The 230,686-nt window shown below is 62.3% G+C and carries 179 protein-coding genes, 1 tRNA gene and 1 pseudogene (2 of these 181 cut by a window edge); 81 read left to right on the top strand and 100 right to left on the bottom strand.

Annotated elements, in window-relative coordinates; translation table 11 throughout:
- Positions 1-14,759, bottom strand: partial view of a non-ribosomal peptide synthetase gene (locus tag C4K39_RS24535; protein WP_124347617.1) — the 5' portion only. It extends 4,483 nt beyond the left edge of the window; only the first 14,759 of its 19,242 coding nucleotides appear in the window; the start codon lies at positions 14,757-14,759; its stop codon lies beyond the left edge, outside the window.
- Positions 14,760-15,220: 461 nt separating this feature from the next.
- The gene (locus C4K39_RS24530) at positions 15,221-16,918 is read right to left on the bottom strand and encodes a cyclic peptide export ABC transporter (protein WP_068588121.1); all 1,698 of its coding nucleotides are present in this window, start codon (positions 16,916-16,918) and stop codon (positions 15,221-15,223) included.
- Positions 16,919-17,227: 309 nt separating this feature from the next.
- Between C4K39_RS24530 and C4K39_RS24525 the strand changes: the two genes are divergently transcribed.
- From C4K39_RS24525 to C4K39_RS31690, 22 genes are all read left to right on the top strand, one after another.
- The gene (locus C4K39_RS24525) at positions 17,228-18,043 is read left to right on the top strand and encodes a helix-turn-helix transcriptional regulator (RefSeq protein WP_124347616.1); all 816 of its coding nucleotides are present in this window, start codon (positions 17,228-17,230) and stop codon (positions 18,041-18,043) included.
- A 62-nt stretch (positions 18,044-18,105) separates the two neighbouring features.
- A complete protein-coding gene (locus C4K39_RS24520) occupies positions 18,106-19,545 on the top strand; it encodes an efflux transporter outer membrane subunit (RefSeq protein ID WP_124347615.1) in 1,440 nt (479 codons plus the stop codon).
- Entirely contained in the window at positions 19,542-19,736 is a 195-nt protein-coding gene (locus C4K39_RS24515) for a hypothetical protein (RefSeq protein ID WP_068588115.1), read from the top strand. Before C4K39_RS24520 ends, C4K39_RS24515 begins: the two co-directional genes overlap by 4 nt.
- A 474-nt stretch (positions 19,737-20,210) precedes the next feature.
- Positions 20,211-22,217 carry a neutral/alkaline ceramidase gene (locus tag C4K39_RS24505; RefSeq protein WP_124347614.1) on the top strand — a complete coding sequence of 669 codons (2,007 nt, stop codon included), beginning with the start codon at positions 20,211-20,213 and terminating at the stop codon, positions 22,215-22,217.
- A 409-nt stretch (positions 22,218-22,626) separates the two neighbouring features.
- On the top strand, positions 22,627-23,070 hold the full coding sequence (gene plcR / locus C4K39_RS24500; protein ID WP_124347613.1) for a phospholipase C accessory protein PlcR: 444 nt from the start codon (positions 22,627-22,629) through the stop codon (positions 23,068-23,070).
- A 415-nt stretch (positions 23,071-23,485) separates the two neighbouring features.
- The gene (locus C4K39_RS24495; RefSeq protein WP_124347612.1) at positions 23,486-25,675 is read left to right on the top strand and encodes a phosphocholine-specific phospholipase C; all 2,190 of its coding nucleotides are present in this window, start codon (positions 23,486-23,488) and stop codon (positions 25,673-25,675) included.
- Between the two features lie 17 nt (positions 25,676-25,692).
- Entirely contained in the window at positions 25,693-26,289 is a 597-nt protein-coding gene (gene plcR / locus C4K39_RS24490) for a phospholipase C accessory protein PlcR (RefSeq protein ID WP_164487319.1), read from the top strand.
- A 73-nt stretch (positions 26,290-26,362) separates the two neighbouring features.
- Positions 26,363-28,063 (top strand): type II secretion system ATPase GspE, encoded by a 1,701-nt coding sequence (gene gspE, locus C4K39_RS24485; protein WP_124347610.1) that lies wholly within the window; start codon positions 26,363-26,365, stop codon positions 28,061-28,063.
- 2 nt (positions 28,064-28,065) lie between these two features.
- Complete coding sequence (gspF, locus tag C4K39_RS24480) at positions 28,066-29,277, top strand: type II secretion system inner membrane protein GspF (RefSeq protein WP_124347609.1); 1,212 nt, start codon at positions 28,066-28,068, stop codon at positions 29,275-29,277.
- Between the two features lie 12 nt (positions 29,278-29,289).
- Positions 29,290-29,712, top strand: a complete 423-nt coding sequence (gspG, locus tag C4K39_RS24475) for a type II secretion system major pseudopilin GspG (RefSeq protein WP_068576964.1) — start codon at positions 29,290-29,292, stop codon at positions 29,710-29,712.
- A 2-nt stretch (positions 29,713-29,714) separates the two neighbouring features.
- Positions 29,715-30,179 carry a GspH/FimT family protein gene (locus C4K39_RS24470; protein WP_124347608.1) on the top strand — a complete coding sequence of 155 codons (465 nt, stop codon included), beginning with the start codon at positions 29,715-29,717 and terminating at the stop codon, positions 30,177-30,179.
- Positions 30,176-30,556: a type II secretion system protein gene (locus tag C4K39_RS24465; RefSeq protein ID WP_124347607.1), complete on the top strand. Its 381-nt coding sequence runs from the start codon at positions 30,176-30,178 to the stop codon at positions 30,554-30,556. The genes C4K39_RS24470 and C4K39_RS24465 overlap by 4 nt, the downstream gene beginning before the upstream one ends.
- A complete protein-coding gene (locus C4K39_RS24460) occupies positions 30,553-31,164 on the top strand; it encodes a prepilin-type N-terminal cleavage/methylation domain-containing protein (RefSeq protein WP_068576957.1) in 612 nt (203 codons plus the stop codon). The genes C4K39_RS24465 and C4K39_RS24460 overlap by 4 nt, the downstream gene beginning before the upstream one ends.
- Complete coding sequence (locus C4K39_RS24455; RefSeq protein ID WP_068576956.1) at positions 31,161-31,874, top strand: type II secretion system protein GspK; 714 nt, start codon at positions 31,161-31,163, stop codon at positions 31,872-31,874. Before C4K39_RS24460 ends, C4K39_RS24455 begins: the two co-directional genes overlap by 4 nt.
- Positions 31,871-32,968, top strand: coding sequence for a PilN domain-containing protein (locus C4K39_RS24450; protein WP_124347606.1), 1,098 nt, complete (start codon positions 31,871-31,873; stop codon positions 32,966-32,968). Before C4K39_RS24455 ends, C4K39_RS24450 begins: the two co-directional genes overlap by 4 nt.
- Positions 32,943-33,542, top strand: a complete 600-nt coding sequence (gene gspM, locus C4K39_RS24445; protein ID WP_124347605.1) for a type II secretion system protein GspM — start codon at positions 32,943-32,945, stop codon at positions 33,540-33,542. The genes C4K39_RS24450 and gspM overlap by 26 nt, the downstream gene beginning before the upstream one ends.
- On the top strand, positions 33,539-34,075 hold the full coding sequence (locus C4K39_RS24440) for a type II secretion system protein, XpsN-like (RefSeq protein ID WP_124347604.1): 537 nt from the start codon (positions 33,539-33,541) through the stop codon (positions 34,073-34,075). Before gspM ends, C4K39_RS24440 begins: the two co-directional genes overlap by 4 nt.
- The gene (gene gspD / locus C4K39_RS24435; protein WP_068576950.1) at positions 34,072-36,312 is read left to right on the top strand and encodes a type II secretion system secretin GspD; all 2,241 of its coding nucleotides are present in this window, start codon (positions 34,072-34,074) and stop codon (positions 36,310-36,312) included. Before C4K39_RS24440 ends, gspD begins: the two co-directional genes overlap by 4 nt.
- Before the next feature lie 350 nt (positions 36,313-36,662).
- Complete coding sequence (locus C4K39_RS24430) at positions 36,663-36,986, top strand: hypothetical protein (protein WP_068576948.1); 324 nt, start codon at positions 36,663-36,665, stop codon at positions 36,984-36,986.
- Between the two features lie 78 nt (positions 36,987-37,064).
- Entirely contained in the window at positions 37,065-41,060 is a 3,996-nt protein-coding gene (locus C4K39_RS24425; protein ID WP_225926534.1) for a hypothetical protein, read from the top strand.
- Positions 41,061-41,075: 15 nt separating this feature from the next.
- Positions 41,076-42,395 carry a DUF8189 domain-containing protein gene (locus C4K39_RS24420; RefSeq protein ID WP_124347603.1) on the top strand — a complete coding sequence of 440 codons (1,320 nt, stop codon included), beginning with the start codon at positions 41,076-41,078 and terminating at the stop codon, positions 42,393-42,395.
- A 43-nt stretch (positions 42,396-42,438) separates the two neighbouring features.
- Entirely contained in the window at positions 42,439-43,209 is a 771-nt protein-coding gene (locus tag C4K39_RS31690) for a hypothetical protein (RefSeq protein WP_124347602.1), read from the top strand.
- A 48-nt stretch (positions 43,210-43,257) separates the two neighbouring features.
- On the opposite strand, the gene C4K39_RS24410 is transcribed toward C4K39_RS31690, so the two are convergent.
- Positions 43,258-44,703, bottom strand: coding sequence for a tetratricopeptide repeat protein (locus tag C4K39_RS24410; protein ID WP_164487318.1), 1,446 nt, complete (start codon positions 44,701-44,703; stop codon positions 43,258-43,260).
- A 530-nt stretch (positions 44,704-45,233) separates the two neighbouring features.
- On the opposite strand from C4K39_RS24410, the gene C4K39_RS24405 reads away from it, so the two are divergent.
- Positions 45,234-46,064, top strand: a complete 831-nt coding sequence (locus C4K39_RS24405; RefSeq protein WP_124347600.1) for an alpha/beta fold hydrolase — start codon at positions 45,234-45,236, stop codon at positions 46,062-46,064.
- 256 nt (positions 46,065-46,320) lie between these two features.
- On the opposite strand, the gene C4K39_RS24400 is transcribed toward C4K39_RS24405, so the two are convergent.
- From C4K39_RS24400 to asnB, 6 genes are all read right to left on the bottom strand, one after another.
- Positions 46,321-47,625: an MFS transporter gene (locus tag C4K39_RS24400; protein ID WP_124347599.1), complete on the bottom strand. Its 1,305-nt coding sequence runs from the start codon at positions 47,623-47,625 to the stop codon at positions 46,321-46,323.
- A 108-nt stretch (positions 47,626-47,733) separates the two neighbouring features.
- Complete coding sequence (locus tag C4K39_RS24395; RefSeq protein ID WP_124347598.1) at positions 47,734-48,993, bottom strand: ATP-grasp domain-containing protein; 1,260 nt, start codon at positions 48,991-48,993, stop codon at positions 47,734-47,736.
- Positions 48,990-49,952 carry an EamA family transporter gene (locus tag C4K39_RS24390; protein ID WP_068576936.1) on the bottom strand — a complete coding sequence of 321 codons (963 nt, stop codon included), beginning with the start codon at positions 49,950-49,952 and terminating at the stop codon, positions 48,990-48,992. Before C4K39_RS24390 ends, C4K39_RS24395 begins: the two co-directional genes overlap by 4 nt.
- On the bottom strand, positions 49,939-52,023 hold the full coding sequence (locus tag C4K39_RS24385) for a GNAT family N-acetyltransferase (RefSeq protein WP_124347597.1): 2,085 nt from the start codon (positions 52,021-52,023) through the stop codon (positions 49,939-49,941). The genes C4K39_RS24390 and C4K39_RS24385 overlap by 14 nt, the downstream gene beginning before the upstream one ends.
- Positions 52,020-52,883: a TauD/TfdA dioxygenase family protein gene (locus C4K39_RS24380; RefSeq protein WP_068576931.1), complete on the bottom strand. Its 864-nt coding sequence runs from the start codon at positions 52,881-52,883 to the stop codon at positions 52,020-52,022. Before C4K39_RS24380 ends, C4K39_RS24385 begins: the two co-directional genes overlap by 4 nt.
- Before the next feature lie 48 nt (positions 52,884-52,931).
- Positions 52,932-54,797, bottom strand: coding sequence for an asparagine synthase (glutamine-hydrolyzing) (asnB, locus tag C4K39_RS24375; RefSeq protein ID WP_124347596.1), 1,866 nt, complete (start codon positions 54,795-54,797; stop codon positions 52,932-52,934).
- Between the two features lie 853 nt (positions 54,798-55,650).
- On the opposite strand from asnB, the gene C4K39_RS31575 reads away from it, so the two are divergent.
- The 6 genes from C4K39_RS31575 (at position 55,651) to C4K39_RS24345 (ending at position 62,311) form a co-directional block, all read left to right on the top strand.
- Positions 55,651-57,048 (top strand): DUF8614 domain-containing protein, encoded by a 1,398-nt coding sequence (locus C4K39_RS31575; RefSeq protein WP_068576927.1) that lies wholly within the window; start codon positions 55,651-55,653, stop codon positions 57,046-57,048.
- A gap of 16 nt (positions 57,049-57,064) precedes the next feature.
- A complete protein-coding gene (locus C4K39_RS24365; protein WP_068576926.1) occupies positions 57,065-57,760 on the top strand; it encodes a class I SAM-dependent methyltransferase in 696 nt (231 codons plus the stop codon).
- A 34-nt stretch (positions 57,761-57,794) separates the two neighbouring features.
- A complete protein-coding gene (locus tag C4K39_RS24360; RefSeq protein WP_124347595.1) occupies positions 57,795-59,054 on the top strand; it encodes a diaminopimelate decarboxylase in 1,260 nt (419 codons plus the stop codon).
- The gene (locus tag C4K39_RS24355; RefSeq protein ID WP_068576924.1) at positions 59,055-59,885 is read left to right on the top strand and encodes a 2,3,4,5-tetrahydropyridine-2,6-dicarboxylate N-succinyltransferase; all 831 of its coding nucleotides are present in this window, start codon (positions 59,055-59,057) and stop codon (positions 59,883-59,885) included. It begins immediately after the preceding gene.
- Positions 59,882-61,060 (top strand): aminotransferase class I/II-fold pyridoxal phosphate-dependent enzyme, encoded by a 1,179-nt coding sequence (locus C4K39_RS24350; RefSeq protein WP_124347594.1) that lies wholly within the window; start codon positions 59,882-59,884, stop codon positions 61,058-61,060. The genes C4K39_RS24355 and C4K39_RS24350 overlap by 4 nt, the downstream gene beginning before the upstream one ends.
- A 90-nt stretch (positions 61,061-61,150) precedes the next feature.
- Entirely contained in the window at positions 61,151-62,311 is a 1,161-nt protein-coding gene (locus tag C4K39_RS24345) for a M20 aminoacylase family protein (RefSeq protein ID WP_206600635.1), read from the top strand.
- Positions 62,312-62,576: 265 nt separating this feature from the next.
- Here C4K39_RS24345 and C4K39_RS24340 read toward each other — a convergent pair whose 3' ends face one another.
- Positions 62,577-63,542 carry a bifunctional GNAT family N-acetyltransferase/nucleoside diphosphate kinase regulator gene (locus C4K39_RS24340; RefSeq protein WP_083236075.1) on the bottom strand — a complete coding sequence of 322 codons (966 nt, stop codon included), beginning with the start codon at positions 63,540-63,542 and terminating at the stop codon, positions 62,577-62,579.
- A gap of 112 nt (positions 63,543-63,654) precedes the next feature.
- Positions 63,655-64,221 (bottom strand): hypothetical protein, encoded by a 567-nt coding sequence (locus tag C4K39_RS24335; RefSeq protein WP_068576916.1) that lies wholly within the window; start codon positions 64,219-64,221, stop codon positions 63,655-63,657.
- Between the two features lie 41 nt (positions 64,222-64,262).
- On the opposite strand from C4K39_RS24335, the gene C4K39_RS24330 reads away from it, so the two are divergent.
- Complete coding sequence (locus tag C4K39_RS24330) at positions 64,263-65,345, top strand: hypothetical protein (protein WP_225926535.1); 1,083 nt, start codon at positions 64,263-64,265, stop codon at positions 65,343-65,345.
- A 117-nt stretch (positions 65,346-65,462) separates the two neighbouring features.
- Here C4K39_RS24330 and C4K39_RS24325 read toward each other — a convergent pair whose 3' ends face one another.
- The 4 genes from C4K39_RS24325 to C4K39_RS24310 form a co-directional block, all read right to left on the bottom strand.
- Entirely contained in the window at positions 65,463-66,608 is a 1,146-nt protein-coding gene (locus tag C4K39_RS24325) for an AAA family ATPase (protein ID WP_124347593.1), read from the bottom strand.
- Between the two features lie 14 nt (positions 66,609-66,622).
- Positions 66,623-67,483, bottom strand: a complete 861-nt coding sequence (locus C4K39_RS24320) for an RNA ligase family protein (RefSeq protein WP_124347592.1) — start codon at positions 67,481-67,483, stop codon at positions 66,623-66,625.
- A gap of 246 nt (positions 67,484-67,729) precedes the next feature.
- A complete protein-coding gene (locus C4K39_RS24315) occupies positions 67,730-68,107 on the bottom strand; it encodes a c-type cytochrome (protein WP_068576910.1) in 378 nt (125 codons plus the stop codon).
- 79 nt (positions 68,108-68,186) lie between these two features.
- Entirely contained in the window at positions 68,187-68,669 is a 483-nt protein-coding gene (locus C4K39_RS24310; RefSeq protein WP_068576908.1) for a hypothetical protein, read from the bottom strand.
- Positions 68,670-68,812: 143 nt separating this feature from the next.
- Here C4K39_RS24310 and C4K39_RS24305 point away from each other — a divergent pair, with 143 nt between their 5' ends.
- Both C4K39_RS24305 and C4K39_RS24300 read left to right on the top strand, forming a co-directional pair.
- Positions 68,813-69,187 carry a hypothetical protein gene (locus C4K39_RS24305; RefSeq protein WP_225926536.1) on the top strand — a complete coding sequence of 125 codons (375 nt, stop codon included), beginning with the start codon at positions 68,813-68,815 and terminating at the stop codon, positions 69,185-69,187.
- Positions 69,177-69,674 carry a hypothetical protein gene (locus C4K39_RS24300; protein WP_124347591.1) on the top strand — a complete coding sequence of 166 codons (498 nt, stop codon included), beginning with the start codon at positions 69,177-69,179 and terminating at the stop codon, positions 69,672-69,674. The genes C4K39_RS24305 and C4K39_RS24300 overlap by 11 nt, the downstream gene beginning before the upstream one ends.
- Positions 69,675-69,730: 56 nt before the next feature.
- Here the strand turns inward: C4K39_RS24300 and C4K39_RS24295 are convergent, their stop codons facing one another.
- Genes C4K39_RS24295 through C4K39_RS24280 form a run of 4 tightly spaced genes read right to left on the bottom strand, consistent with a single transcriptional unit; the run spans position 69,731 to position 74,161 of the window.
- Entirely contained in the window at positions 69,731-70,531 is an 801-nt protein-coding gene (locus tag C4K39_RS24295; RefSeq protein WP_124347590.1) for a cyclase family protein, read from the bottom strand.
- Between the two features lie 47 nt (positions 70,532-70,578).
- Positions 70,579-71,358 (bottom strand): SDR family NAD(P)-dependent oxidoreductase, encoded by a 780-nt coding sequence (locus C4K39_RS24290; protein ID WP_068576902.1) that lies wholly within the window; start codon positions 71,356-71,358, stop codon positions 70,579-70,581.
- A 1-nt stretch (position 71,359) separates the two neighbouring features.
- Positions 71,360-72,901 carry a class I adenylate-forming enzyme family protein gene (locus tag C4K39_RS24285; protein WP_124347589.1) on the bottom strand — a complete coding sequence of 514 codons (1,542 nt, stop codon included), beginning with the start codon at positions 72,899-72,901 and terminating at the stop codon, positions 71,360-71,362.
- 15 nt (positions 72,902-72,916) lie between these two features.
- Positions 72,917-74,161 carry a thiolase C-terminal domain-containing protein gene (locus C4K39_RS24280; RefSeq protein ID WP_124347588.1) on the bottom strand — a complete coding sequence of 415 codons (1,245 nt, stop codon included), beginning with the start codon at positions 74,159-74,161 and terminating at the stop codon, positions 72,917-72,919.
- Positions 74,162-74,558: 397 nt separating this feature from the next.
- On the opposite strand from C4K39_RS24280, the gene C4K39_RS24275 reads away from it, so the two are divergent.
- On the top strand, positions 74,559-75,188 hold the full coding sequence (locus C4K39_RS24275; RefSeq protein WP_124347587.1) for a TetR/AcrR family transcriptional regulator: 630 nt from the start codon (positions 74,559-74,561) through the stop codon (positions 75,186-75,188).
- A 94-nt stretch (positions 75,189-75,282) separates the two neighbouring features.
- Here C4K39_RS24275 and C4K39_RS24270 read toward each other — a convergent pair whose 3' ends face one another.
- The 9 genes from C4K39_RS24270 to C4K39_RS24235 form a co-directional block, all read right to left on the bottom strand.
- On the bottom strand, positions 75,283-76,305 hold the full coding sequence (locus C4K39_RS24270; RefSeq protein WP_164487317.1) for a quinone oxidoreductase family protein: 1,023 nt from the start codon (positions 76,303-76,305) through the stop codon (positions 75,283-75,285).
- A gap of 214 nt (positions 76,306-76,519) precedes the next feature.
- A complete protein-coding gene (locus C4K39_RS24265; RefSeq protein WP_124347585.1) occupies positions 76,520-78,901 on the bottom strand; it encodes an efflux RND transporter permease subunit in 2,382 nt (793 codons plus the stop codon).
- On the bottom strand, positions 78,898-79,929 hold the full coding sequence (locus C4K39_RS24260) for a WD40/YVTN/BNR-like repeat-containing protein (RefSeq protein WP_124347584.1): 1,032 nt from the start codon (positions 79,927-79,929) through the stop codon (positions 78,898-78,900). Before C4K39_RS24260 ends, C4K39_RS24265 begins: the two co-directional genes overlap by 4 nt.
- A 63-nt stretch (positions 79,930-79,992) precedes the next feature.
- Positions 79,993-81,348 (bottom strand): DUF1329 domain-containing protein, encoded by a 1,356-nt coding sequence (locus tag C4K39_RS24255; RefSeq protein ID WP_225926537.1) that lies wholly within the window; start codon positions 81,346-81,348, stop codon positions 79,993-79,995.
- A 20-nt stretch (positions 81,349-81,368) separates the two neighbouring features.
- Positions 81,369-83,024: a DUF1302 domain-containing protein gene (locus tag C4K39_RS24250; protein WP_225926538.1), complete on the bottom strand. Its 1,656-nt coding sequence runs from the start codon at positions 83,022-83,024 to the stop codon at positions 81,369-81,371.
- A gap of 377 nt (positions 83,025-83,401) precedes the next feature.
- On the bottom strand, positions 83,402-83,524 hold the full coding sequence (locus C4K39_RS32010) for a hypothetical protein (protein WP_263986920.1): 123 nt from the start codon (positions 83,522-83,524) through the stop codon (positions 83,402-83,404).
- 69 nt (positions 83,525-83,593) lie between these two features.
- Entirely contained in the window at positions 83,594-84,898 is a 1,305-nt protein-coding gene (fahA, locus tag C4K39_RS24245; RefSeq protein WP_124347583.1) for a fumarylacetoacetase, read from the bottom strand.
- A 26-nt stretch (positions 84,899-84,924) separates the two neighbouring features.
- Entirely contained in the window at positions 84,925-85,731 is an 807-nt protein-coding gene (locus C4K39_RS24240) for a cyclase family protein (RefSeq protein WP_124347582.1), read from the bottom strand.
- A gap of 35 nt (positions 85,732-85,766) precedes the next feature.
- Positions 85,767-87,011, bottom strand: coding sequence for an MFS transporter (locus C4K39_RS24235; RefSeq protein WP_124347581.1), 1,245 nt, complete (start codon positions 87,009-87,011; stop codon positions 85,767-85,769).
- A 166-nt stretch (positions 87,012-87,177) separates the two neighbouring features.
- Here C4K39_RS24235 and C4K39_RS24230 point away from each other — a divergent pair, with 166 nt between their 5' ends.
- The gene (locus C4K39_RS24230; protein WP_124347580.1) at positions 87,178-87,831 is read left to right on the top strand and encodes a TetR/AcrR family transcriptional regulator; all 654 of its coding nucleotides are present in this window, start codon (positions 87,178-87,180) and stop codon (positions 87,829-87,831) included.
- 60 nt (positions 87,832-87,891) lie between these two features.
- Here C4K39_RS24230 and idi read toward each other — a convergent pair whose 3' ends face one another.
- Positions 87,892-88,407: an isopentenyl-diphosphate Delta-isomerase gene (idi, locus tag C4K39_RS24225; protein ID WP_124347579.1), complete on the bottom strand. Its 516-nt coding sequence runs from the start codon at positions 88,405-88,407 to the stop codon at positions 87,892-87,894.
- A 174-nt stretch (positions 88,408-88,581) separates the two neighbouring features.
- Between idi and C4K39_RS24220 the strand changes: the two genes are divergently transcribed.
- A complete protein-coding gene (locus tag C4K39_RS24220; protein WP_124347578.1) occupies positions 88,582-89,241 on the top strand; it encodes a hypothetical protein in 660 nt (219 codons plus the stop codon).
- Between the two features lie 79 nt (positions 89,242-89,320).
- Here the strand turns inward: C4K39_RS24220 and C4K39_RS24215 are convergent, their stop codons facing one another.
- Both C4K39_RS24215 and C4K39_RS24210 read right to left on the bottom strand, forming a co-directional pair.
- On the bottom strand, positions 89,321-90,475 hold the full coding sequence (locus C4K39_RS24215) for an ankyrin repeat domain-containing protein (protein WP_124347577.1): 1,155 nt from the start codon (positions 90,473-90,475) through the stop codon (positions 89,321-89,323).
- A 198-nt stretch (positions 90,476-90,673) separates the two neighbouring features.
- Complete coding sequence (locus C4K39_RS24210; protein ID WP_124347576.1) at positions 90,674-92,365, bottom strand: SulP family inorganic anion transporter; 1,692 nt, start codon at positions 92,363-92,365, stop codon at positions 90,674-90,676.
- Here C4K39_RS24210 and C4K39_RS24205 point away from each other — a divergent pair.
- On the top strand, positions 92,364-92,576 hold the full coding sequence (locus C4K39_RS24205; RefSeq protein WP_124347575.1) for a hypothetical protein: 213 nt from the start codon (positions 92,364-92,366) through the stop codon (positions 92,574-92,576). The two genes, C4K39_RS24210 and C4K39_RS24205, sit on opposite strands and share 2 nt — an antisense overlap.
- A 141-nt stretch (positions 92,577-92,717) precedes the next feature.
- Here the strand turns inward: C4K39_RS24205 and C4K39_RS24200 are convergent, their stop codons facing one another.
- The 14 genes from C4K39_RS24200 to C4K39_RS24135 form a co-directional block, all read right to left on the bottom strand.
- Positions 92,718-94,148, bottom strand: a complete 1,431-nt coding sequence (locus C4K39_RS24200; RefSeq protein WP_217884162.1) for a PfaD family polyunsaturated fatty acid/polyketide biosynthesis protein — start codon at positions 94,146-94,148, stop codon at positions 92,718-92,720.
- 27 nt (positions 94,149-94,175) lie between these two features.
- Positions 94,176-103,946 (bottom strand): thioester reductase domain-containing protein, encoded by a 9,771-nt coding sequence (locus C4K39_RS24195; RefSeq protein ID WP_124347574.1) that lies wholly within the window; start codon positions 103,944-103,946, stop codon positions 94,176-94,178.
- Between the two features lie 65 nt (positions 103,947-104,011).
- Positions 104,012-105,271: a hydroxymethylglutaryl-CoA synthase family protein gene (locus tag C4K39_RS24190; protein WP_124346867.1), complete on the bottom strand. Its 1,260-nt coding sequence runs from the start codon at positions 105,269-105,271 to the stop codon at positions 104,012-104,014.
- Positions 105,272-105,290: 19 nt separating this feature from the next.
- Entirely contained in the window at positions 105,291-106,523 is a 1,233-nt protein-coding gene (locus C4K39_RS24185; RefSeq protein ID WP_124346866.1) for a beta-ketoacyl synthase N-terminal-like domain-containing protein, read from the bottom strand.
- A gap of 62 nt (positions 106,524-106,585) precedes the next feature.
- Positions 106,586-107,689 (bottom strand): ACP S-malonyltransferase, encoded by a 1,104-nt coding sequence (fabD, locus tag C4K39_RS24180; protein WP_124346865.1) that lies wholly within the window; start codon positions 107,687-107,689, stop codon positions 106,586-106,588.
- A gap of 69 nt (positions 107,690-107,758) precedes the next feature.
- Positions 107,759-108,013, bottom strand: a complete 255-nt coding sequence (locus tag C4K39_RS24175) for an acyl carrier protein (RefSeq protein WP_124346864.1) — start codon at positions 108,011-108,013, stop codon at positions 107,759-107,761.
- A gap of 46 nt (positions 108,014-108,059) precedes the next feature.
- Positions 108,060-108,809: a polyketide synthase gene (locus C4K39_RS24170; RefSeq protein ID WP_124346863.1), complete on the bottom strand. Its 750-nt coding sequence runs from the start codon at positions 108,807-108,809 to the stop codon at positions 108,060-108,062.
- A gap of 1 nt (position 108,810) precedes the next feature.
- Positions 108,811-109,593, bottom strand: a complete 783-nt coding sequence (locus C4K39_RS24165) for an enoyl-CoA hydratase/isomerase (RefSeq protein ID WP_124347573.1) — start codon at positions 109,591-109,593, stop codon at positions 108,811-108,813.
- 58 nt (positions 109,594-109,651) lie between these two features.
- Complete coding sequence (locus tag C4K39_RS24160) at positions 109,652-123,526, bottom strand: GNAT family N-acetyltransferase (protein WP_164487316.1); 13,875 nt, start codon at positions 123,524-123,526, stop codon at positions 109,652-109,654.
- A 165-nt stretch (positions 123,527-123,691) separates the two neighbouring features.
- On the bottom strand, positions 123,692-124,012 hold the full coding sequence (locus C4K39_RS24155) for a hypothetical protein (RefSeq protein WP_124347571.1): 321 nt from the start codon (positions 124,010-124,012) through the stop codon (positions 123,692-123,694).
- 103 nt (positions 124,013-124,115) lie between these two features.
- A complete protein-coding gene (locus C4K39_RS24150) occupies positions 124,116-125,243 on the bottom strand; it encodes an acyl-CoA dehydrogenase family protein (RefSeq protein ID WP_124347570.1) in 1,128 nt (375 codons plus the stop codon).
- Positions 125,240-125,695 (bottom strand): SRPBCC family protein, encoded by a 456-nt coding sequence (locus C4K39_RS24145; RefSeq protein ID WP_124347569.1) that lies wholly within the window; start codon positions 125,693-125,695, stop codon positions 125,240-125,242. The genes C4K39_RS24150 and C4K39_RS24145 overlap by 4 nt, the downstream gene beginning before the upstream one ends.
- Positions 125,692-126,978, bottom strand: a complete 1,287-nt coding sequence (locus C4K39_RS24140; protein WP_124347568.1) for an aspartate aminotransferase family protein — start codon at positions 126,976-126,978, stop codon at positions 125,692-125,694. Before C4K39_RS24140 ends, C4K39_RS24145 begins: the two co-directional genes overlap by 4 nt.
- Entirely contained in the window at positions 126,975-128,006 is a 1,032-nt protein-coding gene (locus tag C4K39_RS24135) for an SDR family oxidoreductase (protein ID WP_124347567.1), read from the bottom strand. The genes C4K39_RS24140 and C4K39_RS24135 overlap by 4 nt, the downstream gene beginning before the upstream one ends.
- Positions 128,007-128,651: 645 nt before the next feature.
- On the opposite strand from C4K39_RS24135, the gene mobH reads away from it, so the two are divergent.
- Both mobH and C4K39_RS24125 read left to right on the top strand, forming a co-directional pair.
- Complete coding sequence (gene mobH, locus C4K39_RS24130; protein ID WP_124347566.1) at positions 128,652-130,550, top strand: MobH family relaxase; 1,899 nt, start codon at positions 128,652-128,654, stop codon at positions 130,548-130,550.
- Between the two features lie 29 nt (positions 130,551-130,579).
- Positions 130,580-131,884, top strand: a complete 1,305-nt coding sequence (locus C4K39_RS24125) for a site-specific integrase (RefSeq protein ID WP_437179337.1) — start codon at positions 130,580-130,582, stop codon at positions 131,882-131,884.
- A gap of 339 nt (positions 131,885-132,223) precedes the next feature.
- Here the strand turns inward: C4K39_RS24125 and C4K39_RS24120 are convergent.
- From C4K39_RS24120 to C4K39_RS24040, 17 genes are all read right to left on the bottom strand, one after another.
- Positions 132,224-132,299, bottom strand: a tRNA-Lys gene (locus tag C4K39_RS24120).
- Between the two features lie 63 nt (positions 132,300-132,362).
- Positions 132,363-133,064: a 7-cyano-7-deazaguanine synthase QueC gene (gene queC / locus C4K39_RS24115; RefSeq protein ID WP_068585269.1), complete on the bottom strand. Its 702-nt coding sequence runs from the start codon at positions 133,062-133,064 to the stop codon at positions 132,363-132,365.
- Between the two features lies 1 nt (position 133,065).
- The gene (queE, locus tag C4K39_RS24110; protein ID WP_068585268.1) at positions 133,066-133,713 is read right to left on the bottom strand and encodes a 7-carboxy-7-deazaguanine synthase QueE; all 648 of its coding nucleotides are present in this window, start codon (positions 133,711-133,713) and stop codon (positions 133,066-133,068) included.
- Between the two features lie 165 nt (positions 133,714-133,878).
- Entirely contained in the window at positions 133,879-134,697 is an 819-nt protein-coding gene (gene ybgF / locus C4K39_RS24105) for a tol-pal system protein YbgF (protein WP_068585265.1), read from the bottom strand.
- A gap of 6 nt (positions 134,698-134,703) precedes the next feature.
- Positions 134,704-135,201, bottom strand: a complete 498-nt coding sequence (gene pal, locus C4K39_RS24100) for a peptidoglycan-associated lipoprotein Pal (protein WP_022640504.1) — start codon at positions 135,199-135,201, stop codon at positions 134,704-134,706.
- 53 nt (positions 135,202-135,254) lie between these two features.
- Positions 135,255-136,535: a Tol-Pal system beta propeller repeat protein TolB gene (gene tolB / locus C4K39_RS24095; protein ID WP_176719813.1), complete on the bottom strand. Its 1,281-nt coding sequence runs from the start codon at positions 136,533-136,535 to the stop codon at positions 135,255-135,257.
- 17 nt (positions 136,536-136,552) lie between these two features.
- Complete coding sequence (tolA, locus tag C4K39_RS24090; protein WP_124347564.1) at positions 136,553-137,632, bottom strand: cell envelope integrity protein TolA; 1,080 nt, start codon at positions 137,630-137,632, stop codon at positions 136,553-136,555.
- Entirely contained in the window at positions 137,632-138,084 is a 453-nt protein-coding gene (gene tolR, locus C4K39_RS24085; RefSeq protein ID WP_022640507.1) for a protein TolR, read from the bottom strand. Before tolR ends, tolA begins: the two co-directional genes overlap by 1 nt.
- 13 nt (positions 138,085-138,097) lie before the next feature.
- Entirely contained in the window at positions 138,098-138,793 is a 696-nt protein-coding gene (tolQ, locus tag C4K39_RS24080) for a protein TolQ (protein WP_022640508.1), read from the bottom strand.
- Positions 138,783-139,250: a tol-pal system-associated acyl-CoA thioesterase gene (gene ybgC, locus C4K39_RS24075; protein ID WP_124347563.1), complete on the bottom strand. Its 468-nt coding sequence runs from the start codon at positions 139,248-139,250 to the stop codon at positions 138,783-138,785. The genes tolQ and ybgC overlap by 11 nt, the downstream gene beginning before the upstream one ends.
- Before the next feature lie 138 nt (positions 139,251-139,388).
- On the bottom strand, positions 139,389-140,447 hold the full coding sequence (gene ruvB, locus C4K39_RS24070; RefSeq protein ID WP_068585257.1) for a Holliday junction branch migration DNA helicase RuvB: 1,059 nt from the start codon (positions 140,445-140,447) through the stop codon (positions 139,389-139,391).
- Positions 140,448-141,056 (bottom strand): Holliday junction branch migration protein RuvA, encoded by a 609-nt coding sequence (ruvA, locus tag C4K39_RS24065; RefSeq protein WP_068585253.1) that lies wholly within the window; start codon positions 141,054-141,056, stop codon positions 140,448-140,450.
- Positions 141,057-141,168: 112 nt separating this feature from the next.
- Positions 141,169-141,693 (bottom strand): crossover junction endodeoxyribonuclease RuvC, encoded by a 525-nt coding sequence (ruvC, locus tag C4K39_RS24060; protein WP_068585250.1) that lies wholly within the window; start codon positions 141,691-141,693, stop codon positions 141,169-141,171.
- A 129-nt stretch (positions 141,694-141,822) separates the two neighbouring features.
- Positions 141,823-142,569, bottom strand: coding sequence for a YebC/PmpR family DNA-binding transcriptional regulator (locus tag C4K39_RS24055; protein ID WP_068585247.1), 747 nt, complete (start codon positions 142,567-142,569; stop codon positions 141,823-141,825).
- 114 nt (positions 142,570-142,683) lie between these two features.
- Positions 142,684-144,459, bottom strand: a complete 1,776-nt coding sequence (gene aspS, locus C4K39_RS24050; protein WP_068585245.1) for an aspartate--tRNA ligase — start codon at positions 144,457-144,459, stop codon at positions 142,684-142,686.
- Positions 144,460-144,555: 96 nt separating this feature from the next.
- Positions 144,556-144,777, bottom strand: coding sequence for an FmdB family zinc ribbon protein (locus C4K39_RS24045; RefSeq protein WP_010457489.1), 222 nt, complete (start codon positions 144,775-144,777; stop codon positions 144,556-144,558).
- Between the two features lie 180 nt (positions 144,778-144,957).
- Positions 144,958-145,431, bottom strand: coding sequence for a Dps family protein (locus tag C4K39_RS24040; RefSeq protein ID WP_068585242.1), 474 nt, complete (start codon positions 145,429-145,431; stop codon positions 144,958-144,960).
- 451 nt (positions 145,432-145,882) lie between these two features.
- Between C4K39_RS24040 and C4K39_RS32005 the strand changes: the two genes are divergently transcribed.
- Positions 145,883-146,488, top strand: coding sequence for a cold-shock protein (locus C4K39_RS32005; protein WP_068585239.1), 606 nt, complete (start codon positions 145,883-145,885; stop codon positions 146,486-146,488).
- A 66-nt stretch (positions 146,489-146,554) separates the two neighbouring features.
- On the opposite strand, the gene C4K39_RS24030 is transcribed toward C4K39_RS32005, so the two are convergent.
- Both C4K39_RS24030 and C4K39_RS24025 read right to left on the bottom strand, forming a co-directional pair.
- Positions 146,555-146,761, bottom strand: coding sequence for a SlyX family protein (locus tag C4K39_RS24030; RefSeq protein ID WP_068585236.1), 207 nt, complete (start codon positions 146,759-146,761; stop codon positions 146,555-146,557).
- 3 nt (positions 146,762-146,764) lie between these two features.
- Positions 146,765-147,190, bottom strand: coding sequence for an HIT domain-containing protein (locus C4K39_RS24025; protein WP_068585233.1), 426 nt, complete (start codon positions 147,188-147,190; stop codon positions 146,765-146,767).
- Between the two features lie 920 nt (positions 147,191-148,110).
- Between C4K39_RS24025 and C4K39_RS24020 the strand changes: the two genes are divergently transcribed.
- On the top strand, positions 148,111-149,451 hold the full coding sequence (locus tag C4K39_RS24020; protein ID WP_068585231.1) for an OprD family porin: 1,341 nt from the start codon (positions 148,111-148,113) through the stop codon (positions 149,449-149,451).
- A gap of 275 nt (positions 149,452-149,726) precedes the next feature.
- Here C4K39_RS24020 and C4K39_RS24015 read toward each other — a convergent pair whose 3' ends face one another.
- Positions 149,727-150,566, bottom strand: a complete 840-nt coding sequence (locus C4K39_RS24015; RefSeq protein WP_068585227.1) for a mechanosensitive ion channel family protein — start codon at positions 150,564-150,566, stop codon at positions 149,727-149,729.
- 139 nt (positions 150,567-150,705) lie between these two features.
- Entirely contained in the window at positions 150,706-151,191 is a 486-nt protein-coding gene (locus C4K39_RS24010; protein ID WP_068585224.1) for a YajQ family cyclic di-GMP-binding protein, read from the bottom strand.
- A 144-nt stretch (positions 151,192-151,335) separates the two neighbouring features.
- Here C4K39_RS24010 and C4K39_RS24005 point away from each other — a divergent pair, with 144 nt between their 5' ends.
- The 3 genes from C4K39_RS24005 to C4K39_RS23995 are packed head-to-tail and all read left to right on the top strand — an operon-like array spanning position 151,336 to position 154,913.
- Complete coding sequence (locus C4K39_RS24005) at positions 151,336-152,253, top strand: putative 2-dehydropantoate 2-reductase (protein WP_124347562.1); 918 nt, start codon at positions 151,336-151,338, stop codon at positions 152,251-152,253.
- Positions 152,254-152,298: 45 nt separating this feature from the next.
- Positions 152,299-154,335 (top strand): HAMP domain-containing sensor histidine kinase, encoded by a 2,037-nt coding sequence (locus C4K39_RS24000; protein WP_068585218.1) that lies wholly within the window; start codon positions 152,299-152,301, stop codon positions 154,333-154,335.
- 2 nt (positions 154,336-154,337) lie between these two features.
- Positions 154,338-154,913 (top strand): cob(I)yrinic acid a,c-diamide adenosyltransferase, encoded by a 576-nt coding sequence (locus tag C4K39_RS23995; protein WP_124347561.1) that lies wholly within the window; start codon positions 154,338-154,340, stop codon positions 154,911-154,913.
- 68 nt (positions 154,914-154,981) lie between these two features.
- Here the strand turns inward: C4K39_RS23995 and C4K39_RS23990 are convergent, their stop codons facing one another.
- The 3 genes from C4K39_RS23990 to secA all read right to left on the bottom strand — a co-directional run bounded on the left by C4K39_RS23990 (position 154,982) and on the right by secA (position 160,106).
- Positions 154,982-155,926 (bottom strand): Nudix family hydrolase, encoded by a 945-nt coding sequence (locus tag C4K39_RS23990; RefSeq protein WP_124347560.1) that lies wholly within the window; start codon positions 155,924-155,926, stop codon positions 154,982-154,984.
- A 102-nt stretch (positions 155,927-156,028) separates the two neighbouring features.
- Positions 156,029-157,246 (bottom strand): bifunctional glutamate N-acetyltransferase/amino-acid acetyltransferase ArgJ, encoded by a 1,218-nt coding sequence (gene argJ / locus C4K39_RS23985; protein ID WP_068585209.1) that lies wholly within the window; start codon positions 157,244-157,246, stop codon positions 156,029-156,031.
- Between the two features lie 118 nt (positions 157,247-157,364).
- Complete coding sequence (gene secA / locus C4K39_RS23980; RefSeq protein WP_124347559.1) at positions 157,365-160,106, bottom strand: preprotein translocase subunit SecA; 2,742 nt, start codon at positions 160,104-160,106, stop codon at positions 157,365-157,367.
- Positions 160,107-160,430: 324 nt separating this feature from the next.
- Here secA and C4K39_RS23975 point away from each other — a divergent pair, with 324 nt between their 5' ends.
- Entirely contained in the window at positions 160,431-160,886 is a 456-nt protein-coding gene (locus tag C4K39_RS23975; RefSeq protein WP_068585204.1) for a DUF721 domain-containing protein, read from the top strand.
- Between the two features lies 1 nt (position 160,887).
- On the opposite strand, the gene C4K39_RS23970 is transcribed toward C4K39_RS23975, so the two are convergent.
- Positions 160,888-162,375, bottom strand: a complete 1,488-nt coding sequence (locus C4K39_RS23970; RefSeq protein WP_068585201.1) for a helicase HerA-like domain-containing protein — start codon at positions 162,373-162,375, stop codon at positions 160,888-160,890.
- Positions 162,376-162,568: 193 nt separating this feature from the next.
- Here C4K39_RS23970 and C4K39_RS32315 point away from each other — a divergent pair.
- Positions 162,569-163,600: pseudogene (locus C4K39_RS32315) on the top strand (HAMP domain-containing protein); the annotation flags it as partial.
- 93 nt (positions 163,601-163,693) lie between these two features.
- A complete protein-coding gene (locus C4K39_RS32310; RefSeq protein ID WP_416220697.1) occupies positions 163,694-164,458 on the top strand; it encodes a methyl-accepting chemotaxis protein in 765 nt (254 codons plus the stop codon).
- A gap of 58 nt (positions 164,459-164,516) precedes the next feature.
- Here C4K39_RS32310 and C4K39_RS31570 read toward each other — a convergent pair whose 3' ends face one another.
- Positions 164,517-164,687 carry a hypothetical protein gene (locus C4K39_RS31570; RefSeq protein ID WP_164487315.1) on the bottom strand — a complete coding sequence of 57 codons (171 nt, stop codon included), beginning with the start codon at positions 164,685-164,687 and terminating at the stop codon, positions 164,517-164,519.
- A 66-nt stretch (positions 164,688-164,753) separates the two neighbouring features.
- The gene (gene purU, locus C4K39_RS23960) at positions 164,754-165,602 is read right to left on the bottom strand and encodes a formyltetrahydrofolate deformylase (protein WP_068585197.1); all 849 of its coding nucleotides are present in this window, start codon (positions 165,600-165,602) and stop codon (positions 164,754-164,756) included.
- A gap of 348 nt (positions 165,603-165,950) precedes the next feature.
- On the opposite strand from purU, the gene mvaT reads away from it, so the two are divergent.
- On the top strand, positions 165,951-166,325 hold the full coding sequence (gene mvaT, locus C4K39_RS23955) for a histone-like nucleoid-structuring protein MvaT (RefSeq protein ID WP_022640534.1): 375 nt from the start codon (positions 165,951-165,953) through the stop codon (positions 166,323-166,325).
- A gap of 69 nt (positions 166,326-166,394) precedes the next feature.
- Here the strand turns inward: mvaT and sbcB are convergent, their stop codons facing one another.
- On the bottom strand, positions 166,395-167,843 hold the full coding sequence (gene sbcB, locus C4K39_RS23950; protein WP_124347558.1) for an exodeoxyribonuclease I: 1,449 nt from the start codon (positions 167,841-167,843) through the stop codon (positions 166,395-166,397).
- A gap of 183 nt (positions 167,844-168,026) precedes the next feature.
- On the opposite strand from sbcB, the gene C4K39_RS23945 reads away from it, so the two are divergent.
- Genes C4K39_RS23945 through C4K39_RS23920 form a run of 6 tightly spaced genes read left to right on the top strand, consistent with a single transcriptional unit; the run spans position 168,027 to position 174,790 of the window.
- Positions 168,027-168,752, top strand: coding sequence for an RDD family protein (locus tag C4K39_RS23945; RefSeq protein ID WP_068585192.1), 726 nt, complete (start codon positions 168,027-168,029; stop codon positions 168,750-168,752).
- Positions 168,749-169,729, top strand: a complete 981-nt coding sequence (locus C4K39_RS23940; protein ID WP_068585190.1) for a stage II sporulation protein M — start codon at positions 168,749-168,751, stop codon at positions 169,727-169,729. Before C4K39_RS23945 ends, C4K39_RS23940 begins: the two co-directional genes overlap by 4 nt.
- Entirely contained in the window at positions 169,716-171,263 is a 1,548-nt protein-coding gene (locus C4K39_RS23935; RefSeq protein ID WP_124347557.1) for a DUF4129 domain-containing protein, read from the top strand. The genes C4K39_RS23940 and C4K39_RS23935 overlap by 14 nt, the downstream gene beginning before the upstream one ends.
- The gene (locus tag C4K39_RS23930) at positions 171,260-172,423 is read left to right on the top strand and encodes a DUF4350 domain-containing protein (RefSeq protein WP_124347556.1); all 1,164 of its coding nucleotides are present in this window, start codon (positions 171,260-171,262) and stop codon (positions 172,421-172,423) included. The genes C4K39_RS23935 and C4K39_RS23930 overlap by 4 nt, the downstream gene beginning before the upstream one ends.
- Positions 172,420-173,445, top strand: coding sequence for an AAA family ATPase (locus C4K39_RS23925; RefSeq protein ID WP_124347555.1), 1,026 nt, complete (start codon positions 172,420-172,422; stop codon positions 173,443-173,445). The genes C4K39_RS23930 and C4K39_RS23925 overlap by 4 nt, the downstream gene beginning before the upstream one ends.
- Positions 173,446-173,458: 13 nt before the next feature.
- On the top strand, positions 173,459-174,790 hold the full coding sequence (locus tag C4K39_RS23920; RefSeq protein WP_124347554.1) for a DUF58 domain-containing protein: 1,332 nt from the start codon (positions 173,459-173,461) through the stop codon (positions 174,788-174,790).
- A gap of 11 nt (positions 174,791-174,801) precedes the next feature.
- Here the strand turns inward: C4K39_RS23920 and C4K39_RS23915 are convergent, their stop codons facing one another.
- Both C4K39_RS23915 and C4K39_RS23910 read right to left on the bottom strand, forming a co-directional pair.
- The gene (locus C4K39_RS23915) at positions 174,802-175,161 is read right to left on the bottom strand and encodes a PilZ domain-containing protein (RefSeq protein WP_068585179.1); all 360 of its coding nucleotides are present in this window, start codon (positions 175,159-175,161) and stop codon (positions 174,802-174,804) included.
- A 242-nt stretch (positions 175,162-175,403) separates the two neighbouring features.
- Positions 175,404-175,778 carry a tol-pal system YbgF family protein gene (locus C4K39_RS23910; RefSeq protein WP_068585176.1) on the bottom strand — a complete coding sequence of 125 codons (375 nt, stop codon included), beginning with the start codon at positions 175,776-175,778 and terminating at the stop codon, positions 175,404-175,406.
- A 158-nt stretch (positions 175,779-175,936) separates the two neighbouring features.
- Here C4K39_RS23910 and pyk point away from each other — a divergent pair, with 158 nt between their 5' ends.
- The gene (gene pyk / locus C4K39_RS23905; RefSeq protein WP_068585173.1) at positions 175,937-177,388 is read left to right on the top strand and encodes a pyruvate kinase; all 1,452 of its coding nucleotides are present in this window, start codon (positions 175,937-175,939) and stop codon (positions 177,386-177,388) included.
- 85 nt (positions 177,389-177,473) lie between these two features.
- Here the strand turns inward: pyk and C4K39_RS23900 are convergent, their stop codons facing one another.
- Genes C4K39_RS23900 through C4K39_RS23890 form a run of 3 tightly spaced genes read right to left on the bottom strand, consistent with a single transcriptional unit; the run spans position 177,474 to position 180,289 of the window.
- Positions 177,474-178,223 (bottom strand): enoyl-CoA hydratase-related protein, encoded by a 750-nt coding sequence (locus tag C4K39_RS23900; protein WP_124347553.1) that lies wholly within the window; start codon positions 178,221-178,223, stop codon positions 177,474-177,476.
- Between the two features lie 28 nt (positions 178,224-178,251).
- The gene (locus tag C4K39_RS23895; protein ID WP_124347552.1) at positions 178,252-179,190 is read right to left on the bottom strand and encodes an iron-sulfur-binding ferredoxin reductase; all 939 of its coding nucleotides are present in this window, start codon (positions 179,188-179,190) and stop codon (positions 178,252-178,254) included.
- Positions 179,183-180,289 (bottom strand): GGDEF domain-containing protein, encoded by a 1,107-nt coding sequence (locus C4K39_RS23890; RefSeq protein ID WP_068585163.1) that lies wholly within the window; start codon positions 180,287-180,289, stop codon positions 179,183-179,185. The genes C4K39_RS23895 and C4K39_RS23890 overlap by 8 nt, the downstream gene beginning before the upstream one ends.
- A gap of 337 nt (positions 180,290-180,626) precedes the next feature.
- Here C4K39_RS23890 and C4K39_RS23885 point away from each other — a divergent pair, with 337 nt between their 5' ends.
- The 4 genes from C4K39_RS23885 to C4K39_RS23870 all read left to right on the top strand — a co-directional run bounded on the left by C4K39_RS23885 (position 180,627) and on the right by C4K39_RS23870 (position 186,927).
- Positions 180,627-182,150, top strand: coding sequence for a fumarate hydratase (locus C4K39_RS23885; protein WP_068585160.1), 1,524 nt, complete (start codon positions 180,627-180,629; stop codon positions 182,148-182,150).
- Between the two features lie 150 nt (positions 182,151-182,300).
- Positions 182,301-184,067, top strand: coding sequence for a sensor histidine kinase (locus tag C4K39_RS23880; RefSeq protein WP_124347551.1), 1,767 nt, complete (start codon positions 182,301-182,303; stop codon positions 184,065-184,067).
- Positions 184,061-185,398, top strand: coding sequence for a sigma-54-dependent transcriptional regulator (locus C4K39_RS23875; protein ID WP_124347550.1), 1,338 nt, complete (start codon positions 184,061-184,063; stop codon positions 185,396-185,398). The genes C4K39_RS23880 and C4K39_RS23875 overlap by 7 nt, the downstream gene beginning before the upstream one ends.
- A 206-nt stretch (positions 185,399-185,604) precedes the next feature.
- On the top strand, positions 185,605-186,927 hold the full coding sequence (locus tag C4K39_RS23870; protein WP_068585151.1) for an MFS transporter: 1,323 nt from the start codon (positions 185,605-185,607) through the stop codon (positions 186,925-186,927).
- Between the two features lie 75 nt (positions 186,928-187,002).
- On the opposite strand, the gene C4K39_RS23865 is transcribed toward C4K39_RS23870, so the two are convergent.
- Positions 187,003-187,758 carry a COG4705 family protein gene (locus C4K39_RS23865; protein ID WP_068585148.1) on the bottom strand — a complete coding sequence of 252 codons (756 nt, stop codon included), beginning with the start codon at positions 187,756-187,758 and terminating at the stop codon, positions 187,003-187,005.
- Between the two features lie 368 nt (positions 187,759-188,126).
- On the opposite strand from C4K39_RS23865, the gene C4K39_RS23860 reads away from it, so the two are divergent.
- A complete protein-coding gene (locus C4K39_RS23860) occupies positions 188,127-188,423 on the top strand; it encodes a hypothetical protein (protein ID WP_124347549.1) in 297 nt (98 codons plus the stop codon).
- Positions 188,424-188,565: 142 nt separating this feature from the next.
- On the top strand, positions 188,566-189,195 hold the full coding sequence (locus C4K39_RS23855) for a flavin reductase family protein (RefSeq protein WP_068585141.1): 630 nt from the start codon (positions 188,566-188,568) through the stop codon (positions 189,193-189,195).
- On the opposite strand, the gene C4K39_RS23850 is transcribed toward C4K39_RS23855, so the two are convergent.
- Together C4K39_RS23850 and C4K39_RS23845 are read right to left on the bottom strand one after the other, a co-directional pair.
- Positions 189,188-189,460, bottom strand: coding sequence for a hypothetical protein (locus C4K39_RS23850; RefSeq protein ID WP_068585139.1), 273 nt, complete (start codon positions 189,458-189,460; stop codon positions 189,188-189,190). The genes C4K39_RS23855 and C4K39_RS23850 overlap by 8 nt on opposite strands.
- 9 nt (positions 189,461-189,469) lie before the next feature.
- The gene (locus C4K39_RS23845; RefSeq protein WP_124347548.1) at positions 189,470-189,835 is read right to left on the bottom strand and encodes an antibiotic biosynthesis monooxygenase family protein; all 366 of its coding nucleotides are present in this window, start codon (positions 189,833-189,835) and stop codon (positions 189,470-189,472) included.
- Between the two features lie 330 nt (positions 189,836-190,165).
- Here C4K39_RS23845 and C4K39_RS23840 point away from each other — a divergent pair, with 330 nt between their 5' ends.
- The gene (locus C4K39_RS23840) at positions 190,166-191,095 is read left to right on the top strand and encodes an AraC family transcriptional regulator (protein ID WP_068585133.1); all 930 of its coding nucleotides are present in this window, start codon (positions 190,166-190,168) and stop codon (positions 191,093-191,095) included.
- Between the two features lie 7 nt (positions 191,096-191,102).
- On the opposite strand, the gene C4K39_RS23835 is transcribed toward C4K39_RS23840, so the two are convergent.
- Complete coding sequence (locus C4K39_RS23835) at positions 191,103-192,551, bottom strand: aldehyde dehydrogenase family protein (RefSeq protein WP_124347547.1); 1,449 nt, start codon at positions 192,549-192,551, stop codon at positions 191,103-191,105.
- Positions 192,548-194,185 (bottom strand): 5-guanidino-2-oxopentanoate decarboxylase, encoded by a 1,638-nt coding sequence (locus C4K39_RS23830; protein ID WP_124347546.1) that lies wholly within the window; start codon positions 194,183-194,185, stop codon positions 192,548-192,550. The genes C4K39_RS23835 and C4K39_RS23830 overlap by 4 nt, the downstream gene beginning before the upstream one ends.
- A gap of 147 nt (positions 194,186-194,332) precedes the next feature.
- On the opposite strand from C4K39_RS23830, the gene C4K39_RS23825 reads away from it, so the two are divergent.
- A complete protein-coding gene (locus C4K39_RS23825) occupies positions 194,333-195,214 on the top strand; it encodes a LysR substrate-binding domain-containing protein (protein ID WP_068585124.1) in 882 nt (293 codons plus the stop codon).
- Positions 195,215-195,331: 117 nt separating this feature from the next.
- On the opposite strand, the gene C4K39_RS23820 is transcribed toward C4K39_RS23825, so the two are convergent.
- Entirely contained in the window at positions 195,332-195,946 is a 615-nt protein-coding gene (locus C4K39_RS23820) for an NAD(P)-dependent oxidoreductase (protein ID WP_068585121.1), read from the bottom strand.
- Positions 195,947-196,018: 72 nt separating this feature from the next.
- Positions 196,019-196,903: an MBL fold metallo-hydrolase gene (locus C4K39_RS23815; protein WP_068585118.1), complete on the bottom strand. Its 885-nt coding sequence runs from the start codon at positions 196,901-196,903 to the stop codon at positions 196,019-196,021.
- A gap of 113 nt (positions 196,904-197,016) precedes the next feature.
- Between C4K39_RS23815 and C4K39_RS23810 the strand changes: the two genes are divergently transcribed.
- Both C4K39_RS23810 and C4K39_RS31565 read left to right on the top strand, forming a co-directional pair.
- The gene (locus C4K39_RS23810; RefSeq protein WP_068585115.1) at positions 197,017-197,922 is read left to right on the top strand and encodes a LysR family transcriptional regulator; all 906 of its coding nucleotides are present in this window, start codon (positions 197,017-197,019) and stop codon (positions 197,920-197,922) included.
- Between the two features lie 141 nt (positions 197,923-198,063).
- Positions 198,064-198,240, top strand: a complete 177-nt coding sequence (locus tag C4K39_RS31565) for a hypothetical protein (protein ID WP_164487314.1) — start codon at positions 198,064-198,066, stop codon at positions 198,238-198,240.
- Here the strand turns inward: C4K39_RS31565 and C4K39_RS23805 are convergent.
- The gene (locus C4K39_RS23805) at positions 198,233-199,147 is read right to left on the bottom strand and encodes a helix-turn-helix domain-containing protein (RefSeq protein ID WP_068585112.1); all 915 of its coding nucleotides are present in this window, start codon (positions 199,145-199,147) and stop codon (positions 198,233-198,235) included. The genes C4K39_RS31565 and C4K39_RS23805 overlap by 8 nt on opposite strands.
- A gap of 382 nt (positions 199,148-199,529) precedes the next feature.
- Between C4K39_RS23805 and C4K39_RS23800 the strand changes: the two genes are divergently transcribed.
- Complete coding sequence (locus tag C4K39_RS23800) at positions 199,530-201,044, top strand: MDR family MFS transporter (RefSeq protein ID WP_124347545.1); 1,515 nt, start codon at positions 199,530-199,532, stop codon at positions 201,042-201,044.
- A gap of 16 nt (positions 201,045-201,060) precedes the next feature.
- On the opposite strand, the gene C4K39_RS23795 is transcribed toward C4K39_RS23800, so the two are convergent.
- The 4 genes from C4K39_RS23795 to C4K39_RS23780 form a co-directional block, all read right to left on the bottom strand.
- Entirely contained in the window at positions 201,061-201,906 is an 846-nt protein-coding gene (locus tag C4K39_RS23795) for a cache domain-containing protein (protein WP_068585106.1), read from the bottom strand.
- A 115-nt stretch (positions 201,907-202,021) separates the two neighbouring features.
- Positions 202,022-202,864 (bottom strand): ATPase, encoded by an 843-nt coding sequence (locus tag C4K39_RS23790; RefSeq protein ID WP_124347544.1) that lies wholly within the window; start codon positions 202,862-202,864, stop codon positions 202,022-202,024.
- A 106-nt stretch (positions 202,865-202,970) separates the two neighbouring features.
- On the bottom strand, positions 202,971-203,963 hold the full coding sequence (locus C4K39_RS23785) for an NAD-dependent epimerase/dehydratase family protein (RefSeq protein ID WP_124347543.1): 993 nt from the start codon (positions 203,961-203,963) through the stop codon (positions 202,971-202,973).
- 90 nt (positions 203,964-204,053) lie between these two features.
- Positions 204,054-204,953 carry a LysR family transcriptional regulator ArgP gene (locus tag C4K39_RS23780; protein WP_124347542.1) on the bottom strand — a complete coding sequence of 300 codons (900 nt, stop codon included), beginning with the start codon at positions 204,951-204,953 and terminating at the stop codon, positions 204,054-204,056.
- 110 nt (positions 204,954-205,063) lie between these two features.
- Here C4K39_RS23780 and C4K39_RS23775 point away from each other — a divergent pair, with 110 nt between their 5' ends.
- The 8 genes from C4K39_RS23775 (at position 205,064) to C4K39_RS23740 (ending at position 214,523) form a co-directional block, all read left to right on the top strand.
- Positions 205,064-205,468: an ACT domain-containing protein gene (locus tag C4K39_RS23775; protein WP_068585095.1), complete on the top strand. Its 405-nt coding sequence runs from the start codon at positions 205,064-205,066 to the stop codon at positions 205,466-205,468.
- Positions 205,469-205,470: 2 nt separating this feature from the next.
- Positions 205,471-206,073: a LysE/ArgO family amino acid transporter gene (locus C4K39_RS23770; protein ID WP_068585090.1), complete on the top strand. Its 603-nt coding sequence runs from the start codon at positions 205,471-205,473 to the stop codon at positions 206,071-206,073.
- A gap of 176 nt (positions 206,074-206,249) precedes the next feature.
- Positions 206,250-206,846, top strand: coding sequence for a superoxide dismutase (locus tag C4K39_RS23765; protein WP_016966196.1), 597 nt, complete (start codon positions 206,250-206,252; stop codon positions 206,844-206,846).
- 305 nt (positions 206,847-207,151) lie between these two features.
- Positions 207,152-209,203: a putative bifunctional diguanylate cyclase/phosphodiesterase gene (locus C4K39_RS23760; protein WP_124347541.1), complete on the top strand. Its 2,052-nt coding sequence runs from the start codon at positions 207,152-207,154 to the stop codon at positions 209,201-209,203.
- Positions 209,204-209,362: 159 nt separating this feature from the next.
- Positions 209,363-210,703, top strand: a complete 1,341-nt coding sequence (locus C4K39_RS23755) for an imelysin family protein (protein ID WP_124347540.1) — start codon at positions 209,363-209,365, stop codon at positions 210,701-210,703.
- 190 nt (positions 210,704-210,893) lie between these two features.
- Positions 210,894-212,315 (top strand): di-heme oxidoreductase family protein, encoded by a 1,422-nt coding sequence (locus C4K39_RS23750; RefSeq protein WP_068585082.1) that lies wholly within the window; start codon positions 210,894-210,896, stop codon positions 212,313-212,315.
- A 43-nt stretch (positions 212,316-212,358) separates the two neighbouring features.
- Positions 212,359-213,423 (top strand): imelysin family protein, encoded by a 1,065-nt coding sequence (locus C4K39_RS23745; RefSeq protein ID WP_068585079.1) that lies wholly within the window; start codon positions 212,359-212,361, stop codon positions 213,421-213,423.
- A 2-nt stretch (positions 213,424-213,425) separates the two neighbouring features.
- The gene (locus C4K39_RS23740; protein ID WP_068585392.1) at positions 213,426-214,523 is read left to right on the top strand and encodes a DUF1513 domain-containing protein; all 1,098 of its coding nucleotides are present in this window, start codon (positions 213,426-213,428) and stop codon (positions 214,521-214,523) included.
- A gap of 55 nt (positions 214,524-214,578) precedes the next feature.
- Here C4K39_RS23740 and C4K39_RS23735 read toward each other — a convergent pair whose 3' ends face one another.
- The 9 genes from C4K39_RS23735 to C4K39_RS23690 all read right to left on the bottom strand — a co-directional run bounded on the left by C4K39_RS23735 (position 214,579) and on the right by C4K39_RS23690 (position 222,143).
- Positions 214,579-214,806, bottom strand: coding sequence for a hypothetical protein (locus tag C4K39_RS23735; RefSeq protein WP_068585076.1), 228 nt, complete (start codon positions 214,804-214,806; stop codon positions 214,579-214,581).
- 2 nt (positions 214,807-214,808) lie between these two features.
- Complete coding sequence (locus C4K39_RS23730) at positions 214,809-215,522, bottom strand: lipopolysaccharide kinase InaA family protein (protein WP_068585074.1); 714 nt, start codon at positions 215,520-215,522, stop codon at positions 214,809-214,811.
- A gap of 4 nt (positions 215,523-215,526) precedes the next feature.
- Positions 215,527-216,207 carry a class I SAM-dependent methyltransferase gene (locus C4K39_RS23725; RefSeq protein WP_068585388.1) on the bottom strand — a complete coding sequence of 227 codons (681 nt, stop codon included), beginning with the start codon at positions 216,205-216,207 and terminating at the stop codon, positions 215,527-215,529.
- Between the two features lie 197 nt (positions 216,208-216,404).
- Positions 216,405-217,685 (bottom strand): sensor histidine kinase, encoded by a 1,281-nt coding sequence (locus tag C4K39_RS23720; RefSeq protein ID WP_068585070.1) that lies wholly within the window; start codon positions 217,683-217,685, stop codon positions 216,405-216,407.
- The gene (gene colR, locus C4K39_RS23715; protein WP_068585067.1) at positions 217,675-218,358 is read right to left on the bottom strand and encodes a two-component system response regulator ColR; all 684 of its coding nucleotides are present in this window, start codon (positions 218,356-218,358) and stop codon (positions 217,675-217,677) included. Before colR ends, C4K39_RS23720 begins: the two co-directional genes overlap by 11 nt.
- Before the next feature lie 270 nt (positions 218,359-218,628).
- Positions 218,629-220,275 carry a chaperonin GroEL gene (gene groL / locus C4K39_RS23710; protein ID WP_068585064.1) on the bottom strand — a complete coding sequence of 549 codons (1,647 nt, stop codon included), beginning with the start codon at positions 220,273-220,275 and terminating at the stop codon, positions 218,629-218,631.
- A 49-nt stretch (positions 220,276-220,324) separates the two neighbouring features.
- Positions 220,325-220,618, bottom strand: coding sequence for a co-chaperone GroES (locus C4K39_RS23705; protein ID WP_029614823.1), 294 nt, complete (start codon positions 220,616-220,618; stop codon positions 220,325-220,327).
- A 253-nt stretch (positions 220,619-220,871) separates the two neighbouring features.
- Positions 220,872-221,345, bottom strand: coding sequence for an FxsA family protein (locus C4K39_RS23695; RefSeq protein WP_068585061.1), 474 nt, complete (start codon positions 221,343-221,345; stop codon positions 220,872-220,874).
- A gap of 66 nt (positions 221,346-221,411) precedes the next feature.
- A complete protein-coding gene (locus C4K39_RS23690; RefSeq protein ID WP_124347538.1) occupies positions 221,412-222,143 on the bottom strand; it encodes a HugZ family pyridoxamine 5'-phosphate oxidase in 732 nt (243 codons plus the stop codon).
- A gap of 163 nt (positions 222,144-222,306) precedes the next feature.
- Between C4K39_RS23690 and C4K39_RS23685 the strand changes: the two genes are divergently transcribed.
- Positions 222,307-223,065, top strand: coding sequence for an SDR family oxidoreductase (locus tag C4K39_RS23685; protein ID WP_068585056.1), 759 nt, complete (start codon positions 222,307-222,309; stop codon positions 223,063-223,065).
- A gap of 75 nt (positions 223,066-223,140) precedes the next feature.
- On the opposite strand, the gene apbC is transcribed toward C4K39_RS23685, so the two are convergent.
- The gene (apbC, locus tag C4K39_RS23680) at positions 223,141-224,235 is read right to left on the bottom strand and encodes an iron-sulfur cluster carrier protein ApbC (RefSeq protein WP_124347537.1); all 1,095 of its coding nucleotides are present in this window, start codon (positions 224,233-224,235) and stop codon (positions 223,141-223,143) included.
- Between the two features lie 183 nt (positions 224,236-224,418).
- Between apbC and metG the strand changes: the two genes are divergently transcribed.
- From metG to nth, 7 genes are all read left to right on the top strand, one after another.
- Positions 224,419-226,464 (top strand): methionine--tRNA ligase, encoded by a 2,046-nt coding sequence (gene metG / locus C4K39_RS23675; protein WP_124347536.1) that lies wholly within the window; start codon positions 224,419-224,421, stop codon positions 226,462-226,464.
- Positions 226,465-226,589: 125 nt separating this feature from the next.
- The gene (locus tag C4K39_RS23670; RefSeq protein WP_124347535.1) at positions 226,590-227,168 is read left to right on the top strand and encodes an Rnf-Nqr domain containing protein; all 579 of its coding nucleotides are present in this window, start codon (positions 226,590-226,592) and stop codon (positions 227,166-227,168) included.
- Positions 227,165-228,370: an electron transport complex subunit RsxB gene (rsxB, locus tag C4K39_RS23665; protein WP_124347534.1), complete on the top strand. Its 1,206-nt coding sequence runs from the start codon at positions 227,165-227,167 to the stop codon at positions 228,368-228,370. The genes C4K39_RS23670 and rsxB overlap by 4 nt, the downstream gene beginning before the upstream one ends.
- Positions 228,357-229,346: an RnfABCDGE type electron transport complex subunit D gene (locus tag C4K39_RS23660; RefSeq protein WP_437179336.1), complete on the top strand. Its 990-nt coding sequence runs from the start codon at positions 228,357-228,359 to the stop codon at positions 229,344-229,346. Before rsxB ends, C4K39_RS23660 begins: the two co-directional genes overlap by 14 nt.
- Positions 229,343-229,954: an RnfABCDGE type electron transport complex subunit G gene (locus tag C4K39_RS23655; RefSeq protein WP_124347532.1), complete on the top strand. Its 612-nt coding sequence runs from the start codon at positions 229,343-229,345 to the stop codon at positions 229,952-229,954. Before C4K39_RS23660 ends, C4K39_RS23655 begins: the two co-directional genes overlap by 4 nt.
- Positions 229,947-230,531 carry an Rnf-Nqr domain containing protein gene (locus tag C4K39_RS23650; protein ID WP_124347531.1) on the top strand — a complete coding sequence of 195 codons (585 nt, stop codon included), beginning with the start codon at positions 229,947-229,949 and terminating at the stop codon, positions 230,529-230,531. The genes C4K39_RS23655 and C4K39_RS23650 overlap by 8 nt, the downstream gene beginning before the upstream one ends.
- Before the next feature lie 7 nt (positions 230,532-230,538).
- Positions 230,539-230,686 carry the start of an endonuclease III gene (gene nth / locus C4K39_RS23645; protein WP_068585030.1) on the top strand. It continues 491 nt past the right edge of the window, so 148 of the gene's 639 nt are visible here — the first part of the coding sequence; its start codon is at positions 230,539-230,541; its stop codon lies beyond the right edge, outside the window.

Here is a 230,686-nt window from a genome sequence, read left to right as displayed (position 1 = left end):
GAACCGGAGGTGTACATGATGTAGGCCGCGGTTTCCGATGACTGCTCCAGGGCCGGGTTGTGTTCCGGCTGCTCGCCGAGATCAAGGGTATCCAGGTCCAGACGGTGGCCAGCCACCTCGGTCGCGCTGGTGGTCAACACCCAGCGGGCGCCGCTGTCTTCGATCATGAAGGCTTGGCGATCTGCCGGGGCATTCACGTCCAGCGGTACATATACCGCCGCGCACTTGCTGATTGCCAACTGCGCCACCAGCAAATCCAGGGAGCGCTCCAGCAGGATCGCCACCCGCTCACCCGGCGCTGCGCCGAGGCCCAGCAGGTGATGGGCCAGTTGGTTGGCCCGCGCGTTCAGTTGCGTGTAGCTCATTGAAACCGCGCCCTGCACCGCCGCCACGGCGTGCGCACGCGCAACCACTTGAGCTTCAAACACGCCATGCACGGTCTGCGTCGATGGGAAGTCCGTCGCGGTGGCATTGAATGCCAGCAACACCTGATCACGCTCTGCCGTCGGCAGAATGCTCAAACCGTCGATCGGCGCATCCGGGGCCTGCTCCAGCGTCAGCACCAGTTGCTCCAGCGCGTTGTGCATGAACCGGCAAACACGCTGCGCGCCCACAGACGCCTGCGTCAGCACGTTGAGACTGAAAGCATCGCCCAACTCATCAACGTTCAATGCCAGCGGATAGTTGGTGCGCTCCTCGCCGCCGAGCACCTCGATACCGTGCCAGCCTTCCAGGTTTTGTGTGTCGCTCGGCTGGCTATGCCGGTAGTTGAGCAGCGCACTGAACAACGGCGCGGGCGCCGCCACCCCGCTGCAACGCTGGGCCAGCGCCAGTGAGGCATGCTCATGCCCCAGCAACGCGCTCAGGCGTGAGTGAGTGGCTCGCACACTGGCGCGCGCACCTTGCCCGGCAAGGTCGATACGCAGCGGCAAGGTGTTGATGAACATGCCCAGGGCACGCTCGCTGCCCGCGCCGCCTTGCATGCGCCCCATCAGCACGGTGCCGAAGACCACCGTGTCCTGGCCCGAGACGGCCGCCAGCACTTGCGCCCATGCCAGATGGAACAGGCTCGCGGCGCTGACCCCCAGTTGCCGTGACTGCGCCCGCAGGCGCAGGGCCAATGCGGCATCTACCGCCAGCGAGTGTTCTTCGATGCCGCCGGCGTCGCTCTGTACGTCTTGCAGGCCGAAGGGCAACGTCGGTGCGTCGATATCGGCCAGTTGTTCGCGGAAGAACGCTTCATGGGCCTGCTCGCTGACGCCCAGGCGCGCCTGGGCCACATAGTTGCGATAGGGCACCGGCTCGCCGAGGGTTTGCTGGCTGCCCGACAGGCTCGCCTGCACCTCGTGGCGCACCACGTCCATGGCCGTGTGGTCCAGGGCCAGGTGATGGAACAGCAAGATCGCTGCGATCCGCTGGTTCGCCGGGTCTTGGGCGTAAACCAGTTGCATCAGTGGCGCCTGGCTCACATCCAGACGCGTGCGCCGGGCATCAAAGCGCTCGTGCAGCTGGCTCAGCACATCCCCGTCGGCCACATTCAGGGCAATGGCCCGCACCGCCAGCCTGGCGCTGCGCCACACCACTTGCATCGGCGTGTCCAGGCCTTCCCAGACGATGCTGGTACGCAGGATATCGTGACGGTCCACCACCGCCTGCAACGCTTGGGCAAACGCATCCAGACGGCCTTTATCGGCAAAGCTGAAACGCGCCTGCAACAGGTAGGGGTCGCCTTGCGCGGCACTCAGGTGGTGATAAAGGATGCCTTCCTGCAACGGCGCCAGTGCGTAGATATCCTGCACATTGGCCACGCCGCCCGGCACGGTGGCGACAATCCGGTTGATGCTCGCCTGGTCAAGGTTCGCCAACGGTAAATGGGCGGGGGTGATCCGGGTGCAGTCAGCACTGATCAGGTTGGCCGGTACCTGTACTTCATCGGCGTTGCCCAGCTCCCTCGCCAGGCCCGCCAGTGTCGGTTGGCTGAACAGGTTGCGCACGTCGGCTTTCAACCCGGCCTGGCGCATGCGCCCGATCAGGTTGACGGCCAGCAAGGAGTGCCCGCCCAGCTCAAAGAAGTTGTCATGGCGACCGACACGCTCGACCTGAAGCACCTCGGCCCACAGCGCAGCCAGGGCGACTTCCACCTCGCCTTCAGACGCCTGATAAGCCTGGCTGAGCACGGCCGATTGATCCGGCTCCGGCAAGGCCTTGCGGTCGAGCTTGCCGTTGGCCGTCAAAGGCAGGTTGTCGAGCCGCACATAGGCGGCCGGTACCATAGCGTCGGGCAGCCGGGCTTGCAGCCAGTCGCGCAGGCTGTCGAGGTCGAGCGCCTGGTACTCGGTGAAGTACGCCACGAGGCGGCCATCCCGGGCCACAACCACGCCTTCGCGCACGTCCGGGTGCTCGCCCAGGCAGGTTTCGATCTCGCCCAGCTCAATGCGCACACCGCGAATTTTCACCTGGTCATCGTTGCGGCCCAGGTAGTCGAGCGTGCCGTCTTCCAGCCAGCGGGCCAGGTCACCGGTGCGATACAGGCGCGCATCGGGGGCGTGGCTGAACGGGTCCTGGATAAAACGCTCGGCGGTCATCTGGGGGCGGTTGAGGTAACCGCGCGCCACACCGGCACCGCCGACATACAACTCGCCCGTGAGGCCCCGCGCAACCGGTTGCAGGTGCTCATCCAGCACATACACCTGAGTGTTGGCGATCGGCCGGCCGATATGCAGTGTCCGGCCCGCGTCTATCCGCCCGGAAGTCGCCACTACCGTGGCTTCGGTCGGGCCATAGTTGTTGACCAGGGTAAAACGCTGCGGCGTGCTGAAGTGACGCAGACGATCACCGCCGACCAGCAGGGTTTTCAGGGTCGGGTGTTCAAGGTGCTGGCTCAAAGCGTATTCAGCCACAGGCGTGGGCAGGAAACTGACGTCCAGCGGCTGCGCGGCCCACCATGACAGCAATGCATCGATGTCCTCATGGGCCTGCTGTGCCGGTGGCAAGTGCAGGGTGGCGCCCACGCACAGGGCCGGCCAGATTTCCCAGGCCATGGCGTCAAAGCCGAAACCGGCGACACTGGAGGTATGGCTGCCGGCGTGCAGGTCGAACGCCTCGCAGTGCCAGTTCACCAGGTTTTCCAGGGTGCGATGTTCAACCATCACGCCCTTGGGCAAACCGGTGGAGCCGGAGGTGTAGATCACATAAGCCAGGTTCGTCGGGGTCAAACCGGCCACGCTCGGGTTGCTGGTCGGCTGGTGGTGCCACTGATCGCCGTCCAGCGCGATCACCGGCCTGTCGGTGTCGCCCAACAAGTCGCGGGTGCCTGACTGGGCCAGAACCACCTGCGGGGCACTGTCCTGCAACAGGTAACTGATGCGTTCCTGCGGGTGGGCCGGGTCGATAGGTACGTAAGCCGCACCGGCCTTGAGGATCGCCAGCAGGCCCACCAGTGTTTCGAGGCTGCGACGGGCGCAGATGGCGACCCGATCGTCCGGGCTCACGCCGTGTTCGAGCAGGCTGTGCGCCAGCTGGTTGGCACGTCTGTCGAGCTGACGGTACGTCAGTTGAGCATCGCCCTGGCGCACGGCAATGGCCTCGGGCTGCTGCACGGCGCAGGCTTCAAACAGCGCGTGAATGGTCTGGCCAACCGGGTATTGCCTGGCACTGGCGTTCAGGTCCTGCAGCACCCGCTGGCGCTCGCGGGCCGAGAGGATCGGCAACTGATTCACCGCTACCTGAGGCGTGTGTTCCAGCGCTGTCACCAGGTTCGCCAGGGCCGTGTGCATAAAGTCGCAAATACGCTCTGCACCGATCTCGTCCACGGCCAGGGCGACCAGGCTGAAGTCATCACCCAGGTCGTCCACGCTGAGGGTCAGCGGGTAGTTGGTACGCTCCTGGGCGGCGAAGAACTCGATGCCCTGCCACGCCCGCTCATCCTGTTGCACCGCGGCAATGGCGCTGTGTCGGTAGTTGAGCAGTGCGCTGAACAGCGGTTGTGGCGCCGCCACCGCGCTGCAACGCTGGGCCAGTGCCAGTGGCGCATGTTCATGGCTCAACAGCGCGGTGAGACGGCCATGGGTCGCCTGCGCCGCAGCGCGCACGCCCTCGGAGCCGACGTCGACGCGCAGAGGCAAGGTATTGATAAACAAGCCCAGGGCCTGTTCAGCCCCCTCGCCACCTTGCAGGCGACCGAGCAGTACCGTACCGAACACGGCGTTGTCGCTGCTGCACACCGCGCCCAGTACCCGGGCCCACGCCAGGTGGAACAGGCTGGCCGCACTCACCCCCAATTGGCGGGCTTGCCTGCGCAGACGCTGGCTCAGCTCGGCATCGAGCGGCAAGGCCGACTCGCGCAGTTGGCTGCCATTACCCTGCACATCGCGAACGCCAAACGGCAGCGTCGGCTCGACGATATCGCCCAGCATGTCGCGGAAGAACGCCTCATGCTCCGCCTCGCTGACACCCAGGCGGGCCTGCGCCACGTAGTTGCGATAAGGCTGTGCCTCGGCCAGCGGCGCGGCCTGCCCTTGCAGGTACCCCTGCACTTCCTGGCGCAGCAGCTCCAGTGCCGTATGGTCCATGATCATATGGTGGAACATCAGCACCGCCAGCCAGCGATCGTTCTGCGGGTCGGCAGCGCAAGCGATGCGGATCAGCGGCGCCTCACTGAGGTCCAGGCGGTGATGGCGGGTGTCGAAACGCGCACGCAACTGCTCCTCGATGGCCCCCTGCGCCGGGTCCAGCGTCAACGTTTGCACCACCAATCGGGCTTCGCGCAGTACCACTTGCAGCGGCTCGGCGAAACCGTCCCAAAGCACGGCGGTGCGCAAGGCATCGTGGCGGTCGATCACCCGTTGCAAGCCCTGGCTGAAGGCATCCAGGCGTTCGCGGCTGCTCAGGCCAATCATGGCCTGCAGCACGTACGGATCGCCCTCGGCAGACTGCAAGTGATGGAACAGGATGCCCGCCTGCAAGGGGGCCAGCGGGTAAATATCTTGCACATTGGCCACGCCACCCGGTACCTGCTCGACGATGCGGTCAAGGGTCGGTTGGTCGAGCGCCACCAGCGGCACCAGGTCGGGGGTAATGCGTTGGCAATCGGCGCCGATGCGGTTCGGCGGCACCATCACGTGGCTTCGCGCACTGCCCATAGAGGCTGCGAGCGCAGCCAGCGTCGGCTGGCCGAACAACGCCCGCACATCGGTATTCAGGTCCTTCTGGCGCATGCGCCCGATCAGGCTGACCGCCAGCAGTGAGTGGCCGCCCAGCTCAAAGAAGTTGTCGTGCCGCCCTACCCGCTCCACGTTCAGCAGTTCGGCCCAGAGCTGGGCCAGGGCGATTTCGGTGTCACCTTGCGGCGCCTCGTATTCATGGGTGCGCAGCGCGTCCATGTCCGGGGCCGGCAGCGCCTTGCGGTCCAGCTTGCCGTTGGGGCTCAGCGGGAACGCGTCCAGGTGCACAAACACCTGCGGCACCATGAACTCCGGCAGTTGCGCAAGCAGGTGGGTGCGCAGCTCGTCAGTGGCCGCCGGCGCGCCGGTGTAGTACGCCACCAGGCGCTTGTCGCCCGGCACGTCTTCGCGGGCCAGCACCGTGGCCTCCAGAATCTGCGGGAATTCGCCCAGGCGTGCCTGGATTTCCCCCAGCTCGATACGCAAGCCACGGATCTTGACCTGATCGTCGTTACGCCCCAGGTATTCGATGTTGCCGTCCGCCAGGAAACGCCCGACGTCACCGGTGCGGTACAAACGGCCTTCGCTGAACGGGTCTTTGAGGAAGCGTTCGGCCGTCAGGTCTGGGCGGTTCAGGTAGCCACGGGCGACCTGCACGCCACCGATGTACAGCTCGCCGCTGACGCCCAGCGGTACCGGCTGCATGTGCGCGTCGAGTACGTACATACGGGTGTTGGCGATGGCCTTGCCGATCGGGGTGTTGTCCGGGGCCAGCGCAGCGTTGCAATCCCAGGCCGTGACGTCCACTGCCGCTTCGGTCGGGCCATACAGGTTGAACAGCTGGCTGCCCGGCAGTTGCTGCTTGAAGCGCCGCACCACGCTGCCCGGCAGCGCCTCGCCGCTGCACATTACCCGCACCAGCCCGGCCGCCTGGCTGACATCGCCATGGGCCAGGAACACGTCAAGCATCGACGGCACAAAGTGCAAGGTGGTGACCTGCTCGGCCTCGATGATATCGCACAGGTATTGCGGGTCTTTGTGCCCGCCAGGGCGCGCCATGACCAGGCGCGCACCGGTGAACAGCGGCCAGAAGAACTCCCACACCGACACGTCGAAACTGAACGGGGTTTTCTGCAGCACGGTGTCGTCGGCACCGAGGCGGTACTCTTCCTGCATCCACAGCAGGCGGTTGACCACCGCGCTGTGTTCGTTGATCACGCCCTTGGGCTTGCCGGTGGAACCTGAGGTGTAGATCACGTAAGCCGCATGCTGCGGGGTCAACGCGGCAACCGACGGGTTGCTTGACGGCAGGTGCTGCCAGTGGGCGTGATCGAGATCCACCACCGGTACCGCGATGTCACCCAGCAAGGCGCGGGTGGCGGTTTGCACCAGTACTACAGCCGGGGCGCTGTCTTCAAGCATGTAGGCCAGGCGATCCTGCGGATAGGCCGGGTCCAGCGGCACATACGCGCCGCCAGCCTTGAGGATCGCCAGCAGGCCGACCACCATGTCGGCGCTGCGCTCGACACAAATCGCCACCGGCGAATCCGGCTGCACACCGTGCGCCTGCAGGTGATGGGCCAGGCGGTTGGCCTGGGCGTTCAACTCGCGGTAGCTCAGGTGCTGGCCGTCGGCCAACACGGCAATGGCCTCGGGGGTGCGTTCAACCTGGGCTTCGAACAGGCCGTGCAGGGTCTGTTGCAGCGGGTAATCGCGGGCGGTGGCATTGAACGCCACCAACAGGGTTTCGCGCTCGGCATCGGGCAATACCGGCAGGTGCTGCACGGCGGTATTCGGTGCGTTTTCCAATGCTTGGACCAGGCTGTGCAAGGCGGTTTGCATGTAAGCCGCTACACGGGCAGCGTCCACGCCCGTGGCCTGTACGCCCAGCTGGAAGCCTTCGCCCTGGTCATCCACCGAGAGCATGCACGGGTAGTTGGTGCGTTCACGCACTTCGAACACTTCGGTACCGGCCCAGTACTGCGGCCCTTCGCTTTCCAGCAATGGGCTGTGGCGGTAATTGAGGATCGAACTGAACAGCGGCGACGTCGCCGGTACGCCGCTGCAACGTTGCGCCACCACCAGCGGCGCATGCTCGTGACCGAGCAAGGCGGTCAGCCGCGCATGGGTGGCCCGCACCGCTGCACGCACACCGGCTGCGCCGGCATCCACGCGCAATGGCAAGGTATTGATGAACATGCCCAGGGCGCGGTCGGCGCCATCGCCGCTCTGCATGCGGCCCAGCAGCACCGTGCCGAATACCACGTCGTCCCGTGCGCTGACGCTGGCCAGCACGCGGCCCCAGGCCAGGTGGTGCAGGCTGGCGGCGCTGACGCCGAGGTGACGGGCCTGGGCCCGCAGGCGGCGGCACAGGTCCGGGTCCAGGTTCAGGCGCGCTTCCTTGACACCCAGGCCATCGCCCTGCACTTCTTGCAAACCGAACGGCAACGTTGGCTCGTCAACATCGCCCAGCATCTCGCGGAAGAACGCTTCATGCTGCGCCTGGCTGACGCCCAGCAGGGCCTGGGCCACGTAGTTCCGGTACGGCATGGCCGCGCCCAACTGCGCAAACTCGCCGTTGCGAAAAGCCTGGACTTCTTCGCTGATGACATCCAGGGCCGTGTGGTCCATGGCGATGTGATGGAACAACAACAGGGCCAGCCAACGCTGATTGGCTTCATCATGGGTGAAGGCCAGGTGCATCAGCGGTGCGCGGCCCAGGTCAAGACGCGTGAGGCGCGGGTCGAAATGCGCGCGCAACTGCTCCAGCACGCTGCCTTGGGCGGTATCGAAATGGAGCTCTTCAAGGGCCAGTTCAGCGTGGCGCAGCACCACTTGCACAGGGCGTTCCAGGCCCTCCCACAACAATGCAGTGCGGGTGATGTCGTGACGTTCGACAACCGCTTGCAGGGCCTGGGCAAAGGTGTCGAGCTGCTCGCGACTGCCCAGGGTAAATGTGGCTTGCAGCAGGTACGGGTCGCCCTGCTCGGCGGTGATGTGGTGGTAGAGAATGCCCTGCTGCAAAGGTGCCAGCGGGTAGATGTCTTGCACGTTGCGCGCGCCACCGGGCACCCGCGCGACAATCCGCTCGAGCTCGTCCTGGCTCAGCTCGATCAGCGTCAGCATGTCGGCGCGCAACTGCGTACAGTCCGCCGGAATGCGGTTGGCCGGCACCTGGATTTCACTGCCGCCGCCCACCGCAGCCGCTAGTGCTACCAGGGTCGGTTGGCCGAACAGCACGCGCACGTCGGCGCTCATGCCCAACTGGCGCATGCGCTCGATCAGCTTGACCGCCAGCAACGAGTGGCCACCGAGTTCGAAGAAATTGTCATGGCGGCCCACACGGGCGACGCCCAGCACCTGGGCCCAGAGATCGGCCAGGGCCGTTTCAGTGGCGCCTTGAGGGGCCGCGTACTCACGGCTGGCAAACGCCTCGACCTCCGGCACCGGCAACGCACGACGGTCCAGCTTGCCGTTGGGCGACAGCGGCAACCGGTCCATCTGTACATAGGCGGCCGGGATCATATAGTCGGGCAGCAGTGCCTGCAGGTGCGCACGCAGCTCATCAATGCCCGGCGATGCGCGTTCGGCCTCGGCCGTAAAGTAGGCAACCAGGCGCTTGTCACCCGGGCTGTCCTCACGCACCAGCACCGCGGCATCGCGAATGCCGGTGTACTGGGCCAGGCGCGCTTCAATTTCGCCCAGCTCCACACGAAAGCCGCGGATCTTGATCTGGCCGTCGTTGCGGCCCAGGTAATCAATTTCACCATTGGGCTGGTAGCGCCCCAGGTCACCGGTTTTGTACAGGCGCCCGCCCGCCACGAACGGGTCGGCCAGAAAGCGCTCGGCCGTGAGCTCATCACGGTGCAAATAGCCGCGCGCCACGCAGACGCCGCCGATGTAGATTTCGCCGGCCACGCCCAGCGGTACAGGCTGCAGCTGTTCATCCAACAGGTAGATACGGGTGTTCGCCACCGGCACGCCAATGGACGGCAGCACCGGCCATGAGGCGGCATCGCCGTCCAGGGTCAGGGCCGTGGTCACGTGGGATTCGGTCGGGCCATAGTGGTTGTGCAGGCGGCAACCCGGCAGGCGCTGGAACAACGCACGCATCTGCGCGCTGATGCGCAGCTGCTCACCCGCGGTGATGACATCGCTCAGTGCACAGGCCAGAGCGCCCAGTTCCGGCTCATCGGCCACCGCTTCTGCCAGCGCCTGCAAGGCGATGCACGGCAGGTACAAACGCTGGATGCGCTGCTCGCAGATATGACGGAACAGCTGGCGGAAGTTAAGCCGTACATCACCATGGATCAACGACAGTTCACCCCCGGCACACAGGGTGCTGAAGACTTCCTGGAATGCCACGTCAAAACCCAGTGCCGCAAACTGCAACGTGCGCTGAGCCTCGCGGCCATCCGCCACGGTCTGCGCGATCTGCCACTGCATGAGGTTGACCAGCGGCCCGTGGGGCATGGCCACGCCCTTGGGCTGGCCGGTGGAGCCGGAGGTGTAGATCACATACGCCAGGGCGTCAGCCTGCAGGCCTTGCACCAGTGGGTTGTGCGCAGGTTGTGCGTCGATGCCGGCCGGGTTGTCCAGACACAAGGTGGGCACACCCGCCGTGCCGAAACGCGGCATGAGGGATTGCTGGGTCAAGAGCGCCTTGGGCGCGCTGTCGTGGAGCATGTAGGCCAGGCGTTCGTCCGGATAGGCCGGGTCCAGCGGCACGTAGCCCGCGCCCGCCTTGAGAATCGCCAGCAACCCGGCAACCATTTCCAGGCCGCGCTCGGCGCAGATCGCCACACGATCATTCACACCGATGCCATCTGCGACCAGGCGATGGGCAATGCGGTTGGCCAGGCTGTTCAATTGGCCGTAGCTCAAGGCCTGCCCTTCGTACGTCACCGCAATGGCGTCAGGCTGGCGCAGCGCCTGGGCCTCGAACAGCTCATGCACGGTGGCCGTGGCCGGGTACTGGGTGTCGAAGGCGTTGAAGTCGCCCAGCAGGTGTTGCCGTTCGGCATCGGGCAATAACGCCAGGCTGTGCAGGGTTTGCTCCGGCTGGTGCTCGAGCGCGTCGGCAATGGCTTCCAGCACGCGGTGCATGTAACCGCACACGCGTTGCGGGTCGACACCCGCCACCGCCTGCACGCTCAGGCCAAAGGAGTCGCCGAGGTCGTCCACCGACAGCATCAGCGGGAAATTGGTGCGTTCTTCACCGCCGAGCATTTCCACGCCCGCCCACTTCAAGGCTTTGCCCGCATCCTCGGCCGACTGCGCGCCGACTGCCGCGTGCCGGTAGTTGAGCAAGGCGCTGAACAACGGTGTAGGCGCGGCCACACCGCTGCAACGCTGGGCCAGGGACAACGGCGCGTGTTCGTGGCCGAGCAAGGCAGCCAGGCGCGCGTGGGTGGTTTTCAGCGCGTCTTCCACGCCCTGACCGCCCGCCTCGACGCGCAACGGCAAGGTGTTGATGAACATGCCAAAGGCGCGGTCGGCGTCTTCGCCACTGCTCAAGCGGCCCATCAATACCGTGCCGAACACCACGTCACGGCGACCGGACAAGTGCCCCACCACCTGGCCCCAGGCCAAATGATGCAGGCTGGCGTTACTGACCCCCAGGCGCCGTGCCTGGGCGCGCAGGCGCTGGCCCAGTTGCGCGGCCACCGGCAAGTTGGCCTGCTGGATACCCTGGCCATCGCCCTGCACGTCTTGAAGCCCGAACGGCAGGCTCGGTTCATCGACGTCGCCGAGCATCTCGCGGAAAAACGCTTCATGGGCGGCCTGGCTGATGCCCAGCCGGGTCTGCGCCACATAATTACGGTAGGGCACCGAAGGCGCCAACTGGTCAGCACGCCCCTGCAGGCAGGCTTCGATTTCCGCGCCAAGCAGCGCCAGCGAGGTGGCATCGTCGATCAGGTGGTGGAACTGCAGCACCGCTACACAGCCCTCACCGCCCGGTTCCTGGGCGAAATGCAACGCCATCATGGGCGCACGGGTCAGGTCCATGCGTGTGTGACGCGGGTTGAAGCGTTGGGTGAGCTGCGTGGCCAGATCTTCGGCCGAAGGCGCCAGTTGCACCTCCTGCACCGGCAGGCGGGCTTCACGCCAGACCACTTGCACCGGCTCGTCCAGGCCTTGCCAGGCGACCGACGTGCGCAGTATGTCGTGACGGGCGATCACCTGTTGCAGGGCTTCGACGAAATCCACAAGGCGTTCGCGGCTCTCCATGCGCAGCAGCGCTTGCAGCAGATAGGGGTCGCCCTCGGTGCTGGTCTGATGGTGGAACAGAATGCCTTCCTGCAACGGCACCAGTGCGTAGATGTCCTGCACGTTGGCCACACCGCCGGGAATACCGGCGACCAGGGTGTCGATTTGCGCCTGGGGCAGCCGGACCAGCGGCAGCATGTCCGGGGTGATGCGTTGGCAGTCGCGCGCAATGGCATTGACGGGCACCTGCACCTGGTGCCGGTTGCCGGCGGCCGCCGCCAGTGCGACCAGGGTCGGCTGACCGAACAGCACGCCCACATCGGCGTTAAGGCCGACCTGGCGCATGCGCTCGATCAACTTCACCGCCAGCAGCGAGTGGCCGCCCAGCTCAAAGAACTGGTCGTGGCGGCCCACCTGCTCGACCCCGAGCAACTCGCTCCAAAGCCCCGCCAAGGTAGTTTCCAGCGCGCCCTGTGGGGCCTGATATTCACGCCGCGCAAACGCTTCGGCATCCGGTGCCGGCAACGCCCTGCGATCCAGCTTGCCGTTGGTGGTCAGCGGGAAGCTGTCCAGCGTTACGAAGGCGTTGGGCACCATGTAATCGGCCAGGGACACCAACAACTGCGTGCGCAACGCGGCGGCTGAAGGCTGGGCACCCTCGGCGGCAATCAGGTAGGCCACCAGGCGTTTATCACCCGGCTCGTCTTCACGCACGACCACCACCGCTTCACGCACGCCGTCGCAGGCCGCCAGACGGGCTTCGATTTCACCCAGTTCAATACGGAAACCCCGGATCTTGACCTGGTCGTCGTTACGCCCCAAATAGTCGATGCTGCCATCCGCCTGCCACCGCCCCAGGTCGCCGGTGCGGTACATACGCGCACCGGGCGTGGGGTCGAAGGGGTCATGCACAAAGCGCTCGGCGTTGAGTTCAGGGCGGTTCAGGTAGCCACGGGCCACGCCCGCACCGCCCACGTACAGCTCCCCTTCGACACCGTGGGGCACCGGCCGGCCCTGGGCGTCGAGGACGTACAGGCGCAAGTCCGGAATACGCCCGCCGATGGGGCTGGTACCGACCAATTGCGCATCCGCTGCTTCCAACGCCCGGTACGTCACGTGCACGGTGGTTTCAGTGATGCCGTACATGTTCACCAGTTGCGTGCCGCCGTTGGCCATGCGCGCATACCAGGGCTTGAGAATCGCAGGCTCCAGGGCTTCGCCACCAAAAATCACCTGGCGCAGGGAGTGCTTCAAGGCACTCTGGCCCTGCGCGGCGATCAACGAGCGAAAGGCGCTCGGCGTCTGGTTGAGGATGGTGACGCCCGCGCTGCACAGCAGCGCGTAGCATTCGTCCGGCGAGCGGCTGGTGACTTGCGGCACCACCAGCAATTGGCCGCCGTGAATCAGCGCCCCCCAGATTTCCCACACGGAGAAATCGAAGGCGAACGAGTGGAACAAGGCCCACACGTCCTGATCGTTGAAACTGAACCAGGCATCGGTGGCGGTAAAGAGCCGCGTGACGTTACCGTGTTCGATCATCACGCCTTTGGGCAAACCGGTGGAGCCTGAGGTGTAAATCACATAGGCCAGGCTGGCTGCGGTGAGGCCTGCAACGTGCGGGTCCTGTATCGATTCCTGGTGCAGGCTCGTCGCGTCCAGATCAATCACCGGCACCGTGAGTTCGGCCACCAGTGCCTGGGTCGCCGCCTGCACCAGCACCGCTACCGGCGCGCTGTCCTGCAAGGTGTAACTGATGCGTTCCTGGGGGTACGCCGGGTCGATCGGCACATAACCGGCGCCGGCCTTGAGGATGCCCAGCAGCCCGACGATCATTTCCAGGCCGCGCTCAACGCAGATCGCCACCCGGTCATCCGGGCGCACACCCAGGCTTAACAGTCGGTGGGCCACCCGGTTCGCGCGATGGTTCAATTCGGCGTAGCTCAAGCGCTGCTCGTGGAAAACCACGGCGGTCGCATCGGGTCGAGAAGCCGCCTGGGCTTCAAACAACCCATGCAGGGTGGCATCGCTGGCCGGCGTACTGGAGCCGGCGTTCCACTGTTGCAACAGCGCGCGATCGCGCTCGGTGGTCAGCGAGAAGTCATTCACCGCCAGCGCGGCATTTTCCAGCGCTTGCTCCAGCACGTAGGTGAAGCGCTCCGCCAGGCATTCGATTTCCTCGGCATTGAAATACGCTTCGTTATAGACGTAGTGGGCCCATGCCTTGTCTTTCAGGTTGCTCGCACGCAGGTGAAAAGCCAGCGGCATCTGCTCGTGGCTGTTGGTGACCTTGACCGAGTCGCCCAGCCCTTGCGCGAACTGGTACAGATGGTCGTCCTGTTCGTAGGACAAGGTCACATCGAACAGCTGCCCGCTTTCGTTGCGCAGGTTCAAGCCACTCAAGGGGAAACGCTGGTGCCGGTAATCCTGCTTGAGCCCGTCGCGCACGGCACAGATCACCTCGCCAAAAGTCAGCTCGCGACCGAGGCTGAAGCGCACCGCGCTGACCTGGGTAAACATGCCAACGGTGCCTTTGAACTTGCCCGTGCGGTTGAGCAAGGGCAGGCCCACCACCCATTCATCGCGCTGCGTCACGCGGGTGAAATAGACATACATGGCAGCCAGCAGCACATGGTAGGTCGAGGCCTGGAAGTCTTTGGCCAGCTCTCCCATGCGCTCATGTAAAGCCACCGGGAACGGCCGTGCGTAATGTCGGCCCGGGGCCTTGCCCTTGGCGAATTGGTTGTGATGGCGCGCCGTGAACAGCGGCTCCGGCAGGCTCTGGTACTTCGCCTGCCAGTATTCACGGTCCTTGGCATAGCGCGCTGACTCACGGTAGCGCAGGTCGTCGTGGATGAAGTCCACGTAAGACGTGGCTTCCATATCCGGCTGCCGCGCTTCGAGCAGGTCGCTGTACAGCGCGCCAAGCGATTGCAGCATCTCACCGAAGGCCCAGCCATCGAGGATGATGTGGTGGGCCTGGTTGATCGACCAGTAATGGGTGTCGGCCAGTTTGATCAGGAAAAACCGGCACAGCGGCGCCTCGGTCATGGGGAATGACCGCGCCATGTGCTCTTCAACGAAGGCCATGGCCGTGCTGACGGGATCGGCCTGGGTGGAGAAATCCAGAAATGGCACATCGACCTTGATCGCCGGCACGAACGCCTGCAACGGCACGCCATCGGCATCCGTCTCGTCAACCAGGGTCAGGCGCAGGGCATCGTGCTTGTCCACCATCAACTGCACGGCACGCTGCATCACTTCGGGGACGATCGGCCCCTGGATTTCCAGGTAGTTGCCGATGTTGTACAGCGGCGAATCACCCTGGCTGATCTGATCGAGCCAGATGGCTTTTTGCGCGGCGGTCAGCGGGAAGGTTTGAGGCTTCATACGATCACCTGCGCCACAGCGGCAAAAACGAGTTTGGAAAGGAGTTTTTTCGCGACAAGGTCGCCCATGGCCACTGCAGAAAAACGTTTCATAAAAGCCTTCTCAGAGTTTTGTCAGTGCCACCTGGGTCACAGCGCAGCAGCGAGGGAAGTTGAGGCGAAAAAATTGTTAAAAACGCCAACTCAAAACATCAGCAAGGGTGGGCTGGCCAGCAGAGCTTCACGCGGCTGAAACAGCCACCCACAGCACGACCTGATGAGCGCATTGGCAAATTTAAGCACTCGGTTTTTTGGCTGTATGTCACCCCAAACCCGGACAATCGGCGGACATTGAATTATTTTTTAAAATCCGCTCTATCTATTTGATAAATATGATTTTTTAAATACAAAAAAAGCACGAGGCCGATAGCCTTGAAGGCTACGGGCGTCGTGCAAATGGACGGCCTGCGGCAACGCCTGGAATCAGGCGCGGCGATCCTGGGCGATGAGGCTTACATCGGAGACGATATGGCCATCCAGCAGCTTGATCACTCGATCGGCCAACTGGAAGTATTGATCATCATGAGTGATGATCAGAATGGTCTTACCGCGGCGTTTGAGTTCCGGCAGCAACTCCTCATAGAAGAAGCGTTTGAAGGGTGGATCCTGGTCTGCCGCCCACTCGTCAAGCACATACACCGGGCGGTCTTCCATGTAGGCACACACCAGGGCCAGGCGTTTTTGTTGGCCGTAGGACAGCTCTTTGGTCGTGGAATAACCCAGCCCTTCGATCTTGATCTTGTCGGCCAGCCCCAGCGCGCCGAGGTACTTTTGCGCCAGGTCCGGGTTGACCTCTTCGCCTTCCGGGCCAATCAACCGGTTGAACAGATGAAAGTCGCTGAACACTGCGGAAAACAGGTCGCGGTAGTCGCTGCGGTTGTCATCATTGACGGCAACGCCATCCAGCAGGATCTGCCCGGACTGAGGCACGTACAGCCCGCACAAGGCCTTGACCAGGGTGCTTTTGCCGCAGCCATTGCCACCGATGATGTAGATCAACTCACCGCGGTTGATGGTCAGGTCGACCGGCCCGAGGGCAAAGCCGCTCTCGGCCTCGGCACCGCGGTAGTTCATCACCACGCCTTTGAGGGTGATTTCCTGCCAGTGCTTTTTGTGTTCAAGGCGCAGGACATTGCTGGTTTCCGGTTCGCCTTGCTCGGCATGGTGCTCATTGATCAGGAAGCCGAAATCGGCCAGGCGGGTGATCGCAATCCGGCCCTGCGCGACCACCGGCATGGTGCTGATCAAAAGGCCCAGCGGCCCGAGGATGTACATCACGGTCAGGACGCTGGCGGTCAGCACCTGGCTGTCGGTGCTGGTCAGCAGCGGCAAGGCAAACACCAGGCTGCCAATCAGCAGGGACTGAGTGACCAGCCCCATGTTTTCCGCACCCAGGTACCACAGGTGTTCGATGAAGTTGAAACGCGCTACCCGCGTCGACGATTCCTTGATCGCCGAACGGCCAAACCAGCGCCGACGGATGCCGTTGAGCTTGAGTTCCTTGAGGCCAAAGACCAGACCGTGGGTATGCTCGTTGAAGGCCGTGAACTCATCACGCACACGGCCAGTGAACTTCACCCCACCAAGGAACAGAAACACATACAACACCGCGCCCAGCACCAATAGCGCCAGCGTCAACGCAAACACCGTCCATGACAGGTAGGCCAGGTAGGCCAGGCCGAACATGAATACCGTGGATTCCACCAGCATCACCGGCATCACCAACAAGGTGGCGTTGAGTTGCGGAATGTCAGTGGTCAACAGTGTCAGCACATTGGGTGGGCCACGCCGATCGACTTCCTCAAGGGGTGAGGAGAGGATTTTCTGACACAGCGCGATGCGCAGGCGCGTCATCAGCTTCATGTTGGCGTAAGCGGGAAACAAGGTCGCGCCGTTACGAAACGCCAGCGCCACCACGCTCAAGCCAATAAACCAGTACAGCAGGTGCAAGCGCGACCCCTGCTCGTAGATAGCCTGGTTGACCACGTTAACCACCGCGATCGCCGCCACCCCACTGACGATGCCGGTGACCAGGGAAAAGAACGCCAGCCAGGGATGATTTTGCCAAAGCAGGCGCAAGACCGAGCCCGGCTTGGGCGGCTTTTCATGCTCTTTGTTCATGGACCAACTCCTCAAATACACGCAAGACCGGGCATGGCCTGCCACACAAGCCGCTGCTACCGGCCCTGTTGCCGGCGCCGCCAAGTGTACGGATTGGCGCAAATTCGGATGTCCCCGAAAGCCTGTACAAAACATGGACCGAGACAAAACACACCGCCGAGGCGGACGGCCCTCCGAATGTCCCAGCTTTCCATTGCAGACCGGCGCAGCATGAATGGGCCTAATACGGTCCCGAGCCGGACCCTTCAGTAGTGAAGATGGCTGTTCTGATCGCTCACCCACCTCTTCGCTACCAAGGATGATTGGACTATGGAAATGACGAGCAGCATTCAAAATGCGGACAGCCCACACTTCTATTTCGTACTCGGAGAACTGGTTTCCAGTACCGACCAGGATCACTTCGCACTCAATATGCTCAAGCTGATCGACAAGTTCCTGCCGGTCACGGCGTTGACACTCAGCGAGTGGACCCTGGACGAGTCAAACAGCAGCCTGGTCGATATCAAGCCTCTGGGCACCGCCGGCGACCCTGCCGACATCCCCGTACAAGAAGCGAACGGCGCCAACGCCAACCCTCCCCTGCTCAAGGAAGTGCAGGAGATGGAGGGCTCGTTGCTGATTCGCCTGAATACGCGAACCAAAGGGGCCGCGGGCAAGGTGCCACGCGTTGCGGCGCACGAATGCACACTGGTATCGCGCGATGGCAGCCGGCGCTGCGTGGTGATGCTGTATCGGTCCCAGGCGCAGAAGGATTTTTCCTTGAGCGAATTGTCGCGTCTGAAAAACCTCTCCGAAGCCTTGCTGCCATTGATTGAAAGCTATGCCCAGTTCAACCGCCAAAGTGCGCTGCGCAAAATTGGCAGCTGGATGGCGATCCCGCTCAGCGAAACCGAACCGTCGCACATTCATCGTGAGTTTCAAAAGCGTCTGTCGCTGTGCGATATCACGCTCTCAACCCGCGAACAGGAAGTTTGCCTCGGCTTGCTCAACGGCGGAACCGTGCCGGAAATAGCCGAGAAACTACGTCTCAAGAACAGCTCTATCGAAACCTATCTCAAGCGTGCAACAGCAAAGCTTGGGGTCAGCGGCCGACATGGATTGACCAAGTGGGCGGTCGGCGCCTGACGACATTCAAGAGGCGGGTTGCTGCGCTGCAACCCGTGTTCCCCTTCACATGAGGCTGGCCAATGAACAAGTTTGCTTTCTCTGCGGTGGCGGTTGCAGTGGTACTGAGCGGGTGCTCACTGATCCCTGACTACCAGCAACCGGCAGCTCCGGTGACCACGCAATACCCGCAAGGCCCGGCCTATGCCGCCGCTGCAGGTACCGTCAGCGAAGAGGTTGCCCGCCAGGGCTGGCGCACATTGTTCCATGACCCCGCCTTGCGGCAGTTGATCCAGACCGCCCTCACCGAAAACCGCGACCTGCGTGTGGCGGCGCTGAATGTCGAGGCGTACCGCGCCCAGTACCAGATCCAGCGCGCTGACCTGTTCCCGGCGGTCTCGGCGACGGCAGGCGGCACCCGCCAGCGGGTACCGGCCAGTATCACGAAGACCGGTAAGGCGGCGATCACTTCGACGTATTCCGCGACCCTGGGCATCAGTTCCTATGAGCTGGATTTCTTTGGTCGCATTCGCAGCCTCAGCGAGCAGGCGATGCAGGCGTACCTGGCCACCGAGCAAGCGCAGCGCAGTGCCGAATTGAGCCTGGTGGCCAGCGTGGCCAATGCTTACCTGACCTGGCGTGCCGATCAGGAATTACTCGCGCTGACACGCCAGACCCTCGCCTCTTATGAGGAAAGCCTGCGTTTGACGACACGCAGCCTGCAGGTGGGTACAGCGTCGTCGCTGGATGCCGCCCAGGCGCAAACCAGTGTCGAGAACGCCCGCGCCAACCTCGCGCGCTATGAGCGACAAGTGGCCCAGGACCGCGATAGCCTGACGTTGCTGGTTGGCACCGCACTGCCGGAATCCCTGCCGAGCCTGCCGCTGTCGAGCAACCTGATCGCCCGGGTACCCGCCGGCCTGCCGTCGGACCTGCTGCAGCGCCGCCCCGACATTCTGCAAGCCGAATACCAGCTCAAATCCGCCAATGCCAATATTGGTGCGGCCCGCGCAGCGTTCTTTCCCAGTGTCAGCCTGACCGCCAACGCCGGCGCGTCCAGCTCGCAACTGTCGAGCCTGTTCAAGGGTGGTTCCGGCAGCTGGACATTCCAGCCGCAGATCAACCTGCCCATCTTCAACGCCGGCAGCCTGCGCGCCAGTCTCGACTACGCCAAGCTGCAAAAAGACATTGGCGTGGCCCAGTACGAGAAGGCTATCCAGACCGCTTTCCAGGAAGTGTCCAGCGGCCTGGCGGCACGCCAGACTTACGACGACCAACTGAACGCCCAACGCGACCTGGTGCAGGCCGACCAGACCTATTACAACTTAGCTCAACGCCGCTACCGCCTGGGCCTGGACAGCAACCTGGTGTTCCTCGACGCGCAGCGCTCGTTGTTTTCGTCACAGCAGGGGCTGATTACCGACCGTTTGGCGCAGTTGATCGCCGAAGTCAACCTGTACACCGCCCTCGGCGGCGCATGGGGGGAACCGACCCAACTGGCCGCTGCCGAGACGCGGCCATGAGTACCTTCGAGCCCGGGCAATATGTGCGCCTGCGCTCGGGGGGCAAAAGGATGCTGGTCAAACCGCCACCGGAGGCGACGCCATTGCCGCACTCCACACTGGTGCTGTGTGAGCACGAAGAGAAAAAACGCACGGTGCAGGGGTTTTACATCGCCACCAACCTGAAGCTGGCGAGCGACCCTCAACAGTAAAGCCACCCCGGCACACAGCCGAGGTGGTTTTTTTATGCTGACCGGCTCAGTCGCTCGCTTGCGACAACGGCCTGGCCACCTGTTCCAGCGCCTTGCCCTCCCCCAGACCGCCCGCACCAGCACCGCCAGGCACAGCATTGCAGCACCCATCCAAATAGCCGATGAACAGGCTGCTGCGTTTGTGGCTCTGGTTACCGAAGCCTGACTTCAACACCAGATCGCTCGCGCACTGATTCGCCCGGGTGCGCAATATCCGTTTGGGCCGCCTCAAGCGTGGCCGATTCCTTATAACGCTACAGCTGGCCCTGAGAGTCCCGTTTGTGTCCGTAAATACCCCATCCCTATGAACCGGACTGTTCTAGTTTCTACCAGCCCCTGATCAGCGGCTCGGTCTTCAGTGCAGGCTCGCTTCCAATGAGCCTGGTAACGCTGGGTTATCTTTCGCACACAAAAACAATACACAGGGAGATTCAAATGAGTATCCGACTGTATCGTTCTGTTCTCGTTGTCATCACCTGCTTGTTATGTTCAACCGGCTTTGCTGGCGAACAACCTTATCGATTCGGCTTGGGCAAAGCCGATATTACCGGCGAAGCAGCGGAAGTCGGGATGATGGGGTACTCCTCCACCGACCAGAAGACCGGTGGAATTCATACGCGGCAATGGTCGAGGGCGTTCATCATTGAAGATGCGGCCACGGGCAAGCGGCTGGTGTACGTCAACACCGACCTGGGCATGATTTTCCAAGCGGTGCAGCAAAGTGTGTTGCGCAAGTTGGAGAAGAAATACCCTGGGATCTATAACGAAAACAATGTGATGCTGGCGGCCACTCACACTCACTCAGGTCCCGGTGGCTTTTCCCATTACACGATCTACGACTTGTCGATACTGGGCTTTCAGGAAAAGACCTTTAACGTGATTGTCGATGGCATCGTGCGCTCAATTGATCAGGCCCATCAACACATGCAGCCTGGCCGATTGTTTTATGCCAAGGGTGATCTCACCAATGCCAGCAAGAACAGGTCGCTGCTCTCCCACCAGCGCAATCCGGATATTGCCGGCTACCTAGATGGTATCGACCCGGAAATGACGGTATTGAAGTTCGTCGACCAACAGGGCGAGATGGCCGGAGTCATCAGTTGGTTCCCTGTGCACGCCACGTCCATGACCAATAACAATCATCTGATTTCTTCTGATAACAAAGGCTATGCGTCTTACCACTGGGAACACGACATCAGCAAGAAACCGGGGTTTATCGCCGCCTTTGCCCAGACCAATGCCGGCAATCTGTCGCCCAACTTGAACTTGCGCCCAGGCTCCGGGCCGACCGAGAACGAATTCGCCAACACCAAGGAAATCGGTTTGAGGCAGTTCAACAAAGCCTATGAACTGGCCACCGGGCCGACCGAGGAAGTGACCGGGAGGCTCGACAACCGCTTTCAGTTTGTCGACTTCCACGGCCTGACCGTACGCCCTGACTACACCGATGGCACACCGAAGACGCTGTGTATTGCCGCCTTGGGCAGTAGCCTGGCGGCCGGCAGTACGGAGGATGGCCCTGGCCCACTGGGCATCAGTGAAAGCAATAATCCGCTGCTGTCTTTCCTCGGCGGCTTGCTCACTGGTGTGCCGTCCAAAGAGCTGAAGAAGTGCCAGGCTGAAAAACAGATACTGGCCGATACCGGCAACAAAAAACCCTTTCCCTGGACCCCCAATGTGCTGCCGATCCAGATGTTCCGCATCGGCCAACTCGCCGTGTTGGGTGCACCGGCCGAGTTTACGGTGATGTCCGGTGTACGCATTCGCCGGGCAGTACAAGCCATCGTCACACCCATGGGAATCAACCATGTGATCTTCAATGGTTATGCCAACGCCTACTCCAGTTACGTCACCACTCGCGAGGAATACAGCGTCCAGGAATATGAAGGCGGTTCGACGATCTTCGGCCCCTGGACCCAGGCCGCCTATCAACAGCTGTTCACCGACATGGCCAGCGCCATGCGTGACAATCGGCCGGTCGCCAGTACCGCCCAGCCACCTGACCTGTCCTGCTGCTTGTTGAACTTCCAGACTGGCGTCGTCACCGATGCCCCCTATATCGGCACCTCGTTCGGCGATGTATTGCAGCAACCGGAAAAGATCTACCACCGGGGACAAACCGTGACGGTGGCCTTCGTCACCGGACACCCGAAGAACAACCTGCATACCGAAGACACCTTCCTGAGCGTGTACTACACCTCAGCCGACCCCGCCCGTGACAAACCGGCGATACGCGTGGCGACCGACAACGACTGGGAAACCAAATACCGCTGGGAACGGGTCGGTATTTCCGCATCGAAGGCGACTATTTCCTGGGATATTCCGCAGGATGCCAAACCCGGCTTCTACTACATCAGCCATGGCGGTGATCAGAAGAATGTCTGGGGCACTATCAGTGCCTTTACAGGAACTACCCGGAAGTTTGAAGTGGTGGCTGATTGACCCTCGGCTGGTAATACGTTACTTCTGGCAGGGTTCGTTTTTTTGTTCATCAGGGATGACTATCAAGTGCTGGTCGCCTGGCCTGCACTTGATACTCTCGTCGCATTCGCTATCAATAAGCGTCGCTTTCAAGATGGTTCTCTTTAATATCGCCACTCAAGATAGCGCCACCCTACTTGTAAACAACTGTCCACTCACCCCGTTGGACATGACCTGAACCTGGCTGCTCTTGACTCGTTGTTATTCTGACCCGGCAGTCATTATCAATGAGTGCCGGCCCTACCCAGGAACCTGAGTATTGATGAGTTGTTTTGTAATATTTGTACCCTACCCTACCGGCCACTGAGTACAGGGGCTTAATCGGCTCGAGCTCGACAACACACGCACTCTTTTCTTCAGGGAACCGACCATGGTTGAAAGCAAAGTGCTAGTCGCCAACATCACCACGTTTTCTCAATCGGCCAGCGCGATGCCGGAGGCGGAGCGCAAGCAGCGCGCGGAAAACTTGATAGAGGAAATAAAAAGTGCCGTCGCCAAAGGGGCGAACCTGAACCAGGCCTACGCCCACGTTCAGGAACTGACGCCGTACATCGAGCCTCAGCCCAATTCCCTGGAGGCCTTGAACTACAAGCTCTGGATGGAGCTCAAGGACAGCCATACCCCGCCGCCGCTGCCCTGCGCCGCTCAGCGCGAGCAGATCAGCCTCTACGCGAAAGCCTCCGAACAGGTGATTGATGAGGTGCTCGGTAGCGTTGAAGACGAAGAGCAACAGCACAGCCTTATCGAAGAAAGGCTCAGCGCACTGCGCAAGCAGATCTTTGGCATGGAAGAACCTCAGTTCCTGCTGCAATAAAGGGCCGCTAGTGGGACGTCGACTATTTAAAAATCAAATCTGTGTCTTTCAAAGTCCGCTTTTTGTCCTTTAATGCCCTGGTAGTATTTGCGGCGCAGCCCTCAGATTAGAAACGATAGGAGCCTCTTGGAAGAAAGCGCTTATTGGGCCGATAAAAATAACCATGCCCCATAAAAGTGCATCTTATCCTTTGCTGGATTTCATGCCTTGAATAGCTGCCTGGGTGTCGTCTTTACTATGAGTAACTGTCGCATTTGAAATACCAGGGCTTAACTTTGCAGCAGAGCATAGCCTGGCACTTGCGACTAGAGCTTCGAGAAAATAGCGGTCTATTTAATAAAAACATCAAGAAAGAACAATAAGGTCGACCTTTTATGAGGGCGTTTCCCCAACGCACCTTACAGGAAGCTTATCGATGACAGACGCCCCAAAGTTTCATCGTCGTACTTTTTTGAAAGGCAGTGCACAAGCTGCAGCGCTGGCCGGAATGTCCGGACTTTTTCCCGAAACCATACGGCGCGCACTGGCCATTGAGCCGGATGTGCGCAGCGGCACCCTTAAGGATGTCGACCATGTGGTCATCCTGATGCAGGAGAACCGCTCGTTTGATCATTACTTCGGCCACCTCAATGGCGTTCGTGGATTCAACGACCCTCGGGTTATCAAGCGCGCCGATGGCAAGTCGGTGATGCATCAAACCTACAAAACCACCGAATACCTGCCTTATCACTTCGACACCAAGAACGTGCACGCCCAATGGTTGGGTTCGCAGAACCACGAATGGTCGGCGTTTCACGGGACCTGGAACGAAGGCCGCAACGACCAGTGGACGGCGATCCAGGACTACACCGCCATGGGCCATTTCAAGCGGGATGACATCCCGTACTACTATGCCCTGGCAGACGCCTTTACCTTGGGTGAGGCCTATCACCAATCGATCATGGGCCCCACCAACCCCAATCGCCTGTATCACATGACCGGCCGCACCGCGCCTACCGGCGATGGCAAGAATGTCCAATACACCAACAGCATGGGCGACGGCACCATCGGTGTGAGTGGTTCTGTGGACTGGACCACCTACCCCGAACGCCTGAGCGAAGCCAATATCAATTGGCGTATTTACCAGGAAGGCGGCTACCAGTCGTCTTCACTCTGGTGGCTCTACCTCGATCTCAAATGGAAGTGGCTCATACAGGAGGACAACAATTACGACTGCAATGCCCTGGCCTGGTTTAAACGCTTCAAGGAGTCAAAACCCGACTCCGATTTGTGGCAACGAGCCATGGTCGCTCGCGGAGTGACCAAGTTGCGCGAAGACGTGCAAAACAACACCTTGCCACAAGTGTCTTGGATCGTGCCGCCGTACTGTTATTCGGAACACCCTTGGTGGGGTCCCTCCTTCGGTGAATACTACGTATCGAAGATTCTCGAAGCCCTGACCAGCAACCCCAAGGTCTGGGCCAGGACCGTATTCATCATCAACTACGATGAAGGCGACGGTTATTTCGACCATGTGTCCGCTGCCGTACCGCCATGGAAACCGGGCACCGGCATTTCGGCCGTCGACACCCAAGGCGAAATCGAAAGCGCCACCCAGTTGCCCATTGGCTTGGGTCCGCGCGTGCCGGTACTGGCGATATCGCCGTGGTCCCGAGGTGGAAAGGTCAGTGCCGAAGTCTTCGATCACACCTCTGTGCTCAGATTCCTCGAAAAACGCTTCGGCGTTACCGCGGACAATATTTCCCCCTGGCGCCGGGCGGTTTGCGGTGACTTGACCTCGCTTTTCGACTTCACCGGGAAAACCGATAGCAGCGTTCCCGCCAACCTGACCAACCTGACTGAAACCAAAGCCCGTCAGGATGACGCCTACTACAAGCAGTACTATCGCTCCTACCCTTATTACACCAACCCGAAGACTTTGCCGGGCCAGGAAACCGGCCAGCGCGACGCCCTGGCAGTGCCCTATGAGTTGCATGCCGAGGTCAGCGTCGCCGCCAGCGATGGCAGCTTGCTGCTGAGCTTGAGAAACGACGGCATGGTCTTGCCGGAAAACCCTTACGCACGTTCGGCTGCGGTCTTTCAGGTGCACTCCAACGAACGGGGTGCCCCGGCGTTCTATACGGTGACCAGCTACGATATCTATGCACAAACAGACCGTAGAAGCCGCGGCCAGACCGTTATCGAAAACCTGAAGGATCGTATCGACGCGAACGGTCGCTACGGCTTTGAAGTACGTGCACCGAATGGCTTCTATCGCGAATTTACCGGCAATAACCAGTTGGCCAAGACCCTCGCCCGGCCTGAAGTTTCAGTCAGCTACCAGGGGATGCAGATTGTCCTGACGATCAAAAATACCGGGGTACTGGCCTGTACGGTGACGGTGAAATCCAACCCCGCGTACAAGGGCGATACGGTGCACACCCATGAGCTCAAGCCGGGTGAAAGCCTGACCGATGTCTGGTTGCTGCGCAGCAGTTCCGGCTGGTATGACCTGACCCTTACAGCCACCAACACCGAAAGCAACTTCTCGCGCAGGCTGGCTGGGCATGTTGAAACCGGTTTGCCAAGCCGGACCGATCCACTCTTGGACATCATGCCGTCCTGATGAAAGGAACCTTCAAGATGAAAGCCATTCTTTTAGCGGTGTGTGCAGCGCTGATCGCCTACCTGGTGCTCTTTCGCCAGCCGGCGGACACCGTGGTGGAACGAGCGCCCAGCGTCGCCTCAAGCCCGGTGAGCAATACCAGGCCGGCCGTGCCTGCGCCAGCCGCCGACAGCCAAGCGCCAGCGTCGCTGGAGCAGGAAATCGCCGCGTTTTCGCAAACCGCCAGCACCTTGCCAGCCGCCGAGCGCCGCCAGGTCGCCGAGCGCTTGATCAACGAGCTGAAAACCTCGGTCAGCAACGGCGAGGACTTGAAGAGCGCCTATGCCCAGGTCGAACGGCTGACGCCAAACATCGAGTCCGACCCCAAGTCACTGGAGAGCCTGAACTACAGCATCTGGATGGACATGAAAGACCACGCCACGCCACCGGCTCCCCCCTCGCCTGCCCAGCGCCAGCAACTGGATACCTACCAGCAGGCGGCGAACCAAGCGATTGACGAAGTGCTCAAGACCGTCGATGGCGACGAGGCACGACGCGCCGCCATCGAGGAAAAGCTCAAGGCGCTGCGCCTGGAGATCTTCGGCAGCAGTGCCCCGCAGCCGCTGAGCCATTAAGGCACCTTGTCACCCCGTGACGACGCACGGTCGCCATGGGGTGACAAGGTCTGTTCACCGACGGAATCCGCTGATGGCCATAGCCGACTCACCCACACTGACCACGCAAGCTATCGATTGGCTGGTAACACAGGGGCACTTGAAAGGGGCCGAGGTTGCACAAGCCAGACAGCTGGAGGCCGACGCGCAACAACACGAGTTGCCCGAGTTGCTGATTCGACTCGGCCGGCTCTCGGAACAAGACCTGGCAACGGCCTGGTCGACCCTGCTGGACATTCCCTTGTTGCATGGCAGCGACGCGCCGCCGCTGGAAGGTGGTCTGCCGGACGTCTCGCCACGGTTTCTGAAACACTACGGCGTGGTGCCTTTGCCGCCCTTCGACCATCAACTGCACATACTGGTGAGCAACCCGGCCCAGCGTTATCCGATCCTGGCTCTGGAATATGCCAGCCAGCTCACGGCGCGCCTGTCGATCGGCCTGCGCAGTGAGATTGAGCAATTGATCGAGCGTTATTACGGCCAGGGCCGCTCGGCCATGGGCACGCTGATCGAAAACCTCGGCGAGAGCGTCGACAAGAGCGACGATATCGAACACCTCAAGGACCTGGCTTCCGAAGCCCCGGTGATCCGGATCGTCAACCTGTTGTTGCAACGAGCGGTCGAACTGGGCGTCTCGGACATTCATATCGAACCCTTCGAAAACCAGCTCAAGGTGCGTTACCGCATCGATGGAACCTTGCAGGAAGGCGAGGCGCCTCCGGTCAGTTCGTCGGCGGCGGTGATTTCCCGGATCAAGATCATGGCGCACCTGGACATTGCCGAACGACGCCTGCCCCAGGACGGGCGCATGATGTTGAGGATTCAAGGCAAGGAGCTGGACCTGCGGGTCTCGACGGTGCCGACCCGGCACGGCGAATCGGTGGTCATGCGGCTGCTGGACCGGGACAAGGTGACCTTCGACTTTCCCAGCCTGGGCTTCGATGGCCAGCGCCTCCAGCAACTCCTCGACTTGCTCGAGCGCCCCCATGGCATTCTGCTGGTGACCGGCCCCACCGGCTCGGGCAAGACCACCACCCTGTACACCGCACTGACCCGACTCAATACCAGCGAACGGAAGATCATCACCGTCGAGGATCCTGTCGAATACCAATTGGCCGGGATCAATCAGATTCAGGTCAAGCCGGCCATCGGCCTGGACTTCGCCGGGGCGTTGCGCTCGATTGTCCGCCAGGACCCGGACGTGATCATGATCGGTGAAATACGCGATCTGGAAACCTGTCGGATCGCCATCCAGTCGTCATTGACCGGCCATCTGGTGTTGTCGACCCTGCACACCAATAGCGCCGCCGCCAGTATTACCCGCTTGCTGGACATGGGCGTGGAGAGCTACCTGATCGCCTCGACCGTCAGCGGGATCCTCGCTCAGCGCCTGGTGCGACGGCTGGACCCGCAATGGCGCGAAGCCTTTGAGGCGCCTGCGCAACTAATCGCCGAGCACCAGCTGGATCGCTACACCGATGAGCGTCCGATCCGGCTGTACCGCCCCAGGGCCGACGCTCCGGGAACCGGTTACAGCGGACGCAGTGCCGTCACCGAGTTGTTGGTGATGAATGAGCAAATCCGCTCGCTGCTGATGCGTCACGCCGACGCTGCTACCTTGGAACAGGCCGCTCGCGCTGCTGGTTTGCGCACTTTGCATGAGGAAGGCCTGCGCCAGGCCCTGGCGGGTATCACCTCACTGGAAGAGGTATTGCGCATCACGCGCAATGACTGACCATGGAACAGTATCAATACAAGGCACTGGATGCCGACCACAACACCGTGAACGGCCATCTTGAGGCCAGCGACCTGCAGGCCGCCGCGAGCCAGTTACAAGAGCGTGGCCTGCTGGTCCTGCGGGTGCAACGTGCCAGCGGCGCTACGGGTTTGTCTCGCCCCTCCTGGTTGCGCTCCTCCCCTTTCAGTCGTGAGGAGCTCAGCCGTTTTACCCAGCAGCTCGCGACGTTGCTCGGGGCTGATCAGCCGCTGGAACGGGCGCTGGGTATCCTGATTCGGCAACCCGGCAAACCCGCGGCTCGGCAATTGATCGAGCGCATTCGCGACCGGATCAAGGCCGGGCAGACGCTGTCAGCAGCCATGGCCGTCGAACAGCCGTCCTTTACCCCGCTGTACTTGAGCCTGGTTCACGCCGGCGAAGCCGCCGGGGTGCTGGATCAAAGCCTCGGGCAACTGGCGAGCTACCTGGAGCGGACGCAGGCCATTCGCACCGAAGTCATCAACGCCTTGATTTACCCGGCCTTCCTGGTGGTAGGAGTGCTCGGCTCGCTGGTGTTGCTGCTGGCCTATGTGGTCCCACAGTTCGTGCCGATTTTCGACGGCCTGGGTGTGCCTGTTCCGCTGCTGACCCAGCTGATCCTCGACCTCGGGCAGTTTATTTCCAGCTATGGCCTGCATGCATTGGCGCTGCTTCTCGGGCTGGCTTGGACAGCGCTGAGCTACATGGGCCGGCCCGGGAACCGCTTGAAATGGCATCGATACCTGCTGCGGTCACCCCTGGCCGGCGGCTTGTTGAAACGCCTGGAAACCGCACGGTTCGCCCGGACCCTGGGCACCTTGCTGGCCCAAGGCGTACCCCTGATCAATGCCCTGGACATCAGCCGGCAAGTCGCCAATAACCTGGCGATGAACGCCGCCGTGGCAAACGCCACGGTCAAGGTCAAGGACGGCCAGCGGCTGTCGACGGCATTGGAGGCGGAACAACGGTTGCCTGACCTCGCGATCCAGATGATCGAAGTGGGTGAAGAGTCCGGGACACTCGATGGCATGTTGTTGAAAGTGGCGAGCATTTTCGATGAAGAGGCCAAGCGCAGCATCGACCGATTGTTGGCCGCGCTGGTCCCCAGCCTGACCGTGGTCATGGCGGCGTTGGTGGCGGTGATCATGCTGGCCATCATGCTGCCGCTGATGAGCCTGACCAGTAACCTTTGACCGGAGACGTTAATGAAAACCACTCGTTCACTGCCCAAGCGCCAACGCGGCTTCACCTTGCTGGAGATGCTGGCGGTCATTGTCTTGCTCGGCATTGTCGCGACCATCGTCGTTCGCCAGGTCGGTGGCAATGTCGACAAGGGCAAGTACGGTGCCGGCAAGGCGCAACTGGCCAGCCTGTCGATGAAAATCGAAAGCTATGCGCTGGACGCCGGGTCACCGCCGCCCACCCTCGATGCGCTGCTTGCCCGCCCCGCCAATGCGTCCAGTTGGAACGGTCCGTACGCCAAGGCCAGTGATCTGAAGGACCCGTTCGGCCATGCATTCGGCTATCGCACACCCGGCCAGCACGGTTCGTTCGACCTGATTTTTTACGGTCAGGATGGCCAGCCCGGCGGCGACGGCTACAACAAGGACCTGGGCAGTTGGGAATAGCCATGCCTGCCATCCGGCCGGCTCAACAGGGCTTCACCCTCCTGGAAATGCTGGTGGTGCTGCTCCTGGTTGCCGTGGGTTTCGGCATGTTGGCCTCGGGTATCTCCCAGGGGCTCAAGAGTGCCCAGGAGCGTCAGGTCAAACGTGATCTGAGCCTGGCGTTACGCCAGGTACGAAGCCAAGCCATCAGCGCTGGACAACCGGCCTCCCTGCGCCTGGATGTGCTGCGCAACAGCTATCAGCTGCCCGGCAAGACACCGCGCCACTTGCCGGACGGCATGACCCTGCGCCTGACGACGGCGGCCACTGCCGATAGCGATGGAGGGGCAGTCGGGCTGATCACCTTCTACCCCAACGGCGGCTCCACTGGCGGGCACCTGTATCTGGCGCGCGGCAGCCAAGCGACGCGCATTGATATCGACTGGCTTACCGGACGGGTCGACTGGCGGGGTGGGCAACAGCCATGACACCTTTGCCTCCCCGCCAGCAGCGTGGCTTTACCCTGGTCGAATTACTCGCGGCGATTGTCGTCCTGAGCATTGGGTTTGCAGTCGTACTCAACACCCTGGGTTACGCCACCCAGGCACTGGCGCGGGATGGTCAGACAACCCGAATGGCGCTGATGGCCACTTCGCTAATGGCCGAGTATGGAGAAGGCCTGGGCAGCGGCGCCCACCTGGAAGGGACTCGCGACGGTATCCAATGGCGCCTGAGCGCCACCCCACTTCGGGGTGAGGGGGCCATTGTCCTTGACCAGCTAGAACTCATGCTGGTCAAGGACAGCCGGCAGGAACGCTTTGTCACGCTCAAGGCCATCAAGCGTCCTGCGGGGGGCCTGCCATGAGGCAAGGCCAGCGCGGGTTTACGCTGCTGGAAGTGCTGCTCGCCCTGAGCTTCCTCGGCTTGCTGATGGTGTTGGTCGGCTCCGCCCTGGGCTCCGGTAATCACTTGCTGCTGCTCAGCGAAAAACACACCGATCGCCTGACCCAAGTGAGGACCGCGCAGAACTTTCTGCGCAGTGCACTCCAGCAGGCGCTGGCCGAAGATTTTGGCCACGCGGCGGATCAAGAACAGGTGTTCGAAGGAGAGCGACAACGCATGCGTTTCGTTTCTCCGATGCCCGCACAACTCGCTGCTGGCGTCCAGGTGCATACCCTTGAAGTGGTGGCCGGCCCGGCTGGTGTCAGTCGCTTGCAAATCAGTTTCAGCCAGGACCGCACGGATGGGCTGCATCCCTGGGGCAATCCCCAGATCCTGGTGCAGGAGGCTCAGGATCTGCGCTTGAGCTACAGAGGCCTGGACCCCAACCACCAGCCGACCGCCTGGCTGGAGCGCTGGCCCTGGCCGGACCGCCTGCCCCAGGCCGTGCGTATCGACGTCGATACCCGCGGAGCCGGCCTGTGGCCCACGCAAATCGTGGCGTTGCGCCTGGATTCCGAGGTGACCCCATGAGTCGCCAGCGCGGCGCCGCATTGATCATGGTCTTGTGGGCCATCGCCCTGCTGGGACTGATGATGGGCAGCCTGGTCGAGATACTGCGCCTGGAAAACCGCCAGAGCGCTTTTGCGCTGCAACACAGCCGCGCCCTGCTGGCCGCACAAGCGGGCCTGGCGTTGGCGGTCGAAGGGTTGTTTGCCTATCCGGCGCGCACGGTGGCTGACGGGCGTGTGTACTCATTGCCTTTTGAACAGGCCACGCTGAGCCTTAAAGTCAGCAGCGAGCGCGGCAAACTGGATTTGAATTTTGCCGCGCTGGACAGCTTCGCACGCCTGGCCCATGGCCTCGGGGCAACCGCCGAACAGGCTCGGCAATGGAGTGAAAGCCTGGGCCAACAGCGCAGTATCGGCCCCCTTAAAGCACTCGAACAGTTGCAGCAGTTACCGGGCATGGAGGCACGCCTGTATGAGCGCTTGCTACCGCACCTCACGTTATGGTCCGGCCTTACGGTACCGGATGTGGATGTGGCCAGCCCCGAACTGCTGGCCTTGCTCAAACTGTCACGGTCAAAGGTCGCGCTCCAGCGGGGCCCTGAGTCGGTGGTCAACGTGCGAGTCCTGGCGACGCTGGAGAATCAGGTTTCGGCCTCTCTGGAGGCCGTGGTTTTTCTCTCACCACAAGGAAGCGGTCAACGACCGTATCGGGTGCTGCGCTGGAAAGAATGAATCTGCTGATCCAGCCCCTGGCTGACCGGCTACAGCCCCTGATCCGCTGGCTACTGCTGCGCTGGCGAGGGTCGCCGCTGCCTGGATTCCTTGCTTGGTGGCGGGCAGAACTCCTGGCCTGCCTGCCCGCCTCCTGGCGAGCCAGGATCAACCCCGAGAAAAAACAGCCGTTGCTGTTTTCACGGGACGAGCGTTTCTGGACCGGGGACGTTGGGCAACTGCAACCGGCCACCTCCCCATCGACATCGGGTACACCGATCCTGGTCCTGTTGCCGCACCAGCGTTTGCTCCATGAAGTGTCGCTGCCGGCGGCGGTGGCCCAGGACCTCACCTCGATGCTGTCGTTCGAGATGGACAAATACACCCCATTCAAGGCCAGCCAGGTTTATTTCGACTGTGTCCGCCTGCCCTCTGCCCACGACTCGCTGATCCGCATTCGCCTGGCCGTGGTCAGCCGTGAACGGCTGGATGCACTGCTCGATCAGGCGCAACAGGCCGGTCATTCGATCATGGCGGTTGATGTGCTGGATGAGCACGGCACACGTTTGCACGTCGACTTGCTGGCACCCCATCGCCGGGCCCGCATACGCCGCTCGCTGATGCGGCCAGCTCCGGCCCTCGCGCTGGTCGCCCTGGCCCTGGCGCTGGCCTGCCTGCAACTCTGGTTGCACAACCGCCAGCAGGCCCTTGAAGACATGCGGCAGCAGGTCAAGACCCTGCAACAACAAACGCAACAGGTCCAGGCGCTCAATCAGCAGATCGACGACACCCTCGATGCTCAACGCTATGTCGTGGAACGGCGGGCACAAACCACCTCAATGGCGGCGCTGCTCAATGAATTGAGCCAATGCATCCCGCTCAATACCACCCTGGAGTCCCTGAACATCAACCCGGACGGCCAGGTCAGCCTGATCGGCCAAAGCAGCCAGGCCAGCGCCCTGATCAGCGCCATGAAAGCCTGCCGTAGCCTGGAAGGCATCAATTTCCAGGGCGTCATCCAGCCAGACCCCGTCACCGGCCAGGACCGCTTCAGCATGCTCGCCACCCTACGCAAAGCGGAGGCCAGCCATGCGCCTGCGACCAACCCCCGCTAGCCAGCGCGTCCTGGCCCTGGCCCTGGCCGCTTTGAGCCTGGTCGGGGGGTACTTTCTGACCTTGCATGTTTGGTTCAGCCAGCCTTTGTTGGCCATTGCCGATGAGATGGCGCTGCTACGCCACAACCAGCAACGCTACGTGGCATTGTCCAGCCAGCGTCCTGCACTGGAACACTCGCTGGCCCAGGTCAGGCGCTCATCCGTGGGCAATGAAAACCTGCTGGCCGATTCCGACATGGGCGCGGCCACCGCACAACTGATGCAGTTGATCGCCGCCGATTTGCAGGTATTCGCCACGGTGGGCGATGGCTGCACGCTGACCAATCGAACCCCGGTGCCGGTCACCCAGCAAGGGCCCTATCGGCAAGTCAGTGTGCGGATCAACCTCGAATGCGCCATCGAGCCTCTGGCCGGCCTGCTGCATCGCCTGGAAAACGGCAAGGTCTCGCTGTTCATCGAGTCCTTCCGGATCGAGAGAAGCCGGGGCCAGCTTGCCAGCTCAAATCGCCTGGCCGCACAACTGCTGATCAGCGCATACCTGCAAAACCCAACGCCAAAAGGAGCGACGCCATGACGCGCTTGTCGCCCTCGCTTCGTTGGCTGAGTGCAGCCGTACTGGGGCTCTTGGGGTTACTCCTGACCTTGCTCAACGGCGTTGGAACCAAGGTTCAGTGGCTACCTGCACTCGATCCATCGGCAGCCCCGGTGAAAGCGGCCGTCACTGCCGGGCCCATGCCCGTGGCGCTGTCGGCGTATGAATACACCTGGAAAAAGCCACTGTTCAACGCCCATAGGCAGCCTGACCCGCCACCCTCCCCAGCCACCGACAAGGCGCCATCGTCGCTCAACGGCCTGAGCCTGACCGGCGTCATCGCTTCCGGAGCCCTGCGCAAGGCCTTTTTCAAGACCAGCGACGGGCAACAGCTGGCAGCCCTCGAACAGCAACAACTGCCCAATGGCTGGCGAGTCGAGCGGATCGAACCGACACACGTCACGTTGACCCAGGGCGCCAACACCCAAACGCTGAAGCTGCTGCTATTGAAAGTGCCGCAGAACACACCGTCTCTCCCCTCTTTGCCTGACACTTCCAAGGACAGCGATCTGTGAGAAAACGATTCATCTACACTGGCTTGGCCGGCGCGATAGCGCTCTGTGGTTGTACAACACCCGCCACCGACAGCGCCCGGGACGACAAGCTGATCAAGGAAGCCTTGTCCGGCACCGGTACTGATCGCGCACCGCTGCCGATCCCGGCGCCAAAAGCATCGCCAATGGCGATCATCACACCGCCGACCACGACCCGGGTTGTCCAGGGCAACCAGCACTTCATCAATAAAAAACCGTCAGCGCTGCCCCAAGCCGCGACGGCATCGCAAGAGCCAGGCGTCACCTTCAACTTCGCCAATGTTTCGATCCAGGCCGTGGCCAACACCATCCTCGGTGACGTGCTGAAGGAGAACTACAGCATCGCCCCGGGTGTGGCGGGCGACGTCACCTTCTCGACCTCCAGGCCCGTCGACAAGAACCAGGCTTTCTCGATCCTGGAAACCCTGTTGGCGCTGACCAGGAACGCCATCATCCGGCAGAACGGCAGTTACGTTGTGCTGCCGGCGAACACGGCGATCGCCGGCCGGCTCGCGCCGCAGCTGGCATTGCCACAACCCGGCAGCGGGATGACGGCCCGGTTCTTTCTGCTCAACTATATTTCCGCACCGCAAATGCAAAAGCTCTTGCAGCCCATGGCCCGGGAAAATGCCTTCGTGCAGGTCGATGCCGCCCGCAACCTGCTGATCATGGCGGGCACTCCCGATGAGCTGAACAACTATCAGCAGACCATCGACACCTTCGATGTCAATTGGCTCAAGGGCATGTCCGTCAGCGTCTTCGGGCTCAAGCACGCCAACGTCAGCAAGTTGATGCCTGAGCTTGAGCATTTGTTCGGAGCGCAAAGCACGACACCCCTGGCCGGGATGTTGCGTTTCCTGCCGATCGAACGTACCAACTCCATCGTGGTGATCTCTTCTCAGCCGCAGTACCTCAGTGATGTCGGACGCTGGATCGAAGCCATTGACCAAGGCGGCGGCAATGAACCGCAAATGTATGTGTACGACGTGCGCAACATGAAGGCCACTGACCTTGCCAAGTACCTGCGGCAGATCTACGGCAATGCAAAAATCACCGATGAGCCGGCCGCCCAGGTAGCGCCCGGCCTGCGTACGGTCACCCTGTCGAGCAATGGTTACGGTACTGGCAGCGACAGCAGCGGCAATGTTTCAGGCCTGCCATCGGGCATCAATGGGATCGGTGGTAACGGCAACGCAGAAGGCACCAACGCGGCACAGCCGGAAGAAGAGTTCGAGGCCAGCAGCGAGGATCAGGCGCAGGCCGAAAACGCCACGAGCAACGAAACATTCGACAATTCGGTGCGCATCACGGCCCAGAAAAGCAGCAACCAGCTGTTGGTGCGCAGCCGGCCGGCACAATGGGCTGAAATCGAGTCGGCGATACAACGCCTGGACAATCCCCCCCTGCAGGTGCAGATCGAAACACGCATTCTCGAAGTCAGCCTGACCGGTTCTCTGGAGCAAGGCGTGCAATGGTACCTGGGGAACCTGGCGGGCAACTCGACCACTCCTGGCGTGCAGAACACCTCGGGTAGCCAGGGTGCGTTGGGCGGAGGCGGCGTCGAGGTGAAATCGGCTTCGCTGTTCTACTCCTTTGTCAGCAACAACTTCCAGGTGGCCTTGCGCGCGCTGGAAACCAGCGGCAACACCAAGGTGCTCTCGGCGCCCTCGCTGGTGGTGATGAACAACCAGCAAGCGCGGATCCAGGTGGGCAACAACATCCCGATTAGCCAGACCACTATCAATACCGGGGTCGGAGCCATCCAGACCAGCTCAGTGCAGTACGTACAGACCGGGGTGATCCTCAATGTGGTGCCACGCATCAACCCCGGCGGCTTGGTGTACATGGACATTCAGCAGCAGGTCAGCGACGCCACGCCGACCGCCAGCGGCGGAACCGGCACGACGGCGACGCCACCGGCCAACCCCACCATCTCGACCCGCGCGGTGTCTACCCAAGTCGCCGTGCAAAGCGGCCAGACTGTCCTGCTGGGAGGCCTGATCAAGCAGAACCAGGTAGAGGCCAATCGCAGCGTACCGTACCTGGGCAAGGTGCCAGGCCTGAAGTGGCTGTTCGGCACAACCACCCGCAATGACGACCGGTCGGAACTGATCGTGCTCATCACCCCACGAGTGATCACCGGCAACAGCGAGGCGCGCCAGGTGACGGATGAGTATCGCCAGCGCTTCCAGCTTATCCAGCCACTGCAAAAACTTTGAAAGATCAGGGCGCTGAAAAGCTTGTGCAGCGACTGTCCAGGCTCAATTGCAGTGGTCAACTCATCCCGACACTGCGTTGAGTTTTTCTCGGCCTGAGCTGGGAGCATCCATCGTTGAACGGGAGCGGTCGATCACTCCTCGTAATACGCAGCCCGGACCGCCTCTGTGGGCTGGCTCAGCGTTCCTCCCTGCCAGATAAAAGTGGGTGTTGAACGCCCCAGTAATGACCGTTTGTCGCATGGCTATTTGCTATTAACAATGCCTACTACAGTGATCTTGCGTCACCGTCGGGTACCAGAAAGCTGGGCACCCATCGTAATCGCCAGTCAATGCAGAATGGAGTTCTCATAATGGCCATCAGCGCTGTCGTAAACGCAGTCTTCAACATCGATAACAAAACCTACACTGCCTCGCTCGCCATCCCCAGTTCCGCCCCTACAGCGGCAGCACCGTTCCTGTTCAGCGTCGTTTCCCAGGCTCCCGAAGCTGGCGGCAAGACGCCGGACCCGGAAACCCTGCTGGAAGTCGCCGTGGGCACGACCAACCAGGTGTACGTCGCCGTGTCGCCACCGATGGACGTGATCTCGGGTGCGATCGGCAGCGATGTGGTCAAAGACCTGAACGTGGTCGTCTCGGAAGGTACCTACAATTCCAAGACCCACACCTTCAGCTGAATCACGCTCGCCTACGTGGAGGGGCAAGAGCCATTGCCCCACTACTTCGTACCTTGCCTGCGGGAGGGCCGCTCGCCCATGGATATCCGCGTATCGGCACATTTTGCTTGGTCAGAGATTTTCGGTGGCAAGTTCGCCACCCAGAGCAAGTGCCAACTGGACTTGTCACGCCAATACAGCCTGATCTACGCGGACCTGGCCTCCGCTAATTCTGGCGGGATGGATGTTCTTGAGCTGATCAACAATGCCTTCAATACGCAACTGCCCACCGGCCGCTTGCTGGTACAGGATGCAGGCTTCTTCACCTTCAGCCATTTCGGCAGCGGTACGCCGCCCAGCGGCACGAACCTGTTCAGCATTTTTCCACAAACGCCGGTTCCCACGAGCGTGGCGAAAACCACGCTGACCATGGATAACACCTGCGGGTTCTGGCTGACGGTCAGCCTCAAAGACATAGAACTGTTCGGCAGCCTGGTGCAGATCGGTTACGACACCTCGGCAGGCGCCGGTGACACGCTCTCCTTGTCTGCCGTACTTGCCAGCGGCAGCGCGGCTGGCACCGCAGTCAAGCAGGCGTTCTACGCGGCGGCGCTTCCCAATATCAAGCTGTTTGGCCTGTTCGGTTTTGAGAACATCAAAATCAACTATCAGTTCACCACGGCCAGGCAACTGAGCGTCATCGGCAACCTCAGCGTCTCGGTGTTCGACAACAACTATGCCTTTAGCGGTGCGCTGGTTTCCGACGATGTAAACAAGACCTTCGCCGCCTGCCTGCAGTCGGCTACGCCTGACGCCAGCATCCCCACATTGTTCGGTGGGGCCATGACCGGTATCTCGTTCAGCAACCTGATGTTCGGCGTCTTCGCTCGCTATGGCGGCCCCAGCGCACAGAAGAACTTTCAGGTACAAGGCACCGTCAAGGTGGGGTCGGCCCAGCTCACCGGATACATCTACCTGCAGAACACCACCCCTCAGGTGGCCAGTGTCAAAGTCGACAAGACCCTCTCGATCGGTGATGTGTTCAACCAATGCATCGGTGAGGCGGTGTGGCCCAGTTCGCTGATCAACATCGTGTTCAAGGCCGGCAGCCAGCTCTACTACTGCAAGACGGCCGGCAGCCAGCCATTGAGCCTGGATACGTTCGCCTGCCCCATCGCGCCGGGCACATTGCCTGCCGCGCCTCCGGCCAGCAGCATCGCCTACCAACCGGGTTTCAATATCCAGGCGCTGTTTGACCTGACGCTGGTCACCACCTTCGAGGTGGTTGGCAACATCCAGATCGCCAAGGACGGTGTCACCGCTTCCATCGCCCTGGGCAATCCCATCGACATCTACATCCTGACCATTGCCGCGCCGAAGGCGACCAGCGCCACTGGTGGCCCGGCACTCGCCATCTCCACGGTCTCGGGCAAGCAGTCGATGGGGTTTGCTGGCAGCTTGTGGTTCATGCAGGCATCGTTCGGCGTCGATGTCAGCGTGATGACCAGCAAGAACAGCAAGGGCAACATGCAGATCGACGGCACGCTCACCTCTCTGTCCGATTACTCGCCGTTTCTGCCGAAAAATGTCTCGCTGGGTGTGCGCTACAGCAAGGATGGTGGTTTCCAGGTCACCAACTGGCCAAGCTTCGACTACCTGACCCAGGCGATAGACTTCATCAAGACACTGCAAAAGCTGTCCGAACAAGGCAGTTCCGGCTGCGGTAAGTTGGTAGATTTCGCCTTCAAGACCTTGCTCAAATCGACATTCAAAATCAGCGTGTCGTTCAGCACGCAGGACAACGGCGTCAGCCTGCAACTGGATGGCAAGTACACCCTGACGATCGCCGACACCTCGTTGACCGCCGCAGCGATCCCCTTCCCTGGCATTGTCTCGATACCCCTGCCTAACTCGATCAAGATGTCGGAGCTCGGGGCCTATATCGACCGCGCGCTGGCCAGCGCGGCGGAATCGTTCGTGCAAGGCCTGCTCAAGAACAGCGAGGCCATTGCCACCTTGATTGCGCTGACGGCGGGCAAGGCTGCCGCCTCTTACGCAGCCACGCTGGCATGCCAGCAACTGATAGACGGCGCCGCCGCCGACGCCGTGGCTTCAACCGCAGCTTCGGCACTGGCCGCATCCGAAGCGGCCGCCGCTGGAGCCGCGGGCGCCGCGGCGGCGGTAGCAGGTGCGGTTGCGAGCATCATCGCGATCGTCGGCGGAACCGGTACGGGGACGGGCACTGGAACCGGCACAGGTACTGGAACCGGTACGGGCACAGGCACTGGAACGGGCACCGGAACCGGCACGGGGACGGGCACCCAAAGCCCGCCCGACCACCCCAGCGTCAGCGTCGCCAACCGGGTAGTGACACTCGCCTGGGGCGGTGGCCAGGGGAACGCCGGCTATCATGCGCAACTGCTCGACAGCGCAGCAAAAGTCCTGCTCGACCAACCTGGCCTGGACGTCGCCGCGCGCGACACCCATTTCGATTTCGACGCCCAATGGCTCCCCGGCCCTTACAAGGCCCAGGTGCAGGGTACTCATGGCGATGCCAAGACGGTATGGGTCGGTGCATCATTCCAGCGTCTTGCCGCGCCGACAGCCCTGCAGGCGCACAACGAGAGCAGCATCATCGCACCTGACTGTGGGGTGATGCTGAGCTGGGCGGCCGTGCCCGAAGCGCAGTCTTATGTCCTCTCCAGCGTGCATGGCGGTAGCACCTGGGTCCCCGACCGGAACATTACGCCCCCCCAACCGCAACAGCCACCGCCTACGCAGTGCGTCGTCACCTTCGAGGCGGTGGCGCCTGCCGGCAACTTTGGCTTCAGCCTGGTGACACACGGCAGCAGCACCACCGTGGCTAGCCCGGCCAGCGACGTGCTGACCCTGGTTCGCCTGGACCAGCCGTTGAACCTGCAAGCCAGCAGTGCCGGCAGCAACGTCACCCTGCGCTGGCAAGCAGTGGCCAATGCCACACGCTATCAGGCGGTCATACACAGCGCCGGCAGCCCGTTGCAAGTGACCCCGTTGCAAGCCAGTGCCCAGGGCCAAGAGTGGGTTGCGAAACTGACCCTCACCGGTGCCGCCGGCTCGCCACGACTCTACCAACTACAGGTCCAGGCCATCCCTGCCGAGGGCCAGAACGACATCGTGCCCGGTGTGCCTTCGACCACGGTCGACGTCACCATCACGCTGTACGCCAGCGCTCTAGAGATGGCGACGGCTCTTAACAGCCAGAAGGTCGATGGAGTCCATTGCGCCCAACAATTGCTGGACGCCTTCCCGAGCCTGACCCTCGACACCCTGGCCAGTGCCATGGCCGGGGGCGGTTACGCCATGGCCGACACCAGCAAGGGCCTCATGGCCGTTTGGCCGCAGACCTCGCCTCAGGACTTGGCGGCCGCGCTGGCACAGGCCTACCCGGACCCGGTGCAGATGGCCAGCCGTCTGCGGGCCCAGGGCGTGGCCGGTGTCGACTGTGGGCCGCAATTGGCCCACGCGTTCCCCGCCCTGACCCTCAACACCCTGGCCAGCGCCATGGCCGGGGGCGGTTACGCCATGGCCGACACCAGCAAGGGCCTCATGGCCGTTTGGCCGCAGACCTCGCCTCAGGACTTGGCGGCCGCGCTGGCACAGGCCTACCCGGACCCGGTGCAGATGGCCAGCCGTCTGCGGGCCCAAGGCGTGGCCGGTGTCGACTGTGGGCCGCAGTTGCTCCACGCGTTTCCTGCCCTGACCCTCGACACCCTGGCCAGCGCCATGGCCGGGGGCGGTTACGCCGTGGCCGACACCAGCAAGGGCTTGCTCGCGGCTTGGCCACAGACGCCACCGCAAGCGTTGGCGGAGGCGCTGATCCAGGCGTACCCCGGTCCCGTGCAAACGGCTCGTGCGCTACGAGCCCAGGGTGCGACCGGCGCGGCCTGTGCAATCGCTCTGCACAAGGCATTCCCCGAACTGCTCGCCAAGGACTTGGCCGCCGCCATGGCGCAAGCCGGATACCCCGCCGAAGATACCGGCGCGGGGCTCAAGGCGGCGTTGCCCGGCTTGTCTCCCTTGGATCTGTCCACCGCGCTGGTCAGCGCTTACCACTGAAGCAAGGAGCCCTGTATGACAACCGATGTCCCGAGCCTGATCCGGCTCCTGCAGCCCTTGCGCGAGCAAGGCATGACTGCCGTGCAAGCCGCGAACACCGTGCTGGCACAGTTCAACACCGGCAGCGCTGGCGCACGCCTAGCCGATGCATTCGGACCACAAGTATCCCTGGTCCAGGCGCTGGTTCAGGTCTATGCGCCTGTCACGCTCCCCGAGATGGCCAGCATCCTGCACCAGCTCTATCCGGACCTCGGGCCGGTAGCGGTCGGCAAGATCCTGCTGGCGCCGGGTGTGTTCCCCCATACCACCGCCGAGCAAATGCAGAGTGCATTGGTTTCGGCAGGCTTTTCACCGGCAGCAGTGACGCAGGCCATCAAGGAGCTCTACCCCGCTCCGCCCGTCCAGGAGCCCTTCGCGGCGATTGCCACCTCGATGCAAGGCGGCAACCGAGGCATCGAATTGTGGGTAGCCGGCACACCCGGGCAGGTATGGACCTTGTACCAACGAACCCCAGGCGCAAACTGGAGCGCCTGGGAGGGGCCGGGCTTCAAGAACCAGCCCAAGCCATTGATGCAACTGGCCGCGGCGCTACAGAACAATGGAAACGTACTGTTTGCCGGGCTGGACGGCGCAGGCAGCGTCTGGACCTGTGGCCAGGGCAGTCCCGGCGGCGACTGGAACGCCTGGAGTGGCCCCAATGTAGGTGCCCAGCCTTGTGCCTTCGAGCAACTGGCGGCCTCGCAACAAGGTGGCCACAGGGGGGTCGAGCTCTGGGCAGCCGGTGCTGACGGGCAAGTCTGGACCTTGTACCAACTCACTGCAGGCGGCGCCTGGAGCCATTGGGAGGGCCCCGGGTTCAAGGGCCAGCCCACTCCCCTGTTCAAGCTGGCAGCCGCGCAGCAGAACAATGGCAACGTGATGTTCTGGGGGCTGGACCGCGAGGGTCGGTTGTGGGGCATCGGCCAACAGTCGCCGGGTGGCGACTGGGGTGCTTGGCAAGGCCCTGGCTTTGTCGGCCAGCCCGAACCCTTCACCGCTATCGCTGCCTCGGAACAGCTCGGCAACCGGGGTGTGGAACTATGGGGCATTGGTGCCAGTGGCCAGCTGTGGACGTTGTACCAGACCACTGCCGGGGGCCCCTGGAGCCGTTGGGAAGGCCCTGGCTTCAAGCAACAGCCGGCGCCCATGAAGAAAGTGGCGGCGGCCTTGCAGAACACGGGCTGCGTACTGCTCTGGGCTGTCGACAACGATAACCAGCTGTGGCAGATCGCCCAAGGATCACCGGGTGGTGACTGGGCCGGCTGGACGCGCACCAGCCCTCCACCGCAGGGCTGATCGGCCTCTGTGCCCCTCCTTAATCCTTAAGAGGAATACCCGCATGACAATCGACGTACCAACCTTGAGCAAGCTTCTGCAACCCCTCAAGGAGCAGGGCATGGGGCCGGGTGAGGCCGTACGCGTGGCGCTGGCATCGGCAACGGCATCGGCTGCAACCGGCGTCGGCGCCAGGGCGTTCTCGCTACCGCAGCAGGAATTCGTTCACAACGGCGCCGTGGTGGCCGAAGCGGTACACAACGTGTTCTCGCCCATCACTGCCGCAGCACTGGCGATCATCCTGCGCGAGACCTATCCGAATCTGACTGCCCTTGAAATAGGTGGAATCATCCTCGCGCCCAACGTCTTGCCCGGCACGCCAGCGCCCGAAATGGCCAGTGCCCTGGCTGGCGCGGGTTTCGATGCCAATAGCACCAGCGATGCCGTCAATGTGCTGTACCCGATCACCCTGACCGTACAGGCCAACCAGGCCTGGCAGGCCAGCGGGCTGAATGTGAGCGGCCGCCAGGTCACGCTGATCAGTGCCCAAGGGTCGTGGACCGCCAACCCCGCCAACGGCATGGTGGGTCCCGCCGGCGACTCTCGCTTCAAAGCCCCCGCACGCTACACCTTGCCGGGTGCACCGGAAGGCGCACTGATCGGCAAGGTCGGCAGCAATGGGCCATTTCTCGTAGGGGCCTACGTGCAAGCGCCAGCGGGTCAGTCGGGACCGCTGCAATTGTGTATCAACGATGACTTGGATGGGGTCTACGGCGTAGGTTTGCGCGACAACGTCGGCACACTGCAAGTAAACCTGCAAACAAAGGGGAACTGAGCACGCCAGCCTGGTATCGCAAGGTGCCGGGCACGCCTGCACTCCCTACTATCCCTGCCCTGCACGCTCGCGTTCACCGTAAAGCAGCGTGATGTTGATGCGCGCGCTGGTGTAGCCAGGACGGAACGCCAGCGGCGCAGTGGCATGAAACAGGTCCGAATTGAAGATGACCGCACGATTGCAGCGATAGGGAATCACCAGCGGCTGTGCCCCTGAGGCCCGCAGGAAAGCGTCGATCCGATCACCCTGTCGGTTGTACGTTTCGAAGTCCCAGTCCATTGGGGCCTCGACGTCGTAGATCACCAACCCACCCGAGTTCTTGTCCAGGTTGGCGTCGTCGGGGGTGATCCAGAAATTCACGTTCACCGCAGCGAAGTCGGCATGCGGATAGGTGGCCGGCTGGTCGTGCCCATATTTGAATCCCCACAGTTGCAACAGCGGATGCCGCGTGCCGATCACCTTGGGAAAGTACTGCTGGATCTGCTCAGCAACTTGCAGCAGCAACGGGCAGTTGAAGCCTTCCCTGAAGAACGCCCCCAGGCGGCCATGGGCGTAACGGTTGGTGTGCCAGACAGTGGATTGCAGGCAAAACGCTTGCAACTGCTGCAATGCTTGCGGTGTTAGAAAGTCATCGATCACTACGATGCCCAGCGGGCTCTGCTGGTAATCCTGCTCCGCTCCACGCAGCGCCGGGCTATCGTTCAACGCACCTTCATCCAGATGTGCGGCCGGCAGATGATGGATGACTCGACCATAGGTGGAGGACAGTGGCCATGACGCGAGCAACTGCTGTTGCAAGAGGCTGTCGCTCTCGTTGAAGCGCTGCAACGCGGTTTCATAGCCGTCGATCACGGCATCCAGTTGCGGACCTATCAACTGCCGATCACGCAGGTAGCGCATCTGCTCAAGGTCATGGCCCAGCTTGCTCCGGCTGAGTTTCGGCGCAGGCGTGGGAACGTCGGGTATATCGCCTGGCAGCGCGTGCCAGGTACTGCCGCGAGTGACCGCGGCATGACGCAAGGCCCAATGTCCCGCTGCGCCAAGGTCATTGACCCGCAGCGCCGTGCTCGTGAGGTTGTCCAGCACTTCAGGATCCTGCGGATACAGCTCGACCAACACCTGCCACATCCCCCGCGCGGCGTCGTACTGCCCCAGATGCACATACAGGTGGGCAAGCAGATAGGCCAGATTGGCCCGGGCCAGCACATAACCGGGTTCCAGGCGCAGGGCGCACTTGTAACTGCTGATGGCGTCTTCGTTGCGGCCCTGGGCTTGCGATACCCAACCCAGGTTGTTGTGCGCAATGGACCAGTCCGGTTGGTGTTCCACGGCGTATCGAAAGCAGGCTTCGGCGGCCTCGAAACAGCCTTGCAGGCACAACCGATGACCTTCGTCGTTCTGCGCCAGCACCTGCTCCGCAAAGCGTTTTGCGGCCCACAAGGCCGAGGGCGCTTGTGCCGTTCCGTAGCGCGGGCTCGATGCGGGTGCCGTCAAGCGAACCCCCGGGATTGTTTCAGTCTCTGGCTCAGTTGCATGGCATCGATAATGGCCTGGTTGACGGTTGTTTCCAGCGCAGGACTCCCAAGATCGATCTGTTGCCCGGCCTGGCGAGTGTCGTTAAGCGCAGACCCGCCAGGCTCCCGGCCTTGGGTCGCATGCAGAAACCGCCTTTGGTCGTTTAGATCATCTTGGTGTGTTGGGTCAAGTGCAGTGCGTGAACGATAGACAGGGCGCGCAATCTTGCAAGGGAACCGCAGCAAAAGTGGCGGCCAGAGGTTACTTACAGTCCTGGTTCAGTACTTGCAGTCTTGCCAAGGCGCGTCGGAGTGGCCGACCTGATCGCCGTGATGGATGCGGTCGCAGGCAGTGAGCCGGCCATAACGCTTGTTTCACTACTAGGCTTAGACCCGGACGCATTCCTGGTCCAACGGCGTTACCAAGATATCGGGGATGCACCTGCACTCCCCGCCCGGGTATTGGGCGTCACTCGATCCACAAGTACAGATCATGAAGGAACTCGGAATATGAGCACTGTCACGACCAAAGATGGCGTTGAGATCTACTACAAGGACTGGGGCCCGCGGGACGGCAAGGTCATCCATTTCCACCACGGTTGGCCACTCAGTTCAGACGACTGGGATGCGCAGATGCTGTTCTTCGTGAACAAGGGATTTCGCGTGGTCGCGCACGATCGACGTGGCCATGGCCGCTCCAGCCAGGTTTGGGACGGCCATGATATGGACCACTACGCGGACGATGTCGCGGCGGTCGTCGAGAAGCTCGGGACCCAAGGTGCAATGCATGTCGGGCATTCGACGGGTGGCGGGCAAGTGGTGCGCTACATCGCTCGACATGGACAGGACAAGGTGTCAAAAGCCGTGCTGATCAGCGCGGTTCCACCACTGATGGTCAAGACGGCAAGGAAACCGGGTGGAACGCCCAAAGACGTGTTCGACGGTTTCCAAGCCGCGCTCGCGGCTAACCGCGCCCAGTTCTACTACGATGTTCCCGCAGGTCCCTTCTATGGCTATAACCGCCCAGGCGCCAAGCCGTCGGAAGCGGTGATCTGGAACTGGTGGCGCCAGGGAATGATGGGGAGCGCAAAAGCGCATTACGATGGCATCGTCGCGTTTTCACAAACCGATTTCACCGAGGACCTGAAGGCTATTTCCATCCCCGTCCTGGTGATTCATGGCGATGACGATCAGGTCGTGCCTTACGCGGATTCCGGCGTGCTCTCTGCCAAGTTGGTCAAGAACGGCACACTCCACACCTATAAAGGAGCGCCGCACGGCATTCCGACTACCCACGCGGACCAGGTCAATGCCGACCTGCTGGCGTTCATAAACGCCTGACGCAATAGCACGTACTCCAGCCACTGCCGGCCTGCAGGATGCGGGTCGGTCTAGGCTTTGATGCTAAAAATGCTCCGTTCTGAAGAAAATACTCGCGTAGTGTTTGTCGTTGCTGACAAGACACCCATGAGTTTTGGGGATAACGCATTTAGCCTCATGTAAAACTTACCCGATGGTTGATTCGGGCAGAAAACCTTCTGGCCCCATGCTCCAGGTATAAAAGCGCAGTAATGGATGCCTCAAGGCCCCCCAGGAACTATTCCCCAAGTTCCAGCCGCGAACCGGCCATACGCTGACGAGCCGCCGACAGCTGCGACTGGTACGCAATCATCAAGGCGAAAAAACTCACCAGCGCAGCGGCCAGCAAGTAGTACGCCGCCATCATCGGGTCGCCGGTATAGCGGTAGAGCACAGTCACCAGGGTGGGTGTGAAACTGCCGAACAGCACCACGGAACTGGCGTAGGCCACGCTGATGCCCGTCGAACGCACCGCCACCGGGAATAGTTCGGCCAACGCTGCCGACGCCGGGCCGGCGTACAACACCATCAACATGGCCAGCCCGGCTTGCAGCAGCATCAAGCCGCTGTCCTGCGGATTGTGCTTGAGTGCCAGGAATGCCGGGTACGCCAGCAGCAACATTCCCAGCGCCCCGAGCAGCATGACGTTGTATCGCCCCCAGCGATCCGACAGCCAGCCACCCAACGGGCTGAGCAAGGTGATGAAGCCGACCAGGGTGATCCCGTAATAGGCTTTCCCGGCATCCAGGTTGAGCATGGCCTGGGCGTAGGCCGGCATGAAGTTGATCAGTTGGGTGCACACCGTCCACAAGGCAACAAAGCCGATTCCCAGGGCAAGGCTGCGCCAGTGCCGGAGGATTTCCCGGGCTGGCACCTCTACCCCCTGGCGGGCATGGGCCTGGAACGCATGACTCTCGTCGAGGGTGCGGCGCACATAGACACCGACAAAGTAGATGAGCACACCCAAAGCAAACGGAATACGCCAGCCCCAACTGCCAAGCTGTTCAGGCGTCAGCAGCGTTGCCAGGATGCTCGCGAACAAGCCACAGAGCAAAAAGGACCCCGCCTGGGCGACCTGCTGGAAGGCGGTAAAAAAGCCTCGGCGCGAAACCGGCGCCGCTTCACACAGGTAGGCCAGCGCACTGCCGATTTCGCCCCCTGCCGCCAGGCCCTGGACAATCCGCGCTACCACCAAGAGCACCGTGGCGCCATAGCCCAGCATGCTGTAGCCGGGACACAGGGCAATCAGCACCGTGCTGGCGGCCATCATGTTCATGGTCAGGATCAGCGCTTTCTTGCGTCCGTGGCGATCGGCATAGCGACCGATGAGAAACGCCCCCAGCGGCCGGGCAACGAAACCCACCGCGAGGGTGACGAAGGTGGCCAGCAGCGACATCAGTTGGTCCTGGGCCGGGAAGAACGCCTTGGCGATGTACAGAGAAAAGATCGCGAACAAGGTGAAGTCGAACCATTCCAGGGTCGTGCCTATCCCTACGGCCAGCAGCATCCTGCGCTGCTGCCGCGGCGAGTCCATTGGCTTCATGGCGATGATTTCCAGACGTAGACGCGCAACCCTGCGCACACGGGGGGCTTGGATGTGGCGGCGTACCGGGCCCTTGAGCAGGCCCGGTCAGCAGTCACCCTCCCAAGGCTACTGGACGGTGAACAGGCGCGAGGTGCGCTCCCACTCCCGGACAGTCTTGTAGTCCTCATGCAGGACATTGCTGTCGGCATGGCTCATGAACACAATGCCGGGACTGGAAAACAGGTCGATGGTCTTGACCACCGTGTCGCCTTCTTTCGGCGCACGCTGCAGCCAGGCCTTGCTTTTGAACGTCTTGAGCAATTCGTCGTACGAGGAGCGCGCGACCACGCCTTCCTGGTTGGAGATGAACTGCACCTGCCACAGCGGATAGCGATGGGGTTGCCAGGTTTGGAGAATGTCATCGATGGCCGACTCCCCTTCCCTGACCAGCTTGCCCACCAGGTCCAGCTGGCTGGAGCCGACCGCGTAGTTGGCCGCCGGGCGATTTAGCCCGCCGGACAACCGCGAGGCACACTCGATCAATGTCGGGCCGTCGGCGGTCACGATCAATTCGGTGTGGTTGGCCCCGTAGCGGATGCCCAGGGCGTCCAGCACGCCGTGGACATACTCGACGATTTCCCGCATTTCAGGGGAAGTGGGATCGAACAGCACGGCACGGTCATAGATCCAGCCGCCGTCTGGTGCCGGCAACTTGTCGGCGCGCCAGATTTCAGTGATCAGATGCTTGCCATGGCCACTGACGCCGTTGATGAAATACTCCGGGCCAACCAGCAGGCGCTGCGCCAGGACCGCGTCGTTGCGTTCACCCAGTTGATTGACGGTACCGAACAGCTTGTCGAAGCTTTCCAGCAGCTCACGCTGATCGGCACAAAAAGTCACCGAATCGGTGCCCGCACTGGCCTGAGGCTTGATCACCACCGGCCAGCTACCGCGCTCGGCCCAGGCGCTCAGGGCACTGCGCTCGACAGCCAGGAAGTGGTCCATGCTGCGCAGGCTGGCAGCCTTGAGTCGCTCGTGCATGGTGTATTTGTCACGTCGAGCCAGGCTGGTCGATGGGGCGTTGCCCGGTAGCTGCAGGGCCGCGGCCAGGAGGTCGGCGACTATCACCCCGCTCTCGGTCCCCGGCAGTACCGCCGCCGGGCGCCAGGCCTCCACGGCATCGGCCAGCGGCTGGATGTCGCCCTGATACTCGAAGTGTGCGATGTACTCATTCTTGTGGTAGGTGCGCAGGTAGTATTCCGGCGGATTGGCCGAGCTGCTCACGTGCAGGCACTTCCAGCCGGACTCGGCCATTAGCGTCGGCAGCTGTGAGCCCGATGAATAACCATCGACTACCACGAGGATCTTTTCCTTGGCTTGTGTCATTTTCTGTCTCCCTTGAATTTCATCCATGTGCCGAACACCGTGACCAGGGCGATCACGGAGCAGCCCAACGCAGAGGTCATCGACCACTGGATTCGCGCATCGAATACTTGGAATACGTAGGTGAGCAGCGGTGCCCACGCGAGCAGTGCCGCCACGGTAAAGGGTTCCGAAAGCAGGATGCCACGCTGCAGCAACCACAACGGGATGATCACCCCGAGCAAGGTGGCGATCGCCAGGCCGCCGACTTGCGTGCCGGAGGCGATCACAAGGCCCGGACCGTTGTAGGCCAGTACGGCGGCGACAATGATCAGCAAATAGAAACGGTGGGCCATGATTCGCGTGGCGGTCCAGCTGCGCTCACCCAGTTGCTTGGTGGCGATGGTGTTCAGCGCCTGGGACGCACCACCGGCTGCCGCCGCGGCGAGGCCGATCAGGGTGTCACCGACGTTGATCGGACGAATCCCCGCCAGCCCCACCAGCGACGCCCAGGCCAGCAATGCCGTGCCCGACAGGATGCCCGCCGCCACCGCGTAGGTGTAAAGCGGCAACTGCCGGCGACGCACCACTCGCTCCAGCAGGATCGTGCTCACCGGGCCGAGTCCGCCCATGATGGCGCTGACGATCGCCGGTTCGATATAGCGCAAGGCGTAGAAATAGCCGATCCAGTTCAAGGCGCTGGTGAAATTCAGCACGGTCAGCGGGCCTGCGGCGTTGGTGCCGATTGCCAGTCCGCGAGTACCGGAACTGAGCAACAAGCGCGTCAGAAAGAAGCCGCTGGTGATGACGAAACTCCAGAACAGGAAGGTGAACGGATGCAGCTGCTGCAGCAGGTTGCCGGAAAAGACCGCGTTCGCGTTGGCCAGTACCAGGAAGGCAGCCACGTACAGCACCCCTGCCCGCCCGCCCCAGCGGCTGACCGGCGTGGCGATGCCGGCCAGGCTTGCTTCAGGCTTGTTCATTGACGGTCTTCTCCATGAATACGCTCAGCGGATCTTCTCGATAATCGGCGAAGGGGCCGCGATCGCGAAAACCTGCGCGGCGATAGAGTGAAATCGCTTCAGGCTGGCTTACGCCGGTTTCCAGCAGCAGCGTTCTGGCGCCGTTGTGCCGGGCCAGTTGCTCCAGGCGCTTGAGCAAGCGCACACCGACCCCACGACGGCGGGCATTGTCGGCAACGAACATGCGCTTGAGCTCGGCCTCGTCGTTACCGATGCTCACCACCGCCCCGCAACCGAGCACCTCGCCGCTGTGCAATTCGCGGGCGACGATAAAGCTGACACCCGGGGCCTTGAGTTGCGCCACGTCGAGCATGTGCACACTCTCAGCGGGATACAGTGAGCGCGCGTAATCTTCCGAACGTTGCAGCAGCGCGGCGACCTGCAGTTCCTCGGGGTCGCCTTCGTCGATGCTGAACGGCTCCTGGCCGAACGTTGCCGATGAGGGGTAATCCTGCAGCACCATGTCCGCGCCTTTCTCGGCGATCATCAGGGACGCGGCGTTGGTGTTGCCCGAGACCATCGTCGGCATGATCGATGCGTCGATCACCCGCAGCCCCTGCAGGCCACGCACACGCAGGCGATGATCGACCACGGCCAGCTCATCGTTGCCCATGCGGCAGGTGCCGACCGGATGGTAGGAGGTGTCGCCCTGGGTGCGGGCAAACGCCAGCAACTCTTCGTCTGACTCGACCTTGCTTCCCGGCGACAACTCATGGTCGCAATAGGCCCGCAAGGCCGGTTGTCCAGCGATTTCGCGCAAGATACGCATGCCCGCAATCATCCGCCGCTGATCCTCTTCATGTTCCAGGAAGCGCGATTCGATGGCCGGTGCAACCGCCGGATTGCTGGAAAGGATGTGGATGCTGCCCGTGGATTCCGGGCGCAACGGATACAACCCCACGGTCATGCCGGGCAACGTGTCCAGCCGCCGACTGGAGCCGGGACCATAACTGGCCGGGGCAAAATGGAACTGCAGATCGGGCCGCGGCTCTTGCTCGCGGGATTTCACAAAGCCGTGCCCGAGAGCGATGGGCAGGCTCAGCACACCGCGCCGGCGCGTCAGGTAGTGCAGGACTTCCTTGAACAGCGCAAAGCCGCGCGTACGTTCGTTGAAGGTGATCTTCTGGCGAATGCGCCACTTCAACCGGGAGGCGAAGTGATCGCGGAAGTTCTCACCGACGCCGGGCAGCACGTGCTGCACGGCGACACCGGCTTTTTCCAGTACCGCGGGTGCCCCAATTCCCGACAACTCCAGCAGTTGTGGCGACTGGATCACCCCCGCACTGAGGATCACTTCACGCCGGGCCCTGGCGAACTGCAATGTGCCGGCCAGGTAGTCGACGCCAATGCAGCGCTTGCCTTCCAGGCGCAGTTTCTGCACGGGCGCCTCAGTGACGACCGTCAGGTTTGCCCGCTGGCGCGCTGGCAGCAGGTATCGACCATAAGCCGAGGAGCGCCGTCCCTGATCATGGTTGACCTGGTAATAGCCGAAGCCCTCCTGCTCGCCGCTGTTGTAGTCGTGATTGCGCGAGTGCCCGGCCTCAGTGGCGGCAGCGAGAAAGGCATCACACAGTTCGTCGCGCTCGCGCGGCAGCGCCACGTGGATCGGCCCGTGCTGGCCACGGGCCGCACCGTGCACGTCGACACTGGTTTCCAGGCGTTGGAAATATGGCAAGACGTCATCCCAGGCCCAACCCGCATTCCCCTGGCTGGCCCACTCGTCATAGTCCTCGCGCTGCCCCCGGACGAAGATCATGCCGTTGATCAGGTTCGACCCGCCCAGCAGGCGCCCCCGGGGAATCTGCAGGCGGCGCCCGCCTAGCGTCGGGTCCGGTCGGGTTTCGAAGCACCAGTCGTACTTGGGATTGCCCATCAGCAGGACTTCGCCTACGGGTATCGATAACAAGGGGCTGCGGCGTTCGGCACCGGCTTCGAGCAGCAGCACCCGGATATCCGGGTTTTCGCTCAAGCGCGCAGCCAGCACGCAGCCCGCGGCGCCTGCGCCGACAATGATGTAGTCGTACTCGTTCATGCCTGGCGCTTCCTGTCCCGAGACTCGACGGTGCGGGCGCCGATGGTGGTGCGATGCAGCAGCCGCCGGTATTTATCGTCGTACACCGTGGCTTTGTGCATGGCGCTGCGGTTGTCCCAGAGGATGATGTCTCCCGGCGTCCAGCGGTGCCGGTAGGTAAATTGCGGCTGCACCGAAAACTCCTGGATGAACGTGACCAGTGGTGCGCTTTCCTCAAGCGCTAGACCCTCGATGCGCCACGGCACATTGCCGCCGGCGTAGAGTGCCTTGCGCCCACTGACCTCATGGCGACGCACCAATGGCTGCGCCACGTCGACCCAGTCGGCCAGTTCCTGCGCCGAGGGCGCCGCTCGGTCGGGATAGTTGTAGGGCCGCGACTGGGTCCGGCTGATGACCACCTTGAGGTGTTCGATGCGCTGTTTGACCGCATCGGGCAATGCCGCGTAGGCGGCAAACATGTTGGCGAACCAGGTGTCGCCACCCTCCGGCGGGATTTCCAATGCATGTAGCATCGACCCTGCCGGCGGTACCTCCAGGTAGTGGCCGTCGGTGTGCCAGACCCGGCCGCTGACGGGTGAGCCGATCAGCTTCCCGTCCTTGGTGATGTTCGACAGGATGAGGATTTCCGGCTGGGTCTTCTCGCTGAACTGCGACCGTGTGTAGCTGACCAGCTCGCCGAAATGGCGACTGAACTCCAGCTGCTGCTCGGGGCTCATGGACTGTCCGCGAAACAACAGGATGGTGCTGCTGATCCAGGCCTCGTAAAGCGCTTCTATGGTGTCGTCGCTGAGCTTGGAATTGACATCGATGCCGCGGACTTCGGTGCCGATCGAATCGGTAATGGGAACGAGTTCAAGCATGCCGCCTCCTTGATTTGCATAAGGCCAGACTTCCGTGCTGACCGTGTCTTACACCGCGACCCGGTTGTCGACGATCCAGCGGTGCATCTCCACCAGTTGGATCAACAGATGCGCCGGGCTGGCCCCGCCCGGTAGCATTGATGCGTTGAGCTGATTGGCCGCGATCTGTTCGATCAGCGCACTCAGGCGCGGGGTGTCGAACATCCAGGCAATCGGCGATTTCGGGTCCGTGGCGATCCAGCGCGCTTCGCTGATCAGCGCCCGGTCGTACTCGGTATCCTGAATGTGCGGGTAGGCGCTTTTTTTGCGCGACAAGGTGGTCGGCGGCAAGATGTCGTGCATCGCCGCCTTGAGCAGGCCCTTGACCCCACCCCGGGATTTCATTTCCCACGGCACGTTCCACACATACTGGATCAATTGCGGATCGCAGAATGGCACCCGCACCTCCAGTCCCTGGGACATGCTCATGCGTTCCTTGCGATCCAGAATGACCGACAGCGGTCCGGACATCCCAAGGAACAGGACTTCGCGCATGCGCGCCGCCTCGGCGCTTTCCCCTGGCAGGCGCGGCACCTGGCTGAGCCAGTAGTCGTAGCGGGCGCGTTCATCCTCGGCCACCCACTGCGCGGGAGCCAGGGCGGGCGACAGATAGTCGGCCAGCTTCGGTCCATCGCCCAGCCAGGGGAACTGTGCCCGGGCCAGTAACTGCGGTTTGAAGTAGTAGGGGTAGCCGCCGAAGATCTCGTCGGCGGCCTCTCCGGTCAATGCCACCGAGCAATTGCCGCGCATGCGTTCGAACAGCAGGTACATCGATGCATCGAATTGGCCCCAACCCGGCAATCCGCGGGCTGTGCGCGTGGCCGGAATGACATTGAGCAAGTCCTGCATGGTTGCGCTGAGCGTGGTATGGCGGGTGCCCATGTATTCGGCGGCCAATGCGGCGAAGGGTGCATCGATGTCCGGCCGCAGCTCGGTTGAGGTAAAGGCATCTTCGTCGGTGTCGAATTTCAGGCAAAAGGTATCGAGTGCAGCCCCAGCGCCCCGAGCCGCCAGTTGTTTCATCACCAACGCGGCAACCGACGTGGAGTCGATGCCGCCGGACAGCATCGCTGCGCAGGGCACTTCATGTTCGTACTGGCGCGCCACAACCCCCTCGAGTAGCGCGCGTACCTGCTCCGCGGTCTGCTCGAAAGTAGCGGTGTGCGGGGCACTCTCCAGCCGCCAATAGCGCTTTTGCGTCTGGCCGCGTTCGCTGAAGCTGAGCACAGTGGCCGGTGGCAGTTCGTGCAAACCTTGCAGTGGGGTTTCGCCGGGCAGTGCCATGCGCGGTTGCAGCACGATGGCCAGCGCGCTCGTGTCCAGCCTGGCGGTAAATTGAGGGTGGGCCTCGATGGCCGTGGACACGCTGGCGAAAATGATGCCGCCATCGGTCAGCGTGTAATACAGCGGTTGCAGGCCGAGGCGATCACGGGCCAGCAACAGCTCGCGTTTCTGACTATCCCAAAGGGCAATGGCGAACATGCCTTCAAGGTGCTCGACGAAGCCGGCTCCCCATTGCGCATAGGCGCGGCGAATGATTTCGGCGTAGGTCCAGCGGTCCGGTTCCGGGCCGAGACCGGTGAGCGTGTGCTGCAACTGCCCGGCGTTGTAGATCTGCCCGGTGTACAGGATGGCAACGGTGGCGCCGCGAATTTCCCCGATCCAGGGTTGCTCTTCGCCGTCGTAGCGCGAAGTCACCGTGCGGCAATGTCCCAGTGCAAGCTCCGGAGCGAGCCACACCGCTTGCCCGTCAGGACCACGCCCGGCCATTGCAGCGATCATCGCCGAGACAATCCTGGCGACCTTCGAACGAGGTAGATTCGTTTGTTGCCCAACACCGTGACGCAGGTCGACCCAACCGGCCATGCCGCTCATATGACGCTCCTTTCGAATTACCTACTGGGCAACGCCTTTATTGGCGTAACCGTCTCCATGTAGATCAATGTGCGCGGCCTACGGACCGAAGTAGATCAGTTCTTGTTGTTTAATCTATTTGTCCAGCCGGGCACAAAGTACTTCAAGCCATACATCGGCGACAAGTGTCTTTTTGAATGTCTAAATAACCAAAAAAGAGGTGACTATTACTTAAGATTATTTATGCCGCCGCATAATTTACTAAAAAGCACCAAGATGGCGCACAGCAACTCTTGATGGGTTAATCTCGCACTAAAAAAGTGCAAGTAAACATAGGGCCAATATCCATTTAAACGGCGCGCGCGTAGCACGGCGCAGACGGTGATATCAAAAGAAACCGCAGGAAATATTATTGGCCGAGCAACTTGATAATATTTAAGGAATTTCTTGATCGGCACTGCGAAACCCTTGCCGTCAGCTGGTTTTTTTTAGTTCCCCCTACTTGTGGCCCAAAAAAAATCGCTGTTATGCTCCACAACAAGCAGCGTGGTGCCCCGTGTTCCACACTTTTACATGGAATGTGAGTAAAGGAATGTATATGGATATACATCTGCACATCATCTATCCCTATCGGCCATTAATGCAGCACCGCCCTTACTTGGTTGCATTGGGGCGTTAGTGCCAGCGTGGCTAGCGTCCGCCAGTCAATCCAGACCATGCCGATTTAATCTGCGTATCTAGATCGCCATCCATTGCATCGTCGCCGGTATTAATGCGCAGGTTGCGTAACACCGCCCGTTCAAATAGCCGTGCACACCCGCGCCTGTCTGATGGCGAAGTGTGCGCTGACGTACTTCAGCACGTAGAGGGAATTATGAGCGTAAATCGGTTCGACTATTCGGGAAACCTTGCCAGGGCCAGTACTTATCATGGTTATCGCAATACGTTCTGGCCCCCGGCTGACAGTTATCACCTGACTTCGCTCGACCTGACCCCCGCGAACCCTGCCATGGGCGATGCCTGGCAAGAACGCCTGGACGCGCTCAAGACCGTGATTGATGAGCAATGGCGCGACGCCAAGCTGCACGGCGTGCCAGAACGGACCCGTTTCAGCGATCCGCGCGCCGTGGCCCAGGCCTTGCGCGCCCTGGGCGACCATCTGCAGCGCCCCCATGATCGCCAAGCCCTGCTGCTCAGGGCCAAAGCCATCGAGCACGGCTACGACGACGAAATACTCAAGACCCTCGCCGGCCTGCAAGAAGAGGTCGCGCTGGTCAGCGGGCAGTTGGCAACCTGGTATGGCAAGCAGACAGGAGGGTTGCCAAGCGCCTTCGGCTGCCAGCTCAATCCCGCCCGGCAAAGGGACGTGGAGCTGGCCATGGCGCTGGTGGATCAAGTGCCCGCATACCTCAAGGGCCTGCATACCCATTTGCGGCTGGGCGATGTGCCCTCCTTCGCCGCCACCGATCTGTTTTTCATGGCCGGCGAAGGCAACCTGCACCCCAAGCATATTGCCTATTTCCTCCCGGAGGACGAAGGCGTCAAGCGCTCGCCGTTCAAGAAGACCTATTACTTTGCGAACACCCACGCCGCGATGGTCGAGCACCTGGCGGCGCCGCTGGCGCGCCGGTTTCTGGCCACCGGAGCCCAGCATGACGCGGCGAGCGAGCCTTTTCGCCGCATCCCGACACTGGGTGTGCTCAGCCATGAACTGGGCCATTTCGTCCATCGCCAGGAGACCACCTACTCGCCGTTGAACAACGCCAATCGCTGGGCCTCGGTGGTGTTGCAAGAAGTCGCAGCGGATGTTTTCGGCATCCTGATCCTCGCCCAGGTCTGGGCACCCGCGCTGCAGATCCCGCCCGAGCAGGTGCTCGAATACTACTTGGGCGAGTGCCTGCGTTATCTGAACCGTGGGCTCGGACTCTTCCCCGACTGCGACGGGATGTACCTGCAATTGTCTTATTTCGTCCAGCTCGGCGCCCTGACGCTGCAGCATGAAGATGGGCAGCCCGTGCAACTGCTGGTCGATCACGGCGCCTTGCTCGCCGGCTTGCGTTCGCTGGCCCGGGTCCTGGCCGATGCCCTGCTCACAGGCGATCCGGAGGCTGCTGTCGCCTTCTACCAGTTTTACGGACCGGCACGGCTGCAGCCGCTGCAACCACTGGTCACTGCGTTGGCCAGTACGCCCGCGCAGTCCATCGAATACGTGCAAGAGCCTGTGCGTGTACCCACGGACTGCGCCGCAACCTGCGCGCAAGCCCGCCTCTAGACAAGGAGAGACAGAGATGACGAAGCCGATGCAGGACCTCAAACAGGTTGAAGACTACTACGGCACCACCCGCCGGTTTGGCGATAGCGATGCCACCATCTACGGGATCTGGGAACAGGGTGGAGCGTTCAACGATTCCATCACCCCCTCCACCTACAGCCCCGAATACCGCTCGCATCTGGGGCTCAAGCTCAAGTCCCTGACCCAGGAAGGCGCGACGATTTTCTCCATTGGCTGCGGCAATGGTTTTGTCGAGGGCGACCTGGTGCAGGCCAAGCGCCGCGTGCTGGCTATCGACTTCAACGATGAAGCGGTGGCCCTGAGCCGGAAAAAAGGCGTGGATGCGTACACCGCCGACTTCTTCAAGCTGGAGCCCGGCGCCCTCGCCGGCGTCAAGTCGGTCTATGCCGACGGCTTGCTCGGCCATTTGTTCCATCCGGAGCTGGAGCTCAAGCCGACCTTCGACAAGCTCAAGGAGCTGAACCTGGAGTCCGGTACGACCCTGGTGTTCTCCAACGATTCGCCGCGCGATCCCGACACACTCTTTGCCGCCCACGACAAGGTCGACGGTTTCTGGTTCATCTCCCGGGACTACCTGCGCGATGCACTGATCGAGGCCGGCTTCAAGATCGAGGAGTCCTACTACTTCCCCTACACGCGCCCGATCAGCGGCCTGCGCAATCGAACCCTGTGCATCGCACTGGTGCCCTGAGCCGATCACGCCCGCGCCGCGAGGAGAAACCGCCGTGCCCATATCCGAAAGCTTCGCCCGACGCTTGTTGCCGCTGCTCGATGATCTGACGAAGATCTACCCGACGCCTTTTCATCTCTATGACCAGCGCGCCATCGTCCAAACCCATCGAAACGTGGTGCAAGCCTTCGCCGACAGCGCGTTTCGTCAGTACTTCGCGGTCAAGGCGCTCCCCACGCCAGCCATCCTGTCCCTGCTGCTCAAGGAGGGCAGCGGGCTGGATTGTTCATCGCCGGTCGAGTTAATGCTGGCCGAACGGCTGGGCGCGCGGGGTGACGACATTGTCTTCACCTCCAACAACACCTCGCCCAGCGAATACCAGATGGCGCTGCGGGCCGGCGCCCTGATCACGTTCGACGACCGCAGCATGCTGGAGCAAGTGACATCCTTGCCGGATATCGTTGCCTTTCGCGTGTCGCCCCACGGCGTCATCGCCCGGTCGTCACAGATGGGCAATGCCCAGCAATCGAAATTCGGCGTTCCCGAGGCCGAACTGGTTCAGGGCTATCGCGAGGCATGGGATCGCGGTGCCCGGCATTTTGGTCTCCACGGCATGATGTGCGCCAACGAGCTGTCGCTGGAGGCCGCGGTGCAGGCCGGTGTGCAAGTCATCGAGGTCGGGGCGCGGGTGGCTCGCGAGGCGGGCATCGAACTCCAATACATCAATATCGGCGGTGGCCTGGGCATTCCCTACCGGCCCGACGACCAGGCCCTCGATCTCACCGCGTACGCCGATGCGCTGAAACACGCGCTGAAGCAGGCATTCCCCCGCCACGCACCCAAGCTGCTGATGGAGTTGGGTCGCTACATCAGCGGCCCGCACGGGGTGCTGGTGTCCCGGGTCATCAACCGCTGCAGCAAGGCGCGGGAAATCGTCGGCCTCGATGCCTCGATGTCGGCGCTGATGCGCCCCGGACTGTATGGCGCCTACCACCACCTGACGCTGCCCTTCGCCAGTCAACGCCCCGAGGGCGTGTTCGATGTGGTCGGTGCACTGTGCGAGAACTTCGACAAGTTCGCCGTGGATCGCCCGCTGCCGACCCCGCTCATCGGCGACCTCGCACTGATCCATGACACGGGGGCCCATGGGCATGCCATGGGCTTTACCTATAACGGCCGGTTGCGCCCGGCGGAATTGATGCTGACCGACGATGGCGATGTCGTCGAAATCCGTCGGGCCGAGACCTTCGATGACCATACCGGCCCGATTCAATGGCAACCCGTAGACGTCTTCAACCCTCACAAGGTGCGTTAAATGAGTAACCGTGCATTGATTGAAGCAGCGTTCGAACGGCGCACGCTGCTGACGACGCAAGAATTGTCGGCCCTGGTGCCGTCGATCGAAACCGGCCTCGCTGCCCTGGAGCGTGGCGAGTTGCGCGCAGCCTATGTACAGGATGGCCAGTGGGTCTGCGATGCCTACGTCAAGAAGCTGATTCTGCTGTCCTTCCTGACCCGCGAAAATGCCCTGGGCGAAACCAACCCCGGGCGGCCGAAAAGCTACGACAAGCTACCGCTGAAGTTCGAACAATGGGACGCCGCCGCGTTCCGTGACGCGCGCATCCGAGTGGTCCCCGGCGCGGTCGTCCGGGCCGGGGCGTACATTGCCCCGGGCGCCGTGTTGATGCCGTGCTTCATCAACATCGGCGCGTACGTCGGCGAAGGCACGATGATCGACACCTGGTCAACGGTCGGTTCCTGCGCCCAGGTCGGCGCACGCTGCCATATCTCCGGCGGCGTGGGCCTGGGCGGCGTGCTCGAGCCCATCGGCGACAACCCCGTGGTCATCGAGGACAACGTTTTCATCGGTGCCCGCAGCGAGGTAGCCGAAGGCGTCATCGTGCGCAGCGGAGCGGTGATCGGCATGGGGGTCTACCTCGGTGCCTCGACGCCCATCATCGACCGCGAGAGTGGCGAAGTGCGCTTCGGCGAGGTGCCGGCCAACGCGGTGGTGATCGCCGGCAATCGCGCCGATCCGAAGCTACCGGGCGTATCGCTGGCCTGTGCGGTAATCGTGAAATACGTCGATGAGCGCACACGTTCGAAAACGGCGCTCAACGACCTGGTCCGGGTGCTCAGCCAATGAACGTCGCAGGCAACGCTTTCGCCAGGCTGCAGGGCCTGCTGGATGACCTGCCGCCCGCGCCAGGCTTGTCGGTGATCGCCCTACACCTGGGCGAAAGCAGGCTGGGTGATCCGACATCGCTGCTGGCACCGTTGTCGGAGCTCGAAGACTGGACCCGCTACCCGCCGCTGGCGGCGACCACGGCACTGCGCGAGGCCTACAGTCACTGGCTGCGGCGCCGTTTTGGCATCGCCGACAGCCTCGGCAAGTCGATTGCCATCGAACCCACCCCGGGGACCAAGCAGGCGGTCGCCACCTGCATCGCCCTCGCGGTCACCCGAGCGCGGGCACGGGGCGTGGCGGTGCCGGTGGTGGTGCTGCCCAACCCCTTCTACCCCACGTATGTCGCGGCAACCGAAGCCGCGGGCGCGCGGGCCTTGTTCTACGATCTTTGCGATGGGCAGCTGGAGGCCAACCTTGCCGCCCAGCTGGCGTTGGCCGGCGACAGCGCCGCGACCGTGGTGCTGTGCAACCCCGGCAATCCACTGGGCAACATCCTCTGCGCCGATACGCTGGCGGCAATCAGCCGCCGGGCACACCAGGCCCAGGCCAGCCTGCTGGTCGATGAGTGCTACATGGATCTGCTCTGGCATTCAGCACCGCCCGGCTATCTCAGCCTGGTCGAGGCCGGCAGGGTCGCGCCGTGCCCGTTCGTGGTGCTGCACAGCTTGTCGAAGCGCTCCGCCGCGCCGGGTTTGCGCAGCGGTTTCATTGCCGGCGACCCACAGAGTATTGCCGCCTATGCCGCGTTCAACCGTTCCTGCGGGGTGTCGCTGGCCTGGCCGACGTGCGCGGCCTCGGCCGCGCTGTGGCAGGACGAGGCCCATGTGCAGCAGCAACAGCAGGCCCTGCAACGCAACTGGGACATGGCCGATGATTGCCTCGCCCAAGTGCCCGGCTACCAGCGCGCCGAAGCTGGTTTCTTCCTCTGGCTGGCCGTCGCCGATGGCGAGGCGACCGCGCAGCGGTTATGGACCGAGCAGAGTTTGCGAGTGATGCCCGGACGTTATCTGTGTCATGCCGCCAGCGACGCCAGCAACCCCGGAGATGGCTTCGTGCGCCTGGCCCTGGTTCATCAGCCATCGATCATGGGGGAGGCCCTGCGGCGCCTGCGTACCGGGTTGAGCGGCCAATAGGCCGACGGCGACTGGAACGCACAACTGCATCCCCTGGCGGATGCGATACCGATTCAGAGTCACCTCAGGGACAGGAACAGCAAGATGGCAATGGCAACGGACGCAGGGCTGCAAGAACGCATGGTGGGCTGGCGTCGCTGGTTGCATCAGCATCCAGAGGCGGGATTCGCCGAGAGCAAGACCTGCGCGTTCATCGCCGAGACACTGCGCAGTTTCGGCTTGCAGCCCCATGAGAGCATTGGCGGAACCGGTGTTGTCGCGACGATCGAAGGCGAGCAACCCGGCATCGAGATCGCCCTGCGCGCCGACATGGATGCCCTGCCCATCCAGGAAGAAAACACCTTTGCCCACCGCTCACGCCACGACGGCTGGATGCATGCCTGTGGTCACGACGGCCATATCGCGATGCTGTTGGGAGCTGCCAGCCGCCTGGCGACGGACCGGCGCTTCGCGGGCAAAGTCCACTTGATCTTTCAACCGGCCGAGGAAATCGGTACGGGGGCCAAGGCGATGATGAACGCCGGCCTGTTTGACAGGTTTCGCGCCGAATGCGTGTACGGCCTGCACAACTGGCCAGGCCTGGAGGCGGGTCGATTCGTGGTGCATCACGGTGCGGCAATGGCAGGCGCCAGGCCCTTTGAAATTGTCGTCAGCGGCTGCGGCTGCCATGCCGCCATCCCCCACCAAGGCACTGATCCGCTATTGGCGGCGGCACACCTGGTCACGGCATTGCAGAGCATCGTGTCACGTAATATCGACCCGGCCGACGCACTGGTCCTCAGCATCACCCAGTTCCATGCCGGGCATACCCACAACATCATTCCCGACACCGCCCGCCTGACCGGCACCCTGCGCTACTTTCGCCCCGCGGCTGGCGAAATCGCATCGCGTCGAATGCTCGAACTGGTCGAACAACTGGCGGCCGCAATGGGCGTGCGCGCATCACTGGAGTTCTTCGAATTCGGATCGCCACCGGTGATCAACAGCGCGGTGCATGCCGAGCATTGCGTGGTCGCCAGCCGCGCCGTGGCCGGGCGGGAAAACGTCGGTACTACCGTGGCACCGAGCATGACCGGGGAAGACTTTGCCTTCATGCTCGAACGCAAGCCTGGCGCCTACATCTGGATCGGCAACGGTTCGGCCGAAGGCGGTCGCTCGTTGCACAACCCGCATTACGACTTCAACGACGAAATCATGCCCATGGGCGTGGCCTACTGGGTCGCCCTCGTCCGGCACCGGCTACAGGTGTGAGCAATTGCCCCGATCAGGTGCGCATTTGCGGGAGGGAGCGGCGCTTTATCCAAACGGGCCGCGCGGGTATCGCAGGCCCGTTTTCCATGAGCTTGAATCGAGGAACATCTCAAGAGGCATCAGCTGCAGGACCGCGAGTTGACGCCTAGCTAATCTCATCGGAGCCCTCATGGCTCATGTCCGCCGTTGCGCACGCGCAGCTTAAGGCATGGAAAGCGCAACCTCGTCCTTTGCCTGATAAACGAACACTGAGCTGAAGGCGCAATTACAGGTGGAAATCGCCAGCGGCCTCCGGCTGATAAAGCACTTTCCTGATTTCGATCCGGCGGGTCCGATCAGAAATACGCCAGTCGATGGCATCGCCCTCCTGATAGCCGAGGATGGCGGCGCCGATGTCGGAACACACGGAGTGCTTCCCGGCGCTGCTGTCCGCGTCGTCTGGGTAGACCAGGGCTACTTCGATTTCTTCGTCGTCCAGGTGCAACAAGGCCCTGGAGTTCATCGTGACGACGTTGCGCGCCACTTGCTGCGGCTTGACGACAATGGCTCGCTCAAGCTCATGTTCGAGTTCAACAACGGCCGGGCCTTGCTCGAAGACGATCAGGCTCTCGAGCCTGGCCTTGTCGATTTCGGTGATGTAGATCCCCGTGGAGTCGCCAGCGGCACCTTCGCGCAAGAACTGCAGATAGCGCCCCGCCGTCATGGAAAACGACTTCAATGCCGGCGTTTCGTTCTCAAGCACAAAGCCGCTGCGCACAAAGGCTTTCAATGAGCGCGAGTTGTCCGGGTGGATCTTGGCGATGAGCTTTTCGGCCCGCATGTCGAGAAAGGCCAGTTTCATGCCCTCGCGGATGGTCCGGGCGCCAAGGTTTCGGCCCCATTTATCGCTGTCGCCGATAACCAGGACGATCTCGCAATTGGAGTCGGTCTTGACGAGACGGACAAAACCCACCGGGGCGTCATGGCGGTCATAGGCCATGAAGAACCGGCCGCCTCGGTTGAATAGATGGGTCAGGATCGGCAGTTGAGTCCGATCGATGACGTGTTCGATGGAACGGGAAACATCACGTGAATCGCTGAGGTAACAGGTAACGCGCTCATCTTCCAACCAATCTTTCAACGTCAGCGCATGTGCCCGAGTGATTTCAGGGCACAGCGAAATGAAAGGCTTGTTCATCTTCACCACACTTGTTTGTAAAGGATGAAAGCCCTTCATGGCGGTTATGGCCATGACGGTTCTTTCGGCAACCGGGCATCTTAAGGCATAAGGCGAGCAATGCCGAAAAGATCACAACCTGTTCCCTGCCCTACCCGTCATCGATGCCCAAGCGAGTTGGCCGTCGTTACGGCTGCTGCATCGACATCACGGTCGGCCTGACCGGAAGCTGGGAGTATTGCGGGTGCTGTTTGACGAAGGTTCGAACGGCCTGTTCCTGCCTGTCCGTCACACATATGGCAATACTGGGACGGTCCACCGTACAGGTTCCCAGTGCAAGGAAACCGCAGTTCTTGACCCCATAGACGGCAGCTGGGTGGGCCGCGACCGGGCAGCCGTACGCCATCTCGCCCAGGTAATTGAGTTGGCCGTTGGCCACGGTAAAACGCAGGGGTTTCGAATAGGGTCCCATGAGCCCGCGGCGTGAACCCAGGTCATTCACTTCATAGGTACCTGCAGGCAGCCATGCCGAGTAATAGTCCTTGGGAGCCCAGCCGTAGGTCTTGCCGCTATTCACATTACGAAAACTGATCCAGGTGCCGTAGGGCCCGCCCTCGATCAGCGAACCGAGGACGAGGCCTGCGTTTTCGGTGGAATAGACTTTGGAATCCAGGGCCATTTCAGGCGGTAATGCCGAACAGGCACTCATCAAGGCTGTAACTCCAACGACCAACAACTGACTTGTCTTGCGCATTCGATACTCGATCCATTGAAACAAAATGTGGCTTTCCCATTATGATGCTGCCCCTTTCAAATCAAGCGTTAAGGATGACACCCACTATGAGTAGTATTTTCACCGGCCGTGTATCGGGTGCCATGGCCTTCGCCTTGATCTTGAGCGGCTGCAGTTTATCGGGCACTTATCCGGATGCAACCGAAGCAGACGCCGCCAAGCTTCGTTTTATCAGCGACATGAGCAGCGCCACGCTGGGTGTGTTCGATGAGCAGAACTGTGACGGGCAAACCACGGGGATTCTCAATAACTTGTTCCTCGCCGATTCTCGCCGGCGAGCGAACATGTCGATACCTCCTGCCTCCCAGAAGACGCCTTACCTGGAAATCCGCTTGGCCCCGAACAAAGAGCGGATGCTGCACCTCAATACCCAAGGCACCGGCTCGGTATGTGGCATGGCCTTCACCTTCACGCCGCAAAGTGGCGCTGAATACGAACTCACCTTCAGTCGTGCCGGCAGTCAGTGCGTGACATCGCTCAAGCGCCTGCACCAAGCGCAGGGCCAAGTGGTGCGCTCCCCTGTCCCTCTGGTGAATAAAGGCCTGGCAAGCTGCCTGGGCGCCAACGCCCTCTTCCCTGCGCCCGTAAAGGGCCTGCCGGCCACCGTCGAGCGTGACGAAATGATCGAGCAGATTGTCTCGCAGAGCATCATCAGCGAGATGAAGCCTGGGCCTGCCTTGAGCGAGAGCAGCCAGAACGAAGCCGTCGACCTGGTGGTCGACAAACGCAAGCGGCAGATGAACCTGGACCTGCCGGATGCCTATTGGACCCAATTTCGGCAGAACGTAGCGACTTACCTGAAGCAGGCTCAAGGGGTAAAGGCCAGCGCGCTCGAGCACTACAAGGTCGAGTACCACACACGCCTCTCGCGCTTGGATACACCAGCCATCAAGGCACTGGTGCCAGACACCCAGGCCACCGATGTCACCCAGGCGCTGGCTACCAACAACGCGATGTTGCAGTACTACCATCGGCTCGATGAGCAGCTGCAAAAAGAAACGATGGCCGATCACTGGACCCGGATGGCCGACCTGGACAAGCGCTACGGGGTGTGTGAGCGCTACGCGCAGTGCTGGCAGAACTAACCTGGGCCAACCCGCTGCGCCCTTGCCTTGTTCCACCTGGCCATGGGGTTGGCCAGCGTAATCATGCAAGGGCGCCACTCTCTACATCCCCCTAGCCTCCACGGCCCTCCTCCGGCATCACCTGGTCAGCGCCTGGTAACTCACCCGGTGCGCCTCGGTCGGCAGCGGCACTTCCCATTTGAATAGCATGCGGCGGATATCCGCGTTGCGCAGCGAGGTGTCGCGCTGCTGGTTGCGCCGCATGATCTCGCTCTCCGGGCTTTCCAGGTAGACGATCTCCACCTCTGCACCGTAGCCGTACAGCAAGTCCAGGGTGCGATTGCGCATCTGCGCCGACAGGTGCGTCGAGTTCCATACGAACGGCCGCTGCTCTCGCAACAAGGCCTTGGCCCGGTCGATGGCGTAGTGCGCGGCGGCGCCTTCGTTCTGCCCATGGCGCAGGCCCAGGGCCTGGCGCGCATCGTCGAACGAGACCACCGGCAGGCCCGGATGATGTCGCGCGGCCCAGGTGTCCTTGCCGCTGGCCGGCAAGCCGGAGAGCATCAGCACTTGCGAGCCTTGCGGTGCATGCAGCGCATAGTCAGGATGCACCCGGGCACCACGCAGGTACTGGATGCGCGTGTAGTCGTCGGCAAACGCCCGCGGCCCGTGCAGGCAGCCCTCCTCGGCCGCCAGTTCACGCCACAGTTCGATAGCGCTCAAGACATCGGCCTTGCCAACGTAATCACGACCCTGCATGTCGGCCTCGGCCACCGCGCAGAGCATCCACACCGGCAGTTCCCAGGACAGCTTGTGGAGCAGGAACTCCGTGCTGCGCCCGCTGCGATCGCCTTGCAGGGCGAAGAACGGCACCTGGTGCACGGCGATGATGCGGCAGATCTGCTCGCGCAGTTCGAACGGCACAGCGGCGCGCCATAACAGCAGCCGGGCATCCACCGCTCCCCGACGCGAGTGTCCGGGTTGGCCGATACGCCCGGTCTCGGGGTCGATCACCGTGGTATCGGGCTTGGCGATGTCATGCAGCAAGGCGGCGAAGAACAGCACGAAGCGCTGCTCGGCGCTGGCTTGCTGGTACGCCGGCTGGGCCAGTAGCGCCTCCACCACCATGCGGGTGTGAATCCACACATCGCCCTCGGCGTGGTAGGTCGGGTCCTGCGGGGTGTCGGCCAGGCGCGCCAGGGCCGGGATGGCCGCCAGGCAGGCGGCACTGTCCATGGCGTGCCCAGGCTCGGGCACCAGGTGTTGCAGTGGATGAATATCCATTTCGAAAAGCTCCTTCAGTAGCCACGGCAGGAGCCATGCCAGTCCATGGACAGGCGCGGCGCGTAGAGGTCGACGCCGTCGGCCAGTTGATTGGGAATGAACGGTTGATTGGCATGGTGCTGGTCGGCATCGAGGATGGCCTGGACGAAATCCTGGCGAACCCACTTCAAGCGGCCGAGGGTTTGCTGTGCGTCCTCAAGCTTCAGGTACAAGCCTTCCATGCGACTGGAGCGGTCGCACTGGCGCCAGGCCCGGGCCAGGTCGAGGCCTTCGCGCTGCACCACGTGTTCGAACGCCTCGCGCCAATGGGCAGTCTTGGCCAGCGAATCGCCAACCAGCGCCATCAGCTCGGCCTGCCGGCGTGGCACCGGGCCTTCGTACAGCACCGGTACCGACAGCACGGGGCCGCCCTTGAGCAGCTCGCGGCGTGCGGCCGTAGACAAGAACACCCCGCTGCTGCGGTCCCACACGTCGAACTCGCAAAAGTAATGGGGCAAGTGGTCGTAGAACACTGAGTGCTTCTTGTGCAGCCACTCGCCGTACAGTACGAAGCGATCTTCCAGGCGCTCCAGCAGCCAGTGTTCGTGGGCCGCGGCCCACTGCTTGAACAAATTGAACTGGCGCTCGCGTCCGCCTCCGGTGAGGTAGTGGCCACGGGATTGCAGGCGCAGTTCGCCGCCCTCGGTAAAGCTGATGCCGGCGTTGGCACCGTCGAGTTTTTCTTCCACCACCAGCCATTGGCCAGCCAGGGAGGCATAACGCACCTGTCCGGCGTCAGTGTCGCCATCCTGCAGGCGCGAGCTTTCCAGGTGGGGGGTACGGGGGTACTTGAGCAGTTCTAGGGAGTGCGCGTCGGCACGAATATCCATGTTCATGGGTTTCTCCTTGGGAATAGGGAAAAACCGACGACAGGATCAGGCAGGCACAGCGATGAGGCGCCGCCGCGCAAAGGCGCGGGCAGCCATCAGGCACGATGGACCGTCGTCGGTATCAGGCGTGTTGGCTGGCGTAGGGCACTGGCTTCACCACTTGGGAGAAAGGTTGCAGGGGCTTGAGGGCGCGCATTCAACAGCAGACGGCGGTACCTGGTCAAGCCCTGCGATACGTTGAGCTGGGCCAGGTCAACGAGTTTTCGCGATCACCCCAGTCATGTACTGGTGCAAATCACGAAAGTCCTGGACCTTCCAGGCATAGGGCGCAATCTTCACGCCGTTCTCGCGCAAGGTTCTTGGGATCAGGTCGCCGTTTGGTCGCAGTATCACCGAGGAGACGATGACGCCCGGGTAATCGTTCAGGCGTTTCTTGAAGGCGGATGTCGTGAGGTCCGGGGTAGGAGGATTGCTTTTATTGGCCAATGGCCCTGTTCCCTTGATATCCGGGCCATGGCACACGGCACATCGCTGCAGGTAGAGGTTTTTGCCGTTGGCATTATCGGCGAAGGATAACGGCACTTGGATCAACGCTAGAACAGCCAGTGAAGCGATCAATGATCTTTTCATTTTTATTTTGCATTTCCCTCGGTCAGGTATGAAGTCCTTTTCAGTTGCAGTCGCCACTGTGATTGAGGCCCTGCAACTGCTATCGGGCAGCTTGAAAAACGCTTTCGTTGACAATGAGCACGTCATCGTCCAACAGGTTCAAGACGACACAAAAGTTGTGCGTGGACTGAACGTAAACCAGGTCGCCTTCTTGCTTGATCGCCACGAATGGATTGGCTGTGGTCGAGAACAGGAACCACTCCAAATGATTGCGTGCATCGGTCCTGGCGATAAAACCCTCGTTGCCCATTTCGCCCTCGCCGCATAGAACGACCTGGCCGTTACTCAGAGATAACTTATGGTTTACCTGGACTTGCGCCCATACATCGTCATCTTCACCAAGCAACTCACCCAGCGTGGTCTTTGCTTCCCGTGAAAGGCTGTAGGCCCTGCCATAGGTATGGGTAAGTTCGGTGTTTTCAATCGAGTCGATCGCTATGGGCTCGATAACCCCAGGTTGGCGATACATGATGTCCAGGCCGATCAACTGGCCGTCACTCCATCGCTCTTGCAGTCCTTTCATATGCGCTAGCGCTCACGGCTATTTTGATCACTGCCGGCCCAGGTTCGGCATGGCCACCCTTTAACGCGTCGCCTCAGTTTTTGGGCGCCCGATTTCGCGGGGCTCGCACTTTTGGGCGGCGGATTCTACCATGCTCCGGTGATATGAACTGGCCGATCCAGAGCCTCCAAGAGGGTAAAGCTCTATTTGCCCAGCCGGCAATTCGGCACCTTACCCACCACACTTTGAATGAGCTGCCTGTGCTGGATTTTTCATACTTGGCCGATAGCCAAGGCAACAAACCCTCTTTGTCCATTCATGACCGGGACGTCAAGTTTCTGGAACCTGCCTTTCTGGACCTTGAGCAGAAAACCGGAATCTATATAGACCCCTATGGGACAACGCGAATCTACCCCGCCCATCAACAAATACTGGTTGATCATCTGCAGGGGCGCAGTGAAGACAAGATTGTCGAGTTTGTGCGCTTGCTGAAGAACGCCATCAGGGAAGATGAGGTTCTAGTGGCCGATGGCGACTAAGTACGATATTCACAGGCATGCGAATGGCGAAGGTGACATTGTGATTGGCCTGGATCTCGAGATAGTCCCTGGGAAGTCGATTGGCGGTATCTGCCTGGGAGACAATGCAGACGATATCGTCTGGAGCATCCTGGATGAGTTCGATGTACAAGCCTTTGATTTCGAAAACTTCGGGATGAAGTACACCTGCTACAGGATCGACGACGGAGCCATCTCATTCTCCGCCAACGAGGCCGGCAATATCGTCTCCTTATGCTGCGAGCCTCCTTATACGGGCCGCTTTGATAGAAGGTTCTACCCCGGGATAACGGCAGGCGAAATCAAGGCGCGATCCAAAAGACAGGAGCTTGTGGGCGGTTATCTGGTCCTGGATAGAAATTACCTTATCTACTACGCAATGCCGGATGAGATCGACGACTTCGATCGTTTTTCCGATCTGGATGACGATGTGGTCTTCAATGAGTTGCATGTGGGGAACCTGGCTTGATACCAGGACGACACCCAGCCCACCGATGAAGGCGGGCTGGGTATGAAACGCGGGGCCTAGTTGTCCAGGAAGGCGACGGCACGGGCCGGCGCGGCGCTGGTTCCCACCAGCTTCATCGGGAAGAAACCGACCATGAACCCTGACGCCGGCAGCGCGGCAAGGTTGTGCATCTGCTGCACGATGAAGGCCTCCTTTTCCTGGATCGCGAAGTGCCCATCCCAGATGGTGCTGCCCTCGCCCGTTTCCTCGAACCGCTTGCGCATCACTGGGAAGGGCCGGTCCCAGCCTGGTGCATCGGTGCCGAGCACCTTGGCCCCGGCCCGCGCCAGGAACAGCGTGCCCTCGCGGGACATGCCCGGATAGGCAAACCATTCGGCGGACAGGGACTCGAAGCGCTCCTGCCCGGTACGTAGCAGCACGGCATCTCCGGCCTGGATCGGCCGGCCCACCGCATCTATCGCGGCCTGGAGCTCCTCGATGGTGTAGGCATCGTTGCGCCGCTCGTAGGGACGCATGTCGAGCACCATCCCCGGGCAGAACAACTCCTGCAGGTCGATTTCGTGGATCTTGCGTGCGGGTTTGCCCTCGATCAGGTTCCCGCTGTGATAAGGCGCGTCCACGTGCGTGCCACAGTGGGAGCTCATGTCCGAGAGTATTTCCTCGCCCCAACCCTCGCCATGGGGCAGGTCGTGGGCTTCGCAGCAGAAGAGCCCCATCATGCGTTCGCGGCCCTTGGCCTCCGGGCGGTGATAGTCGACCAGCGGAGCGATGACGCTGGCCATCGATGCCATGGCTGGCGGGATCTTCGAACGCAGCTCGGGGTCGATGGGGCGAGTCAGGCAGACCAGGCGTGTCATGTGATGCCTCCTAAGCAAGTGAGAAAGTGAAAGCGGCGGTGGTGACCTCAGGTCATGACCAGGCCGCCGTCGTACAGGATCGATTGGCCGGTCATGCCGGCCGCACCCGGTGACAGCAGATAGGCCGCCAGCTCGCCGATCTCTTCGGGGCGAATCGCCCGGCGCAGGGGAATCCGCTCCTCCAGCGAAGCTTGCAAGCTGTCCTTGTCCGTACCCATCGCCTGGGCCTGGCGGGCCAGCAGTTCATGCATCATGTCGGTGGCCACCAGGCCCGGGCAGATCGCATTCACCGTGACGCCGTGGGCGGCTGTCTCCAACGCCACGCAACGGGTCAGCCCCACCAGCGCGTGCTTGCTCACGTTGTAGGCGCTCTGGTTCATGGAGCCCCATTTGCCCGCGGTGGAAGCGATGTTGACGATGCGCCCGGCCCTTTGTGCGAGCAAATGCGGGAGCACCGCCTGCATCAAGTTCACGCAGCCCATTACATTGGTCTGGAACAGGTTCTCGAAGTCTTCGGCGGCGAAGTCGAGGAAGGCCGCGGACTTGTATACCCCGGCGTTGTTGACCAGGCCGTCGATGCGGCCCCAGCTCGCCAGCAGCTCGGCGACGGCCGAGAATACCGCCGGGCGATCGGTGACATCGAAGCTGCGTACCTCCACCAGGGCCCCATCACGACCCAGTTCCGCCTGGAGGGTCCGCAATTTATCCGCGCTACGCCCGGTGACACAGACCCGGGCACCCTTGGCCAGCAGGTTCTTGGCGATGGCCAGCCCGATACCACTGGCGCCGCCGCTGACGATGATGTTCATTCCTGCAAGTGCGGTCATTTCATACCCTCCGCTCGGTGCCGAGCCAGAACCGGTTTCTGATTTCGCGCTTGAGCACCTTGCCCGTAGCGCTGCGTGGCAAGTCGTTCCAAATCTCCACTGACTTGGGCGTCTTCACCCCGCCCAACTGCTCGCGGCAGGTGCGCAGTAGCACTTCCTGGTCGATGGACCGGCCTTTCTTCAATTGCACCACCAGCTTGACCGCCTCGCCCCATTTTTCATCGGGGACACCAATCACCGCGCAATCCTCGACCTCGCCCAGGGAGCACACCACCGCTTCGATTTCGGAAGGATAGATGTTGAAGCCACCGGAAATGATCATGTCCTTGCTGCGATCGACGATGTACAGATAACCGTCCTGGTCGAGGTAGCCGACATCGCCGGTACGCAGCCACTCGCCGTGCTTCGCCTCCTGGGTGGCGGCGGGATTGTTGTAGTAGCCCACCATCACCAGGGCGCCGCACACTTCGATCTCACCGGCCTGCATGGGCTCGGCCTCCTGGCCATCACTGGTGAGAATCCGTACCTGCGTCAGGATGCCCGGGCGTCCGCAACTGCGCATGCGCTGGCTGAGGCGCGGGTCATCGGGGCGGTGATCGGCCGGCGCCAGGAAGGTGCAGGCCGTGGGGGCTTCGGTCTGGCCGTAGCCCTGGGCCATGACCGGCCCGAACACGCCGATGGCTTCCTCGATCTTCGCCTGGGCCGCGGGTGCGGCGCCGTACAGGAAGTATTGCAGCGAGCTGTAGTCGTAGCGACGCACATCAGGATGGGCCAGCAGCGCATACAGCGCCGTGGGCGGCAGGAACAGGTGCGTGACCCGGTGTTGCTCGATGCTGCGCATGACCTTCTGGGCATCGAAGCAATCGAGGATCACATGGGTGGCGCCCTGCGCAGTCAGGATCGCGGCAATGGCGCCGGCACCGTGGGTCAGCGGCGCGACCACCAGGTGCACCACCGGGCCCTTGGGCGGCAGCGCGCTGCTCACATTGGCGACTTGGGCGATCCAGTTCAGGTTGTTGTGCATCACGCCCTTGGGCTTGCCGGTGGTACCCCCTGTGGGAATGATCGACACCACATGTTCCGGCCCCGGGATCAGGTTCGGGGCCCGGGCCGCAACCTGCTGGCACAGGCTCCTGAGGGAATCCCCCTCCGGGCCGTCGATGGCCACGAAGCGGATCGCCCGCCGGACCTGCTGCATGTATTGCGCGACCGTCTCGGCCAGCCGCGTATCGTAGAGCACGATATCCACCTCGAAGGACTCGAGGATATGCAGGTTTTCTTCCAGTCCATTACGGGCGTTCAGCGGCACCCAGGTGGCGCCCATGCGGTTCATGCCATAGATGCACTCCAGAACCGCGCCGCAATTGGGGGCATAGATCGAGACCTTGCTCCCCTCGCCTGCTCCCAGTGCCAGCAAGGCATTGGCGATCCGATGGCTGCTGTCGTGGGCCTGCGCGTAGCTCAGCTGGCCCTGGGCGTCGATACAGAAAATACGCTCCGGGTGAGTCCGGTAGCCTTTGTCCAGAAAATCAACAATTCGCACGATGCTGCCCCTTGCTCAATCGCCTACGCGTTCCAGGATGGAGACCACCGCAACGCCTTCCTCGATGCCCAGGAATCCGCCTCCGTTCTCCTGCAGCGCCAGGCGTGCCCCGGTGACTTGCCGGGGACCGCACTGCCCGCGCAGTTGCTGGGTCAGCTCGAAGACCTGGGCCAGGCCGGTGGCTCCGATCGGATGGCCACGGCTTTCCAGGCCGCCTGAAGGATTGATCGGAATGCGTCCACCAAGGGTGGTGGCGCCGGACTCGGCCAGGATGCCGCCTTCGCCGAATGCGCAAAAACCCAGTTGCTCGGCCACATAGAGTTCACCAAAAGCCGTGGCGTCATGCACTTCGGCCACATCGATATCGCCTGGCCCGACCCCTGCCACCTCGTAGGCCCGGCGAGCCGCCCGGGCGCCACCGCTCTGCTGGAAGTCTTCCCAGGCCCGCTCCTTGCCGGACACCAGTTCATAGGCGCGCACCTTGACCCGCGACCTGCCCAGCCCCAGGCGCGCCGCACCACGCTCGGTACAGAGGATGGCCGCCGCCGCACCATCGGCGAAGGGCGAGCACATCGGTACCGTCAGCGGATAGCTCAGGGGACGCCCGGCCAGCACTTCCTCGACCGTGAAGGCCTTGCGGAACTGCGCTCTTGGGTTGTGCACCGAGTGGCCATGGTTCTTCGCGGCGATCACCGCCATCTGCCGCTGGGTCGAGCCGAAGCGTTTCATGTGCGCACGGCACATGGTGGCGTACAGGTCCATGAACGCGGTTCGATGCCCTAGCGCCACTCCTGCAGGTGGTGGAGCGCCCAGTTGATCCATGCGCTGCAGGGTGGCCTCTACCTCGTGCACGTCCATGCCGCCGCGAAAGGCTTCCATCATGCGCTGGTCGAGGGACTCCTGGCCGTAGGTCATCTTTTCGACGCCGATGGCCAAGGCCACATCGCCCGCGCCGGAGCGCAAGTATTGCAGGGCCAGCCAGACCGCCGTCGACGCCGAAGCGCAGGCGTTCTCCACATTGACGATGGGAATCGAGTCCAGCCCCGCCGCGCGCAGTGCGATCTGCCCGGCGATGTTGGTCTGCCCTTCCACCACGTCCTGGCAGCCATTGGAGAAGAACGCCGCTTCGATCTGCCGCAGATCGGCGCCGGCATCGGCCAGTACGTCCTGCAGCGCCTCGATCGTCATCTGCTTGATTGAGGCTGTCGGCCTCCTGGTGAAGGCGGTTTGGGCAACACCCGCGATGTAGATGGGTTCCATGTCAGACCTTTCTTGTTGTTTGCGTTCATGGGGTCCTGAGGCAGGCATGGATGGCATGCCGAGGACCTCATCCGGAGACTGCCTGTTTCGATGGACTGGCCATCTTGGTACCAAATTATCGAATACGGTTCCATTTAACGGCGACAAAGGTACCATGTCAATATAATTGGTACCAATCCAGGCCAGTGAGTACCCCTCTGTAAACCCGTGCTTTGATCGTCCTGGCCCGGGCTGGACGCTGTTCGTACGTCTGCTCAGGACATCTGGGTTCGACCAGTTCACCACTGTCCAAGGGCAACGACACGTTGCCATGGCCCTCCTGCGTGCTAACAGCCGCCTGGGGTTGTGGTACCGTCGCCACCTCGATGCACCTTCCGTCAATTAGGCGCCAACGCTGATGAAGAAAATTTTTGATGACGATGAGTTCCAGGCCGAACTCACCAGCCTGTTCCTCAGTGAGGGCATGAGTGCGCTCAGCGTGGGCGAAATTGCTGCGCGGATGCGCTGCTCCAGGCGGCGTCTCTACGAACTGGCCGGAACCAAGGAAGAGCTGTTCTGCCGGATGATCCAGCGCTATTTCGATAATGTTCTCAAAAACGGCAACCAGGTCATCGATCAGGCCCAGGGCAACAGTGCCGAGGTCCTGACGGAGTATTTCCGGGTGGGGGCCAAGGCTGGCAGCACGCTCAGCACGGCCTTCCTGCTGGATCTGGAACGGCTGCCGGAAGCCAAGAAGATCTTCGATGAGTACCAGAACGCCCGCGCAGTGGTGGCCGAGCAGCTCCTCGAGCAAGGCATACGCGAGGGATTCTTCGTGCCCTGTCACGTGCAACTGATCGTGGAGACTTTGCGAGCAGCGGCGCAAAGGCTGCGCCAACCGGAGTTCCTGACCAAGGCCGGCATGACGATGGACCAGGCGTTCGACGAGTTCTATCGGGTCATGCTCGGTGGGCTCCTGGAGAAACGCCCCGGGGAGCCGGTAAAAGGCAAAGCGCCGCGGACGCCCAAGGCCAAGGTGTCGCAATGACCTGAAATGGCGCCGCCCCGACAGGTTCGAGCCTGGCCGGGGCGGCGCACCGAGCCGATCGGGGTGGACCGGCTCAGCCGCTCAAAGCCGATCATCAGGCATCGCTTGGGGCGACACGAATGACCAGCTTGCCCGAGCTCTTGCCGGATTCCAGGGAGTGCTCCGCCGCAGCCACTTGCTCCAGTGGCCATTGCTCGATCTCATACAGGGTTTCGCTTTCCAGCCACTCCAGGGTGAAGGCCTCGGAGGCGTCCCACTCAGGCTGGCCGAACCAGGCAACGATCGAATACGGCATGATGGTGATGCCGTCATAGCAGATGGGTTGGGTGTTGATGGGCGGCATGCTGTCGCCGGCCTGGCGACCAAAGATGACCCAGCGGCCACGCTTGCGAATGACCTGGGCATCAGTGGCGATCGTCGGCCCGGAAACGCCGTTGATCGAGACATCGACCCCGCCCCCCTGCTCACCGCCGACAAAGAAGCCGCTGGTCTTGGGACCACAGATGCGATTGATCTCGTCCACGTAGTTCTGCGTCTTGCGATTGACGACGTGGTCGCAGCCGTTGGCACGCAACAACTGCACTTTGTCCTCCGAACTGCAGATGCCGATCACTCGGACGTTGCTGAACTTGCGCTTGAGGATCTGCAATACCAAAAGGCCAATGCCGCCGGCTGCGGCATGGAGCAGCACGGTCTCGCCCTCACGGACCTTGGCCCATTGATACACGATCATGTAGGCCACCCGCATATTGAGGAAATAGGCCAGCGCCTTGTCCAGCGCGATCGATGGCGGGAGCGGCTTGAGACCTTCGGCGGGGGCAACGACGTATTCGGCGAAACCGCCTTCGAGTACCGCCGCGGCAACCTTGTCGCCGATCTTCAGGCCGGTCACCCCGGCACCGACCTGGTCGATACGGCCAGCCGCTTCCAGCCCGGCGATGAACGGCGGCGGCGTGTCACGCTTGAGCGTGCCGGTGCGATGCATGACATCGCCCCAGCGCATGCCGGCGTACTCGACCTTGATCCGAACTTGCCCAGGCCCGACTTGCGGAGCTGGGACCTCGACCAGTTGGTAGTTGTCGACCGAGCCATATTCATTGAGTTGGATAGCGCGCATTACAGACTCCTCTTTAGTGGAATGCTGGAACAACGGCTGCCGAAACCCGCCCTGCATGGTGGGCATTTGATTGACGGGGCTCGGTACCGAATATCCTTAGTCAAGTACCATTACAACATGCCAATGGGACCAAATCAAAGAATTTGGTACCGTTAATCAGTGATCCTCTCAAGCGAGCCCGCTACGGATCGGGCCCTGCACTTGTGGCTGTGGCTCATGCCGGCTCGGACGGAACCGGGCGAAACGCCGGCACCAGCCAATAGGCCAGCGCCGGAATCAGGATCAGTGCGCCCAGCATGTTCCAGATGAACATGAAGGCCAGCAGCAGGCCCATGTCGGCCTGGAACTTGATCGGGCTGAAGGTCCAGGTGACCACGCCGATGGCCAGGGTGAAGCCGGTCAGCACCACCACCCGGCCGGTGAAGTTCAATGCCTGACGGTAGGCCTGGGCCAGGGACGCACCGCTGCGCACGCCCGCCAGGGTGACGCTGAGAATGTAGAGCGCATAGTCGACACCGATGCCTACGCCCAGGGCGATCACCGGCAGCGTCGACACCTTCACTCCCATGCCGAGCCAGACCATCAACGCCTCGGCCAGTACGCTGGTGAGCATCAGTGGCAGCACGGCGATCACCACAGCGCGCCAACTGCGAAAGGCGATGAAGCACAGCACGATGACCGCCGCGTAGACCATCAGCAACATGGTGCGCCAGGCGTTCTTGACCGCAATATTGGTCGCCGCCTCGATACCGGCGCTGCCCGCCGCCAGCTTGAACTGCACCCCAGGGCCATCGTTTTCCTGGGCGAAGGCCTCGACATGGGCGGTCACCCGTTCCAGGGTGGCGGCCTTGTGGTCGCCGAGGTAGGCATACAACGTCAGCAGGCTGCAGCTGTCATTGCTCAGCCCACGCGGGACCTTGGCGGTGGTCGAGTTGAGGATCGCCTGGTTCGGCACCAGCTCGTACCACTTGGGGTTGCCCTCGTTCATCGCCACCAGCATGCGACGATTCATCGTCGCCAAAGATTGCACGCTCTCTACCCCGGGAATCTGCCGCAGCTGCCACTCCAGGGCATCCACCTTGTTCAGGATGGCGTAGTCCGCACACTGGCCCTCGGGGGTGGTGACCAGCACCGCCAGCAGGTCACTGGCAGTGCCGTAGGCCTTGTTCATGAAGGCTGCGTCCTGGTTGTAGCGGCTCTCGGGCCGCAACTCCGGAGCCCCGGGGTCAAGATCGCCGATCTGCAGGTGGGTGCTGGCAAGCCAGCCACCCACCGCCATCACCCCGGCCACCACCAGCGCCACCGTGGCCCAGCGGCGCTGGGTGAACAGCTCCACGCCGCGCCAGTAGTTGCGCCGGAACTGGACCTGGTCGTCACGCAAGCTGCGGGCGGCCGCCCTGGTACTGACGCCGGTATAGCTGAGCAACACCGGCAGCAGGATCAGGTTGGTGAAGATCAACAGCGCTACACCGATGCTCGCCGCAATGGCCAGTTCGCGAATGACCTGGATATCGATGGCCAGCAACACGGCAAAACCCACCGCATCGGCCAGAAGCGCGGTCAGTCCTGCCAGGAACAGTCGGCGAAAGGTCATGCGTGCGGCCTCCAGGCGTGGCCTGCCGCGACCGATGTCCTGCATGATGCCGTTCATCTTCTGCGCCCCGTGGCTCATGCCGATGGCGAAGACCAGGAACGGCACCAGGATCGAGTACGGGTCCAGCGAGTAGCCCAGGGCGTGCATCAGCCCCAATTGCCAGACCACGGCAATGATCGACGCCAGGAGCACCAGCACCGTGGAGCGGATACAGCGGGTATAGCCATACACCATCAGGGCCGCCACCAGCGCGGCCACGGCGAAGAACACCAGCATGATCCTCACGCCATCGATCAGGTCCCCCACCACCTTGGCGAATCCGCTGATCCGCACCTCTACCCCTTGCTGTTGGTACTTGTCGCGCAGTCGCTCGAGCTCCTGGGACAACGCGGCGTAGTCCAGCGCCTGGCCATCCGGGGTGGTCGCCAGCAGCGGCACGTAGATCAGCGAAGAACGGCGATCCAGCGCCACGGTCTGGCCGATTTCGCCCGAGCGCTCGATGTTGGCTTGCAGTTGTTCGAGACTCCTCGGGCTGCCATCGAACCCCCTGGGGATCACCGGCCCGCCTTCCAGGCCCTCTTCGGTGACCGCCAGCCAGCTGGTCGAGGGCGACCACAGGCTTTTCATGCGGATCCGGTCGACGCCAGGGATGAGGAACACCTCATCGCTCAGCGCCCGCAAGGTTTCCATGTAGTGCTTGTCATAGAGGCTGGCACCGGGATTGCCGACCGAGATGCGTACGGCGTTACCCAGCCCGGTCAACTCGGCCTGGTACTGCAGGAAGGTCTGGATGTAGGGGTGCTGGCGCGGGATGGTCTTCTCGAAGCTGGCGTTGAGCTTGAGCTGCAGCGCCTGCCAGGCCAGCAATGCGGTGAGCAGCATGCAGACCAGCACCACCCAGGGACGATGGGAGAACACCAGGCGCTCGATCCAGGAGCCCGAATGCGCTTGGAGCTCGCTGGCTTGGGTCTCTTGCGACAAGCTGGGACTCATGGCAGTCATTGCAGGCTCACCTTCTTCACAAGAAAGACACCACGTACGGAGGCCACGACGGCCTCGCCATTATCCAGGGCCAGAATTCCATTCAAGGGCGGTAACTGCCCCGGCAGGCGCAGCAGGCGCTCGTGCTCAAGGCGCATGAGGCTCCCTCCCTGGTTGGCCAGCAGCACCTGGCCTTGGGCATCGACCGATGACGCAACGATCGAATCCAAACCCAGAGCCGGAACCTGGCTCCAGTGCTCTCCGGCATCGCTGCTCTTCCACACGTTGCCGCGTAGGCCGGCCAGCAGTAACTCGCCCGGTGCGCTGATCTGGGCGGTGAAGAAGCTGCCCTCATAGGGCACGACGCAGCGGCGGAAGGTCCGCCCGCGGTCATTGGAATACAGCAGCGTACCGCTCTCGCCGGCGATCACCACTTCGTTGCCACGTGCGCGGATGGCATAAAGGTGCCGATCGGAGCCTCCGGGAAAGCGTGAGGAAATACCCTGCCAATGCTGACCGCCGTCACGGGTTTCGAAGGCCAGGCCATAGGCGCCCACCACGATGCCGTGTTGTGCATCGAAGAACCACAGATCCAGCAGCGGTTTGTCCGCGCCGTCCGCGACCATGCGCTCGGCCTCCTCCACGGCCTGCCCTGGGCCACTGCCGGCCGCCGCCAACAGCTGCTGCGCGGCCTGGTTGCCGTCCAGTTGCCTGGCCCAGGTGCTGCCGCCATCGGTGGTGGCCAGCACCACTGCGCCATGGCCCGTGGCCCAGCCATGGCGCGAATCGATGAAGCGCACCGACGTCAACCCGACACTCACCGGCGAGTCCACTTGCTGCCAGCTATGGGCCTGGTCATCGCTGATGACGATGACCCCGCGCTCACCCACCGCCACCAGCCGGCTTGCGGCGCTAGCGATGCTCTGCAGGCTGGCGGTCGGTATTTCTCGCAGTATTTGCGCCGGCCGCTCCAGGGCTGGCAGTACAGGCGCCGCCTGGGCGATGGATAGATAAAGACCGGCAATGAATAAGCCAAGACGCAAAAGCATAGGTGGCACCGAAGAAGGCTTGGAATCGGGGCGGCCACCGAACGCGGCCGCCTTGCAGGTTGCTCAGCGCACGCCGCTGCGGGTCAGTGCATCGGGTCCGAACTCGGACGCGGGATAACTGGGCTTGAGGGCGTACTGGTTCGATTTGCCGGCCATCAAGTCCGACATGTAGCCCACTCCGGCCAACAAGTCGGTGAACTGCCAGGTCAGGTTGACCACCGCCGGGATCTCCGGGGCGACGATGTTGCTCATCCAGAAAGTGCGCCACAGCTGACCCCTGTTGTCCCAGCGGTCGGCCAACTGGCAGCCCCAGGTGTCTTCATCGCAGTAGTAGCGACTCTTGACCGCTGCATGGCGCTCGCCATCGCGCAGCGTGGCCTCGACCACCCACATGCGGTGCAACTCCCAGCGCACGTAGTCCGGGTTGGCGTAGACCTTGTCGCCGAGGATCTCTTCGTTGGATTTGGCCCCCATGAAGGCATTGCCGTTGTAGGGAACGTAGATCTCCTTCTTGCCCAGCAGCTTCCAGTTGAAGCGCGTCAGGGTGCCTTCCCAGATCTGCAGTTCATCGGTGGTGGTCAGGCCCGCGGCCGACGACGATGGCGTGTCGCAGCAGGGGTTGGGCAGCTTGCGCACCCGGCGCTGGCCCGGCAGGTAGGTCCAGGCCTGGTCGTTGGCCGAATCCAGCGCATAGAACGAAGAGATGCCCTCCCCGGCGCGGCTGGGCGGCCCCACCAGGAAACCCGCCATCTGCCGGTACACCGCCTTGCCGTCATTGAACTGCTCGGGCTTGGCATCCTTCAGGTACGAGGGGAACTGGAAGTTGATCCGGGTCTCGGAAACCAGCACCTTCTTGCTGGGCAACTGCTGGTACCCGGCGCCCTGGATCACGAACGAGGCTCCGCGCCAACGCAGCAAGTGGTTCCACATCACCTGCGCCCCGCTCTTGGGAATGGGGAACGGAATGCCCCCGGCAAAACCCCGTGGCACATCCCCATCCAGCGTGGCGTGAACTGCGTTCCAGGCAGTATTGGCGTACACCGCCTGTGGCGCGCTGGCGGTCCGGTGGGTCGGATAGACATTGATGCGATAGTCCGCAAACTTCTTGAACATCGCCACCTGGCCGTCGTTCAGCTTGTCGGCGTACTCACCGACGTTGCTGGCGGTGATGGTGAACAGCGGTTTTTCGTCCTTGAACGGATCGCCACGGCTGCCATTGACCGCATTGGGCAGCGCGCTGGTGTAGCCGCCGTTCCAGGCTGGGATGCTGCCGTCCCGGTTGCCCGCACGCTCGGCCCCGAAGGGGGTCAGCTCGGTACCCAGTTTCGCTGCTTCCTCGGCCGTGACGGCCGCATTGGCACTACCGATAAAGACCGCGAAGCAGGCAGCTACGCCACAAGACATCTGAAAGAGTTTCATCGTTACCTCGAATGACAGCGTTACCAGGTGCGGCGCACCGAAAAGGAGATGTAGTCGCGATCGGCAAGCGACTGGCCGAAGCTCGCCGCCGAGACGCCAGAAGGCAGGGTGATCGTGGCCGGCATGGCCTTGCCGAAGTAGTTGGTGTAGGCCAGCTTGAGCTTCCACACCGTGTCGTAGGTGCCGGCCACCCCCAGGGTGAAGGTGCCGCCGTTTTCGGGCGGGAAACCGGCTGCGAGCGAAGAGCGCGAGCCCTTGGGGGCGTACTGGACGCCGATCGGCACATCGATATCGAGCCCTGGTAGCACCTGGCGATACGTAGGCTGGAACACCAGGGACAGGGCTGAAGCATCCCGGGTGGTGTTGGCATCCAGGGCCCCGCACTGCTTGGTACAAGACAGCATGCGGTTCCAGGCGATCTCGCCGGTCAGCGAGGCCTCGTTCCACCAGGCTGTCGGTGGCAGGTTGGAGATCGCCGAGAGGTTCAGGTGCCCTGTCCTGCCCACTGCATAGGCCGGTTTATCGCTGTTGTTGCTACCGGCGAAGTCCACCGCTCGGGTCGAGTACAGCGGCTGGTTGTGGTGCACGCCGGCTTCCAGCGCCAGGTTGGTATCGCCGAAGGAGTGGCTGGCACTGAAGGCCAGGGCGGTGGTGTCCTCCGGGTAGACCAGGGTATAGGACGCCGGGACGCCTCCGGCTCCCAGGGTGGTCGTACTCACGGGGCTCTTGCTGTGGAAACGCAGCGCATAGAAACCGAAGTCGGTTTCGTTCCAGTTCCACTTCAACTGCACGCCGCCCTGCCCCGAATCGGAGGCCCTGACATCCTTGTTGCGGTTCACCTTGAGCATCTGCCCCGAGGGCAAGGGCACGAGAATGCTCTCGCCGCCGATAGGCGCGGTATCCCCGACGGCGAAATAGCTGCCCGCCGCAGGCAGGCGATTCTCGACGAACTCGAACTGGTAGTAGGCGCCGATCGATACATCCGGCGTCAACTGGATCTGTCCCGACACCTGGGGAACGGGCAATACATATTCCTTGGCTTGCGCCGTCGAGTCGGTGGCCAGGCGGCTCAGGTCGTAAGGGCTCTGTGCTCCGGCAATGGCGTTGCTGGAGAAGAACAGGCTTTCGCCCCAGACCAGCGCATGCTGGCCCAGGCGCACGACGCTCGGCATGTCGGCCAGGTCGAACTTCTGATAGACGAATGCGTCGAGAAATTCGGCGTTGCGGCCCATCCACAATTGCGTATCGGATGAGAACCTGTTGTGCGGCGTATGGTTGGGAAAGGCCCCGGCGGAAAAACCCGGGTTGTCGTTCTTGCGGTTGTAGACATCGTCGTACCAGGCCGCACCGGAGACCCTGGCACCCAAACCGCTCGAATGGCTGACGTCGATCTCACTCACCCAATCGACACGGTTCGAGACGATGCCCGGGTCGAAGTTGCGGTTGCCATCATCCTGGTTGGGATTGGCCACCAGTGCCGAACGATGGGATCTCAACCGCGAGATCACGCCGTAGCGCAGGGTGTTGTCCCAACGCATCTGCCAGTCGGGATTGCCCAGGTCGATTTCCGCGGCGTTGCACGCTGGAGAATAAGCTGTCGCCGTCGCCAGTACGCTTGCTGCGATGGCGAGCGCACTGCAGGTAGAAAAGCATGCTGCTGTTATTTTTATTTTCACTCTGCTGGCTCCTGTCGTTTATCGCGAGCCCCTGCCCCAGGCCATCCGAGCGAGGTCATCCAGGCCTAGCGCCGCTCGTGTTCGAGCCATGCGCTAAGACTGCCCCCCTCGTGACCTGCGGCCCGGGCTTTGCCCTGGCCGCTGACGCGGCGAAGTTCGGTACCGACTAATGTTGTTGTGGTACCAATAGAGCATGGCGCATGGAACCAAGTCAACATATTTGGTACCAAAAAATACGAAGTCGTACCTTGCATGGTTGTCCTGCACCCGGGCCCTCCTCGACTGGTCAGGCAAGAGTCCGCGAGGCTCTGTGGCAGGTAGTGGCGCAAAGGCACAGCGCTGGCGATAGGAGGTGCGCACGGCGCAAACCGCGGGTGCTAGCGGTGAATCCGTTGCCAGCCGATCAGCACGGCGCAGGTACAGGCAAGCGCCACCAGGCGCTGAAAGTGATTGATGCTCGCCAGCATTGGCCAGCGATTCGGCCACAACCCCTTGGACATGGGTTTGTCCGCAGCCTTCGAGCCAGTGGCTTGAAGGCACGGCGCCAGGGAGTGCGCCGTGCCTTGAGGTCAGGGTGCCGGGTGCACGGTGCCCTGATTGACGCCAAAGCCGATACGCACGAAGTTCTCCCGCTGGCACCAGCCCTTGAACAGCACGGTGTCGCCATCCTCGAGGAACCCCCGGTGCTCGCCGTGGCCGATGTCCACCGGTTGCGTTGCGCAAACCGTCAGCTCGATCAACGCGCCGGCTTCGCCTGCGGTGGGGCCCGAGATCGTGCCGCTGCCCAGCAGGTCACCGCTCTGCAGGTTGCAGCCACCCACGGTGTGGTGAGCGATCATCTGGCCCAGGGTCCAGTACTGGTGGCGGAAACTGGTGCGGGTCAGGGTTCGCGGCTGCAGGCCGGCGGCGCGCTGGCTGGCGCTTTGAATCGACACCTCCAGTTGGATATCGAAGGCCCCCTCCGCGGCGTTCTGTGCCGCGCTCAGGTAAGCCAGCGGTTGCGGTCGCTCCGGTGCCCTGCTCCAGCTCGTGCGGTACGGCAGCAAGGCCTCGAGGGTGACGATCCAGGGGGATATCGTGGTGGCGAAGTTCTTGGCGAGAAACGGCCCCAGCGGGTTCATCTCCCAGGTCTGGATATCCCGTGCGGACCAATCGTTGAGCAGGCACAGGCCGAAGATGTGCTGCTGGGCGTCTTCCAGCGCAATGCGGCTGCCACGGGCATTGCCGCGGCCGATCACCGCGCCGATCTCCAGTTCGTAGTCCAGGCGCTGGCAAGGTCCGAAGACCGGAGCGGCAGCGGCATCCAGGCGGCTCTGGCCCATGGGCCGGAAGACCTTCTGCCCGCTGACCTCGATGGATGAAGCACGGCCGTGATAGGCAATCGGCAGCCAGTCGAAGTTGGGGTACACCTCAAGGCCGAACTGGCGGCAGCAGTTCACCGCATGATCGAGGGAGGTATAGAAGTCGGTGTAGTCCCCAACCTGGATCGGCATCCGGTATTCGACCGCCTCCTGGCTGACCAGGACCTGGCGCACGGTGGGCTCGTTCTGGCTGCCGGCTTCCAGCAGTGCAAAGAGCCCATGGCGCAAGGTTTGCCAGGCTCCGGGGCCCAGCTCCAGCAGCGGATTGAGCGACGCCCCCGCCGCGGCCTGCACGGCTGCGGCCAGTTCACCGCTGACGCAGCGGGTGCGGGACAAGGCTGCCAGGTCGACGATCTGGTCACCGATGCCCACGCCGCCACGCCAGGCTTCGTCGCCATCGCGACGGCGAAACACGCACAGCGGCAGGTTCTGCAAGGGAAAGTCGGTGACGCGGTCATTGGCTTGGGCCAACCAACTCAGGCGCGTCGCATCATGGGTGTGGTTCAAATGCATGGGGTTCTCCTGGGGTGCGTTGGTACTCATGCCCCGGCCTTGAGCGCGTCGTCGAAGATGGCCACGGCGCGGGTCCAGCCGGCTGACGCGCTGCGGATCTTGCAGGGGAAGCAGGAAATGAAGAAACCCGTGGAGGGCAAGGCCTCGAGGTTGTGCAGCTTCTCCAGGTGGCAATAGCCGATGTTGCGACCGGACTTGTGCCCTTCCCAGATCAGCGCGGGGTCGTGGGTCTGGGCATACTTCTTGGCGGTATGCACGAAGGGCGCATCCCAGCTCCAGCCATCGGTGCCGGTCAGGCGCACGCCGCGCTCGAGCAGGTACATGGTGGCCTCCAAACCCATGCCGCAGCCGGCCGATACGTACCCGGGCTGGCCGTACTGCTTGCCCGCGGCGGTGTTGACCACCACGATCTCCAGCGGGCTGAGCTGGTGGCCGATCCGCGCCAGTTCCGCCTCGACGTCTTGCGCGGTGACCACGTAGCCATCGGGAAACTGCGTGAAGTCCAGTTTCACTCCCGGCTGGAAGCACCATTCCAGCGGTACCTCGTCGATGGTGATGGCCCGCTCACGCTCGCCGAACGACTCGTTCATCGTGCTATGGAAGTGATACGGCGCGTCCAGGTGCGTGCCGTTATGGGTGTTGAGCTGCACATGCTCGATGGCCCAGCCTTCGCTGTCGGGCAGGTCCGAGACCTGCAGGCCGGGAAAGAACGAGGTGACCTGCTCCGCCGTCGTCCGGTGATCCAGATACTGGATTTTCGGCCCATACCCGGGCGGGTCGGATATCACATCGTTCTCGAGGAAGATTGAAAGATCTACAAATCGACGTCCCATTTTTATGACTCCTCATTCAGGAAGTTGCATGCCAATCAAACCCTGTCAGCCGCCGGCAACGGCTCAGGATCGCCGGCCCCCTGCGCTTGGGCGGGTAGCCAGCGGATTGCTACGGCGGCGAGCAGGAACAGCACGCCGCAAAAACCAAGGCTCAGGCTCAGCCCCGCGCTGCTCGCCAGCGATCCCAGGAGGATCGGCGAGAACGCCGACAGTCCACGCCCGGTGTTGAAGCAGAAGCCGGCGCCGGACGCCCGCAGGTGAGTGGGATACAGCTCGGCGAAGTACGAACCGAACAGCCCGACAAACGACAGGAAGAAGGCGTACACCGGGCCCAGTAGCAACAGCAGGGTGCTGTCTGCCACCCAGATATAGACCGGGAGCATGAGCCCCGACCCCACCAGGGACACGATGACCATGGGCCGCTTGCCCAGGCGGTCGGCGAGCCAGCCGAACAGGTTGTAGCCGATGAACGCGCCAACGTTCATCACTGCGATCAGGCTCGCCATGGTGGTGGATGAAAGCCCGTGGTGCTTGACCAGGAAGGTCGGGATCCAGGTCATCGTCCCCCAATAGGCCGTCAGCGCCAGGGCCGAGGCCGCGCTGCCCAGGAGGGTCCGGCGGGCCAGGCCCGGGCCGAACAGCTGCGCGATGGCCAGCAATGGCCGGGTGTCCGCCCGTTCCGGTTGGCGGTGGCGCCTGGCAAGCCAGGCGTCGGACTCCGGAACCCGCAGTGCGACGTACAGCACCGGGACCACCACCAGCGCACCGCTGATGAAAAACAGGGTGCGCCAGCCATAGGCTTGCAGCAGGCCGGCAGCCAGCAGCGCGGCCAGCCCGGAACCTGCGGAAAACGCACTGAGCACGAAGGCGGTCGCCCGGCCCCGCTGCTGGGCCGGCCACGTTTCATGTACGTGGGCCGCGACGATTCCCCAGACCCCACCCAGCCCAAGTCCGGCGAAAAAGCGCAGGACCAGGATCTGCTTCCAGTCACTCGCTGCAGCAATGGCCATGGTCAGCCCGCCGAATGCCACCAACGATGCCAGCAGGGCTTTCTTGCGGCCCAGGGTATCGGCCAGGGTGCCCATCACCAGGCTGCTGACGCCGACCCCGAGCAAGGTGGCGGTCACCATCAGCCCGGCCTGGCTGGCACTGATATGCAGGCTTTCCTGGATGGTCGGCAAGGCGATGATCAGCACCAGGATGTCCAGGGCATCGAAGGTGTAGCTGAGGAAGGAACCGATAAGGACGCGCCATTTCAAGCTGTCGGGTTGGGTCGTCATGCTGACTCCTGGAGGTACCACTGTGCTCGAGCGGAGCGGTGGTTTTGTTGTTTTGTGCAAAACTATACACACGTACAGTTAGTCGGTCTAGCCGAGTCGATACGGTGGCGTGGGCCGGGTCGGGCAGGCACAATCACCGCCTGTCCAGCAAGCCTTGAGGATGTCGATGACCCAGGTACCCCAGAAGCAAGAGATGGCCGTGGTAAGCAAGCGTGAGTCGATTCTCGATGCCGCCGAGCGCCTGTTCGCCGAGGGTGGCTACGACGGCGTTTCGATGCGTGATATTGCGGCGGCGGCCAACGTGGGCTTGCCCCTGGTGGTGTACCACTTCAAGACCAAGCTCAACCTGTATCGCGAGCTGTTCGAGCGGCGCAAGTCCGTGCTCGACGCCCGGCAAGCCTTGTTGCGCCAGCCTCTGCAAGGGGATGAAGACGCGTTGGAGCACATCGTCCGGGCCTTCGTGAGGCCGGTGATGAGCATCCAGCATGACGCTGCGGGAGTCGCCTATGCCAAGTTGGTGGCGCGGGAGTCTTCCGACCCCAAGGAGGCAGGCCGGGGCATCGTCGAGGCGCTGTTCGACCCGTTCGCCGCCGAGTTCATCGCCGCGATCCGCAAGGCCCTGCCCGACATCACGGCGGCCGCGGCGCATTGGGCTTATCACTTCGCTGTCGGCGCCTTGGTCATGAGCGTGTTCGATGAGCGCATCGAGCGGATCTCCGCTGGCGAGGTCAAGGCCATGGAGATCGAGGTGAAGGCCAACTACCTGATCACCTTCATCACGGCCGGAATCCGCGCCACGACCGCGCAATCCTGCCAATGAGCCACGCATTGGCGGGCCTCGCCAATGCCAGTGCGAACGCTGCGATATCAGCGGCGGGGACTAGACCCTGAGGTTCAAGACCTCGGGGAAGGTGAACTTGAACCAGGGCGTGTAGTCGTCAGGATGTGCCTGGATATCCTGGCGAATCGCCTCCAGGGAGCGATACGAAAAGGCGTCCGCTTCGGCAGGATTCAATACGGGCTCAAGATCGCTCCGGGCAAAGTACAGGTGCCCGTATTCGTGCTCGATCAAGCCTCCCGGCAGATGGAGAAAGTAACTGAGCGCCAAGCGCTTGGTCATCGGGCAGGTCAACCCCATCTCTTCTTTCAGGCGCCTTTGCGCCGCCTGATCGGTGCTTTCGCCTGGTAGTGGGTGCCCGCAGCAGGTGTTGCTCCATAAACCGCCGCAATGGTATTTGCCTGCTGCGCGCCTTTGCAGCAGCAACTCATTACGGCTGTTGAATACGTAGACCGATACCGCCCGGTGGCGGGCCCCGACCTGGTGGGCCGCCAGCTTCTCCATGACGCCCACTTCCCTGTCGTTGGCATCCACCAGGATGACCTCGATGTGCGGCATGTGACATTCCTTGCGTTGGCGAGCGGGGCCTTCAGCACCGGATACCAGGGCCCATCTCGAATGATCTTGTTCCGGTCCAGCTTAGTACAGGCTCACACCCGAGCTTTTGTCATTAAATCGGCGACAGGCCGGGCATACCCTTCGCCCGGTCTTAACATCGATAAGGAATCGATCATGAATCTTTCACGCCTGTTGCTGGCAGGAGTCATCGGCCTGGCACTTTCCCCCCTGGCCCACGCCTCATCCGCAGCCGATGTCGAAGAAAAAGCCCAGCTGCGAAAGCTCTTTTGCGAGTCCAAGGGTGGCTCTGACATTACCGCCCTGGGAGAGCTGAAGAAGTCCGACGACGTTGGCGCCGTGGTGGTGTGCAAGCTCCCGCCCTCAAGGACGACGGTGGTCGAAAACCAGGCCGCGGCGACATTCTCGCCACTGCCGCTGACACCTGTCACCGCCACCCTCGCGCCGCCTTCCGGGGTCTACAAGCTTGCTCCGGGGGCCAGCAGCATCAACACCTCCTGCTCGGCCAACCTGGCTATCGCCAAGTGGGCTGGCTTGCCCAACACCAGCAACGGCAACGCCAGCTTGAATTGCCGTGGCTACAACACCAGCGCCGGGGGCAGCACGCTGGGCTGCAAGATCGAATGGACCGGGCCGACCCAGGTCGCCATCGGCGTCACGCCTTATGGCGGGCAAGTGGCGGTGAACTTCAGCTGCCAGGCCATACATCTTGGCTCCATGGGCACCGTCATGGACTTCAGCTACAGCGACCCGGTCTATTCGCGTATTCGGTATGGCTCGGTCCAGGCCACCGGCAGCCTGACCATCACCCAGTAACGCCCCCTGCCTGACCCACTGCACTGTCCCCGTCGGCGCCCATGGGCCGACGGGGGCCGCCATTTCCCTTGCCCGGGCATCAAGCCGGGGGCTTGAGTGCCAGGACCTTCCAGCTCGCCTTGCGCTTGCGAGCGACCAGGGCATCCAGGGCCTCGCCGGTGGGCCTGCCCTTGGCAGTGAATTTCACCGGGACCAGCAACAACAGGTCCACCCGGTCATCGTCGGCAATCTCCTCGCCCGCGGATGCCGGGTCCCATGGCTTGTCCACCGCCAGCATCGCATCCACCGAATCGGGCCAGGCCAGGTCCCCATAGCCAGGATCATCACGCAGTACCAGCATCCCCTCGGCCAAGGCCTGGTGCTCCAGGCTCTGGCGGGCCAGGCGAGCCAGTAGCTGCACCGGGAAGCACCAGGCTGGCTGCTGCGCCAGGCCGTGCTGGGGAAGCGCCCAGTCCTCGGGCAGGCAGACGAACAGCTCGGTCATGGGAGTGGTGTGGTACAGGCCAATAGTGAACAACAGCTTGTAGCGACCCTTGGTGAGCAGGCTGATATGCAGCGAAAACCGAGGGTCCGCGCTGGGCGGACCGAACAGCGCCGGCAGCACCCAGCCGGCGCTGTTGTGGACGAAGGTCGCGATCGCCTGCCCCGGCCCCTCGACGTCCGGGGCGTCGATATCCAGGATGCTCTGTGCGCCATTGGCTTGCAGCAGCTCTGCTACAGCCGGGTGGCCCCAGGCGCGCGCGGCATCCAGGGCGGTGTTGTTGAAGCGCCGATGCAATTGGTTGACCGTGGCGCCCCGCGCCAGAAGCAGCGCGACCACCTGCTCATGGCCGGCCAACGCGGCCGCGTAAAGTGGTGGGCAGATGCTCAATGGCAGGCCATTGGCACTGGCGCCGGCGTCGAGCAACGCGGTACAGGTCGGCAGGCTCCCTTCACTGGCCGCCAGCCCCAGCGCCGTTTCCTGGCCGCTGACCCGCACCGGCCGATCCACCTCCAGGCCCAGCTCGAGCAGCAGCTGGCAAACCTCGGCCTGGCCTTCGCTGGCGGCCATCTGCAGCAGGCCGATATCCCCAGCAGAGCCATAGCGGGGCAGCTCCAGCAACTGCGGATACTGTTGGGCAAAGGCCCGTAATCGCTCCACCCTGCCCTCCCGGACATCCTCGTAGAGGCGATCCAGCTGGGTCTCGTGTTCTTTGTACAGTCGTTGCCACTCGGTCATCAGGTGCAGGTCCATGTTCTGTCGATACGCTCCGGGGAGCGCATTGAGTCGTTAACCGCTGCGCTCGTCAACCATTTCGGTAAGCCAGAGGGACTGCTCACTTATGATTGCGATGCAACCGCCCATGAAGGCCGGAGTGTCGCGACCGCTATCGCAGCGAATGAGTTCAGGGCTGGTACCGAAAGACTCATGACCAAAATCCCCTGCTCCGCCTCACTGCTTGCCGCGCACGCTGTTGCGCCAGATCCGGTAGCTCCTGATCCCTGCACGCACCGAGCCGAACAGTAGCTGCTCGTCCATTTGTGCACTCATCCCCGAGCGTTCCAGCATCTTCAGGAAGGTGCCGCGGGCACGGGCGATGGCGAAGTGAATGCCCTGGGCGGCCAGGGTGTCGCGGATTTCCCGCAGCACTGCGATGCCGCTGACATCGATATCGGTGACCGCTTCGGCATCGAACAACACCACCTCGGGCTTGCCGTCATGCCCGATGTTCTCCAGCAGGCGCATCTTGAAGTAGTCGGCGTTGAAGAACAGGATCGCGTCGTCGAAGCGATACACCACCAGCCCGGGCACGGTCCGGGCCTGCGGGTACTTGCTGATATCGACCTGGCCTTCGATGCCTGGCATCCAGCCCAGCACCGCGTCGGTGGGTTGGTAGATGCTGTACAGCAGGCGCAGGATGGCCAGGGTCACGGCGAACATGATCCCCGGCAATACCCCAAGGCCCAGCACGCTCACCGTAGTCAGCAGGCACAGCCAGAACTCGAAGCGGCTGAGCTTGTGGATCTGCCTGAGGGATTTCACATCGATCAGGCCCCAGCCGGCCATCAGCAGGACCGCGCCCAGGGCCGGCTGCGGGATCCAGGCCATGGGCGCGGTGAAGAACAGCAGGATCAGGGCAATCGCCACGGCGGCGATGATGCCCACCAACTGGCTCTTGCCTCCGACCATGTCGTTGACCGCGGTACGCGAATCCGCGCCGCTGATGGCGAAGCCCTGGGAGGCCCCCGCTGCCAGGTTGCTCATGCCCAGGGCGATGAACTCATGGTTGGCATTGATTGCATAGCCATGGCGTGCGGCAAAGCTGCGGGCGGTGAGCATGGCGCTGCAGAAACTCACCGTGGCGATACCCAGGGCGTCGCGCAGCAGGCTCTTGCTCTCTTCCAGGGTGGTGCTGGGCCAGGACAGTTCGGGGATGCCGGCAGGCACATGGCCCAAGATCGCCACGCCGAACTGGTCGAGGCCGAAGACCCCGGCCAGCAGGGTGAACACCGCCACCGTCACCAACGCCGCCGGCACCCGTGGATAGCGGCGCGGCAAGCCGATCAGCAAGCCCAGGCTGGCCAAGCCGATGGCCAGGGTCAGCCAGTGGATCTCGCCCAGGCGCTGGAGAAAATCCATCAACCCGAGGATGAAGCCCTCGCCCTCGATCTTGAAGCCCACCACCTTGCCCATTTGCCCGGCGATCAGGCTCAGGCCGATGCCGTTCAGGTAGCCGATGAGGATCGGTCGCGAGAAGAAGCTGGCGATGAACCCGGCCCGGGCGATCCCCGCGGCGATCAGCATCAGCCCCACCAGCACGGTGACAATCATCGACAACTCGACGGTGCGCTGCAGGTCGCCCATGGCCAGGGGCGCCACGGCCCCGCCGAGCATGGCGCAGGTGGCGGCGTCGGGGCCGACCATCAACTGCCGCGAGCTGCCGACCAGGGCATAGACGATCATCGGCAGCACGCAGGCATAGAGCCCGTACTGCGCAGGCAACCCGACGATCTGGGCATAGGCAATGGCGATGGGAATCTGGATCGCCGCCACCGATAAACCGGCCCGCAGGTCGGCGCGCAACCATTCACGGCGGTAATGCAACAAGTTGGACAGGCCGGACAGATAGCGGGAGAGCAACATGCAGGGTCCTTTCGAAGTGTTCCGTTCTTGTTATTCATCCATGCCCTTGCAAGCCATGCGGCAGGCAAGGCGACGCAGCCCGCTATTGAAGCCAATCGCGCACTCGAACGCCATGAGCTGGAGCAGCTTTTATGTTGATCGTCGAATGTTGGCCGGTGCTCGTCTGCGCTCGACCAGCATCGCCAGCAGCCAGGCGGCAGGCGCGCTGTGATCGAGCGGCTGGATCGGTGGCGCCTACCTCGGATCAAGGGCGGGCGGCCTGAAACCGTTGGCGGGAGCCAGCCGGCTCCTGCACTACAGCGAGATGGCGTGGGTTGCGGGCAGTCTTTGCCCCGGTTGACGGGCGCTCAGTTCATCGGATGGTTTCCTGCGGGCTGGCCAGCATCATCTGCAACGCCAACAGGTGCTGCGCCGTGGCCTCCATCAAGCTCGTGGCGATCTCGTCCACATGCCGCCGCTGCCAGGATTCCAGGGGCGTGCCCTTGACCCACTGGTTGAAGGCACCGAGCGCCGGGCCGGTCTGTACCTGGTAGTTGGCCTGGTCCGCGCTTTCGCCGCTGAAGGCCAGCTTGGTCGAGTAGGCGAAGTACCAGCGAAATACCCGGGCCATGCGCACCTTGGGGTTGCTTCGGGCCAGGGCCAGGTCTGCTTCCCGGCCCTGGGCCAGCAGATAGTGCTCGCACTCTTGCCAGACCTGCTCCAGCGTGCGCTTGAAAAACAGCCGCTCCAGCACGCCGCGAATGTTCTGTGGTATCGCCTCGAGGCTCTCGTAATGGCAGTAGAGCGCATACAGACGGTTGGCCCGCATGGGAAACAACACCCCTCGCTTGAGTACCTGCACCCTGCTCCCTCGTTCAAACAGGTCCCCCGCCGGGGCATAGGCCATGTCGTGGATGCTCACGTCCTGCAGCATGGTCTTGACCAGGTCCGTGGCGCCCGACTCGACCGTACACTGGTTGATCGACCCGGTCAGGATGAAGTCGGCCCCCATCGCGAAGGCCGCCGCCGCGGCTGCGGGAGTGCCGATGCCCCCAGCCAGGCCAAGGCAGATGGGCTCGGCATACCCCGCCCGGGCTTGCAGTGCGTCGCGCAACTGCAACATTGCCGGCAGCACGATGGTCGGGATACCGCCATCGGTATGCCCGCCGGAATCGGCTTCAACGCAGATGTCATGGCTCATGGGTACCTGCCGAGCCAGTTCGGCTTGCTCCTCGGTGATATCCCCGGCCCTGCGCAGCGCCGCCACCAGCGACTCCGGCGCCGGGCTCATGAAGGCTTCGGCCACCTCGAGCCGCGAGACCTTGGCCAGCACCCGGTGCCTGCACACCAGCGTGCCGTCGGCTTCGCGCGCAAGTCCGCGCAGCCGGAACAGCACCAGCGGCAATGTGATCTCGATGAAGGCCGCCGCCTCGATATTGCGAATGCCGCGGGCCAGGTACATCTCCACCGTCGCTCGCTCATGATGAGGATCGTCGTACTCCGCCAGCAGGTTCAGCCCGTAGGGCTCGCCCGCCGGCAGCGCGGCTTGCAGCGTGCCGATCGCCTGTTCGATCTGCGCCAGGCTCAAGCCACCGGTCCCCAGGTAGCCGAGCAGGCCGGCCCGACCCAGGCGGATCACCAGCTGCGGTGAAGCGGTGCCGCGATACATGGCTCCGGCGACATAGGCGTACTTCAAGCCGTAGCGCCGGCGGAACAGCGCACTGCCCAGGTTCTGCCCGCCTTGGCGCCGTGCGCTTGCCGCGGTGCCGACCATCCGTGTCAGTGGGTCAGGAAAATGTCCCATCTCCATGTCCTCTCTCAACAAACCGCTCTAGATCAACCCTGCTTCACCCAGCTCATCCAGGTAGCTGGAAATGAATCCCCTGTCGATCGGCGCCAGGCAGTCCTGTACCGCCGGGCCGTCAATGAGCGAGCGGGTGCGCTCGGCAAACCTGTGGCTGTCGAACTCGGGTTGATGCAGTACATCCTGCAGTTCGTCCAGTTGATAGACGGATGAGTACAGGCTGTAGGACCTTGGCCGGGCGCTGAGTGCCTCCAGGCGCACCATGAAGTCTGCGCGCCAGGCCTGGGTACTTTGCAGCCTGTCTATCGGATAGCCCAGCTCCTGTATCCAGTCCACCAGTTGATCAAGGCTGGGAGCGCCAGGAGCATTGCTCAGGACGTGGTAGATGGAGTACCCGGTATCCGCTCCAAGACTGATCTGGGCGATCGAGCGTACGGCCACATCCACCGGCAAACCACGAAAACCCGCAGCCACGGGACGAGAGCTGTCGAAATGCAGCGAAGGTGGAGCGATGCCGGTCTGGACCAGGCTGACCAGGAAACGCGAGAACACGTCGCCAAGATTGACGAATCCACGATGGGTACTGTGTGGTAACAACATGCCGCAGCGGAACACCTTGACCGGTACCAACCATTTTTCCCACGCCTCTTGCAGCAACGCTTCGCCAGCCCACTTGCTGGCCGCATAACCTGCGGCGTACCGCCCTGCGCCCAGGCAGTTGTCATAGAGTTCCAGGGCTTTCTCGCCCTCATGGATCGGCTCGTTCCGGTTCACCGGATTGCCCACGGCGATGCTGGAAAGGAAGTTGATGGTCTTTTTCCTTCCCGAAAGCGCCAGGCGTATCACCTCGGCAGTGCCGTGGACATTGGTCCCGTGCAATTGGTTGTAGGCCAGCAGGTGATTGACCAAAGCGCCGTTGTGCACGATGGCTTCGACCTTGTGCGCCAACATGTCCCAGGTCGGTTGCGCCAGGCCCAGGCGCGGCTTGGTCAGGTCGCCCGCGAGGATCACCAGGCGCCCGGCTCGCAGGAACTCGACCAGACGCTGCTGCAGTTCATTAGACGCCGCCAGGCTCTCGACCAGCCGCTGCCGGGCAGCCTCATCCGAAGCCGCACGGACCAGGCAGTAGAGCGTTCCCCCTCGCGCTTCAAGACCTTGGCCCAGGGCCAGGGCGAGGAAGCGGCCAACGAAACCGCTGGCCCCCGTCAACAGCACCTGGTTTGGCGGCAAGTCGGCGGGTGGCGCTAGTTGTGAGGCCGCACGCAGGATGTCCGAGCCGATCAAGGTGTCCAGTCTAAGCTGACTGGCGAGTACCCGGGATTGCACGGCAAGCGTTGAGTTTGGCTCGGAAGTGGTTGGATCCAGCACGGAAATAGCCATCGCCGCCCTAGAGTCCATCTCGGGTATCACCACCGGGCTCAACACCTTGGACGGGGCTGAAACTGAACCTGCTAAGGTTTTTTCCTTGGCCTCCTTGACCACTTGCGGTGGCGTGCCGGATGCATGCTGCGTGGCACTGGCGGTGCCATCGCGCAACTGGCCTACCAGCATCGCCAGCGTTCGGATTGTCGGAAATTCGTACACCTTGCTGGTGTTGAGCAGGATCGAATAACGCCGGTTGATGTCGCGAATCCATTCAACCGCAATGATGGAATCCAGCCCGATCTCGGACAAGATCCGCTCCGGGTCGATATCCTGGCCGTCGATTCGCAGTGATTCGGCCAGGCTTGCCGTCAGTTCTTGCTCGAGCTGGCGCTGGCGGATCGATGCATTTTCGCCAGACGCGCTGGTGGTGACCTCGTTCTCCATTGCCAACCGCTGGCCGGAGGAAGTTGCTGGCTCGGGGTGCGATTGGCTAGCAGCGCGGCACTCCTCGGCAAGCGGTACGATGGGTGCTGCTTCGCTATCCGGCGCAGTGGCCCGCAACTGCTCCCTGGTTTGCTGTACGAGCAGGGCCATCTTGCGGATCGTTGGGAACTCATAGACCTTGCTGGTGTTGAGCAGGATTGAGTAACGCTTGTTTATATCGCGGATCCATTCCACCGCAACGATGGAATCCAGTCCACGATCGGAGAGTATTTCGTCCGGATCGATATCATCGACCTCGATCCGCAGTGCTTCGGCCAGGGTTTGCCTGAGAACGCCTTCCAGCTCCGTCAGTTCGATACGATCCCGCCGGCTATCAGGCATGGCAGTGGTAGCCGCTGTGTCCTGCGATATTTGTCGCGCTGCCACGGCCACCTGCACCGTGGAATGCCCGCTCGACGCCCCGCCCTGGGAAGCGACGGCCCGTAGCTCGGCGCGTTCTTCCGTCGCCTGCAGGCGCAAACCCCGTGGCTTGCCGGGCAACGACGCAATCGGCGCAGGCTCGCGGTGCGGCTGGCTAGCGCGCGGTTTGGCGGATGCTTGCACCCAGCATCGCTCCAGGGCGAAGGGGTAGGTCGGTAAGCTGATCCGCCGCGGCCGCTGCTGGCCATACAGGCGCGTCCAGTCGATCTCCAGGCCCAATACCCACCACTGCGCCAGTCGCCCCAGCTTGCCCTGGGCGATCAACCTGCTGGCGGTTTCCTGCAGGTCCTCGTCCGCCTGGAAGATCATTTGCAGGCCCGGGTCGCGCTTGATATCGCCATGGAAAATCTCGCCCTGCCCACCCTCTTCGCCCAGGTAAGCCCGCAGCCGGCTGCGCAGGTTATCAACGGAATCCACCACGCAAGCCAGGCGCACCTTCATCGCCTCGCGCCCTACCTGCAGGGTGTACGCCAGGGATTGCAGGTCCACTTCACGGTGCTCCATAAAGGCCAGCAGTTGCTCGACCCGCGCCTTGAGTCCTGTGGCGTTCCGGGCCGAGAGCAGCACCAGCACCGGCTTGGCTTGGGCCGTTTGGGCCGGGAGCGACTGCGGCCGATACTCCTCCAGCACCACATGGGCATTCACCCCGCCAAAGCCGAACGAGCTGACCCCGGCGCGCCTGGGCAGCACGTTGCCCCGGCCATCGACGAGCGCCGGCCAGGGCCGCTTGGCATCCACCACATAGAACGGACTGCCCGCGAGTTCGATCTGCGGGTTCAGCGGCAGGCTGTGCAGGCTCTGGACCAGGCACCCATGGCGCATCTGCAATAGCACCTTGACCAGCCCCGCCACTCCGGCCGCCAGTTCCAGGTGGCCGATGTTGCTCTTGATGGTTCCCAGGCCGACGCTGTGCTCGGCCAACGCATCCTTGCCCGCCAGCTTACGGAACGCCTGCTTCAGGCCCTTGATCTCGATCGGATCGCCCAGCTCGGTGCCGGTGCCATGGGCCTCGATGTAGCCGATGCTAGCCAGGTCCACCCCGGCTTCACGCAGCGCCGTTTCGATCACCTTGGCCTGGGCCTGCGGATTGGGTGCGGTCAGCGAGTTGGCCTGGCCGCCGTGATTCTGCGCGCTACCAAGGATCAAGCCATGGATGTGGTCGCCGTCACGCTCGGCCGCGGACAGTGGCTTGAGCATCAGCATTGCCACCCCTTCGCCCCGTACATAGCCGCCAGCCTGGGCCGAAAACGCCCGGCATCGCCCATCGCCGCTCAGCACCCCGGCATGCATGAAGCTCTCATGGGCCTCTGCTGAAAGCAGGGTGTTGACGCCACCCACCACCGCCTGGTCGCACTGCCCAGTACGTAACAAGGTCACGGCCCGATGCACGGCCACCAGGGAACTCGAACAGGCGGTTTCGATGGGCTCGCTCGGCCCATGCCAGTTCAGCCAGTAGCTCATGCGATTGGGGCCCATCGATCCAGCGGTGCCCACTGCCAGTGCCGCGGTCACGGCCTCGCCGGACTGGGCCAGCAGCTGGGCATAACCCGTGGCGCAGGTACCCACCAGCAGCGCAGTATTGCTGCCCGAGAGGCTTTGCACCGAGTACCCCGCATCCTCGATCACCTTGTAGACCTGCATCATCAGCAAGCGGTGCTGGGGGTCCATGCCCTGGGCCTCGCGGCGTGAAATATTGAAGAAGGCCGGATCGAACCCATCCAGGTCTTCCAGCACTCCGGCATGGCGCAAGGTAGGCTCTGGCCCGGCGCCAAACCGCCCCAGGGGCAACTCACCGATGCAGTCGCGGCCCGCCTCAAGGTTGCGCCACAGCGCGTCGATGTCCTCGGCCTCAGGGAAACGCCCGCTCATGCCGATCACGGCGATCGGTTCGGCGCCCGCCTTGGTCAGGCCGGGCTCGCCCCCCGGGCCTTGGGCTACATGATCGACCCTGGGTGCGGCAACTTTCGGCGCGCTCGCCTCGGACGCTCGGGGCGCCTGGGCCGGGGCAAAGAGCGGCTGCAGTTCGGCCCGGTACTCCTGCGCCAGGTAGCTGGCCAGCGCGGCAATCGTCGGGGTCTCGAAAAACTCCGAGGGCGCCATGTCCAGGCCATAACGCTCATTGAGCAGCCGGGTAAACGCCGTCGAAGCGATCGAATCGAAACCGAACTCGCCAAAGGGCGTATTTCGATCCAGCTCTTCACGGGCGATCTTCAGGTAGTCGGAAATCATCTGGGTGATCGCCGCTTCGACCTGGGTCGCCAGTTCCTGGGCATCCAGGCCGGACGGCGCCGCAGGCGGCTGGGCGCCTTGCGCTTCAGTCGTGGGCCCGGCAGGTGCGGCGGAAAGCGGTTCGATAGGCGTGACGGCATGGCGCACGACGCCGTCGCTGATGGCCAGGATGATTTCCTGGCTCAGGGCCTGGGTCGTGCCGCACGGGATGTCCACGCCATAAAATCCTTGTGTTTGCAGCACGCAGCGCCAATTGGCGGGAGTCAGCATCGGCGTGCCCGGGATACGCAGCTCTGGGTCCTCGGCCAGCCACCACCCGGGCAGCAGGCCGAACGTCAAATGCCCGAACAGGTGTGCCTGGGTGGCCTCGTTCAAGAGCAACAGTCCGTTGCCCTTGAGCAAGCTCTTGACCTGTCCCAGGGTCTGCGTGATGTCTCGGGTCGCGTGCAGCACGTTCGCCGCCACTACCACGTCATAGCCTCCGGCCTGGAAACCCTGGCTCGAAGGGTCCCGCTCGATGTCCAGCAAGCCGGTTCGCAGGTAACCAGCCCGGGGCGCGTAGTGCTGTTGGGCATGCTCGAGAAAGACCGGCGACACATCGGTATAGGCGTACTCGTCGATCTGTCCGGCGTATGGCGCCAGGCGCGCCAAGAGCCCGGCACTGGTACCGCCGGTCCCGGCGCCGACCTCCAGGATCCGCAGGCGCGCCTGGGGCTCAAGGCGCAAGCGCTGCTCGACATAGGCCTGCAGGCGCTCACCCAGCACTGCGTTGAAGTGATCTGCCACCGGGTGATCCCGATACAGGGCTTCGACCCCATCCAGTCGCCCTTCGGGGAACAGCACCTGGGTCGCCTCCCGCTCGCCACGCAATATCGCCGGCAATGCCCGCAGCATCTGGTCGAGCAGGCGTACCTGGGTCTCCAGGCCGCGCGGCTCGGTTCCTGCCAGTACCTGTTCGCAGTAGGCCTGCCACTGCGACCACTGCCGGTCCCAACCGGTATCCGCCTCGGGATGGCCGGCCAGGCGCAACGCCGCTGCACGCCAGCGCTGGTATTGCGGTGCCAGTCCCTGCTCGGTTGCCAACCAACCGTGTTCTTGCAGCAGGCTGTACAGCAGTGGCTTCAGGCGTTGCTCCAGCGCTTGCCAGGCACTGGCCGCAGTGACCGGCGGGGCAAGTAGCGGCGGTACCGGCAGCGACACGACAGGCACCGCGGGCATGAGTTCTGCCACTTCATCGCTGGCGATGCCCCAGGCGGGGGCAACCCTGGCCAAGTCCAGCTTGGCGAACCCAAGACGCTCCAGTGGGCCGGCCAGCCAGTTTTCCAACCACGCCATGGCCTGTGGGGCCTCGATCGAGCCGATTCCGACCTGGGTCATCCGCGCCCGGTAGTCGGGCGATGCCACCACGCCGACCCCACCCCAGTAACCCCAGTGCACCAGTTTTACCGGATAGGGACGTTGCGCATTGCGGGCAAATTCATCGACGAAGCAACAGCCAGCGGCGTAGTTTCCCTGCCCCGCCATCCGCGCGAAGCTTTGCAACGACGAGAAGTACAGCATCAGGTCCAAGGGTTCGTTGCCGAAGACCGCGTCCAGGTTCAGCGCCGTTTCCTGCTTGGCCGCCAGCGCCGCCTCGAAGGTCTGTTCATCCATCTGTGCCAGGCTGCGATCGGCCAGCACCAGCGCGGCGTGCACCACGCCATGCACGGCGCCATAGCACCCGTGGATTTCGCTGAGCGCCGCTTCCAGGGCGGCGCGATCGCGGCCGTCGGCCTGCAGGTACAGGGGCGCCGGGCCCAGCGCCGCGAGGCGTGCACATTGATCGGCTATCGCCTGGTCCTCGCTGCGCCGGCCCAGCCATACCACCTGGGCCTGGTACTGGCGGATCAGGTACTCGCTGAACGCCACGCCAATGCCACCGGCGCCGCCGAGGAGTACATATACCCCCGCCTGGCGGAAGGCCGGTTGCGCCGGTGCGGCGAGCTGGCAGACCAGCAAGCGTTGGCGATAGCCACGGCCCTGGCGATAGGCCAGGGTTTCTCCGGCCACGCCTGGCGTGCGGCCGAGCAGCGCCGACCAGGGAATCGGGTCTTGCGGCGCCAGGTCCACCAGGTCCAGGCGCCAATTGGGGTATTCCTTGGCCAGGCTACCGATCAGACCGTGCACACTGGCCTGGAAGGGATCGCCCAGCTCCTGCGGGCGTACGCCCAGGGCTTGGCGGGTGACGACGCAAAGACCCAGCGGCCGCCCGCCGTGTCCCAGCTCCAGCAGGGCCTTGATCAACAGGAAGGCGGCCTTGGCGGCCCAGGGCTGGCCTGGCGGTACGTGCCAGACCAGGTGTTCGAACGGCTCCTGCTGCTGGAGCCAGGATTGCCAGGCGCCCTGGCCGCCGGCGGTCAATTGGCCTTGCTCCACCTCGCCGCAGATTTCTACCATCCGGCCCCCAGGCCGCGAATCGCTCAGCGTGTTGCCCGGCTGCTCGAGGATTGGCTCCCAGGCCGGCATCAGGCTCAGTTCCTGGAGCGGGTCGGTGTCTGTCGCCTCCAGCGGCGATTTATCCGCCGGCGCCCGGCTGCTGAATCCGCTCAATCGCACCATGACTCGTCCCTCGCTGTCTGCCAGATCGATATCGATCCCGCGTTGTTTGCCCCGGTGGTTCGTAGCGGGTCGCAAGATCGCCCACACCTCATGCGGCAGCGCATGCCACTGCTCGAGCCGCTGTAGCGCAAAAGGCAATGCCAGGGCGTCTTGCGCGGCCAGGCCCAGGCTGGCCTGCAGCGCGCCATCGATCAACGGCGCGGGCAAGCCGACTCCAGGGGGCGTACTAGCGCCGCGCAATCGCGCAAGCACCAGATCGTCAGCCAGCTCCAGGCCCTGCAGCACCTGGAAACTCGGGCCATAGTCCAAGCCAATCCGGGCGAAGCGCCCATAGCAGGCGGCACCGTCTAGCTGACGGCCACACCCCGCGCGCAGTTGCTGGAGGTCGACCCGTGGTTGCTCAGGGCTGCTGTCCAACCGCGCCCGGCCCTGGCTGTGCACCAATGGCTCGCCCTGATCATCGCTGAAGATCCGATAGGCAACAGTGCCTTCGCCCTGCTCCCGCAGGCCGACATGTACTTGCAGCGGCGAGCGGAGCGCCAGGGGGCGCAGCCAAGCGATTTCCTCCAGCAGCACGGGATGCTCGGCCGGCAAGCCACGGGCCTGGGCCATGGCCGCGCGCGCCCATTCCAACTGCATCGCCGCGGGCACCAACGGCTGCCCCGCGACCTGGTGATCGCGCAAGAAGAACTCGTCGCCCGTCAGGGTCGTGGAGAAACGCTGTTCACCTGCCAGCGAGCCGCTGTACTGGAACAGGGGCTGCAACGAGCTATGCAACGTCGGAGGCAGCGGCCCGGGCTCGTCGCCCGCATCCGGGGGCTGCTCGATCCAGTAGCGCTCCCGGGCGAACGGATAGGTCGGCAGGGCCATACGGCCCCCGGGCTGCTCGGCGTAGAGCGACCGCCAGTCGATCTGCGTGCCTTTGACCCACTCCCTGCCCAGCTCCAGCAAGGCCAGCCCGTCGGCCCCAGACAAAGCCTTGGCCGGGTCGACATCCCCCGTGTGCGCAAGGGTCTTGCGAACATCGCCCACCATCACTTGTTCGAGCGCTTGGCCTTCGATGAAGGCTGCGAGTGTCGCGATGACCTGCCCAGGCGCGGTGGCGACAAAGGCCAGCCGTTGCTCCAGCGGCGCCCGCCCCGCCTGGAGCGTATGGGCCAGGGCCGGCCAGTCCACATCCGTAGTGTTCTCGAGGAACGCCTTGAGCCGTGCGGCGCAGCTCTTGAGCTGTGCGGGGCGTTTGGCCGACAGCACGATCAGCAGCGGGTGCTGCTCATCCAGTTCCACCCTGGAGCGACTGGCCTGGGGCCGGCGATACTCCTCGAGCATCAGGTGGGCATTGGTGCCGCTGATGCCGAACGAGCTGACCGCCGCGCGCAATGGCACCCCGCTGGTAGGCGCCCAGGGTTGGCCCGAGGTACAGACGAAGAACGGCGACTGTTCCAGCTTGAGGTCGAAATGCTCGTTGGGGCTGCTGTAGTTGAGGGTCGGTACCAGTTGCCGATGGCGCATCTGCAACAGTACCTTGTGCACACCGGCCACACCGGCGGCGGCCGAGGTGTGGCCGATGTTGCTCTTGACCGAGCCCAGGCCGCAGAAACCCGATTCCCTGGTGCCCTCGCGAAATACCGTGGACAGGGCATTGAGTTCGATCGGATCGCCCAGCTTGGTACCCGTGCCGTGCATTTCCACGTAGCTAATGCTGGCCGGATCGATGCCGTGGCGCTGGTAGACTTCGCGCAACAGCGCGGCCTGGCTGTCCTGGTTGGGCGCGGTCAAGCCATTGCTTCGGCCGTCCTGGTTGATCCCCGAGCCGATGATCAGCCCGTGGATCGGGTCGCCGTCGCGCTCGGCATCTGCGAGCCGCTTGAGCACCAGCGCGCCCACGCCCTCCGCGGGCACGAAACCGTCGGCCTGGTTATCCAGGGTCCGGCATTTACCCGTAGGTGAAAGGACTCCGGCTGCGCACATGCAGACGTACAGCTCCGGCATCAGGTACAACGCCACCCCACCGGCCAGCGCCAGGTCCACTTCGCCGTTGCGCAAGGCCTGGCAGGCCAGGTGCATGGCCACCAGCGACGACGAGCAGGCGGTATCCACCGGAATCGCCGGTCCCTTGAGGTTGAGGAAGTAAGCGATGCGGGCCGCGGCGATCGCCGGGCTGCTGCCAATCATGTCCACCAGGCCCAGGCGCTGCTGGACCAGGGTGCCGTACTCGCTACCGCTGATGCCCAGGTACACGCCGCAGCGCGACTCGCTCAGTTCCTGTGGCGCTCGCCCAGCATCCTCGAAAGCCCGGTAGCCCTCCTCCAAGAACAGGCGCTGCTGCGGATCCATCCGTTGCGCCTCGGTGGGGGCGATATTGAAGAACAGCGGATCGAAGCATTCGATGGCCTCCAGGCTGCCCAGCCACTTGCTGTAGGCCTTGCCCGGCGAAGGTATGGCCGGGTCGAAATAGGCATCGACGTCCCAGCGCGTGGCTGGAATCTCGCCCACGCAGTCGCGGCCGTCCACCAGGTTGCGCCAATAGGCCTCCAGCGAGTCCGCCCCGGGATAGCGGCCGGACATGCCGACGATGGCGATGGCTGCCTGCTCTGGGCAGGCCTGGAGCAATGGCTTGGCGGCCTGTTCGCTGGCGCCAGGCGTGGCGGTGGTTTCGTCCTGCGGCGATCGTGGGTCCATGAATCGACTCCTTCAGTTGTCTGGCAAACCATCCATTGTTCGCGGCCACCCATGGGCCCAGGTCCTTACTGGACCCATTCGTACTCGCGGTGGAATTCCTTGATTTCCCGCAGAACCAGCTGTGGACGGTCCGCACGTGGCAACTGCGGATGCACGCTGCAGGCGTCGTCGATCCGTACGTTGCGGGTGCCGAAGCGCACCTGCGTGTTGCTCTGCAACAGCCCTTCGTACTCGCTCATCGACAGCCGGTAGCGGTTATCGAGCTGGCGCTCGATCTCCTGGGCACGCAGTTGCTCCTGCCCCAGGTGGCGCACCACGCCGCTGTAGAACTCCGAACAGCAGCCCGAGCCATAGGAGAAGCAACCGATGCGTCCCGGCGATTCGAAGCGGCCATTGGCGATGGTGCTGGCCAGCGATAGCAGCACGGTGCCGCCCATGATGTTGCCGACCCGCTGGCAATAGCTGAGTCCCGGCGTCACCCGGCGCTGGAAATCGGCCTCGATGTCCGCCGGCGCGGCCCGGACCTGCTTGCGCATCATGGTGCGATGTGCGCCCTTGATCATCCCGCCGAAGGGCGTATGGAACGCCAGGTAGCGAAACGAGCCGACATAGTCGACGTCGCCGACGCGCTTCTGGTACTCGAGAAATGCGTTCTCGCAGCAGTCCAGGTAGGACAGCAGCGACAGGTCGGAGTCACCGGCCTCGGTATCCGCGGTTGGCCGGCAGGTGTCCATCACTTCGTAGCCGTAGTAGCCGTTGGCGCCAACGTCGATGTCGAAGACCCGCGGCTGGTCACTGACCAGCATCGCCACGGCGCCGGCACCGGTGCTGGGCTCGGCGAAGGACCAGTCCTCGGTGAGGGCGCTGCCGCCGGTGGTCATGTGCCGGGCCAGGTCGGTGGAGATCACCAGCGCCTTGGCCCCCGGCGAGACCTGGGCCAGGATGAAGTTCACCGCCATCTGCAAGCCCGCGGTGCCCGAATAGCAAGCCTGCTTGAGCTCGAACAACCGACAGTTGCGGTTCAGTCCCAGGTGGTGATGGACGTAGGTGCTCAGCGACTTGCCGAAATCGATCCCCGATTCCGAGCAGGTGATCAGCAACTCGATCCGGGCCTTCTCTTCGGCCGACAACGCCTCCACCAAAGGGTGTGCTGCGTTCACCGCATAGGTCACCGGGTCCTCGTCCAGCAGCGCGACGGTCTTTTCCTTCATCAGCAGATTATTGAAGCGCGCCGTATCCAGCTGGCGGTGCGCGGCCAGTTCGGCAACGTCCAGGCAGGCTCGACCGCCGAACACATTCATCGCTTCGATTCCTACGGATAGCATTGGCTTTCTCCTTGGTTGTTCATCGCTCATGACGCGTCAGGCACAACGCGGTGTTGATGCCGCCAAAACCCATGCTCAGGGTCAGGGCGTGCTCTATCGAGTGCGGCCTTGCCGCATCCCGGATCCAGTCGAAGGACGGATCGATCGGCGTGTCCAGGTTACGGCTCGGGTGCAGGCGCCCTTCGCACATCTGCACCAGCGTGGCAATTACCTCCACGGTGCCGGCGGCGGTGAGCCCATGGCCAAGCAGCGACTTGCTGGTGTTGAGGCGCACGTGGCCCAGGCCGCTGTCGCGCAGGGCAGCCAGCTCCACCACATCGCCCAGGGGCGAGCCGGTCCCGTGGGGGTTCACATAGTCGATCTGCCCCGGGGCCAGGCCCGCGCGTTCCAGGGCTTGGGCGATGGCGCGCATCTCGCCCTCGCGCGATGGGTCGGGATTGCGGTTGGCATCCATGGTCCAGCCCCAGCCGGACAATTGCGCATAGGGCCGGACGGTGCTGCGCGCGGGGTTGGCCAAGCGTTCCACCACCACCGCACCGCAGCACTCGCCATAGATGAAGCCGTCACGGTCGCGGTCGAACGGCCGGGCCGCCTGCATCGGCGCATCGGCATAGCGCTCGGAGCCCATGGCCCCCAAAGAACGCAACGCCTGGCACTCCCAATGCGACAGATCCATCAGGGCGCCCAGCGCGATCGCCACATCCACCTGTCCCGACTGCACCGCCTGTAGCGCCTGGATCACCGCGACCTGGCCGCTGGCCGAGGCGCCGCCCACGGTGCAGGCCATGCCCTGGATGCCGAACTGCTGGGTACACAACCCGCACAAGTCGCTGTCCATGAACTCGACGCCATGACCCGGCCGCACGAAGGCCTCGCGCCCGGTATAGCGCTCATGGAGCTGGGCCAGTTCACGTTGCTGCAGGTTGCAGCCACCGACGACCAGGCCGACGCGCTGCGGGTCCACGTCCTCCAGGCGGGCGTCCTGCCAGGCTTCATGCAAGGCCACCAGGGCCGCTTCGGCAGTCAGCGACAACTGCCGGAACAACCGTGGCGAACGCTCCGGCGGCAGTTGCAGGGGGCCGAGTTCGGCGCCGAGAAAACGGCTTTGCCCCTGGCGCCCGGGGCGTTGCAGCACGCCGAAAGCGGCGTCGCCGGCCAGCAGTGCGCGGGTAAAGGCCTCCCGGCCCTGGCCAATGGCGGAAACGATACCGACACCGGTGATCGCAACGGGTAGTGGTCGAGTGGCAAGCATGTTGGCACCAGGATTGTCGATTCGGGCGAAGGCAACGGGCCGGCCCATGGCTGCATGGATGGCTACAACGCCTGGATCTCGTCGAGGGCGAAGTAGCCGTTGTGGCCTTGCAGGTAGACCGCCGCCCGGTGGCCCAGCAACACCAAGGCGGTGCTGCGGGTCAGCTGGTCGCCGTCGACCCGTAGCGAGCGCACCCGAGTGCCGGCGGGATGCCGGGCATTCCACTGGGCGACCTGCTCGATGGCGCTGTGCAGCGCCGCTTCGCGAGGCCCAGGCGCTGCGTCCCGCGGCGAAACCGCAACGCCAGGCACAGGCAGGCGGCTGCCAGCGCGGATCTTCTCCACCAGCTTGGTCAACACCTCGCCATGGCCGACCTCTTCGAATTGCACCTCGCCCTGGGCCAGCAGGTATTGAATGCTCTCGCACCATTGCACTGGATGGGTCAGTTGCCGGACCAGGTTGTCGGCGATCGCTTCCTGGCTATATGGCTGGGCCGAAACGTTGGCGATTACCGGCTTGTTCGGCGGCGCCAGCTCCAGGCCTTGGAGATACGCGCAAAATGCATCGGCGATCGGTTGCATGTAGCGCGAGTGGAAGGCGCCACTGGTATTGAGCGGATACAGCATGCCGCCCGCTGCCTCGACCGCGCTTTCCAAGCGCGCCAGCTCGGCCTTGGGCCCGGCGATCACGCTCTGCAAGGGTGCGTTGTGAATCGCCAGGTCCACACCATCGGCCTGTTGCGCCTGCAAAAGCTCCACCAGCGCGTGGCGCCGCAGGTTCATGATCGCGGCCATGCCCCCCTCCCCGCCACTGACCTGGTTCATCAGCTCGGCGCGGCGCTGGACCAGACGCAGGCCCTGGGCGAAATCGAAGCACTGCGCGGCCAGCAGAGCGTTGAATTCACCCAGGCTGTGGCCGGCGAAACCATCCGCCTGGGCGCCATCGCGCAGCCGCTGGAAATAGGCCAGGGCGTTGACCACATAGATCGCCGGCTGGGTGTAGCGGGTCTGGTCCAGCAGGCCATCCGGGTCATCGAGGCACAGGGCCTTGATCGAATAACCGAGTATGTCGCTGGCGGCTTCGGTCAGCTCGGGGAACTCATCGAACAGCTGGCCACCCATGCCGCGCTGCTGCGAACCCTGGCCGGGAAAGATGAACACCTTCATTGGCACCTCCGTTGTGCGTTACCTCTGGCGGCGCGCCAGACCTGGCGCGCCCTGCCCGGTCCATCCGTGCTACACCGCCCGCGCCTGGAGCCGGGTGTGGATCAGGTCCGCCAGTTCGCCGATATTGCCCGGGCCGAACAGCTCCACCCGCGGAATGCTCAGGGACAGCGACTCCAGCACCAGCATCACGATTTCCGCGCGATCCACCGAGTTCGCACCCAGGTCACGCAAGCGGTCGCCCCGGCTGAACGCATGGCTGGCAAGGGTAGGAATCACTTGCCGGACGTGACGGACGATCAATTCGAATACCTGTTCTCTGGTCATGCTTGTGCCTCGCTCTTGAAGGAATATCGCACCGGGCAACGGCTAATCAGTTGCCGAACAGTGCCTTGATACGCTCTCGCACCTCGGGGAGATGAAAGGTTTGCTCGTGCATCTGCACCTCGCGGGCCGTGATCGCGGGCAACCGCGCGCGCAGGCCAGAGGTCAGGTGCTCCTTGAGTAGCACCAGTGAATGCCGGGGTTTCTCGGCCAATTGCGCTGCCAGTTCATGGGCGTGGGCCAGCACGTTCGCCCGTGGCAATACCGGGAACGGGATGCCGCGGCCGGCCAGCTCGTCGCCGCGATAGTTCTCGGCGGTCATCAACAGCTCCTGGGCCAGCGCCAGGCCGAGCTTTTCCTGCAGCACCAGGGTCGAGCCGAACCCCGGGGTGAAGCCATAGCGCATGAAGTTCGCCGCATATACGCTCTCGCGGCTGAGCACCGCCAGGTCGGCGAACAGGCCGAATACCAGCCCGCCACCAATCGCATGCCCCTGCATGGCCGCCACTACCGGAATCTCGCAGGTCAGCGGCAATTCGTAGATCGGATAGTCGGTGTACTGACCGCCCCCGGCGGCCAGCTCGAGTAGCATTTCCTGGGTGCCGCCGGTGCAGAAGTAGGTGTCGTAGCCGGTCAGGACCACCACCTTCCACGCCGGATTGCTGCGTACCGTCTCGAAGGTGCGGATCAGTGCCTGGGCCAGGCCAGTGGAGAATCCGTTCTTGTGGACGCGATCGGTCATGGTGACCTGCACGATCGCTGGCGTTACCTGTTCGAGCTGTACCAGATCGTCGCTCATCTCACACCTGCTCCCACGGGAACGCGCCCGTCTCGACGTAACGCACGATGTTCGAAAGGTTCTGCGGATCGCTGAACGCCTGTCGGTTGGCCGCCAGCGCGGCGTCGCGATCGAGTCGTGGGGCGCCGCACAGCGAGCCACGAAATTGCTTGTAGCGCGCCACCCCGGGCCGGGACAGGCGCCGCAAGCGCAACAGGTGCTTGCGTAGCAGGTTGTCGCCATCAGCCTCGCTGGCATCCACCAGGCCCCAGGACAGGGCCTGGTCGGCGCCTATCGCGCTGGTCATCAAGGTCATGTAGTGGGCGCGCTGCGGGCCGATTCGGCGCTCCAGGAACGGCAATACGCAGGCCGGCATCAGTCCGAACAGCAACTCCGAAAGGCTGAAGGAGGCGCTCTGGTCGGCGATCACGATATCGCTGGCGGCGACGAACCCGACGCCGCCGGCATTGACCTTGCCGCGCACGTAGGACAGCACCACGAACGGCCCGGTCGCCAGGCGCAGCCAGAGGTCATAGAGGGTGGCCGGGTCGAGCACGCTGGAACTGGCCTGGGGGTCCTTGGCCAGCTTGCGCACCAGCGCGAAGTCCATGCCGAAGCAGAACACCTGCGGTAGCCCTTCGAGCACCAGTACCGTCACGCGCTCATCCAGTCGTTCCAGCAGGTCGGCCAGCTCGGCGACCAGGCGATCGTCGATGGTGTTGTTGGCCTCGGGCCGATACAGCTGCACGAAGCAGATGTTGTCCTCGTGGCGCACACGCAGGGTGTGGTATCCGGTTTCGATCATTGCCGCCTCCACTGCGGGCTATCGCCATATCCATGGCGGGTGCGGGATGAAAATGCAGTCAAGCACAGGAATCCGTACACGGATTTTGCCTCCCGCTCTCTGGGGCTGCCTGAACATGCATGGCGATAGCCTGCTCCAAGTGATCGGGCGCATTTAGCGGCGCGGATGCTTCTACGACACCCGGCACATTCGCCTCGAGCTGAGCGGCCACCAAGGTGACGATGCCGGCCAGGGTCGGATGCTTGTAGACCGCGGTCGCACCGATGGCCAGCCCGTAGCGCCTGTTGATCTCGCGACTCCACTCCACGGCGATGATCGAATCCATGCCCATCGAGGCGAAGGGCTTGTCCGCCTGGATTCGTTCCACGTCGATGCCCAGCGCCCGAGCGAGGCTCTCGGACAGCTCACGCTCCAGCGAGTAGCGGTCAATTCCGGGTACCTGCTGGTTCTGCTGTACCGCCGGGACGGCAACCGATACCGGCTCGGCAACGGCTTGTAGCGTTGCGGGTGGCAGCTGGACGGGGACGACTGCCGAGTCTTCCGGTTCGGCAATCGTCCGCAGTGGCCGCAACTGCAGGGTGGGAACATGTTGCGCCGGCGGTGCGACCTCGGGTGCGATGCTGTCCAGGGCTTCCAGGTCTTGCTCCAGGGAGCGCAACTTGAGACGGCCGGATTTGGCATGGGTTGCCGCAGCTGGCTTGCTGGCGCTGACCTGCACCAGCGTGGCGGGCGCTGCCGAGGGTTCGGCCTGGACTGACGCCAGTTGCGCCTGAGCAGCGGCCTGCCGGTCCTCTTGCTCCTTGCCGGACGGCCAATAGCGCTCTTTCTCGAAGGGATAGGTTGGCAATGCAACCCGGCCCGGCTGCTGTCCCTGGAACAATCGCGCCCAATCCAGCTCGATCCCCTCTACATACAGTTGCGCAAGTGACAGCAGTGCACCGCGGAGCACTTCGGGATTGGCCTGCGCGCGGCAGTCCTGCAAGCACTGGTCGGCCACGGCCTGGGCCTTGGTGGAGGCTTCCTGGGTACCGTCGACGATCCCGCTGTAGCCGTCGACCAGTTTGCCAACATCCAACCAATGCGCCAGCTGCGTGCGTAGTGCATACACGTCGCTGGTGACCCAGGCCAGGCGCTGTTCGAGGTGGCGCCGGCCCAACAACAGGGTGTGGCTCATGGCACCTGGCTCGACGGACTCATACTGCAGGTGGGCGAGCAGGTTCTTTGCCTGCAGCCGTAGTTGCGCAATGGTCCTGGCCGACAGCACCACCAGATGCAGCGGGCTGGCCGATGGCCGCACCGGCCGCTCGGGCGCCTCGGCGATCACCGCATGGGCGTTGGTACCGCTGAAACCGAATGAGCTGACGGCCGCCAGCCGCTCCCCGGCCACCGGCCGGCGCCACTGTTCGGTGCGGGTGGGGACATGGAACGGACCGTGGGAAAAATCGATGTGCGGATTGGCACTGACGAAATGCGCCGACGCCGGGATCTGTCGGTGCCGCAACGCCAGCAGAACCTTGAGTACTCCGGCGATGCCGGCCGCTGTGGCCGTGTGCCCCACCGTGCTCTTGATCGAGCCAAGGGCACAAGGTGCGCCACTATGGCCACCTTGGGCGAAGGCATCGGCCAGGGCCCTGGCCTCTATCGGGTCACCCAGCACTGTCGCGGTACCGTGGGCCTCCACCAGGCCGATGTGCTCGACCTCGATACCGTGACGCCGATAGACCTCCAGTTCCAGCCGGGCCTGGGCAGTGGCATTGGGGGCCGTGATGCCGTTGCTCGCGCCATCCTGATTGACTCCCGTGCCGCGGATCACACCGTGGATCACATCGCCATCGGCCAGGGCCTGGGACAGGCGCTTGAGCACGACTGCACCGACGCCCTCCCCTGGGACGAAACCATCGGCCTTGGCATCGAAGGCATAGGCACAACCGCTGGGCGAGAGCATGCCGGCCCGCTGGGCCTGGAGATGGAACAGCTCGGTGCTTTGCACGAACACGCCGCCAGCCAAAGCCAGGTCGGCATCCCCGGTGCGCAGCCCCTGGCAGGCCTGATGCAACGCCACCAGCGAGCTGGAGCAGGCGGTATCGATCGCCACAGCCGGGCCCTGCAGGTTGAGGTGATAGGCGATGCGCGCTGGAATCACCGAACCGGAATTGCCCCAGAACGCCTGCGCCGGCGCGTCGCTCTCCAACAGCCGCTGGTAATCGCCCGCCGCGCAGCCCACATAGACCCCACAGCGCAAGCCTTCGCCGCTAGAGCCCGCATACCCGGCGTCTTCCAAGGCGCGCCAGGCTTCTTCGAGGAACAGGCGCTGCTGCGGGTCCATGACCTTGGCCTCGCGCCCGGAAATATTGAAGAACAGCGGATCGAAGCAATCGATATCGCGCAGGAAACCGCCACGCCGGCAATAAGGCGCATAGGCGGGAAAATGTCGCGACAAGTCCCAGCGCGTCACGTCTTCCAGCAGGTCCTGGCCCTGGACGAGGACCTGCCAGAGGTCGTCCAGGTTGTCGGCACTGGCGAACCGGCCGCTCATGCCGATCACCGCGATCGGCTCCGGCCGGCCCGGGTCGCTGGCAAGCTGCGGCGCAGGCTCCGGAACGACTGTCGCTTGCGGCACCCGGACCACCACCTTGCCGATGTTGCGCCGGTCAGCCAGCCAGCGGTAGGCGTCCTGCACCTCGCTGAAAGCGAAGACCCGGCTCAAGGTGGGCCGGATCACCCCAGCCTCCAGCAACCTGGTCATTTCATCGGCCAACTCTTGCAGCAGCACCGGGTTGTCCCGGGTCTGCTTGCGCAGGTCGATACTGATGAACGACTGGTTGTCGTTGAGCCGTGAGAGGTCGATGCTGCGGGCCGATTTCAATGCGGTCATCGCCAGTTCGACATAACGCCCGCCAGGAGCCAGGCAATTGAAGCCTTTCTGCAGTGCATCGTCGGCCAGGGTATTGATCACCACGTCCACGCCCTGGCCCTGGGTCAGTCGCGACACTGCTTGCTCGAAGTCCTCTTCGCGATAGTTGATCCGGTGGGCGACCCCCAGCCCGGCCAGGTAGTCGAGTTTTTCCTGGGAGCCGGCGGTGGCGTAGACCTGCGCCCCCGCATGCTGCGCCAGTTGTACGGCGATCAACCCGGTGCCGCCGGTGGCGGTCTGGATCAGTACCCGCTCGCCGGGCTTGACCTGGGCCCGGGCAAAGCTGGCGATCATGGTCAAGGCCACCACCGGCAGCGCGCAGGCTTCCTCGAACGACAGCCCCTGCGGCAAGGCGAACACCCGGTCCTGGGGGCAGGTCATGACGCTGGCGTGGGCACCCAAGGCTTCGCCAGCCAAGGCGAACACCGCATCGCCGAGCGCAACCCGCGACACCTCTCCCCCCACCTCCAGCACCACGCCGCTGGCCTCGAAACCCGGGGTGAAGGGATATGGCGGCTGGGTGGGATACAGGCCGCTGACGCACAACAGGTCGCCGAAGTTCAGGGCGAAGGCGCGTACTGCGATCCGCACTTCGTCCGGCCCCAACGGCAGCAAGGGCGCTTCGATAGGTTGCAGCTCATCGATCCGCCCCGGGCCCTCGATTCGCAATTGCCGGCACACCTGCGGCACTTGCTCCACCCCCTCGGCGAATGGCAGTACCTCGACCCGGGCAGGCTCGGCGCTGGCCGGTGCGCGCCGGCGTCTGGGCTCGGTTACGGCCACTGGCGGCACCGGCCACCTGGCTGCAGGCGCCTCGGTACGGCTGGTTTGTTGTTCCAGGGACGGGTACGTGCGCTGGATATGCTCGGCCAGCGCCTTGATCGACGGAAAATCGAACAGCGCCGTGACCGGCAGGCGCAGACCGAGCTTCTGGTTGAGCGCGTTGATCAAGGTGATGCCGGTGATCGAGTCCACACCGTAGTTGGCAAAGGCCTGGTCCTCCTGCACCCGGGCGCGGTCGAGTTTCAGCACTTCCAACAGCGCCTCGTGGATCGCCTGGCGCACCGGCATCCCGCGCTCTTGCGCCAAGTCCGTTGGCTGCGAGCTCGGCGCCGGGCTTGCTGGGCGAGTTTCCCAGGCAGCACTGTCGCCGCTCTCATGCCCTGCTTGCCGCGCCGCCTCGCCCTGGAACTCGATCACCCCATCGCTGATGCCGGTGACGATTTGCTGGCCCAGGCCATGGGCCGCTGCCGCCGGCTGGTTCAGCGAGCCATAACCCTCGAGCTCCAGTACGTGCCGCCAGGTCGATGGCGCCAATGCCGGGGTCCCGGGAACCCGCAACGCAACGTCAGTCGCCATTCGCCAACCATCGAGCAAGCCGAAGGTCAGGTGGGTGAACAGGCTGGCCCGGGTCAGTTCGTTGAGCAACAGCAGGCCATTGCCCCGCAGCAGGCTCTTGACGTGCCGCAGGGTGCGGCGGATGTCTCGCGTCGCATGCAGGACATTGGCCGCTACCACCACGTCGTAGTGCCCGGGTTCGAAGCCCTGGCTGCGTGGATCGCGCTCTATGTCCAGGTTGCCAGTACGCAGGTACGACGCCTGCTCCCCGTACTGCTCACGCCCGTGGGCCAGGAATGCCTCTGACACATCGGTGTAGCAGTACTCGTCGATCGCCTGCGCATAGGGCGCCAAGTGCAGGAACAGCCGTGAGCTGGTACCGCCGGTTCCCGCGCCGATCTCGATGATCCGCAACCGCGTTTGGGGATCAGCGGCCAAGCGCTGTGCCACATAGGCCTGCAGCTGTTCCGCCAGCACGGCGTTGAAGTAGTCGGCCAGCGGATGACCGCGATAGATACCCTCCACCCGCTCCACGCTCCCGCCCGGGAACAGCACTGCGGTGGCCGCGCACTCTGCACGCAGTACTCCGGGCAATGCCGGCAGCACGGCATCGAGCAAGCGGATCTGGTTGTGCACCACAGCCTGGTCGGGGCCTTGCAGCAGGCGCTCGCGGTCGACCTCCCATTGTCGCCAGGCGCCAGGCCAGTCCGTCGCCGCCTGCGCCTGGCCACTGGCGTCCAGCAGGCGCAGGGCATCCTCGCGCCAACCGACGTAGGCCGAAGCCAAGCCTGCAGGGCCATGCTCCCAGCCCTGATGGGCCAGCAGATTGCGTAGCAGTTGCGCCAGGCTACGCTCCAACTCGGCCAGCACCGGGGCCGCCCGCTGTGGCAGGCCGAGCGAGGAGTCGCCATTCAAGATCACCGGGGCCACCGGCGCGCTGATCTGCAACTGGCGATCGTCCGCCACTGCCCATTGGCTCGCAGCTTGCGCATGTCGGGCCTTGAAGAACGCCAGCTGTGACAGTGGGCTGGCCAGCAGGCGCTCCAGCAGCGCCATGGCCTGTGGTGCTTCGATCGAGCCGATCCCGGCCGCCTCCATTCGCTGCCGATAGCTGGCCTTGGCCACTATGCCGACACTGCCCCAATAGCCCCAGTTGACGATCTTCACCGGGTATGGCCGTTCCCTCAGGCCCAGGGCAAAGGCATCGGCGTAGCAGCAACCGGCGGCGTAGTTGGCCTGGCCCGGGGCGCGGATGAAGCTTTGCATCGATGAGAAAAACAGCATGAAATCCAGGTCTTGCCGGCCGAACACCGCATCGAGGTTCTCGCTGGTGGCCGCCTTGGCCCGTAGCGCGGCATCGAATACCCCCGGGGCCATCTGCGCCACGCCGCGATCCTCCAGCACGATGGCGGCGTGCACCACGCCATGCACCGCGCCATAACGGCGGCGAACGGTCTGCTCGGCGGCTTCCAGCGCCGCCCGGTCGTTGGCGTCCGCCCGCAGGTAGAGCGGCGTGGGGCCAAGGCTGCCCAGGCGCGTCCGTTGCGCCTCGATCGCCTCATCGGCCTCACGGCGGCCCAGCCATATCACCTGGGCCTGGTAGCGACGGATCAGGTATTCACTGAAGACCGTGCCCAGACCGCCGGCACCACCGAGGATCAGGTAGACCCCCCGTTCGCGCAGCCCGCTGTCGACGACGTCCGGCAGTACGCAGGGCACCAGGCGCTGGCGATACCATTGGCCGTCGCGCAGGGCCAGGGTTTCCCCCGGCAGTTCTGGCACATCCGGGCCAGCCTGCGCGGAAGGCCATGAGTCCTGGCCGGCGAGGTCGAGCACGCGCACCTGCCAATGACTATATTCCTTGGCCACCGAACCCATCAGCCCGTGGACACTGGCCTGTTCTGGATCGCCGGTTTCTGTGGCCAGAACAGGCAGCGCCTGGCGGGTGACCACCGTCAACGCCAGGGGCCGGCTACCGTAGTCCAGGGCCAAAAGCGCCTGGACCAGTTGCAGGCCGATTCGTGCGACCCCGGGCTGACCCTGCGGCACATGCCAGAGCAGATGGTCGAACCCGGCCCAGGCGCCCAACCAGCTGGCACAGGCTGCAGCCCCATCGGGCGTGCCCCATTGGCGAGCGATCGCCTCTGGAACTTCCAACAGGTGCTGGTCCTGGGTATCGGCGATGGTCTTCACGGCCTCTAGCGTTTGCCAACGTGGGGCCAGGGTCAGCTCTCCCGCAAGCCTTGGTTGCGCGGGCGTGCGACAGCAAAAGCCGCTCAGGCGCACCGCAACCTGGCCATCGGCGTGCGCCAGGTCGACATCGAAGCTCTGCCCTGCGCCCTGCTCCCCGCTGGCACGCTGCACCACCGCCCATGCCAAGTCCGGTAGCGGGCCCCACTGTTCGACCCGGGTCACGGCAAATGGCAGTTGCAGCGCCGGTTTGGCCAACCAGCCAGTAGCGGCCTGCAATGCGCCATCCAGCAGGGATGGCGGCAAGGTATAGCCCGGCGCCGCGCTGGCCACAGCCAGGCTCGCCAACGCTGTCAGGGGGCCGCTGCGCAGTTCCTTCAGGGCGCGAAACCCCACGCCGTACTCCAGGCCCTGTTCGGTGAAGCGCGCATAGCAGCTCGCTGCGTCCACCCGCGACTCGCATGAGGCACCTACGGCGGCCAGGTCGACCTGCGGCGCTGGTTGCCCGCTCGCGGGGCGCACCCAGCCTTGGCTATAAAGCTGTTTTTGCGCGCCGGTGCCGCTATGGATCTCATAACGGACCCCGCGCCCCGGCTCTTCGACCAGGCCGATATGCACCAGTAGCGGCTGGCTGACCACCAGCGGGCGCAACCAGGCCACCTCCTCCAGCACCATCGGCTGCCCCACTGGCAGTTCGCTGGCCAGGGCCGCCGCTGCGCGGGCCCACTCCAGTTGCACCACCCCCGGCACCACCGGTTGCCCGGCCACCCGGTGTTCGCGAACGAACCATTCTTTACCCGAGAGTCGGGTGCTGTAGCGCTGTTCGTGCAGGGTCGAACTATTGCAGTGGAGCAATGGGTGCAGGACCGCCCGCTCATCTGGCAATGAGCCGGACGCCGCCTGGGGCGTTACCCAATAGCGCTCCCGGGCGAAGGGATAGGTCGGCAGCGACAAGCGGCGCGGACGATCGGCGCCATACAAGCACGACCAGTCGATCACCACCCCTCTGACCCAGAGTTCGGCCAGCTTCTGCAGGCGCCGTTTCTCCAACAGGCTGACCAACAGCTGCTGGAACTCCTCCTCGCCGGCCAACACCGAAGCGGCGTCTTTGGCCGTCGCCACTTCGCCGCTCAGCAGGCATGCCGATGGCGTACCGCTGATGAAGTCGCCCAGCGCCTGGCGTACCTGTTCCAGCGAGGTAGCGACGAAGGCCAGCCGCTGCCCCAGGGCCGCGCGGCCGGTTTGCAGGCTGTAGGACAGGGCCGCCAGGTCGAGTCGTGGTTGCTGCTCGATGAATTGCAACAGTGCCTTGGCGTATTCCTGCAAACGGTCAGCGCGTTGCGCGGACAGCACCAGCAGCGCCGGGGCACCCGCCTCGGCGGCCGGCGGTACGACAGCCGGCTGGTAGGCATCGATCACCACGTGGGCATTGGTCCCGCTGATGCCGAAGGCGCTGACCGCCGCGCGCAGCGGCTGGCCAGCGGCGACTAGCCAGCCCTGGTGGTGGGTATTGACGAAGAACGGCGAGCGGGCGAAATCAAAATGCTCGTTCGGCGTGGCGAAGTGCAGAGTCGGTGCCAGTTCACGGTGGCGCATCTGCAGCAGTACCTTGTGCACCCCGGCGACCCCGGCTGCTGCCGTGGTATGGCCGATGTTGCTCTTGACCGAACCCAGGCCGCAGAAATTGCGCTGCTCGGTCCGCTCACGGAACACCGTATCCAGGGCTGTCAGCTCGATCGGGTCGCCCAGCTTGGTTCCCGTACCGTGCAACTCGACATAGGAGATGCTCCGCGGATCGATGCCGTGGCGGGCGTACACCTCGCGCTCCAGGGCGATCTGGCTGCTGGCGCTGGGCGCAGTGATGCCGTTGGTTTTGCCATCCTGGTTGATGCCCGACGCAACGATCACTCCGTGAATACGATCGCCATCGCGCTCGGCATCGGCCAGGCGCTTGAGTACCAGGGCGCCGACGCCCTCGCCGGGCACGATGCCATCGGCGGCGTTGTCCAGGGTCCGGCATTTGCCCGTGGGCGAGAGCATGCCGGCCTGGCACATGCTCATGTATATCTCGGGCGACAGGTACAGGGTGGCGCCGCCCACCAGGGCCACATCCACTTCGCCGCTGCGCAGCGCCTGGCAGGCCAGGTGCGTGGCCACCAGGGACGACGAGCAAGCGGTGTCCACCAGCAGCGCCGGCCCCTTGAGATTAAGGAAATAGGCCAGGCGCGCGGCGGCTATCGCCTCGCTCCTGCCGGTGATTTCCGCCGCGCCGCGCTGCTGTTGGGCCAGCCAGCCGTATTCACTGGGGCCCATGATGCCCAGGTACACCCCGCAGCGGGCATCGCTCAATTTCTGCGGCGGATACCCCGCGTCCTCGAAGGCCTTGTAGCCCTCCTCCAGGAACAGGCGCTGCTGAGGGTCGATCCATTCCGCCTCTGCCGGCGAGATATTGAAGAACAACGGATCGAAACAGTCGATGTCATCCAGCCGGCCCAGCCACTTGCTGTAGGTCTTGCCCGGCTTGCCGGCCTCGGGATCGTAGTAGTCGTCGATGCTCCAGCGCGCTGGCGGGATCTCCTCGACGCAGTCGCGACCGGCCACCAGGTTGTCCCAGTAGGCATCCAGCGTCGGTGCTCCCGGATAGCGCCCGGACATGCCGATGATGGCGATACCTTCGCTGGCCGTTGCGCTCCCGGCCGCACCAGGTGCAGGCGCGGCTGGTATTTGCGCCATCTCTGGTTGTGCAGGCGGTTCTGGGCTGGCCGCAGCCCTGGCGACAGTCGGCTGCGGGGCAAGCGAAGCCGATGGCCCTTGAACCTGGATCGGCGCCTTGGGCTGCAAGGCCTGCTCGACCAGGGCGGCCATGCGCCTGACGCTGGAATGCTCATAAACCACCGGTGCGTTCAGCGCCAGGCCATAGCGCCGGTTGAGATCACGGACCCATTCGACACCGATCACCGAATCCAGGCCCAGGTCGACGAACAAATGATCCAGGCCGATCTCGCCAGGATCGAGGAACAGCGCGGCGGCGAGGCTGGTGGTCAGCTCGCGCTCAAGTAGCGCGCGCCGCTCGGCCTGCACATGGGGGGCAAGCTCCGGGGCACGGGCCGCTGCGACCGGTTGGGCGGCCATGGGCGAGTCTTGCGCGGCTACCGGCTCTGCCTGCTCCTGCGCCGCCGGGGGCTCGATGGCTGGTCCATCCTCCAGGGCGCGCAACTGCAACTTGCGCGGCTTGCCGTCATCGAGCCCGGACTGGGACGAGCCGCCCGCGAAGGCGGTGGTTGGCGACTGTGGGGGTTGACGCTCCATAGTGATGCTCCCTGTTGTGCTTCCATGCAATACCGAGCAGAGCTGGCGGGCGAACGGATAGGTCGGCAAGTCGATCCGGCGTGGCAACGGTGTTGTGTAGAGTTGCGTCCAGTCCACGACGGCTCCCTGGACCCAGCGTTGCGCCAGGACTTGCAGCCGATCCTGGGCTACGTTGGCCGGGGCATCGGCAGGCGGCGGGTGATCCTGGGAGGCTTCGCCCAGCCACAGCTCGCCAGCCTCGACCCCGGGCTGGCCCAGCCCTGCCAGTTTGCTGGCCAGATCCGGCAATGAACGGGCCAGCAACGCCAGACGATGGGCCATGGCCTCACGCCCAACCTGTAGGGTGTAGGCGATATCGCGCAACTGCGCTGGGGCAAAGCGGCCATCCGCCACCACCGCGCGCAAGCGTTCGGCGCTGGCCAGCAGGCGGTCCCGGGTCCGCGCCGAAAGCAGGATCAGCACTGGCTCAGCAATATTCGCTACAGCAGGTGGCGGTGGTTCACAGGCTTCCAGCAGCACATGGGCGTTGGTGCCGCTGAAACCGAAGCTGCTGACGCCGGCAATCCGCCGGCCGGCGAACCACGGGCGAGGCCGATCGACCACCTGCACCGGCAGGTTGGCCCAGTCCACCTGCGGGTTGGGTGAGCGAAAGTGCAGTTGCCCGGGGATCTGCCCCTTGCCCATGGCAAGAATGACCTTGATCAGCCCCGCCACGCCGGCGGCGGCCTCCAGGTGCCCGAGCTGGGCCTTGACCGAGCCGAGCAGCAGCGGACGCTGCGCTTGCCGGCCAGCTCCCAATGCCTGGGCGGCGGCCTGCACCTCGATCGGGTCGCCCAAGCGAGTGCCGGTGCCGTGGGCTTCCAGGTACTGCACCTGGTGCGGGGCCAGGCCGGCCTGGGCCAGCGCGGCTTCGATGACCCCACGCTGGGCCGACTGGTTCGGCACGGTCAGCCCGGCACTGGCGCCATCGTGATTGATCGCACTGCCTCGGATGACCGCCCATATCGGGTCGCCGGCAGCCAGGGCGTCGGCATGACGCTTGAGCACCAGGAGCCCGCAGCCTTCGCCCCGGACATAGCCATCGGCGGCCTCATCGAAGGTGCTGCAACTGCCCCGCGGCGAGAGCATGCCGGCAGCGCGGAAGGCCTCGGACTCCGCCTGATCCAGCAGCAGGTTCACGCCACCGGCCAGGGCCACCTCGCACTTGCCGCCCAGCAGGCTTTCACAGGCCAGGTGGACCGCCACCAGTGATGAACTGCAAGCGGTGTCCACCGACAGCGCCGGCCCATGCCAGTCGAAGAAATACGCCAGACGCCCGGCCGCGACCGAAGCCGCATTGCCGGTGGTGAAGGCCGGCCTGGACTCGTGCCCCTGCCCCGTTTGCCGCAAGAGCAAGTCATAGCCATGCCCCATCAGGCCGACGAACACCCCGGTACTGGAACCACGCAAACTGCTTGGCGCGATCGCCGCCTGCTCCAGTGCCTCCCAGGCGGTTTCCAGCAACAGCCGCTGCCGGGGATCGAGCAGCTGCGCTTCCCTGGGGGAAATACGAAAGAAACGTGGGTCGAACTCCTGCGCGCCCTCGATGAAACCACCGCGCTCCAGCTCGTCGTCCGGGCCATCCCGCTGACCAACCGCATCGATGCCCTGTTGCAACAGGCTCCAGAAACGCTCCGGTGAAGAGGCGCCGCCAGGAAAGCGACAGCCCACACCGACGATGGCGATGCCCCCGGGGTCGGGAGCACAAGGCGCCGGCTCGGCTACCGGCGCAGGCGCGTGCCTGGTTCGCTCGTGGGCCGGGGCACTGTGGTTTTGCAGATAGGCGATGATCGCCGCCGGGGTCCCGTGCTGGAAAAAGAACGTGGCCGGCAGCGGGCTGGCCAGGCGCTCCGCCAGGCGATGGCGCAAATCGAGCATCTGCAACGAAGTCAGGCCCATTTCCATCAATGGCACGTGCTCGCCGTAGGCCTCGGCCCGGGCTTCGCCCAACACCCCCAGCAGCAATTGGCCTACCACCTGCGGCCACTGTCCGGACGGGACGGCCAGTGATGGCGCTGCCGTTGTCTTGAGTGGCGGGGGCATGTTCCGCACATCGGGGTATTCCACCAGGACCCCGGCGTCGCGGTTGACCGCATCGCCGGGCCGATAGCCCTCCAGTACCTCGCGCACCTGCGCGCCATGACTTTCGTGAAACCACAACATGGGTTCGAGCAAGCGCCCGGAAACCTCGTCCCTGCGGCGGATGTAGTCCTTGAGCGACAAGGCGTCAGCTCGGCGGGCGTCATAGTGATGACAGCGCGTCACCCCGACCACGTTGCGCACTGCGTCGAGGCTGGCCAGGTATACCAGCGTGAAATCGATCAGCTCATCGGCCAGCCCCTCGCCCTGGTGTTCCGGGTGCACGCAAATACCCAGCAGCTGTGCGACGGGGCCGGCCGGATCATGCAAAGCCTCGACCTGAAAGCAATCGCTGTGGCGTAGCTGCTCGACCGCCGCCAAGCGCTGGGAATAGATCGCCGCCACTAGCTGCCCCTGGTACTCGAGCACCAGTTGGCCTTGGGGGTAGAGCTCCAACCGGCGCTGCAACACCGCTTCGGTAGCCCCCAGCCCGCTGGGCCAGCAGGCCAGCTCCAGTTCTCGCAGCCGTGGCAAGTCCCTGGGTAATGGGTGGTGGATACGGTAATGCCGTGGCAACAGACGATTCAGGCTGGCCTGGGTGAACAACTCGCCACGGGGCAAGCCCTGGGCCACGGCCCGATCCGGAAACAATCCGGCTTGCGCCGCGGCCAGCAGGAACACCGGGGCCTCGAACAGCTGGTGCCCGGCAAAACCGTGGCTGGCGTCCAGATGCAGCGCCCCGCTGCGCCGGGCATGCTGTTGCGCGCTACCAGGGTGCAGGCAATGGGCGGCCAGCAGTATCAGGCCGTGGTGTGTGGTGATTTCCTGCCAGCGGGCCAGATGTTCGACCAGGCCCTGCAAGGCTGCCGCCGGTTCGATGCAGGCTCCATGCCGATCCACATGAACACTGCTTGGGCGCGCATGGCGCTGGTCGTCGATGCCCCGGGTCGAGACTGGCGGCTGCCAGGCCCGCCGATGTTCCTGGAAGGCATGGATATAGAGGATGTTCTCCAGGTCGCGGATACCGTTGGCGCCCAGGCTGGCAAGCAGCCCCTGGGGATCGCCGACGTCACCGGTCAATAACAGGTGCGGCAGGCCTTCCAGGGTTTGCTGCCCCCGGGCGTGCTGCTTGCTGCTGGCCGTGACGCCGATCAGCCGCAGCGGGTAGCGCTCGAGGTGCTGGCCACGCCGACTGTGATTGGCGATGGCCAGGTACAGGCGACGCAGCAACGCCCCTTCGGAGCAGCCCACCTCGACGAGATAACCTGGTTGTTGCTCCAGCGGCTGTTGGTCGAATCGAGCGACGACGGCAGCCTCGAACGCAGCGAGATACTCGGTCGGCCAAGAACCTGCATCTTCCTCCTTGGGTTCCTGGATCGAGCTGGCATCGCCGAACAGCAGTACCTGCAATTGGCCCGGCAGCGGTTGCCAGGCCAGGCTCGCGCGCAACTGCGCAGTGCCTTCCAGCAGTGCACGGCCGGCATCGTTCAGGCAAAAACCGTTGCCTTGCCAATATCCCCAGGTACGTTGCTCGAAGTATCGGCGCAGCGCCTCCAGCACCGCACTGGACAGCCCTGTGGCCGGCCCTCCGGTGCTAGCCCCCTGCTCTTGCAAGACCTGCGCGCCGCCGGCCTGTTCCAGCGCCATCACTAACGGTGCCAGCAGTGCCCCGTCCAGGCAGGTCGCCATCGGCTCGGGAGCATTTTCCCAGCCACCAGCGGAACGCTCGAGCCAGGAGCGCAGTTCGTGGCCGGCAGGCTCGCCCAGCAACTGCGGCAGCGACAGGCGAATCAGCGCGCCGGCGCAGGCCGGGATGCGAATGCTCATCCCTGGCGTCAGCCCGTAGTGATCGTTGGCCAGCTGCACCACGCATCCCAGCTCCAGCAACAGACGCAAGGCCACCCGCAACTGGCCCTCGTTGGCGGCGCAGGCCCGGGCCAAGCTGCGGGCGCTGATGCCGTCGGGCGCGCTTTCCAGGGCGCGCAGCACGCCATGTTGGTCAAGGACCTCGAGCACCGGCAGCGCTAGCCAACCATCGGCGAGGCGATTGAGTAGATCGGTCACGACATACCTCCAGCGGTATCCGCAGCAGCTAGTGGCCAGCGTCTTGGCGGCATGGGGGTTCATGCAGGGACGTGAGGGCATTGGCCCCGGTACAGGCCAGGTCTTGAGGTGTGCTCAGGAACTGGAATGCTCGACGCGCGAACGCATGGCACTTCCCCGGATGGATCATTCGCCGGTCCGGTCCACCAGATGGCGGGCCTCGAAGACGGTCATGCCGAGCATGCGAAAGTACGCACGCCAGAACTCCACTGCTTCCTGCGCGGCACTCACGTCCTGCACACATTCGATTTCGAAGACATCGCCGCTGGCCAGTTGTGTCCGGGCAGGCCAGCGGGCCAGCGCGGGATCGCTGGAGCAACGGATGAAATCCAGGAGTCGGGGTTCGCATGCGCCGGGGTCGTCGACCGCGTAGTCGACGAACAAGCGGCTGTCGGGTTCATGGCAGACGCCGAAGATGTGGTAGGAGCCATCATTGGCATGGTGCATATCCTGTCCTCCTGACAAAAATTGCCTTTCTCGCGTTTCGCGTGACCGCGCGGCATGCGACATTTCTACGTTGGCCCCCCTGCGTTGGCCGAGGGCGGTCACTTCAGGTGAGGTTGAAGGCCCCGCCGCGCAGGTACGCGTCCAAGGCGGTACGCATGGCGATCCGGGCCGGTGGGTGAAAACACAGGCCACGGGCTGATAGCAGCCTGATCGAGGCGTCGCCCGAGGCGATGAAACGCATCCCACCAAGCGCCTCGTGAGCCCGGTCCGAAACCCGTGCCAATGAACGTTCCAGGCCATAGCGAACCAACAGCAGGCGTGCCAGCAAGTCCCCGGCCAGTGCACCATCGGCATCCAGCTCGCGCGCGAGACCCTGCAACGCCGCAAGCCCGAGTTGCAGCTCGCACCCCAGATCGACCCGATCGGCTTCGCTCCAGCGTGCGCCATCGACCACTTGCTCCACCAAGCCTGCACAGATGCCCAGGTAGGCGGCACTGATCAACAGCTCGAACCACACGAAGCCGGCCAACTGTAGGGGTTCAAGAATTTCGCGTGGACCGGCGCAGACGCTCAGCCGATTAGGAACAAAAACCCGATCCAGCCGTAGTTCGTCGCTTTGCGCGCCGGCCAGCGCTGGATTGCTCCAGTAGGCATGGAGACTGATGCCTGGAGTGTTGGCGGGGATCAGCGCGATCATCAACTCATCACCCGTCTGCGTTTCGCGCAGGTAGCTAGCGGTGAGAAGGTCCATCGACGTCGCCAGACTGCAGGGTTTCTTGCACCCGGTCAGGTAAACGCCGCCGTCCGCGGACTCGGCCTGCATGCCCGAATCGAGGATGCCCCGGCCTGGCACGCCTTCGGCGAATCCGGAAGCGAGCAATAATCGCTGTTCGGCGATTGCCCGCAACAACAGGCCTTGGGTCGCATCGCCAGCGGCTGCCAGCACCAGGCTCGCCACCGAGAACTGATGCATGGTGCTCGCCACTGCCAGCGAGGGCGCCCGCGCGCCGAGTGCGCATTGCACGTGGACGGCGTCGAGTGCCGACGCACCGAGGCCACCTGCACTGGCCGGAATCAGCAAGGCCACTGGACCACGGGCCTTGAATGCCGGGATCGCCGGACTCGCGCGCGATTCGCGGCTAGTGAACGGAATATCAGCAAGTTCAGCGTCGAACCCGGGGGCATGTCGCTCAAGCAGTGCGCGCGGTGTCTCCAGAAACGCGAAATTCATGGTGCCCTGCCCGCTTCGGTGCGCCGAACGAAGAACAGGCCGTGGATGATCGAGCGAATATTTTCCTCGATAGCTTGCTGTGCGATTGGATCGAGCATGTCCGCCAGCATTGGGATTCCCAGGTCGAATTGGGCTTCAAATATCAGCAGGCTGCCGTGGTTCTTCGGACAAACCTGCCAGCAACCTGAAAAATGCTCGATGTCGCCCTCGAACTGCTCGAATTGGATCCGCCGCTGTTCGGGATCGAAACGGTCGCGCTCCTGCCACTTGAGAATGCCGTTCTGGAAGTTGACCTCCCAGGCAGACAGCGCCTGGTGATCGTCCAGGGGTTGTACCTGGACGGCCCGTACTGATTGGCAATATTCAGGATAAGCGCTGAAATCGTGCAACGCAGTGAACACCGCGTCCGCTTCGCAGTCGGGTAGGTGGGTGTGGATCAGGACTTTTCTCATGACGGCTCTCCATGCGTATCAGGTAACGGTTCGCCGAAAATAGCTAACAACGCCTCATCGAAGACCCGGATCAAGTCAGCGACCTGCCTTGCCGTCAGCGTCGCCGGTGGCGTCAGCCGAACCACTCGGTGATCGTTCATCGAGTGGCAGACAATCACGTGTCGCTCAAGCATCGCCATTGCAAGACGGCCTGCGTCGGCCGCGTCGTGGCAGGCAATCCCCAACAGCAGCCCGGCAGCGCGCAACGTCACCCGCGATTCGAGCTGGCGCCGGACGATTGCATGGCGCAACCCCTCGGCCAGTTGCTCGCCCAGGCTGCTCACTTGCGCCACGATCGCTTCGTCATCCATTGCCTGCAGGGTGGCGCGAACGGCGGCCATCGCCAGCGGATTGCCGGCGAAAGTGGAGCTGTGGATGAACGGATGCTGGTTGAATGGCTGGTAGATCGCCTCGGTCGTGACCATCGCCCCCACCGGCACACAGCCGCCCGACAGCCCCTTGCCGATCAGCAGCATGTCAGGCACCACCCCTTCCCGGTCGCAGGCCCACCAGGTGCCGGTGCGTCCCATCCCGCATTGGATTTCGTCGAAGATAAGCAGTGCAGCGTGACGGTCGCAGGCCTCGCGGACCTGGCGTAGGTAACCAGTGTTCGGAATCAGAACGCCGCCTTCGGCCTGGATGGGCTCGAGAATCACTAAAGCCCGGCCAGTCGCCTGTGCTAGCGTCGCCTCGAGAGCCTCGGCATCGTCGAAGGGTATGAAGTGTGTTGTGCCCAACCGCGCCGCGAAGGGTTGGGTATAGAGCTCGCGTCCGGTCATCGCCAGCGCGCCGAGCGTTTTGCCATGGTAACCGCCCGACATCGAGACGAACGTCTGGCAGCCATTGAGTTGTGCAAGTTTGAGCGCTGCCTCGGTGGCCTCCGCGCCGGAATTGCAGAAGAACACATACTGCAAGTTCCCAGGGCAGTGGGCGGCCAGTTCGGCTGCCGCGCAGGCCTGTTCGCCATTGACCAGCAACCGTGTCGACAGCGCGAGCCGTTGCAACTGTTCGGTCACCGCCTTAATCACTGTCGGATGTCCGTGACCGAGCAGGAATACCCCATAGCCTCCTGCATCCAGGTAGTCCTGGCCCCCATGGTCCCACACCTTCGCACCCTGCGCCGATCGCTCGATCGGCAGGTTCATCAGCGAAGCGAGCCGGGCCTGCCCCGCATTCACGTGGCGACGATACAGGGCCAGGATCCGCTCACGGTGTTCGACCGGCGTTGTCTGAGTGACGCTCATGCTTGCACCTCGAGACTCCGGCCCCGCGCCATCTCCAGCGAGATCGACATCAGGGTATTGCGCAGTTCGGCGATCGGCGCGCGTTCTTCCAGGTCCTCCGGGGACAGCAGGCTTTCAAGGGACTGGGGTAACGGCGTGCGCAGACTAGCGTAGCGGGTCATGCGAAAGGCACGCAGTAGCCGCGTGCGCAACCGTACCGGTAGCGTCGGCAGGAATACCGGTTTGATCAAGCGCTCGAAACAGTCCGGCGCTACGCAGCGTGGGCGATCGAACACCAACGAGTTTTGCGCAGAGACGTCATCCGCGGTATCGAGCAGCATCCGCATCGTGGGTGAAGCGGCACCACTGGTAAGGAAATACTCGCCGCCGACCCGCTCCTGCTCCATCGCCCGTGCGATGGCCCGGGCGGCCACATCCCGTGCGATCACATCAACATAGGCAGACTGCGGGCAAGGAACCAGCGGCATCAGTCCGCTCATGAGCAACGCCAGCAAACGATGCATGCCTTGGGGCTCGGAAATTCGCCCGGTACTGGCATCGCCGATCAGGATCGACGGCAGGAAGATCGAAGCAGGCAGACCTGATTCTCGCACCAATTGTTGGGCGCGAATCTTCTCCGTTTCGTAGACGGTTGCACCTGCCACACCCTCGAAGTAGTCGCATGGAGACGCAAACGCAGTGCTGATGTAGTACAGCGGTACCTGGGCGCGTTCGGCGAGTTCAAGGATGTGGCGGGTGCCAATGTAATTAACCCGATGGATCTGTTCGGCCTTGCCATCCAGGCGAGTGATCGCCGCAGAATGGATGATCCAGTCGATTCGTTTCGCCAGATGCTCGAACTCGTCGCGCCCCAGACCGAGCCTGGGCTGGCCGATGTCACCGACGAGGGTCTCGAGCCGCTCCCAGCGCGGCACGCGTCGATGAGTCAGGCAGACAAGGTGGTAGTGATCCTTTAGACAGTCAGTCAGGGCCTCGCCGAGAACTCCCGCGACACCCGTTATCAAGACGACCTTCCTAGCATGGGCCATCGAGTCTCCTCCAATCCTTTGGACGTCCTCACAATTAGCCAGTGTAGGCAAATAATGCTTGACCTCCCTGAATGGAGCCATTACTAACAGAACTTCTGACAAACGGTTGACCCGTGGTCAATTTGGCGCACCAAATTGAGAGTCGCCAGTGTGCCTCTAGAGAGTAAATACCGGCGTTGGATGTCCATAGCGCTCAGAATCTGCGTAAGAGCCTCGCAGTTGGTGACATCCAGTTCGAGTTCTCGTATTCGTCGGCATCGAACTCTTTCTCCCATAGGTTCACTGCTCGTGCCTTAAAATATTAGTCAGTACGAGACAGACGCCGCACACATACCTCTGCGGGGGGGAGGGCGGTCCTATAGCACCATTCGTAAAGTTGACCCAGATAACTTTGCCGCGAAGGCCGTAGCTCATGATTTCTACCTTACATTGATGAGCTAGGAATGCGACAAGCTTCGTTAGCTACGACAGTGCTTGACATTTTAATGCCCGATTCTGACCGTCTTCAGCGTACTAACACCTCCAAGGCGCCAGTACTTGAGCCCCATCGTAGTGGCACAGTGCCCTAAAATCCTCTCGCCGCTAAAAATGGTTTTCTGTTGCTGGCATTCCGCCTGTAGAGGAAAACCCGCGCCATGAATCCTCATGGAGCGCCCAATGCAAATTCTTTCCTGGCTCAGCCGAAAACCGGCTAGGCCACCCTCAGAAGCAACTCCACAAGGCTTCCACCTACCGGCAAACGCAGCTGCGCTGCTGAACACTCCCCGACGCCAAGAGCTCCTGGAGAACATCTGGCGCCGCGCTTCGCTCTCACACCAACAGTTCAACACGCTCTACCGCCAGCCGCTTGAGCGGTACGCAGAGCTGGTACAGCTGATGCCGGCTTCAGAAAATCATCACCACGCCCATCTAGGTGGCCTGCTCGATCACGGACTGGAGATCGTGGCTTACGCCTTGAAGATCCGTCAAACCTACCTTCTACCGATCGGCGCCCCGCCTGAGTCGCAATCAGCCCAAGCTGAAGCTTGGACAACAGCGGCAGCCTATGGGGCGTTGCTACATGACCTCGGCAAAGTAGCAGTCGATATTCGTGTCGAGCTTCAAGGTGGAGAGATCTGGCACCCATGGCATGGGCCAATCGCAAAGCCCTATCGATTCAAGTACGTCAAAGGTCGTGAGTACCAGCTCCACGGAGCTGCTACTGCTTTGATCTATTCGCAGATCCTGGCCCCCGAGATTCTAGATTGGCTCTGCGGGTTTCCGGAACTATGGACGCAACTGATCTACCTGGTCGCAGGGCAGTTCGAAAATGCCGGCATTCTCGGTGAGATTGTGATCAAGGCTGATAGTGCATCAGTGGCCCAGGAGCTCGGAGGCAATCCAGACCGTGCGATGGCAGCACCCAAACAATCGCTACAAAGGCAACTGGTGGAATGTCTCAGGTACCTGGTGCGTGAGAAGTTCAAGCTCAACCACCCCGACGGTCCTGCTGACGGTTGGCTGGCACAGGATGCTCTTTGGCTAGTAAGCAAGCCGACCGCGGACCACCTGAGGGCGGCAATGCTTTCGCAGGGCAGTGAAAACATTCCGTCCTCCAATGCACCTTTCTTCAACATGCTGCAGGACCAGGCCATTATTCAGACGAATGCCAAGGATAAGGCTGTCTGGAAGGTGACCGTCGATACAGGGCGTGGCTGGAAGCACAGCTTTACGGTACTGAAAGTCACACCTTCGCTAATCTGGGCTGATCCAGCTGATCGTCCTGAGGCTTACGCGGGCACCGTCACGGTCGAAGTCGATCAAGACGGCTCAGAAGCTCGTCAGGAGACGACATGCGCAGTTCCAGACGAACCGATTACAGCCGAGCCCACTCTCCATGTCGCGGCGGCCGATCCTGTCGTTACTCCAGCCAAAAGGCAGAAGCCAGTTCAGACCTTGCAGAGCATCGATTCGGAAAGCTCCGATATCGATGAGCTGTTGAAACTCTATAGTAATATCACGGTGCCAGCAGAGGTACTAAGTTCTAGCACTGGCCCGGGGGCTGCATCGCCCCTTCAATCAGGGATGACGCAGCCTGAATACACTTCTGAGGCCAGTTCTGAGCCTCAAGCACTAGAAGATGTAACCACAATGCCTTCCAGTATCAGTCTGGGACAGGGATTCGTCGCGTGGCTAAAGGCCGGAATCACCTCCCGAAAAATCATCATCAATGATGCCAAAGCGCTGGTTCATACCGTTGACGGCACAGCGATGCTCGTTACTCCAGGTATCTTCAAGCGCTATATACAAGAGCATCCGGCCCTTGAGCAGATCGCAACCAAGAACGGGACGGTTGCCTGGCAGCAAGTTCAGCGTGCGTTCGAGAAGGAAAAGCTGCATGAGAAAACGAAGAAGAGTTTGAATATCTGGACCTTCAACGTTTCAGGCCCAAGGAAAACCAAACAACTTAAAGGCTATTTACTAAGAGCCCCTAGCACTATCTTCACAGAAGTTGCCCTGGACAACCCTAGCATCTCTAGAGTTGAAGAAGGGGTTAGCCAATGACTCCGGTTGCGCTGCTACAAGAATACCTAATGGATCATGTATTGCGCGATGCAAGTATTAAGATCTATCGCTCAGCCATGAAAGCGCTGACTAAAAATTTTGGTAAAGAGGTAGATATAACAACCCTTGACCGAAGAAAGATCCTCGCCTGGAGAAATAATGTTGTCGAGGGCGGGCTTTCTAGGCGAAGTTGGAACACATACTCAAATCATCTGCGCACTATTTGGAGCTATGCGCTTGAGTACGAAATCATACCCAGCTCGCTAACCAACCCTTTTAAGAAAAGCACGCTCATTGCTCCGAAGCGGCCAAGCAAGATCATCTCGGGAGACGGGATACGCCAGGCACGCCATTGGCTGCAATCCCTAGTCGACCAGGAGAAGATCTCTGGTCAGCGCAGCCCGATAACGCCTGCGTGGTTCTGGCTGGCCACATTCGAGATGTTCTATTACACCGGGATACGCCTGAATGCACTGCTATGCATTAGGGTTCAAGACGTGGACTGGGACAACAGACTCGTTTACGTGAATGCTGATACAGAAAAGACTCACAGAGAGTTTTGCGTACCCATCATGAAGGGTTTGGAATCACACATACAAAAACTTTTGAACGCTGCTTCATCCCAGGGCTTTTCGGGCCAAGATCAGCTTTTCAATGTTAATCGGTTCTCGATCCACTATAGATCTAAAACCATGAACATCGATCAAGTTGAGGGCATGTACAAAAAACTGACTAGCGCCTTCGGTATACGCATGACGCCGCACCGGTTCAGGCACACCTTAGCTACCGATTTGATGCGGCAACCAGAACGCAATATTCACCTGACCAAGACACTGCTGAACCATTCGAACATCGCCACGACGATGAGTTACATCGAGGCTGACTACGAACATATGCGGGCAGTGCTCGATGAACGTAGCTGGCACCAGGGTGCGATAAGGCTTGAGCGACGTGAGGACGTCATAGCTCCTCAGGCGCTTGAGCCTAAGCCTGTACCTCTACCCGAACACTTACCGGCCCCAGAGGAGATGCCAGAGGGGCTTGGGCAAGGTATTGCCGCAACAGTGAAGGACTCACCCACTCAACAACCCGCTACGGCCTCTGAGCTGCTTGCAGCACTGCCCAGGCAGAGACGGCCTGAGAAATATCCGCTGGAACAGATATCCAAGCCCAGCACAGGGCTTTCTCATGAGCTGAGTTGGGACGGACCTGGGACGCTCTGGGCGGATTTAGGAATACCTCCCTGCCAGTCGATGGAGGATTCGTTTGAGCCAGCAGCTCTGATGGATCTCTTACCGGATAGAAGCGCCATCGGCAGTTTCCGGTGGAATTGACAGCTAGCTAAACGCCCAGCTTCGTTCAGCTTAGGTTCAGCTTCAGGAATGTCGGCATCGGCAGGATGAACTGTGCACGCCTGGTCGGCGCCGGACATCAGCAAGTCGATGTTTGCACAAGGATTCCTGATAAAAGCATCGAGCTGGACCAGTTCGCGCTAAGGCGAAGCTGATTTGTTGACCGCTTGAACGAAAAAACCCACTGACCTGGACCGGCAGTGGGCTATTTCATATTGACATCATCAAGGAGCGCGCCTATGGTTCGCTCCAGACGGCTGCAAGACTAGTAGACTGGCCCTGGCAAGCCCCCCTTCCTAGTACCGCTTCCGACCATGAATATGGTGGGTCGTGTAGGATTCGAACCTACGACCAATTGGTTAAAAGCCAACTGCTCTACCAACTGAGCTAACGACCCGCTGTGTGGTGGCGCGTATAATACTGATTTCTAACGGGAATTCAACACCCTAGATGAAAAAAATCAAAAATAAGGTGTTGGGTCGCTGATCCCGGCCGCGCGGAAGCCATCCGCACGCAGGCGGCAGCTATCGCATTTGCCGCAAGCGCGGCCGTCGTTGTCCGCCTGATAGCAGGAAACGGTCAGTCCGTAATCGACTCCCAAGCGCACTCCTGCCTTGATAATCTCGGCCTTGCTCAGGTTCTGCAGCGGGGCCTGAATACGAAAGCCCTGCCCCTCCACCCCGGCCTTGGTCGCCAGGTTGGCCATGCGCTCGAAAGACTCGACGAACTCTGGACGGCAATCCGGATACCCCGAGTAATCCACCGCGTTGACACCGATGAAGATGTCCCGCGCCTCCAGGACTTCCGCCCACCCCAGGGCCAGGGAAAGAAATACGGTGTTGCGCGCAGGGACGTAGGTAACGGGAATACCTTCGCTGGGCGCTTCCGGCACATCGATGGAGGCATCGGTCAACGCGGAGCCGCCGATACCGTTCAGATTGAGGCCTATGACCTTGTGCTCCACCACGCCCAGATTCCGGGCCACTCGCTCCGCCGCCTGTAGTTCAGCACGATGGCGCTGGCCGTAATCGAAACTCATGGTGTAGCAGCTATAGCCATCGGCCCTGGCCATCGCCACCACAGTGGCCGAGTCCAGGCCACCGGACAGGAGAATTACCGCGCGTTTTTCAGCTGTTGCTTGGTTCAATACTGATTCAGTCATTTCAGCGTCCTGGCTCATCGTTCCAAAGGTATTTATGTAGCTGCAGTTGCAAGCGTACTGGCAGGTTGTCCGCCACGATCCAGTCAGCCAGATCGCGTGCATTCAGATCGTGGTGACTTGGCGAGAACAACACTTCGCCAGCACGTTGCTCAAGACGGTACTGGATCAACTTGGACACTGCCCAGTCATAGTCCTCGCGGGAGCAGATGACAAACTTGACCTGATCATTGGCGGTCAGCAGCTCGATGTTCTCGTAGCGATTTCGATGCGCTTCCTTGGAGCCGGGGGTCTTCAGGTCCAGGACTCGACTGACTCGCACGTCCACGGCCGATATGTCCAGGGCACCGCTGGTCTCCAGCGATACCTCATAACCGGCGTCACATAGCTTCTTGAGCAAGGGAATGGCATTAGGCTGGGCCAACGGCTCGCCGCCGGTGACACAGACATAACGCGGGCGGAACCCGGCTACCTGCTCAAGCAGGCTGTCGAGGGTTCGTTGGGTACCGCCATTGAAGGCATAGGCGCTGTCGCAGTATTGGCAACGCAGCGGACAACCGGTCAGGCGCACAAAAACCGTGGGCAGCCCGGCAGTCCGAGTTTCCCCCTGCAACGAGTAGAAAACTTCGGTGATTCTCAATGTGTCTTGCATATTCGCCACGGGCGTAACAGCTAAACAGGCTGTCCGCCTCCGTCAGGCACCTCAAGGAACCCCGCCATCGCGCAGATCCCAGGAAGCGTATTTCATAAAAGGGCGTGGATTCTAACGAAAAAACCCGCGACAAGCGCGGGTTTCTTGTAAACATGAGCTGCACGCTTACATGCGTTGCAAGTCTCGTTGCGCCAATTGAGCGGCAGAGGTCCCCGGATACTGGGCCACAACCTGCTGCAAGATACCCTTGACGCGGTCGGTATGACCCAGGCGACGCTCCACGTCGGCCAGCTTGTACAGCGAGTCAGGCACCTTGGCGTGCTTTGGATAAAGCTGGGACACCTTGGCAAATGCCTGGCCGGCACCTTGCAGGTCACCCTTGGCCAGGTTCACTTCACCCAACCAGTACTGGGCGTTACCAGCATACTGGCTGTTGGGGTACTTGCGCAGGAATGCCGAGAAGGCCTGGCTGGCCTTGTCGAAGTCCTTGGCCTTGATCAGGTCGAAGGCAGCATCGTAGTAGAGCTTTTCCTTGGCCGGATCCCCCGGTTCACTACTGGCAGCTGGTGCTTGAGTAGCAGCCCCGGCCGCGGCAGCGGCGGCATTGCCACCAGCTGAAGAATTCTCAGGAGTCGCGGCAGGTGCAGCACCGCTTCCTATGCGCCGATCAAGATCCTGGTAACGCTCCAGGCTTTCTTGCTTCATGCGCGCTACATCATTTTGCAGAACTTCAATCACACCTTGCTGCCGTGCAATCTGCTCCTGCATTTGCTGCAGTTGCTGGAACAGCTCGCCCTGTGCCGAGACAGGGGTCGAAACCCCTCCCCCGGCATAGGCGCCGTTCGTGCCATAACCCGCTGGTGGATAACTGCTCCCGCTATTTCCATAGCCAGAGTTGCTATCGACCACAGGAACCGCAGACCACGCCGCAAGCGGCGTGAGACTGAGAGCCAAAATAGTTACAGCACGACGGCACGTTCGCATGACGAATTACTTACGCAGTTCGACGCGACGGTTTTGAGCCCAGGACTGCTCGTCGTGGCCAGTGGCAACTGGACGCTCTTTACCGTAGGAAACCAGCTCCAGCTGAGCTGGGGAAACACCTTGCAGTACCAGGTAGCGCTGAACGGCTTTCGCACGACGCTCGCCCAGAGCCATGTTGTACTCACGAGTACCACGTTCGTCGGTGTTGCCTTCCAGAACAACGCGAGCGCCGTTACCTTTCAGGTCCTTGGCGTGAACGTCCAGAGCGCGCATGGCTTCTGGCTTCAGGTCCGAGCTGTCGTATTCGAAGTAGAAGGTGGTGATTGCGCGCAGAGCTGCTTCTTCGCTCAGGGAGCCATCAACAGCACCAGTGTTAGCGCCGTAACCAGCGTTTGGATCAACAGCGCCTTCACCAGCGTTGTCGCCGCCTTTGGAGGAGCAACCTACAGCCACAGCCATGGCCAGAGCCAGCGCAGCAAACTTACCAAACTTCAACATTTCCATCGTGAAACTCCTAATGAACCCCAGTGTGTTAAGTGAAACATTGTAGCGCCGCGTCAGTTCAGGTAAGGGGACCAGGACGGTTCTCTGACTTCGCCTTGAGCGGTAGGAAGCGGGAGCCTCACACGTCCATTAATGGACACGAGCATCAAGACTCCCCGGCCCTGCTGGCGGGTGGCGTAGATTACCATGGTGCCGTTGGGCGCAACAGTAGCTGACTCATCTAGGTTAGTGTCTGTAAGGATTTTTACGCTACCGCGCTGCAAATCCTGAGCCGCTACCCGGAAGTTGGTGAAACCGTCCTGGCGGTGAATCATTACCAGGGTCTTTTCGTCAGCAGAAAGTTTCGGGTTGGCGTTGTAGTTACCGATAAAGGTCACACGCTCGGCACCACCGCCATTGATGTTGCTTTTATATACCTGCGGTTTACCACCGCGGTCGGAAGTGAAGTAGATGGTCGAACCATCCTTGCCCCAGAACGGCTCGGTATTGATGCCCGGGCCACTGGTCACACGACTGATCTGGCGCGAAGCCATGTTCATGACATAGATGTCCGGGTTACCGTCCTTGGACAGCACGAACGCCAGGCGGCTGCCATCCGGCGACCAGGCTGGCGCGCCGTTGAGGCCTTCGAAGTTGGTGATCTGCTCGCGACGACCCGTGTCGATATGCTGTACGAAGATGCGCGGACGCTTCTGTTCGAACGACACATAGGCAATGCGCTTGCCATCGGGGGCAAAGCGCGGCGACAGGATCGGCTCGCGAGACTGCAACAAGGTCACTGCCCGAGCACCGTCGTAGTCCGAACGTTGCAGGGTGTAGCGAGTGTTGTTCACCGAAAAACGCTCGGCGGTCACGTACAGCAGGCGCGTGGAGAACGCACCCTTGATGCCGGTGAGCTTCTCGAAGGACTGGTCGGAGATGTAGTGCGACATGTCTCGCAACTGATCAACGCCGCCAGAAACACTGCCAGTCAGCACCTGTTGTTCGGTAGCCACGTTGAACAGCGCGTACTGCACCTGCAGGCGGCCACCGGCCGGCACGATGCTGCCAACCATTACGTACTGGGCGCCCAGGGCCTTCCAGTCACGGAAAATGACCTCGCTGGCCTGGGTCGGCAAGCTGATCATGTTCTGCTTTGGAATCGGCGCGTAGTAACCGGAGTTACGCAGGTCGTCACCGATGATCTGCGCCATGTCGTCCGGCAGCACGCTGCCGCCCTGCCAGCCGAAAGGTACAACCGCGATCGGCGTCGCCCGGTCACTACCGCTGGTGACCAGAATGTTTTTTTCATCCGCTGCCGCTATCCCTGCCATACAGCAAATAACGACAAGCATTCCTCGAAGAAGGTTTCTCACAAGGCTAGATCCTCAGGTGTGAATGTCATCTTGAATGAACGATAGGGAGCGAAGTCCTTCGGACTCAGACCCTGCATTTCTGTCAAACGCCCAATGTTCTTGACTGCCGCCACCGCCGAGGCGTCGAACGGGCCGTCTCCACTGGACTTGATCACGCTGACCGTAGTCACCGTACCATCAGGCAACATGCCGATACGCAGCTCCACTGTCATACCCTTGCGCGCCGAAGGAGGACGAGCCCAACCTTCTGCTGCACGAATACGAATCAGGTCGTCGAAACTGCCCGCGACGCTATCACCGACTTCATCCGATTTCGTGGCCTCACGTTCCGGCTTGTCGGAAAGCAAGTCCGCCAGGGCCTGGGCCTTTTTCTCTTCGGCAGATTTACGTGCTGCTTCCTGGGCCTTTTTCTTCGCGGCGTCGGCGGCAGCCTTCTTCTTCGCGTCTTCAGCGATCTTTTTCTTCGCCTCGTCAGCTTCTGCTTTTTTCTTGGCGTCTTCCGCGGCTTTCTTCTTCGCGTCTTCGACGATTTTCTTCTTCGCTTCTTCAGCGGCCTTTTTCTTGGCCTCTTCTTCAGCGGCTTTCTTGGCTTCTTCCTCGGCTTTCTTCTTGGCTACATCGGCCAGTTGCTTCTCTTCGGCCTTTTTCGCCTCGGCGGCTTTCTTGGCCTCGTCAGCCTTTTTCGCCTCGTCGGCTTTCTTGGCCTCGTCGGCTTTCTTGGCCTCGTCGGCCTTCTTCGCTTCCGCGGCTTTTTGGGCAGCCTCTTCTTTCTTTTGTTCCGCAGCCTTGATCTCTTCCTGCTCGACCTTCTTCTGCTCCAACTGCTCGGCTTCGGTCTGGCGCGCGGCGGATTTCTTCGCCTCACCCGCAATCTTGTGATTGGTCTGGGTGGTCGCTGGACTCTTCGATTTCAGCTGATACAGGGTCGCCTGGACGATCGGCTTGGCCGGCGGCAGCTCTGGCGTCATGGCAAAGCTGACAAACAGCATGCCGAACACCAGAACATGAAGGGCAATTGCCCAGACGCTAGGCCAGAAGTAGCTTTCCGAAGCGGACGGCTCTCGCTGTTGCTGCATCAGGGCGCCTCGGTAATCAAGCCAACGTTGCCGACGCCAGCTTTCTGCAGGCCGCCCATGGCACCCATCACGGCGCCGTAGTCGACGGATTTGTCCCCGCGAATGAACACCTGGGTGTGCTTGCCGCCTTCGTTACCGGCACGGATGATCTTGGTCACCGCGTCGGTCATCTGCGGCAAGGTCATTGCCTTGTCCTGTTGCTTGTCGGTATCGACTTCACTGCCAAGGTTCCAGTAGTAGGTCTTGTCAGCCTTGATCGAGATGGTCAGCACCTGGGTGTTGTTGTCCTGGGGCAAGGCTTCACTGGAAACCTTGGGCAGGTCGACTTTCACACCCTGGTTGAGCATCGGCGCGGTCACCATGAAGATGACCAGCAGTACCAACATCACGTCGATGTAGGGCACTACGTTCATCTCGGCAACCGGCTTGCGTTTGTGGCGAACTCGGGCCATTGGGTCTACCTGCTCACTCTTCGCTGGTGTGCACTTTACGGTGCAGGATCGCCTGGAATTCGTCGGCGAAGGTGTAGTAACGGCTGATCAGCGTCTCGCCACGGGCGGAGAAACGGTTGTAGGCGATCACCGCCGGGATGGCCGCGAACAGGCCGATGGCAGTCGCTACCAGGGCTTCGGCGATACCCGGGGCCACGGTGGCCAGGGTCGCCTGCTGTGCGGAAGCCAGGCCGCGGAAGGAGTTCATGATCCCCCACACGGTACCGAACAGACCGATGTACGGGCTGACCGAGCCCACAGTGGCCAGGAACGGCAGGCTCTGCTCGAGCTTCTCTTCTTCACGGGAGATCGCTACACGCATCGCACGAGCCACGCCTTCCATCACAGCCTCGGGTTCGACGCCCGGCTGCTGGCGCAGGCGGGAGAACTCCTTGAAGCCAGCACGGAAGATCTGCTCGACACCGGAGTCCGGGTCAGGGTTGCTGCCGGCCTGGCGGTACAGCTTGGACAAGTCGATACCGGACCAGAAGCGCTCCTCGAAGCTCTCCAGGGCACGTCGACCAGCGCGCAGCAGGTTGCTGCGCTGAAAGATCATGATCCATGAAGTCACCGATGCGGCCACCAGGGTCAGCATTACCAACTGCACTACAACGCTGGCATTGCTGACCAGGCTCCACATGGAGGAATGGTCGACGACGTTAGCTTCCACGCTTTATCTCCTGCTCTGAGTGTGTACCCGCGCTGCCCTCGTCGGCAAAGGCCGTACGCAGAGCGTCTGGAATAGCGCGGGGTTTGAAATTGTCGGCGCGCACACAAGCCACCAGGAACTGCCCCTCACAGAGCAGCACATTGTCCGAGAACCGCCTGACCTGCTGGGTGAAACGTAGGCTGGCCCGATTCAACTCGGTGACCTGGGCACTGACCAGAAGCTCATCGTCCAACCGCGCCGGCGAGTGATAACGCGCTTCGCTGGAATGCACGACGAATAACAGGTTCTCCCCCGCCAACTGCGACTGGGCAAAGCCCAAATGTCGTAGCCGCTCGGTTCGAGCCCGCTCCATAAACTTAAGGTAATTAACGTAATACACGATACCGCCGGCATCGGTGTCCTCGTAATAAACGCGACAACGATGTGCGAACGGCTCAAGCCCGTTTTGCGCGCGCATACTCTAGTGCTTACTCCTCAGGTTGCCAATCCAGCCAAGCAACTGTTTTTTCATTCTTGAACGACTTTTCGTGCAGTTTTAACGATGTCCGCCCGTAGGACAGCACAAACCCCGATTAAGTCGGTGCAAAGCGAGCGATCAATCGTCCATGGCATCGAGGAATTCGTCTACCGCGGGCATGTCTCCCAATCGTGACGGAATATTTAGCCCGAAATGCAGGTACGCATGTCGGGTCACCACTCGCCCACGAGGGGTTCGCATGATGTAGCCCTGCTGGATCAGGTACGGTTCCAGCACATCCTCGATGGTATGACGCTCTTCACTGATCGCCGCGGCCAGGCTGTCGACCCCGACCGGACCGCCGTCGAACTTCTCGATCATGGTCAACAATAGACGCCGGTCCTGATGGTCAAAGCCACGTTCGTCGACATCCAGCAGATTCAATGCCAGGTCGGCAACAGCCTTGGTGATGTGCCCCTTGGCCCGGACTTCAGCGAAATCACGCACCCGGCGCAAAAGACGGTTGGCGATCCGCGGCGTGCCCCTGGCTCGCCGGGCCACCTCGACGGCGCCTTCCGGGTCCAGCGGCAAGCCGAGGATGCCAGCGGAACGCCCAACGATGGTCGCAAGATCCGCAACGCTGTAGAACTCCAGGCGCTGGACGATACCGAAACGATCCCGCAGCGGGTTGGTCAGCATGCCCGCACGGGTCGTGGCTCCCACCAGGGTGAAAGGCGGCAGGTCCAGCTTGATCGAACGCGCCGCCGGCCCTTCGCCGATCATGATGTCGAGCTGGAAGTCCTCCATGGCCGGATACAGCACTTCCTCGACGATCGGCGACAAACGATGAATCTCATCGATGAACAGCACATCGTGAGGCTCGAGATTGGTCAATAACGCGGCCAGATCCCCGGGACGCTCCAAGACCGGTCCGGAGGTGCTCTTGATCGATACCCCCATTTCCTCTGCGATGATGTTGGCCAGGGTGGTCTTGCCCAACCCGGGAGGCCCGAAGATCAGCGTATGGTCCAGGGATTCGCTGCGCCCACGGGCCGCCTGGATAAACAGCTCCATCTGTTCGCGCACGCTGGGCTGGCCGATATAGTCGGCCAGGCTGACCGGACGAATCGCCCGGTCCTGGACTTCCTCGCGCTCACGGGGGCCCGTAGCGGCGATCAGACGATCTGCTTCTATCACTTAAATCATCCCCTTCAGGGCTCGGCGGATCATGTCTTCACTACTCAAGCCTTTTTCCTTGATCGCGGATACCGCCTTGCTGGCTTCCTGCGGCTTGTACCCCAGGGAGATCAGTGCACTGACCGCATCCGACTCGGCGCTGGCCACGGGCATCGGCGCATCCGGCTGGTTCGGCACCAGGGCGAACATGCTCGGCACCGCCTCCCAGGCCTTGAACCGATCCTTGAGCTCGACCAACAGGCGCTCGGCGGTTTTCTTGCCGACCCCCGGCACCTTGGTCAAGGCCGAGGTGTCCTGGGCTTGCACGCAGCGCACCAGCTCATCCACTTCAAGACTGGACATCAGGGCCAGGGCCAACTTCGGCCCGACACCATTTAGACGGATCAACTCGCGAAAAAAGTCTCGCTCGCGCTTGCTGGCGAAACCGTAGAGTAACTGTGCGTCCTCACGCACGACCAAATGGGTGTGCAAGGTCAGGGGTTCGCCGACCGACGGCAGGCGATACAAGGTGGTCATGGGTACTTCGACTTCATAACCCAAGCCGTTGACATCGAGAATCAGGTGCGGCGGCTGTTTCTCAGCCAGGGTGCCGCGCAAGCGTCCAATCACGTATCGATCCTTAAGGCGATGGCCAGCACGGGGCTGGCGACTCACTGAACAAGGTCAGCGCCGATTACTCAGGCACATGACACCCGCTCCTAAAATGACTGCGCTGATGCTATCAGAGACGCAATCGACCGCCACGACTGCGTGCCGTTCCCAGGCCATGGGGCAACAAGCTGGAACGGGTATGGGAATGGCAAATGGCAATCGCCAGGGCGTCCGAGGCGTCGATCTGCGGCTTGGCTGTCAACTTGAGCAGATGCATGACCATCATCTGCACCTGCTCCTTATTAGCGCCGCCAGTGCCCGCCACCGCCTGCTTCACCTGTGTCGCCGTGTATTCGGCAATCTCCAGCCCCTCTTCGGCCCCGGCGACGATGGCCGCCCCCCGAGCCTGCCCGAGCTTCAGGGCCGAATCGGCATTGCGCGCCATGAATACCTTCTCGATGCCCATGGTCACCGGGCCGTAGGTCTGGATCACCTCGCGAACCCCGCGATAAACGATCTGCAAGCGCTCATGCAGTTCGCCAGCGCCGGTACGAATGCAGCCGGAGGCCACATACACGCAACCCCGCCCGGTGTCTTGAACCACGCCATAACCGGTAATGCGTGAACCGGGGTCGATGCCAAGAATTAGAGTCATAAGGCCTGCTGCTGAAATGAAAAGGCCGACCGTTCAGGAACGGAACGGCAAAAAAACGGAAGCCGGAGGCACCCTGCCGCGTAATGATCACGGCGTTGCGCATCCGGCTTCAAGAGCGGCGCTGCTGGATCAACCAAGCTGGGCGGCGACCGACTCCGGAATATCCGCATTGGAGTAGACGTTCTGCACGTCATCCAGGTCTTCCAGCATGTCGATCAGCTTCAAGACCTTCTCGGCACCTTCCAGGTCCAGCTCGGCGCTGGTGGTGGGCAGCATGACGATTTCCGCATCTGCAGCCTTGAAACCAGCAGCTTCCAGGGCATTGCGCACGCCATAGAAACCAGCGAACGAGGTAAACACATCGACCGAACCGTCATCATTGCTGACCACGTCGTCGGCATCGGCCTCCATGGCCGCTTCCATCAATGCATCCTCGTCGACACCTTCGGCGAAGGTGAGCTGGCCCTTGCGCTCGAACAGGTAGGCAACCGAGCCATCGGTACCCAGGTTGCCGCCACACTTGCTGAAAGCATGACGAACAGCCGCCGCCGTACGGTTGCGATTGTCGGTCATGCATTCGACCATGACCGCTACACCATTGGGACCATAGCCCTCATAGGTCAGCTCGACCACATCGTCGCTACCGGCAGCACCAGTACCACGGGCGATGGCCCGGTCGATGATGTCGCGACTCATGTTGGCGCCCAGGGCCTTGTCCAGGGCCAGGCGCAGGCGTGGATTGGAACCGGGTTCGCCACCGCCCTGACGGGCCGCGACAGTCAGCTCACGAATCCACTTGGTGAAGATCTTGCCTCTCTTGGCATCCTGACGCTCTTTGCGGTGCTTGATGTTCGCCCACTTGGAATGACCTGCCATAACTTGCTCCAAATTCTCTTTGAAACATTGCCTGCACCACCACTAGGTGAACCGGCAACAAAAACTCTTCCCCATAGAAAAAGCGCACCCGAAGGTGCGCCTTGTCGGGCCGGCTTACTCAGCCTTGGGCTGTTCGCGCAAGCGGATATGCAGCTCGCGCAGGGCCTTGGCGTCCACCAAGCCGGGTGCCTGGGTCATGACGCAAGCCGCGCTCTGGGTTTTCGGGAAGGCGATCACTTCGCGAATCGACTGGGCGCCAGTCATCAGCATCACCAGGCGATCCAGGCCGAAGGCCAGGCCACCATGGGGTGGAGCGCCGTACTTCAGGGCGTCCAGCAGGAAGCCGAATTTCTCTTCCTGTTCCGCTTCATTGATACCCAGCAGGCGGAATACCGCTTGCTGCATTTCTTTACGGTGGATACGGATCGAACCGCCGCCGAGCTCAGTACCATTGAGGACCATGTCATAAGCACGCGACAGAGCACCAGCAGGGTTGGCCTCGAGTTCTTCAGGCGAGCACTTCGGCGCGGTGAACGGATGGTGCAGCGCAGTGAAGCTGCCATCGTCGTTCTCTTCGAACATCGGGAAGTCGACGACCCACATCGGCGCCCATTCGCAGGTCAGCAGGTTCAGGTCGTGGCCGAGCTTGATACGCAGCGCCCCCAGGGCCTCGCTGACGATCTTGGCCTTGTCGGCGCCGAAGAACACGATGTCGCCATCGACGGCACCGACACGATCGAGGATCACGTTCAGGTTGGCTTCCGGAATGTTCTTGACGATTGGCGACTGCAGGCCCTCGACGCCCTTGGCGCGCTCGTTGACCTTGATGTACGCCAGGCCCTTGGCACCATAGATGCCGACGAACTTGGTGTAGTCGTCGATCTGCTTGCGCGGCATGCTCGCCCCGCCAGGTACGCGCAGGGCTGCGATACGGCATTTAGGGTCGTTGGCCGGGCCGCTGAATACCTTGAACTCCACTTCCTTGAGCTGGTCGGCAACGTCAACCAGTTCCAGGGGAATACGCAGGTCCGGCTTGTCCGAACCATAACGACGCATGGCCTCCTCGAAGGTCATGTGCGGGAACTCGCCGAACTCCAGACCCAGCACTTCCTTGAACAGGTTGCGGATCATGTTCTCGGTCAGGCCCATGATGTCTTTTTCATCGAGGAAGCTGGTTTCGATGTCGATCTGGGTGAATTCAGGCTGACGGTCGGCGCGCAGGTCTTCGTCGCGGAAGCATTTGGCGATCTGGTAGTAACGATCGAAGCCGGCCACCATCAACAGTTGCTTGAACAGCTGAGGCGATTGCGGCAGGGCGAAGAAGCTGCCGGCATGGGTGCGGCTCGGTACCAGGTAGTCGCGGGCACCTTCAGGGGTGGCGCGGGTCAGGATCGGCGTCTCGACGTCCAGGAAGCCGTTCTCGTCGAGGAAACGACGGATGCTGGTGGTCATGCGCGAGCGCAGGCGCAGCTTCTCGGCCATTTCCGGACGGCGCAGGTCGATGAAGCGATAGCGCAAGCGGGTCTCTTCACCCACGTCGGAGTATTCGTTGAGCGGGAACGGCGGGGTTTCCGCCTCGTTCAAGACTTCCAGCTCGTAACCCAGGACCTCGATCATGCCCGAGGCCATATTGGCGTTGCCGGCACCTGCCGGACGCAGGCGCACCTTGCCGGTGATCTTGACTACATATTCACTGCGCACACGGTCGGCAGCGGCGAAGGTTTGCGCACGATCCGGATCGAACACCACCTGGGCCAGGCCTTCACGATCACGAATATCGAGGAAAATCACCCCGCCGTGGTCACGACGACGGTGGACCCATCCGCAAAGGGTTACTTCCTGACCTTCCAGGCCTTCGTTCAGTTGGCCGCAATAATGGCTGCGCATCATGGTAGTGGTTTCACTTCTCGTAATTCGAAATTCGATGGAGGCCTTGCGCACCCCTCGGGTGCCAGATAGTGCAAGAACTCGCGCGTGTCGTTCAACTTAGTCAGCTTTGTCGCCACCGGCCAGATTCTTCTTGGAGCCGGTCTTGAAGTCGGTTTCATACCAGCCGGTGCCACTGAGGCGGAAACCCGGCATGGATAGCATCTTTTTCAACTCAGGCGCCTGGCATGCAGGGCAATCGACCAGCGGCGCGGCGCTGATCTTTTGAATGGCTTCCAACTGATGGCCACAGGAAGCGCATTGGTAGTCGTACATCGGCATGGGGACGTCTCGGCAATCCAGATTACGGCTTGATACAGGCAGAGCCCATGCCAAGGCTCGGGCTACGTAGCAAAGAGCGGGATTATATCCATTAAATCGGCCCTGTGCAGCCGTATGCCCCGATAACGTACGCAGCCTAAGAAGCGAATGGCGCGATGAGCGCCATCCGCCATGAACGACCTAGGGATTTTCCAGCAGGGAGCGCAACATCCATGCAGTTTTTTCATGCACTTGCATGCGCTGGGTCAGCAGGTCCGCGGTAGGCTCATCGCTGACCTTGTCCAACAGAGGAAAGATACCGCGAGCCGTACGGGTCACTGCTTCCTGCCCGCTGACCAGTTGCTTGATCATTTCCTCCGCCGCCGGCACTCCCTCCTCCTCCTTGATGGAGGACAACCGGGCATAGATGGAATAGGCACCCGGGGCAGGAAAGCCCAAGGCCCGGATACGCTCGGCGATCAGGTCGACCGCCAAGGCCAGTTCGTTGTATTGCTCTTCGAACATCAAGTGCAGGGTACGGAATTGCGGGCCGGTGACGTTCCAATGGAAATTATGGGTTTTCAGATACAACACGTAAGTGTCCGACAGTAGACGGGACAGACCATCGACGATGGACTTGCGATCTGCTTCGCTGATACCGATATCAATTGCCATGTTTCTCTCCGTTGACCAGATGAACCAATCCATTCAGCTGCCGGACCACTCTAGCAAGGACAGGACCTGCCTGCTGCCGCGCAGCCCGCGGCAGGTTGCCTCGGGACCAGGCCCATGGGTGAAGAATGGCCAGGGCTGAAACGGATCTGACCGCAAGAAAAATTCGCTGTTCCTTGGACGATCCAGCAACGCCCCAAGAAACGGGCCTTTGCCTGATTGTCCGATCCATTTCCGACCACGGACGACGAGCCGCCTCGCGGAACAACGCGGCTGATTTGAGAAGGCCTGGGCTTTGCGGTTAAATAGAGCCCGTGTCGTTGTTGCCTATTTCTTCGGCCAGCGCGCATAGGCTGACACCGCGCACGAACCTGCCGCCTCATCTATTTTTTCAGAAGCGAACCGTGCGCGATCAGCTCTTCCTTGTGCTCCTTCTTAACGTGAGTTGATCAAAATGTTGAAAATTGTCCACTTGTTGACAGGACTTGCAGCCTTGCTGCTGTCCTTGATTCCGAGCCTTAGATCCGACGCGGTTCCCTACCTACAACAACCCGATGCTCTTTACCTGGCCCTTTTCGGCCTGCTCAACCTGGTCCTGGCCCCAGTTATTCCGCACTGGAACAAAGGCCCTCGCCATCACTTGCAGAACCTGGTCAGCGCCCTGCTGGTCCTGGTGGTCGTCCTGCAAACCCTCACCCTCCTGGCTCCGATGCCAGTGATCGGTGACCAGCCAGCTGTGCTGGTCAGCCTGCTGACTGCCCTGTTTGCAGTGGCGCTGCACCTGGCCGTGAGCTTCTACAAATCGTCACCCGCGGCTTCTTCTGCACCGGTCTACGACATGAGCAATCGTGATACGGGTACCGTGAAGTGGTTCAACACCTCCAAGGGCTTCGGCTTTATCTCCCGGGACTCCGGCGACGATATCTTCGTGCACTTTCGCGCCATTCGCGGAGAAGGCCATCGCGTCCTGGTAGAAGGCCAGCGCGTGGAGTTCTCGGTGATGAACCGTGACAAGGGCCTGCAAGCCGAAGATGTCATTGCTGCATTGCCCCGCCGCTGATCACAGGTCATAAAAAACCGCGCCAAGGCGCGGTTTTTTTATGGCTCTGGCGACAACCCCGCCACCTTAATAATGAGGCGGCGGCGCATCTTCCTCAAAGACCCCGAATTGCCCAAGCATCTCCTCCTGGCGCTTGAGTAGCGCAGCCATCTGCAATTGCAGGCGCTCCACCCTCTTTTGCTGTGCCACCAGCTCATCATTCAAGGCTTGGATGGTGTCATCCTGGAACGCCAGGCGACTTTCCAGATCGGTTACGCGCTCTTCCAGCTCCATGCCTCAGTCCTCCAGAAACCGGAAATCATCGGTCAGCACCACTCGCAACCGTTCGCGGACCTGTTCGATCTGCTCTGCCGTGTAGGGTTTTGCCGGATGCTTGCCCCAAACCGGGGCCGGCCAGGCGGCATCGTCACGTTTACGCACGATCACATGCATGTGCAACTGGCTTACCACATTGCCCAAAGTCGCCACATTCAACTTGTCGGCATCGAACGAGTCCTTGAGCAGCTCGGCCAGGGCCGTGGTTTCCTGCCATAGCTGACGTTGATCCGTGACATCCAGTTGAAACAACTCGCTGATATCTTCGCGACGCGGCACCAGGATAAACCAAGGATAGTTTGCATCATTGGACAGCAGCAGCCGGCAAAGGGGGAAGTCCCCGATGAGTACTGTGTCTTGCTGCAGTCGTGAATCTAAAGTGAACACCGCGCTTACTCCCGCTCCGCTCATTCCTGCCTGGCGTCAAGTATTACTGACATGGACCAGGCGACAGAGACGCAGCATACCTGTGAACGCCTCACGCTTCATGACCAATGAGCCAGCGACCTCTCCTCAATTTGGCAAGGAGCCAGTTCATGCGGTCAATGCGCCCCAAAGCAGGACATTTTGCAAAGCCCTGCACCATTTGCCCACACCACTTCAGAGTCGCTCGCAAGGACACTCGCCAAGTCCTTGATAGCCAGTGCCGTTTACGCACCTGACGGTATGAACAGGGGCAACGTCATCCAAAAGTTTTGCACCGAAATCGGACAACGGGTCTACGCTGAGTACCCCAAGCATCCGCCGTTTACTCACTTTGCAGTGTGCGTCGGTAACATTTTGTCTGGCTGTGCAACTTATTGCACACCACTGCCTCATGCAGGCAGCGACGTCAAGCCAAGCGAAAACTCATTCCGAGCGACGGTTTTATGCGGTTTTTACAGACTCCTTTACCGTCTGGAGCAAAAAACACTTGGCGATTTGGTTTTGTGCACGCTTGTTGCATCCAGCCCGACACCGTCTGCGAGGGATGAGCGAAAGTGAAACCTTAAAGACTCATGATAATAGCGGCAGGGCTGCCCAAAAGTACTTTGAAAGTGTTTGTCTGGAGGGTTCTTTCCCTCCTTGCAATCCTCCGAAGAGCACTATTGAAGTTGTCAGTCCGGATACATTCCGGCTGAAGGATTGCGACACCGATCAAGCAATTTGCGACAGGGTCGTAAAGAAGCTGAAAGGATAGATAGGCAAGTATCGCCAATATTGTCAGCGTGATATAAGTTTGCGCCGACACAAAAAGAAAGAGCCGCCCAAATAAAAATACAGGTGGGACGGCAGTACTCTTCTAAAAACCAAAGGAGCAAATCACGATGCGCGTGATGAAGTGGAGCATGATCGCCCTGGCTGTATCTGCAGGGACCTCGCAGTTCGCAATCGCGTCTTCCCAAGACGACTCGAAAGGCTTTTTCGAAGATCAGAGCCTGAAGTCCAAGACTCGTCTGGAATACATGAACCGCGACTACAAGAACGGTGCCGGTAACATCGCCAAGCCCGGTGGTGGCTACAAGAGCGGCTATCGCCAGGACACCGGCATCAGTGAACTGCTGACCTACGAATCGGGCTTCACCCAAGGCACCGTGGGTGTCGGTGTGGACGCCATGGCCATGGGCGCAGCCCGCCTGGACGGCGGTGCAGGCCGTGCCGGCAACGGTCTGTTCGCAGTCAATGGCGACGGCCAACCGGAAAAGACCCAGTCCAAGACCGGTGCCGCCATCAAGTTCCGCATCTCCGACACCACCCTCAAGTACGGTCGTCAGTTCGTCGCCAGCCCGGTATTCGCCACTGACGATAGCCGCCTGTTGCCGGAAGTGGCCGAAGGTACCCTGATCACCAGCAAGGAAATCAAGGGCCTGGAGCTGAATGCTGGTCGCTTCACCGCACTGAGCAAGCAGACCGGTATGGGCAAGGACAGCATCGGTGGCGTGGCTGACGAGAATGGCAACGGCGCCAAAGGCCTGCCTTCGGCGAACATCTTCGGCGCAACCTATGCCTTCACCGACAACTTCACCGGCACCCTGGCAGCCTCCAAGGTCGACCAGTACTTCAAGAAGCAGTACATCAACCTGAACTACACCTTGCCGATCGCTGAATCGCAGTCCCTGAACTTCGACTTCAACGGCTACAAGACCGAAGGCGACAAGCGTGGCGACCTGGTCGACATGATCGGCGACGGCCGCACGGGCGTGGATAACAAACTGTGGAGCCTGGCAGCAGCGTACAGCCTCGGCGCGCACAAGTTCACCCTGGCCCACCAGCGCTCCAGCGGCGACAACGGCTACTACTACGGCGTTGACGGTAACGGTACGGTCTTCGTGGCCAACTCCATCCAGATCTCCGACTTCGTGGGTCGCGATGAACGTTCCTGGCAAGCACGCTACGACCTGAACATGGCCACCTATGGCGTGCCAGGCCTGAGCTTCATGGCTCGCTACGTGACCGGTGACAACATCTCCACCAACAACGGCCTGGGCGAAGGTAAAGAGAAAGAGTTCAACTTCGAGACCAAGTACGTTCTCCAGGAAGGTCCAGCCAAGGATCTGTCCTTCCGCCTGCGTAGCGCGGTGTATCGCGTCAATAACGCATACAGCGGCTACCAGTCCGATAACAACGATGTACGTATCATCGTGGAGTACCCGCTGAGCATCTTGTAATTCGTTGCCCAGTTGCTTGCGCTAACGCGCAACTCCAATAAAAACCGTCGCCCTGACATCCCAGGGTGGCGGTTTTTTTATGCCATCAAAAGTGCAAGCCCTCATCCGCCACTACATAGCAAGCTAATAAATAACATGCTATCGGTAGTTGCCAAAGAACAGCCAACGGCTGCAGGCCTTAGTTCGTATCAGACGGATAAAAAACAAGGGGCCGATGGCCCCTTGTCTTGAACAGCACTAGTTGACCGAACGGCCAACTTATGAAGACACCTTTATTACACGGCGGCTTCCTGAACCACACGAATCACTCGTTGTGGAAACGGGATATCGATACCCGCGGCCTTCAGGCGATCACGCGATAGTTCATTGAACTGGAACATCACATCCCAGTAGTCCGCCGTCTTGACCCACACCCGCAGCGACAAGGTAATCGCGCTGTCACCCAAAGTGGAGACCACCGCGACAGGCGCAGGGTCGGCCAGAACCCGATCATCCTTGGCCAGTTCCAGCAACACTTCACGGGCCTTCTGCAGATCAGCGTCATAATCCACGCCAACGTCGAACACCACCTTGCGGGTCGGTTGACGGTTGTAGTTGGTGATGATGCCGTTGGACAGGTTGCCGTTGGGCACGATCACCGTCTTGTTGTCACCCGTACGCAGGACCGTGTGGAAGATCTGGATGCTATCCACTGTCCCGCTGATACCCTGGGCTTCGATGAAATCACCCAGGCGAAACGGACGGAACAAGAGGATCAGCACTCCACCGGCGAAATTCGCCAGGCTGCCCTGCAAGGCCAGGCCAATAGCCAGGCCGGCGGCACCGATGGCGGCCACGAAGGAGGTGGTCTCGACACCGATCATCGAGGCGACGCTGACGATCAGCAGCACCTTGAGCACGATATTGGCCAGGCTGCTGATGAACCCCTGCAAGGCCAGGTCGGCATTGCGCAACGCCAATAGCTTGCCCACCTTGTGAGTCAGCCTGTTGATCAACCACCAGCCAATGGCCAGGGTCACCACGGCCAGCAGCACCCGGCTGCCGTACTCCATGATCATGGGAATCCAGGCTTGGGAAGCCCGGACCAGGTTGTCTACTTCAGCGTTCAAGTCCATCTATTTCTCCAGGTTTCCGTGATTGCGCAGGATGCATGACTGACGGACAGAACGATCGGCTCCACTGGGAGCTCAATCGTTTCTGCCATTGCTCCGGCCTCGGACGCCAATAAGACCTAGAGGTTCCCGGAGAATCCAATCAATCGCGGAAGTTGTTGAACTGCAGCGGCATGCCGAATTCCTTGCCACGCAAGGCCGCGATCGCTTCTTGCAAGTCGTCGCGCTTCTTGCCGGTCACCCGTACTTGCTCGCCCTGGATCGCAGCCTGCACCTTGAGCTTGGCGTCCTTGATGTGAGCGACGATTTTCTTCGCCAGTTCCTTGTCGATCCCTTCCTTGAGCACCGCTTCCTGCTTCATCACCTTGCCCGAGGCATAGGCGTCCTTGACCTCCAGGCACTGCACATCGATCTTGCGCTTGACCAGGGCCAGCTTGAGGATCTCGATCATCGCTTCCAGCTGGAACTCGGCCTCGGCGGTCAGGTTGACGGTCAGTTCCTTGTCCTTGAACTCGAAACTGCCCTTGCCCTTCAAGTCATAGCGGCGGTCCAGTTCCTTGACGGCGTTTTCCACCGCATTGGTGACTTCGTGCTTGTCCAGTTCGGATACCACGTCAAACGACGGCATGTATTCTCTCCAAATAAAAAGGGGCGCCGTTCAGAACATCGAACACGCCCGGCTTGCGGTTAAAATCCGCGCTCATTATAACGGGTCTTTCCCCTCCTTCACCGCACGCGCCCTCAGGGCCTGCCCCAACAGGGTCGAAACTTCATGTCCACCACCTGGCACATTCTCGGCGCCGGCAGCCTAGGCACCCTCTGGGCTACACGCCTGGCACGCGCCGGGCTACCGGTGCGCCTGCTCCTGCGCGACCGGACCCGCCTGCAGGCCTACCAGGCAGCAGGCGGCCTGACCCTGATCGAGCAGGGCCAGAGCAGCCTGCATCCGATTCCCGGCGAGACCTGCGACAGCCCGCAGCCGATCCACCGCTTGCTGCTGGCCTGCAAGGCCTACGACGCCGAAGCCGCCGTGGCCAGCATCGCCAAGCGCCTGGCGCCCGGAGCTGAATTGATCCTGCTGCAAAATGGCCTCGGCAGCCAGGATGCCGTGGCCGCCAAGGTACCTGAAGCCCGTTGCATCGCTGCCTCCAGTACCGAGGGAGCCTTTCGCGATGGCGATTGGCGCGTAGTCTTTGCAGGCCACGGCTATACGTGGCTCGGCGATACCGCCCACCCTGGCGCTCCCATTTGGCTGGACGAACTGACAGCCAGCGGCATTCCCCATGAATGGACGACCCAGATCCTGACGCGACTGTGGCGCAAACTGGCACTTAACTGCGCGATCAACCCACTGACGGTGTTGCATGACTGTCGCAATGGCGGCCTGCAGCAACACCAGTGCGAGGTAGCCACCCTCTGCATCGAGCTGGGTGAACTGCTGCAATGTTGCGGGCAGCCGGATGCCGCGCGGGATTTGCAACAGGAAGTCGAACGAGTGATCCACGCCACCGCGGCCAATTTCTCATCCATGCACCAGGACGTCGCCAATCGGCGTCGAACCGAAATCAGCTACCTGCTTGGTTATGCCTGCAATGCAGCCGTGCGCCACCAACTGGCCCTGCCTCACCTGCAGCGGTTACAGCAAAGGCTCAAGGATCAGCTGCACTTGCACGGATTGCCCAGCGACTGAGCAGCGGCTACGCTGCCCACTTGCTCATTTCCAGCGATATAGCCGATGCCATTGCGCCAGCGCCTCGAAAACCTGCCGGTAGGTCAAAAGCTCCTCGCGGCCCTGCTTGTCCTGCTGACCACCGTCCTGCTGGTCGCCAACCTGACCTTCATCAGCGCCGCCTACTGGATTTCCCAGGAAAGCATGGCCCCCCAGGCCTTGCAGACCATCGGTCGGCTGGTCTCCAACCCGACCCTGTCGCTCCAGGCGCTGAATTCGCCCCAGGATGCAGAACGGCTTCTCAACGAGCTCGACAGCTACTCGCCCCTGCGGGCGGCGGCCATCTATGACGCCAACGGCCAGCGCATCGCCCAACTGCAACACGGCGATCGCCTCAAGCTGCCCGAGCGCTACCGGCATATCGAGGCCTGGCAACTGACTGAGTTTCGCAGCAACCAGGTGATCCCCCTGCCCCGTCCGGACCAAGCCCCAGGGCACCTGTTGCTGGTGGCCACCAGCGAACTGCCGATGGCCTTCTACACCGGCACCCTGACCGCCAGCCTGGGTATCCTGATCTTCAGCGTGCTGCTATGGCTGATCATCGCCCGGCAGATCAAGCGCCTGATCACCCAGCCGATCCACCAGCTCGAGGAATTGTCGCGCCAGGTGACACGCGAGGAAAACTACGCACTGCGTGCAGCCCGCGGCAACCACGATGAAATCGGCAGCCTGGCGGAAGCCTTCAACACCATGCTGTCGCGAATCGAGGCCAGGGAACAGCAACTCAAGCGCGCCCGGGATGACTCCCAGGCCGCCTACGACCAGGCCCAGGGGCTGGCTGAGGAAACCCGGCACACCAACCGCAAGCTGGAATTGGAAGTCCAGGTACGTAGCAAGATCGAGAAGAAGCTCACCGGCTTCCAGAACTATCTCAACAGCATTATCGACTCCATGCCCTCGGCACTGATCGCCCTGGACGAGCAGTTGTACGTCACCCAATGGAACCAGGAAGCCAGCGCCCTGTCCGGGACCCGCCTGGACGAGGCCCTGAACCAGCCGATCTTCCTGGCCTTCGAACCGCTCAAGCCGTTCTTGCCGCAGCTCAAGGAAACGGTCGAGCAGCATACGGTGACCAAGGTCGAGCGAGTCACCTGGTTCAAGGACGACGAAGCCAAGCACTATGCCCTGACGTTCTATCCGTTGATGGGGGGAGCGGGTCGAGGCGTGGTGATCCGGATCGACGACATCACCCAGCGCCTGTCCCTGGAGGAAATGATGGTGCAGTCGGAGAAGATGCTCTCGGTCGGCGGCCTGGCTGCGGGCATGGCCCATGAAATCAACAACCCTTTGGGAGCGATCCTGCACAACGTGCAGAACATTCGTCGGCGATTGTCGCCCGAGCTACCCAAAAACCTCGAATATGCACAACTGATCGGCATTGAACTGCAAACGGTCAATCGCTACCTGGAAAGTCGCGAGGTTCCATTGCTACTCGACGGCATCCAGCAAGCTGGAGCCAGGGCCGCGAAGATCGTGACCCATATGCTCAGCTTCAGCCGTCGCAGCAACCGGCAGATGGCTCCCTGCGACCTGCCGGCGTTGATCGACCAGGCGGTAGAAATTGCAGGCAACGACTTCGACCTGGCGATCGGCTTCGACTTCAAGGGACAGGCCATCATCCGCCAGTTCGATCCGAGCCTCGGACCGGTCCCGGGCACCGCCAACGAGCTGGAGCAGGTGCTGCTCAACCTGCTCAAGAACGCAGCCCAGGCCATCCATCAGCGCGAAGACGACAGCGAGCCGGGGCGGATCATCCTGCGTACCCGGCTGAATCCACCCTGGGCAGAAATCCAGGTCGAAGACAACGGCGTCGGCATGAGCGAAAGCGTGCGCAAACGCACCTTCGAACCATTCTTCACCACCAAGGAAATCGGCCAGGGCACCGGCCTCGGCCTGTCGGTGTCGTACTTCATCATTACCAACAACCACAAGGGGCAGATGGAAGTGCAATCCACCCGGGGCCAGGGCACCTGCTTCACCTTGCGCCTGCCCCTGGCCAGCAGCCAGCCCCCAGTGCAAGCCCCTCTACCACTGGAGAACTAGACATGGGTTTTCGCCTGTCGAAGATTTACACCCGTACCGGCGACAAGGGTGAAACCGGCCTGGGGGACGGCCGCCGCGTCCCCAAGGACCATCCACGAATCGAGGCCATTGGCGAGGTCGATACCCTCAACAGCCAGCTGGGCCTGCTCCTGGCTGGCCTGGAAGAACAGTGTGCCGGCAAGCCGGGGCTCAAGGAGGTGATCGAGGTGTTGGCGCCCTGCCAGCATCGCTTGTTCGACCTGGGTGGAGAACTGGCAATGCCTGAGTATCAGGCACTCAATGAAATGGAAGTACAGCGCCTGGAAACAGCGATCGATGCCTGGAACGAAGAACTGGGCCCCCTGGAGAACTTCATTCTGCCAGGAGGATCGACCCTCATCGCCCAGGCCCACGTATGCCGTAGCCTGGCCCGTAGTGCCGAGCGCCGTTGCCAGCAACTCAATGCCATCGAACCGTTGCAAGGCGCAGCGCTGGCCTACATCAATCGCCTGTCGGACGTGCTATTCGTCGCGGCACGCCTGATCGCCAAGCGCCAGGGCATCGCCGAGATACTCTGGCAGGCCGCTGCCAAGCCTTGATCCATTGAGTTCTTCGCAACCGGCCGGTCGCAGCTTTTCAGCGACCGGCCCGTCTTGAAGGGCCTCGCTCAGTCCTGCGGCCAGAACGCACGGATTCCCGCAACGCCCTGGGCACCGCTTGCCCAGGCCTGCTCGCACTGAGCTGGCTCCACGCCTCCCAGCAGATAAGCCGGCTTGTTGAAGCCATCGAGCAATTGCGCGGCCTGGTCCCAACCCAACGGCACGGCCTCGGGATGGGTCTGGGTCGCCTGCACCGGTGACAAGGTCACGAAATCCACATCCATCTGCTGCGCCAGGGACAGCTCCTCGGCGTTATGGCAAGAGGCAGCCAGCCAGCGCTCCTTGCCGAAAGGACGTCCGGCACTGGCGTACTTGCGCAGTTGCGCCGAAGTGATGTGCCAGCCCGCAGATGGGAAATCCCCCAACCACTCAAAGGGGCCCTTGAGCATCAACTGCGCCTTGCCGGCACACAAACCCACCGCATCCACTGCCAAATCACGGTATTGCGGATCGTAGCCCCCTGGGGCACGCAGCTGGATCAGCTTGCAGCCCTGGGCAATGGCCTTTTGCATGCCGCGCAACAGGGCAGGCGCTTCCAGGCCATCAGGGGTAATCAGGTAGCGCGATGGCAAACGGGCTGCGGCGACAATTGGCTGGTTGGCGGCAGGAAACTCGTAGTCGGCCAGCTCTCGCGGGCTGACCCAGGCCAGTGGCTGGCCTTCGGCGCCGTGCGCTTCGCCAGCAAACTCCGAAACCTCCCAGACATCCAGTAATACCTGCTTGTCAGGGTAATCGTGCTGCACCTTGATCAAGGGGCGGGCGCTTTGCACCTCGATACCCAGTTCTTCGTGCAGCTCACGCGCCAACGCGACCTGCACGGCCTCCCCGGCTTCGACCTTGCCTCCGGGAAACTCCCACAAGCCCCCTTGATGCTGAGTATCGGCACGTCGGGCAATCAGGATCTTGCCACTGGCATCCCGGATGACGGCCGCTGCCACATGTACTCGTTTCACCACGTTTTCCTCTGGTCCGGCGTTCGGCCTGCCCTGGCGGCCGGCCGTTGAAAAATGATGATCACCCTGCCCTGCAAGCCTCCAGGGCAGGCATACCCGGTATCAGGTACGGTATTCGGCGTTGATCTTCACGTATTCGTGGGACAGGTCGGTGGTCCAGATGGTTTCGCTGCAAGCACCCCGTCCCAGCTCGATACGGATGGTGATTTCTTCCTGCTGCATCACCGCCGCCCCTTGGGCTTCGGTGTAGCTGGCTGCCCGAGCGCCACGACTGGCGATGCAGACCTCACCGAGGAACACATCGATCTTGCTCACATCCAGCTCTGGAACGCCGGCACGGCCCACGGCAGCCAGGATGCGACCCCAATTCGGGTCGGAGGCGAACAGTGCAGTCTTGATCAGCGGCGAATGAGCCACGGTGTAGCCCACATCCAGGCATTCCTGATGGTTGCCGCCACCATTGACTTGGACGGTGACGAACTTGGTGGCGCCCTCGCCATCACGGACGATGGCCTGGGCCACCTCCATGCAGACTTCGAACACTGCCTGCTTCAGCGCGGCGAACAGCGGGCCTTTGGCCTCGGTGATTTCCGGCAGCTTGGCCTGGCCAGTGGCGATCAGCATGCAGCAGTCGTTGGTGGAGGTATCGCCATCGATGGTAATGCGGTTGAAGGATTTGTTGGCACCGTCCAGCAGCAGGTTTTGCAGAACGTCGCGGGAGACCTTGGCGTCGGTGGCGATGTAGCCAAGCATGGTCGCCATGTTCGGGCGGATCATTCCCGCACCCTTGCTGATCCCGGTGACGGTGATGGTCACGCCGTCATGCTGGAACTGGCGGCTGGCGCCCTTGGGCAGGGTGTCGGTGGTCATGATCCCGGTGGCGGCAGCGGCCCAGTTGTCCACGGACAGATCGTCCAGGGCGGCCTGCAATGCGCCTTCGATTTTCTCAACGGGCAACGGCTCGCCGATCACGCCGGTGGAATACGGCAGTACCGCACTGGCATCGACCCCGGCCAGCTCAGCCAGCTTGGCGCAGGTACGGCTGGCTGCCGCCAGGCCCGGCTCGCCGGTACCGGCGTTGGCGTTGCCGGTGTTGGTCAGCAAGTAACGTACTGGGCCCTGTACACGCTGCTTGGCCAGGATCACCGGTGCGGCGCAGAACGCATTGAGGGTGAACACCCCGGCCACCGTCGAGCCTTCAGCGCAACGCATGACCACCACATCCTTGCGCCCCGGGCGCTTGATACCAGCCGAGGCGATACCGAGTTCGAAACCGGCAACCGGGTGCAACGTTGGCAAAGGACCAAGACCAACAGCCATGAATGCGCTCCTCTCAAGATGGGTGCACCGTCGGCATGAAAGACGGTGCTGCAAATGGAAAAACGCCGCGACGGCTGATGCCGTCACGGCGTGGGTGTTTCAGTGTCTGGCGTGGATCTTAGTTGATCTGGCCGTGACAGTGTTTGTACTTCTTGCCCGAACCGCAGTAGCACAGTTCGTTGCGACCCAGCTTCTGTTCATTGCGTACCGGCGCGGAAGCCAGGGCCACGTCAACCTCGACGCCCTCTTCCAATGCTTCGGGCTGGTCCAGGCCTGGGGCCTCGGCGTGCTCGAACTGCATGCGACGAGCCAGGGACTCGGCTTCCTGGCGCAGGCGCGCCTCTTCCTCGGCCGGGTCTTCGCGACGCACCTGGACGTGGGACAACACCCGGATCGAGTCGCGCTTGATGGAATCCAGCAGCTCGGAGAACAGGGTGAAGGACTCGCGCTTGTACTCCTGCTTGGGGTTCTTCTGCGCATAACCACGCAGGTGGATGCCGTGGCGCAGGTGGTCCATGGTCGACAGGTGGTCTTTCCACAGGTCATCCAGGACTCGCAGCACGATCTGCTTCTCGAAGGTGCGCAGCGCTTCGGCGCCGGCCTGGTCTTCTTTCTCGTTGTACGCGGTGATCAGCTCGTTGAGCAGCTTCTCACGCAGGGTTTCCTCGTACAGGTGATCGTCTTCGTCGAGCCATTGCTGGATCGGCAGGCTCACACCGAAATCGCTCTGGAGCGCAGCTTCCAGGCCTGCCACATCCCACTGCTCAGGCAGCGACTGTGGAGGAATGTGGGCACTGACGGTGGCGCTCAGCACGTCCTGGCGGAAGTCGGCGATGGTCTCGCCGATGTTGTCCGCAGCCAGCAGCGTGTTGCGCATGTGGTAGATCACCTTGCGCTGCTCGTTGTTGACGTCGTCGAACTCCAGCAGTTGCTTGCGGATGTCGAAGTTGCGGCCTTCGACCTTGCGCTGGGCCTTTTCGATGGCGTTGGTCACCATACGGTGCTCGATCGCCTCGCCGGATTGCATGCCCAGGGCCTTCATGAAGTTCTTCACCCGATCGGAGGCGAAGATGCGCATCAGGCTGTCTTCCAGCGACAGGTAGAAGCGGCTGGAGCCGGCATCACCCTGGCGACCGGCACGACCACGCAACTGGTTGTCGATACGACGCGACTCATGGCGCTCGGAAGCGATGACCTGCAGGCCGCCGGATTCCAGCACCTGCTGGTGGCGTTTCTGCCAGTCGGCCTTGATCTGGGCAATCTGCTCGGGAGTCGGGTCCTCCAGGGAGGCGACTTCCACTTCCCAGTTGCCGCCCAGCAGGATGTCGGTACCACGACCGGCCATGTTGGTGGCGATGGTCAGGGCGCCAGGGCGACCCGCCTGGGCAATGATCTCGGCTTCTTTTTCGTGGAACTTGGCGTTCAGGACCTTGTGCTCGATGCCTTCCTTGTTGAGCAGGTTGGACATGTGCTCGGAGGTCTCGATGGTGGCGGTACCCACCAGCACCGGACGGCCCTGGGTCATGCAGTCCTTGATGTCGCTGATGATCGCGGCGTACTTCTCGTCCGCGGTCAGGAACACCAGGTCGTTGTAGTCCTTGCGCGCCAGCGGCTTGTTCGGCGGAATCACCATCACCTGCAGGCCGTAGATCTGATGGAACTCGAACGCCTCGGTATCGGCGGTACCGGTCATGCCGGACAGCTTGGTGTACAGGCGGAAGTAGTTCTGGAAGGTGGTGGAGGCCAGGGTTTGGCTCTCGGCCTGGATATTGAGGTTTTCCTTGGCTTCGATGGCCTGGTGCAAGCCCTCGGAGAGGCGTCGACCCGGCATGGTACGGCCGGTGTGTTCGTCCACCAGGACCACCTGGCCATCCTGCACGATGTACTCAACGTTGCGGTTGAACAGCTTGTGCGCCCGCAGGCCGGCATAGACGTGGGTCAGGAGACCCAGGTTATGGGCCGAGTACAGGCTCTCGCCCTCGGCCAGGAGGCCGACCTGAGTCAGCATCTCTTCGATGAACTGGTGACCGGCTTCGTTGAGCTCGACCTGACGGGTCTTCTCGTCGACGGTGAAGTGACCGGCCTTGGTGACCTGGCCTTCCACTTCCTCGATGTGCGGTACCAGGCGCGGGATCAGCTTGTTGATCTCGGTGTACAGGCGGGAACTGTCCTCGGCCTGGCCAGAGATGATCAGCGGGGTACGGGCCTCGTCGATGAGGATCGAGTCGACTTCGTCGATCACGGCAAAATTGAGCTCGCGCTGGAACTTCTCTTCCATGCTGAAAGCCATGTTGTCGCGCAGGTAGTCGAAACCGAATTCGTTGTTGGTGCCGTAGGTGATGTCGGCGGCGTAGGCGGCACGCTTCTCCTCCGGTGGCTGGAACGGCGTGACCACGCCGACGCTCAGGCCGAGGAATTCATACAGCGGGCGCATCCAGTTGGCGTCGCGGCGAGCCAGGTAGTCGTTCACCGTCACCACGTGCACGCCCTTGCCGGACAATGCGTTGAGGTAGACGCCCAGGGTCGCCACCAGGGTCTTGCCCTCACCGGTGCGCATTTCGGCGATCTTGCCTTCGTGCAAGGTCATGCCACCGATCAGCTGCACGTCGAAGTGCCGCATCCCCATGATCCGCTTGCCGGCTTCACGGGCGACCGCAAAGGCTTCGGGCAGCAGTTTGTCGAGGGTTTCACCCTTGGCGATACGGGCCTTGAACTCTCCGGTCTTGGCACGCAATTGATCGTCCGAAAGGGCCACCATTTGCTCTTCGAAGGCATTGACGATCTGTACCGTCTTGAGCATGCGCTTGACTTCACGCTCGTTCTTGCTTCCAAAAAGTTTCTTTAACAAAGGCGCAAACATATCGGCAGGATCTTCCACACATAGGGTTGGAGGGCGGCCCCGTGAGTCGCCCGAGCAGCCCTCATGGCCGCATGCGAACGAGCATTCTACCCGGAAACGATGGTGAGGAAAGTGGCGTTATTCCACGATGCTGGCACAGCGCTTTGACGGGGCCCACCTAAAATAAGGGCTTTTCGTTGAACTTCAAGTGTATTCGCCACAGAAGTTGCTGATCACGATCAGCAAAAGGCAAGGAAACCGCCGGCGAGACGAAAAAAATGCCAAGCCCGGTTTCCCGAGCGCTTTCTGCTACCATGGCCGCTCTGTAACTTCTGGTTTCTGATCATGGCATTTCGCCCCCTCGCGGCGCGCCCGCCCGCCGTCCTTCTGCGCGAAGCCAAGCCCCTGAAAGCCATACTGGGCCACGCCCAGCGCCTGGCACACCTGCAGCGCCTACTGGAAAGCCAACTCCAGCCGGCTGCTCGTGAACATTGCCATGTGGCCTCCTGGCGTGAAGGCAGCCTGCTGTTGATCGTCACCGACGGTCATTGGGCCACTCGCCTGCGCTACCAGCAAAAGCGCTTGCAACGCCAATTGCAGGAGTTCGAAGAGTTCGCCCGCCTGACACGCATCCTGTTCAAGGTCCAGCCTCCCACCGTCCAACGTAGTGCGACCGGACACACCCTGGATCTGTCGAACAGCGCGGCGCAAACCATCCAGGCCACAGCCGAGGGCATTACCGACCCCAAGCTGCGCGCCGCCCTGGAGCGCCTGGCCAGCCACGCCAAGCAACGGGATTGACTCAACGACGCTTGCTGCCCCCCAGCAACGACCCCATCAGGCCGCGTACCAACTGGCGCCCCAGCTGATTGGCTGCCTGGCGCATCGCCGACTTCAGTGCCTGGCCAGCTGCCGTCCCCAGGAACTCCCCGGCCCGATCGGCCAGGCTCGGCTCTTCGGCGACCGGTTTGCCAGGCGCCGCTTGGGCATCCGGAGCCAACTCCTTGCGCCCCATCAGCACCTCATAGGCTGATTCACGATCGATAGGCTTGTCATAACGCCCCAGCAGCGGTGAGCTGGCGATCAGGGCTCTGCGCTCGGCGTCGCTCAGCGGCCCGATACGCGACTGGGGAGGCGCTACCAGCACGCGCTGGACCATTTCTGGCGTGCCCTTGTCCTGCAAGGTACCCACCAGTGCCTCGCCAATGCCCAACTCGGTCAGTACCGCCAATGCATCGAAGGCAGGGTTGGGCCGGAAACCGTCGGCGACAGCCCGTAGCGACTTCTGCTCCTTGGCGGTGAATGCCCGCAAGCCATGCTGGATGCGCAAACCCAACTGAGCCAGCACATTGTCTGGCAGGTCGCCTGGCGATTGGGTCACGAAATACACCCCCACGCCCTTGGAGCGAATCAGGCGTACCACTTGCTCGAGCCGGTCCTGCAGGGCCTTGGGGGTACCGGCGAACAGCAGGTGCGCTTCATCGAAAAACAACGCCAGCAGCGGTTTCTCGGCATCGCCACGCTCCGGCAACTGCTCGAACAGTTCCGCCAGCAACCATAAAAGGAAGGTGGCATAGACCTTAGGTGCCTCATGCACCAGGCGGCTGGCATCGAGCAGATGGATGCGCCCGCGCCCGTCCGCGGCCGGCTGCAGTATGTCCTCCAGTTGCAATGCTGGTTCGCCGAACAGCGATTCGGCCCCCTGCTGCTCCAGGGTCGCCAGGCGTCGTAGCAGCGCCTGGCTGGAGCCGGTGGTCATCAAGGCTGCGTCCTCGCCCAATAGCTGCGGGTTGTCCTTGAGGTGATTGAGCAGTGCCTTGAGGTCCTTCAGGTCCAGCAACAACAAACCTTCGCGGTCCGCCACCTTGAACGCGGCATACAACGCCGACTGCTGGCTGTCGGTAAGTTCCAGCAAGCTGCCCAGCAACAGCGGGCCCATTTCACTCAGGGTGGTACGCAAGGGGTGGCCGGATTGCCCATGGACATCCCACAAGGTCACCGGGTAAGCCTGGGGCTGGTGGTTGAGCCAGGGCATCCCGGCAATCCGCTCGGCCACCTTGCCCTGGGGATTGCCCGCCGCCCCGAGACCACAAAGATCGCCCTTGATGTCTGCGGCAAACACCGCCACCCCCGCATCGCTGAAGGCCTCCGCCAGACGCTGCAGGGTGACGGTCTTGCCGGTACCGGTGGCACCGGCCACCAGGCCATGGCGGTTAGCCAGGCGCATGGCCTGGGCGATCGGCTGGCCGTCGAGGCCGGCACCGATGATGAGTTGCGATGAGTCAGGCATTTTGTCACCCCTGGTTAATCTTTGGCCTTACACGGTCGATATTAAGAAATGATGGATCAGAAGTATCTGAAATAAAGGTCAGGTAATTCCTTAGGGACAGATGGAGATATCAGCTTACTTATAACACCGCCTTTTCTGCGCGCCGTTCCAACCCGATGCCCTGGACTCAAAGACCTTAGCGGAACCCCAAGCCATGAACAAAAATCTGCGCTTCAGCCACAAGATCCTGCTTGCCGCCTCGCTTATCGTCATAGCTGCCTTTGCACTATTCACGCTCTATAACGATTACCTGCAACGTAACGCCATCCGTGATGATCTGGACAACTATCTTCAGGAAATGGGCAACGTCACAGCGAAAAATATTCAGACCTGGCTCGCCGGCCGAGCCCTCTTGGTCGAAAACCTTTCCCAGTCGGTGGCCCTGAACCCCGATCCGGCCAATGTCAGCGACCTGCTTGAGCAAAAAGCCGTGACCTCGACATTCATGGGTGCCTACCTGGGCAACAAGGACGGCTCCTTCATCATCCGTCCGGACAGCAAGATGCCGGATGGCTACGACCCGCGCGCGCGCCCCTGGTACAAGAGTGCCGAAAGCACCAATGGTTCGGCCCTGACCGAACCTTATGTCGACCTCGCCTCCGGGCAACTGGTGATTTCCATCGTCGACAGCGTGATCAAGAACGGCCAGCGCATCGGCGCGGTAGGCGGCGACCTGAGCCTGCAGGTGATCGCCGACAGCATCAACGCCCTGGACTTCGACGGCATGGGCTACGCCTTCCTGATCAGCGCCGATGGCAAGGTCCTGGTGCATCCGGACAAGAACCTGGTGATGAAGAATCTCAAGGACATCTATCCCCAGGACACGCCAAAAATCAGCGGCGACCTGAGCGAAGTCAGCGTCGATGGCAAGACACGCATCGTCACCTTCACCCAGATCAAGGGCCTGTCCTCGGTGAACTGGTACATCGGCCTGTCGGTGGACAAGGACAAGGCCTTTTCCATGCTCAAAGAGTTTCGCACCTCGGCGGTCATTGCGACCCTGACCGCCGTGGCCCTGACCATTGCCCTGCTGGGCCTGTTGATCCGCCTGCTGATGCAACCGCTGCACGTCATGACCCGGGCCATGGAAGACATCGCCGACGGTGAAGGTGACCTGACCCGACGCCTGAATATCCAGAACCACGATGAGTTCGGCATCCTCGGCACTGCCTTCAACCGTTTCGTGGAACGCATCCACGGCTCGATCCGTGAAGTGTCCTCGGCCACCGAGCACGTCAACGAAGTTGCACTGCGTGTGGTCAGCGCATCCAACTCATCGATGCTCAACTCCGACGAACAAGCCAGTCGCACCAACAGCGTCGCGGCCGCCATCAATCAACTGGGTGCGGCAGCCCAGGAAATCGCTCGCAATGCTGCCCAGGCCTCGCAACAAGCCAGCGATGCCCGCAACCTGGCCGAAGATGGCCAGCAAGTGGTGGATCGCAGCATCCAGGCGATGAACCAGCTCTCCGACATGATCAGCGCCTCCAGCAACAACATCGAGACCCTCAACAGCAAGACGGTGAACATCGGCCAGATCCTTGAAGTGATCACCAGCATTTCCCAGCAAACCAACCTGCTGGCGCTCAACGCGGCCATCGAAGCGGCACGGGCTGGCGAGGCCGGACGCGGGTTCGCCGTGGTTGCCGACGAGGTGCGCAACCTGGCCCACCGTACCCAGGAGTCGGCGCAACAGGTGCAGACCATGATCGAGGAGTTGCAGGTGGGCGCCCGAGAATCCGTCAGCACCATGAGCAACAGTCAGCGCCACAGCCAGGACAGCGTGGAAATCGCCAACCAGGCCGGGGAACGCCTCAACAGCGTGACTCAGCGGATCGGCGAGATCGATGGCATGAACCAGTCGGTAGCCACCGCCACCGAGGAACAGACCTCTGTGGTGGAATCCATCAACATGGATATCACCGAGATCAATACCCTGAACCAGGAGGGCGTGGAAAACCTGCAAGCGACCCTGCGCGCCTGCTCCGACCTGGAGCAGCAAGCTACACGCCTGAAGCATCTGGTGGGCAGTTTCAGGATCTGAGTATCGGGGCGAGTACCCTTGGACAGGCCGGCTCCTGATCAGGAGCCGGCTGCCAGTCTCAGCGCGATTGCGCTTCGGGATCTTGTTGCAGCTGTTCCCATAACTGCGCAGCCCCCGGGAACTCGGTGCCATCCTCGGCGTCGAGTTCATCGGGGTCATAGCGGCTCAGGCAGCCCTCGCCAAGCACGGCGGGGGCCTGAGAGGTGGCTTTATCCAGAGGATCGGTCATGGGGCTGACCTCATCGATTGCAAACCAGGAGCGGGATATTCAGCACCCGCTCGTGATTTTTTTCAATCAGAACACCACGGTCTTGTTGCCGTGCACCAGCACGCGGTCTTCCAGGTGGTAGCGCAGGCCACGAGCCAGGACCATCTTCTCCACGTCACGACCAAAACGCACCATGTCCTCGATGCTGTCGCTGTGACTGACTCGCACCACGTCCTGCTCGATGATAGGGCCGGCATCCAGCTCTTCGGTGACGTAGTGGCAAGTAGCGCCAATCAGCTTCACACCGCGCAAGGAAGCCTGGTGATAAGGCTTGGCACCGACGAAGGACGGCAGGAAGCTGTGGTGGATGTTGATCACTTGCTGGGCGTATTCCTGGCACAGCTGTGGCGGCAGGATCTGCATGTAGCGCGCCAGCACCACCACGTCCGCACCATGCTCCTTGACCAGGCGCGAGACTTCGGCGAAAGCCGGCTGCTTGTCCTTTGGATCAACCGGGACATGGAAAAACGGAATGCCGTGCCATTCGACCATGCTGCGCAGGTCGTCGTGATTGGAAATCACACAGGGGATATCGCAGTCCAGCTCATTGCTGTGCCAGCGGTGCAGCAGGTCGGCCAGGCAGTGGGATTCACGGCTGGCCATCAGTACCACGCGCTTTTTCTCGGCGGTATCGGTGATCCGCCAATCCATCGAGAACTCTTCGGCGATCGGCGCAAAAGCCTCGCGAAATGCTTCCAGGCCAAACGGCAGGGAGTCGGCACGGATCTCGTGGCGCATGAAGAACCAACCACTCTGGTTGTCCGAATGGTGGCTCGCTTCGGTGATCCAACCGTTATGGGAGGCCAGAAAGTTACTGACTTTGGCAACGATGCCAACGCGGTCAGGGCAAGAAATCACCAACCGAAAGGTGCGCATGAGGGGGAAACTCCAGAACTTCGCAAAGGTCGCCATTCTAGCCATTACGCAGCAAAACTGCAGTATTCATTGCACCTGGGCACCACCGCTAGAGCCCAAGCGGGGCCTTGGCACGGCTTTAACGACTAGTAGTCACGGGACCAAACCAGACACTTGCAGTTAGTACAAAACTAAATTGCGAATAGCACAACAAAAACCCGTGTTCTATTAAATAGCGAAATGGCTCTTACGCCTAAAGACACTAAGAGAGGCAAATAAAACAGCTACATTATGTTTACTTGCACAAACTCCCTGACTATTATTGCCGCACTGTCCTCAGCCACCCAGCGCCCAATAAGGTAGATCTCCATGTCCCTGATCAACGAATACCGTGCTACAGAAGAAGCCATCAAAGAACTGCAAGCACGTTTGAAGAACCTGTCCCAAGACGACAAACTGAAGGCTGAACTGGAGTTCGAAGGCAAACTGCGCAGCCTGATGGGTGAGTATTCCAAATCCCTGCGCGACATCATTGCCCTGCTCGACCCAGAGTCGAAAGTTAAGGCTCCTCGCGCAGCTGTAAAGACCACTGGCACCAAGCGTGCGCGTAAAGTTAAACAGTACAAGAACCCGCACAACGGTGAAGTCATCGAAACCAAAGGTGGCAACCACAAAACCCTGAAAGAATGGAAAGCCAAGTGGGGTGGTGACGTGGTTGAAGGCTGGGCGACCCTGCTGGGCTAAGGCTCGCGGTCTTCTCGGCACTATAAAAAACGCCAGCTAGCTGGCGTTTTTTATGCCTGGAGCGTTTGTTCAAGAACTAGGAGCAGCTTCACTAAGATCCAGGCGTCGAACCAGCGCATGAACATATTCCTGCCACTGCTCAAGGACCTGGCGCTGCATCGAATCAGCACTTAGCAACGCCTGCTCAAGACCTTGACGGAAACTTTCCAAGGTATTGGGCGCGCCCAGTTGCGGATCAAGCAAGCGTTGCCGGCAAAATCCCAGCCACCGTTCTTGCTCAGCGTCGCTCAATGTTTCCGTAAAGTTACGAGCACGGTAGCGGAAGAGTAGTTCAGGCAGTCGCTCATCATCGAATGGCCACTGTTGCCGAGCTAAATTCTGTGGATCTGCCAAGCGCACTTGCTCACACAAGCGTCGATCACGATCACCAATAAAGCCGTCGTACAATTGCTGCTCAGGGTCTTCGCTGACAGCGAACTCATCAGGGCCGTAGATCACTGAAAGTTTATCTTGCCAAACTTCTTGAGCATCCCTCAAAAGCGCAGCACGGCGCTGGTACTCATCCATGTCCAAGTGCAGACGCTGCTGATCTTCAGCCCGCAGGACATTCAACGGCGCGACCACCGGACAGCGGTTGATATGAATCAACTTCAGCGGTACGGGCAACTCACCCTCGGCCAGCTCTTCACGTCGGGTGTACAGCCGTTGGCGCAGCGCCTCGGCGTCCAGGTCCAGGAGCCCCTGGGGATCCAGATGCAGATCGCAGACGATCAGCGCATTGCGATTGCGCGGGTGCCAGGCCAGTGGCAGGACCACACCGACATAATGCCGCGCCGCGGAGAAACGCCCGGAAATGTGCACCACAGGTTGCAACAGGCGAATCTGGTCCATGACACGCTGCTTGCTGCGCAACTGGAACAACCAATCGTAGAGCTTGGGCTGTTTGTCGCGAATCAGCCGGGCCAGGGCGATAGTCGCCCGCACATCGGACAAGGCATCGTGAGCCTGGCCGTGATCGATGCCATTGGCTGCGGTCAGGCGCTCAAGCTTCAGGGTCACCTGCCCTTGCTCCTCTGGCCAGACAATACCCTCGGGGCGCAACGCATAGGCTGCACGCACCACGTCGATCAAGTCCCAGCGACTGTTGCCCCCTTGCCACTCCCGGGCATAGGGATCGAAGAAATTGCGGTACAGGCTGTAGCGAGTCATCTCGTCATCGAAGCGCAAGGTGTTGTAACCCACACCGCAGGTTCCCGGGCGCGCCAGTTGCTCATGCACCCGGGTCATGAATTCAGCTTCGCCCAAGCCACGCTCGGCCAGGCGCTGCGCAGTGATCCCGGTAATCATGCAGGCAGCTGGATGCGGCAGGATGTCGTCGGCAAGCTGGCAATAGAGGTTGACCGGTTCATCAATCTCATTGAGCGCCAGGTCAGTGCGAATACCGGCCACTTGCAACGGGCGATCGTTGCGCGGATTGATGCCAGTGGTTTCGTAGTCGTACCAAAAAAGGGAAGTCACGGCCTGTTCCTGAACTGAAATACCGCTGCAGTCTAGGCGCTCGCACAGGTCCAGGGCCAGCCGCACGAAGGCGTGAGAACCGCCAAAAACGCCTGGATTCGCAGTTAATGATGTCGTTAGACCCTCAGAGGCTGCTAGCATCGGCGCTGGATTTTTCCCATCAGGCCAGCCAGCAGTTTGTCCATGCTTGAGACCACAGCAACGCCAAGGAACGCATCGCTGCCCCCGCCCCTGGATACGCGGTACCAGGTCGAGACGCCCGAAGGCATCGACCTGCCATTGCGTCCAGCGGGACTGTTGGTCCGCACCCTGGCCTTTACCCTCGACCTGGGCATCCGCGGCCTGGTGCTGGGCATCCTCTTCATCGCCCTGGGATTTTTTGGCGAGATCGGCATCGGCATCGGTTCGATCCTGCTGTTCCTCGTCAGCTGGTGGTACATGGTGCTGTTCGAAGTGCTCAACCAGGGTCGCTCCCCAGGCAAACAGATAATGGGCCTGCGAGTCGTGCAGGACGATGGCACCCCCATTGGCTGGAGTGCCTCCCTGACCCGCAACCTGCTGCGCTTTGCCGACATGCTGCCCTTCGGCTACTTCCTCGGGGCCATCAGTTGCCTGCAGCATCCGGCGTTCAAGCGCCTGGGCGATCTTGCCGCCGGCACGCTGGTGATCTACCGCGAGCAATCGGTCAAGCGTCCAGACCTGCCACCCGCCGTGGCGCGCAGTGCTCCCTTCGCCCTGACCCTGAATGAACAGCGGGCGATCCTCGGTTTCGCCGAACGCCAGCCCCAGCTATCGAACGAACGCACCCGGGAACTGGCAGCGATCCTTGCCCAGCCGCTGCACGTACCCACCGCCCAGGCGACTGCCGAACTCAATGGCATTGCCCGAGGCTTTCTGGGAACGACATGAAACAAAGCCTTTTTGAAAGCCGTCACCAGCCCCAATGGCAGCACTTCGAACAACTGCTCGAAAAACTGGAACGCGGCCGAGCCAAGAGCGCGGACTGCCAGAGCTTCGTCCAGGACTACCGACGCCTGTGCCAGCACCTGGCCCTGGCCCAGGAACGTGGCTACAGCAGCTACCTGATCGATCCACTGCAGCAATTGGTATTGCGCGGCCACCAGCAACTGTATCGCCAGCGCACGGCGATCGGCGCCAATGCGCTGGAATTCCTGCTGGCCGGATTTCCTCGAGTGGTTCGCCAGGAATGGCGCCTCGTACTGATTGCCAGCCTGTTGTTCTTCATCAGCCTCCTGGGTATCGGGGTGTTGGTGTACCTGTTCCCCGAACTGATCTACAGCCTGGTCAGCCAACAGCAAGTGACTGAGATGCAAAGCATGTACGACCCATCGGCCGGGCGCCTGGGACGAGCTGCCGAGCGCGCCTCCAGTGAAGACTGGGCGATGTTCGGCTACTACATCATGCACAACATAGGCATCGCCTTTCAGACCTTTGCCGGTGGCTTGCTGTTCGGCCTGGGCAGTCTGTTTTTCCTGGTCTTCAACGGCTTGATCATCGGCGCCATCGCCGGGCACTTGACCCAGATCGGCTTCGGCCAGACCTTCTGGCCCTTCGTCATTGGCCACGGTGCCTTCGAGCTCAGCGCCATCGCCCTGTCCGGGGCGGCCGGGCTGAAAATGGGCTGGGCCCTGATCGCTCCCGGCCGCCTGCCTCGTGGCGAAGCCTTGTTGCAGGCGGCGCGGGTCAGCGTACGCCTGGTCTATGGCGTCATCGTGTTCCTGCTGATCGCAGCCTTCGTCGAGGCCTACTGGTCTTCCATGACCTGGCCTGCGCCGTGGATCAAATACAGCGTCGGCGCTGCCCTGTGGGGCCTGGTGCTGGCCTACCTGACCCTTGCCGGACGTACCCCCCATGCGCCTGAGTGATGCCAGCGTGGTGATCCGCCCACGCAACGCCTGGGAAGCCATGGACCTGGGGATACTCCTGAGCCAGCGCCACAGGCGCCTGTTGATGGCCAGTTGGGCCATTGTCAGCCTGCCGGTATTCGCCCTGCTCAGCCTGCTGTTGTGGCAGTCGCCGTCTGTGGCCGTACTCCTGTTCTGGTGGCTGAAGCCGGCGTTCGAGCGCCTGCCCCTGTTCATTCTGTCCAAAGCCCTGTTCGGCGAAACCCCGACCCTGGGCCAAGCCCTCAAGCAATGGCCGCGCCTGCTCAAGCCACAACTGTTGGCCAGCCTGACCTGGCGCCGTTTCAGCATGAGTCGCAGCTTCCTGATGCCGGTGGTGCAACTCGAAGGCCTGGAGGGCGATGCCCGTCAACGACGCCTGGGAGTACTGCTGCAGCGCAATGCCGGGGCCGCACGCTGGCTGACGCTGATCGGCATGCACCTGGAGGGCGCCTTGTGGATCGGCCTGATGGTGCTGTTCTATTTGTTGCTGCCCCAACAGATTGAGCTGGACTGGAACTGGCAGACCCTGATCGCTGCCGCCCAACAGGACTGGCTATGGCTGGAACACCTGACCAACGCTTTCTATGCCCTGGTCCTGGTGCTTTGGGAACCGATCTACGTTGCGTGCGGTTTCAGCCTCTACCTCAACCGGCGCACCGAGCTGGAGGCTTGGGACATCGAGCTGGTGTTCCGCCGCCTGCGCCAACGCCTGGCCGGCGCCAGCGCGGTCTTGCTGGTGGCAGGCGCGCTCTTGTTGACCCCGACTCAACCGCTCTGGGCTGCTGCCGCCAACTCCGTTGCCGGTCCGCAAAGCCCACGGCTGCTGCAACAGCCACTGACCAGCAAAGCCTCCAGGGACAGCATCCAGGGCATCCTGGATAAGCCCCCGTTCAAGAATCAGGAATCGGTCACCCGCTACCGCTTCGGCGAAGAGCAGCCACAGAAAAAAGCGGCCAAGGGCAAACCACCAGGTTGGCTCAAGAGCCTGCTGGAGAACCTTGGCAACGACAGCTTCGCCAGCCTGGCCAAAGGCCTGGAGGTCCTGCTCTGGGGCCTGTTGCTGGGAGCACTGGCCTGGGTGGTGTGGCGCTATCGCGACTGGCTGCGTACTTTCGTCGGCTGGCGTCCGCGTCCGCGCAAGAAGCGCCCGCGGGCCATTCCTCAACAACTGTTCGGCCTGGAAGTCGGCAGCCAGACCCTGCCGGCCGATGTCGCGGCCCGCGCCGCCGAGCTCTGGCCAACCCAACCCCGGGAAGCCCTGGGCCTGCTCTACCGGGCCTTGCTCAGCCGTTTGCTGGAAGAATTCCACCTGCCCCTCGGAGTCGCCGATACCGAAGGCCAGGTACTGGAACGGATCAAGGGACTGCAACACGCCCCACTGGAAGCCTTCAGCATCGAGCTGACCCGACACTGGCAGAACATGGCCTACGGTCACCAAATACCTGGGGCCGAAGCGCAACCACGGCTGTGTGACGGCTGGCGCGCCCTGTTCGGCCCTGGAGCATCGTCATGACTCGCACGATCTGGGCCATCCTCGCCCTGCTGCTGATCCTGGTGCTCGGTGGCAGTGGCTACTACCTCTACAGGCATGCCACGCCCTATCAGGAGCTGGTGGATCATGGCCCGTCTCCCGAGGCCCTGGCCAACCCCTACCTGGCCGCCGAAATGTTCCTGCGCGAACGAGGCCTCAAGGTGGAGCACGCCAACAGCCTGGAAGCGCTGGCCGACTTGCCCCCCAAAGGCCATAGCCTGCTGATGCTGGAGGAGCGCTCGAACATGAGCCCACAGCAGGCCGATCGCGTCCTGGACTGGGCCCGAGCGGGCGGGCACCTGGTGTTCGTCGCGCAAGCCCTGTGGGATGAAGACACCGAGCAGAGCGGCGACCTGCTGCTGGATCGAGTCCAGATCCACCAGATGCTCAGCGAGGATCTCGAGGAACCTCCGGAGCCGGAAGCGGGCGATGCCTACCCGAAACTGACCAAGGTTCATGTGGACGGCGAACAGGCCCCGGCCTACGTCAGCTTCGACACGGCCTTTCATCTGGACGACCCGGACAGCCTGGCACAGTCCTGGGCCAGCAGTGGCGCGGCCACTCATCTGATCCAGCTCGAGTACGGCAAAGGTAGCGTCACCGTACTGACCGATGCCGATATCTGGAAAACCCCGGCTATCGGCCGCTACGACAACGCCTGGCTGCTGTGGTACCTGAACGTCGATACCACCGTGACCTTGTTGTTCAACACCGATCACCCGAGCCTCTGGCAGTTGCTGTGGAAGAACTTCCCCCAGGCGCTGGTGGCTCTGGGGCTGCTCATCGGCCTGTGGCTGTGGCAAGCGGCTGCCCGCCACGGACCCTTGCTGGAGCCGCCGCCCAAGGCTCGTCGCCAGTTGCTCGAACACTTGCGCGCCAGCGCCGACTTCATCCTGCGCCACGGTGGCCAGGGTCCCTTGCTGCATGCACTGCAAGTGGATATCCGGCGCCGGGCCCGACGCCGTCATCCCGGGTTCGAACAATTGCAACCCGAGGCCCAGTGGGAAGTGCTGGCGCTACTCAGCCAGCAACCTGTCAGTGCCATCCGGCAGGCGCTGCAACCCCTGGCCGGGCAACGCCTTTCCAGCACCGACTTCAGCCACCAGGTCGCCCACCTGCAAACTCTCAGGAATGCCCTATGAGCGAACACCCCGCAGAACCACTTGAACCCTGCGCACCACTGCTGGATCTGACCGACCCGGTCCAACAGCGCCAGCGCGCCAGCCAGTTGGCCCAGGCTGTGCGCCAGGAACTGCAAAAAGCCGTGATCGGCCAGCAAGCGGTGATCGACGATGTGCTGACCGCCCTGATCGCTGGCGGCCATGTGCTGCTCGAAGGCGTTCCCGGGCTGGGCAAGACCCTGTTGGTACGTGCCCTGGCTCGCTGTTTCGGTGGTGAATTCGCCCGCATCCAGTTCACCCCCGACCTGATGCCCAGCGACGTCACGGGACACGCGGTGTATGACCTCCAGACCGAGCAGTTCAAGCTGCGCAAGGGGCCGCTGTTCACCAACCTGCTGCTGGCGGATGAAATCAACCGTGCACCGGCCAAGACCCAGGCCGCCCTGCTGGAAGCCATGCAGGAGCGCCAAGTGACGCTCGAAGGCCAGGCCCTGCCCATTGCCCAGCCATTCATGGTCCTGGCGACCCAGAACCCCATCGAGCAGGAAGGCACCTATCCCCTGCCGGAAGCCGAGCTGGACCGCTTCATGCTCAAGCTGCGCATGGACTACCCGGATGCCCAGCAAGAATTGGACATGGTCCGCCTGGTGGCGCGCTCGACTCGCGCCGACATGCTCGACGTCCAACCCCTGCGCACATTGCTGCAAGCCCAGGACGTCCAGGCCATGCAACACATCGCCAGCGACTTGCCCCTGGACGACCAGGTCCTGGACTACGCCGTGCGCCTGGCCCGGGCCACCCGCAGCTGGCCGGGGCTGATCCTTGGCGCGGGCCCACGCGCCTCCATTGCCCTGGTACGTGGCGGCCGGGCCCGAGCCCTGCTGCGTGGCGGCGAATTCGTGATTCCGGATGACATCAAGGGTTGTGCCATGGCAGTGCTGCGGCACCGGGTACGCGTAGCGCCGGAGCTGGATATCGAAGGCCTGTCCGTGGAGCAGGTGCTCCAGCAGATGCTCGAGCAGATCCCGGCCCCACGCCTGTGAGCAGTCCACACCGATGAAGCCGACCCGTTTGCTGCTGATCTGGCTTGGAGCCCTGGCCAGTCTGTTCATCCCCCTGGGAGCTGCCCGTGCCCTCGGGGTGGCGATTGCTCCACGCCTGGACTCCGTTGCCTGGGGCCTGTTACTGGCGCTGTTGCTGCTGACCCTGCTGGATGCCCTGCGCGCTCTGCGCATGAGTTCGCCACAGGTGCATCGGCACCTGCCTGGCAGCCTGCCCCTGGGACGCTGGAGCGATGTGCAACTGGAGATCCGCCACGACTATCAACAGGCGCTCGATATTCAACTGTTCGATCACCCGCCCCAGGGCCTGGTATTCGAACACCTGCCGCAGACGGTCAGCCTTGAGCCCGAGCATGCCAGCCAGGTGAGCTACAGCGTGCGCCCCGTGCAGCGAGGTCATTTCGACTTCAGCCAATGCGAAGTCAACCTGCCCAGCCCCCTGGGCCTGTGGAGCAGCCGGCGGTTACTGCAAGTTCGCGACAGCACCCGGGTTTACCCGGACTTCGCTCGGCTGTATGGCGGGCAACTGCTGGCGGTCGACAACTGGCTCAGCCAGCTGGGAGTGCGCCAGCGCCAACGCCGCGGCCTGGGCCTGGAGTTCAATCAGTTGCGCGAATTCCGTGAAGGCGACAGCCTGCGCCAGATCGATTGGAAGGCCACCGCCCGCCAGCGTACGCCCATCGCCCGTGAGTACCAGGATGAGCGCGACCAGCAGATCATCTTCATGCTCGATTGCGGACGCCGGATGCGCAGCCAGGACGATGAACTGGCGCACTTCGACCATGCCCTGAATGCCTGCCTGTTATTGAGCTACGTGGCTCTGCGCCAGGGAGATGCGGTGGGCCTGTACAGTTTTGCCGCCAGCCCATCGCGCTATCTGGCGCCGGTCAAGGGTGCGGCCCAGCTCAGTGTATTGCTCAACGGGGTCTACGACCTGCAGAGCAGCCAGCGTCCCGCCGACTACCAGGCTGCCGCCAATGAACTGCTGGCCCGGCAGAAACGCCGGGCGCTGGTGGTGCTGGTCACCAACCTGCGTGATGAGGACGACCAGGAGCTGCTGACCGCCGTCAAGCGCATCGGCCGCCAGCATCGGGTCCTGGTGGCCAGCCTGCGTGAAGAAGTCCTCGACCAGGTACGCCAGAACCCGGTGCAGACCTTGCCCGAGGCCCTGGTCTACAGCTCGGCCATCAACTATCTCAATGGCCGCACCGAGCTCCACGAACGCTTGAGCGCCCACGGCATCGCCCTGCTCGATGCACGCCCGGGAGAACTGGGGCCGGAGCTGGTGAGCCGCTACATGAACTGGAAGAAGGCCGGCAGTCTTTAGCGGCCTGCCGGTCAGGCCGAGGTCTGCAGTGGGTGGAAGCTGAAGTAATGACGCAGCGCCTGCTCCAGCTCCGCCAACTCCGGCGATGCCCGCAACAGGCTGAAGCCACTGTCGTAGTGATGGGGCGTCAAGTCTTCGTGGCACCACAGGCAGCGGGCGCTGAAATCCACCGACTGCGCCTGGCCATCACTGCCTGGCATCTTGATCCGCAACTCGAAGTCGGCACCGACCAGCATCGCAAGCGGGCTGATCAGCATCAGCCCATCGGCCGAGAGATTGCCCAGGTAACCGACAGGCTTGTCGGTGTATCGGTTGAAGACTTTCAAAAAACACGGCAGTTGGTGCCGTTCGATCCGACGTTCCGTGAACATGCTGGGTATCGCTATGGAAAGGTCATTAAGCATGACCGCACTAGTGCTTCGGAACGGGCCCGGTAGCGGCCCGCTCTCCTGATCAGATAGGCGAGGAAGGTCGCCCGAAGGGCTCCAGAGCCCCTGCTCCAGGCAAGACTGGAGCAGCGTTCGAATCGTCTCTGCCGAGCTACGTCTACAGAGCCGCCTGTGCAAATTTTAGCTCAAGCACCCGGGGCGATTGCAATGCCCCCTGGTCAATGTCACAAGGCGGTGCGACGAACCTGTGCGGCACCATTGGACGGGTAGTGGCCCAACTGCTGCAAAGTATCCAGCCGAGCCCTGGCGCGATAGGCGTATTCGCTGGTGGGGTACTGGGTGATGATGAACTGGTAGGTCTGGGCCGCATCGACGAACAGCTTCTGACGCTCCAGGCATTGTCCCCGCAGCATCGAGACTTCCGGCTGGACATAGCGCCGGGCACGGCTATTACGATCGACCTGGCTCAGTTCGAGCATCACGCTTTCGCAGTTGCCGCGGTCATAGGCACGATAGGCATTGTTCAAATGATGGTCCATCGACCAACGAGTACAGCCGACAACACTGACGGCCAGGGCAGCAATGAGTACGAATCGCATGGGGGTCTCTCCTGTCTTGTGCAGTGTATCGACTCATTGGCAAAAATCTTCAAGGTTGTTGTTCTAAACAAACAAACCGATAAGTAGTGCAAACGAACAATGACTACAACTTCGGAGCATAGTAGCCTCTCGTTGCGCTTGAATTCAGGAGTCCGTGCATGTCCGTTCGTCGTACCAAAATTGTCGCCACCCTTGGCCCGGCCAGTAACTCGCCGGAAGTTCTCGAACAACTGATTCTCGCTGGCGTGGATGTCGCCCGTCTGAACTTCTCCCACGGCACTCCGGCCGAACACAAGGCTCGTGCCCAACTGGTCCGCGACCTGGCCGCCAAGCATGGTCGCTTCGTCGCCATCCTCGGTGACCTGCAGGGCCCGAAGATCCGCATCGCTAAGTTCGCCAACAAGCGCATCGAATTGAAGATCGGTGACAAGTTCACTTTCTCCACCAGCCACTCGCTGACCGAAGGCACCCAGCAGATCGTCGGCATCGACTACCCGGACCTGGTCAAGGATTGCGGCGTCGGCGACGAGTTGCTGCTGGATGACGGCCGCGTGGTGATGCGCGTAGAGACCGCCACAGCCACCGAACTGCACTGCGTGGTGACCGTCGGCGGCCCGCTGTCCGACCACAAGGGCATCAACCGCCGCGGTGGCGGCTTGACGGCTCCGGCACTGACTGAAAAAGACAAGGCCGACATCAAGCTGGCCGCCGAGATGCAGGTCGACTACCTGGCCGTGTCCTTCCCCCGCGACGCCGCCGACATGGAATACGCGCGCCAACTGCGCGACGAAGCCGGCGCTACTGCCTGGCTGGTGGCCAAGATCGAACGCGCCGAAGCGGTAGCTGACGACGAGACCCTCGATGGCCTGATCAAGGCCAGTGATGCGGTGATGGTGGCCCGTGGCGACCTGGGCGTGGAAATCGGCGATGCCGAACTGGTGGGCATCCAGAAGAAAATCATCCTGCACGCCCGCCGCCACAACAAGGCGGTGATCGTGGCGACCCAGATGATGGAGTCGATGATCCAGAACCCGATGCCGACCCGCGCCGAAGTATCCGACGTGGCCAACGCCGTGCTCGACTACACCGACGCGGTCATGCTCTCGGCAGAAAGCGCGGCGGGGTCCTATCCGCTCGAAGCGGTCCAGGCCATGGCCCGGGTTTGCGTCGGCGCTGAAAAGCACCCGACCAGCAAGACCTCCAGCCATCGCATGGGCAAGGTGTTCGAAAGCTGCGACCAGAGCATCGCCCTGGCCGCCATGTACACTGCCAACCACTTCCCCGGCGTGAAAGCGATCATCGCCCTGACCGAGAGTGGCTATACCCCGTTGATCATGTCGCGGATCCGCTCTTCGGTGCCGATCTACGCCTACTCCCCGCATCGCGAGACCCAGGCTCGGGCCGCCATGTTCCGTGGTGTCTACACCGTGCCTTTCGACCCGGCATCGCTGCCACCGGAGCAGGTCAGCCAAGCGGCGATCGACGAGCTGCTCAAGCGCGGTGTCGTGGAAAAAGGCGACTGGGTGATCCTCACCAAGGGCGACAGCTACCACACCACCGGCGGCACCAACGGCATGAAGATCCTGCACGTTGGCGACCCGGTAGTCTGAGTCAGGCCCCGCGAAACGAAAAAGCCCCGGTGTGAAGACACCGGGGCTTTTTCATGCCTGGAAAACGCTGGCGCCGGCCAGGGAATCAGCCTTTGGCGAGAAACCCCGACAGCGCGGCAACCGCTTCCGGCGAGCGCAGGCGCTGGGTGAACAGCGTGCCTTCCTCCTCGATGACCCGACGCAGCAACTCGCGATCCGGTCCCCTCATCAGTTGCTTGCTGACCTGCACTGCCCCGGGTGCCAATTGGCTGAAACGCAATGCAGCGTCCCGCGCCTTGGCCTGGGCGGCCGCGCCACTTTCCAGGGCCGCGCTGGCAATGCCCCAGGCGGCGGCCTGCTCGCCGGAGAACCCCTCGCCCAGCAACAACAGCTCAGCCGCCCTGGCCTGGCCCAGTAAACGGGGCAGGATCAGGCTCGAGCCGAACTCCGGGCATAATCCGAGGTTGACGAACGGCATGCGCAGACGCGCATCGCGACTGACGTAGACCAGGTCGCAGTGCAGCAACAACGTGGTGCCGATGCCCACCGCAGGGCCCGCCACCGCCGCCACTACCGGCTTGCGACACTCAAGCAGGCTGCGCATGAATTGGAACACCGGGCTATCCAGGTCGGAGGGCGGCTGCTGGAGAAAGTCGGCGATGTCGTTACCCGCGGTGAAACACTCACTGCTGCCACAGATCAGCAACGCATTGATTTCAGGGTCGGCATCCGCCTCGACCAGGGCTTGCGCCAAGCGGCTGTACATGGCGCGGGTCAGGGCGTTTTTCTTGTCGGGGCGGTTCAGGCGCAAGGTCAGCAGCCCACCCTCGCGTTGCAACTCGATGGCATCGGTCATGGGGATCTCGCTCAGGAAGTCTCAGTACTCAACCGCGCGGCAGGAACACATCGGCCAGCAGTTGATTACGCGGCAGCCCCGCCAGGTACAGGCGCCGGGCAAAGGCTTCGACACTGTCAGGGTGCCCGCAGAGTAAGGCCTGGGTTTGCCGGGAAACAAGCCGCAGTTGCGCCAAAGCCGCTGCCAGCTCGGCCCCCACAAGCAGCTCCACGGTCAGTTGAGGTCGGTTCGCCGCCAGGGCTGCCAGGGGTTTGGCCAGATAATGCTCGCTGGCATCATGGGCCAGGTGAATGATCCGGATAGGGCCTTGGTGATCCTGGCGCAGCGCCTCGCGCAGGACCCCGAACAGGGGCGCCAGGCCGGTTCCCGCTGCCAACAGCCAAAGCGGATGCGCTTGCCAGTCCGGATCGTAGTGCAAGGCGCCACCACGCAGCTCTCCAAGGCGCATCGGATCGCCCAGGCGCAACTGGCGAGCGGCGTCACTGAATTGCCCGGGCTGACGGCAATCGAGGTGGAACTCCAGGAAACGATCTTCCTCCGGCAGGCTGGCCAGGGAGTACGGCCTGGCGACCCGCCCCACCGTCCACAACACCAGGTGCTGGCCAGCTCGATAACGCAACGGCCGCGTGGGCTGCAAGCGCAGACGCAGGACCGTGCTGGAGAGCCAGTCCAGGCCGACGACGGTGGCGGGCAGGCCATCGCGCAGAGGGTCGAAGGTCTCCACCTGCAGGTCTTCGACCACCTGGCACTGACACGCCAGGCGCCACCCCAGGTGCCGCTGTTCACTGCTCAACGCATCGGGTCGACTATCGCTGGGCAGCCCCTGGACGCAATGCACCAGGCAGGCATGACAGCTGCCGGCGCGGCAACTGAAGGGCACCGCCACGCCAGCCCGGTTCAGGGCATCGAGCAGGTTGCTGCCAGGCTCAACCGACCAGCGGCGCTCACCGACTGTCAATTCAGGCATCGAAGTTTTCCCAGGCCGCGCAGCAACGATTGCGTCCATCACGCTTGGCTCGATAAAGAGCCTGGTCGGCCCGCTGCAGGGCCGCATCCAGATCATCGCCGGCTTGCAACAGGGTCATTCCCGCGGACAGGCTCAGATCGGGCACCTCCAAACCCAGCAGTTGTACCTGCATGAAAGCCAGGCGCAGGCGCTCGCAACAGGAAGTCAGGCGCTCGGTATCGCATTCGGGCAGCAACACCACGAACTCCTCCCCGCCATAACGCGCCAGGACATCACCGTCCCTCAGGCAAGCCGTGGCCACGGCGGAAAAAGCCTGCAGCACCTGGTCGCCCGCCGCATGGCCATGCTGGTCGTTGATGCGTTTGAAATGATCCAGGTCGATCAGGGCCAGGCCGTGCACCTGCTGCGCGTCCATGGCCTGCAACTCGCGCCCGGCAATACGCAGGAAGTGCCGACGGTTGAACAGGCCGGTCAATTCGTCGGTCGCCACCAGGTCCTCCAGTTGGCGCATCATTCCCCGCAGGGTGTCCTGGTGCGCCTGCAGGGCAAAGCGCCTCTGGCGCATGCGCGAACGCGACGCCTGGACATAGGCGGAGTACAGGCACAGCCATACCAGCATCACCAGCACGACACAGACCTGCAGCGCCGCCAGTTGCGGGTCGGCCAGGACAAAGTGATAGCCGTCCCACAGGTTGACCCCGGCAAAGCAGAAGAAGATCAGCACCGTGCAACGCAAATAGGCACGGCGAGAGAGATGAAACAGGCCGAACAACAGTGGCAGGACATAGAACATCAGGAAGGCCCCGCGCGCCTGATCCAGATGGGCGATCAGCCAGGTCTGCCAGGCAATGCCCAGGACCACCTGGACCTCGGTCAGGCTGGCATCGGCGAACCGCAGGTTGCGGCCACTGAGAAATACCCAGCAGAGCAATCCCTGGCTGGCCACCACCAGTGCCGTACCCAGCAGGGCGCTGCCGACCGAAGCACGATAATGCCCCGTTAGAACGGCTAGCCAGAACAGCAGCAGGATCAATCCGTAGGTGCCCGCTGCAATGGTGAAGCGCTTGAGTAACAAGCTCTGGATGGCTTTATGGGTCAATCGTTGACTCACCGTGAGATAAGGAGGCTCAAGAGTTTCCTACTCCGCCAGCCATTCGCCACTTTAGTGCTGCCCCCGGAAAATGACTATTCAAATTTTCGGTGGTGCTCCGAGCGGTCACCGGCGTCTCACGCAAGAACGATGCCCACCCGATAGGCGACTTTCGTTTGCCTGCCTGGCGGGTGTGCCCAGCCCCCAGGCGCGGTATACTGCCGCGCCTTTTTAACGGTGCGCCTGCTGCCTGTCCGGCGCACCCCAGTGGTGTCTGCAACCGACCGATGCACCCAAGCTGCAGACACCCAGTTAAATGTTCCCGTCTTTTAGAGGAGCGCGACTCATGACCGTGATCAAGCAAGACGACCTGATTCAGAGCGTTGCCGACGCCCTGCAGTTCATTTCCTACTACCACCCCGTGGACTTCATCCAGGCGATGCACGAGGCCTACCTGCGCGAAGAATCGCCGGCAGCCCGCGACTCCATGGCGCAGATCCTGATCAACTCGCGCATGTGCGCCACCGGCCACCGGCCGATCTGCCAGGACACCGGTATCGTCACCGTCTTCGTCCGCGTGGGCATGGACGTGCGCTGGGACGGCGCCACCATGAGCCTGGACGACATGATCAACGAAGGCGTGCGTCGCGCCTACAACCTGCCGGAAAACGTCCTGCGCGCTTCGATCCTGGCCGACCCGGCCGGTGCCCGCAAGAACACCAAGGACAACACGCCTGCAGTGATCCACTACTCCATCGTTCCGGGCAACACCGTGGAAGTGGACGTGGCAGCCAAGGGCGGCGGCTCCGAGAACAAGTCGAAGATGGCGATGCTCAACCCATCCGATTCCATCGTCGACTGGGTCCTCAAGACCGTACCGACCATGGGTGCTGGCTGGTGCCCGCCCGGCATGCTGGGCATCGGCATCGGCGGTACCGCCGAAAAGGCCGCGGTGATGGCCAAGGAAGTGTTGATGGAGTCCATCGACATTCACGAGCTCAAGGCTCGTGGCCCTCAGAACCGCATCGAGGAGATGCGCCTGGAGCTGTTCGAGAAGGTCAACCAACTGGGCATCGGTGCCCAGGGCCTGGGTGGCCTGACCACCGTGCTCGACGTGAAGATCATGGACTACCCGACCCACGCCGCTTCCCTGCCGGTGTGCATGATCCCCAACTGCGCCGCCACCCGCCACGCACACTTCGTGCTCGACGGCTCGGGCCCTGCTGCCCTGGAGGCGCCACCCCTGGACGCCTACCCGGAAATCGTCTGGGAAGCCGGCCCATCGGCCCGTCGCGTCAACCTCGACACCCTGACCCCGGAAGAAGTGCAGAGCTGGAAGCCGGGCGAGACCGTACTGCTCAACGGCAAGATGCTCACCGGCCGCGACGCTGCGCACAAACGCATGGTCGAGATGCTGAACAAGGGCGAAACCCTGCCGGTAGACCTGAAAGGTCGCTTCATCTACTACGTCGGCCCGGTTGATCCGGTGGGCGACGAAGTGGTTGGCCCGGCCGGCCCGACCACCGCCACGCGCATGGACAAGTTCACTCGCCAGATCCTCGAGCAGACTGGCCTGCTGGGCATGATCGGCAAGTCCGAACGTGGCCCGACCGCGATCGACGCGATCAAGGACAGCAAGGCCGTGTACCTGATGGCCGTCGGCGGTGCCGCCTACCTGGTGGCCCAGGCGATCAAGAAGTCCAAAGTGCTGGCCTTCGCCGAACTGGGCATGGAGGCGATCTACGAGTTCGAGGTCAAGGACATGCCCGTCACCGTTGCGGTGGACAGCAAGGGTGAGTCGGTCCACATCACAGGTCCCGCCATCTGGCAGAAGAAGATCAGTGAGAGCCTGGCGGTAGAAGTGCAGTAAGCCTTCCCTGCCTGGCCAGAGCGGCGGTGCTGTTGATCCAACGGCCCGCCGCTTTTTTGTATCGCGCCCCTTATCGACACTGTCCGCGATCAACGTTCCTCCCGGCGCTCATGCTATCGTTCCCGCCCCCATTGCAGCCTGCCCCGACCCATGGCCCAGATCTCACGCTCCCTTCGCCTGACGTTCTACATCCTGGTGATTCTTGCTGGCACCGTCATCAGCGCCGGCCTGGCCATGCGCCACGCCGAACGCCAGACCCTGGAGGAAGAAGCCGCACGGGCCAACGAGCAATTGGGACTGTATGCCAACTCCCTGCATACCCTGATCGAACGCTATCGGGCCCTGCCGGCAGTACTGGCGCTGGACCCGGAGCTGCGCTCAGCCCTGCAGGGCCCGGTGACGCCAGAAACCCAGCAAACGCTCAACCGCAAGCTGGAGAAGATCAACGGCGCCGCCCGCTCCTCTACCCTGGAGCTGCTCAACCATGAGGGCCTGGCCGTAGCCGCCAGCAACTGGCGCCTGCCCAGCAGCTACGTGGGCCACAACTACAGCTTTCGCCCCTATTTCAAGCAGACCCGCAGCCAAGGCAGCGGGCGCTTCTATGCCATCGGCGTGACCAGTGGCATCCCCGGGTATTTCCTGGCCAGCGCCGTCAAGGCCGATAACGATGAGTTCCTCGGGGCCATGGTGGTCAAGCTGGAGTTTCCCGAACTCGAACATGAATGGAGCCAAGGTAACGACACCCTCCTGGTCAGCGATGCCCGGGGTATTGTGTTCATCGCCAACCAGCCGGGCTGGCGCTACCGACACCTGCAACCGCTGTCGAGCAACGACCTGGAAGACATCAGGCTCACCCGCCAATACGACAAGCAACTGCTGGTTCCACTGCAACATGCGACCCTGCAGCAATTCGCCGATAACAGCCGCCTGATCCGGGTCCAGGGCGACGAAGGTACGACCAACTATCTCTGGGAATCGCTACCCCTCGAGACCGAGGGCTGGACCCTGCACCTGCTACGCAAGCCAGCCAGTGCCTTCGAAGAGAGCCGCAATGCCGGCCTGGCGGCGGCAGGTGCCTGGCTGGCCCTGGTGTTCCTGCTGCTGTTTCTCAATCAGCGCTGGCGCCTGGGCAAACTGCGCCAGCGCAACCGCAAGGAGCTGGAGCGCCTGGTGGAAGAGCGTACCCGTGACCTGCGCACCGCCCAGGAAGGCCTGGTGCAATCGGCCAAGCTCGCGGCCCTGGGCCAGATGTCCGCAGCCCTGGCACACGAAATCAACCAGCCCCTGACCACCCAGCGCATGCAGCTCGCCACCTTGCGGCTGCTACTGGAGCACGGTCGGGTGGACGACGCCTACAAGGCCCTGCGCCCCCTGGACGACATGCTGACCCGCATGGCGGCCCTGACCAGCCACCTCAAGACCTACGCCCGCAAGAGCCCCAGCGGCCTGCGCGAACGCCTGGACCTGGCCGCGGTAGTCGACCAATCGTTGCACCTGCTCGAAGCCCGCCTGCGCAACGAAGACATCGAAGTGGCCCTGCACCTGACTCGCCCGGCCTGGGTCCGTGGCGATGCGATCCGCCTGGAGCAGGTGCTGATCAACTTGCTGCGCAACGCCCTCGACGCCATGCAGGACAAACCCCTCAAGCACCTGCGGATCAGCCTCGACGCCGAAGACCAGTTGTGGCAACTGCGTGTGAGCGACACGGGCGGCGGGATCGCCGAGGAGCACCTGTTGAGCGTGTTCGATCCGTTCTTCACCACCAAGCCGGTGGGCGACGGACTGGGGCTTGGACTGGCGGTTTCATACGCTATCGTCCATGAGCTGGGCGGACGCTTGAGCGTCGCCAACCAGGACCAGGGCGCGGTGTTCACCCTGAGCCTGCCCATCGACCTGGAGGCGCACATCCAATGCTGAACTCGGTGATCGTGGTGGACGACGAGGCCAGCATCCGCACTGCCATCGAACAGTGGCTGGACCTGTCGGGCTTCGAAGTGCAGCTGTTCAGCCGCGCCGAAGAGTGCCTGGCGCAACTGCCACGGGACTTCCCCGGGGTCATTCTCAGCGATGTGCGCATGCCCGGCATCAGTGGCCTGGAGTTGCTGGCCCAGGTCCAGGGCCTGGACCCGGAACTGCCGATCATTCTCCTGACGGGGCACGGCGACGTGCCCATGGCCGTGGAAGCCATGCGCGATGGCGCCTACGACTTCCTGGAAAAACCCTTCAGCCCCCAGACCCTGCTCAACAGCCTGCGCCGTGCCCTGGACAAGCGCGCCCTGGTCCTGGAAAACCGCCGGCTGCACCAGCAGGCCGACAGCCGGGCCAAACTCGATGCCACCCTGCTGGGTGCCTCCCCCGCCCTGCAGACCCTGCGCCGCCAGGTATTGGAACTGGCCCCCTTGCCGGTGAACGTGCTGGTGCGCGGTGAGACCGGCAGCGGCAAGGAACTGATCGCCCGCTGCCTGCATGATTTTGGCCCTCGCGCCGCCAAGCCCTTCGTGGCCCTGAACTGCGCGGCGATTCCCGAGCAGTTGTTCGAGGCCGAGCTGTTCGGCCATGAAAGCGGCGCGTTCACCGGTGCCCAGGGCAAGCGCATCGGTAAGCTGGAGTACGCCGATGGTGGCACCTTGTTTCTCGACGAGATCGAGAGCATGCCCCTGGCCCAGCAAGTCAAGCTGTTGCGGGTATTACAGGAGCAGAAGCTCGAGCGCCTGGGCTCCAACCAGAGCATCAAGGTGGACCTGCGAATCATCGCCGCCACCAAGCCCGATCTGCTGGAGGAGGCCCGGGCCGGGCGCTTTCGCGAGGACCTGGCCTATCGCCTGACCGTTGCCCAGTTGCGCCTGCCGCCGCTGCGTGAACGCCGCGAAGACATTCCACTGCTCTATGAACACTTTGCCCGCCACGCCGCCCACCGCCTGGGACGCAGCACAAAGGCGCTCACCGGGCCGCAATTGAGTCGCCTGCTCAGCCATGACTGGCCGGGTAACGTCCGCGAGCTGGCCAACGCCGCCGAGCGCCAGGTACTGGGGCTGGAGGAGCAACACGCCGAATTCGTGATGGAAACCGGGCAGTCCCTGGCCGCCCAGCAGGAAGCCTTCGAGGCCCAGTGCCTGCGCGCCGCCCTGACCCGGCACAAGGGCGAGATCAAGGCGGTGCTCCACGAACTGCAACTGCCCCGTCGCACGCTCAACGAAAAAATGCAGCGCCATGGCCTGAGCCGGGAAACGTTCGTCAAAAACAGCTAAGCGCCAGGGCTGCCTGGCCGCCTGCACCCCCCCTTCAATTCGGCAACTTTCCGCTTATCCAGCCCTTGGCGATAGGCGGATTTCCGCTCAATTTTTTACCTCAACCCTTCTAGACCGGGCTTCTCGCTCCTGGCACAGCTCCTGCTATAGCCCTGGCAGGCTGCGTTTGCGCGCACTCCACAACAACAATGAATAGAAGGTTCGTGATGGAAATCTCCAATACCCTGCCTGCCGGGTCGGCCGCCGCGCCTGCCCAGGAAAAGACCACCGCCAGCCGCCTGAAATCGATTTTCAGCGGTTCGGTCGGCAACATGGTCGAGTGGTACGACTGGTACGTCTACGCCGCATTCTCGTTGTACTTCGCTAAAGTCTTCTTCCCCAAGGGCGATACCACCGCGCAGTTGCTCAATACTGCCGCGATCTTCGCCGTAGGTTTCCTGATGCGGCCGATCGGCGGCTGGTTGATGGGCCTGTACGCCGACCGCAAGGGACGCAAGGCCGCGTTGATGGCGTCGGTGCTGCTGATGTGCGCAGGCTCCCTGATCATCGCCCTGACCCCTGGCTACGAGACCATCGGCGTCGGCGCTCCGATCCTGCTGGTGCTGGCGCGCCTGATGCAGGGCCTGTCGGTAGGGGGAGAATATGGCACCTCCGCCACCTACCTGAGCGAGATGGCGACCAAGGAACGCCGTGGTTTCTTCTCCAGCTTCCAGTACGTCACCCTGATCTCCGGCCAGCTCATCGCCCTGGCGGTGCTGATTGTCCTGCAGAACGTATTGACCACCGAAGAGCTGCAGTCCTGGGGCTGGCGGATTCCCTTCGGCATCGGCGCACTCTGCGCCATCGTAGCGCTGTACCTGCGGCGCGGCATGGAAGAGACCGAATCCTTCGCCAAGAAGAAGGAGAAACCCAAGGAAAGCCTGATGCGCACCCTGATGCGCCATCCCAAGGAATTGCTGACCGTGGTCGGCCTGACCATGGGCGGCACCCTGGCCTTCTACACCTACACCACCTACATGCAGAAATACCTGGTGAACACCGTCGGCATGAGCATTTCCGACTCCACCACCATTTCCGCAGCCACCCTGTTCCTGTTCATGTGCTTGCAACCGGTGATCGGTGGGCTGTCCGACAAGATCGGCCGCCGTCCGATCCTGATCGCCTTCGGGATCCTCGGCACACTGTTTACCGTCCCGATCCTCACCGCCTTGCATACCATCCAGACCTGGTGGGGAGCGTTCTTCCTGATCATGGCCGCCCTGATCATTGTCAGTGGCTACACCTCGATCAACGCGGTGGTCAAGGCGGAGCTGTTCCCTACCGAGATCCGCGCCCTGGGCGTAGGCCTGCCCTATGCACTCACGGTATCGGTATTCGGTGGTACTGCGGAGTACATCGCCTTGTGGTTCAAGAGCATCGGCATGGAAACCGGCTACTACTGGTACGTCACTGCCTGTATCGCCTGCTCGCTGCTGGTCTACGCGACCATGAAAGACACCAGAAAGCACTCGCGCATCGAAACCGACTGACAAGACAAAGCGCCCGGGTGCAAGGCCCGGGCGCTTGTTTCTGCCTGTCGCGCGCGACTGTAGCAGCCATCAGGGTCAAGACAACTGCGCCGCTCCCTGACGCGCATCACGGCCCTGCGCCCAGCAAGCGCCGACGATCAGCACCAGCAGAATTCCCGCCAACACCGCCGACGAGCCGACCGTACCGAAGTCCAGGCCACCCTTTTCATGGGGTTTGGTCAGGAAGTCGCCCAGGGTCGCGCCAAATGGCCGGGTCAGCACGAAGGCCACCCAGAACAGCAGCACGGGCGAGAGCTTGGTGCAGTACTTGAGGACGACGACCAGAGCGATGGCCGAGCCGATCAACAGCGCTCCACCGGCGAAGCCCAGCCCGGAATCGTCCGCCAGGTAATCGCCCAGGGCGGTGCCCAGGGTGTTGGAAAACAGGATCGCCAGCCAATAGAACAGCTCGCCACGAAAACCCTGGACCCGGTTCACATTCAGCGATTCGCCACTCAGGCGCCAGACCGCGAAGATCGCCGCCAGGATAGCGATCAGGATCAACGAACCACTGGCGTACCCCAAGCCCAGGGTGCGATCCATGAAATCCGACATGGTGGTACCCGCCGTGCTGGTGGACAGGATCACGATCCAGTACAGCACCGGGTTGTAGCTCTTGGAAAACAACTGAGTCACCAGGGTCAGCAGGAACACGCTGATCAGGATCATCGAACTGATGGCGTACCCCACGTTGAGGGTCATCGACAGCAGGTCACCTGCGGTTTCGCCCAGGGTTGTCGCGCAGATTTTCATGACCCAGAAGGCCAGGGTGATCTGGGGAAGTTTGTTCATTGACGAGAGAGCTCCAAGGGTCGCATTCAAGGCAGCCTGTCTTGGTTTGCAGGCCTGCGCGGAGGCTGAACGTCCTTGGGTGAAAAATAGGTAGGGCTTGAATGAAAAAACCGTTGAAGGGCCATTTTCACCCGGCGATTGATCAATTAACGATCAGTTAACGCTGGTTACTTAGCCTGCTACCTGACTTGGCGTGAAACCTGGGCCCTATTGGGCCGGAAGCTGTATCCCTATGTGCAGGTGTTCTACGGTGAAAAACATATCGATTAAGTTGATTTTTATTAGTGTTTTTTTGCGATTTTAAATCAACTTCATCGGAGTAGGATTCACTTCAAGCCCAACACCAACACCCCATCGGAGTCACCCTCATGAAAAGCAAACTGATCCTTGCCCTGACCCTGTCGGTACTGGCTGCCAATACTTTCGCCGCCGATGGCTACGACCGCACCGGTTCCGCCACCTTCGCTGCCGATGGCTATGACCGCACTGGTTCCGCCACTTTCGCCGCCGATGGCTACGATCGCACCGGTTCCGCCACCTTCGCTGCCGATGGCTACGACCGCACCGGTTCCGCCACCTTCGCTGCCGATGGCTACGACCGCACCGGTTCCGCCACCTTCGCTGCCGATGGCTATGACCGCACCGGTTCCGCCAACATCGGTTGATCGTTCCTTCGGATACCCAGCCCGGCACTTCTGCCGGGCTCGATCTTTTCAGGCTGGAAAATCCTGTGGCACGAGGCTGGAATTCACAGGATGCGCACTGCACTATGGCGCCCCCTAAAGCTCCCAGCAGGAACCGCGAGCCATGCCCGACGATATCCACTACTACGAACCCGCCCTGGGCCACGGTCTGCCCCATGACCCGTTCAACGCCATCGTCGGCCCGCGCCCCATTGGCTGGATCTCATCCCAGGACAGCGAGGGTCGCTTGAACCTTGCGCCCTACAGCTTCTTCAACGCCTTCAACTACATCCCGCCGATCATCGGATTTTCCAGCGTTGGGCGTAAGGACAGCCTGAACAACATCGAGCAGACCGGTGAATTCGCCTGGAACCTGGCGACCCGCCCCCTGGCCGAGCAGATGAACCAGAGCTGCGCCGCGGTGGCTCCCGAGATCGACGAATTCGCCCTCTCGGGCCTCACGCCCGCGGCCTCGAACGTCATTGCCGTACCGCGGGTAGCCGAAAGCCCGGTGTCCTTCGAATGCAAGGTCACCCAGATCATTCAGCTGCAACGGGCGGACAAGGAGCTGGTGCCGAGCTGGCTGATCCTCGGCGAAGTGGTCGCCGTGCATATCGCCAAGTGGCTGCTCAAGGACGGGATCTATGACACCGCCGCGGCAGAACCCATTCTGCGCGGCGGCGGCCCGGCGGATTATTTCCAACTGGGGCCAGAGGCCCTGTTCAAGATGTACCGCCCGGGAGCGGTCAGATAGCGTTCCAGCACAATTGACCGTCGGCGTCGACGTCGATCAACTGCTCCAGCTGTTGCGCGGCAGCCTGGTCGGCGTCATGGGCGGTCTTGAATGTCTCAGCGTCGAGGACTTTGTGAAAACGCGGCGCCCCGGAAGCGCCAAGGGCCTTGACGGCGATGGCGGCGCTGTATCCCCCCTCTCCTGGAACTACAGCGGATACGGCTTCGTAGTGTGCGAACTCTTTGCGTGCCATGTTGCGGGTCCTGGCCAATGAAAAGTCGACCATTCTAAACCCTCAGCTGGCCAGCTTGTGCACCGGCACGCAGTGCAACTGGGGGTACTCGCCCGGCAGCTCCAAGGCCGAGACGGTATTGAAGGTATGCAGGTCCAGGCTGTTGACCACCAGGTCCCGGACCAACTCACTGAAGATCTCCATGGCCGGCGAGTTGAAGTACGCGGTCATTGCCTGCTGACTGCTCCAGAACCCTGACACCAACCAAAGATCGGCGTCGCACTGCGAAAGCTGCAAGGCGAAATGCAGGCAGCCAGGTGCCTGGCGAGAGGGTTCGATCAGGCTGCACAGGCGTGCGCCCAGTTCCTTGGAATATCCGGCACGAGCACGGACGAAGGCCATGTGGCTGACGGGAATATGCGTGGACATGTGCGACCCTCCCAGGTGTCATCGAGGCAGCCGGGGGACGGGCTGCGACAGGATGCAACGATACGGGGTGGCCATCGAACGACGTTAGTCGATTCCTGCTGCTGATTTGCACAATCCTGCGATATCGCCCGCTGCCGCGTAGTCAGCCCGGCGCGATACGACAAATGGGCTACAACGTTGTTTCAAGCAAGTGAAATACCGGACCAAGGGCTTGCCCTGTTCATCACGCGCGCAAGCAGCAGGATCAGGCAAGTTTTACGCAGGATCGACCTAGCCTCCCTGCTTGCACAATCTTAAGCTGTGCCAATCGCAACCCCAGAGGCCGCCCCCATGTCATCCCTGGAAAACCTGCCGGCCCCGCTGGCCCCGGAGATGGAACGCCAGCGTGTGGAACTGGCGGCGATCATCGATCGCCACACCGTCGATGACGGCAGCCATGCCACCGCCATCGATTCGCTGTTCGCCTCGCGCCACAGCCATACCCACCAGTTCGCCCCGGTACTGGCCCAGCCGGCCCTGTGCATCATGGCCCAGGGTCGCAAGGAGGTGCGCCTGGCCGACGAGACCTACAACTACGATCCCCTGAACTACCTGGTGGTCTCGGTTGCCGTCCCCCTGAGCGGCAAGGTGGCGATCGTTTCCCCCGAGGAACCGATCCTGGCCTTGCGCCTGGACATCGACCCCGGCGAGATCAATGCCCTGATCGCCGATGCCGGCCCCCTCGGCGTGCCCACTCGGCCCACCGGGCGTGGCCTGTACGTGGAGCGCCTGGACCCTGCGATGCTCGATGCGGTGCTGCGCCTGACCCGCCTGCTGGACACCCCCAAGGACATCCCCATGCTGGCGCCCCTGGTACGCCGGGAAATCCTCTACCGCCTGCTGTGCAGCCCCCAGGGCCATCGCCTGTACGAGATTGCCACCACCAATAGCCAGAGCCACCGGGTCAACCAGGCGATCAAGTGGCTCAATGGCAATTTCGAGCAATCGTTGCGCATCGATGAGCTGGCGCGCGAGGTGAACCTGAGCGTGTCGACCCTGCACCATCGCTTCAAGGCGATGACGGCCATGAGTCCGTTGCAGTACCAAAAGCAGTTGCGCCTGCAGGAAGCCCGCCGGCTGATGCTGGCCGAAGGCCTGGAGGCCTCGGCAGCAGGATACCGAGTGGGTTATGAAAGCCCTTCGCAGTTCAGCCGTGAGTACAGCCGCCTGTTTGGCGCACCGCCCCTACGGGACATGGTGCGCCTGCGGGTGGGGGGCTGAAGCTGGACTAGCGCGCACGAACCACGTGCTTGATCTCCTGGAAGGCCTGTAGCCCCCAAGGGCCCAGTTCGCGGCCGATACTGCTCTGCTTGTAGCCGCCCCAGGCCGTCTGGGGAAAGATCACCTGGGGCGCGTTGATCCATACCAGGCCTGCCTGCAAGGCATTGGCTACGCCCTCCGCATTGGATACATCCGCCCCCACGACACTGGCCACCAACCCGAACTCGCTATCGTTGGCCAGCTCGATGGCCTCCTGCTGGCTGCCGAAACGGCGTACGCACAGTACCGGGCCGAAGATTTCCTCGCGCCACAGGGCACTGTCCAGCGGCACCTCGGAGAACACCGTAGGCTCGATGAAATAGCCCTGTGGCAAGTGCGCCGGGCGACCACCACCGCACACCAGTTTGGCGCCGGCGTTCACGCCCCGCTCGATGTGCCCCAGCACTCGCTGGTATTGCGCCTGGTTGACCAGGGCCCCCATGCCAGCCTGGGCATCGAACGGGTCGGCCACGCGAATGCCTTCGGCCCTGGCCTTGAGCCGCAGGAGGAACTCATCAGCCAGCTCATCGGCCACCAGCACGCGACTGGTGGCCGAGCACATCTGCCCGGCGTTGAAGAATCCACCGCCGCAGGCCAATTCCACCGCCAGCTCCAGGTCGGCATCCGCCAGCACCAGCAAGGACGACTTGCCGCCCAGTTCCAGGCTTACGCCCTTGATGGTTTCCGCCGCCCGCTGCATGACCTGGACACCCACCGCATTGCTGCCGGTGAAGGAGATCTTCGCCACTCGCGGGTCCGCCGCCAAAGGCGCACCCACTGCCAGGCCGGTGCCGCAGACCAGATTGAACACGCCTTGGGGCAGACCGCTCTGAGCGATGATCGCCGCCAGTTCCAGCTCTGGCAGCGGTGTGACTTCCGAGGGCTTGAGCACTACGCTGCAACCTGCCGCCAGGGCCGGCGCAAGCTTCCAGGCCGTGGTGACCATGGGGAAGTTCCACGGCACGATCAACCCGACGATACCGCAGGGCTCACGTCGCAGGCGGGCACTGAAATCCTCGCTGGGCAGTGCCACTTCGGCATCCTGGCGGGCGTCCAGGCCCTCGGCCAGTTCGGCGTAGTAATCGAAGGTGGCGATGACATCGTCCACGTCCATGGCCGCCTCGGCCTGGGGCTTGCCGTTGTTGCTCGATTGCAGGTGCATCAAGCGCTCGCGACGGGCCGCCACGCCGGCGGCGATCTTGCGCAGTACCCGGGCACGCTCCGCTCCGCTGCTGCGGGCCCAGTGCTGCAAGCCGACGCTGGCGGCACACAACGCCTGGTCCACCGCGTCGGGGCCACCGCCCGCCACTTGCGCCAACAGGGTTTCTGTCGCCGGGTTGATCACCTGCAAATGCTCAGTGCCCGCCGACCATTGGCCGCCGATGTAGAGGCCGTCCAGCATGGGTTGCGTAGTCATGCCTGTACTCCCTGGGTCCAGCGATTCTGGTCGATTTCAATCAGGCTCGGGCCCTGGCGATCGACCGCCAGGCGCAAGGCCGCCCGCAGTTGCGCAACACTGTCGACGTGCTCGGCAGCGCACCCCAGGCCCTTGGCCACCGCGACGAAGTCCGGTGTGTAGATATCCACGCCTACCGGCTCGATGGCGCGATTGACCATGTACTTCTTGATCTCTTCGTACCCCTGGTTATTCCATAGCAGGACGATGACCGGGGTCTGCGCCTCCACGGCGCAGGCCAGTTCCGCCAGGGTGAACTGCAAGCCACCGTCACCGATCAGGCAGGCCACCGGCCGCCGCTGGGCCGGGCTCGAGCCGCCGCCAAGCCAGGCGCCGATGGCTGCCGGCAAGGCATAACCTAAGGTGCCGTAGCCAGTGGAAGCGTTGAACCAGCGCCGTGGCTGGTCGGGGTTGAAGGTCAGGTTGCCGCTGTATACCGGCTGGGTGGAGTCGCCCACCAGGACGATCTCCGGCAACTCTTCGACCACGGTTTGCAAAAGCAGGGTCTGGGCCCGGGTCGGGACATCCCAAAGACCCTCCAGCTCCTGGCGCAAGGCGTCGGCACGCACAGCCCCCCAGTCATGGCTGCGCTCAGCCAAGGTCTGGCGCGACAGCTCCGCCAGCAAGGCCTGGGCGGCGATATCGGCATCGGCTACCAGCGCGACTTTCGGCGGGTAGTTGCGCACGGTCTGGTCGGCATCGATATCGATCCTCAACAGCATGCCGGGAATCTCGAAGCCACCGGCGAAGGTCACGTCGTAGTCGGTTTCCGCCAGTTCGGTGCCGATGGCCAGCACCACATCGGCCTGGGCCACCAGGGCCCGGGTGGCCACCAGCGACTGGGTCGAACCGATCAGCAGCGGGTGCGCCGAAGGCAGCATGCCCTTGGCGTTGATGGTCAAGGCCACCGGCGCCTGCAGCAGTTCCGCGAGCTGGGTCAGGGACGCGGCGGCATCGATGGCGCCGCCGCCAGCCAGGATCAGCGGACGCTTGGCCGTCGCCAGCAACTGGCCCATCTGCGCCACGGCCGCCGGGGCGGCGCCGGCCCGGGCGATCTGTACCGGCTCGCTGGCCAGCAGGTGGTCGGCATCCTGGACCAGTACATCCAGGGGAATCTCGATATGCACCGGGCGCGGACGACCGGCCTGGAACAGGGCGAAGGCCCGGGCCAGCACCACCGGCAACTCATCAGCACACATCAGCGTATGGGAGAACGCTGCCACGCCACCGACCAGGGCGCTCTGGTTCGGCAACTCATGGAGCTTGCCGCGCCCGCCGCCCAGTTGGCTGCGGGTCTGCACGCTGGAGATCACCAGCATCGGGATCGAATCGGCATAGGCCTGGCCCATGGCGGTGGTGATGTTGGTCATGCCAGGGCCAGTGATGATGAAGCAGACCCCAGGCTTGCCGCTGGTGCGGGCGTAGCCGTCGGCCATGAAGCCGGCGCCTTGCTCATGGCGCGGGGTGACGTGGCGGATGGAGGAACGGGCCAGGCCCCGATACAACTCGACGGTATGCACTCCAGGGATGCCGAACACCTGCTCGACCCCATACCCCTCGAGTAACTTGACCAGTACTTCGCCACATGTCGCCATCTCATCGCCCTTTCTTGTTGGTTGATACCGCTCGGCCGGGAAACACCCGTAGACGCCGGAAGGGGGCTATTGGAACGGCGCGCCGGTAGCCGGAACAATGGATAAAAAGTCATACTAGCCATGTCCTCACGTCATGCCTGGCCCTCCATGAAACGCCTGCCTCCCCTGCCCGCGCTGCACACCTTCCTGGTCACCGCCCAGTGCTGCAACTTCACCCGTGCCGCCGAGCAATTGCATATCACCCAGGGCGCGGTGAGCCGGCAGATCGCCGGGCTGGAAAGCCACCTGGGCTACCCATTGTTCCAGCGCCAGGCCCGTGGCTTGAGCCTGACGGCCGAAGGCCTGGAGTGGCTGCCACGGGTACAGCAGGTGTTCGAGTTGATCAATGGCGCGGTGGACGAGATCGGCAGCCGCAGCCGCAACCTGCGCCTCAAGGCCCCGACCTGCGCCATGCGCTGGCTGCTGCCACGCCTGTTGCAATGGCAGAAGGAACGGCCGGAAGTGCCGGTGCAGCTGACCACCACCATCCAGCACGGCGTGGACTTCACCCGCGAGCCGTTCGATGCCGCGGTGATGTACGGTGCCCCGCCCTCCCCGAACCTCGGCTCGCGGCACCTGTTCAATGAACAACTGACCCCGGTGTGCTCGCGCCCGCTGATGGAGGGCCCGACACCGCTCAGGACCCCTGCGGACCTGCAGCACCATCTGTTATTGCATCCATCCCATGACCAAAGGGATTGGCAACGCTGGCTGAAAGCGGCGGGCACACCGCTCAATACCCTGGGCAAGGGCCAGCATTTCGAGACCCTGGACCTGGCGATGTCGGTGGCGTCCCAGGGGACCGGGGTGGCGATGGGCGATTGGGCATTGATTGGCGATGACCTGAGCGCCGGACGGCTGGTCATGCCATTCGAATTGAAGATACCGACGGGCCAGGCCTATTACCTGGTCTACCCGGAACGTCCGGGGCCTTCGGCGCAATTGCTGGAGTTACTGGACTGGCTGGTGGAACAGGCGCACCAGCGCTAGTGCGCCGCCTCTGACCTGAGGCCCTGCGCAGCCGCAAGTTACTGATTCAGACCCTGCAGCCTCGCAAGCCCTGGCGGCTACACCGGGAGGTGCAGCCGCTAGAGCCCGTTAGCCGGATCAGTAGCCGACGGTGAAGCGCTGGCGCACGTGGACCGGTTTTTCCACTTCGTCGAGCATGGCGATGGCGTAGTCGGCGAAGCTGATCCAGCTACGACCTTCGGCGCTGACCAGCAGGTCGTCCTGGCCCAGGCGGAACTTCCCGGTGCGTTCGCCTTCGACGAACTCCGCCGACGGCGAGAGGAAGGTCCAGTCCAGATCCTGCTCCTTGCGCAAGGTCTCCAGGTACACTCCGCCGGCACTGGCTTCGGCCTTGTATTCCTCGGGGAAACCGGGGCTGTCGATGACCTTGCCGCCACCCGGCAGCAACAGCGAACCGGCACCGCCCACCACCAGCAGGCGCTTGACCCCGGCCTTCTTCACCGGATCGATGATGGCGCTGGCAGCGATGGGGGCGAAATGCGCGGCGCTGAGCACCACGTCATGACCTGCCACGGCCGCTTGCAGCGCGGCGCTATCGGCCACATCCACAGCACGGCTGACGACCCCGGCCCGCTGGCCGATCTTCGTGGTGTCGCGGGCGATGGCGGTGACGCTGTGGCCACGACGCAGGGCTTCTTCCAGGAGTTGGCTACCGGCCCGGCCGGTGGCACCGATGATTGCGATCTTGCTCATGACGATTCTCCAGTTGGCAAAGAGAGTACAGCGTCCCTGGCTCCCGGTCCGGGAGCGGGGATCAGGAAGGTTTCACCACTTCATTTCGCCCTTGGCGACCTTGGCGCTCAGCTCCAGCGAACTGTCCTCGCCCAGGTCCGGGTAACGCTTCTTCATGGCGGCGATCAGCGCCGCGGAATCCTTGGCCTTGGCGGTTTCCTCATCGAAGGCCTTGATGTAGTCCGCCGTGAAATGCACCGGCTTCAAGGAGCGCGCGCTGTCGCCCAGGTAGTGCCCGGGGATCACGGTCTTGGGCTTGAGGCCTTCGATGGTCTTGAGGGTCTTCAACCACTGCTGGTGGGACTGGGCAGTCTGGGTATCGGCCATCCACACATGGATGTTCTCCGAGACCACCACGCCACCGACCACCGCCTTGATCGAGGGAATCCAGACAAAGCTGCGATCCGGTTGCTTGCCATCCAGGCCGATGACGTCGAGCTTCTGCCCTTCCAAAGTCAGGCTGTGGCCCTCGAGCACGCTCGGCACGATGGTCTTGGCTGGAACGTCAGCGCCCATTTGCGGGCCCCAGAAGGCCAGCTTGCCTTCGACGGTGGCCTTGATGTGTTCGACCGTCGGCTGCGAGGCCACGACCTTGGCGTCCGGGAACGCACTGGTCAGGGTGTCGAGGCCGAAGTAGTAATCCGGATCGCCATGGCTGATGTAGATCGTGGTCAGGTGCTTGCCGCTGGCGCGGATCTTGTCCACCAGTTGCTGGGCCTGGGACTTGCCGAACTGGGCGTCCACCAGGATCGCGTCCTTCTTGCCGCTGACCAGCACCGAGCTGACCGGGAAGATGGCGTTGCTGCCGGGGTTGTAGACGTCCAGTTGCAGGGCGGGTTCGGCGGCTGCGGCATGGGCGGCAAAGCCCAGGACAGCGGTGGCCAGCAGCAGGCGTTTGAATGAAGTGAATCCGATCATGGGGCAGCTCCGGCGTCTGTTGACTTGATTGACAGTGAAGCAAGCTTAGTTGCCAGACTCGTCACAAAAAATGCGATGCTTGGACATAGTTTGTTTCTGAAAGCGGGCAAATCATGGATCGTCTCCAAGCAATGCGAGTCTTCGTCACGGTCGTCGACCTGGGCAGCCAATCGGCCGCCGCCGATCACCTGGACCTGTCGCGCCCCGTGGTTTCGCGTTACCTGGCAGAACTGGAGGACTGGGTCGGCGCCCGTCTCATGCATCGCACCACACGCAAGCTCAGCCTGACTGCCGCCGGCGGGGAGATCCTGCCCCGTTGCCGACAGATGCTGGAGCTGTCCAACGACATGCAGGCAGCGGTCGGTGAACCCGACGATGTCCCACGCGGGCTGTTGCGCATCAGCGTCAGTACGTCTTTCGGCCAAGCGCAACTGGCTGACGCCATGGCTGAATACGTCAGGCGTTATCCTGCGGTGAGCATCGACCTGCAGATGCTCGATCGCACGGTGAACCTGGTAGATGAGCGGATCGACCTGGCGATCCGCACGAGCAACGACCTGGACCCGAACCTGATTGCCCGGCGCCTGACCGTCTGCCGCTCGGTGATCTGCGCATCGCCCGCTTACCTGCAACAACATCCGGCCCCGCAAAAGGTCGAGGAACTGAGCCAGCACAACTGCCTGACCCATTCCTACTTCGGCAAGAGCCTGTGGCACTTCGAGCAGGACGGCGAGTCGGTGTCAGTACCGGTGCAAGGCAACATCAGCGCCAACGAAGCCAGCACCCTGCTGCGCACGACCATGGCCGGCGCCGGGATCGCCATGCTGCCCAGCTACCAGGCAGGCGAATACATCAAGCGCGGGGAGCTGGTGCGCCTGCTGGCCAATGCCGAGCCCCGCAGGATGAACATGTATGCGGTCTATGCCTCGCGCAAGCACATGCCGGCCACCTTGCGCAGCATGCTGGATTTCCTGGTCCTGAGGTTTCCCCAGGAACCACTCTGGGACGAAGGCCTGTAGGACGCACCAAGTGGCTGATTGCGCATCCCGATCCATTTGCTGAATACCCAGCCAAACATACGGAGCAGCCCCCCGGTCGCTGACCTATTCTGATAACAGTGCTTTGGAAAATACCCAAGCACCGGTTCAGAGGTCATCGCCATGAACGTCAAGACAAGAAGGTACCTGGCCATCTTCATGACCTGCACCGTGACCCTGGCGCTATACGGCACCGCTGCCTATCGCGTCGAACAGGCCCGCATGCAGCCCCGTGCCTATGCCAGTTGCAACCTGGAACGCTGCATCCCCCACAACGCGACCCTGAACGCCCTCAGGTAAGCGACAGGGAGCCGCGGTCGCCGGCCTGCTCGGCCTTGAGCTGATCGCGGAAGACCTTGGGCGAGATGCCTACCCGGCGCCGGAACAGCCGGGTGAAATTGGTTGGGTCGGAAAACCCCAACTCGGCGGAAATCTCGTAGATGGTCATCCTGGTGTAGGTCAGCAGGCGCTTGGCTTCGAGCAATTGGCGCTCGTGCATGATCTGCAATGCCGGCTGCCCTGCCAGCTCGCGACAGGTGCCATTGAGGTGCGACACGGAGATACCCAGCCTGTGTGCCAGGTCCTCTACCTTCACATGCTCGCGATAGTGGGCTTCCACCAGTTGCATGAAGCCGTTGAAGTACTCCCGTGACCGCTGTGGGCGCTGACCGGCATTGCTACGCAGCAGCGCCTGGCGCCCGATCCATACCACGATCATGTCCACGAGGGCGTGCATGAGCATTTCCCGGGCGGGCTGCTGCCCCTGGTACTCGTCCTGCAGGCTATGGAACAAGCTTTCCAGGTATTGGGCATCGACTCCCACCGGATAGCTGGCGTCCGTTGCCAGGACATCCTGTACCTGCCCCAGGCGCGCCTGCAGATGACTCACCAGCGGCGCCGCCAGGGTCACCACATGGCCTTCGACATCTTCGGAAAAACGAAAGCCGTGGACCGACAACGGTGGCAGGACCTGGATCGTCGGCGTCTCCAACAGGATCCGCCGCTCCTCGACCTGCAACTCTGCCTGCCCCCGGCACAGGAACAACAACTGGCACAGGTCGGCATGCCGATGAGGCTTGATCTCCCATTGGAACTCTCGACCTCGCTGGCTGATGCTCTCGCAGTGCAACAGATCGGGAGTGGGCCACTCCAGGTCTTCGCCATAGAGTTTGAACACGGGAATGGACGCAAGGGCTGGCTTGTTCACTACAGTCCGGGCCTCGGTGAGAAGGACAATCAGCACTCCCAGGAACAGGGAGCGTGGATACCCATCGATAGGTATTGATCAATTGACGGATTCGCCAGGGGAAAAAGCAAGCTCAGGTAACATAAATTAATACACCTGCCGCTCCCCTCGGGCACAACCGCAAAGCCCGAACACTATACAGAATGCGTCGCATTCACCATTCAAAAGAACAACCATCCCCCTCTTGAGGCAGCCGCAATCCGCTCGCGGCGGTGCCTGGGTACGTTCATGAAATAACTGTCAGGAACTTCCTTGCACGGCTATCTAGTAGGCACCTATTTAGTACACTGGGCCCCATGTCTCCCGGCCATGCCGGATCGATCACTGCCCCACAGGTTCTTTCGTGTCCCATCTCCAACAACCTGCCTCCTCCACTCCGGCGATACGCAGCGTGCTGGTCGCGTTGATGCTGGCGATCTTTCTCGGCGCCCTGGACCAAACCATCGTCGCTGTCTCCATGCCGGCCATTTCGGCTCAATTCAAGGATGTCGGCCTGCTGGCCTGGGTCATTTCCGGCTACATGGTGGCGATGACCGTCGCCGTGCCCATCTACGGCAAGCTCGGTGACCTCTACGGTCGACGCCGACTGATGCTGTTCGGCATGGGACTGTTCACCCTGGCCTCGCTGTTTTGTGGCCTGGCCCAGAACATGGAGCAACTGGTGCTGGCACGGATTTTCCAAGGCATCGGTGCTGGCGGCATGATTTCGGTGAGCCAGGCCATCATTGGCGACATCGTCCCGCCCCGGGAACGCGGTCGCTACCAGGGCTACTTCAGCAGCATGTACGCGGTAGCCAGCGTCGCCGGCCCCGTGCTGGGCGGCTACATGACCGAGTTCCTGTCCTGGCGCTGGGTGTTCCTGATCAATCTGCCCCTGGGCCTGGGAGCCTGGTGGGTCGCCTACCGTACCCTGGTAGGACTGCCGGTTCCCCAGCGCAAGCCGATCATCGACTACCTCGGCACGCTGCTGTTGATCATCGGGCTCAGTGCCTTGCTGCTGGGTATCACGCAGATCGGCCAGGGATACTCCTGGCGCAGCGCCCAAGTGCTCGATCTACTGGGTATCGCCACCCTTGTCCTGGCGGTTTTCGTCTGGCATGAGCGTCGGGCCCGTGAGCCGCTGTTGCCGATGCACCTGTTCGCCAACCGCAATGCCCTGTTGTGCTGGTGCACGATCTTCTTCACCAGCTTCCAGGCTATTTCACTGATCGTCCTGATGCCCCTGCGCTTCCAGAGCATCACCGGGGCCGGGGCCGACAGCGCCGCCCTGCACCTGCTACCCCTGGCCATGGGATTGCCCATGGGCGCCTACTGCGCCGGACGCCTGACTTCGGTGACTGGCCGCTACAAACCGATGATTCTCACCGGGGCCCTGCTGATGCCGGTGTCGATTCTCGGCATGGCGTTGATTGCCCCCCAGGCAGAATTGCTCAGTGCCCTGTTCATGCTGCTCTGCGGAATCGCCAGCGGCATGCAGTTCCCCACGTCACTGGTAGGCACCCAGAACGCGGTGGAACAACGTGACATTGGGGTCGCCACCAGTACCACCAACCTGTTCCGGGCCTTGGGTGGCGCGGTGGGTGTGGCGCTGATGTCGGCATTGCTACTGGCCTTGCTGCAGGACTCGAGCCTGGCGCAGTTGGGCAGTGGGCTGATGAGCGAAGGGCACTCCGGCAATGCCTTGCTCGAAGGCCTGAACGCCGCCCCCGGCCCAGCACGAGACGCACTGCGAGCGGAGTTGCTGCTGACTTTCCGGCACCTGCTGCTGGTCAGTGCCGGAGTATCCCTGCTGGGGCTGGCCGCAGCGCTCGCCATGCCCAACCGCCTGCTGCGCGGACGCGAAGACAAGGCCCGTTGAACAGGCGCCCCACCACTCAAGGACTGTAGTACCCCACCGCCACCAGCAGGTTGCCCACCTTGCGCAGATAAGCGTGCTTGTCCTCGACCTTGCCGGTCACCGGGTTCTTCCAGCGATAGAGGTACTCGCCCTGGTCCTGGCGCGCCATCAGCGCCAGCATCGGCTCGCCCACCGGTTTGCCCTGGGGGTCCTTGACCTTGGCGAAGTCGGTATCGAGCAAGCGCAGGTTGGTGCCATGGGCCAGGTAGCGCCGACTGTCGAGGCTGACCACGAACACATACAAGTCATCTTCGATGAAACCGCCCTGCAGGTCATTGATGGCCTTGAGCGTGCCCGGCTGGTCAGTGCCCAAGGCCGTCGCCGCCCGCTCCAGCAGTGCCCTGGCCTGCTCGGCCGACGCCCGGGGCAGGTAGTAACCCACTGCGAGAATACGATCGCCAACGCGCTGGAAGTACACGTGCTTGCGTTCGACCTTGCCATCCGCCCAGTTCTGCCAGCGGTACTCGGCTTGCTGAATGCCGTTTTGCTCCGGGGTCTGCAGTGCATCCTTGAAAGCCTTGCGCAGATCTTGCCCCAGCACCTGGGACACATCGCGGCCGATCAACGCCGACGACGGTCCACCGCTGGCCAGCATCACGCCGCGGGTGTCCACCACGAAGACATAGCGATCCCGATCGACGAACTCGCCCTGGCGACTGAACGCAGCGAATGCCTTGTCGCCCTGCTCCCGGTAGTAACGCAGGGCCTTCTCCAGCAACGCCCGGGCTGCCACCCCGTCATCGTTCTCCGGCGCGGCCTGGAGCGCACTCATGCACAACAACAGTGGCCAGAGCAGCCAAATACCCTTGCGCAACCCCTTCATCGCCCACTCCTCGTTCCGATTGGCGTTCGACAAGCGTAGACGGCTACAGGCTATGGATGAACATTCAGCAAACCGGCCTCAGGCCCCGCCACTTGGTGTAGCAGGGCCTGATCGGTCAGGGACGGGTGTTGATCTGCTGCTGCAGGTTCTGGATCTGGCTTTGCAGGGTATTGATGTTGCGAGTGACCTGGCCACGGAATGCGTCGAACTCGGCGGTGCTGGCACCGTTCTGTGCGGCCGCGGGACGATTGTCCTGCTGGCTCTTGAGCACGATCATGTCCTGCTCCAGGCGCTCGATGGCCGCCCCAGGGTTGCCTTGCTTCTTCAGCGCGGCCAGCTCGGTGCCCAGGCTCTTGAGCTGGGCGTCGACCTTGTCGCCATCGGCCTGGACCCCTTTCAGGCTCGCCAACTCGGCTCCCAGGGCTTTTACCTGGGCCTGCAATTGCACGTTGGCTGCCTGCTGCTCGGTACCCTGGGTGCTCATCTGTTCCAGGCGCTTGTCCAGGTCAGTGGCCTGGCCGGCTACGCCCTGTTGCTGCAGCCCCTGGTCCTGCAAGCGGCTTTCCAGCTGCTTGATCTGCAGCTTCAAGGCCTCGTTGTCGGTGATGACATTGGTCTGGCTGGCCACTACCTTGCCGGAGATGTCCTGCAGGCGTCCGGCTGCCTCCTCGCTGATCCTGGCGAAGCTCTCCTGGGTCGCCACCAACTGCTGCTCCATCAGCGAGATCTGCTGGAAGCTCCACCAGGCAAGGCCGATGAACGCGAAGAACAACGCCCCCACCAACGCCCACAATGGGCCAGTGCCGGTCCCCTTGGGCTTCTTGGCCGCTGGCGCGTTGCGCAAAGGTGCAGCGGTGCGCTCGCGAACAGCACTGGGCGTGGGGAGGACATCGTCATCAAGAGGCTCGGCGCGCAGGCTTGGAATATCGTCGAAGTCATCGTGTGCATCGTTACGCATGGGGCAACCTTTCTGAACCGCGGTATGGGCAGGATGCGGCGAGTATAAACCGCCAGATCATCCGGCCAATGGACAGGAGCGGGCGAACCCGGTTCCGTGTTCGATTTCAGCTTATGTCCTGGGCCTTCCACCAACTGCAGAACTCGTCCAGGGCAGCCCAGAGACTGACCTTGGGTTCATAGTCCAGGTAATGCCGGGCCCGGCTGATGTCCAGGGTGAAGTCCTTGTTCATGACCTGCATGCCCAGGCGCGACAGGGTCGGTTCCGGACGCCCCGGCCAGATCCGGCAAAAACCCTCATTGAGCGCCGCCATGCTATACGCCAGGCCATAGGAACGATAACGGGTGACCTGCGGCACCTGCATCTGGCGCATCACATAGTTGACGACATCCCACAATGGCACCGGGGCCCCGTTGCTGATGTTGTAGACCTTGCCCAGGGCCGAGCCGCTGGCATGCAGGCAACTGAACAGGGCGTCATTGAGGTTGTGCACGCTGGTGAAGTCGACCTTGTTCAAGCCATTGCCAACGATGGCCAGGCGCCCCTTGCGCTGCATCTTCAGGAGCCTGGGGAAAATGCTCATGTCGCCGGCGCCAGTGACGAAGCGCGGGCGCAAGGCCAGGACTTCAAGGCCGAACTCCTGGGCCCCGAAAACCTTCTGCTCGGCCAGGTACTTGGTGGCGGCATAAGGGTGCTTGAAGCGCTTGGGCACCTGTTCTTCGGTCAAGCCCAGGTGATCGCGGCCATCGAAGTAGATCGAGGGCGAGGACAAGTGCACCAGGCGCCGGACTCGCTGCTTGAGGCAGGCTTCGACCACGTTCTCGGTGACCAGCACATTGCCCTGGTGAAAGTCCTGGTAGCGTCCCCACAGGCCTACGGCACCCGCGCAATGCACCACGGTGTCGATGTCACGGCACAGCTCGCGCACCAGATCGGCGTCCCCAAGGTCTCCCTGGACGAATTCGGCACCACGGCGTACCAGGTGCTCCATGGCTTCGGCGCGCCGGCCATTGACCCGCACCTCCAGGCCCTGCTCAAGGGCGAAACGAGCAAAGCGCCCGCCGATGAAGCCGCTTGCGCCGGTGACCAGAATCTTCATGAAATATTCCTAAGAAAGCAGTGACGAGTTACGAGCTGCAAGTTAAAAATCAGTGCGCAAACTGTCTGCTTGCAGCTTGTCGCTTGACGCTTACGGCTGCTCCCAGGGCACCAGCCATTGTGCAGATAAACGTGCCAGGTGTTCGGTGAGCTGTGCCAGCAGTTGCCCGCCATTACGCCAATGATGCCAGTACAACGGCACATCGATGGGCTTGTCCGGTAGCAATTCCAGCAGGATGCCACGCTGCATCTGCTCGCGAACCTGCAACTCGGGCACCAGCCCCCAGCCGAGCCCAGCTTCCGTGAGGCGAATGAACCCTTCGGAAGAAGGGCACAGATGATGCTCGAAAACACCATCGACCCCCAAGGACGCCAGGTAGCGATGCTGCAGGAAATCATCAGGACCGAACACCAGCGCCGGGGTCCGGGCCAACTGCTCGGCACGTACACCCTGGGGAAAATGCCGGGCAATGAACGCCGGACTGGCCAAGGCCCGATAGCGCATCCCCCCCAACAACAGGCTACGGGCCCCGGCTACCGGCCGCTCGCTGGCACAGACACAGGCCGCCACCTCCCCGGCCCGCATGCGCTTGAGGCCCACCGTCTGGTCTTCCACCACCAGGTCCAGGAGCAGGTGATGCTCGGCGCAGAAATCCCCCACCGCCTCTGCCCACCAGGTGGCCAGGCTGTCGGCGTTCAGTGCGATGCGCAGGCGCTCGGGTAGCCCCTCTTCGTCCAGGGACGGCACCAGGCTCTGCAGATCGCGTTCCAACAGGCGCACCTGCTGGACATGGTTGAGCAGGCGCCGGCCGATCTCGGTCGGGGTCGGAGGCGCTGCTCGCACCAGGACCGGTTGGCCGACCCGGGCTTCCAGCAGTTTGATGCGCTGGGAAATAGCCGACTGCGACAAGCCCAGTATCTGGGCTGCCCGTTCGAATCCTGCCTGTTCGATCACCGCGGCAAGTGCGGCAAGCAGTTTGTAGTCGAACATCAGTTTTCCTAATGAGAGATCAGCACTATTGGTTTTTCTTATACAGCCAGGCACCGGAAAATAGCCAGCACAAAGCGTGTGTATCGCCTCTTCGCTCAAGGACTTTCTTCATGACCGGTGAAACTTCCCTCACAACCCTGCTGCGCAGCATGAGCCCGCAGCTCAACGACGGTGAGTACGTGTTCTGCTCCATCACCGATCGCAGCCTGTTGCAGGATTGCGAGGTGCTGGGCAGCTTTCACGAACGCGAGGGCCTGACGGTGATCCTCCAGCGCCAGCAGGCTGAACGCCTCGGCCTGGGCTTCGACTACGTGGCGGCCTGGATCACCCTCCAGGTGCACTCGGCGTTGCAAGCCGTGGGCCTGACCGCCGCCTTTGCCGGTGCCTTGGGCCAGGCCGGGATCAGTTGCAACGTGATTGCCGGCTACTACCACGATCACCTGTTCGTTGGCCTGGCCGATGCCCAGAAAGCCATGCAGGTATTGCAACGACTGGCAGCCGGCGAGGAGCACTGATCATGTGGCAAAGCTATGTAAACGGCCTGCTGGTGGCCGCAGGCCTGATCATGGCCATCGGCACCCAGAACGCTTTCGTCCTGGCCCAGAGCCTGCGCCGCGAACACCACCTGCCGGTGGCCGCGCTGTGTGTCACCTGCGATGCGTTGCTGGTGGCTGCCGGGGTCTTCGGCCTGGCCACCGTGCTCACCCAGAGCCCGACGCTGCTGGCAGTGGCGCGCTGGGGCGGCGCGGCCTTCCTGATCTGGTACGGCGCCCAGGCCTTGCGCCGGGCCTGTTCGAAGCAAAGCCTCGAGCAAGGCGATGGACAGACCGTGCGCTCGCTGCGAGCGGTGATGCTCAGTGCCCTGGCGGTGACCCTGCTCAACCCCCACGTATACCTGGACACGGTACTGCTGATCGGCTCGCTGGGGGCGCAACAGACAGAGCCTGGGGCCTATGTGGTGGGGGCGGCCAGCGCTTCGCTGCTGTGGTTCTTCACCCTGGCCCTGGGGGCTGCATGGCTCGCTCCATGGCTGGCCCGCCCTGGAACCTGGAGGGTTCTGGACCTGCTGGTAGCCGTGATGATGTTCAGCGTCGCGTTCCAGTTGATCAGTGCTGCATGACTTATTCCAAAAGGCTCTGGAACCTCTATTCCACACAGTTGTTGCGTGGTTAAGCAGCACCCCCGGTGCTATGATCCGAAGCTTGCGCCGCAAGGAGTACAAACTCCCCGGCGCTTGTCCGGCCGCCCGTGATCGGCCTTGCGCTCACCGCAACAGACCTGATTAGGAGAATCACCATGGCTTTCGAATTGCCGCCGCTGCCCTACGCACACGATGCCCTGCAGCCGCACATTTCCAAGGAAACCCTGGAATATCACCACGACAAACACCACAACACCTATGTCGTGAACCTGAACAACCTGGTGCCAGGCACCGAGTTCGAAGGCAAGACCCTGGAAGAGATCGTCAAGACTTCTTCGGGCGGCATCTTCAACAACGCAGCCCAGGTCTGGAACCACACTTTCTACTGGAACTGCCTGGCGCCAAACGCTGGCGGCCAGCCTACCGGCGCTCTGGCTGATGCCATCAACGCAGCGTTCGGCTCGTTCGACAAGTTCAAAGAAGAATTCACCAAGACTTCGGTTGGCACCTTCGGTTCCGGCTGGGGCTGGCTGGTGAAGAAGGCCGACGGCTCCCTGGCCCTGGCCAGCACCATCGGTGCCGGCAACCCCCTGACCAGCGGCGACACTCCACTGCTGACCTGCGACGTCTGGGAACACGCCTACTACATCGACTACCGCAACGTGCGTCCTAAGTACGTCGAAGCGTTCTGGAACCTGGTGAACTGGAAATTCGTGGCCGAGCAGTTCGAAGGCAAGAATTTCGTCGCCTAAGGCTACGCGCGGTACAAAAAACCCGGCCTGGCCGGGTTTTTTTTGCCTGCGATAAACCTGGGATCTTGTCGCGTCGGATACAGACGCTAAGATTCACCGCAGGTAAAAAACTACGCCATCCCCTCAAGTTGCAAGGCGTCGCTACCGACACACTATCCACAGCTAGAGCAATCCTGAATCTGATCACCCGGGCCTCGCCCGCAGACGTCCTGTCCTCGGCATTAGATGTCACTTTGACGGCCACCACGGGATTGCCAATACTCATGGCAACTTGACGCTACGCGCACGGAACAAGGAATAGCCCTTTGAAGCTGGAACTCAAAAACAGCTTGTCGGTGAAGTTGCTCCGCGTTGTGCTGCTGTCGGCACTCATAGTAGGCGTGGTCCTGAGCTGCGCCCAGATCGTCTTCGATGCCTATAAGACTCGGCAGGCGGTAGCCAACGACGCCCAGCGCATACTCGACATGTTTCGCGACCCATCGACCCAGGCGGTCTACAGCCTGGATCGGGAGATGGGGATGCAAGTGATCGAAGGCCTGTTCCAGGACGATGCCGTGCGCATGGCCTCTATCGGCCACCCCAACGAAACCATGCTCGCGGAAAAATCCCGCGACCTGCAGAAGTCCTCCAGCCGCTGGCTGACCGACCTGATCCTCGGCCAGGAGCGGACCTTCACCACGCAACTGGTGGGACGCGGCCCCTATAGCGAGTATTACGGCGACCTGAGCATCACCCTGGACACCGCCACCTATGGCCAGGACTTCATCGTCAGCTCGGTGATCATTTTCGTCTCCGGGGTCCTGCGCGCCCTGGCCATGGGCCTGGTGCTGTACCTGGTCTATCACTGGCTGCTGACCAAGCCGCTGTCGCGGATCATCGAGCACCTGACCACCATCAACCCCGATCGCCCCAGCGAACACCAACTGCCCCTGCTCAAGGGCCACGAACGCAATGAGCTGGGGATCTGGATCAACACCGCCAACCAGTTGCTGGCCTCCATCGAGCGCAATACCCACCTGCGCCATGAAGCGGAGAACAGCCTGCTGCGCATGGCCCAGTACGACTTCCTTACCGGCCTGCCCAACCGCCAGCAACTGCAGCAGCAACTGGACAAGATCCTGGTGGATGCCGGGCGCCTGCAACGTCGGGTCGCGGTACTGTGCGTCGGCCTGGATGACTTCAAGGGCGTGAACGAGCAATTCAGCTACCAGACCGGCGACCAGTTGTTGCTGGCCCTGGCCGATCGCCTGCGTGGCCATAGCGGCCGCCTCGGAGCCCTGGCCCGCCTGGGTGGCGATCAGTTCGCCCTGGTCCAGGCCGACATCGAACAGCCCTACGAAGCCGCCGAGCTGGCGCAGAGCATCCTCGACGACCTGGAGGCGGCGTTCGCCCTGGACCAACAGGAGATTCGCCTGCGTGCCACCATCGGCATCACCCTGTTCCCGGAAGATGGCGACAGCACCGAGAAGCTCCTGCAAAAAGCCGAGCAGACCATGACCCTGGCCAAGAGCCGCTCGCGCAATCGCTATCAGTTCTACATCGCCAGCGTCGACAGCGAGATGCGGCGCCGCCGGGAGCTGGAGAAAGACCTGCGCGAAGCCCTGGCCCGGGAACAGTTCTTCCTGGTGTACCAGCCGCAGATCAGCTATCGCGACCATCGAGTGGTGGGGGTCGAGGCACTGCTGCGCTGGCAGCATCCGGACCACGGCCTGGTGCCACCGGACCTGTTCATCCCGCTGGCCGAGCAGAACGGCACCATCATCGCTATCGGCGAATGGGTACTGGACCAGGCCTGCCGCCAACTGCGGGAATGGCACGACATGGGCTTCAGTGACCTGCGCATGGCGGTCAACCTGTCCACCGTGCAGTTGCACCACGCCGAACTGCCACGGGTGGTCAACAACCTGCTACAGATCTATCGCCTGCCGCCACGTAGCCTGGAGCTGGAGGTGACCGAAACCGGCCTGATGGAAGACATCAGCACCGCCGCCCAGCATCTGCTGAGCCTGCGTCGCTCCGGAGCGCTGATCGCCATCGACGACTTCGGCACCGGCTATTCGTCCCTCAGCTACCTCAAGAGCCTGCCCCTGGACAAGATCAAGATCGACAAGAGCTTCGTCCAGGACCTGCTGGAGGACGATGACGATGCGACCATCGTGCGCGCGATCATCCAGCTGGGTAAGAGCCTGGGCATGCAGGTGATCGCCGAAGGCGTGGAGACAGCCGAGCAGGAGGCCTACATCATCAGCGAGGGCTGCCACGAAGGTCAGGGCTATCACTACAGCAAACCACTCTCGGCACGGGAGCTCGGGGCCTACCTCAAGCAGGCCCAGCGCAGCAACGCAGCGATCCTCTGAAAGCACTGTGGCGCGGGGCTTTGCGCCTTGCGCAAGGCCTTGCCGGGAAAGAAATAATTACAGGCACCACCCTTTACACATAATGCAAATCTTTCGCATTATGTCGCAGTTTTTGCGCACCCCGCGCCGTCCACTCCCTCTCGAAGCAGGATGTTCGCCATGATTCGTATGCCTCTGGCTACCGCCAGTCTGTTGGCCATCGCTATTTCCCTCGCCGGTTGCGGCGAAGGCAAAGACGACAAGGCTACCGCTCAAGCGCCGACCCCGGCGACCAGCACCGCTACCCCGGCCAGCGACGCCGCCGGCAAGCTCGACGAAGCGGCCGCCAAGGCCGTGGTCGCGCATTACGCCGACATGGTCTTCGCCGTCTACAGCGACTCCGAATCCACTGCGAAAACCCTGCAGGGCGCTATCGATGCCTTCCTGGCCAAGCCTGACGACCAGACCCTGGCAGCGGCCAAGGCGGCCTGGGTCGCGGCGCGCGTACCCTATCTGCAAAGCGAAGTGTTCCGCTTCGGCAACACCATCATCGACGACTGGGAAGGCCAGGTTAACGCCTGGCCCCTGGACGAAGGCCTGATCGACTACGTCGACAAGAGCTACGAACACGCACTGGGCAACCCCGGGGCCACCGCCAACATCATTGCCAACACCGAGATCCGCATCGGCGAAGACAAGATCGACGTGAAGGACATCACCCCGGAAAAACTCGCCAGCCTCAATGAGCTGGGCGGGGCCGAAGCCAACGTCGCCACCGGCTACCACGCCATCGAGTTCCTGCTCTGGGGCCAGGACCTCAACGGTACCGGCCCAGGCGCCGGTGCCCGTCCGGCCTCCGACTACCTGGAAGGTGCCGGCGCCACTGGCGGTCATAACGATCGCCGCCGTGCCTACCTCAAGGCCGTGACCCAATTGCTGGTCAACGACCTGGAGGAAATGGTCGGCAACTGGAAACCGGACGTGGCCGACAACTACCGTGCAACCCTGGAAGCGGAACCTGCCGAGACCGGCCTGCGCAAGATGCTCTTCGGCATGGGTAGCCTGTCCCTGGGCGAACTGGCCGGCGAGCGGATGAAGGTATCCCTGGAAGCCAACTCCCCGGAAGATGAGCAGGACTGCTTCAGCGACAACACCCACAACTCGCACTTCTACGACGCCAAGGGCATCCGTAACGTCTACCTGGGCGAGTACACCCGTGTCGACGGCAGCAAGATGACCGGCGCCAGCCTGTCGTCCCTGGTGGCCAAGGCTGACCCAGCCGCCGATGAAGCGCTCAAGGCCGACCTGGCCACTACCGAAGCCAAGATCCAGGTCATGGTGGACCACGCCAACAAGGGCGAGCACTACGACCAGCTGATCGCCGCCGGCAACGAGTCGGGCAACCAGATCGTGCGCGATGCCATCGCCGCGCTGGTCAAGCAGACCGGTTCGATCGAGCAGGCAGCTGGCAAGCTGGGCATCACCGACCTGAACCCGGACAACGCCGATCACGAATTCTGATCAGCATTGCACCCGGTAAAAAGGCGACCCGCGGGTCGCCTTTTTCGTTCCCGTCGCAGCCACTGGTGCAACCTGCGCGGTGTTCCAGCAAGCTTGTCCTGGGTCAAACCAAACGATAATTCCTCTTATTCAATCCAAGCTGCCCTGTTAGACTTTGCGCCCTTGTTTTGCTCGTCTTGCAGGATATCCGATGCCCTCGTTGCTGCTTCGCTGGTCCGCTCTACTCATGGCCTTGTGCCTGAGTGCCTGCGATGACGCACCGCGCTTCACCGGGGCCGAACCTGGAGAAGCCCGCGCCGGTGGCGCGACGACGGTCAACCAGGGCGATCGCAATGCCTTCTCCATGCCGTCGGCCAACCTGCCGCCGACCCGGCGCCTGGACTTCAGCGTCGGCAACAGTTTCTTCCGCAACCCCTGGGTCATCGCCCCTTCCACCACCACGGCTCGTGACGGTCTTGGCCCGCTGTTCAATACCAATGCCTGCCAGAACTGCCACATCAAGGACGGTCGAGGCCACCCGCCAACACCGGATGCACTCAATGCGGTGTCGATGCTGGTACGCCTGTCGATCCCCGATGAGCCCGCCTATGCCAGGCTCATCGAACAGGCCGGCATCGTTCCGGAGCCGGTCTATGGCGGCCAGTTGCAGGACATGGCCATCCCCGGAGTCGCCCCGGAAGGCCGGGTGCGCGTGGGCTACGAGCCCGTGCCGGTACGCTTCCAGGACGGCACCCTGGTGGAGCTGCGCAAACCCAACCTGCAGATCACCGACCTGGGCTACGGACCGATGCACCCGGACACCCGCTTCTCGGCCCGGGTCGCGCCCCCCATGATTGGCCTGGGGCTGCTCGAAGCCATTCCCGAAGAGGCAATCCTGGCCAATGCCAGGCCGGTGAGCAAAAACGCCATTGCCGGTCGCCCCAACTGGGTCTGGGACGATGCCCTGCAAAAGACCGTACTCGGGCGATTTGGCTGGAAAGCCGGGCAACCGAGCCTCAATCAACAAAACGTTCACGCGTTTTCTGGTGATATGGGCCTGACGACCAGCCTGAGACCCTTCGATGACTGCACCGACGCACAAACCGACTGCAAGCGGGCGCCCAACGGCAATGGCCCGGACGGCGAGCCGGAAGTCAGCGACAACATCCTGCGCCTGGTGCTGTTCTATACCCGTAACCTGGCGGTACCCGTACGCCGCGATATCGACTCACCCCAGGTCCTGGCCGGCAAGAACCTGTTCTTCCAGGCCGGTTGCCAGTCCTGCCATACCCCAAGCTTCACGACCAAGGCCGACGCTGCGGAACCTGAGCTGGCCAACCAGGTGATCCGCCCCTACAGCGACCTGCTGCTGCATGACATGGGCGAGGGCCTGGCGGACCAGCGCACCGAGTTCAAGGCCAGTGGCCGCGACTGGCGCACCGCGCCGCTGTGGGGAATCGGCCTGACCGAGACCGTCAGCGGTCATACCCAGTTCCTGCATGACGGCCGCGCCCGCAACCTGATGGAGGCCGTGCTCTGGCATGGCGGCGAAGCCGAAGGCGCGAAACAGCAGGTCCTTGCTTTCAATGCCGAGCAGCGCGCTGCGTTGCTGGCATTCCTGAATTCCTTATAACGCTCGACTCATATGCTTTCTCCACAATAAAGGGAGCCCGAACATGTTCCGCCCCAAACTGCTCTTCACCAGCCTTGCCGCACTTGCCCTGGGCGCCTGCTCGCCCCAGGACCCACAAGCCGTGACCTCCGCAGCGATCGCCAAGCAGGTGATCCTGCCGACCTATAGCCGCTGGGTCGAGGCCGATCGCCAACTGGCCATCAGCGCCCTGGCCTTCTGTGAAGGCAAGGAAACCCTGGAGACCGCCCGTGCCGACTTCCTTCATGCACAAAAGGCCTGGGCCGAGCTGCAACCGCTGTTGATCGGCCCTCTGGCCGAGGGCAACCGCTCATGGCAGGTACAGTTCTGGCCGGACAAGAAGAACCTGGTGGGTCGCCAGGTAGAGCAACTGGTCAGCACCACACCCCAGATCGATGCTGCGGCCCTGAGCAAGTCCAGTGTCGTGGTCCAGGGACTGTCGGCCTACGAATACATTCTCTTCGACAGCAAGATCGACATGGCGGACAGCGCGCAGAAAGCCCGCTACTGCCCATTGCTGACCGCCATTGGCGAGCGCCAGAAACTCCTGGCCGAGGAAATCCTCTCGAGCTGGAATACCAACGACGGCATGCTGGCGCAGATGAGCAAGTTCCCCAACCAGCGCTATGCCGACTCCCATGAGGCCATCGCCGACCTGCTGCGCGTACAAGTCACGGCCCTGGATACCCTGAAGAAAAAGCTCGGCACCCCGATGGGTCGCCAGACCAAGGGCATCCCACAGCCGTTCCAGGCCGACGCCTGGCGCAGCCAATCGTCGCTGCAAGGCCTGGAAGCCAGCCTCAGCGCCGCCCAGACCGTCTGGTCCGGGGTCGACAACAAGGGCCTGCGTGGTCTCCTGCCGGCCGAACAGAAACCCCTGGCCGACAAGATCGACGCTGCCTATGCCGCGTCCTTGAAACTCTTCGCCAGCACCCAGCGCTCGTTGACCGAGATGCTCGGCGACGACGCTGGACGCCAACAGCTCAACGACCTGTATGACAGCCTCAACGTGGTTCATCGCCTGCACGAAGGCGAGTTGGCCAAGGCGCTGGGCATCCAACTGGGCTTCAACGCCAACGACGGTGACTGATGATGCTGCGACGTCAGGCTTTGGCACTGGGCAGCCTGCTGCTCAGTGCGGTGACCTTGGGCGGCTGGACGCTGTTCAAGCAAAAGGGCAAGCAACCCTTGCTGCTTTCGGCCAGGGATGACGGCGACGGCAAGCATTACGCCGTCGGTTATCAACTGGACGGTAAACAGGTGTTTGCCACCCAGGTCGGCCAACGTTGCCATGACATCATCAACCACCCACGACTGCCTATCGCGCTGTTCGTGGCCAGGCGCCCGGGTACCGAGAGCTACCTGATCGATCTGCGCGACGGCAAGTTGCTGCAAGTCGTGGCCTCGCAGCCCGACCGGCATTTCTACGGGCATGCGGTGATCCACAAGGATGGCGAATGGCTGTATGCCACCGAGAACGACACTCGTGATCCGGGCCGGGGCCTGCTGGGCGTCTACCGCTTCGAAGGCGAACGCCTGGTACACAGCGGCGAACTCTCCACCCATGGCATTGGCCCGCACCAGGTGTCGTGGATGCCCGACGGGGAAACCCTGGTGGTCGCCAACGGCGGCATCCGCACCGAAGCCGAAAGCCGGGTAGAGATGAATCTCGACGCCATGGAACCGAGCCTGGTGCTGATGCAACGTGACGGCACCCTGCTGAGCAAGGAAACCCTGGCCCAGCAGATGAACAGCGTGCGTCACATGGGCATCGCCAGCGACGGCACCATCGTCACCGGACAACAGTTCATGGGCGCCGCCCACGAACCCTCCGAACTGCTGGCAATCAAGCGTCCTGGCCAGCCCTTCGCCGCGTTCCCGGTGGCCGAACAGCAGTTGCAGGCCATGGGGCACTACACCGCCAGCGTCGCCGTACACAGCGAACTGCGGCTGGTGGCCTTGACTGCCCCCCGAGGCAACCGCTTCTTCATCTGGGACCTGGACACCGGAACCCTGCGGGTCGATGCCCCGTTGCCTGACTGCGCAGGGGTCGGTGCCGTTGCCGATGGCTTCGTCGTGACCTCAGGCCAGGGCCGCTGCCGCTTCTACGACTGCCGCCAGGCACAGATAACGGCCAAGCCCCTGGACCTGCCCGCTGGGCTCTGGGACAACCATCTGCACCTGGCTTGAAGACCTGAAATAAAAAGGCCTCGCGATGCGAGGCCTTTGTCTGGCAGGAGAATCTTCAACTCTGGGGCTTCAAGCCCTGGCTCATGCCGAACATGAACAACAGCAGGTCATGGTCGGGCTTGGCTGCCGTAGCGACCTTCGCCACCCGCGGCACCGGACAATGAGCACCACCCTGGGCCGTGCTCAGCACCTGAGTGCGAGGCTGCTCCCAGACCACCAGCGCCAGGGAAGCAACTGCCAAGGCTCCTGCCAGGAACATACCTCGTGCAATTTCTAGCTTCATCGCTATAAACCTTTGATAGAGCTGCCAAACGCCGTTTTGTAAAAGTAGTAGAGCTTTTCCCAGTCCGTGTCATTCCACGACGAATGGCGGCGTAGCTGTTTAAGGTCATGGGCCGCAGCCCGACCAGCGCTCAAGCGCTGGCGACACTTCTCGAAATCCAGCAGGGCAATCCGTATCTGAGCCTGCTCGCCCTCACCATCGACCCGCACAAAAATATGCTTGGAATACAGGCAGCCGTGCTGCCAGCGGCCCTTGTGCATACGCACCAGGGTCGCGGCCACTGCCTGGAGCACGCGCTCATGGAGCACCTCGCCGTGTCGCTCGCGCTCACCAGCGGCATACCAATTGTCAATTTCCACGAAACCGTCGAGCGCAGCAGTCACCAGCAGAGCCTGCCACTGTGCCTGCGAGTCACGCCGCGCCCCACAGAACACCAACTCCGGAACGGTTACGTCCAACAGACGCAAGCCATGCAAAGCATCTCGCTCACGCAGCACCGTCGGTCGACCAAAAGGGTGCAACCAACTGCGATAGATATGCCCCACCTGACGCTTGGCATAGAGCAGGCGTCCCTTACTGCTGACTATGCGCTGAACACCACTTTCACCGCCACGACGCTTGTTTGGCTCCTCGACCCACTCACCTTGCTCGTTCCAGAAGTACTCAAAGCGGTCTGTGGGCACGGCATCCATTTCCGAAGCACATTCAGCAGTCATCTTTTTACCTCTTGCGTAATACGTAAATCCGCCACATGGCGTAGAGCGGAAAGAAGTCCAGGTGCTCCTGGACACGAAAACCGGCCTGCCTGAATTCTTCTTCGACCGTGGCCGCCGGTAACACAAAACGATTCTGATAACCCGTCTGCCCAACTTCGGATAGCCGCTTGCGCTCCATCCGCTTGCGCTTCCAGGCCTTGAAATTACCATCGACCCACAGCGAGATGATCACGCTGTCACGGGTTACCCGCTGAAACTCGCGCAGCAACGCCATCCGGTGTTCGGCTTCACCGATGTGGTGCAGCAAGCGCATGGAAAAAATGCAATCCACCGCGTTGTCCGGTAATTCGATATCAAACGCGGACGTTTGCAAGGTTCGTACACGTCTTACGACTTCAGCCGGTTGCGCCACCGTAGCGGTGTTCAACATGGCCGCCGAATTGTCGGCTCCGACAATGACCCGGTTGGCCTTTTCGGCCAGCAACGGCCAGAAACGACCGGCACCACAGGGCAAGTCCAAAACCAGGCCTGGATCTCCCACCAAGGACAGGGCGGTACGGGCCAACTGCTCGTCACGCTTGTGGGACAGTTGGCGCGCCAGGCCATCCTGGTGCTTGAGCAGATACTCCTGGGCGTGTTGAGCATCGTATTTTTCGGAAAAATCCAGCTTGATCGGTATAGCCATCATCAAGGTCTCCTGCACTGATGGCGCTACCTTAGGCAGCTGCATGTCAGCGACAGGTCGTCCCTTTGTGAAAACTTCATGCCGTTCAATGGAGAAATATTGCCGGGTTTTACAACGCACTAACAGTAGCCTGGGGCCACTTCTGCACAAAAATCGACAAGTGACAGGCCCTGAATAACAGGGCCAGACATGGACAATCAGGCCTTGGCCGATTGCAACTGGACGTGAAAACGACAGCCATTGGGCGTCATGGTGCTGAGGCTGACGCTCCACCCCTGGTTCTCACAGATGCGCTGGACCAGGGAAAGTCCCAAGCCCAATCCTTCACCACGCTTCTCATCGCCACGCACAAAAGGCTCGAACATCGCCTCGCGCTTTTCCTCGGGAATCCCCACTCCGCTGTCTTCCACCACGAAGCCGTCGGGCACGAGGCTCAGGCGAATGAAGCCCTGCTCGGTGTAGTGCAAGGCATTGCGCAGAAGGTTGCCCATCACCGCATGCAGGAAGGTAGCGTTGTAGCGAGTATCGCCAGGCTGGCCAGGATCGAAAATCAGCTCGATGCCCTTGGTCCTGATGGCCTCGCTCCAGATCCCGATCAGGTCCCTGGCGGCCTGCTCCAGCGTCAGCCGCGGCGACATGCTGGCATCTTCGCGCTGGGCTCGCGCCAGCATCAGGAAGGTCTGTACCAGCTCGCGCATTTCTTCACTGGCCCGGGCAATACGTTCGACCTGGGCTCGCTCGCGCTGATCCAGGGCAGGGTTCTCCAGCAATAGCTCACAAGAGGTGGCCAACACCATCAACGGTGTACGCAATTCGTGGCTGACGTCGCTGGTGAACAGCCGCTCGCGATTCAGCGCCTGGCGCAAGCGGCCCAAGGTGGCGTCGAAGGCGATGGCCAGCTCCCCCACTTCGTCCGCGGCATAGTCCGGTGCCAATGGCGGTGCCAGCCCCAGCAACTGATCACGATGCCGTACCTGGCGTGAAAGACGCACCACCGGCGCCATTACCCGACGCGCCAGGACCCAGCCCAGGAACACCGCCAGCGCCAGGCTGAGGACAAACCCCACCAATACCACCGCGAACAATATACGCTCGCGCTCCTCGAAATCGCTCTGGTCCTGCAGCAGCACATAGCGCCGCCCATCCACGACCTCGACCATGGCGTGATAGGACAGTTGCTCGCGAAACACCTCGTGGAACCCCGGGTCCAGGTGACGCAGGTCCTTGGGGAGCTCGAAGTCGCCGCGACCGCCGCTGTAGTAGAACAATTGGTCCGGCTCGGGACGATGGTTCCAGTCGGCGACGTTATCCATCAGCAACAGGCGCTGCAGGTCACCACCGAGGCCGGCGGAGATGAGCTTCTCTTCCACCAGGTGCACCGTCGCCACGATGCCCATGGCAAAGGCTCCTGCCACCAGCGCGCTCATCAGCGCAAACGCGATGATGATGCGCTGGGCAAGGCTCTGCTTAAACTCCATCGCGCCCCTCGGCCAGGCGGTAGCCGACACCATGCACGGTGTGCAGCAGTGGCTTGGCGAATGGTTTGTCGATCACTTGGCGCAGTTGATGGACATGGCTGCGCAGGCTGTCGCTATCGGGGCAGTCATCGCCCCACAGGGCCTCCTCGAGGATCTCCCGACGCAGCACATGCGGGCTCTTCTGCATCAGCACCGCCAGCAGCTTCAAGCCGACCGGGTTGAGTTTGAGCAGGCGCCCTTCACGGGTGACCTCGAGGGTGTCGAGGTCGTAGTTCAAATCGCCAACCTGCAAGGCACGCCGGCCACCGCCCTGGCTACGACGCATCACGGCCTCGATCCGGGCGGCCAGCTCCGACAACGCGAACGGCTTGAGCAGGTAGTCGTCGGCCCCGGACTTGAAGCCCTGGAGGCGATCATCGAGCTGGTCGCGAGCGGTGAGCATGATCACTGGCGTGTCACGCCGGGCGTCTTCGCGCAGGCGCTTGCACAGGGTATAGCCATCGATCCCCGGCAACATGATGTCGAGCACGATCAGGTCATAGTGCTCGGTGGCGGCCAGGTGCAAACCCGACAGGCCATCCTGGGCACAGTCGACGGTATAGCCCTTGAGCCCCAGGTAGTCAGCCAGGTTGGCGAGAATATCGCGGTTGTCTTCAACCAGTAGGATTCGCATCGGCACTCTCTCCGTATACAGTTACGGCCGTCTTGGCTCGCGCAGCTTAAGGCCAAGTCCGGCTCACCGCCACCCTTGTCGGGCGGCTCGGGTGGCTGTTTCCAGTGTCGCCATGACTTGACGTTTTTTTCACCCAAGGCTCACGGCCCGACGACGGCCAGGGCAACACAATGGCAGCCATTTGCCCTGGATTTGCCGCAGGTCAACGGAAACGAAAAAGCCCCGCCGGCTTGCGCCGGCGGGGCTTTTCAGTACAGGGGTAAGGCTGGCTTACATCATGCCGCCCATGCCACCCATGCCGCCCATGTCTGGCATGCCGCCGCCAGCTGGAGCATCTTTCTTCGGCGCGTCGGCAACGGCGGCCTCGGTGGTCAGGATCAGACCGCCGATGGAAGCTGCAGCTTGCAGAGCCGAACGAGTCACCTTGGTTGGGTCCAGGATGCCCATTTCGATCATGTCGCCGTATTCGCCGGAAGCGGCGTTGTAACCGAAGTTACCTTTGCCGTTCTTCACTTCGTTGACGACAACGCTTGGCTCGTCGCCGCTGTTAGCGGAGATCTGGCGCAGCGGAGCTTCAACGGCGCGACGCAGAACCGCGATACCCACGTCCTGGTCAGCGTTGTCGCCCTTGAGGTCGACGATCGCTTGCAGAGCACGGATCAGGGCTACGCCACCGCCAGGCACCACGCCTTCTTCAACGGCTGCACGGGTAGCGTGCAGGGCGTCTTCAACGCGGGCTTTCTTCTCTTTCATTTCAACTTCGGAGCCAGCGCCAACCTTGATCACTGCAACGCCGCCGGACAGCTTGGCCAGGCGCTCTTGCAGTTTTTCACGGTCGTAGTCCGAGGAAGTCTCGGCCACTTGGGCACGGATCTGAGCGATACGGGCTTCGATGTCGGCCTGGTTGCCAGCACCGTCGACAACGGTGGTGTTTTCCTTGGACAGGGTCACGCGCTTGGCGCTACCCAGGTGCTCCAGGGTGGTGCTTTCCAGGCTCAGACCGATTTCTTCGGAGATCACGGTACCGCCGGTCAGGACGGCGATGTCCTGCAGCATGGCCTTGCGACGATCGCCGAAGCCTGGAGCCTTGACGGCTGCAACCTTCACGATGCCACGCATGTTGTTCACAACCAGGGTCGCCAGGGCTTCGCCTTCGACGTCCTCAGCCACGATCAGCAGTGGGCGGCCGGCTTTGGCAACGGCTTCCAGCACTGGCAGCATTTCGCGGATGTTGGAGATCTTCTTGTCAACCAGTAGGATCAGCGGGCTGTCCAGCTCGGCAACCATGGTGTCTGGCTTGTTGACGAAGTAAGGAGACAGGTAGCCACGGTCGAACTGCATGCCTTCAACGACCGACAGTTCGTTTTCCAGGCCAGTGCCTTCTTCGACAGTGATCACGCCTTCTTTACCCACTTTCTCCATGGCTTCGGCAATGATGTCGCCGATGGAGTTGTCGGAGTTGGCGGAGATGGTGCCTACCTGGGCGATGGCCTTGGTGTCGGCGCATGGCTTGGACAGGTTCTTCAGCTCTTTGACGATGGCGATGGTCGCCTTGTCGATGCCGCGCTTGAGGTCCATCGGGTTCATGCCGGCAGCAACGGCCTTCAGGCCTTCGTTGACGATCGACTGAGCCAGAACGGTGGCGGTGGTGGTGCCGTCGCCAGCGTCATCGTTGGCACGGGAGGCAACGTCTTTGACCAGCTGCGCGCCCATGTTCTCGAAACGGTCTTCCAGTTCGATTTCCTTGGCTACGGAAACGCCATCCTTGGTGATGGTCGGAGCGCCGAAGCTCTTTTCCAGGATCACGTTACGGCCTTTCGGGCCCAGGGTAGCTTTTACCGCGTCAGCCAGGACGTTGACGCCGGTGAGCATTTTCTTGCGGGCGGAGTCGCCGAATTTAACTTCTTTAGCAGCCATGATCGATATTCCTTAAATACTGTGTAGTAGCGGGAAAATACGCGGGGAATCAGCCTTCGATAACGGCGAGAATCTCGTTCTCGGCCATTACCAGCAGATCTTCGCCATCGACTTTCACGGTGTTGCTGCCGGAGTACGGGCCAAACACCACTTTGTCACCCACTTTCACGGCCAGCGCACGTACTTCACCGTTGTCCAGCACACGGCCGGTACCTACAGCGACGACTTCGCCACGGTTAGGTTTTTCAGCGGCCGAACCAGGCAGAACGATACCGCCGGCAGTTTTCGATTCTTCTTCGCTGCGACGGATGACGACGCGGTCATGCAGAGGACGAAGCTTCATTGTCGATCTCTCCTAATTGTGGTTTTCAGCGGCCGGTGTCGATACCGGCGGGTTAACAAATCCGGCGTGGCCGGTTGCGGCTCGACGAGCGAGACGCAGAAGTCTGTCTGGTATCAGCACCAGAAACCTTGCGGTGACCGTTACATAAGGGCGCACAAAGCTATTACAAGGGCTGGTGGGTGAAATTTTTTAAATCGCCTGCGCAACAACGAACACGGCACCCGAAGGTGCCGTGTGCTTGAGGCTGGAAACATCAATCGCGGTGCTCGAACTCACCTTCGATGACATTGGGCTCGCGCCCCAGGGGTTGCTGCGGCGCAGGACCACCACGGGCCGAACGCATGTCGTCGGCAAAGGCACGTTGGCGCAGGGCCTGCTCCTCGGCGCGCTCACGCATCTTGTTGGCCAGCAGGCGGCGGGTGAACGGCAGCAGCATCAGCAGGCCGAACACATCGCTGATGAAACCGGGCAGGATCAACAAGCCACCGCCCAGGGCCAGCATCAGGCCCTCGAGCATTTGCTGGGCCGGCAACTCGCCGCGATTGAGACTTTCACGAGCGCGCAGGGCCGTGGCCAACCCGGCCACACGCAACACCATCACGCCAAGCAGCGAACCGAGAATGATCAGCAGCAGGGCCGGGAAAAACCCGATCGCCGCGCTGACCTTGACGAAGACGAACAGCTCCAACACTGGGAACAGCAGAAAGAGCAACAGAAAAGGGCGCATCAAATGGTTTCCTCTGCGGAAGAATGCCTTCCAGTAGACCGTAGATGACGTCGCCAATTCGTGAATTCAAGCATCCACGGTCCGATTTTTCGGCCATTGATCGGCGCGAGCCAGAAAAACCAAGGCCTCGCGCACTTGTGTCGGCGTGTTGCAAGGGGCTTGGAATGGCAACCAATACAGCGCCTGGCCAATACGCAAGTGCATGCCCTCGGTATCGATCCCGGCCATCTGCGCCGGTACCTTGTCAGGCAAACCGGTCAGCTCGACGTAGTGGGCGATCGCATTGGCATGATCGCTGTTCATGTGCTCCACCATGCTCAACTCGGCCTTGCCGGCGAACGGATTGGCCAGGGTCAGCTGGTCGACCCAATGGATGGCGCCGAAACCACCGATGTAGCGATGGCGTACCGGCTTGAGGACCCAGAAATCGAAATCGTGGGCCTGGTGGTAGTTCTGCGATTCGGGAAAATAGCGGTAGTAGCGCTCGGCGGCCGCCTCGATCGCTGCCTCGTCGGTCAGTTTCTCGGCTTCGGCCAGGTAAGTCAGGCGCCCCACGGCCTGTATGTCGTCGGCATCACGCTCGCCAACCAGCAGTGAACACTTGGGGTCCTTCTGCAGGTTATGGGTGTGCTGGGCGATGCGGCTGATAAGAATCAGCGGACGGCCTTCGGCATCGAGGCAGTAAGGCACTACGGAACCGAAGGGAAAACCCGGCATGGACTTGGAATGCGTCGACAGCACGCCACGGTATTCCTTGAGCAGCAGTTCTCGTGCATTCTTGGCAGCTTCAACGCTCACTTTATGACTCCTTCAATAGAATCCGTCGAAAACGGACGGGCGAATGGACCATGGTCCAACTACGCCTACGGGGCAATACTCGTCTGCAGCCAGGTCTGGTCCGGCTGTCGAGCAGGGCCCTGGAACAAGGACACCCTCTCACGACAGCTGGCAGGACATGCGAATGCAACTCACTGACAAAGTAATCATTATCACTGGCGGTTGCCAAGGCCTGGGCCGCTCCATGGGCGAGTATTTTGCCAGCCGTGGAGCCAGGCTGGCGCTGGTGGACCTGAACCAGGAAAAACTCGACCAGGCCGTCGCGGCCTGCAAGGCACACGGCGTAGAAGCTCGCTCATACCTGTGCAACGTGGCCAACGAAGAACAGGTCGAGCATATGGTGAATCAGGTTGCCGAGGACTTCGGGGCCATCCACGGCTTGATCAACAATGCCGGGATCCTGCGCGATGGCCTGCTGCTCAAGGTCAAGGACGGTGAAATGACCAAGATGAGCCTGGCCCAGTGGCAGGCCGTGATCGATGTCAATCTCACCGGCGTATTCCTGTGCACCCGGGAAGTTGCAGCCAAGATGGTAGAGCTCAAGAACAGCGGCACGATCATCAACATCTCGTCGATTTCCCGCGCCGGCAACATCGGCCAGACCAACTATTCCGCCGCCAAGGCCGGGGTGGCTGCAGCGACCGTGACCTGGGCCAAGGAATTGGCACGCTATGGCATTCGCGTAGCGGGAATCGCCCCAGGTTTCATCGAGACCGAGATGACCCTGGGCATGAAACCCGAGGCCCTGGAGAAGATGACCGCTGGCATTCCCCTCAAGCGCATGGGCAAGCCCGAGGAGATCGCCCATTCGGCGGCCTACATTTTCGAAAACGACTACTACACCGGGCGCATCCTGGAAATGGACGGTGGCTTGCGCCTCTAAGCTGTTCAGCCTGCGAGCCCCAGCCATTGCGACTGGGGCTCGCCACGGCACCACGCTAGCGGCGCCCTCCCCCTTTCAGTCCTCGCTGATGGTGATGCTCGGCATGGCCGGCGTCGCCTTTTCCTGCAACACGATGCGCGCGCCCACGTGCCGAGCCAGTTCCTGGTAGACCATGGCGATCTGGCTGTCCGGCTCGGCGATCACCGTTGGCTTGCCACCGTCGGCTTGCTCGCGGATCAGCATCGACAACGGCAGCGAAGCCAGCAGTTCAACGCCGTACTGGTTGGCCAGTTTCTCGCCGCCGCCCTCGCCGAACAGGTGTTCAGCATGGCCGCAGTTGGAGCAGATGTGCACCGCCATGTTTTCCACCACGCCCAACACCGGGATGTTGACCTTGTGGAACATCTCGACACCCTTGCGCGCATCCAGCAGGGCCAGGTCCTGGGGAGTGGTGACGATCACCGCCCCTGCCACCGGGACCTTTTGCGCCAGGGTCAGCTGGATGTCGCCGGTGCCCGGCGGCATGTCGATCACCAGGTAATCCAGGTTGCCCCAGTCGGTCTGGGTCACCAGTTGCTGCAAGGCCCCGGAAGCCATGGGACCGCGCCAGACCATCGGCGTGTTGTCGTCGGTCAGGAAAGCCATGGACATGACCTCCACGCCATGGGCCTGGATCGGCACGAACCACTTCTGGTCCTTGATCTTCGGCCGGGTGCCCTCGGCGATGCCGAACATGATGCCCTGGCTCGGACCATAGATATCAGCGTCGAGGATACCCACGCGCGCGCCTTCGCGCGCCAGGGCCAGGGCCAGGTTGGCCGCCGTGGTGGACTTGCCCACGCCGCCCTTGCCCGAAGCGACCGCCACCACGTTCTTGACGTTGGCCAGGCCCGGTACCTGGGCCTGGGCCTTGTGCGCGGCGATCACGCTGTTGATCTCGACCTTGGCCCCGCTGACGCCATCCAGGCCTTCGATGGCCAGCTGCAACATCTGCGCCCAGCCGCTCTTGAACAGGCCGGCGGCATAACCCAGTTCCAAGCGGACGGTAACCCGGTCGCCCTGGACGTCGATGTCCCGTACGCAACCGGCGCTGACCGGGTCCTGGTTAAGGTAGGGGTCGGTGTATTGGCGAAGAACGGCTTCCACCGCTGCGCGATTGACGGCGCTCATGGGCAACTCCGATAACAAGACAGGAAAATCAGCCGGCTATCCTACGCCGCCGCCATCATTGTGGCGAGGGAGCCTCCTCGCGCAGCACGTGGCCAACCAGCCACAAGGACACCTGGAAGGGTGAAAAATCCGTGCCGGCGCTTTATAGTGGCCGACCTTCGTTTCATCAAGTAGCCGAGCCCCATGTCCGAGCCACGCAAGATTCTCGTCACCAGCGCCCTGCCCTATGCCAATGGTTCCATCCACCTTGGCCACATGCTCGAGTACATCCAGACCGACATGTGGGTGCGCTTCCAGAAGCACCGCGGCAACCAATGCATCTATGTCTGCGCCGACGACGCACACGGCTCGGCCATCATGTTGCGCGCGGAAAAAGAAGGCATCACCCCGGAACAACTGATCGCCAACGTGCAGGCTGAACACAGCGCCGACTTTGCCGACTTCCTGGTGGACTTCGACAATTTCCACTCGACCCACGCCGAAGAGAACCGCGAGCTGTCGAGCCAGATCTACCTCAAGCTGCGGGACGCCGGGCACATTGCCACTCGCTCCATCACCCAATACTTCGACCCGGACAAGAAAATGTTCCTGGCCGACCGCTTCATCAAGGGCACCTGCCCGAAATGCGGCACCGAGGACCAGTACGGCGATAACTGCGAAAAATGCGGCGCCACCTACGCGCCCACCGACCTGAAGGATCCGAAGTCGGCGATCTCCGGCGCCACTCCGGTGCTCAAGGAGTCCCAGCACTTCTTCTTCAAGCTGCCGGACTTCCAGCAGATGCTGCAAACCTGGACCCGTAGCGGCACCTTGCAGGACGCCGTGGCCAACAAGATCGCCGAGTGGCTGGACGCCGGCCTGCAACAGTGGGATATCTCCCGCGATGCGCCGTACTTCGGCTTCGAGATCCCCGATGAGCCGGGCAAGTATTTCTATGTCTGGCTGGACGCACCCATCGGCTACATGGCCAGCTTCAAGAACCTCTGCGCCCGTCGCCCGGAGCTGGACTTCGATGCCTTCTGGAACAAGGACTCCAGCGCCGAGCTGTATCACTTCATCGGCAAGGACATCGTCAACTTCCACGCCCTGTTCTGGCCGGCCATGCTCGACGGTGCAGGCTATCGCAAGCCGACCGGCATCAACGTCCATGGCTACCTGACCGTCAACGGCCAGAAGATGTCCAAGTCCCGCGGCACCTTCATCAAGGCCCGTACCTACCTGGATCATCTGTCGCCCGAGTATCTGCGCTACTACTACGCCTCCAAGCTGAGCCGTGGCGTCGACGACCTGGACCTGAACCTCGAAGACTTCGTGCAGAAGGTCAACTCCGACCTGGTGGGCAAGGTGGTGAACATCGCCAGCCGTTGCGCCGGCTTCATCCACAAGGGCAATGCCGGGGTGATGGTCGATACCAATGCCGCTCCGGAACTGACCGAGGCCTTCCTGGCCGCCACGCCGAGCATCGCCGAGGCCTATGAGGCCCGCGACTTCGCCCGCGCCATGCGCGAGATCATGGCCCTGGCCGACCGTGCCAACGCCTGGATCGCCGACAAGGCGCCCTGGTCGCTGAACAAGCAGGAAGGCAAGCAGGATGAAGTCCAGGCCATCTGCGCCACCGGCATCAACCTGTTCCGCCAGTTGGTGATCTTCCTCAAGCCGGTGCTGCCAGGCCTGGCCGCCGACGCCGAGGCCTTCCTCAACGTCCCGGCGCTGACCTGGAACGACCACCAGCAACTGCTGGCCAACCATCAGCTCAACGAATTCAAGCCGCTGATGACCCGGATCGATCCAGTGAAAGTCCAAGCCATGACCGACGCCTCGAAAGAAGACCTGGCGGCCACCCAGACCGACACCGGGGCGCCCAAGGGCAATGGCGAGCTTGCCAAGGACCCACTGTCGCCGGAAATCGACTTCGACACCTTCGCGGCCGTTGACCTGCGCGTTGCGCTGATCGTCAAGGCCGAAGCCGTGGAAGGCGCCGACAAGCTGCTGCGCCTGACCCTGGATATCGGTGATGAGCAACGCAACGTGTTTTCCGGGATCAAGAGTGCCTACCCGGACCCGTCCAAGCTCGACGGTCGCCTGACCATGATGATCGCCAACCTCAAGCCGCGGAAAATGAAGTTCGGTATTTCCGAGGGCATGGTGATGGCGGCCGGTCCTGGCGGTGAAGAAATCTACCTGCTGAGCCCCGACAGCGGCGCCAAGCCCGGCCAGCGGATCAAGTAGGCCTGCCTGCGGGACCCCATCCCCCCGTTGCCCCTGGGCGCAACGGGGGGATTTGCATATCTGGACAATCGCACACGCGAGTTTGCCTACTCTTGAGGTACCGCCTGCTTGCATCGGCATCGACCATGACCCACTTCCTGCTCGCTCTTGTCAGCACCGCCCTGGTCAACAACTTCGTGTTGCATTGGCCTCTGGGCGCCGACCCGCTGCTTCAAGTCCAGGGCAGCGATCGACGGCGCCTGCACGCCCTGGGCCTGGCAACCACGGTCTTGATGCTGGTCAGCTGCGTGCTGGGATTGCTCCTCTATCGTGTACTGCTGGCCCCCTGGGGGCTGGAGTCTTTGCAGATGTTCGTCTGGCTGCCCCTGAACGTACTGCTGATCAAGCCACTGTTGCACCTGCTGCCACGGATCTTGCCAGCCCTGCCATTCGACGGCCTCTGGCCCCTGTTGCTGGGTAATGCCGGCGTGCTCGGCCTGCTGTTCATCGAGAGCCAGGGCAACCTCGGGCTGGTCTCCATGGGTGCCATGAGCCTGGGTGCCGGTCTCGGTTTCTGGCTGGTGCTCGGCCTGTTCCATGACCTGCGCCAGCGCGTCTGCAACAATGATATTCCCCTGCCCTGGCAAGGCCTGCCGCTGGACCTGATCGGTGCCGGCCTGCTGGCGGTGGCGTTCCTGGGCTTCAACGGACTGGTCAAACCATGAGCCTGATTCAACGCATCGACGCCCTCTTGCCCCAGACCCAATGTGGCAAGTGTGGCCATGGCGGATGCAAACCCTACGCCGAGGGCATCGCCAACGGCGAGGCCATCAACAAATGCCCGCCCGGTGGCGAGGAAACCATCGCCGGCCTGGCCCGACTACTGCAACTGCCGATCATCGAACTGGATCGCAGCCGCGGCGAAGCCCCGGCCCAGGTGGCCTACATCCGCGAAGCCGAGTGCATCGGCTGCACCAAGTGCATCCAGGCCTGCCCGGTGGACGCTATCGTCGGCGCAGCCAAGCTGATGCACACCGTGCTGCTCGACGAATGCACCGGTTGCGACCTGTGCGTCGCCCCTTGTCCCGTAGACTGCATCGACATGCTGCCCCTGCCCCCGGGCCAGGTGATACCGATTGTCGGCGGCCTGGCCAGCAGCCCCGAGCAACTGCAGGCCCGCAGCAGCAAGCGCGAGCACGCCAGGCGCCGCTTCGAACAGCGCAATCAACGCCTGCAACGCGAAGAAGCCCGACGCCTGGCCGAACGCCAGGCCCGGGCTCAAAAAGCCGCCCAGCCTGCCACGAGCGGCGACAATCCGGTCCAGGCGGCGATCGAGCGGGTCCGCGCGCAAAAGGCCGCGGCGGCCGACGCCGCGCTGAAGAAAGCCAAGATCGAACTGGCCATGAGCCGGGCCCAATTGAACAAATCGCTCAAGGCCTTCGGGCATCCGCCAACCTTCGAACAACAATCGCAACTGGTCGTCCTGCAACAGCAGTTCGAAGCCGCCGAGCAAGCCCTGGCCCACCTGGAGGCCCAAGCCCCGAGCGTTCCGGCAGCGGCGCCCCCCAAGGATGCCAATCTCAAGCGTGCCAAGATCCAGTTGGCCACCCGTCGCGCCGAACTGAAGAAGGCCGAGGCCGCAGGTGCCCCGCAGGCCGAGCTGGAAGCCCTGAGTGCCGCCCTGGCGGCGGCCGAACAGGACCTGCACGCTGCCGAGGATGCCAGCGCCAAACCGGCACCGGTGCTCACGCGTACCGAGAAACGCCCCATCGATCCGCAACTGCGCCGGCTGAAAACCGAACTGGCCTATGCCCGCGCCGAGTTGCACAAACTACAACGCCAGGCGGCCAGTGATGAGCAACTGGCACAGGCCCGGACACGCCTGAACGAAATCGAGCGGCAGGTGGATGCCCATGCTGCTGGTTGAAGGCGCCGACCCGCGCCTGCGCCAGGCCATGGGGCGAGTGCTGCTGGCCACGTTGCCGGGGGCGCTGGCATTGCTGTGGCTGTACGGCTGGGGAGTGTTGCTGAACCTGGTACTGGCTGCCAGCGGCGCACTGGCCATGGAGGCCCTGGTGCTGTTCTTGCGCAAGCGCCCACTGCTGCCGTCTCTCAGCGATGGCAGCGCCCTGGTCAGCGCGACCCTGCTGGCACTGGCCCTGCCGGCTTACTGTCCCTGGTGGCTGGCACCCAGTGCGGCTGCCAGCGCCCTGCTCCTGGGCAAGCACCTGTATGGCGGTGTAGGACAGAACCCCTTCAACCCCGCCATGCTGGGGTATGCCCTGGCCCTGCTGTGTTTCCCGCAGTCCATGACCCATTGGCCTGCCCCCCACGCCATGGGCCTGCTGGAGGGCTTGCAGCGGGTTTTCGACCTGGACAGCCTGCGCCCGGATGCCTGGGCCCAAGCCACGGCCCTGGACAGCCTGCGCATCAACAAGAGCCTGACGGTCGATGAACTCTTTGCCGCTCACCCAGCCTTCGGTCATTTCGGTGGGCGCGGCGTCGAGTGGGTCAACCTGGGGTTTCTCGCCGGCGGCCTGTTCCTGCTGCAGCAGCGCGTCATCAGTTGGCATGCGCCTGTGGGTATGCTCGCCAGTCTGTTGCTCATCAGCCTGGTGTGCTGGAACGGCACGGGCTCCGACTCCCATGGTTCGCCGCTGTTCCATCTGCTCACCGGCGCCAGCATGCTCGGTGCCTTCTTTATCGTCACCGAACCGGTATCAGGCCCAAAGACGGCCCGGGCCCGTTTGTTGTTTGGCATCGGGGTCGGCCTGCTGACCTACCTGATCCGGACCTGGGGCAGCTATCCAGACGGCGTGGCGTTCGCCGTGCTCCTGATGAACCTTGCAGTACCGGCGCTGGAACGCTACTGCACCGCACGACAAGCCAGGGTCTCATCATGAAGACCTGGCGCAGCCTGTTACTGCTGGTCATGCTCGGCATCCTGGGCATCGCCGGTACCCTGTGGCTACAACACACCACCGCCCCACGCATCGAAGCCGAGCAACGGTCGCTGCAGGCACGCAAGCTGCTGGACCTGCTGCCATCGGGCAGCTACGACAACCAGCCCCTGGACCAGCCACTTCCCTTGACCGAAGTGCAATTGGACAACAGCCTTCTGTTGGAGGGTTACCTGGCCACCCGCAATGGCCAGCCCAGTGCCCTGCTGCTGCGTAGCAGGACCACTGGCTACGCAGGCCCTATCGAATTGCTGATCGCCATCGACAGCCAAGGTCGCCTGCTGGGCAGCAAGACTCTGAAGCAGGATGAAACCCCGGGCCTTGGCGGGCTTATCGCCGAACACCCCAACCCCTGGCTGGCGGGTTTTACCGGCAAGTCCCGCGGCGATCCGGACGATAGTGCCTGGGCCCTGAAAAAGGACCATGGCCAGTTCGATCAGATCGCTGGAGCCACCATCACCTCCCGCGCCGTGATCAGTGCCTTGCACGATGCCCTGCGCTATTTCGATGAACATCGCCAGTCATTGCTGCCCCAGGTGCCCCATGGATAAGTCACTGTCGCTACCAGGGCTGCTCATGCTGCCAACGTTGCTCGGAGCCACGGATAGCTGGGTCAAGGCACTGAGCATCGTCCTGTCCGGGGCATTGCTGATGACAGCCTTTGGCAGCGGCATGCAGCTGCTACGCCCCCATCTACCGGCCAACCGCCAAGACCTGGCCAGCCTGTTGTTGGCAGCAACCCTGGGCAGTTGCCTATGGTTGGCGGTGCAAGCCTGGAGCTATGAACTACACCAACAGCTCGGCCTTTACCTGGCGCTACTGCCCTTGCAATGCCTGGCCTTGGAGCATGCCGGATTTTTTCAACGCACAGACCGGATACGCCTGGCCGCAGGACTCTGTAGCACCTTGATCATGTTGGGAGCCTTGCGCGAAGTGCTTGGCAGCGGGGCCCTGGGAAGCCACTTGGGCTGGCTTGCCGGCCTGGCCGGTGAGGACCGCGGTTGGGTGCTGCTACCTGATGGAGGCCTGCGCTTGCTGACTCTTGCACCCGGGGGTTTTATCCTGCTGGGGCTGTTGCTGGCCGCCAAACGGGCCTGGCTCCTCAACCGATCGCCTTCGAGGAAATGAATCACCCATGAATGCAGCCAAACGCCTGGAAATATTTCGCCGGCTCCATGAAGACAACCCCGAACCCAAGACCGAACTGGCCTACTCTTCACCGTTCGAACTCTTGATCGCGGTGATTCTTTCGGCGCAATCGACCGACGTCGGTGTCAACAAAG

The organism is Pseudomonas sessilinigenes (genome assembly GCF_003850565.1).
In the GTDB taxonomy this organism is placed as follows: Bacteria; Pseudomonadota; Gammaproteobacteria; order Pseudomonadales; family Pseudomonadaceae; genus Aquipseudomonas; species Aquipseudomonas sessilinigenes.
This window is presented reverse-complemented; position numbering and strand designations above follow the sequence as displayed.

Coding starts and splice junctions, on each gene's coding strand:
- C4K39_RS24530 (WP_068588121.1), bottom strand. CDS start 16,918: ATGAACAAAGAGCATGAAAAGCCGCCCAAGCCGGGCTCGGTCTTGCGC.
- C4K39_RS24525 (WP_124347616.1), top strand. CDS start 17,228: ATGGAAATGACGAGCAGCATTCAAAATGCGGACAGCCCACACTTCTAT.
- C4K39_RS24520 (WP_124347615.1), top strand. CDS start 18,106: ATGAACAAGTTTGCTTTCTCTGCGGTGGCGGTTGCAGTGGTACTGAGC.
- C4K39_RS24515 (WP_068588115.1), top strand. CDS start 19,542: ATGAGTACCTTCGAGCCCGGGCAATATGTGCGCCTGCGCTCGGGGGGC.
- C4K39_RS24505 (WP_124347614.1), top strand. CDS start 20,211: ATGAGTATCCGACTGTATCGTTCTGTTCTCGTTGTCATCACCTGCTTG.
- plcR (WP_124347613.1), top strand. CDS start 22,627: ATGGTTGAAAGCAAAGTGCTAGTCGCCAACATCACCACGTTTTCTCAA.
- C4K39_RS24495 (WP_124347612.1), top strand. CDS start 23,486: ATGACAGACGCCCCAAAGTTTCATCGTCGTACTTTTTTGAAAGGCAGT.
- plcR (WP_164487319.1), top strand. CDS start 25,693: ATGAAAGCCATTCTTTTAGCGGTGTGTGCAGCGCTGATCGCCTACCTG.
- gspE (WP_124347610.1), top strand. CDS start 26,363: ATGGCCATAGCCGACTCACCCACACTGACCACGCAAGCTATCGATTGG.
- gspF (WP_124347609.1), top strand. CDS start 28,066: ATGGAACAGTATCAATACAAGGCACTGGATGCCGACCACAACACCGTG.
- gspG (WP_068576964.1), top strand. CDS start 29,290: ATGAAAACCACTCGTTCACTGCCCAAGCGCCAACGCGGCTTCACCTTG.
- C4K39_RS24470 (WP_124347608.1), top strand. CDS start 29,715: ATGCCTGCCATCCGGCCGGCTCAACAGGGCTTCACCCTCCTGGAAATG.
- C4K39_RS24465 (WP_124347607.1), top strand. CDS start 30,176: ATGACACCTTTGCCTCCCCGCCAGCAGCGTGGCTTTACCCTGGTCGAA.
- C4K39_RS24460 (WP_068576957.1), top strand. CDS start 30,553: ATGAGGCAAGGCCAGCGCGGGTTTACGCTGCTGGAAGTGCTGCTCGCC.
- C4K39_RS24455 (WP_068576956.1), top strand. CDS start 31,161: ATGAGTCGCCAGCGCGGCGCCGCATTGATCATGGTCTTGTGGGCCATC.
- C4K39_RS24450 (WP_124347606.1), top strand. CDS start 31,871: ATGAATCTGCTGATCCAGCCCCTGGCTGACCGGCTACAGCCCCTGATC.
- gspM (WP_124347605.1), top strand. CDS start 32,943: ATGCGCCTGCGACCAACCCCCGCTAGCCAGCGCGTCCTGGCCCTGGCC.
- C4K39_RS24440 (WP_124347604.1), top strand. CDS start 33,539: ATGACGCGCTTGTCGCCCTCGCTTCGTTGGCTGAGTGCAGCCGTACTG.
- C4K39_RS24430 (WP_068576948.1), top strand. CDS start 36,663: ATGGCCATCAGCGCTGTCGTAAACGCAGTCTTCAACATCGATAACAAA.
- C4K39_RS24425 (WP_225926534.1), top strand. CDS start 37,065: ATGGATATCCGCGTATCGGCACATTTTGCTTGGTCAGAGATTTTCGGT.
- C4K39_RS24420 (WP_124347603.1), top strand. CDS start 41,076: ATGACAACCGATGTCCCGAGCCTGATCCGGCTCCTGCAGCCCTTGCGC.
- C4K39_RS31690 (WP_124347602.1), top strand. CDS start 42,439: ATGACAATCGACGTACCAACCTTGAGCAAGCTTCTGCAACCCCTCAAG.
- C4K39_RS24405 (WP_124347600.1), top strand. CDS start 45,234: ATGAGCACTGTCACGACCAAAGATGGCGTTGAGATCTACTACAAGGAC.
- C4K39_RS24400 (WP_124347599.1), bottom strand. CDS start 47,625: ATGAAGCCAATGGACTCGCCGCGGCAGCAGCGCAGGATGCTGCTGGCC.
- C4K39_RS24395 (WP_124347598.1), bottom strand. CDS start 48,993: ATGACACAAGCCAAGGAAAAGATCCTCGTGGTAGTCGATGGTTATTCA.
- C4K39_RS24390 (WP_068576936.1), bottom strand. CDS start 49,952: ATGAACAAGCCTGAAGCAAGCCTGGCCGGCATCGCCACGCCGGTCAGC.
- C4K39_RS24385 (WP_124347597.1), bottom strand. CDS start 52,023: ATGAACGAGTACGACTACATCATTGTCGGCGCAGGCGCCGCGGGCTGC.
- C4K39_RS24380 (WP_068576931.1), bottom strand. CDS start 52,883: ATGCTTGAACTCGTTCCCATTACCGATTCGATCGGCACCGAAGTCCGC.
- asnB (WP_124347596.1), bottom strand. CDS start 54,797: ATGAGCGGCATGGCCGGTTGGGTCGACCTGCGTCACGGTGTTGGGCAA.
- C4K39_RS31575 (WP_068576927.1), top strand. CDS start 55,651: ATGAGCGTAAATCGGTTCGACTATTCGGGAAACCTTGCCAGGGCCAGT.
- C4K39_RS24365 (WP_068576926.1), top strand. CDS start 57,065: ATGACGAAGCCGATGCAGGACCTCAAACAGGTTGAAGACTACTACGGC.
- C4K39_RS24355 (WP_068576924.1), top strand. CDS start 59,055: ATGAGTAACCGTGCATTGATTGAAGCAGCGTTCGAACGGCGCACGCTG.
- C4K39_RS24350 (WP_124347594.1), top strand. CDS start 59,882: ATGAACGTCGCAGGCAACGCTTTCGCCAGGCTGCAGGGCCTGCTGGAT.
- C4K39_RS24345 (WP_206600635.1), top strand. CDS start 61,151: ATGGCAACGGACGCAGGGCTGCAAGAACGCATGGTGGGCTGGCGTCGC.
- C4K39_RS24340 (WP_083236075.1), bottom strand. CDS start 63,542: ATGGCCATAACCGCCATGAAGGGCTTTCATCCTTTACAAACAAGTGTG.
- C4K39_RS24335 (WP_068576916.1), bottom strand. CDS start 64,221: ATGCGCAAGACAAGTCAGTTGTTGGTCGTTGGAGTTACAGCCTTGATG.
- C4K39_RS24330 (WP_225926535.1), top strand. CDS start 64,263: ATGATGCTGCCCCTTTCAAATCAAGCGTTAAGGATGACACCCACTATG.
- C4K39_RS24325 (WP_124347593.1), bottom strand. CDS start 66,608: ATGGATATTCATCCACTGCAACACCTGGTGCCCGAGCCTGGGCACGCC.
- C4K39_RS24320 (WP_124347592.1), bottom strand. CDS start 67,483: ATGAACATGGATATTCGTGCCGACGCGCACTCCCTAGAACTGCTCAAG.
- C4K39_RS24315 (WP_068576910.1), bottom strand. CDS start 68,107: ATGAAAAGATCATTGATCGCTTCACTGGCTGTTCTAGCGTTGATCCAA.
- C4K39_RS24310 (WP_068576908.1), bottom strand. CDS start 68,669: ATGAAAGGACTGCAAGAGCGATGGAGTGACGGCCAGTTGATCGGCCTG.
- C4K39_RS24305 (WP_225926536.1), top strand. CDS start 68,813: ATGAACTGGCCGATCCAGAGCCTCCAAGAGGGTAAAGCTCTATTTGCC.
- C4K39_RS24300 (WP_124347591.1), top strand. CDS start 69,177: ATGGCGACTAAGTACGATATTCACAGGCATGCGAATGGCGAAGGTGAC.
- C4K39_RS24295 (WP_124347590.1), bottom strand. CDS start 70,531: ATGACACGCCTGGTCTGCCTGACTCGCCCCATCGACCCCGAGCTGCGT.
- C4K39_RS24290 (WP_068576902.1), bottom strand. CDS start 71,358: ATGACCGCACTTGCAGGAATGAACATCATCGTCAGCGGCGGCGCCAGT.
- C4K39_RS24280 (WP_124347588.1), bottom strand. CDS start 74,161: ATGGAACCCATCTACATCGCGGGTGTTGCCCAAACCGCCTTCACCAGG.
- C4K39_RS24275 (WP_124347587.1), top strand. CDS start 74,559: ATGAAGAAAATTTTTGATGACGATGAGTTCCAGGCCGAACTCACCAGC.
- C4K39_RS24270 (WP_164487317.1), bottom strand. CDS start 76,305: ATGCGCGCTATCCAACTCAATGAATATGGCTCGGTCGACAACTACCAA.
- C4K39_RS24265 (WP_124347585.1), bottom strand. CDS start 78,901: ATGACTGCCATGAGTCCCAGCTTGTCGCAAGAGACCCAAGCCAGCGAG.
- C4K39_RS24260 (WP_124347584.1), bottom strand. CDS start 79,929: ATGCTTTTGCGTCTTGGCTTATTCATTGCCGGTCTTTATCTATCCATC.
- C4K39_RS24255 (WP_225926537.1), bottom strand. CDS start 81,348: ATGAAACTCTTTCAGATGTCTTGTGGCGTAGCTGCCTGCTTCGCGGTC.
- C4K39_RS32010 (WP_263986920.1), bottom strand. CDS start 83,524: ATGTCCAAGGGGTTGTGGCCGAATCGCTGGCCAATGCTGGCGAGCATC.
- fahA (WP_124347583.1), bottom strand. CDS start 84,898: ATGCATTTGAACCACACCCATGATGCGACGCGCCTGAGTTGGTTGGCC.
- C4K39_RS24240 (WP_124347582.1), bottom strand. CDS start 85,731: ATGGGACGTCGATTTGTAGATCTTTCAATCTTCCTCGAGAACGATGTG.
- C4K39_RS24235 (WP_124347581.1), bottom strand. CDS start 87,011: ATGACGACCCAACCCGACAGCTTGAAATGGCGCGTCCTTATCGGTTCC.
- C4K39_RS24230 (WP_124347580.1), top strand. CDS start 87,178: ATGACCCAGGTACCCCAGAAGCAAGAGATGGCCGTGGTAAGCAAGCGT.
- idi (WP_124347579.1), bottom strand. CDS start 88,407: ATGCCGCACATCGAGGTCATCCTGGTGGATGCCAACGACAGGGAAGTG.
- C4K39_RS24220 (WP_124347578.1), top strand. CDS start 88,582: ATGAATCTTTCACGCCTGTTGCTGGCAGGAGTCATCGGCCTGGCACTT.
- C4K39_RS24215 (WP_124347577.1), bottom strand. CDS start 90,475: ATGGACCTGCACCTGATGACCGAGTGGCAACGACTGTACAAAGAACAC.
- C4K39_RS24205 (WP_124347575.1), top strand. CDS start 92,364: ATGCAGGGTCCTTTCGAAGTGTTCCGTTCTTGTTATTCATCCATGCCC.
- C4K39_RS24210 (WP_124347576.1), bottom strand. CDS start 92,365: ATGTTGCTCTCCCGCTATCTGTCCGGCCTGTCCAACTTGTTGCATTAC.
- C4K39_RS24200 (WP_217884162.1), bottom strand. CDS start 94,148: ATGGGACATTTTCCTGACCCACTGACACGGATGGTCGGCACCGCGGCA.
- C4K39_RS24195 (WP_124347574.1), bottom strand. CDS start 103,946: ATGGACCCACGATCGCCGCAGGACGAAACCACCGCCACGCCTGGCGCC.
- C4K39_RS24190 (WP_124346867.1), bottom strand. CDS start 105,271: ATGCTATCCGTAGGAATCGAAGCGATGAATGTGTTCGGCGGTCGAGCC.
- C4K39_RS24185 (WP_124346866.1), bottom strand. CDS start 106,523: ATGCTTGCCACTCGACCACTACCCGTTGCGATCACCGGTGTCGGTATC.
- fabD (WP_124346865.1), bottom strand. CDS start 107,689: ATGAAGGTGTTCATCTTTCCCGGCCAGGGTTCGCAGCAGCGCGGCATG.
- C4K39_RS24175 (WP_124346864.1), bottom strand. CDS start 108,013: ATGACCAGAGAACAGGTATTCGAATTGATCGTCCGTCACGTCCGGCAA.
- C4K39_RS24170 (WP_124346863.1), bottom strand. CDS start 108,809: ATGAGCGACGATCTGGTACAGCTCGAACAGGTAACGCCAGCGATCGTG.
- C4K39_RS24165 (WP_124347573.1), bottom strand. CDS start 109,593: ATGATCGAAACCGGATACCACACCCTGCGTGTGCGCCACGAGGACAAC.
- C4K39_RS24155 (WP_124347571.1), bottom strand. CDS start 124,012: ATGCACCATGCCAATGATGGCTCCTACCACATCTTCGGCGTCTGCCAT.
- C4K39_RS24150 (WP_124347570.1), bottom strand. CDS start 125,243: ATGAATTTCGCGTTTCTGGAGACACCGCGCGCACTGCTTGAGCGACAT.
- C4K39_RS24145 (WP_124347569.1), bottom strand. CDS start 125,695: ATGAGAAAAGTCCTGATCCACACCCACCTACCCGACTGCGAAGCGGAC.
- C4K39_RS24140 (WP_124347568.1), bottom strand. CDS start 126,978: ATGAGCGTCACTCAGACAACGCCGGTCGAACACCGTGAGCGGATCCTG.
- C4K39_RS24135 (WP_124347567.1), bottom strand. CDS start 128,006: ATGGCCCATGCTAGGAAGGTCGTCTTGATAACGGGTGTCGCGGGAGTT.
- mobH (WP_124347566.1), top strand. CDS start 128,652: ATGGAGCGCCCAATGCAAATTCTTTCCTGGCTCAGCCGAAAACCGGCT.
- C4K39_RS24125 (WP_437179337.1), top strand. CDS start 130,580: ATGGATCATGTATTGCGCGATGCAAGTATTAAGATCTATCGCTCAGCC.
- queC (WP_068585269.1), bottom strand. CDS start 133,064: ATGACTGAATCAGTATTGAACCAAGCAACAGCTGAAAAACGCGCGGTA.
- queE (WP_068585268.1), bottom strand. CDS start 133,713: ATGCAAGACACATTGAGAATCACCGAAGTTTTCTACTCGTTGCAGGGG.
- ybgF (WP_068585265.1), bottom strand. CDS start 134,697: ATGCGAACGTGCCGTCGTGCTGTAACTATTTTGGCTCTCAGTCTCACG.
- pal (WP_022640504.1), bottom strand. CDS start 135,201: ATGGAAATGTTGAAGTTTGGTAAGTTTGCTGCGCTGGCTCTGGCCATG.
- tolB (WP_176719813.1), bottom strand. CDS start 136,535: ATGCTTGTCGTTATTTGCTGTATGGCAGGGATAGCGGCAGCGGATGAA.
- tolA (WP_124347564.1), bottom strand. CDS start 137,632: ATGCAGCAACAGCGAGAGCCGTCCGCTTCGGAAAGCTACTTCTGGCCT.
- tolR (WP_022640507.1), bottom strand. CDS start 138,084: ATGGCCCGAGTTCGCCACAAACGCAAGCCGGTTGCCGAGATGAACGTA.
- ybgC (WP_124347563.1), bottom strand. CDS start 139,250: ATGCGCGCGCAAAACGGGCTTGAGCCGTTCGCACATCGTTGTCGCGTT.
- ruvC (WP_068585250.1), bottom strand. CDS start 141,693: ATGACTCTAATTCTTGGCATCGACCCCGGTTCACGCATTACCGGTTAT.
- C4K39_RS24055 (WP_068585247.1), bottom strand. CDS start 142,569: ATGGCAGGTCATTCCAAGTGGGCGAACATCAAGCACCGCAAAGAGCGT.
- aspS (WP_068585245.1), bottom strand. CDS start 144,459: ATGATGCGCAGCCATTATTGCGGCCAACTGAACGAAGGCCTGGAAGGT.
- C4K39_RS24045 (WP_010457489.1), bottom strand. CDS start 144,777: ATGCCGATGTACGACTACCAATGCGCTTCCTGTGGCCATCAGTTGGAA.
- C4K39_RS24040 (WP_068585242.1), bottom strand. CDS start 145,431: ATGGCAATTGATATCGGTATCAGCGAAGCAGATCGCAAGTCCATCGTC.
- C4K39_RS32005 (WP_068585239.1), top strand. CDS start 145,883: ATGTTGAAAATTGTCCACTTGTTGACAGGACTTGCAGCCTTGCTGCTG.
- C4K39_RS24030 (WP_068585236.1), bottom strand. CDS start 146,761: ATGGAGCTGGAAGAGCGCGTAACCGATCTGGAAAGTCGCCTGGCGTTC.
- C4K39_RS24020 (WP_068585231.1), top strand. CDS start 148,111: ATGCGCGTGATGAAGTGGAGCATGATCGCCCTGGCTGTATCTGCAGGG.
- C4K39_RS24015 (WP_068585227.1), bottom strand. CDS start 150,566: ATGGACTTGAACGCTGAAGTAGACAACCTGGTCCGGGCTTCCCAAGCC.
- C4K39_RS24010 (WP_068585224.1), bottom strand. CDS start 151,191: ATGCCGTCGTTTGACGTGGTATCCGAACTGGACAAGCACGAAGTCACC.
- C4K39_RS24005 (WP_124347562.1), top strand. CDS start 151,336: ATGTCCACCACCTGGCACATTCTCGGCGCCGGCAGCCTAGGCACCCTC.
- C4K39_RS24000 (WP_068585218.1), top strand. CDS start 152,299: ATGCCATTGCGCCAGCGCCTCGAAAACCTGCCGGTAGGTCAAAAGCTC.
- C4K39_RS23995 (WP_124347561.1), top strand. CDS start 154,338: ATGGGTTTTCGCCTGTCGAAGATTTACACCCGTACCGGCGACAAGGGT.
- argJ (WP_068585209.1), bottom strand. CDS start 157,246: ATGGCTGTTGGTCTTGGTCCTTTGCCAACGTTGCACCCGGTTGCCGGT.
- secA (WP_124347559.1), bottom strand. CDS start 160,106: ATGTTTGCGCCTTTGTTAAAGAAACTTTTTGGAAGCAAGAACGAGCGT.
- C4K39_RS23975 (WP_068585204.1), top strand. CDS start 160,431: ATGGCATTTCGCCCCCTCGCGGCGCGCCCGCCCGCCGTCCTTCTGCGC.
- C4K39_RS23970 (WP_068585201.1), bottom strand. CDS start 162,375: ATGCCTGACTCATCGCAACTCATCATCGGTGCCGGCCTCGACGGCCAG.
- C4K39_RS32310 (WP_416220697.1), top strand. CDS start 163,694: ATGCTCAACTCCGACGAACAAGCCAGTCGCACCAACAGCGTCGCGGCC.
- C4K39_RS31570 (WP_164487315.1), bottom strand. CDS start 164,687: ATGACCGATCCTCTGGATAAAGCCACCTCTCAGGCCCCCGCCGTGCTT.
- purU (WP_068585197.1), bottom strand. CDS start 165,602: ATGCGCACCTTTCGGTTGGTGATTTCTTGCCCTGACCGCGTTGGCATC.
- mvaT (WP_022640534.1), top strand. CDS start 165,951: ATGTCCCTGATCAACGAATACCGTGCTACAGAAGAAGCCATCAAAGAA.
- C4K39_RS23945 (WP_068585192.1), top strand. CDS start 168,027: ATGCTTGAGACCACAGCAACGCCAAGGAACGCATCGCTGCCCCCGCCC.
- C4K39_RS23940 (WP_068585190.1), top strand. CDS start 168,749: ATGAAACAAAGCCTTTTTGAAAGCCGTCACCAGCCCCAATGGCAGCAC.
- C4K39_RS23935 (WP_124347557.1), top strand. CDS start 169,716: ATGCGCCTGAGTGATGCCAGCGTGGTGATCCGCCCACGCAACGCCTGG.
- C4K39_RS23930 (WP_124347556.1), top strand. CDS start 171,260: ATGACTCGCACGATCTGGGCCATCCTCGCCCTGCTGCTGATCCTGGTG.
- C4K39_RS23925 (WP_124347555.1), top strand. CDS start 172,420: ATGAGCGAACACCCCGCAGAACCACTTGAACCCTGCGCACCACTGCTG.
- C4K39_RS23920 (WP_124347554.1), top strand. CDS start 173,459: ATGAAGCCGACCCGTTTGCTGCTGATCTGGCTTGGAGCCCTGGCCAGT.
- C4K39_RS23915 (WP_068585179.1), bottom strand. CDS start 175,161: ATGTTCACGGAACGTCGGATCGAACGGCACCAACTGCCGTGTTTTTTG.
- C4K39_RS23910 (WP_068585176.1), bottom strand. CDS start 175,778: ATGCGATTCGTACTCATTGCTGCCCTGGCCGTCAGTGTTGTCGGCTGT.
- pyk (WP_068585173.1), top strand. CDS start 175,937: ATGTCCGTTCGTCGTACCAAAATTGTCGCCACCCTTGGCCCGGCCAGT.
- C4K39_RS23900 (WP_124347553.1), bottom strand. CDS start 178,223: ATGACCGATGCCATCGAGTTGCAACGCGAGGGTGGGCTGCTGACCTTG.
- C4K39_RS23895 (WP_124347552.1), bottom strand. CDS start 179,190: ATGCCTGAATTGACAGTCGGTGAGCGCCGCTGGTCGGTTGAGCCTGGC.
- C4K39_RS23885 (WP_068585160.1), top strand. CDS start 180,627: ATGACCGTGATCAAGCAAGACGACCTGATTCAGAGCGTTGCCGACGCC.
- C4K39_RS23880 (WP_124347551.1), top strand. CDS start 182,301: ATGGCCCAGATCTCACGCTCCCTTCGCCTGACGTTCTACATCCTGGTG.
- C4K39_RS23875 (WP_124347550.1), top strand. CDS start 184,061: ATGCTGAACTCGGTGATCGTGGTGGACGACGAGGCCAGCATCCGCACT.
- C4K39_RS23870 (WP_068585151.1), top strand. CDS start 185,605: ATGGAAATCTCCAATACCCTGCCTGCCGGGTCGGCCGCCGCGCCTGCC.
- C4K39_RS23865 (WP_068585148.1), bottom strand. CDS start 187,758: ATGAACAAACTTCCCCAGATCACCCTGGCCTTCTGGGTCATGAAAATC.
- C4K39_RS23860 (WP_124347549.1), top strand. CDS start 188,127: ATGAAAAGCAAACTGATCCTTGCCCTGACCCTGTCGGTACTGGCTGCC.
- C4K39_RS23855 (WP_068585141.1), top strand. CDS start 188,566: ATGCCCGACGATATCCACTACTACGAACCCGCCCTGGGCCACGGTCTG.
- C4K39_RS23850 (WP_068585139.1), bottom strand. CDS start 189,460: ATGGTCGACTTTTCATTGGCCAGGACCCGCAACATGGCACGCAAAGAG.
- C4K39_RS23845 (WP_124347548.1), bottom strand. CDS start 189,835: ATGTCCACGCATATTCCCGTCAGCCACATGGCCTTCGTCCGTGCTCGT.
- C4K39_RS23840 (WP_068585133.1), top strand. CDS start 190,166: ATGTCATCCCTGGAAAACCTGCCGGCCCCGCTGGCCCCGGAGATGGAA.
- C4K39_RS23835 (WP_124347547.1), bottom strand. CDS start 192,551: ATGACTACGCAACCCATGCTGGACGGCCTCTACATCGGCGGCCAATGG.
- C4K39_RS23830 (WP_124347546.1), bottom strand. CDS start 194,185: ATGGCGACATGTGGCGAAGTACTGGTCAAGTTACTCGAGGGGTATGGG.
- C4K39_RS23825 (WP_068585124.1), top strand. CDS start 194,333: ATGAAACGCCTGCCTCCCCTGCCCGCGCTGCACACCTTCCTGGTCACC.
- C4K39_RS23820 (WP_068585121.1), bottom strand. CDS start 195,946: ATGAGCAAGATCGCAATCATCGGTGCCACCGGCCGGGCCGGTAGCCAA.
- C4K39_RS23815 (WP_068585118.1), bottom strand. CDS start 196,903: ATGATCGGATTCACTTCATTCAAACGCCTGCTGCTGGCCACCGCTGTC.
- C4K39_RS23810 (WP_068585115.1), top strand. CDS start 197,017: ATGGATCGTCTCCAAGCAATGCGAGTCTTCGTCACGGTCGTCGACCTG.
- C4K39_RS31565 (WP_164487314.1), top strand. CDS start 198,064: ATGAACGTCAAGACAAGAAGGTACCTGGCCATCTTCATGACCTGCACC.
- C4K39_RS23795 (WP_068585106.1), bottom strand. CDS start 201,906: ATGAAGGGGTTGCGCAAGGGTATTTGGCTGCTCTGGCCACTGTTGTTG.
- C4K39_RS23790 (WP_124347544.1), bottom strand. CDS start 202,864: ATGCGTAACGATGCACACGATGACTTCGACGATATTCCAAGCCTGCGC.
- C4K39_RS23785 (WP_124347543.1), bottom strand. CDS start 203,963: ATGAAGATTCTGGTCACCGGCGCAAGCGGCTTCATCGGCGGGCGCTTT.
- C4K39_RS23780 (WP_124347542.1), bottom strand. CDS start 204,953: ATGTTCGACTACAAACTGCTTGCCGCACTTGCCGCGGTGATCGAACAG.
- C4K39_RS23775 (WP_068585095.1), top strand. CDS start 205,064: ATGACCGGTGAAACTTCCCTCACAACCCTGCTGCGCAGCATGAGCCCG.
- C4K39_RS23770 (WP_068585090.1), top strand. CDS start 205,471: ATGTGGCAAAGCTATGTAAACGGCCTGCTGGTGGCCGCAGGCCTGATC.
- C4K39_RS23765 (WP_016966196.1), top strand. CDS start 206,250: ATGGCTTTCGAATTGCCGCCGCTGCCCTACGCACACGATGCCCTGCAG.
- C4K39_RS23755 (WP_124347540.1), top strand. CDS start 209,363: ATGATTCGTATGCCTCTGGCTACCGCCAGTCTGTTGGCCATCGCTATT.
- C4K39_RS23750 (WP_068585082.1), top strand. CDS start 210,894: ATGCCCTCGTTGCTGCTTCGCTGGTCCGCTCTACTCATGGCCTTGTGC.
- C4K39_RS23745 (WP_068585079.1), top strand. CDS start 212,359: ATGTTCCGCCCCAAACTGCTCTTCACCAGCCTTGCCGCACTTGCCCTG.
- C4K39_RS23740 (WP_068585392.1), top strand. CDS start 213,426: ATGCTGCGACGTCAGGCTTTGGCACTGGGCAGCCTGCTGCTCAGTGCG.
- C4K39_RS23735 (WP_068585076.1), bottom strand. CDS start 214,806: ATGAAGCTAGAAATTGCACGAGGTATGTTCCTGGCAGGAGCCTTGGCA.
- C4K39_RS23730 (WP_068585074.1), bottom strand. CDS start 215,522: ATGACTGCTGAATGTGCTTCGGAAATGGATGCCGTGCCCACAGACCGC.
- C4K39_RS23725 (WP_068585388.1), bottom strand. CDS start 216,207: ATGGCTATACCGATCAAGCTGGATTTTTCCGAAAAATACGATGCTCAA.
- C4K39_RS23720 (WP_068585070.1), bottom strand. CDS start 217,685: ATGGAGTTTAAGCAGAGCCTTGCCCAGCGCATCATCATCGCGTTTGCG.
- colR (WP_068585067.1), bottom strand. CDS start 218,358: ATGCGAATCCTACTGGTTGAAGACAACCGCGATATTCTCGCCAACCTG.
- groL (WP_068585064.1), bottom strand. CDS start 220,275: ATGGCTGCTAAAGAAGTTAAATTCGGCGACTCCGCCCGCAAGAAAATG.
- C4K39_RS23705 (WP_029614823.1), bottom strand. CDS start 220,618: ATGAAGCTTCGTCCTCTGCATGACCGCGTCGTCATCCGTCGCAGCGAA.
- C4K39_RS23695 (WP_068585061.1), bottom strand. CDS start 221,345: ATGCGCCCTTTTCTGTTGCTCTTTCTGCTGTTCCCAGTGTTGGAGCTG.
- C4K39_RS23685 (WP_068585056.1), top strand. CDS start 222,307: ATGCAACTCACTGACAAAGTAATCATTATCACTGGCGGTTGCCAAGGC.
- apbC (WP_124347537.1), bottom strand. CDS start 224,235: ATGAGCGCCGTCAATCGCGCAGCGGTGGAAGCCGTTCTTCGCCAATAC.
- metG (WP_124347536.1), top strand. CDS start 224,419: ATGTCCGAGCCACGCAAGATTCTCGTCACCAGCGCCCTGCCCTATGCC.
- C4K39_RS23670 (WP_124347535.1), top strand. CDS start 226,590: ATGACCCACTTCCTGCTCGCTCTTGTCAGCACCGCCCTGGTCAACAAC.
- rsxB (WP_124347534.1), top strand. CDS start 227,165: ATGAGCCTGATTCAACGCATCGACGCCCTCTTGCCCCAGACCCAATGT.
- C4K39_RS23660 (WP_437179336.1), top strand. CDS start 228,357: ATGCTGCTGGTTGAAGGCGCCGACCCGCGCCTGCGCCAGGCCATGGGG.
- C4K39_RS23655 (WP_124347532.1), top strand. CDS start 229,343: ATGAAGACCTGGCGCAGCCTGTTACTGCTGGTCATGCTCGGCATCCTG.
- C4K39_RS23650 (WP_124347531.1), top strand. CDS start 229,947: ATGGATAAGTCACTGTCGCTACCAGGGCTGCTCATGCTGCCAACGTTG.